Here is a 202,935-nt window from a genome sequence, read left to right as displayed (position 1 = left end):
GTTTCTTTATACGACGCGCTCGCGGGGGACCGCACATTCGCGCCAAACCTGACATGGCGTTCGAGGGTGGCAAGGCCCGGCCGGAGGGGGTCCGGGAGGGTCGCAGGTGACAACAGGCCCCGCTTTACTGTTGCTTGGGCTTACATTTACCTATGACCAAAATCGAACGTACATCCCGTAGTTCAACGGTGCACCGGGTATGTCTGGACCGAACCGAACCAGGGGGAACCTTGTCCGACGCCGCGCTCGCCCCGACCGCCTCTCTCGTCCCTTCCACCCCTCTGACCTCCCTCCCGCCCGCACCCCCGACGGCGCCGCTCGCCGCCTACGCGCACCTGCGTCGGGAGGAGCACCTCCTCGTGACCGGCTGGGAGAGACGGTCCCCCGGCGAGGTCGTCCTGGGCGTCAGATGGCCCCGCGGTGCAGGGGGAGTTACCGTACGACCCGCGCGTCCTGGCCCAGACCGTCCGGCAGTGCGGACTGGTCGTCGCGCACGCCGTGCACGAGGTCCCGCTGACCCACCAGACCATGCTCAGCACCCTCGACCTCGCCATAGCCGCCGGCCTGTGCGTCCCCCGCGGCCAGGCCACCGCCCTGGACGTCCACGTCGCCGTCCGGGACGCCGGGGCCGGCCGGCGGACGGCCGGATCTCTCCACATGACCTTTCGGATCCTTGCGGGCGGAACCATCGTGGCCCGCGCCGAGAGCGAGTTCACCTGGATCTCGGAACGGGTGTACGCGCGGGTCCGCGGTCCCCGCCGGGACGTGGCGTGGGGCGGCTGGGAGCTCCCGCCGCCCGTGGACGCCCGGCTGGTCGGCCGGGCGTCGCCGGGGGAGGTGATGCTGGCCGCCGGGGACCGGCCGGACCGCTGGCTGCTGCGCAACGACCCGGGGGACCGGCTGCTCTTCGACCACCCGGTCGACCACGTGCCCGGCCTCGCGCTGCTGGAGGCCGCCGACCAGGCGGCCCGCGCCCTGCGGGCCCCGGCCCCGTTCGAACCCGTCGCGATCGAGGCCTCCTACCGCAGGTACGTCGAGTTCGACCGGCCCTGCTGGATCGCGGCCGCGCCGCTGCCGGAGCCGGGCGCGGTGCGGGTCCTCGGGACGCAGGAGGGGGAGGAGGCCTTCCGCGTCGACTTCCGTACGGGCGGCTGACCGTACGAGCGGCGGCGTCCCGGCCCGTACGCCACGACTCGGCCCTGCGTTCCGCCCCCGTGGTGAAGGGGCCGGTCCGCAGGGCCGGGAGTGTCCGTGCGTTACGGCGCGGCCGTCAGGCTCTCGGCCTCCGCCGGCTCCTCCTTCGTCTCCTTCGGGACCCAGCGCAGCGCCAGGACGCCGAGGGCCAGGCAGAGCAGGCTCGCCACGCCGACCGCCACGTGCAGACCGGTGAGGAAGGCGTCCTCGGCCTCGGCGACGACGGCGGGGGGAGAGGCCCGGCTTGTCCAGCGTCTCGTTGAGCGTGCCCGCGATGTCGGGGCCGAACAGCCGGAAGCAGACCGCCGCCAGCGAGCCGAGCAGCGAGATGCCCAGCGCGTTGCCCAGCTCGTTGCTGGTCTCGGCGAGCGAGGCGGCCGAACCCGGCGCGCTCCGGCGGGACCGCCGCGACGGCGGTGTCGGCGACCAGGCTGAAGGAGAGGCCGTAGCCGACACCGGCGACGATCGTGGAGGCGATGAACGCCGCCACGCCGTGTTCGGTGGTGGTCGCCAGGAGGAGCAGCAGGCCGACGCCCATGAAGAAGTGGGAGGCGATGAGCGCCGACCGGGTGCCGATCCGCTCGGCGATGACGCTCGTCTTGATGCACACGACGGTCAGGACCGCCGCTCCGGGCAGGGCCAGCAGGGCCGCCGCGAGGACGCTGTAGCCGAGGACCGACTGGAGGTAGATGCCGCTCAGGTAGCCGGCGGCGGCCCAGGCGACGAGCGTCAGCAGACCGGTGAGGATGGCCACCGTGAACACCCGGTCCTTGAACAGCCGCAGGTCGAGCAGCGGGTGCTCCAGGTGGAACTGGCGGCGCACGAACCACACCAGGAGGGCGACGCCGACGACACCGGTGACGGCCTGCACGGGGGAGAAGCCCTCCGCCGCGGCCGTCTTGATCGAGTAGACGGCCAGCAGGATGCCGACGGCGGACAGGGCGACGCTGAGGGCGTCCACCCGGCCCGGGTTGGTGGTGCGGACCTCGCGCAGCAGCACCGGCGCGAAGGCGAGGAACAGCACGACGACCGGCAGGTTGATGAGGAAGACCGAGCCCCACTCGAAGCGGCTCAGCAGCAGTCCGCCGATGACCGGTCCGGCCGCGAATCCGGCGGCGAACGTGGCCGCGAAGATGCCGATGGCCTGCGAGCGCTGGCGGGCGTCGTGGAAGAGGTTGCTGATGATGGCGAGGCCGGCGGGCAGCAGGGTGGCGCCGCCGAGGCCCATCAGCGCGCGGCAGGCGATGAGGATCTCCGGGTTCGGCGCGAACGCCGCTCCCGCGGAGCCGATGCCGAAGACGACGGCGCCGGTCAGCAGGAACTTGAGCCGGCCGTAGCGGTCGCCGAGGTTGCCGAAGGCGATGAGCAGGGACGAGACCACGAAGCCGTAGATGTCCAGGATCCACAGTGCCTGATCGGTACTGGGCGTGATCGCGGACGTGATGCTCGGCATCGCGAGGTACAGAACGGAGCCGTCCATCGCGACGAGCGCGACCGGGCCGAGCACGATGACGAGGCCCAGCCAGGCCCGTCGGTCGGCACGCTCCGCGACTAATTCAGGGGAAGTCACGGGGGGCAACCTTTCAGGAGAAGGTGCGAAGAAGTTCCGAACCGCTGCATACGGCGTACGCGAAAGGCCGGCGCGCGTCGTGGGCGAGCGGTGTGCGTACATCGTACGCGAAATCTATGCGTACGTCGTACGCAAGCTGCTGGGTATAATAACGCATGGCCATCAAGACACAAGGCAGGCAAGTGAGTTCACCGAGCCTGTCGCGGGGTGCGATCGTGGCGGCCGCGGTCCGCATCGCCGACGCCGAGGGCATCGCCGCGATCTCGATGCGGCGGCTGGCGACCGAGCTGGACTCGGGCGTCATGTCGCTCTACCGCCACGTGGCGAACAAGGACGCGCTGCTCACCCTGATCACGCAGGCGGCGTGCGACGAGCACCCCTACCCCGAACCCGCGCCGCCGGACTGGCGCGACGCGATGCGGCTCGCCGCCCGGCTCGACTGGGAGGTCTACTGCCGCCACCCCTGGGCCCTGGTGACCTCCAGCTCCGCCCGGCACTTCTCCGACACCTCCTGCCTCGACTGGATGGTGGACGCCCTCGCGGACCTCACCGACGACCCGGACCTGGCCCGGACCTGCTCGATCGCCCTCTGGTCGTACGTGCAGGGGGTGTGCATCCAGCACGTGGCCCAGCAGTTGCTCCCCGGCGGCGACAAGCCCGAGCAGTCCCCGCTGCGGGCCACCGAGGAGGACTTCGAGACGGGCCTGGAGATCTTCCTCGACGGGATGGAGCTCCGCGCGGCCCGCGCCGGCGCCGACCGCGTGGAGCCCTCCGCCGGACGGACCTTCCCGGCCGTCGCGCGGGTCTGACGGACCCCTCGGGGTGTGAAGGCGGGTGTCCGCCCGGGAGTCGCGTCGTTTGTCCTGACATGACGACAACCCAGTCGAACCCCACGATGACCAGGCGCAACGACCGGACGGCCGAGGCTCCTGACCTCGCGCCGCTCGCCTTCGCCGGCTACGCCCACTTCACCGCGATGCAGGTGCGCGACGGCCGGATCCGCGGCCTCGACCTGCACCTCGCGCGCCTGCGGCACGGCTCGCTCGAACTCTTCGGGCGGGCCCTGCCCGACGAGCGGGTACGGGGCTGGCTGCGCGCCGCCCTCGCGGACGCGCCCGCCGACCTCTCGCTGACCGCGACGGTCTACCTGCCGTCCGGCGAGTTCACCGTGGCCGCGCCCGACGAGGAACCCGAGCTCCTGATCCGTACCGCACCCCCCGCCTCCGGCCCCCGGGGCCCGCTCTCGCTCGCGGTGGTCGAGCACGAACGGTTCCTGCCCTCGGTCAAGCACGTCGGCGAACCCGCCAAGACCTACTTCCTGCGCCGGGCCACCGACCAGGGCCACGACGACGTCGCCTTCGTCGACCGCGAGGGCCGGCTCAGCGAGGCGTCGATCTGGAACCTGGCCTTCTGGGACGGCAGCGCCGTCGTGTGGCCGGAGGCCGCGATGCTGGACGGCGTCACCATGGGCATCGTCCGCCGCCGGCTGGACCGCCTCGGCATCGCCCAGCGGATCCGCGAGGTCACCCCCGCCGACCTGCCGGAACTGGCGGGCGCGGCCGTGCTGAACTCGTGGACGCCGGGCGTCGCCGTCCGCCGGATCGGGGCGGTGCCGCTGCCCGGGGCGCCGGAATTCCTGGAGCTGCTGCACCGGGCCTACGAGGCCGAGCCGCTCATCTCCCTGTAGGGGACGCCGCACAGCTCACCGTCGGTCATCGCCCCGCAGGCGTGCGGCGCCGGCCGCCCGTCGGGCCGCCGGCGCGCCGACGGTGACTCGCCGCCGGGGCGGGCGAGGCCGCCGGCCGGGTCGGTCCGCGCACCCGCCGGGTCCCACCACCCGCCCACGGCGTCGACCCGCGCGCCCGCCGGGTCGGTCCGGCCGCGCACCGCGTCCGCCGCCAGCTGGGGCAGCACCAGCCGCCAGAACGGGGTCACCGACTGCGCGGGGCGGGCCCGGGCCGGGTCGCGCTCCAGCCCCTCCACCCCGGCCATCACCGCCGTGATGGCCGCGACCGCGTCGTCCAGGTCCACCCCCGGCGCCAGACTGCCCTGCCGCCGGGCCAGATGGAGCACCCCGCGGACCCAGTCCCGCCAGTGCTGCCACGGACTGGCCCCGCCCTCCCAGCCCGGATCGTGCGCCAGGCCGAAACCCGCCCGCAGCACCAGGTCGCCGGCCACCCGCCGGGCCAGCGCGTGCGAGGTGTCGACGAGCAGCTGCAGCGGTGCCGGATGCCAGGCGGGCACCTGCCCGGTGACGCAGAGCAGGATCTCGGCCGCGGCCGACTGGACCGCCTCGCCGAGGGCCTGCTTGTTCCGGAAATGGAAGTGCAGGGCGCCCTGGCTGACTTGGGCGTGGGAACAGATCTGGCCGATGGAGGATCCCGCGAATCCGCCCCGGTCGAAGACCTCGGCGGCGGAGCGGATCAATTGTCGGCGTGTTTTGGCGGCACGATCCTGCATGACGATGCGCACTCCGGGAGACGAAGGGGAGCGGTGAGCGGAAAAGGGACCCGCGCACGGTCCGCCGGGCACCCGTTCGGGCACCCGGTCGCGGCGGAATCCAGGGCGCACTTCCCGTGCGCCGCTCCACTCTTACCACGTCGGCAAAGGCCTCGCGGCAACGGTCGGCCATACCGGCCCGGGACCTGACAGATAGTCGGCCGATTCTCGGGAAGCCCGTACGGGTGTGCCTAGCATCGAGTGACGGACAGTACGGCTCGGCGCCCTTTCGCGAAGCGGCCCCGAGGCCGTCGGTATTCCCCGCGGAATACCGACGCGCGCCCGCCGGCCGTCCCCTTCCCCATTCCCTCATTTCCTGAAGTCGGCCCAATCACGTGACGCGGAGAACCAGAATGCGACTTGCGCAAGTGGTGGCATCTGTCATGCAGAGCCACGCGGACCGGCCCGCCATCGGCGAGCGCGTCAAGGAACTCGCGACGGACGCCGAGACGGGACGGGTCTCGATCCGGCTGCTGCCCCGCTACGAGACCACCACCTACCGCGAGCTGTGGGCGCGGGTCCGCGCCGTGGCGAGCGAGTGGCACCACCACCCCGACCGGCCGCTGGCCGCCGGCGAGCGGGTCGCCCTGCTCGGCTTCACCAGCCGCGACTACACGACCATCGACCTGGCCTGCATCCACCTCGGCGCCGTCTCGGTCCCGCTGCAGACCAGCTCCGCCCCGGCCCAGTTGCGGGCCATCGTCGCGGAGACCGAGCCGTTCACCGTGGCCGCCAGCCTGGAGCGGCTGCACGTCGCCGTCGACCTGGTGGCCGCGAGCGACGCCGTGCGGCGCCTCGTCGTCTTCGACGTCCACCCCGAGGCCGACGCCCACCGCGAGGCCCTCGCCGCCGCCCGCGAACGCCTGGCCGAGACCCGGCCCGACGTGACCCTGGACGTCCTCGGCGACCTCGTCGAGCGGGGCTCCGCCCTGCCCGAGGCCCCGCTGTTCACGGCGGCCGAGGGCGAGGACCCGCTCGCGATGCTCATCTACACCTCCGGCAGCACCGGCACGCCGAAGGGCGCCATGTACACCGAGCGCCTGGCCGCCGCCATGTGGGGCGGCGCCTGGGCCAAGCTGTTCGACGAGACCTACGCGGTCACCTTCCACTACGCCCCGATGAGCCACGTCGCCGGCCACTCCTCGCTCAAGGCCACCATGGCGCGCGGCGGCACCAGCTACTTCACCGCCAGCAGCGACCTGTCGACCTTCTTCGAGGACGTCGCCCTGGCCCGGCCCACCGAACTCTCCCTGGTGCCCCGCGTGTGCGAGATGCTCCACCAGCGCTTCCGCGGCGACGTCGACCGCCGCGTCGCCGCGGGCGCCGACCGCGCGACCGCCGAGGCCGAGGTGCGCACCCACCTCCGCGAGAACGTCCTGGGCGGCCGGGTCACCTGGGCGAGCAGCAGCTCCGCCCCGCTCTCCGCCGAACTGACCGCCTTCACCGAGTCCCTGCTCGGCCTGGAACTGCACAACGTCTACGGCTCCACCGAGGCCGCCGGCGTCTCCGTCGACGGCGTCCTGCTGCGCCCGCCGGTCCGCGACTACAAGCTGGCCGACGTCCCCGAACTCGGCTACTTCCGCACCGACACGCCCCACCCGCGCGGCGAACTCCTGCTGAAGACCGACGTCATCATCCCCGGCTACTACAAGCAGCCCGAGCTGTCCGCCGAACTCTTCGACGAGGACGGCTACTACCGCACCGGCGACATCGCCGCCGAGCTCGGCCCCGACCGGATCGCCATCGTGGACCGCCGCAAGAGCGTCCTGAAGCTGTCCCAGGGCGAGTTCGTGGCCACCTCCCGCCTGGAGGCCCTCTTCGCCGCCAGTCCGCTCGTGCGGCAGATCTTCGTCTACGGCAACAGCGAGCGCTCCTACCTGCTCGCCGTGGTCGTCCCCACCCCCGAGACGCTCGCCGAACTCGGCGCGGAAAGCCCGGTGCTGAAGCAGCGGATCGGCGAGACGCTCCAGGAGCTCGCCAAGGAGGCCGGGCTCAACTCGTACGAGATACCCCGCGACGTCCTCATCGAGACCGAGCCCTTCAGCCAGGCCAACGGCCTGCTGTCGGACCACCGCAAGCTGCTCTGGCCCCGGCTGGTGGAACGCTACGGCGAGCGCCTCGAAGAGCTCTACGCCGACACCGAGGCCCGCGAGGACGCCGAACTGGCCGACATCCGCGCCGCCGGCGCCGACCGCCCGGTCCTGGAGACCGTGCAGCGCGCCGTCCGGGCCCTCATCTCCGGCTCGCTGGCCGAGGTCGACCCCGCCGCGCACTTCCGCGACCTGGGCGGCGACTCGCTGACCGCGGTGCAGTTCTCCACCCTGCTCCAGGAGACCTTCGGGGTCCGCGTACCGGTCGACCTCCTGATCAGCCCCGCGTACGACCTGCGGCACCTCGCCGAGCACATCGAGGCCCGGCGCGGCGCCGCCGCGGACCGCCCCACCTTCGCCTCCGTGCACGGCGAGGGCAGCACCGAGGTCTTCGCCAAGGACCTCACCCTGGACGCGTTCCTCGACGCCCGCACCCTCGCCGACGCCCGAGCCCTGCCCCGCGCCGAGGGCGAGCCGCGCACCGTGTTCCTCACCGGAGCGAGCGGCTACCTCGGGCGCTTCCTCGTCCTCACCTGGCTGGAGAGGCTGGCCCCCGTCGGCGGACGCCTCATCGCCCTGGTGCGCGGCAAGGACGCCGCCGCGGCCCGGGGCCGCCTCGACGCGGCCTTCGACAGCGGCGACCCCGAGCTCCTGCGCACCTACGGCGAACTGGCCGAGGGGCACCTGGAGGTGGTGGCCGGCGACATGGCCGACCCGCGCCTCGGCCTGGACCAGGAGACCTGGGACCGGCTCGCCGACGAGGTCGACGTCATCGTCCACGCGGGCGCGCTCGTCAACCACGTCCTGCCCTACCCCGAGCTGTTCGAGGCGAACGTCGTCGGCACCGCCGAACTCGTCCAGCTGGCCCTCACCCGCCGGATGAAGCCCTTCACCTACATCTCCAGCGTCGCCGTCGCCACCGCCCGCCCCGGCGAGCCCGCCCTCGACGAGTACACCGACGTCCGCGCCGCCCTGCCGGTGATGGAGGTCGACGGCGGCTACGCGGGCGGCTACGCCACCAGCAAGTGGGCCGGCGAGGTCCTGCTGCGCGAGGCCCACGACCTGTGCGGGCTGCCCGTCACCACCTTCCGCTCCAACATGATCCTGGCGCACAGCAGGTACGGCGGACAGCTCAACGTCCCCGACATGTTCAGCCGCCTGCTGTTCAGCGTGCTCGCCACCGGGATAGCGCCGCGCAGCTTCTACCGCGCGGACGGCGAACGGGCCCACTACGACGGCCTGCCCGTCGACTTCACCGCCGCCGCCGTGGTCGCCCTCGGCGGGCGCGGGGGCGGCCCGACCGCACCCCAGTACCGGACCTTCAGCCTGGTGAACCCCAACGACGACGGCGTCTCCCTCGACCGGATCGTCGACTGGCTCGCGGAGGAGGGGCACCGCATCGAGCGGGTGGACGACCACGCGGACTGGTACGTCCGCTTCGAGGCCGCGATGCGCACCCTCCCCGAGACGCAGCGCGCGTACACGGCGCTGCAGATCCTGCACGGCTTCCGGGAGCCCGAGGAGTCGGTGCCGGGATCGGTCATCCCCTCCGAGCGGTTCCGCGCCGTCGTCCGGGCCGGCCGGGTCGACGGCCACCAGGACATACCCAGCCTCGGCCGGGAGCTCGTCGCGAAGTACGCGAGGGACCTGAAGGGGCTGATGGGAGCCCCGGCCGGGGTAGGCACACGGGCATGACACCTCTGAACCACACGCACAGCGACCTCCTCGCCGGGAAGGTCGTCCTCGTCACCGGAGCGAGCAGCGGCATCGGCGCCGCGGCGGCCCGGGTGTTCTCCCGCGAAGGCGCGACGGTGGTCCTCGCCGCGCGCCGGGAGGACCGCCTGGCCGAACTCACCGGGGACATACGGGCCAAGGGCGCCGAAGCCGGGTACGTCGTCTGCGACGTCACCCGGCCCGGCGACGCGGCCCGGGCCGTCGCCTACGCCGAGACGCGGTACGGGCGCCTCGACGCGGCCTTCAACAACGCGGGCATCGGCGGCGACCGCACCCCGCTGCACCTCATGGGCGACGACGTCTACGACACCGTCATGGACGTCAACGTACGCGGGATCTGGAACTGCCTGCGGCCCGAGATCGCCGCCATGCTCCGGCACGGCGGGGGCGCGATCGTCAACAACAGCAGCGTGGCCGGGCTGGTGGCCATCCCGGCCGCCGCGCCCTACATCGCGGCCAAGCACGCCGTGGTCGGCCTCACCCGGGCGGCGGCGGACGAGTACGCCCAGCAGGGCATCCGGGTCAACGCCGTCGCCCCCGGCACCACCCGCAGCGAGATCACCGAGGACTGGTTCCGGCGCAATCCCGGCCTGGAACGCACGGTCAACTCGATGACCCCGCAGGGCCGTACGGCGGCACCCGAGGAGATCGCCGCCGCGGCGGCCTGGCTCCTCAGCGACCGCTGCCCGTTCCTGACCGGGACGGTGCTGCCGGTGGACGGCGGTTTCGTCAACCAGTAGGGGCGAACCGCCCGGGAGGGACGCGGAGCCGGGGGAACCCCCGCCCCCGGCCCCGCGTCCTCCCCACGGGCCCGTACGAACAGTGTGCGAACGCTTGATAACATACCGAGCCTTTGTCAGCGGAGACTCCGAGGGGGGCGGCCGAGTGGCGCGGCAGGAGCGGGCTATCCGCACGCGTGAGTCCATCCTCGAGTCCATGGCGAGCCTCTTCATCGAGGTCGGCTACGAGGCCGCCACCATCGCGGCGCTCGTCGAGCGGACCGGGCTGACCCGTGGCGCCCTCTACTTCCACTTCCCCACCAAGGAATCGATGGCCCACGGCGTGCTCGCGCGCGCCGTGACCCGCGAAGGCATCCTTCCGCAGACGTACAAACTCCAGGAATGGGTCGACCTGGGACTCCTCCTGGCCCACCGGCTGCCCCGCGAGCCGATGCTCCGCGCCGCCGTCCAGCTCTCCGTGGACCCCAAGGCCCGGACCCTGTTCGGCACCCGCTGGCCGGACTGGATCGACCTGGGCCAGGACCTCCTCGTCGAGGCCAAGGAACGCGGCGAACTCCTCCCGCACGCCGTCCCCGCCGAGATCGCCCGACTGGCCGTCGGCGCCTGGACCGGCGTCCAGCTCGTCACCGAGGCCCTCCCCGAGGACCGCGCCCTCTCCGAGGAGATCGCCCGGCTCTACCAGCTGATCCTCCCCAACATCGCCAGCATCGGCGTCCTCGCCAAACTCGACACCTCCCCCTACCGGGCCGAACGGCTCCTGGACTCCGCCGCGGTGGAGGAGCCGGTGCACTGAGACGGGGCGGTCACCTTCGGGGCCGAGGGCCCCGTCAGGCCGGCGGCGCCCCGTCAGGCCGGCGGCGCCCCGCCCGGCCCGCGCAGCCCCAGGGCCAGCGCGGTGAGCCACGCGCCCGGGGTGTACGGGGCCGGGGGCTGGACCTCCGCGCCGAGGGCTACCAGGGCCAGGGCGAGGCCGTCCTCGCCGAGCGGCAGCGCGAGGAGCTCGTGCAGCTCCCCGGTCAGCTGGGCCACCAGGCCCGGGTCCGTGCCCTCCAGATAGTCGGCGAGCGCGGCCTCGTGGTCGCCGAACTCCTCGGGCATGTCCTGCGAGAACCAGCCGCCCAGCAGCTGCGCCAGCTCGGGGAAGCGGGCCCGCCACTCCCAGGGCGTCCCGGGCGCGGCCGGCGGCGGTGCCTGCCCGGCCTCCAGGGACGCGTCGAGCCGGTCGGCCAGCCCCGTCAGCCAGCCGTGGACCTCCTCGGGGGCCAGCCCCAGGTCGGGCAGCCGGTAGTACTCGCCGAGCCGCAGCCGCAGCCGGCCGGGCGGGTTGTCCGCGTAGGCGCGCAGCTGCCCGGCGGCGACGGCGATGGCCCAGGGACGCGTGCGCCAGGTCTGCCGCAGATAGGCGTCCACGGCCTCGGGCACGTGCGGACCGAGCCCCAGATGGGCCCGGACGACCTGGTCGAGCTCGCCGTACTTCCGGTCGTGTTCGGCGGGGTTCAGGGACACGTAGGCCTCTACAGGTGGACGGGGAAGCTGGCGTGGACGGTGAAGCCGTACGGACCGGCGTCCCCGGGCGGGTCCCGCAGCAGCACGACACGGGCCCCCCGCACGGGGACCGGCGGCTGACCCGTCAGCATCATGCCGAAGGTCAGCACCGTGCCCACCGGCTCGGGGCGCGAGGGCCACGTCGCCTCGACGACCAGGCGCCGCCGGGTGGACTGGGCCAGCCACCGGTGGATGACCTGCTCGTTGAGGGTGACGACCTGCCGCGTCGCCCACTGCTCGGTCTCGCGGTCCGGATAGGTCGCCGCCCGGTCGGCCCGGGCGCGCACGGAGGGCGCGGTCATCTCAGGCACCGCCCCAGCCGCGCAGGGTGGCCCGCTGGGCGGCCGCGTAGTTGGCGTGGCCCGTGGACGCGATGGCGTGCAGCCACGCCTGCGCCGCGCGCAGGTCCGTCATCTGCCGGTCCCAGCGGTCGAGTTCGTCCACGAAGGCCTCCCTCGCCTCGCCCTTCCAGGCGAGGACGACCGGCACCGTACGGTCGTACAGCGCGCTCAGGCGCTCGTCGAGCCTGCGGAGGATGTCCTCCAGATCGCCCGCGATCTCGCGCAGCGCGGCGATGTCGACGGAGATCGAGCCGTCGTCGGTCATGGGTCCCCCTGCCCTTCCTAGAGGTCGCTGATCCTGCTGCGCGGGCCCTCCGGCCCGCCCGCCCCGGCGCCGGGGCCCTCGCCGGACAGGGCGCGCACCTCCGCCGCCGCGTCCACCGAGGAGCTCTCCGCCCGCAGCCGCCGCAGGGTGTCCAGTTCCTGGCGGGTGAAGCCGTCCCGGCTCATCCGCACCGCCTGCTCCAGGACCCCCAGGATCTCCCTGATCCGTACGGCGTCCGCGCCGGCCTCCCGGTGCAGTGTCCGGTACGCCGTCGCCGCCGGGCTGCGCCAGCGGGCCTCGGCCCGGTCGACGAGGGCGTCCATGCGCCGCACCTGGCCGTCGAGGTGCTCCCGCATCGCGTCCAGGTCGTCCGCGAGCCGGGTGAGGTCCCCCTCCGTCACGTCCAGGTCGGGATCGATGGCCACGGCGGTCACTCCTCGGTCTCGGTCAGTGCTCTTGGGCGAAGTGGGTGTGCACCGCGTCGAGCAGGAGGCTCAGCCGCTCGTGCGTCACGGACGGCATCACGGGCGCGAAGGCGGCGTCGAGCGCCTCCGGGGTGCGGAACATGTAGAGGACGCGCTGCAGCTCCCCCGCGAGGGCGGCGATGCGGCCCTGGCAGTCCGGGTGGTCCATGCGGACCAGCTCCCGCGCCTCCGCCCGCGGATCCCGGTCGTACTCCCCGGTGGGGAGCTGCGCGGCGAAGCCGTTGACCAGATCGAACCGGGCCAGCGCCTCCCACTGGGAGAGCGGGAGTTCGTCGAGGCCCGGAGCGGCGCCGAACCAGGGGGCGCGGATCAGCGAGGCCAGGGAGCGCAGGAAGCCGGGGACGGGCTCGTCCCCGGCGGCCCTGGCCAGCCGGGTGCGGAACACGGCCGGCCGGCCCGCGAAGGTCTCGGTGCCGTACTCCTCTGCCAGGCCTTCCAGCAGCGCCGCGACGGCGTCGAGCGGCATGACCCAGGCCAGCGCGTGCGAGTCCTGGGTGAGCCGGGCGAAGCGCTGCAGCTCGTCCTCCAGCGGGTCGGCCCCCGGGTTCCGCGCGAACGCGGCGAGGTCGACGACACGGGCGAGGACACCGCTGGTGAACAGGGCGTCGGTGGGTTCGGTCACCTGAGGCATGCTAGGGGGCCTTCGGATAGGCGGTCATCACGTAGAAGGACTTCGACTCGGGCGAGTAGGCGAGGGCCACGTGAACGGTGTGCACGCCGGTCACCGGCGCGGCGTAGCCCCGAGCCGCGAAGTCCGCCTGGCTGACGGAGGTGCCGATGACGACGGGATTCCCGTAGGCGTCCTTGACCGGGAAGTCCCAGGCCTTGACGGAGTTGGGATCGAAGGTCCTGTCGGCGACCTTCTGCTCCTGCTTGCGCATCCAGGCTTCCAGCTCGGACTTCTTGGCGGGGTCGTTCACCGCCGCGTTGACGTACTCCCGGGCGGACGGCAGGTTGCTGAAGGTCGAGGCGTCGTCGCCGCCCTGGTCGCGCAGTCGGTGGATCAGCTGCTCCGGGCTGAGCCCGACGTGCCTGTCGACCGTGTGGGCCTCCTTGCCCTCGCGCGGCGCCCACGGCGGGTGCGGCTGGAACTCGTTGGTCTCCCACTCCATCGCCGCCAGGTCGACCTGGAAGTGGTTGTTCGGATTCCAGGCCTCCGGGTTGACCGGGTAGATCTTGCGGTCGAACTCGAACAGCGAACGCGCGCCGTACGCCTCCGCCCGTGCCTCCTCCGACTGGAAGGTGGGCGCCGCGCGCCCGGCCTCCTCCAGGGGCGCGATCAGACCCCGCAGCGTGCCGACCTGGGCGCGCAGCTGCGCCTCGTACGCGTCGACCGCCCGGTTGACCGCGGCCGTGTCGATGTTGAGGAGCACCGCGGCGAGCAGCCCCTTCGACAGCTTCTTGAGCCGGTCGAAGAAGTGCTTGAGGGAGCCTCTGAGGTCGGTGACGTCGAGGACGACGAAGGCCTGCTTGAACGCGCGGTGGAGAATGCCGCGCAGGTCGGCCCGGACCCGCTGGGCGGCCTCCGCGTAGAGCCGGGTCACCTCGGCCAGTTGCTCGGCGGTGGTCGACAGGACGCCGAAGACGGGGAGGCTGGTGCCGGGGCCGGTCGGCGGCTTGTGCCCCCACTCGTAGCCGGCCGTGCGCTGTCCCCAGTGCGTGGTGCCCCACAGGGAGGAGACGAACTGGCGCATGGCGGCGTGCCAGTCGGCGTTGTTGTGGTCGGTGATGCCGTCGACGGTGCTGCCGAGCTGCCCCTGGACGGTGCCGATGCTCATCTGGTAGCCGAGCCAGAGCTGGGAGACCTCGTTGACGCGGAGGTAGTTCGGCAGCGGAAGGATCTCCAGGGCGCGCCCGGTGCGCAGGGCCTCCTCGACGACCTTCCGCATGAGGTCGCCGGCGATGCCGCCGTCGAAGACGTCGAGGAAGTCGTCGACCGCGTTGCCGTCCATGACGCCGAAGGGCGGTGGGGGAGAGTACATCGGCTTGAGGAAGAGCACCGTCGGCGGCGGGTGGGGTGTGAAGGGCGGGCTGCCCGGGTGGGTCGCGGCGTCCGCCTGGCCGAAGTTGTTGGCGGTCGTGGTGAAGCCGATGGCGGCTCCGCCGATGGCGAGCACGGCCTTGGCGTGGGTGTCCATCAGGAGGGCGACCACCTTGGCGTACTCGGTGGCGAACTCCGACGCGGCGGAGCCTGAGCCGCCCACGCGGGTGTATCCGGTGTGGGCGGTCAGGAGCTGGACCAGCGCCTTGTGGAACGAGTCCTGCTCGAAGGCGAGGGCGGCGGAGACCTGGTAGAGCTGGAGCGGCTGCACGTCGATGACCCCGGCGGCCGTCCAGGGACTGGTGACCGGGGGCGGCTGCGGCGGCGGCAGCTGCGCGGGCGGGTGCGCCGGAGCCTGCTGCCCGGGCGCGGCCGGCGACGCGTTGGCCTGGGGCGACGGCGTGGCCTGCGGCGCGGGTGCGCCCTGGCCGCCCTGGCCGGGCACGGGGGTCGTCGTCGGCTGGGGCAGCCCGGGGGTGCTCATCGTGCCGCCCCGGCTCCCGCGTATCCGCCCGTGCCCGTTCGCAGCCCCATGAGTCCCCCCAGGTCCTGGAATCCTTCGCGGGAAGCTAGCAGCGGTGGACGTCAAATCCTATATGGGGAAAGGATGTTGGCCGGAACGGATGCGGGCAGGGGTGGCTCCGTACACACCCGCCGCTGGCGCCCGGAGCGGATCTGGGAAAGGCTGGCCCGCATGGTTTTGGCACTGCAGAACGTCGCGATCGACTGTACGGACGCCTACGAACTGGCCCGCTTCTGGAGCAGGGTGACCGGTGGGCCCCTGGATCCGGACGCCCGCCCCGGCGACCGGGAGACCCAGGTGACGCCGGAGAAGGGGCCGGTCCTGTACTTCAACCAGGTGCCCGAGGCCAAGACGGTCAAGAACCGGGTGCACCTCTGCCTGCGCCCGGAGACCTCCCGCGACCCGGAGGTGGAGTGGCTGCTCGGCATCGGCGCCACCCTCGTCGGCGACCACCGCAACCCCGACGGCACCGGCTGGGCGGTCCTGGCCGACCCCGAGGGCAACGAGTTCTGCGTCCTGCGGAGCGACTCCGACCGGGCCACCGCGCCGACCCCCTGAACACCCGCCCCGCTCCCCGCGCGTCGACCGGATGTCCACCGGCGCGCGGCACCCTCGGTGCCGTCGGCGGCCGGCGGTACGAACATCCCGGAGTGACCCCGCGGGAACCGGCGCCGCCGGGCCCTGTCGCCCGGATCACGCCGGGCCCTGCCTAGGCCCCGTCGTCCGCCGTCCCCTCCGCCAGCCGGGCCTCCGCGCGCTCCAGCAAGGTGTCCAGGAGGACCGGGTAGGCGCTGTCGTTCATCCGGTCGGCCAGGAGGTGGGCGGTGGCGGCGATGTGGGGGTGGGTGGTGGCGGGGAGGCGGGCGTAGGTGGTGGACCACATGTCCTCGTCCGCCGCCCGGGCCTCGTCCTTGATGGTCAGCGCGCCCGCGTCCAGGGCGGCGAACGCCAGGGCCAGGTCGATGAAGGCGTGGTAGACGCCCACCGCGTCGGCGTCGGAGAAGCCCGCGCCGCGCAGGATGCCGAGGACCGTCTCGTCCACGGCGATCTCGCGCGGGCGCCCGGTGACCCGGCTGGCGGTCAGCACGGCGGCCTGGGGGTGGGCCAGGTAGGAGGCGTGGACGGCCAGGCCGAGGGCGCGCAGGTCGGCGCGCCAGGCACCCGTGGGCGTCCAGCTGTCCAGGGCGCGCCCCATCAGGACCTCGCCGATCGCACGGGTCAGGTCGTCCAGGCCGGCGAAGTAGCGGTAGAGGGTGCTCGGGTCCGCCCCGAGGGCGCTGCCCAGACGGCGCGCGGTCAGGCCGGAGGCGCCGTGCTCGCGGAGCATCCGGAGCGCGGTCGCCACGATCAGCTCCTCGGAGAGGACCGTGCCCCGGCGCGTCGGGCGCCGGCGGCGGCGTTCCGCCTCCGGGACCACCTTCTTCGGCATCGCGGCCGCCCTTCGTGTCCCGTACCCGCGCGCTTATGCCAACGCCGTAGACCTTAACAGCGGGGCTCGTGTTCCATCCGGGGAGAGCCCCGGCGAGGTCCGCCGGGAGCGTCTACCGTTGACTTGAGGTGTGTGACATGCGCGTACTTCTCGTGGGTGCGGGCGGCGTCGGAACCGCCGTCACCCGGATCGCGGCCCGCCGGGACTTCCTTGCCCACATGGTCGTCGCCGACTACGACCCGGCCCGTGCCGAGGCGGCCGTCGCCGCGCTCCCGGAGCGGGCGGACCGGTTCAGCGCCCGCCGCCTGGACGCCTCCGACGCGGAGGCGGTGCGCCGCGTCCTCGTCGAGGAGCGCTGCGACGTGCTGCTCAACGCCACCGATCCGCGGTTCGTGATGCCGCTCTTCGAGGCGGCGCTCGCCGCCGGCGCGCACTACGTGGACATGGCGATGTCCCTGTCCGTGCCGCACCCCTCCGCGCCGCACGAGGAGTGCGGCGTGAAGCTCGGGGACGAGCAGTTCGCCCGGGCCGGGGAGTGGGAGCGGGCCGGCCGCCTCGCGCTCGTCGGCATGGGCGTCGAGCCGGGCCTCTCGGACGTCTTCGCCCGGTACGCCGCCGACGAGCTCTTCGACGGGATCGACGAGATCGGCGTCCGCGACGGCGCGAACCTCACCGTCGAGGGCCACGACTTCGCGCCCTCCTTCAGCATCTGGACCACCATCGAGGAGTGCCTCAACCCGCCCGTCGTGTACGAGAAGGGCCGCGGCTGGTTCACCACGGCGCCGTTCAGCGAGCCCGAGGTCTTCGACTTCCCCGAGGGCATCGGGCCGGTCGAGTGCGTCAACGTCGAGCACGAGGAGGTGCTGCTGATCCCGCGCTGGGTCGACGCCCGGCGCGTCACCTTCAAGTACGGCCTCGGCGACGACTTCATCACCAAGCTGAAGACCCTGCACGAGCTGGGCCTCGACGCCACGGCCAAGGTCACCGTCCCCGGCGCGGACGGGCCGGTCGAGGTCTCCCCGCGCGACGTCGTCGCCGCGTGCCTGCCCGACCCGGCCACGCTGGGCGACCGCATGAAGGGCAAGACCTGCGCGGGCACCTGGGTCAAGGGCACCAGGGACGGCGCCGCGCGGGAGGTGTACCTGTATCACGTGGTCGACAACGAGTGGTCGATGCGCGAGTACGGTTCCCAGGCCGTCGTCTGGCAGACGGCCGTCAACCCGGTGATCGCGCTCGAACTCCTCGCGAGCGGTGCGTGGAAGGGCAGCGGCGTGCTGGGCCCCGAGGCACTGCCGCCGCGGCCCTTCCTCGACCTGCTCACCGCGTACGGGACTCCGTGGGGGCTGCGTGAGGAGCCCGCTCGTTCCTGACGGTCTTCTGGACCTTCTGGATCCAGTGCGCGTAGGCGGGCGCGCTCGTGTAGAGGCCCGGCCCCTCCGAGCACGGCACCCCGGAGGCGCCGGGGCCCGAGGTCACGCCGATGAGCTCCCAGCGCCCGTCCCGGCCCCTCTGGACCTGCGGGCCGCCGGAGTCGCCGAAGCAGGCCATCGCCTTCGGCACGCGGCTGATCGTGCACAGCCGGGTCCGGTCCGCGTAGCCCGGAGCGCACTCGGAGGCGGCGCCCCTGCGGGTGTCCAGCTCCTGGAGCCGGTCCGGGAACGCGAACTCGGTGTCGACGGTGGTGCCGAAGCCCATGATCCGGGTCGGGGTGCCCGGCCCGCCCGGCCGGTGCGCGATCCGGACGGGCTGCTCGGTGACCGGGCGGTCGAGCCGGATCAGGGCGATGTCGTCCTTGTTGGCGGCCCTGCCGTCGCCGTTGACGTAACCGGGGTGGTTGAAGGTGCGGTCGATCTTCCGGACGGTGCCGCCGGACGTGCGGTGGTCGCCGCCGATCCGGACGATGCCCTCCAGTTCGAGGCCGTCGCCCTTCAGGCAGTGGGCCGCCGTCAGCACCCACTGCCGGTCGATCAGCGAACCGCCGCAGTTGCCGTCGTGGAGGCCGTGCTCGGGGGCCGACTCGGGGATCGACACCATGAACGGGTAACTCTGCGTGGAGTCCTTTCCGTTGACGATCGCCGAGGCGCTTCCGGCCATCAGGGTGGCGCAGGTGGCGGCGGCGAGGACACCGGCGGCGGCGATGCGTGCGGTGCGGCGGTGCGGGGGCTTCAGGCTGAACAAGGAGGGATCCTTCGCTCGGGAGTGCGTCGTACGCGTTCAGCCTGCCGGTACGCGATCTTCCGGCCCATCCGGGCAGCGGGCCGGTGGCCGGTGGGGCCGGCCCCCGGTCCGCGTGTCGGGTCTTCCCGTGCACGCCGCGCGGTTCACGCCATCCAGAAGAAGACCGCCGTCATGCGCTTGTCCTCCAGCGTGCTGCCCCAGTAGCCGGTGGCGCTGTGGATCGTGTGCGCGGTGTAGAGCAGCAGCCGGTTGTAGCGGTGCGGGACGGCGATGTCCTCGGTGAAGGAGTCCGGCGGTACGAACCGGGCGCCGAGGGCCTGGGCCAGGTTGTCGTGGGGCGCGGCCACCGTGTTGCCGCCGAGGACGCCGCCGGGCAGGTTCTGGCGGTAGAAGCTGGTTCCGCAGGACCGGGGCGCGTCCGGGTTGAGGTAGAGGACGGCGGCGTAACGGCACATGCTGCGGGAGTCGGTGTGCGGGCGCGGCTCGCACTCGCCCTCGCCGACGACCTGGACGCAGTTGTGGTTGAACGTTCCGCCGGCGGCACCGTCGAGCGCCCAGATCCGCTCGGCGCCGGTCGCCTTCACGACCAGCCGCTCGACATGGGCGAGTTCGCCCGCTTCGAGGGCCGGCATGGTCCGCAGTCCCGGCCAGCTCTCGGGCCGGTGCGGATAGCCCTCGGTCCAGTCGGTCCTGGCCAGACTGCGTGCCCGCACGGCGTCCGGATCGGGCAGGACGTCGTCCAGGATCCAGTAGTCGCGGCCGAGGGTGGGCTTGCGGTAGGGGAGGACCGGGAGCGCCGGAGTCCCCGGGGCGTGCGGGGCGCGGCGTCGGGGGTGCGGGGGGCGTGGGGGCATGCGGCCGAGACTAGGGACGGGCTCGCCATCGCCGGGCCGCGGATCGGTCAATCTTCGGTCAATCCCCGGCCCGCCCAGGGGCCCGCCCGGCGCCCCCGCGCCAACGGGCCTCGAAGGCCTCGGCCCGGTCGGACTCCGCCGAGGACATCCCGTCCCGGGTCCCCACGTGGCGGGGCTCCCGGGAGGGGCTCACGACGCGTCGGTCGCGGTGCCGGAGGAGGCGGCGGCGGGGGCCGTCCTCCTCCTGCGGTAGGCCACCAGCCCGCCCGCCGCGAGGAGCAGGGCGGCCACGGCGGACACCCCGAGGGCCGTGTGCTCGGCGAAGAGGCGGCCCAGTACCTCGAGGACGCCGAGTCCCGCGGTCGCGTAGATCAGCGCCCAGGCCGCTCCGCCCAGGAACAGGGCGGGGAGGTAGCGCGGCAGCGGCATGCGCATGCTGCCCGCGAGGAAGTTGGCGGCGGTCTGGAAGCCGACGGTCAGGAAGGAGACGGCCACCACCGGGGCGCCCCAGCGCTGGATCGCCCGCTCGGCGCGCTGGAACCTCGCCGAGGAGATGCGCCCGGCGAACCTGCTGCGGCGGGCGCCGGCCCCGGCCAGCCAGCCGACGGCGAAGGTCCCTCCGGCGCGCAGCAGGACGATGACGTAGAGGGCTCCGGCCGTGAGCGCGATCTTATCCACGGCACCTCGCCCCGGAAACGGCCTCGCCCGTCACGGGCACGGGCGTCCCGCCCCGCCGGCAGCACGACGCGCAAGCCCGGTCACCGTTTCTCACCTGCGCCCTGCCTTCGCCCGTTCCGTCCGCTGGGTCCCTGCCTGGGGCACCGGAACCCGCCCCGGCGCGCGGGTCCGCACGCCAGGGAAGGCTAGCCTAACCGAAGGGGCATACGCCGAGTACGGGGCGGGTGGGACGGGCGGGGGAGGCCTCGGCCGCGGCCCTAGACTGGGGGGCCTTCGGGCGTACGCGGAAGGGGAGAGCGACGGTGGCGGCAGACGCGGGCGGTTTCACGGACCCTCCTGCCGAGGTGCTGGCCGAGGCGGCCGCCGCCTTCGGACTGCTGTCCTCGCCCTCGCGGCTGCACATCGTCTGGGCGCTCGCCCAGGGCGAGAGCGACGTGACCGGGCTCGCGGAGCGGGTGGGCGGCGCGCTGCCCGCGGTCAGCCAGCACCTGACCAAACTGAAGCTGGCGGGCCTGGTGCGGGCCCGGCGCGAGGGACGGCGGCAGGTCTACTTCGTCGACGACCCGGAGGTCGTGACCGTGGTCCGCGTGATGGTCGGCCAGCTCACCGCCCGTACCGACCGGACCCCCACGCTCGTACGACGCAGCGGACACGGTGCCTGAGTCGGCTGCTCCCGGCCCCCTCGCCCCCGGCACCGGCGGCAGCCGCGCGCCCGGACGGGAGCGACCGGAGCCGCTCACCGCGCTCCAGGTGCTGCGGGAGCTCGACACCGGACCGCGCGGCCTGACGGACGCCGAGGCCGAGCGGCGGCTCGTCCGGTACGGGGAGAACGCGCTGCCCGCCCGGCGGCCGCCGTCCTGGTCGCGGCGGCTCCTGCGCAGCCTGCGCGACCCGTTCACCGCGGTCCTGCTCTGCCTGGGACTGGTCTCGGTGGCCGTCGCCGCCTGGGGGACCGGGAGCGTGATCCTCCTCCTCGTCGCGGTCAGCTGTCTGCTCCGCTCCTCGGGCGAGCACCGGGCCGACCGCGCCACGGCGGCGCTGCGCGCGTCGGTGGCCACCACCGCGACCGTCCTGCGCCGCCCGGGCCCCGGCGGACCCGAGGCCCGGCCCCGGGAGGTCCCGGCCACCGAGCTCGTGCCCGGCGACGTGGTCCGGCTGGGGCCCGGGGACCTGGTCCCCGCGGACGTACGGCTGCTGCGGTCCCGCGGCCTGCGGCTGCACGAGGCCGCGCTCACCGGCGAGTCGGCGCCCGTCGACAAGTACCCCGTGGACGAGCAGCCGGTGGACGAGCGCTCCGTGGACGAGGGCCTCGCAGACGAACATCCCCTCGGCGCGCCCGACGGCCCGGGGGCCGGACCCTTCGCCCAGCCCCACACCTGCTTCCTCGGCAGCAGCGTGGCGTACGGCAGCGCGACCGCGGTGGTCGTCGCCACCGGAGCCCGCACCCGCCTCGCCGCCGCCCACGCGGCGCCCGGAGGACGCCGGGACAGCGCCTTCGACCAGGCCGTCCACGGCATCTCCTGGACTCTGATCCGCTTCATGCTGCTGACCCCGCCGCTCGTCCTCATGGCCGGCGCCGCCCTGCACGGACGGGGACTGGAGACGCTCCCGTTCGCCGTCGCCGTGGCGGTCGGACTGACCCCCGAGATGCTTCCCGTCGTCGTCACCACCGTCCTCGCCCGCGGGGCCGCGCGCCTCGCCCACGAGCACCGGGTGATCGTCCGGCGCCTGCCCGCGCTCCACGACCTCGGCGCCGTCGACGTCCTCTGCCTGGACAAGACCGGCACCCTGACCCAGGACCGGCCCGCCGTCGTCCGCGCCGTCGACGCGCACGGCCGGGACGACCCCGAGGTGCTGCACTGGGCCGCCGTCAACGCCTGGTGGACGCTCCAGCTCGCGGAGCTCCCCACCCCCGACGCGCTCGACGAGGCGCTCCTGGAGGAGGCGGTCCCCGACGGGCCCGACGACCCCGACGGGGTCGCCGCGCTGCCCTTCGACCCGGTACGCCGCCTGGCCACCGCCGTCGTGCGCCGGCCCGGCCGGCTCGGCACCCACACCCTGGTGGTGAAGGGCGCGGCGGAGACCGTACTGGAGCGGTGTGCCCTGGACGCGGCCGAGCGGGACCGGCTGCTCGCCCTCGCCGCGCGGGAGGCCGGCACGGGCGCCCGCCTCCTCGCCGTCGCCCTCGCCGAACGGCCGGCCCGCCTCCGCGACCACACCCCGGCCGACGAGCGCGGCCTCTCCTTCCTCGGGTTCGTCGTGCTGCGCGACGCCCTCGCCCCCACCGCCGCGGCGGCCCTCGGCAGCCTCGCCGACCGCGGGGTCGCCGTCCGGATCCTGACCGGCGACCACCCGGGCACCGCCGCCCACACCTGCCGCGAACTCGGCCTCGACCCCGGCCGGGTGCTCACCGCCGAGGACCTGGACCGCCTGGACGACGCCGAACTGGCCGCCGCCGCCCGGCACACCACCGTCTTCGCGCGCTGCGCCCCCGAGCACAAGGCCCGCGTCGTCACCGCCCTCCGCGCGGCCGGGCACGTCACCGGGTTCCTCGGCGACGGCGTCAACGACGTGCCCGCCCTCCGCGCCGCCGACGTCGGCCTCTGCCCCAAGGGCGCCGTCGCCGTCGTCAGGGACACCGCGGACCTCGTCCTGGCCGAGAAGGACCTGGCGGCGGTCGACCATGCCGTCGCCGCCGGCCGGAACGCCGGCGGGAACATCGCCGCCCATCTGCACGTCACCCTGTCGTCGAACCTCGGCAACGTCATCGCCATGCTGGCCGCCGCGCTCCTGCTGCCCTTCCTGCCGATGCTCCCCGCACAGGTCCTCGTGCAGAACCTGTGCTCCGACGCCGCCCAGCTGGCCTTCGCCCACGACCGCCCGGCCCCGGCCGCCCTGCGCACCCCCACCCGGCTGCGGCACCGCGGGTTCCTGCGCTTCATCACCGGCTTCGGGCTGCTCAACGCCGTCGCCGACGTGGCCACGTTCGGCGTGCTCCTCGTCGCCACGCGGTCCTCGGCCGACACCCAGGGGGCCTTCCACGCCGGCTGGTTCACCGAGAACCTGCTCACCCAGGCACTGGTGATGCTCCTGCTGCGCGGCGCCCGCCGCTACGGGACCGCGCCCGGCCCCGTCCGGTACGCGGCGGCGGCCCTCGCCGTGACCGGCGTCCTGCTGCCCCTGTCCCCGCTCGGACCCCTGCTCGCCATGACCCCCCCGCCCCCGCCGTACTACCTCCTCCTCGCCGCCGTCCTCGCGCTCTACGCGGTGGCGCTGCGCGCCGCCCGGTCCCGCTACGACCGGCGGTGCGCCGCCTCCGCGGCGGCGGTCACGGGGACGCCGTAGCCGCTCGGTTCATCCGTACGACAGGTCGGAGCAGGGGGCGTCGTCGGCGGACCGGGTGTCCTCGGTGGCCGCCGGCGGGGGAGTCGCGGCGGGCGGGGCGGAGGTGCCGGCGGGGGTGGGCGCGCCGGCGGTCGCGGGTGTACCGGCGGCACGGCCGTCGAGCGGCCGGTCGGCCTTCAGGGCCGCCCAGAGGGCCTCGGCCCGGGGCTCGACGATCGCGACGCGCGCCCCCTGGTAACGCCAGGGCAGCGTGACGAACTTCGTGTCGTGGAGGTCGACGTCCTTGAGTGACATCGCGAACGAGATCAGTCTGTCGGCGGATCCGAGGCCGGGGTCCACGGTGAGGGAGCGGGTCGCCGCGTCGGCGAGCGGCAGCAGCCGGGCCGGGGTGAGGCCGTCGCTCCTGACCTTCCTGAGCAGGGCGGCCACGAACGCCTGCTGGCGCTTGATGCGCCCTATGTCGGAACCGTCGCCGATCCCGTGGCGCAGCCGCACGTAGTCCAGGGCCTTCTGCCCGGAGACGGTCTGCTCGCCCTTGGCGAAGACGCGGGCGCCGCGCGTGGCGCGGTTCGGGTCGAGGTCCTTCTCGTACACGTCCTGGGGGAGGCACACCGGTACGCCGTGCACGACCTCGGTCAGGGCGGCGAAGCCCTTGAAGTCGACGACGACGGTGTGGTCGACGCGCAGCCCGGTCAGCTTCTCGACCGTGTTCTGCGTGCACGCCGGGTTGCCCTCGGCGCTCTGCCCCACGGCGAACGCGGAGTTGAACATGGCGCCGGTGCGCGGCCTGGTCCACGTGCCGTCGGGGAGCCGGCAGGGCGGGATGTCGACGAGCGTGTCGCGGGGGAAGGAGACGGCGACCGCGTGCTCGTGGTCCGCGTACACGTGCAGCAGGAAGGAGGTGTCGGAGCGGCCGATGTCGTGCGCGTCCCCGCCGCCGAGCGCGCTGTTCCCGCCGGTGCGCGCGTCCGAGCCGATGACCAGGACGTTCTGTCCCGGGCCGGAGGCGGCGGGCCGGTCGTCGGAGAGGCCCTCGGCGCCGAAGGTCCGGATGCCGCCGCTCAGCTTGAGCCAGCCCCAGCCGAACCCGGCGGTCGTCAGCACGAGCAGCGCGAGCGCCGTCATGAGGAGCCGTCCGACCCGGCCGCGTCGGCGTGGCCCGCCCCGCGGTGCGGACCGGCGTGCCTGTGTGCCGCGGTTTCCGCCTGTCATCAGCGTGACCCCATTCCTCCGAGCCCGTAAGGCAGGACGGCGGCAGGCGCCGGAAGGTTGCACAGCTGCGCAACGTGCAGGATGGGGGTGGGGGATCGCGGGGCGTCGGTCCCGGCGGGGCGCCCGCCCGCGCCGCTAGGGGCTGGCCGGGTCGTACCCGTACCGCAGCACTCCGTCCCCGGTGCTCCCGTCGAGCCGGTAGACGTGGAGCGCCTCGACGCGGGTCCCGGCGGAGTCCCCCTCGACCGTGCAGGGATAGGTCACCTGCAGTACGGGCGGCCGGTCGGACACCGTCAGGCGCACGCCGTCCGCGGGACCGCCCAGGAGCACCGCGCTCTGGCGAGCCGTCATGTCACTCGTCCCCATGGAGGCAACCTTAAGTGTTGCGCAACTCCTGAAACGTCGTGAGCTCCGTCACGCGCGGAGCGTCCAGGGGGTCGGCGCGACCCCGCACCCGCCAGTTGTACAGTTGCGCAACAAGGCAAACGACCCCGTCTCCGAGGGAGAGTGACCCCGTGCTGCGCAACGCACTGGAACCCTGGCACCTGCTGCTCGTGGCGATCGCGTTCATCGTCCTGTTCGGATCCAAGCGGCTGCCGGACACCGCGCGTTCCCTGGGCAAGTCGCTGCGCATCCTCAAGAGCGAGACGCGGGCGATGCGCGCCGACGGCCAGGCGGGCGACAGCGCCCCGCCCGCGCCCGGGGCATGACCCGGGGGAGCGCCGCTCGTTGACGGGCGCGGCGGCCGCGAGCGCCGCGCCGGCCGGCCCGTCCGCCCGTCCGCGCCGGAATGCGAGGTAGGTCACGCACCCCGCCGTGCATCCATGGGAACGGCTCGTGCATCTTGTGTGCGCGAGGTCCGTGTGGGCCTCGTGCGACAACGACTCCTACCGAGGGCAGAACATTTTGATATCGACCACTTTGGGCGTGCGTCGTGCCGTGACCGTCGCGGTCACGACCTCCGCCGTGCTGGCCGGCGGCCTCTTCGCCGGCCAGGCGCACGCCGCGACGCCGCCCGTTCCGTCCATCACCGCCGCGGGCGGCTTCGTGATGAACAACGGGACGGGCGCCGCGCTGTACGGGAAGGCCGCGGACACCCGCCGGTCGACCGGCTCCACCACGAAGATCATGACCGCGAAGGTGGTGCTGGCCCAGCGCGGCCTCAACCTCGACGCGAAGGTCACGATCGACAAGGCGTACAGCGACTACATCGTCTCGAAGAACGCCTCCTCCGCCCGGCTCATCGTCGGCGACAAGGTGACGGTTCGTCAGCTCCTCTACGGTCTGATGCTGCCGTCGGGCTGTGACGCCGCCTACGCGCTGGCCGACAAGTTCGGCACCGGCACCACGCGGGCGGCCCGCGTGAAGTCGTTCATCGGCAAGATGAACGACGAGGCCCGCAAGCTGGGTCTGCGCAACACCCACTTCGACTCCTTCGACGGGATCAGCAACGGGTCGAACTACTCGACCCCGCGTGACCTGACGAAGATCGCGAGCAGTGCGATGACGAACTCCACGTTCCGCACCATCGTGAAGACGAAGGCCACGACCCAGAAGGTGACCACCAAGAGCGGTGGCTACCGGAACATGTCGTGGACCAACACGAACAAGCTCCTGAGCACGTACAGCGGCGCGATCGGCGTGAAGACCGGTTCGGGCCCGCAGGCCAAGTACTGCCTCGTCTTCGCGGCCACCCGCGGCAGCAAGACGGTCATCGGCGCGGTGCTCGGTTCGCCGAACGAGACGAACCGCGCGGCCGACGTGAAGAAGCTGCTGGACTACGGCTTCGCGAAGTAGCGGGTGGGGCGCCGTCCGGGAGGTCTCCGGGCGGCGCCCCGTGCGTGGGGCCGCAGGACGTGCGCCCCCGCCCGACGGGCCCCGGCCCCCCGCCCGCCGTAAGCTGAGAGGGGGAGTCCGGGGACAGCGGGTGTCCGCTGGTTCACGGCGCCGAGCGTGGGGGAGCGCGCGCCGCACGGCGGCACACCTGGAAGTTCCGTACCCCAAGGACGGAGTGAACCATGCGTGCGCTCAAGTGGCGTCGTGCGGCGGTGGCACTGTCGTCCGGCGTCGTGCTCGCGAGCGGCCTCCTGGTGGCGCCGGTCGCCGCCGCCGCGCCGGACACGGTCCCCGCGGCGAAGGGCTGCTACACCCGCGACGGCGAGCCGCCCCAGAAGAGCGGGACCGACATCGGCGGCACGCCGCCGCGGTACGAGTACAGCAACAGCCCGTACATCGGCGGGCGCTACGACTCGTGCAACAACCAGATCAAGCTCTACTACGGCGGATACACCACCAATCTGACGCACTACAACGTCCGCTGGCAGTACGACAACACCGACTGGAGGATCAGCAAGCAGAGCCCCGGTGAGCGGCGGGTGTGGACCCTGGACGCACCGGGCAACGACTACAACTTCATGGTCCAGGCGTGCAACGGCAACTCGTGCACCCGCTGGTCGCCGCAGCTGTACGTAAACGCACGCTGAAGCCTCGTGGGCCGTGCGTCGCCGTGGTGACGGACCGTGTGATGACGTCCCATGTGGTGACACTCCGTGTGGAGTGAGCCCCTCTGGTGACGGACCGTGTAGCGACAGCCCCTGTGGTGACAGACCGTGTGGTGACAGACCGTGTGATGCCGCCCCATGGGGTGACTCCGCGTACGACGTGCCGCGACGACCGGGGTGACGGCGCCGGTTCCGGCCGTTCAGGACAGGCCGGGCAGTGACACCTCCAGCGCCGGCACCTCGCGCGGTGTGCCGTCGGCGTCGATGGCGACGAACGTCAGGAAGGCGGTGGCCACCTCTGTGGTCGGGCCGGCGCTGTTCCACCGCTCGGCGGTCACGCGGACCCCGACGGTCATGGAGGTCCGCCCGGCGCGTTCGAGTGCTGCCTCGACGCTGAGCAGGTCCCCGGCGCGGACGGGGGCGAGGAAGGACATCCGGTCGACGGCGACGGTGACGGCCGGCCCGTCGGCGTGTCGCCCGGCGGCCGCCGCGGCGGCGTCGTCGATGAGCTTCATCATCACGCCGCCGTGGATGGTCCCGTACAGATTGGTGTCGTGCTCGCTCATGATGTGGGCGAGGACGACCCGGGAGTCGTCCGGGGTCTTGACCGGGCGTGCGGTGGCGGTGGGGGCGGGGCTGGGGGTGGAGGCGGTGGGATCGGCCACGTCAACTCTCCTTCGCGAGTCGCGGCAGGGCTGTTCCGCACGGCGGGGATGACCGCGTGCGGGCAGTGGCAGGTCTTCGGACTCGCGAGCACGTCCCGTCGGACGAGACACCTACTGGCCGTCGCTTCCCGGACCCGGGGGTCCAGTGCTGTGTGACGGCGGTCGTTCCCGCTCACCGCTGCGGGGCAGTCCCGGATTCCCACCGGGTTCCCTCTTGCGACGCATCCCGCCTGGCGGACGGGGCGAACCAGCTGCGACGCCCACCCTACGGCAGTGCACCCGCCCTCCTTATTGCACATATATTGCAGGTGCAGCCTGCAAGCAAGAAGGAGTGGGGCAGTGGCCGGACCAGTGGTGCTCGGGATCGAGTCGTCGTGCGACGAGACCGGCGCGGGGATCGTGAGGGACGGGAGACTCCTCGCGCACGTGGTGGCGTCGAGCATGGACGAGCACGCCCGCTTCGGCGGCGTCGTCCCCGAGATCGCCGCCCGCGCGCACCTCCAGTCCTTCCAGCCGGTGGTGCGCGAGGCCCTCGACCGGGCGGGGCTGCGCCTGAACGCGATCGACGCGGTCGCCGTCACCACCGGACCGGGCCTCTCCGGCGCCCTCCAGGTCGGTCTCGCGGGGGCGAAGTCCCTGGCGTACGCGGCCGGGATCCCGCTCTACGGCGTCCACCACCTGGCCGGTCACGTCGCCGCCGACACCCTGGAGCACGGCCCGCTGCCCACCCCTTGCGTGGTCCTGATCGTCTCCGGCGGCCACACCTCCCTCCTGCTGGTGCGGGACCTGGTGCGCGAGCCGATCCTGCACCTGGGCGACACCCTCGACGACGCGGCGGGGGAGTGCTTCGACAAGGTCGCCAGGATCCTCGGGCTGCCCTACCCCGGCGGGCCGGCCGTCGACCGGGCCGCCCGCGACGGCGATCCGGGCGCCGTGCGCTTCCCCCGGCCGCTGACCCGCCCCGGGGACGACCCGTACGCCTTCTCCTTCTCCGGCCTCAAGACGGCCGCCGCCCGCTGGGTCGAGAAGCACCGGCTCCAGGGCCTGGACGTCCCGGTCGCGGACGGGGCCGCCGCGCTGCAGGAGGCCGTCGCCGACGTGCTGACCCGCAAGGCGCTCGCCGCCTGCGCGGCCCACGACGTGCGGACCCTGATCGTGGTCGGCGGCGTCGCGGCGAACTCGCGCGTCCGCGGCCTGGCCGAACTGCGCTGCGCCGCGGCGGGCGTGGAGCTGCGGGTGCCGCCGATGACGCTGTGCACCGACAACGGCGCCATGATCGCTGCCGTCGGCGAGCTCCTCGTACGGTCCGGGGCCGAACCCGCCCCGCTGGACGTGTCGATCGACCCCTCCGCCCCGCTGGAGTACGCCGCCCTCACCCCGGGCTGACACGTCCCGGGCGGTCGGGACCCCCGCCCCATGCGTACGGGACGGGGGCGGGGCGAGGGTGGTGGGCGACGGCGCGGATCCGCCGCGCCCCCCAGACGGTGAGGCATCGACACATGTTCGGAATACGCAACTCGGTCCTGGCCGGGGCGGTCGCCGTGGCGGCCCTGACGACCCTGGCGGGTCCCACGGGGGCCGCCGTCGCCACGAGCGGTGACGGCGGTGGAGGGAAGCACTGCACGGTGCGGCCGAACCAGCGGGGGCCGGTCTGCTTCGACACCTTCGCGCAGGCCATCGCCGACGCGACGAACGGGGCCGTACGCCTCCCCGCCGGAGCGAGGACGGTCACCCAGCGGCAGCTCGACGCGGGTGCCCGCGCCGCCGGCCTCGGGGCGAACGCGGCGACGGTCGTCGCGGTCGTCTACAACGACGCGAACTTCGGCGGGCACTCGTTCACCTTCGTCAAGGACCACGGATGCGACGGCGACTGGGGGACCGTCGAGTTCGAGGAGGGCAACCTCCGCTACTTCTACGACAACACGGGCTTCAACTGGGGCGACGAGATCGGCTCCGCCCAGGAGTACGCGGGCTGCCACGGCATCTACTACGAGAACAGCTGGTTCAACACCCGGAAGTCCGGCCGCACCGTCGAAGGCGCGTGGAGCGGAGGATGGATGGACGACGAGGCGTCCTCCATCCGCTGGGTCTGACCCTCCGGGGCCCGCCGGTCGGGTCTGGGCCCCGGCCGGTCACGGTCCGCCGCCCAGGCCCGACCGGCGGGCCCGCACGATGGCCTCCGCGCGCGTCGCCGCCTGGAGCTTCGCGAGGATGTTGGACAGGTGGTTGCGGACCGTCTTCGGGCTGAGCGTCAGGCGGCGCGAGATCGCCAGGTTGTCCAGCCCGCGGGCCACCAGGTCCAGCACCTCCCGCTCCCGCGAGGTCAGTTCCGGCAGCGGCACCGGCCCGCCCCCGGCCGCGGCGTGGCCCAGCAGGTACGCCATCGCCCGGCTCGCCACGGCGGGGCCCAGGATCACCTCGCCGTTGGCGACGGCCCGCACCGCCCGCTCGATCTCCGCGGGCGCCGCCCCCTTGAGGAGGTATCCCCGCGCACCCGCCCGCATGGACGCGAAGACCGCGTCGTCGTCGTCCAGCATCGTCACCACCAGGACCCCCGCCCGCGGCAGGATCCGGAGGATCTCGCGCGTCGCGTCCACCCCCGACGGGGCCGTGTCGCCCAGGTGCAGGTCCATCACCACCACCTCCGGCGCCAGTTCGGCCGCCGCCGTCACGGCCGCCGCCACCGAGGCCGCGTCGCCCACGACCTCGATCCCCGGCAGCGAGTCCAGCAGCGCCGACATCCCGAGCCGGAACACGGGGTGGTCGTCCACCACCAGCACCCTCAGCACGGCAGCCTCAGCTCCAGCCGGGTGCCCCGGCCCGACGCGCCGGGGCTCCAGACGGCCGTGCCGCCGACGCCCTCCGCGCGTTCGCGGATCGACACCGTGCCGATCCCGTGCCGCGCATCCGCGGGCATGCCCCTCCCGTCGTCCTGCACCGAGACGTCCAACAACTCGTCCTCCGCGCCGAGTTCCACCGTGCACAGGCGCGCGTGCGCGTGCCGCGACACATTGCGGATGGCCTCCGCGACGATCGCGTACACCGCCCCCGCCACCTCCGGAGGCGTGCGGTCGAGCCCCTCGCCCCGCTCCCGCACCATCACCGTCAGCCCGTCCGCCTCGTAGCGCATCACCAACTCCCGCAGCGCCGCCGCAAGGCCCAGCTCGGCCAGCACCGGCGGAACCAGGCCGCGCGCGAGCACCCGCACCTCCTCCACCCGGGCGTCCACCTCCTCCCGCAGCCGCGCGAGCAGCTCGTCGGCCCGGTCCGCGCCCTCCGGCAGCAGGGTGCGGGCGGCCGACAGCGCCAGTCCCACGCCGGCCAGCGCGGGACCGATCTCGTCGTGCAACTCCCTTCGCAGCAGTCGGCGTTCGTCGTCCCGGGCCGCGGCAAGCCGCCCGCGCGACTCCCGCAGCGCCCGCGTGACGGCCGCCAGCTGCACGGCCGTGGCGACCAGCGGCGCCACCTCGTCGAGGGCCGCGCGTGCCCGCCGGTCCAGGCGCTCCCCGGGACGCGGGGTCACCAGCAGCACACCGGCCGGCTCGCCCCGGACCACCAGCGGGACCGCCACGTCGTCCGCCGCCTTCCGGAAGCCGGCCCGGGCCACGCGCGCGTCCGCGGCTCCGTCCCCGACCCCGTCCCCGTCCCCGTCGAGGATCCGTACGCCGCCCAGGTTGAAGGAGACCGCGATGGACTCCGCCATCCCCGCGAGCGCCTCCTCCGGGGTGCCCGCGCTCCCCAGGTGCCGCCCGACCCGGCTGAGCGCGGGCGCGGCAGCCTCCCCGTACACGAGCCGGTCCACCCGCCGTTGCAGCCAGCCGCGGACCGGCTGGAACCCCGCCGCGGTCGCCGCGGTGGCCAGCACCCGCGCCACGGTGCCGTCGCCCGGCAGCAGCAGCCCGAGGAGCGCGACCGCGGTCAGGTAGCCGGCCACCAGCAGGCCCGTGAGGAGCGTCCACACGAGGGTCCGGCTGACGGCCAGGTCGATGCCGAACATGCGCCGCCGCAGCACCGTGACCAGGATGGCGGCCGGGAAGAAGGCCTGCGAGGCCAGATGCGCGAGCGGGGTGAAGAGGGCGATGGCGGGGCCGGGTTCGCCCTCCGGCCACACGAGCAGCGGGACGAACGTGGCCGAGATCAGCGCGACACCGATGGCGAGCCAGCCCAGGCCCCGGGCGGCAGGGTCCCGGTACCGGCGCAGGGCCGCGTGTCCGGCGGCCGTGAACCCGAGCAGCACGACGGCGACCAGGATGCCCCGGTCGACCGGCGGAGCGAGGCGCGCCCAGGCCTCGCTGCGGATCGCCAGCGGCGAGAACGACCCGCCCGCCGCGGGCCACGGCCACGGGTCGGTCACCCGGACGGCGAGCCCGGCCACGACGGCGGTCGCTCCCACGCCGATCGCGACCCGGGCGGGCCGCGCCGGGCGCTCCTCGGTCAGCAGGTACGGCACGACGAGCATCAGGGCCAGGGTCCCCGGCACCCACGCCGTACCCTGCAGGATCACCCAGCCCGGCGGCAGCCCGCCCGGCGACGGCGCGGCCGTCACGCCGAGTTGGGCCACGAGGGCGGAGACGCCCGTGCCCACCGCCGTCAGCGCGACCAGCCAGCCCACGAGGTGCAGCCGCCGGCTCAGGACGACGGCCGCGACGAGCCCGTACACGAGCGCGTCGGCGGTGTCGACGAGGAAGAAGCCCTGGTCGCTGCTCCAGGACGCGCCCGCCGCGACGGCGAGGACGATCCCGGTGGACGCGAGCCCCCAGGCCGACACCAGTACGGCGGCGGCCACCCCCCGATGGCCGCCGCCGCGCCGTCGCCCGCCGCCCGCCGTCTCGAACTCCCCCAAGTCCCCCATGGCAGAAGGGTCTCAAGGCGGCGGGCCCTTGTCACAGGGTCACGCCGGGGCGCGTCGCCCCAGCGCGAAGGCGGCTCCGAGGACGAGCAGGTACGGTACGCCGACCATCAGGGCCAGGTACTGGAACGGGGTCAGCTGCGTCACGGCCAGCAGCAGCCCGAAGGCCACGCTCACCACCCCGATCCACCGCGCGACGGCCCCCTGCCGGAACGCGGCCACGGCCAGGGCGCCGGCGGTGAGCAGCAGCCCGGACCACAGCCAGCCGTAGGTGCCGAGCTGCCCCACCGAGGACATGACGGTGTCCGGATCGCTCGCGGCCCGGTTGCGGATCTGGTGGAAGGCCTCGGTCCCCATCCCGCACCCGGCCAGGCTCAACGCCCCGGTGAGCAGCATCCCGAGGAACGCGGTCATCGGCACCAGGCTCCCGGCCGGGCACTGGCGCTCCAGCCGCCGCTTGAGCCCCGCCCCGAAGAGCACGGACCCGAACGCGGCCAGCGTGAAGGCGACCTGGGTGGCGAACGCCCACCACATGGTGGTGTCGTCGAACCGGGCCACCATCGCCGCGTTGTCGGCGAGATCTGCCTCCTCGAAGGGCCACAGCGGCCCCGAGGCGACGATCACCCCGACCCCCGCGAGGGCGGTCACGATGCCGCCCCATCCCCAAGCGCGCCCGTCTTCCCCCGTACCGGTCATGCCGACCCCCTGCGATGCTGTGCGGGAGCGTGTCCCCCGCCCCGACACCGTCCCGCGCCCGCCGTCCCGTCCGCATGGGCCGGGCGTCCCGACGCGCCGGGAAACGCGGGGCCCGCGACAGGGCGACCGGACGACCGGAGGGACAAGGAATGGACGACGACGGTACGAAGGGGCTGCCGGTGACGGCGGCCGAGCTGTTCGACGGACTGGGCATCGACTACGAACGCGCCTTCGGCCGCCTGCCGGCCCAGCTGGCGGCGGTCGAGTGGCTCACCGCGCGGCTGGACGCGGGGGCCAGGGTCCTCGACGTCGGCAGCGGCACCGGACGCCCGGTGGCCGAGCTCCTGGTGCGGGCCGGCTGCGAGGTGACCGGCATCGACGTGTCCGGGGAGATGGTCGCCCTGGCGGCCTCGCAGGTGCCCGGGGCCCGCTTCGAACGGTCCGACGTCCGCTCCTTCGACGCGCCGGAGGGCGGCTTCGACGCGGTGTGCGCGTTCTTCCCGCTGCTGATGATGAGCCGCGCCGAGGCGGCCGCCGCCCTGAAGCGGATGGCCGGCTGGCTGGCACCGGGCGGCTTCCTGGTGACGGCGACCGTGCCCGCCGACGTGGAGGACGTCGAGATCGTCTGGATGGACCGCACGGTCAGGGTCTCCAGCTTCTCCGAGGAGGAGTACCTGCGCCTCCAGCGGGAGGACTGCGGCCTCGACGTCCTCCACCACGCGGTGTCGTCCTTCACCCCCGACGACACCCGCGCGGCCCCCGAGGACCACCTCTTCACCTACGCCCGGCGCCCGGCCCCCGGGACGGAAGGGGCTGAAGGAGCTGAAGCGGCGGAAGGAGTGGACGGGGGCGACGGGGGCGACGGGGCGTAGGGCGGTCAGCCGAGCAGGGTGCCCAGCGGCGAGAGCGAGTTGCCCGACAGCGGTACCTGGTCGAGGGCGGGCACGCTCTGGGCCTGCGACGCGGGCGCGCTCGGCAGGTCGTCCGCCGCCGCGGGCCGCGGGGCCGGTGCGTCGGCGTCGCCCGGGCCGGCGGCCGCGGCCGCTCCGGCGGAGCCGAGGGTGACGGCCCCGGCCAACAGAACGCAGTGGAGGATCCTGGACTTCATGCTCCGCCTTCCGATGGAGATGCGTGCGGACGGACGCGTGAGGACGCGTCGTACGGCGTGACCAACGACGCACGGATCGGCGGGATGCGCACCGGGTCCCGGGGAGGACCCGCCCCCACGACCCCGTCCGCGCCCCTCACCGACGACGCGCGGATCCCGCCCGCCGCGCCGGCGGAGGCGGTGGAGGCGGCCGGGACGGGGTGAGGGCCGGTCCCGGCCGCCGTGCCGGGGCGGGGGCGTCAGGTCGTGTACTGGGAGTTGAGGCGCACGTACCCCTCGGTCAGGTCGCAGCCGTACACGGTGAACCTGCCGTCCCCGATGCCGAGGTCGATGCCGATCACGACCTCCTCGTTGGCCTTCAGGTACGCGGCCACGGACTCGCGGCGCTCGTCCTCGTCCGCCCCGGGCGGGTAGACGCCGATGTCGCCGAAGCGCACGGTGACGTTCTCCGGGTCGATGTCCAGGTCGTCCTGGCACTTCCCTACGGCCATCACGACCCGCCCCCAGTTCGGGTCGGCGCCGTGGACGGCGGTCTTGACCAGCGGGGAGTTGACCACGGCCTTGCCGACCCGCTTGGCCTGGGCGGTGTCGCGGGCGCCCTCGACCTCGACCTGGATCAGGGTGGACGCCCCCTCGCCGTCGGACGCGATCATCTTCACCAGGCCCAGCGCCACGGTGTGCAGGGCCCGTTCGAAGGCCTCGGGGTCGACCGGGCCCGCCAGGCCGTTGGCGAAGAGGGCGGCGGAGTCGGAGGTGGAGGTGTCGGTGTCGATGGACACGGCGTTGAAGGTGACGTCCATGGTCCGCTTGAAGACCGCCGTCAGGGTCTCCGGGTCGAGTTCGGCGTCGGTGACGAAGAAGGTCAGCAGGGTCGCCATGTCCGGCTCCAGCATGCCGACGCCCTTGGCGATGCCGGTGAGGGTCGCGTCGCCGATCCGGACGCTCAGGCACTTGGGGCGGGTGTCGGTGGTCATGATCGCCCGTGCCGCCGTCCCCATGGTCTTGGGCTCGCCCGCCGGGGGCCAGGCCAGGCCGTCCAGGTGGCCGACGATCCGCTCCAGGGGGTACTGGCGCCCGATCACCCCGGTGGAGGCGATGAGGAGTTCCCCGGGGTCGATGCCGAGGGCCCGGGCGGCGGAGTCCCGCACGGTGACGGCGTTGCGCGCGCCCTGCTCGCCGGTGGCGACGTTGGCGTTGCGGGCGACGACGACCACGCCGCGCGCGCTGCCGTCGGCCGCCGCGGCCCGCGAGAGCGTCACGGACGGGCCGGCGAACCGGGAGCGGGTGAAGACGGCGGCGGTCCGCGCGGGGGCCTGCGAGGCGATGACGCACAGGTCGTCGCGGCCGTCCTCCTCGATGCCCACGGGCGCGGTGTGGACGATGAACCCCTGCGGGACCGCTGCGTCATTATGCATGAAGTTTCGCCTTTCGGAATAAGTATTCATTCGGGGTCGAGTAAGGGGCCGGGGAGTCGACGACCCACCGGCCCACGTCCTTCGTATCAGACAACGCGGCCCTCACGCCCGTGAACGCCGCATCGTGTCAGCCGTTCGTGCCCCCGGTCGTGCCCCCGTCCGGCCCGGAGGCCGCCCCGTCCCCGGCCACCGAGAGCACCGCGTAGTCGTACATCCCGTACGCCGGGGACATCAGGACGTTCGCGGTCCTCGCCCCCCTGAACAGCACGGACTTGACGTACATGTAGGGGCACATGACGGCCTCGTCCAGGGCGGCCCGGTCCACGTCCGCCCAGATCCGGGCGCGCTCCCGCTCGTCGCGCGTCGCCGCGCCCCGGTCGAGCAGTCCGTCGATCCGCGCGGAGGCCAGCTCGCCGAGGTTCTGGTTGCCCGTCTCCTTGATCGCGCGGGAGTCGGCGATCTGCTGGAGGAAGCCGTAGCCGTCCGGGAAGTCGGCCGCCCAGCCGAACATCACGATCCCGATGCCGTGCTCCCGCACGTACGCCGGCACCCCGACCGCCTTCGTGAAGTAGTCGCCCGAGGAGTACGGCACCACCTCGGCCCGGATGCCGACCCGGGCCAGCCCCGCCGACAGGGCGAGCGCGGCGTTCCACTCCTTGGTCCGGTCCTCGCGGGCACCGATCCGGGTGGTGAAGCCCTCCGGCAGGCCGGCCAGCGCCAGCTCCCGCCGGGCCGCCTCCAGGTCGCCCGTCCCCTCGGGGCCGACGGGGTAGCGGTCGAAGGGGGAGTGACCGAGCACGGAGGCGGGGAGCAGGGTGGTGGCGATCTCGCCGGCCGGGTCCCCGCCGTAGGCGAGGAGCATCGCCGCCTTGTCGGTCGCGTACTGCACGGCGCGACGGGCGTGCACGTCCGCGAGCGGGCCGATGTTCTGGTTGATGCAGTAGAGCCAGACGAAGCCCGTGGTCGGATTGTCCACCCGCTCCCGCAGCGCCGGCTCGGCCAGGATCCGCGCCTGCGTCGCCGGCTGCACGCCGACGCCGGCCAGGTCGATGTCCGCCTCCCCGTCGAGCAGGATGCGGTCCACCTCCGCCCCGCTCACCCCGAGCCGGACCGTGATCCGGTCCGGCAGGGCCGTCCGCACCGGGTCGGTCGCCGCCTCCCAGTGCGGGTTGCGGTCGAGCGTCAGCTCCGCCCCCGGCGCGTACGCGTCGATGCGGTACGGGCCCGAGGACACCGGCCGCAGCCGGTACCGGGGGAAGGTGTCCCGCCCGCGCGGCACCGGGATGGTCGTGGGCAGCGCGGCGAAGTAGTCGAAGGCGGCGAAGGGTTCGCGCAGCCGGAACACGAGGGTGCGCTCGTCCGGCGTCTCGATGCCCTCCGGGCCCGTGAGGTACTGGCGGAAGTACGCGGGGCCCCCGCGGGCGGCCGGGCCCTCGTAGACCCGCTCGGGGAAGGCGGCGCGCAGCACCGCGTACGCCACGTCCCGCGAGGTGACCGGGGAGCCGTCCTCGAACCGGATCCCCTCGCGCAGCCGGTAGGTCCAGGTGCGGTTGTCGTCGGAGGCCTCGCCGAGCGCCTCGGCCAGGTCCGGCACGAGCAGCGGGCCGCCGTCCCCGCCGGTGCGGTAGCCGACCAGCGGGCGCCCGATGAGCCGGATGAAGTTCCAGGTGTACGCGTAGTACGTGTCGGCCGGGTCGAGCGAGTCGAAGTCGTCCGTGCGGACGTACCTGAGCGTTCCGCCCCGGTGGTCCGACGGGTTCACGACGCCGCGTGCTGCCGCATTGAATGCCACGGGTTCTCCGGTGCCTCTCTGGTCAGGCGGGTGGTGGGGGAGCCGTCACCGGGCCAGGCCCATCGCCTGGATGTCGTACAGCCCGAAGGCGGGGTGCACGTACACGTCGGTGACGTCGGGGTGCCGGTAGTGCAGCGTGCGGTCGTGCGCCATGGGGAGGATGACGGCGCGCTCCATGACCGTCTCCTCGACGCGCTGCCAGAGCCGCCGCCGGACCGCCGGGTCGGCCGGGGCCTGCGCCTCGTCGACGAGCCGCCGTACGAGCGGGTCGTCGAGTTCGGCGAAGTTGAAGTTTCCGCCGCCGCGCTTGATCTGCCGGCCGTCCACCAGCGGGGCGAGGAAGCCGTACTCGGTCGGGTAGTCGGCACCCCAGTCGGTGACGCCCAGACCGAGGCCGAGCGCGCGCACCGTTGCGGGGTGTCCGAGGCCGGACCGGTAGTACGAGGCGGTGTCCAGGACCTCGACGCGGGCCCGGATGCCCACCCGGGCGAGCGCCATCGCGAGGGTCCGTGCCACCAGCTCGAACTTGCCCGGCTGGGTGCCGATCACGGTGTCGAAACCGTCCGGCAGCCCCGCCGCGGCCAGTTCGGCCCGGGCGGCGGCCAGGTCGCCCGTCCGATCGGCACCCGAGGGGTAGCGGTCGGCCCCGGTGTGCGAGGGGAGCGTGGGAGGGATGAGACTGGTGGCGAGCGAGCCGCCCACCCCGTCCCCGCCGCGCGCCTCGAGCAGCGCCGCCTTGTCGGCGGCGTAGAACACGGCCCGCCGGGCGTGCACGTCGTCGAACGGCGGCACGGCGGTCTGCACGGTGATGTACTGCAGGAAGCCGGTGGCCGGGTTGTCGGCCCGCGCCCGCAGCACCGGGTCGGCCAGGATCACGTCGCGCGCGGCGTGCTGGATGCCGCGGCCCTCGACGTCGACGTGGAACTCCCCGCCGACCAGCCGGGCGTCCAGCTCGTCGACGTCGACCCCGAAGGCGACGGTCAGCTCGTCCGGCAGCGCCGCGCGGACCGGGTCGCCGGCCCGGTCCCACTCCGGGTTGCGGACGAGGTGGAGGTCCCGGCCGGCCCGGTAGCGGTGGATGCGGTAGGGCCCGGAGCACACCGGCGCCGCCCCGTAGGACGCGCCCCTGTCGTGACGGGCCGGCACGGGCGCCGTGTTGGGCTGCGCCATCAGGAAGTCGAAGTCCGCGAAGGGCCGCCGGAGCCGGAAGCGCAGGGTGCGGTCGTCCGGGCACTCGACGGCCTTGCAGCGCTGCCCCTGGTACGGGCCGCGGTAGCCGCCGTGGTCGAGCAGGTCGAGGAGGTAGGTGGGTCCCCCCGGCAGGACGTCCTGCGCGAAGACCCGTTCCACGGCGTACGCGAGGTCCCGGGCGCGCACCTCCTCGCCGGACTCGAACCGGACGCCCCCGCGGATCCGGTAGGTCCAGGTCAGGCCGCCGTCCGACACCTCGCCCGGGGCGCTCGCGAGGTCCGGCACCACCGTCGGGGTGACCGGATCGGTGCCGAAGGCCATGAGGGTGCGGTGCATGGTCCGCTGCAGCAGCCACGACCACACGTAGTACGTGCGGGCGGGGTCGAGGGAGTCGACGTCGGCGGAGGCCACCATGGCGAGGCGCCCCCCGGGCCGGCCGAGGGGGTTCGCCACGGCGCCGACGGCGGCGTTCCATCCGGACATCAGCCGAGCTCCTTCACGTACAGGTACTGCGCCGAAAGGCCGCACCCCCGGGAGACCTTGGCCTCCGTGGAGCCGATGCCGTAGTGGACGGTCCCGACCCCGTGCCGCGGGGCGTGGTCGGCGAGCGTGTAGTACAGGAGCTCGTAGTAGAGCGGCAGCTTGCCCACGGCCGCGTAGTCGAAGCCGGCGCGGTGGGCGAACCAGGCGTCCTCGTGCGCGAGGACCAGGCCGAAGCCGACGACCCGGCCGTCCCGCACCGCCCGGGACACCAGGGCCCGTTCGCCCAGCCGCTCCGAGGCGGCCCACAGCACGGCCTCCGAGCGGCGCGGGTCCCAGCCCGTCATGCCGTACTTGGCGAACAGCTCGGTCTCCAGGGCGGCGAGCCGCGGGATGTCGGCGGGGTCCAGCGGGTCCAGGGTGATCCGCACGTCGGAGGCCTCCATGCGGCGCCGCTCGGCGCGCACCCGGCGCGAGCGCCGCGACGGGAGGCCCATGGCGTAGTCCATGAAGCCCTCGCCGGGCAGCGCGAGGGTGGCGAACTGGCCCGACTCGTGGGACGCGTACCCGCGTTGGTGGAGCACCTCTCGCTGGATCCGGTCGCCGGCGTCCACGTACGGGAAGCAGATCGAGCGGCAGCCGTCGAGGGCGGCCGCGCGCTCCGCCCGCTCGACGATCCGGTGCGCCGTCTCCGCGTCCGCCCCGGGGCGCAGCAGCAGCCGGGTCCGGCCGAGGTGCCGGCCGCCGGACATCATCGACGGCATCAGCCGGTCCACGTCACCGAGGCCGGCCAGGACCTCCGCCGCCCCCGCCATGCCCTCCCGGGCGCAGTGCCGGATCAGCAGGTCGGTGCGGCCCAGCGACCAGGGGGACTCGTGGGTCGCCCGCACCAGCGGCAGCGCGGCGAGCGCCCGGCCGCCGTCGCGCGCGGTGAGGTAGCCCATCCACGCCCCCGCGGAGTCCTGGAGGACCCGCATCCAGTCGGGGGTGAGGAAGAAGTCCTCCGCCCCGACGAGGGCGTCCCAGCCGGCCTCGCGCGCGTCCTCGGGCGACTGCCATTGGTCGATCACCACTCCACTGGTCACGGGGAGGATCCTCGGCCCGGACGGTCTCCGCCCGCTCTCCGCGCGCTCCCCGAAAAGGCGGTACGACCGCCTCCGGGCGGCCCCGGGGGCGCCGGATAGCGGCCTGAGAGAGCGGGGAGAGAACGGCGTCGCAGGGTGTGTCCTGCTTCCCGTCGTCCCGCCAGTCAGGAGACCGATCCATGTCGCGTGTATCCACCGGCCCCAGCGAGCAGCCGACCACCGCGCACGCGCTGCTCAAGCGCCTGCGAGAGCACGGAGTCGAGAAGGTCTTCGGCGTCGTCGGCCGCGAGGCGGCGTCGATCCTCTTCGACGAGCAGGACGGCATCGAGTTCGTCCTGACCCGGCACGAGTTCACCGCCGGCGTCGCCGCCGACGTGCTGGCCCGCATCACCGGCCGCCCGCAGGCCTGCTGGGCCACCCTGGGCCCCGGCATGACCAACCTGGCCACCGGCATGGCGACCAGCGCCCTCGACCGCTCCCCGGTCATCGCGATGGCGGCCCAGTCGGAGTCGCACGACATCTTCCCGAACGACACCCACCAGTGCCTCGACCTGGTCAGGATCGCCGAGCCGATCTCCAAGTACGCCGTCGAGCTGGAGCGCCCGCACGAGATCACCGACCTCGTCGACTCGGCCGTGACGGCCGCCATGACGGAGCCGGTCGGGCCGTCCTTCATCAGCCTCCCCGTCGACCTGCTGGGCTCCTCCGAGGGCATCGACCTCGACGCGGACCACGGCCCCGCCCGCACCCCGGCCAAGCCCATCAACGCCGTCCAGCCCGGCTGGGAGGAGGAGGCCGACCGGGCCGTCGCCCTCGTGCGCGAGGCCCGCAACCCGGTGTTCGTCGTCGGCGCCGCCGCCATCCGGGCCGGCGCGGTCCCCGGCATCCGCGCGCTCGCCGAGCGGCTGGACATCCCCGTCATCACCACGTACATCGCCAAGGGCGTGCTGCCGCAGGGGCACGAGCTGAACTACGGCGCCGTCACCGGCTACATGGACGGGATCCTGAGCTTCCCCGCGCTGGAGAACCTCTTCGGCCCCGCCGACGTCATCCTCACCCTCGGCTACGACTACGCCGAGGACCTGCGGCCGTCGATGTGGGAGCGGGGCGGGGCCAAGCGGACCGTCCGGGTCTCCCCGACCGCCAATCCCGTGCCGCGGATCTACCGCCCGACGGTGGACGTCGTCACGGACGTCCGCGCCTTCGTCGAGCACCTCGACGCCGGCACCGCCGACGTCCCGGCCAAGGACAGACACGACATCACCGCCCTGCGGGAGCGGATCGCCGAGCTGCTGGCCGACCCCGAGGGCTACGCCGACGGCATGCGCGTCCACCAGGTGATCGACTCCATGAACTCCGTCATGGAGGAGACCGCCCGCGAGGGCGAGGGCACGATCGTCTCGGACATCGGCTTCTTCCGGCACTACGGCGTCCTGTTCGCCCGCGCCGACCAGCCCTACGGCTTCCTCACCTCGGCCGGCTGCTCCAGCTTCGGCTACGGCATCCCCGCCGCCATCGGCGCCCAGTTGGCCCGCCCCGGGCAGCCCACCTTCCTGATCGCCGGCGACGGCGGCTTCCACTCCAACAGCGCCGACCTGGAGACCATCGCCCGGCTCGGCCTGCCGATCATCACCGTCGTGGTCAACAACGACACCAACGGCCTCATCGAGCTCTACCAGAACATCGGCCACCACCGCAGCCACGACCCCGCGATCAAGTTCACCGGGGTGGACTTCGTGCAGCTCGCCCAGGCCAACGGCGTCGACGGCACCAAGGCGACCACCCGCGAGGAGCTGCTCGCCGCACTGCGCAAGGGCGTGGAGCTGGGCCGCCCGTACCTCATCGAGGTCCCGGTGAACTACGAGTTCACCTCCGGCGGTTTCGGGGCGCTGAAGATCTGACATGACGCAGCCCGAGCTTCCCGCCGCCTTCGGTCTGCTGGCCTCCGCCCATCTGGGCGGGGGCCGGACCCCCACGGCCGTGTTCGCCACCCGGGGCCGGCACAGCCGGCTCTCCGAGCGGCTGGGCCCGCAGACCGTGGACGCCGTCCTGGTCCACCCCGGCGACGACTGCGCGAAGGCGCACGCGTCCGACGGGGACACCCTCGTCCTCCTCGCGGGGGAGATCTACAACCGCGACGAGATCCACGACACCCTGGGCACCCCCGTGGACGCCTCCGACGCCGAGCTGGTGTCCGGCCTGTTCGCCAAGTACGGCACCCACGCCTTCCGGGTGCTCAACGGGCGGTTCGCGGCCCTGCTCGCCACCGGCGGGCGCCTGCTGGCCGCCACCGACCACGCGGGCTCCGTCCCGCTCTACGTGCGCGCCGAACCGGGCCACGTCCTCGCCGCCACCGAGGTGAAGGCGCTGACGGCCGCCGGCAGCACCGTCCGCGGCGCTCCCCTCCCGGGGGCACGCCGCGTCCGGGGGCTCCCCGGCCTCCACCAGGTGCCCGCGGGAACCGTGTTCGACATCCGCGTGGAGACGGGCGCGGTCGCGGCGCACCGCACCTGGACGCCCCCCGTGCACCGGCGCCTCGTCGCCGAGGACGAGGCCGTCGACCGGGTGCGGGCGGCGCTGGAGGCGGCCGTGGTCCGGCGACTCCCCGGCACCCACCGCCCGCTCGTGGTGCTGTCCGGCGGGATCGACTCCTCCGCGGTGGCGGCGCTGTCCGACGGAGCGGCCACCGCCGGGATCGACACCCTCTCCATGGGCACGGACACCTCCGACGAGTTCCCGCAGGCCCGGGTCGTCGCCCGCCATCTGGGCTCCGCGCACCGGGAGATCACCGTCGCCTCCGCGGACCTGCTGACCCTGCTGCCGCACACCGTCCACGCCGCCGAGTCCCTGGACCCGGAGGTCATCGAGTACCTGCTGCCCCTCACCGCCCTGTACCGGCGGATGGGCGGACCGGCGCGCCGGGTGCTCACCGGGTACGGGGCCGACATCCCCCTCGGCGGCATGCACCGGGAGGACCGGCTGCCGAAGCTGGACACCGCCGTGGTGCGGGACATGGACACCTTCGACGGGCTGAACGAGATGAGCCCGGTCCTCTCGGCCGTGGCCGGCCACTGGTCCACCCACCCCTACTGGGACCGGGAGGTGCTGGAGACGCTGACCTCGCTGGAGGCCGGCCTGAAGCGGCGCTACGGGCGGGACAAGTGGGTGCTGCGCGCCGCCATGACCGACCTGCTGCCCGCCGAGACCGTGAACCGGCCCAAACTCGGCGTGCACGAGGGCTCGGGGACCACCGCGTCCTTCTCCGCGCTGGTCCTCCGGGCCGGCGCGGCCGAGGAGGAGGTCGCCGCGGTCAAGGGCCGGGTCGTCCGGGAGCTCTTCGACCGGACCGTGGCGGGCGGAGTCGCACCCGACGACATCGACATCGAGGAAGTCACCGGGAAGATCGTGGCAGAGGGCAGGGGATGAACGCGTACGAGCGATTCCGGGGCCGGCGGCTGGCCGTCGTCGAGTCGATGCTGCACGACGCCTTCTACAACGGCATCCACCGCGCACGGGACTTCGGCTGCGAGGTGTGGCTGCTGGTGCGGGGCGAGGAGTGGTACACCGGCGGCGGGCCGCTGGCCGAGCACCCGCTCGGCCGGGTCGACCGCGTCCTGCACGTGGACACCCACGACTGGCGCGCGGTCGTCGACGCCCTCACCGACGACGACGGCAAGCCCCTGGTGGACGGGGTGCTCTCCTTCTCCGACTACCACACGGAGGCGACCGCCCGGGCGGCCGAGGCCCTCGGGCTGCCCTCCCAGGGACTGGACGCCGTGCGCGCGGCGAACCACAAGCACCTGCTGCGCGCCGCCCTGGACGGGGACCCGGCCAACGTACGGTGGCGCCTGGTCACCCGCGCCGAGGAGCTGGACGAGGCGATCGCCCACGTCGGACTGCCCCTCGTCGCGAAGCCGCCGTCCGAGGCCATCTCCTACGGGGTCCGCAAGTGCGCCACCCGCGAGGAGGCCGTCGAGGCGTGGCGGGAGCTGTCGGGGATCCGGCGCTCCCTGCGCGGCCAGCCGCGGCCCGGGCACGTGCTCGTCGAGGAGTACGCGGAGGGCACCGAGGTCAGCGTCGAGTCCATGACCGTGGACGGCGTCACCCACTTCTTCGGCGCCACCTCCAAGTACCTCCACAAGCAGACCATGCTGGAGGAGGCCCACTCCTTCCCGGTCGCCCTCGCGCCCGGCGACTGGGACGCGCTCCGCTCCTGCGTGGACCGGGCCCTGCGCGCGATCGGCTACCGGCAGGGCCCGGCCCACACCGAGGTGATGCTCACCGAGGCGGGGCCGCGCGTGGTCGAGGTCAACCCCCGGCTGCCGGCCCACATGATCTCCACGATGGTCACCGACGTGTGCGGTACCGACCCGCACCTGGACGCCAAGCTGCTCGCCCTGGGCGTGGAGCACGTGCCCGACCGCGCACCGGGCCAGGGGGTGGCGGGAGGCGCCGCCGTCGTCGTGCTCTTCCCCGACGAGAGCGGCGAGTTCCTCCGCGTCGACGGGGTGGCCGAGGCCGAACGGCTCGGAGTGTCGGTCCGGTTCCACCACGAGCCGGGCGACCTGGTCGCCGAGCGCCTGGACAACTCGGCGTCCGTCGGCTTCGTCTACGCCCGGGCCGGCACCGCCGAGGCCGCCCTCGACACGGCGCGCGAGGCGGCCGCACTGATCCGCATCCACACCCGGAGGACGGCGACTTGAGCGGTCAGATCAACTCCAGCGTCTCGCCGCGGTACGCGCAGATCCCCACGTTCATGCGCCTGCCGCACGACCCCGCGCCCCGCGGGAAGGACGTCGTGGTCATCGGCGCCCCGTACGACGGGGGCACCAGCTACCGGCCGGGCGCCCGCTTCGGACCGCAGCAGATCCGCTGCGAGTCGGGGCTCATCCACGGCGTCGGCATCGACCGCGGACCCGGCGTCTTCGACCTGATCGAGGTGGTCGACGCCGGCGACATCAACCTGACCCCGTTCAACCAGCACATCGCGATCACCACGGCGCAGGAGCACCTGTCGGCGCTGCTCGCGGACAACTCCGCCTTCCTCATGCTCGGCGGGGACCACTCGCTCACCCTGTCCGCGCTCCGCGCCGTGCACGGCCGGCACGGTCCGGTGGCGGTGCTCCACCTCGACGCCCACTCGGACACCAATCCGGCCATGATCGGCGGCGAGTTCCACCACGGGACGCCGTTCCGGCACGCCATCGACGAGGGGCTGGTCCAGGCGGACGCCATGGTCCAGCTCGGGATCCGCGGGCACAACCCGAAACCGGACAGCCTCGACTACGCCCGGGGCCACGGGGTGCGGGTCGTCACCGCGGACGAGTTCGCGGAGCTGGGGGTCAGGGGCGCGGCCGACCTGATCCGCGAGCGGCTCGGCGACCGCCCGGTGTACGTCTCCGTCGACATCGACGTCTTCGACCCGGCCTTCGCCCCGGGCACCGGCACCCCGGCCCCCGGCGGCCCCACCAGCCGGGAGGTGCTCGCGCTGCTGCGCACCGTCGGCGAGCTCAACCCCGTCGGGTTCGACGTGATGGAGGTGTCCCCGCTGTACGACCACGCCGGGATCACCAGCGTTCTGGCCACCGAGGTCGGGGCCGAACTGCTCTACCAGTACGCCCGCGCGCACCACCCGAAGAACACGGAAGAGGAGGAGTAGGGATGGCGATTCTGGATGTCACCGAGCACCGGGAGCATCTGCTGTCGCTCGCGTCGCGGCTTCCCGCGGTGCCCCGCCAGGACCTGTACCACTTCCTGGACGTGGCTCACAAACTCGCGCAGGAGCTGCCCTACGAGATCAGCGACACGCTCGACGCCTTCAACCAGGTCGGCAACGGGGACGGCTACCTGCTGCTGCGGGGGCTCGCCGTCGAGGAGGACCACGAGCTGCCGCCCACGCCGACGAGCACGCCGGCCCCGGTCGAGCGCCGCCGGCTGAACATGGAGGCCTACCTGGCGATCCTCGGACGCCGGCTCGGCCTGCACACGGGCTACGCCGAACTGCGCGCGGGCACGGTCTACCACGACGTGTACCCGTCGCCGGGGGCGCACCACCTGTCGTCGGAGACCAGCGAGACGCTGCTGGAGTTCCACACCGAGATGGCGTACCACACCCTCCAGCCCAACTACGTGATGCTGGCCTGCTCCCGGGCGGACCACGAGCGCACGGCGGAGACCCTGGTGGGTTCGATACGCAAGGCGTTCGGGCTCCTGGACCCCGGGACGGTCGACCGCCTCTACGACCGGAAGCAGCCCTGCGAGGTCGACGTGGCGTTCCGCGGCGGGATCGAGGACCCCGGTGCGATTGCGCGGGTCAAGCCGTTGTACGGGTCCGAGGACGACCCGCTCCTCGGCTACGACCGCGAGCTGCTCAAGCCCCACGAGGGCCCGGACGCCGAGGCCGTGGCGAAGCTGTCGCAGGCGCTCGACGACGTCACCGAGGGAGTCTTCCTCACCCCCGGCGACGTGCTGATCATCGACAACTTCCGCACCACGCACGCGCGGACGCCGTTCACGCCGCGCTGGGACGGGAAGGACCGATGGCTGCACCGGGTCTACATCCGTACCAACTCGCACGGTCAGCTGCCGACCGGTGGGGAGCGCGCGGGTGACGTGATCACCTTCACGCCGCGCCGGTAGTCCCCTTCCGGGGGTGCCGGTCCCCGGGACCGCTCGCGGTCCCGGGGACCGGCACCGGCACCGCGCCGGCCGCCGGACTCCGGTGCAGCCCCAGCATCCCGAGGGAGAGCGCGAGGGTCGCGACGGTGAGCAACCACCACAGCCCGGCCGGCGCGTGGGTGAGGAAGAAGGCCACCAGCAGCGGCACGACGGCCAGCGAGAGGCCGACGAGCACCTGGTTGAAGGCCTGGTAGAAGCCGAGTTCCCGCTCGGGAGCGAGCCTCACGAGGAGCACCGACAGCGTCTGGGTGGCCAGGATCTCGCCCAGCGTGTAGATCGCCATCCCCAGGATCAGCAGCGGGAGCAGCGCCGCGAAGGGGAACGTCCCGGCGAGGCCCAGCACCGCCAGCAGGCCGGCGTGCAGCAGGCTCCCGACGGCCACGACCCGCAGCGGCGACCGGCCCTCGACCCGCCCGGTGACCGGCAGTTGGAGGAACACCATCAGCACGGTGTTCACGGCGAAGAGGAGTCCGACCGTCCAGGTGGGGGTGTGCAGCTCCTCGATCAGATAGACCGGGAGTCCCGCCTCGGTGGCGACGATGACGGTGATCAGCAGGAAGTTCGTCAGCGCGATCCACCGGAACATGCCCCGCCGCCACGGCCGGCCGGCCGTGACCGGTGCCGTGGCGCGGGAGGGGCGGACGGACGGCAGCGGGAGGTACAGCAGGGCCGTCAGCGCGAAGCTGAGGGCGTTCAGCAGGCCCATCGCCACGAAGCCCGAGCGCCCGTCGGCCGCCACGAACACGAGCCCCGCCAGCAGTCCGCCGAAGCCCATGCCCGCGTTGAGGGTCACCCGGGTGAGCGCGAGCCAGCGGCCCACCTCGCCCTCGGGGGCGATCCCGGAGGCGAGCACCGGAACGGAGACCTGCTCCGCGCGCTGGGCCACTGCCGCGACGACGGCGAGGGCGACGAAGGCGGCGACGTGGTGGATGAACAGGTAGCCGACGAACACCGCAGCCCGCAGCAGCGCCGCGCTGATCAGCACCGCCTTGGTGCCCCAGGTGTCCACCCAGCGGCCGACCAGCAGGACGGCGGGCAGGGCGATCAGCGTGGCCACCGTGAGGCCGGCGCCCACGGTGGTGAGGGAGAGGTCGGTGACGGCCACGAAGAAGAGCAGCTGGTACGGGTAGAAGAACCCCGTGCCGACGGCGTTGACCAGGGCGGCCGTGCCGAACCAGCCGACGCCTTCGCCCCGGGGGAGCGTCGGTCCCCGGCTCCCCGTGCGGTCGTTGCTCACGTGCGGTCCCCTCTGGTCGTCCGGTCCGGTCGTGCGGAGTGGCCGTCCGGTCCGGTCGTCCGGACTCAGGCGTGGATGAGGGCGCTGTCCTGCCGCAGGATCGCCTGGGCCAGGGTGCGCAGGGTGGGGCCCGGGTCGATGCCGAGCTCCTCGGCGAGCGTCCGCCGCACCCCGTGGAAGACCTCCAGGGCGTCGGCCTGGCGGCCCGAGCGGTAGAGCGCGAGCATGAGGTCGGCGTGCAGGCTCTCCCGGAGCGGGTAGCGGTCGACCAGCTCGAAGAGCTCCGAGATGACCTCCTCGTGGCGCCCGAGCTGGAGTTCGAGGGAGGCCCGGTAGTGCACCGCCGCGGTGTGCTCCTCCTCCAGCCGGGTGGCGCAGCCGCGCAGCCCCTGGTACGTGATGTCCGCGAGGGCCGGGCCGCGCCAGAGCTCGTGGGCCGAGCGCACCAGCCGGGCCGCCTCGTCGATCCGGCCCCGGCGCTGCGTGTCGCGGGCCGCGGCGATCTTGGCGCGGTGGTGCGCCACGTCGACCGAGCAGAAGTCGCCGTTCAGGCGGTAGCCGGTGGCGCAGGACTGCACCGCCTCGGCGGGCCCGCCGGCGTTGACGAGGGCGGTGCGGAGCATCCAGATGCTCGTCTGCACCTGTCCCATCGCCGTACGGGGCGGCATGTCGTACCAGATGGCCCTGATCAGGTGATCGGTGGGCACGACGCGTCCCGGCTGGAGCGCCAGCGCGGCCAGGATCCCGCGCTGACGGCGGCCAGGGACGGGCACGGGCGACTCGCCGACGCGCACTTCCAGCGGGCCCAGCACTGCGATGCGGACTAACGGGGAACCGCTCTCACCGTCAACAGCGTTCATTCCGATCCTCCCCCGAGGTTGCGCGCGTCGACTGGGAATGAGTGGTGCGTGAGAAGTAGACGGAGTGTGTAAGGGTCATGTCAATGGACCCCGGTCGGCGTCGAAGTATTGGCTGGATTGATCGGGGGTGGTACGCCGACCGCCCGGGTGCGCCGGGGTGCGCGCCGTGCGCGGGCGCGCACCTCTGGATCAGGCGTGTCCGCGGCGCGGGGGAGGGTGCGCCGCGGGTCGAGGCGGGGCCGGCGGGTCCGTCCGCGTGGTCGAAATGGCGGGGATGCCAGTGCGTTCTCGGACAATCGCAATCCCGCCCCGGTGTTCGAGTTGTGAAGGGTGGACCAGGGTGGTTCCGAGTGCCTATGCGTGCCGTTCGATGGATCGACACTCTGGCGCGAACTCGCGTTCGGGTGCCCGGGGACCGCGTGCGCCGGACCGGAGATCCGAAATGACCGAAAGAATGCGTATCCGTTTCCGCCCTGTGTAGCTTCCACCGCAGGAAGCGGACGGAGGAGGGGCGCATGCGACAGCGACGGCGGACGGTCCTCAAGGGAACCGTGGCGCTCGGCTCAACTGCACTGATGGGCCGGGCACAGCCGCACCGGACCGGCTCCGGCAGCCGGCGCACGCCGCCCGAGGGGCTGACCCTCCAGTGGCTGGGGGTCGCGGGATGGGAACTCCGCTTCGGGGACGCCCGGCTGCTCTTCGACCCGTACCTGAGCCGCATGCCCTTCCAGTCGCCCGACGGATCGGTCGACCCCTCGCTCCCCCTGCGGCTCGACCCGAAGGCCGTCACGGCCGTCGCCGAGCGGAACCTCGCGGGACCCCCCGACCTGATCCTGGTCAGCCACGGCCACTTCGACCACCTCGCGGACGTGCCACAGCTGCTGGGCCACCCCGACTGGGCCGGGCACCGGATCCGCACCCTCTGCGACGAGACCGCCGACCACCTGCTCGCCGCCATGGGCGCCCCGGACCGCCGGCTGGCCGACGTGATCCGGGTCCGCGGCGGCGAACACCTGCGGTTCCCCGGCTTCACGGTCGAGGTGCTGCGCAGCCTGCACAGCCAGTTCAGCGACCACGGCTACTTCGCCCCCGGCACGCACGTCGGCCGGCCGCGCACCCCCCGGACCCTCGGCGACCTGGTCGAAGGGGCCACCCTCGCCTACCAGGTGTCCTTCGACGACGGCCCGTCCGTCTACCTCTCCGGGACGAGCAACCTCGCCGAACGCGAACTCACCGGACTGCGGCCGGACATCGCCGTCGTCGGCATGACCTCGCACAGCGCCGTCCACCGCTACCCGCAGCGGCTGCTCGGCGTGCTCGGCGACCCGCCGCTGCTGCTGCCGAGCCACCACGACGACATGCTCTCCCCCCTGCTCCCCACCGCCGCGCCCACCGGACGCTCGGCCGCCGCGACCGCCCTGGAAGAGGCCGCCGCGGCCCGCGGCGCGGGCGGAACACGGGTCCTCGACCCCGTACCCCTGCGGCCCTTCGGCCTGACCGCGCCCGCGGGGCGCTGACGGTCCGGGCCGCGTCCGTCTGCGGCCCGCGTACCGCCTCCGGCGGGCCGCTCTCGCCGTTCTCTCCGCTTGCTCTCCCTCCCCGCCCCTGAGCGGAGTCCGCTCCTCACGCCCTCCACCACGCTGACGTGCGCCGACGCCGGGAGCGCCGCCGCGCCACCGCCCCGGAGCGCCGCCGGAACCAGTCGGCGCCCGACGCGCGGCGGCTACCTTCGGCACGGCCCGCGAGCGGGGGCGAACGCGCGGAGCGAGAGGCGGGGATCAGCCGTGGCGGACCAGAAGGTTCTCGAAGCGCAGCAGTGGGTGAACGCCACCTACGGGAGCGTGGCGGGCTACGCACGCTGCCCCGAGGACGGCCGCACCGGCTGGTCCACCATGAACTCCCTGATCATGGGCCTCCAGCACGAGCTGGGCATCAGCCCGGTGGTCGCCAGCTTCGGCCCCACCACCCTCGGCAAGGTGGCGGCCCTCGGCGAGATCGGCTTCGGCTGGGACCGCAACCGCAACATCGTCGCGATCCTCGAACACGGCCTGTTCTGCAAGGGCTACTGGGCCGTCGAACCCGACAGCTACGGCTGGTACACCGGCGTCACGCGCCAGGCCGTCAAGGACCTCCGCGCCAACATGGGCGTCCCCGAAGGCGACGGGACGGTCGACGCCAAGCTCTTCAAGTGCATCCTCAACATGGACGCCTACGTCGTCGTCGCCGGCGGCACCGACAAGATCCGCGGCATCCAGCGCTGGCTCAACGGCCGCTACTGGCAGCGCGACGCCTACAGCATCGGCCCCGCCGACGGCATCTACTCCCGGGACGTGCAGAAGGCGCTGATGATCGCCGTCCAGTACGAACTGGGCATCGCCTCCCCGAACGGCAACTTCGGCCCCGCCACCCAGTCCGGACTGCGCGGCAGGAACCTCGGCCCCGGCGACTCCGGCGTCTTCGTCGAACTGTTCTCCGCGGCCTGCGTGTTCAACGAGCCGATCGGCGACTACCGCACCAACCAGCGCAGCAGCTACGACAGCGCGCTCTCGGACTACGTGAAGGCCTTCCAGCGCTTCTCGCAGCTCGACGCCAACGGCCGCGCCGACTACCCGACCTGGGCCCAGCTCCTGGTCTCCATGGGCGACCCGGACCGCCCGGCCGGCGGCTCGGACACCCGGTTCGAGATCACCGCCGCACGGGCCCGGTGGCTGTTCGACAACGGATACCGCGTGGTGGGCCGCTACCTCTACGACCCGCCGGGCTCCACCCTGGACAAGGAGATCAAACCGGGCGAGCTCCGCACGCTCTTCGACAACGGGCTGCGGGTCTTCCCGATCTACCAGGACAACGCCCGCCAGCTCTCCGACTTCACCTACACCCAGGGCTACCAGCACGCCCTGAACGCCCACCGGCTCGCCTCTGGATACGGCTTCAACCGGGGCACCGTCCTCTACTTCGCGGTCGACTACGACGCCACCCAGGACGAGATCGACTCGGCCGTCGTGCCGTACTTCCAGGGCGTCTCCGCCGGACTCGCCGGCCAGGGCAAGAAGTACGTCCACGGCGTGTACGGCTCGCGCAACGTGTGCATCAACGTCACCGACAAGACCTTCGCACGGCACTCGTTCGTGTCCGGCATGTCCTGGGGCTTCTCCGGAAACCTCGGCTTCACCCTGCCGGCGAACTGGTCGTTCAACCAGATCAAGGAGTTCCAGGTCGTCAACGGGACGGACACCTTCGACCTCGACCGCGACGTGTGGCGCGCCGGAAGCGACCCCGGCACCGGCTCCGTCAACGACCCCTCCGGGCCCGCCGACGCCTTCATCGCCTACATCGAGCGGCTGTACGACCTGGCCGTCGCCTACGGCTCCCAGGACCGCAGCCCCTCTCAGCTCGTGATGGAGTACGTCCGGCACTCCGAGTACGGCAACAAGGACCCGCTGAACGAGCTCGGCTGGTGGTTCCTGATCGGCGGCTACGACGAGGGCTTCGTCTCCTACGCCGACGCCCGGGGCATGTCGGTCATGAAGGAGTTCAAGGACCCCTTCACCGGCTACGACCTGGGCGCCGAACACCTGATGGCCACCGCCAACGGCCACTTCCTCACCCCCCAGGACGCCAACCGGAAGACCGCCAACGGCGGGGACGTCGCCGGCTGGGGCGGCGACCTGATGACCTTCTTCGCGGACTGGCGCAACTCGGAGGAGCAGTACGCGTCCGGAAGGGCCTTCTGCGCGGCGAAGCTGGCCGTGCCGAACGTGGCGTCGTCCTTCGGGTTCAGCGACATGATCGAGGACGCCGACGGCTATCTGCTGGCGCGCGCGGTGCGCGGCGGGAAGACCATCGTCCAGGCCGTGCGGGACCACTACGACGGGGGCGGCGGCCTGCGCCGGTTCAACGACTTCTTCGCGGGCCGCTGGGGGACCTCGGAGGACTGCAAGGCCGCCGCCCACAACGTGCTGACCGCGGCCGACCTCACCCTCGGCCTCGCACGGAAGCAGCTCATCATGATGGCCGGCGCGATGCTGCCGTCGGTCCTGCAGAACCTGCCGGGCGGTTCCGACAAGCTGGACTCGTTCGAACTGGGCTTCGTGGACGCGATCCTGGCGCGGACCGGGATGGAGAGCCGGTCCCTGACCGCGTACCGGGCGAACCACGCGAGGTACCTGCGCGCCGCCCGGACCCGGAGGGCCGCCCGCACGACAGGGCGTCCGGAGAACTGACGGGCGGGAGCGCGCGAGGTGAGGGAACTCCTGGTACCGACCGTGGCGGTGCTGCTCGCCGCCTGGTGCGCGTGGAGCGTCCTGAGCGCCGTCGTCGCGCTCAAGGGACTGGCCACCGGCGCGTGGCGGCGCCCGCGGTGGTGGGTGCACATGACGTCGGCGCTGCTCTTCCTCGCCGCCCTGGCCTGGCTGAGGGGCGCGCTCGCCGGAGGACTGGACACGGAGAAGCTGTGCCGGTTCTCCCACCACACCGTGTACGACCCCGCCTACCGGGAGCGGCACCCGCAGGAACCGTGGCGGCTGTTCCCGCTGCACAACCGATGCAACGCGAGCCACGACCTCGTACCCGCCTGGGTGAATCCCACCGTGGGCATCCTCGCCGTCTGCACCCTCGCCGCGCTCTGCGGCACGGTGTGGTCGCTGACCGTTCGGAGGAAGAGACATGACGGAACGCGTTGACCGTCGTCGCGTCCTGGCCGCCGGCGCCGCCCTGGGCGCCGCCACGGCCCTCGCCCCGGTGCTCCCCGGGCCGGCGCGGGCCGCGGACGGGCGCCGGGACACGGCCTGGCACGGGACGCGGTCGGCGAACGGATGGCCGGTCCTGGAGCGGGCCGAGGACTTCGCCGTCGAGGGCTCCGGCCGCACGGTCCGGCTGGCCGCGGGGCCGCCGGCGGTGCTCCTGCTCCACGTGGCCCGCCGCTTCCACTACGAGATAGACCGGCTCCGCGAGGACGACCTGCGCGGGCACACCCGCTCCCGGAGCGTCCTGCATCGGTACGAGTCGGACCACCTGTCCGGCACCGCCCTCGCGATCCGGCCCCGGGCCTATCCGGTGGGCGTGCGGGGCGGCCTCTATCCGCGGGAGCTGATCGTCGTCCGCGACATCCTGGCGGAGCTGGAGGGCGCGGTGGTGTGGGGCGGCGACTTCAGCGTCCCGAAGGAGTCGCACTTCGCCCTCGCGTACGGGCCCGGGCACCGGAAGGCGGCGGCCGTCGCGGCGAGGATCCGGGAGTGGGACGGCGGCCCCGGCGGCAAGGGGGCCGGGGCCACGGACGCCTTCGACCCGGAGCGCCGGGCCGGGGCCCGGGCCTTCGCCCGGTCCGCCGCCCGGGGCTGAGCGGGCGGCGGACCGGGGCTGATCCGGGGCGGCCGCGACCCGGCCGAGGGCCGTGGCCGGGTCCGTCGCGGCTCAGCCCACCGGGTCCCCCGGCCGCACCCGGTGGGCCTCCAGGCCCGGGGTGGTCAGGATCTGGGCCACCAGCGCCTCGGAGCCGCCGACATAGGTGCTGACCAGGTCGACGTCCCCGCCCAGGCACCAGGCCCGGTCCGCGGGCCACCACAGGTCGGGCAGCTCCGCGAACTCGTCCAGGAGCAGCGGGGACACCGCGTCGGCGAGCGGGCCGGCGAGCAGCAGCTCGTCCCGGCCCGGCGTCTCGAAGGTGGGCACCCCGGTGAAGTCCCAGCGGCCGTAGCCCTCCCAGAGCCCGAACCAGCAGCGCTCGGAGGTGCGGGTGTGCCGGGCCAGGACGGGGATCAGGGCGTCGGCGACCTCCGGCGGGGTCGGTCCCTCCGCCGGATGCTCGTCCCACACGCCGGGCAGCCCGTACTCGGCGGCGTTCTGGTAGTCGACGTCCGCCCCGATCAGCTCGTACCACCGGGTGCCGGGCCCCACCGCGCGCCCGTGGGCGGCCCCCACCGCCGACCACTCCACCGGGCGCTCGCCCAGGGACGCCGGATGCAGCACCCGCGCGTACGCGGCGAACCCCGGCGCGGCGACTCCCGCCACCGTGCCGAAGTCGCCGTGCCCGGGGAAGCGTCCGGTCAGCCAGTCGGCGGGACCGAGATCGGCGCGCTGCACCCGCAGCCGGCCGTACAGCTCGGGGCCGGGGGCGCGCTGTACCAGGCGGAATCCATCCATCGGACCAGTGTCCTCGAACCCGGTGGTGCGGCGCGCCCCGGCCCGCCCGATCTCGTCGGGCAGGTGGCCGCTAGCGGTCCAGGACCGCCTTCAGGACCCGGCGCAGTTCCGCCGCGGGATCCTCCGACGGCCCCTCGGAGCGCCAGGCGACGAACCCGTCGGGGCGCACGAGCACCGCGCCGTCCGGGCCGACGCCGTGGACCTCCGCCCAGTCGATGTCGCTGGCCACGGGGGACAGCTCCGCGTCGGCCCCGCCGCCGATCCGGTACGAGGCCACCGGCACGGCCAGCTCCTCGGCGAGCTCCGTCGCCGCGCGGTGCCAGCCGCCGGTGCCGGCCGCCCCGCTCAGGAGCACCGGCGTCCGCTCGTACAGGTCCAGGGTGGAGAGCCGGGTGCCGGCCCGGTTCAGCCACAGGTGGGGAGCGCGGCTCCCGGGCTCGCCGGTCAGCCGCAGCCCGTCGGGCACGACCGGGAGCGTCGGGTCCGCGCCGTGGACCGCGCCCTGCGGATAGCGGTACCCCAGGGCCACGTTGAGGACGCCGCCCCGCCGCCCGCCGGGACCGCCGCCGGCACCGGGACCCCCGGGACCGCCAGGGCCCCCGGGGCCTCCAGCGCCTCCAGGCCCCCCGGCGCCCGCCTCCGGGCCCGGCGTGTACCCGGGGTGGCTGTGCTCGACCGAACGCGACGAGGCGCGGGCGCTCGTCGCCTCCGCGACCGGCCGCCGCTCCGCGTCGTACGACGCCAGCAGGCCCGGCCCGGCCCAGCCGCCCAGCACCGCGGACAGCTTCCAGGCCAGGTTGTGGGCGTCCTGGATGCCGGTGTTGGAGCCGAACGCCCCCGTGGGCGGCATCTCGTGCGCCGAGTCGCCGACGAGGAACACCCGCCCGTCCGCGTACCGTTCGGCGATCCGCTCGGCCGCGTGCCACGGCGCCCGGCCGGTGATCTCCACATGGAGGTCCGGCACGCCCACGGCCCGCCGGATGTGCTCCCGGCACCGCTCGTCGGTGAACTCCTCCAGGGTTTCCCCGTGTTCGGGATGCCAGGGCGCGTGGAACACCCAGCGCTCCTCGTTGTCCACCGGAAGCAGCGCCCCGTCGGCGTCCGGGTTCGTCAGGTAGCAGACGATGAAGCGCCGGTCGCCGACGACGGCCGCGAGATCGCGGGACAGGAACGTGACGCTCACGTTGTGGAACAGGTCGCCCGGACCCGTCTGCCCGATGCCGAGGCGCTCGCGGATCGGGCTGCGCGGGCCGTCCGCCGCGACGAGATAGTCCGCCCGGATGGTCGTGTGCTCGCCCGTCTCCCGGCTCTTGACCTGCGCGGTCACCCCTTCGGCGTCCTGCTCGAAGGACATCAGCTCGGTCGAGAACCGCAGGTCCCCGCCCAGCTCACGGGCCCGCTCCAGCAGCACCGGCTCCAGGTCGTTCTGGCTGCACAGGCACCAGCCGGCCGGGCTGAACCGGGCCACCCCGCCACCCGGGTCGATCTCCTTGAACAGCCACTCGCCGACGTCACCCACCAGGCTCGGGGTCTGCAGGATGCCGTTGTTGCCCGACAGGACCGACGCGGCCTCCTCGATGCGCCGCTCGACCCCGGCCGTCCGGAACACCTCCATGGTGCGCACGTTGTTGCCGCGCCCCCGGGGGTGGATCGAGGTGCCCGAGTGGCGCTCCACGAGCACGTGCGGCACGCCGAGGCGCCCCAGGAACAGCGAGGTGGACAGGCCCACCAGCGAGCCGCCGACGATGAGGACGGGCGTGCGCTCACCGGCCTCGCCGTCCGCTTCGAATCGGTTCATCGATCGCCTCCAGCGTCACCTGCGACGCGAGTCAGGGGATGGGATGCACATGCATGCCCTCCGGGGCGCCGGTTCCCGCGTTCGGGGCACCCGAATGACGCGCCGTTCACTCATCCGCCCCGTGGGACTCGCGTGGACCGGTTCACCTGCCAAGGATCGGCACATGACGACCCCGGCCCAGCGAGAAGAGGAACGCCGGATGACCATGACCCTTCCAGGACGCGTGTCGCAGTCGGCCTTCGACGGTTCGAGACTGCGGGTGATCCTCCTGCTCGACCTGTACGAAGGCGCCCAGCAGCAGTTCCTGGAGGCGTACGAGCTCATGCGCCGCCAGGTCGCCTCCGTCCCCGGTCACATCAGCGACCAGCTCTGCCAGTCCATCGAGAACCCCTCGCAGTGGCTCATCACCAGCGAGTGGGAGAGCGCCCCGCCCTTCCTCGCCTGGGTGAACAGCGAGGAGCACGTCGAGACCGTCAAGCCGATGCACAGCTGCGTCCGGGACACCCGGTCGATGCGCTACAGCATCCTCCGCGAGACCGGGCCCCGGCAGCAGGCCGTCCCCGAGTCCGCGCCCGCGGACACCGAGGTGGCCGCCCGGGTCGGCGACGGGGTGGCCCGCCACGCCCTCACCTTCACCGTCAAGCCCGGCTCCGAGTCCAAGGTCGCGGAGCTGCTGGCCGGGTACCAGTCGCCCAAGGCCCAGGTCGACGAGACCACCCGGCTGCGCCGCACCTCGCTCTTCATGCACGGCAACCGCGTCGTGCGCGCCGTCGAGGTCGAGGGCGACCTCCTCGCCGCCCTGCGCCACGTCGCCCGCCAGCCCGAGGTCCGGGCGGTCGAGGAGGCCATCAACCCGTACCTGGAGCAGGACCGCGACCTGACCGACCCCGAGTCGGCACGGGTCTTCTTCACCCGCGCGGCGCTCCCCGCCGTCCAGCACGTGGTGGCGTCCCGGCCGGCCCCCGCCGACCTGCGGCGGCACGCGCTGTACTACCCGGCCAAGGAGGGCCGCGGGATGGAGCTCGCCCGGCTGCTCGCCCACCAGGACCAGGCCGCGGCGGCCGACCCGGACAGCCCCGTCTACAGCAGCACCGTCTTCCAGCGCGACGACATCGTGGTCCGCCTCGTCGACAGCGCGGGCGACCTCGACCGCGACCCCGTCGCCGCGCTCGGCCTCACCGGGCCCGGCAAGGCCGCCGAGCTGGAACGCCTCCTCGACGGCGCCGCGATCGGCGTCGAGGGCTCCCTGGAGACGGAGCGCAACCTCAACCGGCTCCTCTCCCACGCCGACATGCTCCCCGTCACGGACCGCAGCTCGACGGACTCCTGAACGGAGGCGGCGGCCCGGCTCACGGCCGCCGTCCCCCGCACGTCACCGCAACACTCGGAGGTATCAACCATGCTCAAGAGGCATCACCGCATCGTGGACCTGAGCGAGACGGAGCCCAACCGCAGGCGCGGAGGCGACCTTCGGGCCATGCTCACGCCGGCCACGGTCGGCTCCACCAGCGGCTTCATGGGCCTGGCGATCATCCAGCCCGGCGAGCGCATCGGCGAGCACTACCACCCGTACTCCGAGGAGTTCGTGTACGTCGTCTCCGGCAGCCTGGAAGTGGACCTGGACGGGGAGGCGCACCCGCTCCGGCCCGACCAGGGGCTCCTGATCCCCATCGACGTACGGCACCGCTTCCGCAACGTCGGCGACGTGGAGGCCCGGATGGTCTTCCACCTGGGCCCGCTCGCGCCGCACCCGAGCCTCGGCCACGTCGACACGGAGGAGTCCGACTCCGACACCGCGCTCGCCGCCGCGGGACCCCACCTGGTGGTGGGCGATCCCCCGGTGCCCGAGCGGAGCGGGGCCGTCGAGTGAACCGGCGCGTGGCGGTCACCGGCATAGGGGTGGTCGCTCCGGGCGGCACCGGGGCGACGGCCTTCTGGGACCTCCTCTCCAGCGGTCGCACCGCGACCCGCGGCATCACCCTGTTCGACCCGGCCGGACTGCGCTCCCGGATAGCCGCGGAATGCGACTTCGACCCCCGCGCGCACGACCTGGACCCGGAACTGAGCGAACACGCCGACCGGTACATCCAGTTCGCCATGGTCGCCGCGGGGGAGGCCGTCCAGGACTCCGGGCTCGACACCGCCGCCGAGGACCCCTGGCGCATCGGCGTCTCCCTGGGCAGCGCGGTCGGCGGCACCACCCGACTCGAACGCGACTACGTCCTGGTCAGCGAGGGCGGCCGACGGTGGGACGTGGACCACCGCGCGGCCGGCCCCGGACTCCACCTGGCGTTCTCGCCCAGCACGCTCGCCTCGATCGTGGCCGAACAGTTCGGCGCCCGCGGCCCCGTCCAGACCGTCTCCACCGGCTGCACCTCCGGCCTCGACGCCGTCGGCTACGCCTTCCACACCATCGAGGAGGGCCGGGCGGACGTCTGCATCGCCGGAGCGTCCGACTCCCCGATATCCCCGATCACCATGGCCTGCTTCGACGCCATCAAGGCGACGTCGCCGGACAACGACGACCCCGAGCACGCCTCCCGGCCCTTCGACGACAACCGGAACGGTTTCGTGATGGGCGAGGGCGCGGCGGTCCTCGTCCTGGAGGAGTACGAGCACGCCAGGGCCCGCGGTGCGCACATCTACTGCGAGATCGGCGGCTACGCCACCTTCGGCAACGCGTACCACATGACCGGGCTGACCGGCGAGGGCCTGGAGATGGCCCGCGCCATCGACAGCACCCTCGACCAGGCCCGGCTCGACCCCACCGGCGTCGACTACGTCAACGCGCACGGCTCGGGCACCCGGCAGAACGACCGGCACGAGACCGCCGCGGTCAAGCGGTCCCTGGGCGCGCACGCCTACGACACCCCCATGAGCTCCATCAAGTCCATGGTGGGCCACTCGCTCGGCGCGATCGGCGCGATCGAGGTCGCCGCCTGCGTCCTCGCCCTGAAGCACCAGGTGGTCCCGCCGACCGCCAACTACGAGACCCCCGACCCCGAGTGCGACCTGGACTACGTACCGCGCACCGCCCGCCCCCGGAAGCTGAGGAACGTGCTCTCCGTCGGCAGCGGATTCGGTGGCTTCCAGTCGGCCGTGCTCCTGACCGGGACGCGCGGGAGGACACGATGAGCACGGAGCACCCGAGGCGCGCGGCCGTCACCGGGATCGGCGTGACCGCTCCCAACGGACTGAGCGCCGACGCCTACTGGAAGTCCGTCCGCGAAGGACTGAGCGTCCTGGACCGGATCACCCGCGAGGGCTGCGAGGACCTGCCGCTCAAGATCGCGGGCGAGGTCCGGTCCTTCGACGCCTCGACCCTCATCGAGGAACGCTTCCTCGTCCAGACCGACCGGTTCACCCACTTCGCCATGGCGGCGGCCTCGCTCGCCCTCGACGACGCCGGCCTCGGCCGCGACGACCCCGAGGAGCCCTTCTCCATCGGCGTCGTCACCGCCGCCGGCTCCGGCGGCGGTGAGTTCGGCCAGCGCGAGCTGCAGAAGCTGTGGGGACAGGGCTCCAAGTTCGTCGGCCCGTACCAGTCCATCGCCTGGTTCTACGCCGCCAGCACCGGCCAGATCTCCATCCGGGGCGGCTTCAAGGGACCCTGCGGCGTCGTCGCCAGCGACGAGGCGGGCGGCCTGGACTCCCTCGCCCACGCCGCCCGGGCCGTACGGCGCGGGACCGACGCGGTCGTGGTCGGCTCCGCCGAGGCCCCCCTCGCCCCGTACTCGATGGCCTGCCAGCTCGGCTACGCCGAGCTCAGCACCGCCGAGGAGGCGGACCGCGCCTACCGCCCCTTCACGGCGGCGGCCTGCGGCTTCGCCCCCGCGGAGGGCGGCGCGATGCTCGTCGTGGAGGACGAGCATCGCGCCCTCGACCGGGGAGCGCCCGTCCGGGCGATCGTGGCCGGCCACGGCGCCACCTTCACCGGCGCCTCGCGCTGGGCCGAGTCCCGGGAGGGCCTCGCCCGCGCGATCCAGGTCGCCCTGGAGGAGGCCGGCTGCGCCCCGGAGGAGATCGACGTCGTCTTCGCCGACGCCCTCGGCGTACCGGCGGCGGACCGCGCCGAGGCGCTGGCGATCGCCGACGCCCTCGGCGCCCACGCCGCCCGGGTGCCCGTCACGGCGCCGAAGACCGGCATCGGACGCGCCTACTGCGCGGCACCCGTCCTGGACACCGCGGCCGCGGTCCTCGCCATGGAACACGGCCAGGTGCCCCCCACCCCCCACGTGTTCGACATCTGCCACGACCTCGATCTGGTGGTGTCCCAGGCTCGCCCCGCCGAGCTGCGCACGGCCCTCGTCCTCAGCAGGGGACTCATGGGATCCAACGCGGCGCTGGTAGTGCGCCGCGGTGGCGACTCCGCCCGGTAGGACCGGGCGGAAAAGGAGAGAACGCACATGAGCATCACCGAACTGTCCTACGACGAACTGGCCACGCTGATGAAGCAGTCGGCCGGGGTCACCGTCGACCCTCGGGAGCTGGAGCAGTCCTCCGGCTCGCCGTTCGGCACCCTCGGCGTCGACTCGCTCGGCCTGCTGGGCATCGTCGGCGAGCTGGAGAACCGCTACGGCCTGGCCCTCCCCACCGACGCGGAACGCAGCAAGACGCCCGCCGAGTTCGTCGGCCTCGTCAACAGCACCATCAAGACCGGAGTCTGACGTGTCTGGACACACCGACAACAGCATCACCATCGAAGCCCCCCTCGACCTCGTCTGGGACATCACCAACGACATCGAGAACTGGCCCCGCCTCTTCAGCGAGTACGCCTCCGTGGACGTGCTCTCCCGCGAGGGCGACACCACCACCTTCCGCCTGACCATGCACCCGGACGACAACGGCAAGGTCTGGAGCTGGGTGTCGGAGCGCACGGTGGACCGCGAGGCCCGCTCCGTCCGCGCCCACCGGGTCGAGACCGGGCCCTTCGCCCACATGAACATCCGGTGGGAGTACGCGGAACTGCCGGACGGCGTCCGCATGCGCTGGGTGCAGGACTTCGCGATGAAGCCCGACGCCCCGGTCGACGACGCGTGGATGACCGACAACATCAACCGCAACTCCCGCACCCAGATGGCCCTCATCCGGGACCGCATCGAGCAGGTCGCCCGCGAGCGCCCGCACGCGCCGGTCCGCGGCTGACCGTCTCCAGGAACCAGGAAGGACACTCGATGCACCACGCCCTGATCGTCGCCCGCATGGCACCCGGCTCGGCGCCGGCCATCGCCGACGTGTTCGCCGCCTCCGACCGGGGCGAACTCCCGCACCTGGTCGGCGTCCACCGACGGAGCCTCTTCCAGTTCGGTGACGTCTACCTCCACCTCATCGAGTCGGAGCGGGACCCGTCGCCGGCCATCGCGCGGCTGACCGGGCACCCCGAGTTCCGCGACACCAGCGAGAAGCTGGCGGCGTACGTCAGCGCGTACGACCCGGAGACCTGGCGCAGCCCCAAGGACGCCATGGCGCACTGCTTCTACCGGTGGGATCGGGACGCCGGCTCCTGACCGGGCCACCGGCCGAACGTCCCTGGGCCGCCCCTCCGCGACAGACGCGGAGCGGGCGGCCCAGGGACGTCGGGGGGACGTCGGTCGTCAGGACGCCGGGGAGGACGTCAGGGGGACGTCAGGACGGGACCGTGCACTCGAAGGCGTGCAGGTAGGCGTTGACCGGACGGATGTCGTCGATGACGAGCCCCGCGTCGGTCAGCCGGTCGACCATGCTCTGCCGGGTGTGCTTCGCCCCGCCCACGTTGAGGAGCAGCAGCAGGTCCATGGCCGTCGTGAACCGCATCGACGGGGTGTCGTCCACCAGGTTCTCGATCACGACCACCCGGGCGCCGGACGGCGCCGCCCGCCGGACGTTGGCCAGCGCCCGGCGGGTGCTGTCGTCGTCCCACTCCAGGATGTTCTTGATGATGTACACGTCCGCGCGGACCGGGATGTCCTCGCGGCAGTCACCGGCCACGACCCGGACCCGGGAGGCCAGCGCACCGCCGTCCCGTAGCCGCGGATCCGCGTTGCGCACCACGCCCGGCAGGTCGAGCAGGGTGCCCTCGAGCCCGGGGTGCCGCTCCAGCAGGCTCGCCAGGACGTGCCCCTGACCGCCCCCGATGTCCGCGACCGAGGAAGCCCCGGACAGGTCGAGCAGCTCGGCGACGTCCTGGGCGGACTGCCGGCTCGACGTGGTCATGGCCCGGTTGAACACGTGCGCCGACTCCGGCGCCTCCTCGTTGAGGTACGGGAAGAACTCCTTCTCGTACACGTCCTCGAAGACGTTCCGCCCGGAGCGCACCGCCTCGTCGAGCTTCGGCCAGACGTCCCAGGTCCACGGCTCGGTGCACCACAGCGCGATGTACCGCAGGCTGTGCGGGTCGTCCTCCCGCAGCAGCCGGGACATCTCGGTGTGCGCGAAGGAGCCGTCCGGCAGCTCCGTGAAGACGCCCTGGCAGGACAGGGCCCGCAGCAGCCGACGGAGCGTCTGCGGCCGGGTCTCCACCGCCACCGCCAGCTCCTCGACGGTCATGGGCTCCTCGCCCAGGGCGTCCGCCACGCCCAGACGGGCGGCCGCGCGGACGGCGGCGGCGCAGGCCGCCCCGAACACGAGCTCCCGCAGCCGCATGGGGGCCGGCGGAGCCGGGTCAACGGGCCTCGGAGCCGGATCAACAGTCGTCATGGATGCCTCGCCTTTGCTGTCGTGCCGTGGGTGGGGGAGCGGGGGAGATCCGGGTCAGCACATCCCCGCGGGCTCGGAGACCCCGCAGGTGTTGCCGCGGAAGGTGTTGCCCTTGCCGGTGTCCCGGTCGGCCAGGTCCGCCGTGCCGTTGCGCAGCACGACGTTGTCGCGGATGTCGTTGTGCTCGTTGTGGGCGCCCACGAAGCTCTTGAACAGCACGATGCCGCCCGAGAGCGGGGAGGCGCCCACGTTGTCCACGACCCGGTTCTCCGCGACCAGGGTCTGCTCGGTGCCGGTCAGGACGATCCCCGAGCCCTGCAGGAAGGGCAGCCGGGGCGTCTTGGGGCAGAGCTTGTTGTTGGCGTGGATGTGGTTGCGGCGCAGGGTCATCGCCCCGGCGCGCGGGGTGGACTCGTCGCCGACCACGAACACCGCGGCGCAGTTGCCGGTGGCGTCGTTGTGCTCGACGGTCAGGTTCCGCAGCCGCCGCACGGTCACCCCGATCCGGTTGCCGGACAGCCGGTTGTGGCTGATCCGCGCGCCCTTGGTGTCGGTGGCGCCCTGCTCCGCGTCGACGGTGTTCGCCAGGAACAGCCCGGCGTCGCCGTTGTCGCGGGCGGTGTTGTGGGTGAACACCCCGCGCTCGGAGCGCTCCTGAGCGATGCCCCAGGTGCCGTTCTGCTCGGCGGTCACCCGCTGGACCTTCAGCCGGTCGGTCCAGGAGGCCCACAGACCGTTCTTCGCGAAGCCCCTCAGGGTCAGCGAGCGCACCGTGACGCGCTCGACGGGACGGTCCCGGGTGCCGGTCACGCAGAGGCCGTTGCCGGCCTTCGCGCACGCGTCGTCGGCGGCCGGCGCCGCGGCCGGCACGAGGACGGTGGGGGAGACGCCGTAGCCGCGCAGCGTCAGGCCGGAGGTGGTGATGCGGACGCTCTCGCGGTACGTGCCGGGGGCGAGGAGGATGGTGTCCCCCGGCCGTGCGGCGTCCACGGCCCGCTGGATGGACTGGCCGGGCTTCACCCGGTGCACCGTGACTCGGTCGTCCTGGGGTGCGGCCGCACCCAGCCCCGAGGCCACGACAGCCGCGGTGCATGCCAGGTGGGCGATCTGTCGCTTCGTCATACGGCGAAGCTATGAGCGCCCGTTCCGGCCCGCCACCACTGATCGCCCGGGCGGGCGCCCCGTCCCCCGGATGCGCCGCCGGACGGGTCACCGGATGATTCCCGGACGGGGCAGCGGATGATTTCCGTACGGGTCACCGGATGCTTCCCGTACGGGGCAGCGCCCGGGTTGCGGCGGCCCGCCCGCCCGATCCCGTACGGGGCACCGCCCCGGGTTCCGGCGGTCCGCCCGCCCGTGCACCCGTCCGACGGATTGGGGTGAAGGCCCCCTAGCCCGTTCGCCACTGACGGACCGTCGATTTCTCCCTGCCCCGCACACCCACACTGACCTGGGGAGACGGCGGCGTACGGAGCCCGCGGCAGCCCGACCGGGGGACACCTGCGCCGGCCGCTCGCGTTGCGAAGATCACGAGCCGGTTATTCCCTCGTGCACGGAGCACAGCACAGACGCCGCGCAGGCACGCCGGCCGAAGGCTCCGCATAGGGAGAGCCGAGAAGGCTCCGCACAAGGAGAAAAGCATGCGTCTCGCACGTCACGGTCTCCAGATCGCCCTGGTCGCCGGCGCCCTCGCCCTGTCCGCACCCGCCGCCCTGGCCGTCGCGGGGGAGCCCGCCGCCGGCGAGTCCACGGGATCCGTCCGCATCAACCCCGGCAAGGCGTACCCCGGCAGCACCGTCACCGTCAGCACCTCCGCCTGCGGCAAGGAGACCTACGGCAAGGGCGAGTCGGAGGTGGCCGGGCAGTTCCACCTGTTCGCCGGCAACCGGCCGGGCGTCCTCACCGGCGAGTTCCGGGTGCCCGAGGACGCCGCCTCCGGCACGGACACCGTGACCCTCAAGTGCCCGCCGCGGATCAAGCAGACCGTCACGTACCAGATCTCCGGCCGGCCGCACGGCGCCGTCGCGGCGGGCTTCGGCTGGGCCGCCGGAGCCGACCAGGCCGACGACAGCGCCACCTCGCTCGCCCTCGGCGGCCTGCTCCTGGGCGGCGCGGTCGCGGGCGGGGTGATCCGAGCCCGCCGGCGCGCCTCCCGCACCGGCGCCTCGGCATGACCATACGACCGCCCCCGGGCAGCGGCCTTCCGCCCCGGCGTCCGGCCCCGCAGCGGGGCCGGACGCCGGGGGCGGGCCCGGACCGGCGCGGAGCCGGCACCCCCGGGCCGGACTCCGGGCCCGGCCCGCAGCCCCGGCGCGCGCCCTCCCCGAAGGCCCTCGTCTGGACCGCCCTCATCGGGACCCTGCTGCTGAGCCAGGCGCTGCGCGACGACCCCGGCGCCCCGCCGGCCACGGCGTCGACGGCCTCCGACGCCCGTCCGCCGACGGCCCAGGGCGCGCCCGGTGCGGGAGTCCGGCCGCTGCCCGCATCGCCCCCGGTACGGATCCGGATCCCCGCCATCGGGGTCGACGCCCTCCTGACGCGCCTGGAACTCGACGCGGCCGGGGTGCTGCAGCCCCCGCCCGCGACGGCCCCCACCCTGGCCGGCTGGTACGCCGACGGGACCACCCCCGGCGCCCCCGGCACCGCAGTCGTCACCGGACACGTCGACACCCCGTTCGGACCGGCCGTCTTCCACCGCCTCGACACCCTGGCCCGGGGCGCCCAGATCGCCGTGGAGCGCCAGGACGGCCGCACGGCCCGCTTCACGGTCGAGGCCGTCGAACTCCACGCCAAGGACCACTTCCCCGACGACAAGGTCTACGGCGCCTCGCGCCGCCCCGAACTGAGGCTGATCACCTGCGGCGGCTCCTGGTCGAGCGACACCGGCTACCAGGCCAACACCGTGGTGTACGCGACGCTGACCGGGGCGGACTAGAGCGCCCGCCCCGCCGACGGCCCCGCCCCGGCGCGCGGCCCCGGCCGGCGGAAGCGCGTCCGTTGCACCACGGCGCTAGGTCCTGAACTCCCCCCGTCCCGTGGCCAGGGCGCGGGCGCCAGGGGCGCAGGCCCGCTCCAGTGCGGTGCGCTCGCCGGCGGGCAGCGTGCGGGCCGCGCCCCGACGGCCGGAGTCGAGGGAGGCCGTCGCGTCCCGGAGCCAGGCCGAGTCGGGGGTGACGCCGATGAACTCGGCCAGCCGGGTCAGTTCCCCGGCCGGGTCGTCGAGGAGGTCCTCGTAGGCGAGGTCGGCACCGCGCTCCGCGGGCAGGGAGCCCATGAAGGCGACGCCGTCGGCGACCAGGGTGGACCACAGTTCGCCGAACGCGGCCGCCGGGAGGGGCCGGTCGTCGACCAGCGCGGGGTCGAAGGTCTCGCCGAGGAGGGCCGCGAGGTGCGGGGGCAGGCCGCGGACCTGCTCGGCGGTCAGCTCTGCGACGGGGGTGCCGCCGCACCGGTCCTCGATCTCCCGCAGCTGGATGATCGTGCGGTAGCCCACGTGCCGGCTCATCGACAGGGCGCAGTCGGGGCCGTCGCGGAACAGGTGCACGAAGCGGGCCTCGGGGAAGGTGCGGCGCAGGAGGGCGGCCCACGGGGTGGAGTAGCCGGAGCGCTCCACCACATGGGTCCGCCCCAGCCGGCCGCACAGGTCGTCGAACAGGGCCCGGTGGTGCGCGGCCGGGCTGCGTTCGGGCCAAGCGGACACGGTGCCCGCGAGGGCGTCGAGGAGGCCGTCGGGGTCGTCGGTGAGGTGCGGCAGGACCATCAGCGACAGGGCGGGGATGCCGCCGACGGCGTCGTAACGCCCCCCGGGGAGACGGGTGTAGAGGAACTCGGGCAGGGCCAGCCCGCTGCGGAGCAGCCCCGCGAAGTGCGGGGTGGGCTCGGCCAGCGCCCGCCAGAACTCCGCCCCGCCCACGGGGTGCCCGGGGAAGGCGGTGCTTCCGACGGAGGCCATGTACTCGTTCAGGCTCAGCACCTCGGGGTGGGCGGACAGGATCCGGGACAGCGCGGTCGACCCGCTCCGGCCGGTCCCCACGACGAACGTCAGACTCCGCATGCGCGCTCCACCGTCTCCTCCGTCCTCCTGCGCCGGCCCGTCCCTCACCCGCCGCCCTCCACCGAACGGTCCGTCCAGCCGGGCAGCGACGCGCCCTCCGGAAGCCTTCCGGCGAGCCGCAGCGGTGCCGCCCCGTCGGCGCGTACGGCGAGCAGCCGTCCCGGTACGCCGGCGCTGACGCCACCGGTGGCGGTGACGCCCACGACCCGTCGGCTGCCCGCCGCGAGAACGTAGCGCGTTCCGCCGGGCGCCGACCAGTACGCCCCCGCGAGGACGTCCTGCCCGAACCGGCCGCAGGCGGCGGTCCGGTGCACCGTCGTGACGGGGAGGGTCCGTCCCGGCACCTCCAGGGTGATGTCCGCCGTGCCCCGCCCCTCCCAGGTGTCGGCCCGCGCGCAGACCCACACCGCGCGCCCCGCCTTCTCGGGCAGCTCCTGCGCGGCGTACTCCCAGCGGTTGACGGAGCGGACGCCGCCGTCCCGGAGCCGGGCGAGCGAGCACGCCGAGCGCGCCCACGCCGCGAGGCCGAGCGGGCCCGTGGCCTCGCGCGGCCGGCGCGCCGGTTCACCGGGCACGGGCAGCGGCGTCCAGGTCAGATGGGCCGGGACCAGGCCGCCCAGGTCGGCGAGGAGGAAGGCGTGGTCCTCCACGATCCGCGTCGACGAGCGGAGCTGGAGCGCCGTCACCCGCGCGCAGGAACCGGGCGCGGCGGCCGTCGGTTCGGCGTCCGCCAAGGGCTCGGTGGCGCCGTCCGCCGCCATGCGCAGGGGCCGCAGGGGGGAACCGGGAGCACCGAGGTCCCGCGTCCCCGCCTCCGCCACCCAGGGCGCGAGCAGATACCGGGTGCGGTTCCCCGTCCGCGCGAGGACGACGGCCGCCGCCGTCGTCACGTCGCCGTCGTCGGCCCGGGTCCGCACCAGCGCCGGCCGGCCGTTCCCGGGCCCCGGCCCGGGTTCGGTGTAGCGGACCAGCGTGCGGCCGGTGTGGAGCAGGACGACGGCCGCCCCGTCCACGGTGCCCGCGTAGAGCAGCGAGGGAGCCTCGGAGCCGGCCGCGAGGGGCCCGCCGCCCGTCCACTCCGTCAACGCCCGCCGGATCAGGGCCCGGTCGTCGGCGCGGTCGCCGCGCGCGGGCCAGGCGGTGAAGTCGACCCGGGAGGTGTCGGCCCACCGGTCGGCCGGGACGCGGACCGGGAGACCCGTCGCCACCTCGCCGGAGACCGCGGACGCCGCCGTACGCGGGGGAGTCGCGGGCGGTCCGTCGAGGACGCCGACGGCGGTTCCGGCGAGCAGGACCACGGCGCCCGCGAGGGCGGCCAGCCGGACGCGCCGCCCCCGGCGCAGCAGGTCGGTCGGGCGCAGATGGACCGTGCAGGGATCGAACTCGGGTCGCCGCAGCAGCTCGGCGACATCGGGGCCGCAGGCCGCGCGCAGCCGCTCGGCCTCCGCGGCGGCCCGCCCCGCCTCGGCCACGCCCGCCCCGCGGAGCAGGGCGACGACGGCGGGCGGAGCGAGGTCTTCGAGGGCGGTCAGGGCGAGCGCCGCGCGGGTCGCGGGAGCCGCCGCCGCGAGCGCCCGGTCGAGCGCGAGTTCGTCGGTACCGCCGGCCCGGGGGAAGAGGCGCAGGCCGAGCACCTTGGGCAGGGCCGCGCCGAACGACACCCGCAGCGGCGGCCGGAGGGCGTCGTGGACGACGCGCGCGCGGAGCCAGTCGTGGGCGGACCCTCCGGGCTCCCCGCCGGTACGGGACCGGGGGACCCGCCGGGCCTCGCCGGGGGCTCCGGCGCCTCGCCCTCCCGTACCGCCGCGCGGCAGGCCCCCGGCCCGCCCGAGGCTTCGCTGCACGAGGGCGTGGGCGGCGAGCACCCGGCGGTGGCGGCCGAGGTCGGGCGGCAGGATCAGGTGCGCCAGCCGTACCAGGGAGGGGTAGTGCTCGACCAGGGCGGCCTCGGCCGCGTCCCGGGAGGGCGGTCGCGGGGCGGGTATCGAGGTGGTGCGATCGGTCGTGTCGTTCGTCTGAGGGGACTGCATACAGGGGCCAACGACCCCGCGGGGACGACGTCACCTCGGACCTGTGACCGGGTCCCGCCCCGCACCGCGCGGAACCGTCGTCGGGCCGCACGGTGCGGTTCCGGCCTCGTTGGCCGAAGGAGCGTCGTCCTCTGGGGGGAGGGGATGCCGTCCTTCGGGGGGATTCGGACAAGTCGGTGGTGAGTAAGGGTTCTTGGGACCGAACGCCCACCTCACGCGAGGATCTCCATCACCGTGCGAAGCACACGAATAGCGTCCGTCGTGGCCCTCGGCGCCGCCGCGACGCTCCTTCCCGCCCTCACCCCCGCCGTCGCCTCGGCGGCCGGAACGGCGGCCACGGCAGGCGCGACCGCCGCCACGAGCGCCGCCACCACGTCGGCCGACCCGCTCGCGCGCTTCGCGCGGCAGAAGCCGCGCTGGAGCCGCTGCGACGCCCAGGGGCCGGCGGAGTACCAGTGCGCGACGATCAAGGTGCCGCTCGACTACGCCCGCCCGAACGGCCGCACGCTCGACCTCGCCGTGTCCCGGACGAAGGCGACCAGCGCCCGTGACCGGCGCGGTGTGCTGCTGCTGAACCCCGGCGGGCCCGGCGGGCCGGGCCTCGACATGCCGCTCTGGATGGCGCCGATGCTGTCGGACGACGTGAAGAAGCGGTACGACCTGATCGGCTTCGACCCCCGGGGCGTCGGCCGGAGCTCCGCGCTGGGCTGCGGGCTGAACGACGCCGACACGGCGTGGCAGCGCCCGTACAAGGCGGCGACCTTCGAGAAGGACGTCCGATGGGCGCGGACCGTCGCGGAGAAGTGCCGGGCGCGGAACGGCGCCGTCCTGCCCCACATCACCACCCGCAACACCGCCCGCGACATGGACGTCGTCCGTGCCGTGCTCGGCGAGAAGAAGATCTCGTACCTCGGCTACTCCTACGGCACCTATCTGGGAGCCGTCTACACGCAGATGTTCCCGAAGCGAGCCGACCGGTTCGTCCTCGACAGCGCGGTCGACCCGGAGCGGATCTGGCGCGGCATGATCCAGGTGTGGGCCGAGGGCGCGGAACCGGCCTTCGCGCGGTGGACCGTCTGGGCCGCCGAGCGGAACGCCACGTACGGGCTCGGCGGCACCCCCGCCGAGGTCGGTGCGACGTTCTGGGCGCTGGTCGCCCAGGCGGACCGCAAGCCGATCGAGCTCGACGGCGCCGCCCTGAGCGGCGACGACATCCGGCTCGCGGGGCGCGGCGCGTTCTTCGACGTGACGTACGCGAGCGAGGCGGTCGTCCGGCTCAAGGCCGCCGCCGAGGGCCGGACCCCGGCGCCGGCGCGGCGCGGCTCCTCGCTCGCCCCCGTACCGCCGACCTTCGCCCGCACCGCGGCCGCTCCGGCCGCGCCCGTCCCGCCCGCCGTCCCGGCGGACAACATGGACGTGGCCTTCTGGTCCGTGGTGTGCGCCGACACCCGCGCGTGGCCGCGTGACCCGGCCCAGTACCGGCGCGACGCGATCCGCGACAAGGCCAGGTACCCGCTGTACGGGGACTTCGCGTCGAACATCAAGCCGTGCGCGTTCTGGGGGCCCGGCGCCGAGCCGGCCACCAAGGTCGGCAACTCCGTCGGCGCCCTCGTCCTGCAGAACGAGTGGGACTCCCAGACGCCCCTGGTCAGCGGGCAGGGGCTGCGGCGGGCCCTGAAGGGGGCCCGGATGGTCACCGTCCTCGGCGGCCAGGGCCACGGCGTCTACGGCCTGGGGTCGTGCGCCGACGCCACCGCCACCGCCTACCTGGTCACCGGCCGCCTGCCGGCCGCCGACCTCAGCTGCCGGACCTCGCCCGCGCAGGCCCACCGCTCCACCGGGCACCCGCTGCCGGGCGTCCCGCAGCGCCTTCCGATCGGCCAGGACCGCTTCTGACGGCACTCCGGCCGGACCGCCGAGGGCGGGGCTCCGCGCGACGGGGCCCCGCCTTCGGCGTGGGATGATCCTGCTCCGACGGACGAGGAAGACGAAGGACCGATGGAACTGAGCGTGGGCCGGCGGGTGCGGCTGGCGGCCGACCTGGTGTGGAACGGGACGGTGGCACCGGCCGGGGAGCCCCCGGCGGAGGCGGGCTTCGGCGGCGCTTCGCTGGCCCTGGCGGCGGGTGTCGAGGGAACCGTCGAGCGGGTGGTCGAGCACGGCAGGGAACCGAGCCCCGAGGCCGAGGAGTTCCTGCGTCTGAAGGCGCTCCACGACTCCTACGGGCACCAGATGCCGCCGGCCAGCAGGATCCGCCTGGAGGAACAGGTCGGCGCCCTGGAGCCCGCGTGGATCGCCTACGAAGGGCAGAAGGTCCGCGTCACGGCCCGCGTCCGCCTCGACAACGGATTCGTCCTCGACGACGCGCCCGAGGAGTTCTTCGCCGTCTAGCGGCCGGTGCGGAGACGGTCCGGGTCCGGACCGGCAGGCCCGGACCGGCGGGTCCGGTGCGGCGGGTCCGGTGCGTCACCGGTGGTCGTGCCGGAACGAGTCCAGGACCCCCTCGGCGCGGTGCCGGATGCTCTGCGCCTTCTCGCGGATCCTGGCCTTCGTCCGGTCCGCCTTGCCTTCGGCTTCGAGGCGCTCCTGGCCGGTGATCCTTCCGGTGATCTCCTTGAGCCTGCCCTTGGCCTTGTCCATGGCGCCGCTCATGGCGGTGGTCCCTCCGAGCGTCGGTTCTCCCCTTCCACGGTAGGCGGGTGCGTTCCGGAGTGCCCGTCGGCCGGTCCGGAGGGGACGCTCCGGACCGGCCGGCCGGTCAGGCCCTGCGGGCGTGGAGGGTGTGGGCGCCGAGGGCGAGCGGGCTGTGGCCGACCAGGACGAGGCCGCATTCCTCGAACAGGCGGGCGTAGTGGTCGGCGGTCCGCTCGCGGCCGCCGGTGTTGCACATCATGTGGAGGTCCCAGGCGGTGGCGAGCGAGGAACCGCCGTCCGCCGGCAGGAGGCGCTCGACGACCAGGAGGTCCGCGTGCCGGGGCATGGCGGCGGAGCAGGAGGCCAGGATGCTCCGGCAGCGGTCGTCGTCCCAGTCGTGCAGGACACGGGAGAGCACATAGACGTCACCCCCGTCGGGGACGTCCGCGAAGTCGCCCGCGTGGTAGGCGCACCGCTCCCCGACCCCGGTGCCGGCCAGGTGGTCGCGGGCCGCGGCGAGGACCTGGGGGCGTTCGAGGAGGACCCCGCGCAGCGCGGGGTGGTCGGTGAGGATGCGGCCGAGGAGCTCCCCGGTGCCGCCCGCGATGTCGACGACCGTACGGGGGCGCCCGGGGGAGGCCGCGGCGGCGGCGAGCACCGGGTGGGCGGGGAGGGCGTCGAAGATCGGGGCGCTCGACACCATGGACTGGTCGAACAGCGCGGCGAGTTCGGGGTCGGCGGCGAAGTGGTCGAAGTGGTTCTCGCCGAAGAAGTGGTCGAAGGCGGGCAGACCGCTGCGCACGGTGTGGGTGAGGTGGGCGAAGGACTGGTAGAAGGGCCCGCCGTACATCAGGGCCAGGGGCCGCATCGAGCCCGGGGTCTCCGCGGCGAGGAGGGCGCCGACACCGGTGAGGCGGTAGCCGTCCGGGCCTTCGGTGACCACGTCCAGCATGGCGAGGTACCGCAGCAGGGTGGCCAGGCTCTCCGGATGGGCGTCGACGGCTCGGGCCAGCTCGTGGACCCCGGCTCCGGTGTGGCGGCTCATGGCCTCCGGCAGCCGCAGCCGCGCACACGCGGTGAGGGCCTGGGTGGTCCAGGCGCCGGTGAGCAGCCGCAGCAGTGATTCCGCCGCCTGCGGATCACCGGGGTGCCGGGGCGCGGACGCCGCGGTGAACGGCTCGGCGAGGTGCTCGGCCAGTACGTCACGGTGGTCGCCCCGCGCGTACAACTCCACCCTCCTGTAAGGGGTCTTGGTGCCGACGGGCGCCGTGAAGTAGAAGACGGTGCCGTCCTCGTGCGGGTTGTAGCCGCCGCCGTCGGCGGTCGCTCCGTGCCGCGCGAACCCCGCCAGCAGACCGCGCAGCACCAGCGGGTCGGGGTGCGCGACGTCGAAGGCCAGATGCGCCTCGCGGTCCAGTCGGCGTTCCTCCTCGGCGATGCCCCGCAGCGCCGATCCCGGGGGCACGGTCAGCGCGAACACCTCGACCGCCCGGTGCTCGCCCCCGGGGCCGCGGACCGTGGGGCGGAGAATCCTTACGTCAAGATCCGCGGGGTTGCGGTGATGGCGCGCGGCGAGGCGGTCGCGGACGACGACGCTGGGCTGCGCGGACACCTCCGGGGACAGCCCGCAGGCGGCCAACTGCGCCCGCAGGGAGTGCTCGTCGGTCGGGAAGACGAGCACGGCGGCGTGCGCGAAGGCGCAGCGGTCCGTGAGGGCCCGCAGGTCGGGGCCGTCGAGGCCGGGCAGCACCCGGGAGAGCAGGACGGAGGTGTCCTGGTCCCGTACGAAGGCGGCCGTCGCGCCGAGCCGGTCGGCGTCGGTGTTGGAGTCGACCGCCGTCGCCGTGGGCGCGGGGATGCCGGTCGCGGGCATGGGCAGGGGCATGGTGGAGGGACGTGGGGAGTGCATCGCCTGTCCGTGGTCGGGGGAGGGGGAGAGGGAGAAGTGAGAAGGGGGAAGGGGGAAGGGGGAAGGGGGAAGGGAGAGAGAGCTGGGAGAAGTGAAGTGCGCTCCAGCGCAACTGAGGTGATAGATCGTCAGATGCCGACGTAGTTCTCGGCGAACCAGTCCTGCTGGGTCGGCGAGTCGCGCAGCGCGGCGATCCGCGACCGGCGCATGCGCTCCTGGAAGGGCGAGGACCCCTCGGGGCCCGGGACCTCGTGCAGGAGGCCGATCATCCAGTGCGAGAACTCCTGCGCGCGCCAGATGCGGGCCAGGCACCGGTCCGAGTAGCGGTCGAGTGCCGCCCGGTCACCGCCGGTCAGCGCCGCGGTCAGGGCGTGGGCCAGGAGCTCCGCCTCGAGGACCGCGAGGTTGGCGCCCTTGGCGGCGGACGGGCTGATCAGCGCGGCCGCGTCGCCGGCCAGGAACAGCGCGCCGTGGCGCAGCGGTTCGAGGACGTCGGACCGGAGGTCGACGACGGTGCGCTGGAGGAGCCGGCCACGGGTGAGGGGGCCGTACTCGGGCGCGCGCATGCGCCTGTCGAGCTCGTCCCAGACGCGTTCGTCGCTCCACGCGTCGGCCCGGGTTCCGGGCGCGCACTGCAGGTAGTAGCGGGTGACCTCGGCGGAGCGGGCCATGTGGCCGGCGAAGCCGCGCGGGTGGACCGCGTAGCCCACGGCGTCCAGGCTCGGCGGGGCCTCGGCGAGCAGGCCCAGCCAGGACACCCCGTGGTCGCGGCGGTAGTGGCGGACGGAGCCGGGCGGCAGCGAGCGCCGGCCCGCCCCGTGGCGCCCGTCGCAGGCGGCGACGTACCGCGCCCGCCACCGCCCCGGACGCCCGTCGGGTTCCCGTACGGTCACCGAGGGGTCCGGGCCGTCGGCGTCGGACACGGCGAGCGCCTCGGTGTCGAAGCGGATCCGTCCGCCGGCGCCGAGGAACCGTGCCAGCAGGTCGGCGACCAGTTCGTGCTGGGGGTAGACGGTGTGCGGCTCCTTGTCGCCGAGCCGCCCGTAGTCGAGGCGGAAGCGCCCGTCCTCGGTGCGGAACTCGCAGACCCGGTGCTCCTGTCCGTGCCGGCGCAGGCCGTCGTCCAGCCCGTTGCGGGCCAGGATCCGCACGGTGTTCGGCGCGAGGAAGCCCGCCCGCTGCCGGTGGCGGAGGTCGTCGCGTCCGGAGCGTTCCAGGACGGCGCAGTCGATGCCGGCGCGGAGGAGGAGGTTGCCCAGCACCAGTCCGGCCGGACCGGCTCCGAGGATCACCACATCGGCCGATTCGGCGGCGGGCCGGGCGTACTGACTGTCTGTCACAACGAGGGATCCTAAGCACCCGGAAGAACCAAGATCGTCAGGATTCACCTGAATGCAGCAAAGCATGAGAAAAGGATTCTTCCGGGACTTCTTCGCGCGGGCGGCGTCCGAACGGCCGACGCGTGGCGGACGGTCGCCGACCGTAGAAGCGGAGCGCCTAGCTCCGATCAGGGAGCCGCGTGGTAGTAGCGCACGCAGGCGCGGACCATCCCGTCCGGGGCGATGGTGAACACGTCGACGAAGCGGTGGCCCGCGGGGGCGGGCCCGGACGGCGCCGGTGCCGGGACCCGGCGGCCCGTGGCGATCACCGTCCGGTCCCGCGCCAGCAGGTGCTCCAGCTCGTGGCGGGCCGCCGGCGGCACGTGCCCCGCGTGCGCCCGTACCGCCGCGCTGCGACCCCGGGCCGGCGGCAGCCCCGGAAGCTCGAAGACCACGGCGTCGTGCAGCAGCGACGCGCAGCCGTCCAGATCGCCCGCGTCGAGGTAGTCGTAGACCAGCCGCACGTGGTCGATCCCCGCGGCGGTCACCAGATCCACCGCCCCCGTCCCGTCGGCCCACACGGTCCCCGTGTCGGCCCCCGTCCCGTCGGCCCACACGGTCCCCGTGTCGTCATGGCTGTTCAACGGTGCAAACCCCCTTCACTCTCGCTCCAGGATTCTGCGGCGCCTCCCCAACTCCTCGTTATCGCCTGCCTATCCCCGGCCGAGATCTTCACGGCATGGACAGGTGGGGAAGAGATGTGGAGACTGTCCTCACTTGAGCCTGACATCCCGGCGTGGTCCGGTCTGGTCCTGGCGTGTCGATTCTTCTGGGTGGGTGGGGGATCAGTGGCTGCTGCCGCCGGTGGGTTAGCGGACGAGGGCGTGCAGGGCGGGCCGCGCCTGACCTTCCGGGTGCTGGGGCCGCTCCAGGTCCAGGGGGTCGCCGGGCCGCTGCGCGTCCCGCCGGGCCGGCAGGAGGTGATCCTCGCCGCGCTGCTCCTGGAGAGCAACCGGGTGGTGAGCACCAGCCAGCTCGTGGACCTCATCTGGGAGGACAACCCGCCGGAGACCGCCCGCACCCAGGTGCAGATCTGCGTGTCCCGGCTGCGCAAGCTGCTCGCCGGGGCCGAGGGCGAGGTCACCCTGGTCACCAGGCCCCCGGGATACGTGCTGCACACCGGTGCCGGGAACGTCGACGCCGCCCTCTTCACCGGCCTCGTCCAGCGTGCCCGCGCGCTGCGCGAGAGCGGCGAGGCAGAGGAGGCCGTCGGCCTGCTGAGATCCGCCGTCACCCTCTGGCAGGGCGAATGCCTCACCGGGCTCGACAGCGGCCCGCTCGCCAACAAGGCTCGCCAGCTCAACGAGGAACGGCTCGCCGCCGTCGAACTCCGCATCCGCATCGAGCTCGAACTCGGCCGCCACGACCGGCTCGTGGGCGAGCTCCAGCGCCTCACCCACGAGCACCCGCTCCGCGAGAAGCTGCACGGGCAGCTCATCCAGGCCCTCTACTGGTCCGGACGCCAGGCCGAGGCCCTCGAAGCCTTCCGCACCGCCCGCCGCTACCTCGCCGAGGAGCTCGGCCTCGAACCCGGCCGCGAACTCCGCGAGCTCGAAGCGGCCATCCTCGCGGGCGAACTCCCGCCGCCGAACGCCGCCGCACCGCACGCCGCCGCGAGACCCGCGGGGGCCTCCGGGCCCGCCGCCCCGGGCGCGAGACCCGACGGACCGGCACCCGAGGCACGCGCGGAGCGGTCCCCGAAGCCCGCCGAGACACCCGCGCCCGCCACCGCTGAAACGATTCGCCAGGACACCGTCCCCCACCAGCTGCCCGCCGACATCGCCGACTTCGTCGCCGACGGACAACGCCTCGCCGCCCTGGAGAACGCCCTCGCCGGCGGCGAAGGACGCCGCACCGTCCCGCTCGCCGCGATCACCGGCAAGCCCGGGACCGGCAAGTCCACCCTCGCCGTGCACGTCGCCCACGCCCTCGCCGAGACCGGCTTCCCCGACGGACAGCTCTACTGCGACCTGCGCGGCACCACCGGAGCCCCCGCCACCCCCGTGGAAGTCCTCGGACGCTTCCTGCGCGCCCTCGGCATCCCCGGCCAGCTCATCCCCGAATCCCTCGACGAGCGCGCCGAGATGTACCGCACCCGGCTCGCCTCCCGCCGCGTCCTCGTCGTCCTCGACGACGCCGCCGGAGAGGGCCAGGTCCTCCCGCTGCTCCCCGGCAGCCGGGGCTGCGCCGTCCTCGTCACCAGCCGCGCCCGCCTCACCGCGCTCCCCGGCGCCCACCGCGTCGAGCTCGACGTGCTCGACGAGGACCGCGCGCTGGAGCTGCTCTCCCGCATCATCGGGGAGGAACGCGTCACCGGCGAGGCGGTCGCCGCCGAAGCCCTCGTCCGCACCGTCGGGCGGCTCCCGCTCGCCCTGCGCATCGTCGCCGCCCGCCTCGCCGCCCGGCCCCACTGGACCCTCGCCTCCATGGTCCACCGGCTCGCCAACGAACGGCACCGACTTGACGAACTCGCCCACGGCGAGATGACCATGCGCGCCAGCCTCTCCCTCACCTACGAAGGACTCGCCCCGAGCGACCGCGGACTGCTGCGGCTGCTCAGCATGGCCCAGGCGCCCACCCTGCCGAGCTGGCTCGCCGGCGCCCTCCTCGACGACCGTCGGCCCTTCCCCTCGGACCTCCTCGAACCCCTCGTCGACGTCCAGATGCTCGACGTCGCGGGCATGGAGACCGGAGGCTTCCGCTACCGCTTCCACGAGATCATCCGCGTGTACGCCCGCGAACAGCTCGCCGTCCAGCACCCGCCCGAGGAGCGCAAGGCCGCCTTCGCCCGCATGGCCGGCGGCTGGATGCACCTCGCCCAGCAGGCCCACCGCAAGGTGTACGGGGGCGACTTCACCGTCCTGCACGGCGACGCGCCCCGCTGGGAGCCCCCGGCCGCCTACACCGACGAGGCGCTCGCCGACCCGCTCGCCTGGCTCGACGCCGAACAGGGCGCCCTCTGCGGGATGGTCGAGCACGCCGCCGAGGAGGGCCTGCACGACCTCAGCTGGGACCTCGCCACCTCGCTCGTCACCCTCTTCGAGGTGCGCGGCCACTACGACCTCTGGGAGCGGACCCACCAGATCGCCCTCGCCGCCGTCCGCAAGGCCGGAAACCTGCGCGGCACCGCAGCGATCCGGGCATCCCTCGGCTCGCTCTACATGAGCCGCAACCAGTACGACACCGCCCGCCAGGCCCTGAACTCGGCCCTCGACGTCTTCCAGGCCCTCGACGAGCCCATGGGCGAGGCGCTCTGCCGCCGCGACATGGCGCTGATCGCGCGCAGCGGCGGCGACGACACCACGGCACTGGAGCTCTACGGACGTTCCCTCGCCGACTTCGACCGGGCCGGCGACGTCGTCGGCCGCGCGATCGTCCTCACCCAGAGCGCCCACATCCGCATGCGCCAGGGCGAGACCGACACCGCACAGCGACAGCTCGACGAGGCACTCGACATCTACGAGGGCATCGGTTACGCGGGCGGCCGGGCACGCACCCTGCGGCGCGTCGGCCAGCTCCTCCTCGAACAGGGCCGGAGCGACCTGGCGGTCCTCACCTTCACCGACGTGCTCGAACTCTGCCGGGACTCCGGCGACGTCATCGGGGAAGGGCACCTGCTGCGGGACCTCGGCCACGCGTTCACCGTCATGGGACGGCCGGACCGGGCCCGGGACTTCTTCGACCGCGCCGTGTCGGCGCGGGAGCAGATCATGGATTTTAGCGGGGGCGCTCTCGCGCGCCTGGATCTCGCACGGCTCCTGACGACCGAACCGGGGCGCTCACGGGAGCTGCTCACTCCGGCGGTCGAGGTCTTCCGGGACCGTCGGATGGCCCGGGAGCTCACGGAGGCGGAGCGACTGCTCGGCGCCTGCTGAGGGGCGGCACCCCCCCCGTCGTACGGGGTCAGTCCCAGGGGTTGTTCTCGTTGCAGGTCGGGGTGCCGGTGCCCGTGCCACCGGTGCCCGTGCCCGTGGTGCCGGTGCCGGCCGGGTCGCAGACCGGCGGGGTGGTGACGCTCGCCGTGGCGGAGGTGCCCGGGGTGCCCGTCGCCGGGACCGGCTCGTCGGCCCAGCTGGTCTGGAGGCCGGCCCCCGTCACCAGGACGATCAGCGCGGAGGTGACGGCGGCGCGGAGGGCGGTACGGGTGGCGGCGGCGGTCTTCGACATCGGATTCTCCGTCTCGGTCGGGCTCGTTCGGGGCTGGCGTTTCCTTCTGGACACCAACTTAGGAACGGGCGGATTCACCGCACCGGCCCCGGCCTTATCACCCCGCTATCACCGCACCCCGACCCCTATCACGGCCCCCGGCACCCCTATCCCGGGTCCCCCCGCGCTATCACCGGCCACCGCCGGGACGCCCGGCTCGCCCCCGATGCCGGTTAGCGGCGGGATGCCCCACGGATAGGCCGGTTCGGAGGATGGTTCCCAGCAACCGGCGAGGCCCCCGGAAGCGGTCCTGACCAGGCCGCCTCCCGGCCCTCGCCGCCACTTGACCAGCGGGAGCTCTCCATGACGACCGGTCTCTCCCCCGAGGGCACGCCCACGGCCACCGCCGCTCTGGGCACCCTCATCCGCGGACACCGCCTCCGCATCGGCCTCACCCAGCGCGAACTGGCCGACCTCTCCACCATCAGCGTCCGCGCCATCCGCGACCTGGAGAAGGGCAAGGCCCTGCGGCCCCGCGCCGACACGATCCGGCTGATAGCCGACGCCCTCCGCCTCGGCCCCCGGGCCCGCACCGCCCTGGAGGAGTCCGTCTCCCGCGGCCACCAGGGCGGCGCCGGCCGGCACCTCCTGCCCGAACGCTGCGCCCCGCCCGTCCCCCTGCACCCGCTGATCGGCCGCGAGGCCGAGGCCCTGATCCTCGCCGAGGAGCTCCACTCCGGGGCGGAGCGGCTCGTCACCGTCGTGGGCCTGAGCGGCGTCGGCAAGAGCCGGCTCGCCCTGGAGGCAGCCGCCCGCCTGCACGAGAGCGGCCTCCCCGTCCTCTGGCACACCGCCCCCGGTGCCGTCACCGACTGCCTCCCCGCCGACGAGACCCCGCTCGCCGACCTCGTCACGGACTGCGTCGCCTATCTCCAGGGAGCGGGCGCCCCCGGCGCCCACGCCGCTGCCGCACGGCCCCACGGAGCCCTGCCGCACGCCCGGCCCGGCCAGTCCGCCGCGTACACCTCGTACGCCGCGACCGGCCCGCAGGACCCGCACGGCCCGCAGGACCCGCACGGCCCGCAGGACCCGCAGGACCCGCACGGCCCCGCCCACGGGCAGAGACCCGGCGGCGGCACCGCCTCCACAGGTGATCTGCCGCCCGCCGCCCTCGCCGCCGCACTCGGCGACCGCGACGTGCTCCTGGTCCTCGACGGCGTCGACCCCGCCCGGCTCGACTTCGCCCGCCTCACCCGGCTCCGCCGCGAACTCCCCGGCCTGCGCCTCCTCCTCACGTCCGACACCCCCTGGAACGTCCCCGGCGAGCGCCTCTTCCTCCTCGCCCCCCTGGACGCCCCCCTCCCGGCCGGCCCCGCGGTCCCCGGCGCCGGCGCGGACGCCCCCGCCGTACGCTTCCTCCTCGCCCGGCTCCGCCGGGTGCGGCCCGAACTCCTCCCCGACGAGCAGACCCTGGCCCACACCGCCTGGATCGCCCACCGCCTCGACGGACACCCCCGCGCGCTCGCCGCCGCGGCCTCCTGGCTCAGCGTCTGCGACCTGCCCACCCTGCGCGGCATCGTCGAGACCGACCCCGCCGCCGTCCTCGACCACCTCGCCGACGGGCACAGCGGCTCCCGCCTCCGCGACCGCGTCGCCCGCACCCTCGACGCCCTCCCGCCGGAGCAGCGGCAGCTCCTCACCGCCCTCTGCGCCGCCCAGGACGCCTCCGCCGCGCCGGACTTCGGGCTCGACGACGTCGTACGGCTCACCGGCAGGCCCCTCCCGGACGGCGGCCGCATGGTCCGCGCCCTGCTCATCGGCGGTGTCATCCGGCCCAGCACCGACCACGGCCGCTCCGGCTTCCGGGTGCTGTGCGTCGTCCGCGCCGCCCTGGCCCCGGCCGGCGGGCCCTGCGCCCCGGCGGCGGACGCCCCCGCCGCTGCCCCCGCCCCTGCCGCCTGACTGCCGCCGCGCCGCCGATCCGCTGCCGTACCGCCGGATCAACTGCCGCTCGCGGGGCCCGCGCACGGGTTGTATGGCCACTGCCCGGCCGCCGAACGCGGCGGCCGCCCGCGCCGTGTCCCCGCAGTCCCCGCAGCCCCCGCAGGCCACCGACCCCGGTCACCCACCAGGAGCCCCCATGCCGTTCGACAAGCCCGTCGCCTCCGCACCGGCCGCCGTCCGGTTGCCGCTCTCGGTAGCCCAGCGGGACATCTGGACGGCCCACCTCCTCGACCCCACCGGCGTCAAGTACAACGTCGGCGAATGCCGGGAGATCCAGGGCCCGGTCGACCCGGAGCTGATGGCGGCGGCGTGGCGGCGCCTGGTCGACGAGGCCGACTTCCTCCGGGTACGGGGCTTCGAGGACGACGGCGAGCAGGTCTGGCAGCTCCTCGACGCCGACGCCGGCGACCGCACCCTCGCCTTCACCGACCTCAGCGGCGCCGCCGACCCCGAGCGGGCGGCCTGGCAGCTGATCGACGCGCTGATCGGCACGCCCTTCGACCTCACCGGCGAAGCCCCGGTCAGGTGCGCGCTGATCAAGCTCGCGGAGGACCGCTTCTTCTACTTCTACGGCTTCCACCACCTGGTCGTCGACGGCGTCGGCGTCTCCATGGCCCTGGCCCGCCTCGTCGAGCTGTACGAGCGGGCCGTCGCGGGCGAGCCGTGGGGCGACACCCCGTTCGGCGGCCTGGCCGACCTGCTCGCCGAGGACGCCGCCTACCGGGCCTCCGAGGAGGCCGCCGCCGACCGGGCCGCCTGGCGCACCCACCTGGCCGACGCCCCCGAGGCGCCCGCAGGACTCGTCCGGGGCCGGGACCGGGCACCGTCCGCGCACGGCGGACTGCCCTTCGCCCGCCGCAGCGTCCCCGTCACGGCGGCCGACGCGGAACGCCTGCGGACCGTCGCCCGCGCCGCCCGCGTCTCCTGGTCCGTGCTCCTCGTGACGCTCTTCGCCGCCTACCTCCAGCGGGTCACCGGCCGCCAGGAGCTGATGATCGCCCTGCCCGTCACCGGCCGCACCACCCGGGCCGCCCGCAGCACCCCCGGCATGATGTCGAACATCGTGCCGCTGCGCCTCCGGGTCCGCCCGGAGGACCGCGTCGCCGACCTGGTGCGCACGGTGTCCGCCGAGGTGAAGCACGGCCTGCGCCACCAGCGGACCCGGTACGAGGACCTCGGCCGCGAGGCCGGCGTCATCGACGGCACCCGCCGCCTCGCCACGCCGGTCCTCAACATCATGGGCTTCCACGCCGAACTGACCGTCTGCGGCCACCCGACCGTCAACCACAACGTCAGCAACGGCCCCGTCGACGACCTCAGCGTCGCCGTCCTCGACCTCGGCCCCGCCCACGGCCTCCGCATCGACTTCGACACCCCCGTCCAGGACGTCGACCCGGCCCTCGTCACCGCCCACCAGGACCGCTTCACCGCCTTCGTGACCCGCTTCCTGGCGGAGAGCGAGGGCAGCGCGGCGGACGTGGAGGGCGCGGGCAGCGCCGCCGCGCCCCCGAGCCCCACCGTGGCCGGACTCCCGCTCCTCGGCGACGACGAGCGCGAGCTCCTCACCGGCGCCTGGGCCGGACCCGTCGGGCCGCCGGTGGAGACGACGCTCGTCGCACGCTTCGAGGAGCAGGTACGGCTCCACGCCGACCGCCCCGCGCTGACCGACGTCGCCGGCACCGTCACGTACGCCGAACTCAACGCCTCCGCCAACCACCTCGCCCGCGAGCTGCGCGACGGCGGTCTCGGGCGCGGCGCCATGGCCGGCATCCTGCTGGACCGCGGCATCCCCTTCGCCACCGCCCTCCTCGCCGTCCTCAAGACCGGCGCGGGACACGTCCTGCTCGACCCCGACTTCCCCGAGGAGCGGCTCCGCTCGGCCGCGACCGACGCGGGCATCACCCACCTCGTCAGCACCCCGGACCTCGCCGCCCGCGCCCAGGGCCCCTGGACCGTCGCCCACGCCGGGCGACGCCCCGGCCCGGACGCCGTCGCCGACGACCTGGGCGTGCCGATCAGTCCCGACGACCCCGCCTGCCTCATGTTCACCTCGGGCTCGACCGGCCGCCCCAAGGCCATCCTGTCCTCGCACCGGAACCTCGTCGCCACCCTCATCGGCCAGCCGTACCTCCCCACCGGACCCGACGAGGTCTACCTCCAGTGCTCGCCGGTCTCCTGGGACGCCTTCAGCCTGGAGTTCTGGGGCCCGCTCCTGCACGGCGGCTCCGCCGTCCTCCAGCCCGGCCAGAAGCCCGAACCGGCCCTCGTCACCGAGCTGTCCCGCCGCCACGGCGTCACCACGCTCCTGCTCTCCGCCACGCTCTTCAACTTCCTCGTCGACGAGCACCCCGAGGCCTTCGAGACCGTCACCACCGCCTTCACCGTCGGCGAGGCCGCCTCCCCGGTCCACGTCCACAAACTGCAGCGGCTCAGGCCGGAGACCGCGGTCCTCAACGGCTACGGCCCCGCCGAGGTGATGATCTTCGCCACGACCCACCTCGTCGCACCCGCCGAGCACCCGCATCCGTCGATCCCCGTCGGCACCCCCCTCGTCAACAAGCCCGCCTACGTCCTCGACGCCCGCCTCGACCTCTGCCCGCCCGGCGTCACGGGCGAGCTGTACGTCGCGGGCGACGGCCTCGCCCACGGCTACCTCGGCCGGCCCCGACCTCACGGCCAGCCCGCTTCGTCCCCGGACCCGATCGGCACCACCCCCGGCGGCCGGCTCTACCGCACGGGCGACGTGGCCCGCTTCGACGCCGACGGCAGGATCGTCTACGAGGGCCGGGCCGACGACCAGATCAAGATCCGCGGCTTCCGCATCGAGCCCGGCGAGACCGAGGCCGCCCTCCTCTCCCACCCGCAGGTCACCCAGGCCGTCGTCACCGTCCACGAACACCGGCTGGCCGCCTACCTCGTGACCGACGGCACGGACGCCCCCGATCCGGCCGAGCTCCGGCGAGCACGTCGCCGAGCGGCTCCCCGAGCACCTGGTCCCCACCCACGTCACCGTCCTCGACCGGCTTCCCGTCACGCCCCAACGGCAAGATCGACAAGCGCGCCCTGCCCGCCCCCGCCGCCCTCCTGACCACGCGCGCGCGCCCCGCGCGACCCGGACCGAGGAGATCCTGACCCGACCTGTACGCCCGCACCCTCGACAAGGACCCGGGCACGATCGGCATCGACGACGACTTCTTCGCCCTGGGCGGTCACTCCCTGCTGGCGGCCCGGCTGACGAACCGCATCGCGGAGGCGCTGGGCGTGCGGCTCACGATCCGGGACGTCTTCGGGCGGCCGACGGTGGCGGGGCTCGCGGAGCTGATCACGGAGCGCGGTGGGGAGACGGCGGGCACGACGGCCCTCCCGGCACCGGTGCCGGGAGAGGGCGACGGCGAGCTGGTCCCCGCGTCGTACGCGCAGAAGCGGCTGTGGCTGCTGTCGCAGCTGGACGGCGGGAGCGCCGCGTACAACGTGCCGACGGTCGTGCGCTCTCGACGGCCCCGGCTGGACGCCGCCGTGCTGGAGGCCGCGCTGAACGACGTGGTGGAGCGGCACGCTCCGCTGCGGACGGTGTTCGAGGCGGTGGACGGGGAGCCGTTCCAGCGGGTCCTGCCCGCGGGGCGGGCGCGGCTGACGATCGAGCGGCGGGCCGTGGAGGCCGAGGCCGGCGGACTGGACGCCGGGCTCGCCGAGGCGGCCGGGCGGGTCTTCGACCTCGGGTCCGAGATCCCGGTGCGGGCCACGCTCTTCCGGCTCGACGACGACTCGGCGGTCCTGGCGCTGGTCCTGCACCACATCGCGACCGACGGCCTGTCGAACGGGGTGTTCTTCGCGGATCTGGAGCGGGCGTACGCCGCTCGTGCGGCGGGTGAGGGTGCTCCGGTCCTGGACCCGCTGACCGTGCGGTACGCGGACTACGCGGCCTGGCAGCGGCGGGTCCTCGGTGCGGCCGACGAGCCCGAGAGCCCGCTCGGCACCGAACTGGCCTTCTGGCGCGAGAACCTGGCCGGGCCTCCCCGAGGGGCACGGACTCGCGCTCGACCACCCGCGGCCGGTCGCGCGCCTCGCACCGGGGCGGGACAGGTCGCGCTCGACCTGGGCTCCCGACCTCTTCGAGCGGGCGAAGGAGCTCGCGGTGGCGGAGGGGTGCACGCCGTTCATGGTGGTGCACGCGGCTCTGGTGGCGGCGTTGTCGCGGCTGGGGGCGGGGGCGGATCTGGCGATCGGTTCGCCGGTGGCGGGCCGGAGTCACGAGGCGTTGAACGATCTGGTCGGGTTCTTCGTGAACACGCTGGTGCTGCGCACGGACAGTTCGGGCGATCCGACGTTCCGCGAACTCCTCGGCCGGGTCCGGGCTGCCGATCTGGATGCCTTCGCCCACCAGGAGGCTCCCTTCGACCTGGTCCTGGAGGCCCTCAACCCGACCCGGACCCTGTCCCGGCACCCCCTCTTCCAGATCTGCCTGACCCTGGAGAGCGGTGCCGACGCCGCCAAGCCCCTCGTGCTCCCCGGACTCGTGCCGGCGCCCATGGAGAAGATCACCAGCGGCTCCGCCAAGTTCGACCTGGAGTTCTTCCTCCGCTCCGATGACGAGCGCGGCCTGCGCGCCACCGTCCTCTTCGCCGCCGACCTCTTCGACGAGGAGTCGGTCCGGCGCATCACCTCCGTCCTCGGCCGGGTCCTCCACCACGCCCTCACCGAGCCCGGCGCCCCTCTCTCCGGCCTGGAGGTTCTGGCGCCGGAGGAGCGGGAGTCGCTGACCGGTCCGTGGGCCGGGGTGAGGGCTGTGGGGGTCGGTGAGGGTTCGCTGGTGGGGCGGTTCGAGGGGCAGGTGGCGCGGGTTCCGGAGCGGACGGCGCTGGTGGACGGTGAGCGGAAGGTCTCGTACGCCGAGCTGAACGTCTCCGCGAACCGTCTGGCCCGGCACCTGGCCGAACAGGGCCTCGGGCGGGGCGACATGGCGGGTGTGCTGCTCGACCGCGGCGCCGACTTCGCCATCGCCGTCCTCGCGGTCACGAAGACCGGCGCCGGGTACACGCTCCTCGACCCCGGAGTTCCCCGACGAGCGCCTGCGTGCCGCCGCCGTCGACGCGGGCATCGGCCTGCTCGTCACGGACGCGGACCGTGCCGCCGCCGGGCGGGTGGACGGACCGTGGGAGACCGTCGTCTGCGCACCCGACGAACTGGCCGAACTCCCGGGGGAGAACCTGGGCACGGCGCCGACCGGTGACGACGTGGCCTGCGTGATGTTCACGTCGGGATCGACCGGCCGGCCGAAGGGGATCCTGTCGTCGCACCGGAACCTGGTGTCGACGGTGAGTGGTCAGTCGTACGGTCGGTTCGGTGCGGGGGAGGTGTTCCTGCAGTGCTCGCCGGTGTCGTGGGACGCGTTCAGCCTCGAGTTCTGGGGTGCGTTGCTGCACGGCGGGACGACGGTGTTGCAGCCGGGGCAGCGGCCGGAGCCGGTGCTGATCGACGCGTTGTCGCGCCGGCACGGGGTGACGATGCTCCAGTTGTCGGCGAGCCTGTTCAACTTCCTCGTCGACGAGCACCCCGGTGCCTTCGACACGGTCACGGTCGCGTTCACCGGCGGCGAAGCCGCCTCCCCGGCGCACGTGCGCAAGCTCCAGCGGCTGAAGCCGGGTATCGAGGTCGTCAACGGCTACGGCCCGGCCGAGTCGATGGGCTTCACGACCACGCACGCCCTGGACGACGGGGACGCGGAGGAGACGGTCGTCCCCGATCGGAACGCCCGCTGGTCAACAAGGGCGCCTACGTCCTGGACCGGTACCTGAACCTGTGCCCGCCCGGTGTGACCGGTGAGCTGTACCTGAGCGGCGACGGCCTCGCCCACGGCTACCTCGGCCGGCCCGGAACTCACGGCCACCCGCTTCGTCCCCGACCCCTACGGCCCGCCGGGGACCCGGCTCTACCGCACCGGCGACCTCGTCCGCTTCGACCGGGACGGCAGGCTGGTGTACGAGGGCCGGGCCGACGACCAGATCAAGATCCGGGGATTCCGCGTGGAGCCCGGCGAGACCGAGGCCGCCCTCCTCACCCATCCGCAGGTCACCCAGGCCGTGGTGACGGTGCATCAGGAACGGCTGGCCGCCTACCTCGTGGTGGAGGGGGAGGGTCTGGCTCCGGAGGACGTCCGGCGGCACGTCGCCGACCGGCTGCCCGAGCACCTGGTCCCCAGCCACGTCACCGTGCTGGACCGACTGCCCCTGACGCCCAACGGCAAGATCGACAAGCGGGCCCTGCCCGCCCCCGCCGCCCTCTCCAGCGGCGGACGCGCCCCCCGTACCCCGCTCGAAGAGACCGTCCTCGGCCTCTTCGCCCGCACCCTCGACACCACCGCCCCCCTCACCATCGACGACGACTTCTTCCACCACGGCGGCCACTCCCTCCTCGGCGCCCGCCTCACCAACCACATCGCCGGAGCCCTCGACGTACGGCTCACCGTCCGCGACGTCTTCCAGCACCCCACCGCGGCCCGGCTCGCCGCCCACATCGACTCCCTCAGGACCGCTCCGGCCCGGAAGGCGCGCCCCGCCCTCCGCCGCCGCAACGACACGGAACGGATCAGCTCATGAGCACCCATGCCACCCCCGCCTTCACCCCCGCGCCCGAGGACGTCGTCTGGGACCTGCCCGGCGACGCCCCGCACCGGCTGTCCCTGCTGGTCCTGCCGCACGCCGGCGGCAACGCCCACGCCTACAGCGCCTGGCGCGAGCACCTGCCGGCCGACGTCCGGCTGCTCATCGGCCAGTACCCGGGCCGCGGCGCCCGCTACTGCGAGGACCTGCCCGGCTCCGTCGACGACCTCGCCCTCCCGGTCGTGGCCGCCCTCCCCGGCGACACCGGACCGCTGGTCGTCCTCGGGCACAGCATGGGCTCGCTCGTCGCCTTCGAGGTGGTCCGGGCGCTCCAGGCCGCCGGCCGCACCCCGCTCGGCCTCGTCGCCTCCGCCTGCCGGGCGCCGGTCCTGCCCAACCAGGCCCCGGTCCACCCCGAGCGGCTCGACGACGACGAGCTGGTCGCCTCCATCAAGGAGCGCGGCGGCACCGACGACGGCATCCTCGACGACCCGGAGCTCCGCGAGATCGTCCTCCCGTCCATCCGCGCCGACTTCGCCATCGACGACGCCTACCAGTGCACCGCCCCCGACGTGCGGCTCGCCTGCCCGGTCGCCGTCTTCGGCGGCGACGTCGACCCGATCGTGCCGGTCGGCCTGCTCGACGGCTGGGCGCTCGTCGCCGGGAACGAGGTCGTGCCCGAGGTCCTGCCCGGCGACCACTTCTACTTCCAGCAGGACCTGGCCGGCTTCTTCGCCCGACTCAACCCGGCCCTGGACTCCTTCCGGAGCGCGCCCGCCACCGCCGTCTGATCCCGCCCGTCGGCCTCGTCTGCCTCGTCTGCCTCGTCGACCTCGTCGGCCCCGGCCGACGCGAGCTGCCCGAGCCTCCCGAGCTCCCCGAGCCTCCCGAGCTCCCCGATCCCCCTGAGCTCACCGATCCCCCGATCTTCCCCGAACCCGGTGCGGCGGCCCGGTACGCCCGCCCCCGCCCGTACCCGTGAAGCAGAGGAACCCCGCCATGACCACCTTCGCCCCGAACCCGGCCACCACCGAGCCCGGCCTCGGCGACTCCGGCATCACCGTCGTCCGCGAGCCCGGCAAGCCCGCACTCGTCCAGGTCCCGCGCCACGGCACGATGGCCGAGGCCGCCGCCTGGCTCACCGCCCGGCGCGCCGACATCCAGGCCGAGCTGCACCGCTCCGGCGCCGTCATGCTCCGCGGCCTGCCCGTCACCGACGCGGGGAGCTTCGCGGAGGCCCGGGACGCGCTGATCGCCACCCGCGCCGGATACAAGGAGAAGGCCACCCCGCGCACCGACTTCGGCGAGGGCGTCTTCTCCTCCACCGACCTGCCGGCCATCCAGCCGATCCGCCTCCACAACGAGAACAGCTACACCCTGGACTTCCCGGGCGTCCTCCTCTTCGGCTGCGTCACCGCCCCCGAGACCGGCGGCGCCACCACCGTCGGCGACATGCGGCGCGCCCTCGCGCTCCTCCCGGAGGAGCTCGTCGCCCGCTTCACCGAGGCCGGCTGGCTCCTCGTCCGCAACTACTCCGACCTCGCGGGCATGCCCTGGCGCAAGGCCTTCTCCTCGGAGGAGCCGGCCGGCGCCGAGGAGTACTGCGACGAGCACGCCATCGGTTACGAATGGCTCGACGAGGACACCCTGCGCACCCGCCAGCTCCGCTCCGCCGTCATCACCCACCCGGTCACCGGCGAGCGCGTCTGGTTCAACCACTTCGCCTTCTGGAACGCCCGCAGCCTCGACGAGGACGTCCGCGAGGTCCTCACCGAGACCTTCGGCGCCGACGGCCTGCCCTTCGACACCCGCCTCGGCGACGGCACCGCCCTCACCGACGCCGAGGTCGACGCCATCAACGACGCCTACCAGGCCGTCACCGTCCGCGAGACCTGGCAGGACGGCGACCTGATGCTCGTCGACAACATCCTCTGCGCGCACGGCCGCGAGGCGTACACCGGCGCCCGCAAGATCCTCGTCGCCATGGGCGAGCCGGTACCGCTCGCCGACTGCGGTCCGACCGTCGCCCCCTCCGCCACCCCGTACGGAATGTGAGCCCCGCCATGACCGCCGTCCTCCCCGAGCCCGCCACCCTCGCCGCGCCCTCCGACGGGCCCTCCGTCACCCTGCCGTCCGTCCCGGCCCTCGGGCCCGCCGACTGCTCCTGCGCCGCCTGCGCCGCGGGCACCGGCCACGCCGACCTCCTCGCCCGGCTCGCCACCGCCCCCGGCGACCGTACGGCGGTGGTCGCCGCCGACCGCAGCCTCAGCTTCGACGAACTGCGCGCCGAGGCCGCCGCCGTCGCCGCCCGCCTCACCGCCCTCGGCGCCGGACCCGAGAGCGTCGTCGCCCTCTGCCTGCCGCGCGGCGCCGGACTCGTCACCGCGATCATCGGCACGCTCACCGCAGGCGCCGCCTACCTGCCGGTCGACCCGGCGCTCCCGGCCGACCGCCGCCGCTACCTCCTGGAGGACTCCGGCGCCGACCTGGTGGTCCTCGACGCCGCGGGCCGGTCCCCGGCGCCCGGCGCCCGCTCCGTCACCCTCGCCGAGCTGACGGCGGCCACCGCCACCGACGCCCCGTACCGTCCGGCGCCCGTGACCGCGAGCACCCTCGCCTACGTCATCTACACCTCCGGCTCCACCGGCCGCCCCAAGGGCGTCGAGATCGGCCGCGGCGCCGCCTCGCTGCTCCTCGCCGAGCTCGAGGGCGTCGGCGCCGCCACCGGCGAGGCCCGCCGCGTCGGCTGGAACGCCTCCCCGTCCTTCGACGCCTCCGTACAGCAGTGGGTACGGCTCTGCCGGGGCGACACCCTCGTCATGATCGACGAGGAGACCCGTCGCGACCCCTCCCTGCTGGCCGCCTTCATCGACGCGCAGGGCCTCACCGACCTCGACATCACCCCCTCCCACGCCGACCCGCTGCTCGACCTGCTCACCCCCGACGGCGGCCCCCGCCCGCTGACCCTGCTCGTCGGCGGCGAGGCCATCAGCCCCGCCCTGTGGGACCGCCTGGCCGCCGCCCACGGCTCCGGCCTGCTGCGCGCCCTCAACGTGTACGGGCCGACCGAGACCACCGTCGACGCCACCGCCGGCTGGATCGACCGGCCCGGCGAGCCGCACATCGGCAGCGTCCTGCCCGGCCTGCGGATGCGCCTCCTCGACGAGCGGCTGAACCCGGTCGCCGAGGGCGAGGCGGGCGAGCTGTACCTCGCCGGCCCGCGGGTGGCCCGCGGCTACCGCAACCGGCCCGTCCTCACGGCCGAGCGCTTCCTCGCCGACCCCGCCGCCGACGCGGCGCCCGGCGACCGCGTGTACCGCACCGGCGACCGCTGCCGCCTCCTCCCGGACGGCCGGCTCGCCTACCTCGGCCGCGCCGACGGCCAGATCAAGCTGCGCGGCCACCGCATCGAACTCCCCGAGATCGAGGCGGCCCTCACCCGCCAGGACGGCGTCGCCGAAGCCGCCGTCGTCCTCGGCGAGGACGCCTCGGGCAGCCCGGCGCTCATCGCCTACCACCGTGGCGGCGACCCCGAGGTCCTCCGCACCGGCCTCGCTGCCGCGCTCCCCGCGTACATGCTCCCCGCGGCCCTCGTCCCGGTGGAGCGCTTCGCCACCACCCCCAGCGGCAAGCTGGACCGCTCCGCCCTGCCGACCCGCGTCGAGGCGGCCGCCGCCCCGGAGGACACCGGCTCCGCCGCGGGCCTGGAAGGCCGTGCCGAGGAGCTCATCGGCCGGGTGTGGAAGGAGGTCCTCGGCGCCGCCTCCATCGGCCCCGACGACAACTTCTTCAAGCTCGGCGGACACTCCCTGCTCGCCATCAAGCTGGTCTCCCGGGTCCGCGCCGAACTCTCCGTCGCCCTGCCGGTCAAGGCCGTCTACGCCCACCCCCGGCTGCGGGACCTCGCCGCCCACATCGAGGAACTGACGGCCGCGCGGGGACGCCTGACCGTCGGCCCGCCCGGCGACGCCCGGCCCCCGCGCCACCGGCCCACCCCACCCGTACCGCCATCCACGAGGAGCAGCACCGTGATCCCCCTGTCCTACGCCCAGCGTCGTCTGTGGTTCCTGAACCGTCTGGAGGGTTCGTCGGCGGCCTACAACGCGCCGGTGGTCCTGCGGCTCGCCGGTCGCCCGGTCGTCGCCGTGGTCGAGGCGGCGCTGCGGGACGTGGTGGAGCGGCACGAGGTGCTGCGGACGGTGTATCCGGCCGTGGACGGCGAGCCGTACCAGGAGATCACGGCCGATCCGGCGGTACCCGTACAGGTCGTGCCGTGCGCGGCCGACGAGGTGGAGGAGCGGGCGACCGCGTTCGCCCGCCTCCCCCTCGACATCACGGGTGAACCGCCCCTGCGCGCCGCCCTCTTCGAGGTCGACGACGACAGCGCCGTCCTGGTGCTGTCCGTGCACCACATCGCCACCGACGGCTGGTCCGTGGGCTGCCTCCTCCGCGACCTCGACACCGCGTACACGGCCCGGGCCGAGGGCCGGGCCCCGGAGTGGGAGCCGCTGCCCGTCCAGTACGCCGACTACGCCCTCTGGCAGCACGACATGCTCGGCGACCCCGCCGACCCCGACAGCACCGCCCACGAGCAGCTCGCCCACTGGCGCGCGGCGCTGGCCGGCATCCCCGACGAGACGCGGCTGCCCGCCGACCGTCCCCGCACCGCCGAACCCGCCCACACCGGCGCCGCGGTGACGGCGGAGCTCGACGCCCGCGTCCACCGTGCGCTCGCCGGCGTGGCGAAGGAGCAGCGGGCCAGCTTCTTCATGGTCGTCCGGGCGGCGCTGGCCCTGGCGCTGCGGGCCGCGGGCGCCGGATCCGACCTCGTCGTCGGCACGCCCGTCGCCGGCCGGCCCGAGGAGGACCTGCACGAGCTGGTCGGCTTCTTCGTCAACACGCTCGCGCTGCGCACCGACCTGTCCGGCGACCCCACCCTCGGGGAGCTGCTCGGCCGGGTCCGGGACGCCGACCTGGCCGCCTTCGCCCACGAGGACCTGCCCTTCGACCTCCTCGTCGAGGACCTCAACCCCGAGCGCGCGCTGGGCCGCCACCCCTTCTTCCAGGTCATGGTCAGCGCCGCCCGGAGCCGGCAGGAGAAGGACCTCGCACTCGGCGGCATCCCCGCCACCCTCGTGGAAGCCGACCTGGCCACCGCCAAGTTCGACCTCAGCTTCCACTGCCTGGAGCGGAGCGACGCCACCGGAGACCCCGGCGGCCTCACGCTCCTGCTCCAGTACGCCACCGAGCGGTACGACGAGACCACCGCCCGCCTCCTCCTCGACCTCTTCGGGCGCGCGCTCACCGCGTTCGCCGAGCGGCCGGAGCACACCCGGCTGAGCGACATCGCCCTGCCGACGGAGGACGAGCACACCGGACTCGACCGCCGCCACCGGGCCCTGGCCGACGCCGCCACCGCGGCGCGGGCCGGGGCGGAGGCCGAAGCGCGGGCCGGGACCCGCGGGACGCGGGGCGGCGCGGGCGGCCGGGCCAAGACCCCGGGCACCCGGACGGCCGATCCGCGGGAGGAGATCCTGCGGGGTCTGTTCGCGGAGGTGCTGGGGCGGGAGGAGGTGTCGGAGGGGGACAACTTCTTCAAGCTGGGCGGGCATTCGCTGCTCGCGGGGAAGCTGACCAACCGGGTACGGGGTGCGCTCGGTCTCCAGGCGTCGATCAAGGACGTGTTCCTGGCGCCGACGCCGGGGCAGTTGCTGCGGCGGCTCGACGAGAAGGGCGGCGGCCCTGCCCGGCCCGCGCTCGTCGCCGTACCGGAGGCCCTGCGCCCGGCCCGCATCCCGCTCTCCTACGCCCAGCGTCGTCTGTGGTTCCTGAACCGTCTGGAGGGTTCGTCGGCGGCCTACAACGCGCCGGTGGTCCTGCGGCTCGCCGGTCGCCCGGTCGTCGCGGTGGTCGAGGCGGCGCTGCGGGACGTGGTGGAGCGGCACGAGGTGCTGCGGACGGTGTATCCGGCCGTGGACGGCGAGCCGTACCAGGAGATCACGGCCGATCCGGCGGTGCCGGTGGAGGTCGTCGCCCTCGCCGCGGACGAGATCGACACCCGGGTGACCGAGTTCGCGCGGACCCCGATCGACATCAGCCGCGAACTCCCCCTGCGGGTGGCCCTCTTCGAGAGCTCGGATCAGGAGCCGGGTGAGGGCCCGGGCTCCGGCGAGGGCGCGGCCCGGGGTTCCCAGGGTTCCCAGGGTTCCCAGGGTTCCCAGGGTGGTGGAAGCGTCCTGGTGCTGTCCGTCCACCACATCGCCACCGACGGCTGGTCCCTCGCCGGGCTCCTGGACGACCTGGACACCGCGTACACGGCCCGGGCCGAGGGCCGGGCCCCGGAGTGGGAGCCGCTGCCCGTCCAGTACACCGACTACACCCTCTGGCAGCGTGAGCTCCTCGACGGCGAACACGGCCTCAAGGAAACGCAGTTGGCGTACTGGCGGCAGGCGCTGGACGGCATCCCCGGCGAGACCCGGCTGCCCGCCGACCGGCCCAGGCCCACCGAGCCCAGCGACCGGGGCGCCCTCGTCACGGACGCGCTCGACGCCACCGTCCACCGGGCGCTGGCCGGGGTGGCGAAGGAGCAGCGGGCGACCTTCTTCATGGTCGTCCGGGCGGCGCTGGCCCTGGCGCTGCGGGCCGCGGGCGCCGGATCCGACCTCGTCGTCGGCACGCCCGTCGCCGGCCGGTCGGAGGAGGTCCTGGACGAGCTGGTCGGCTTCTTCGTCAACACGCTCGCGCTGCGCACCGACCTGTCCGGCGACCCCACCCTCGGCGAACTGGTCCGGCGGGTCCGGGACGCCGACCTGGCCGCCTTCGCCCACGACGACCTGCCCTTCGACCTCCTCGTCGAGGACCTCAACCCCGAGCGCGCGCTGGGCCGCCACCCCTTCTTCCAGGTCATGGTCAGCGCGCAGGACGCCCAGGGCGCCGACGGGGCCGGCGCGGTCACCCTCGGCGGGATCACAGGCAGGCTCGACGGCGCGGACCTCGGCAGCGCCAAGTTCGACCTCGCCTTCCACTGCGCCGGCACCCAGGACGCCGACGGCGACGCCGGACCGCTGCACATCGGGCTCCAGTACGCCACCGACCTCTACGACGAGACCACCGCCCGGCTCCTGCTCGGGCTCTTCCACCGCGCCCTCGCCGCCCTGGCCCGGGAGGACGCGGCCACGCCGCTGAGCGCGGTGCCGTGGGCGAACGACGAGGAGCGGCGGGCCCTCGACTCGCGGCACGAGGCCCTCGCCCGGGCCGCCGCCACGGCCCGGCGCTCGGGCGACGGGCGGCGGGGGAGCGGAGCCGGGAAGACGGCGGCGTCGGCGACCGTCACCGCCGATCCGCGGGAGGAGATCCTGCGGGGTCTGTTCGCGGAGGTGCTGGGGCGGGAGGAGGTGTCGGAGGGGGACAACTTCTTCAAGCTGGGCGGGCATTCGCTGCTCGCGGGGAAGCTGACGAACCGGGTGCGGGGCGCCCTGGGACTGGACGCGTCGATCAAGGACGTGTTCCTGGCGCCGACGCCGGGGCAGTTGCTGCGGCGGCTCGACGAGAAGGGCGGCGGCCCTGTCCGGCCCGCGCTCGTCGCCGTACCGGAGGCCCTGCGCCCGGCCCGCATCCCCCTGTCGTACGCCCAGCGCCGCCTGTGGTTCGTCAACCGGCTCGAAGGGCCCTCCGCCACCTACAACATCCCCGTCGTCACCCGGCTGCACCGCCCCGTCGAGCCCGACCCGTTCGCCGCCGCCCTCGCCGACGTCGCCGCGCGCCACGAGGTGCTCCGCACGGTCTACCGGGTGGCGGACGGCGAGCCGTACCAGCTGGTGCTGGACGACGCCCGTCCCGTACTCGACCGGATCCTGGCCGCCGGGGACGCCGAGGTGCGGTCGGCCGTCGACGCCGCCGTCGGGCACGTCTTCGACCTCGCCGCCGAACTCCCCTTCCGCGCCACCCTCGTCACCGGCGACGACGGGCGGCAGACCCTGGTGCTGCTGACCCACCACATCGCCGGGGACGGCTGGTCCACGCCCTGCCTGCTCGCCGACCTGGACACCGCGTACACCGCCCGGGCCGAGGGCCGGGCCCCGGAGTGGGAGCCGCTGCCCGTCCAGTACACCGACTACACCCTCTGGCAGCACCAGCTCCTCGACGGCGCACACGGTCTGGCCGAGGCCCAGCTCGCCCACTGGCGCACCGCCCTCGCCGGGCTGCCGCCGCTGCTCGCCCTCCCCGCCGACCGGCCCCGCCCCCTGGAGAGCGACGGCTCCGGCGCCCTCACCGGCTTCGAGGTCTCCGCCGCCACCCACCGGGCCCTGCTCCGCTGCGCCCGCGCCCAGGGCGCCACCCTGTTCATGGTCGTCCAGGCCGCCCTCGCCGCCCTCCTCGGCCGGCACGGCGCCGGGACCGACGTGGCGCTCGGCACCACCGTCGCCGGACGCGCCGACGACGCCCTCCACCCGCTCGTCGGCTTCTTCGTCAACACGCTGGTCCTGCGCACCGACACCTCCGGCGACCCCGCCTTCACCGAGCTGGTCCGGCGGGTCCGCGAGGCCGGACTGGCCGCCTACAGCAACCAGGACCTGCCCTTCGACCGGCTCGTCGAGGACCTGAGCCCGCAGCGGTCCGCCGCGCACGCACCGCTGGTGCAGGTCATGCTCCAGGTCCACGCCGCCGCCACGCCGGCCGGACCCGCGGACGCGTCGGGCGTCGCCCGCCCGTCGGCGCTGGACGGCGAACCGGTCGGCTTCCGGGGGGACCGGTGCCAAGAGCGACCTCACCTTCGCGCTGACCGAGCGCGCCGACGCCGACGGCACGCCCGCCGGACTCGCCGGCGCCCTCGAATACGCCACCGCCCTCTACGACGCGGACACCGCCCGGCTGCTTGCCCGGCGCCTCGTCGAGACGCTCGACGCCTTCGCCGCCGACCCCGGACTCGCCCTGTCCGCACCGGAGTACGGCCCGCCCACGCCGCTCGGCGCCGGGACCGTCCTCGACGAGCGCGGACGCCGGGCGCCGGTGCGGGTGCCGGGCGAGGTGTACGAGCCGAACCCCGGCGGCGGGCTGCGTGCCACCGGCCGCAGGGCCTACGCCACCGCCGACGGCTCCCTCCGCGCGGTGGCGACCCTCACCGTCGGCGGATACCCGGTCGAGCCCGGTCGCGTGGAGGACGTCCTGCACGCCCACCCGGCCGTGACCGGAGCCGTCGTGGAGGTCCGCGACGACCGCCTGTACGCCGTCGTCACCCGGGCCGCCGGTGCGGGCGCCACCGAGGAGGAGCTGCGTGCCTGGGCCGCCGAGCGGCTGCCCGAGTACCTGGCGCCGGCCGGGGTGGAGATCGCCGGCCGTCCGGCCGCCGCGGCCGGGGAGTCCGGCCCCGCGGCGGGGGAGGAGCAGCTGCTCGGGCTCTTCCGGGAGGTGCTCGGCGGGCGGTCGCTCGGCAGCCACGACAACTTCTTCAAGAACGGCGGGCATTCGCTCCTCGCGGTCCGCCTCCTCAACCGCATCCGCCGTGAGTTCGGGCAGGACCTGACCCTCAGGGACGTCTTCCGCAACCCGACGGCCGCGTCCCTCGCCCGCCGCCTCGCCGCCACCGCGGCCGAGCCGGCCGACCCGGCCCCCGCCGACCCGACGGGCCGGGCCCCGAAGGCCCCCGAGCCCCCGAGGATCACGGTGCCCGCCCCGTCCCGCCCCGTCCCGCCCACCCCGGCCCTCAAGCGCCGCACCCGAGCGGGCAGCCGCCAGGGCCGCTGACCCGGGGCGTCCCCCCAGGGCCACCGACACGGCCGCCCATCCGCCCATCCGCCCATCCGCCCACCCACCCCTCCCGGACCCACGAGGTCCGGGGACACCGGGCGCCACCCACCCCGTGGCATCCCCGCGCACCGGCAGCTCCGGGCGGCACTTCTGCCGCCCGGAGCTGCCGCGTCTACTGCCCCGGGAGCGCCCCGCGCGCACCTAGCGTGGACGGCACGGAGGCGAGAGGAACCGTTCGCCCCGGTCTCTCGGCCCCAGCCCCCGGAGGAAGTCAGCATGGCCCCCAGCAGAACGGAAGACCTGCTCGACGGCGGACCCTCTCCCGCCCCCGCCCCGCCCGTGCTCGACCTGATCGCCCGGCAGGAGCGCACCCGTCCCGACGCGGTCGCCCTCGTCCACGCCGAGGCGCGACTGACGTACGCCGAGCTCGGCGCCGCCGTCCGCGAGCGGGCCGCCCTGCTCGCCGCCGACGGGGCCGGTCCCGGCCGGCTCGTCGCCCTGCACCGGCCGCGCGGCATCGACGCGATCGTCGGTCTGCTCGCGGTCCTCGCCACCGGCGCCGCCTACCTGCCGCTGGACGTCCAGGCGCCCGACGCCCGCAACGAGGCCATCCTCGGCGACGCCTGCGGCACCGCCGCCCCCGCCCCGTCCGAGGTGGCCCGCCACGGCGAACTCGTCCTCGGCGGGCCCGGCGCCGACGCGGGCGCCGCCTACGTCATCTACACGTCCGGTTCCACCGGCGTCCCCAACGGCGTCGTCGTCCCCCACGACGCCCTCGCCCACTTCATCGCCGGCGCCGTCCCCGCGTACGGCATCGACGCCGACTCCGTCGTCCTCCAGTTCAGCCCGCTGCACTTCGACGCCAGCGTCCAGGAGGTCTTCGCGACCCTCGGCGCCGGCGGCACCCTCGTGCTGCGCACCGACGACATGCTCGACGTCGCCGAGCTCCTCGCCGGCTGCGCCCGGCACGGCGTCACCCTCCTCGACCTGCCCGCCGCCTACTGGCACGAGCTGGTCTACGTCCTCACCACCGGTTCCGTCCGGCTCCCCGACTGCCTGCGGACCGTCATCATCTACGGCGAGGCGGCCCTGCCCGAGCGGATCGGCCAGTGGCGCGGGCTCGTCGGCGACTCCGTACGGCTGCTCAACGCGTACGGGCCGACCGAGACGACCGTCGTCGCCACCGTCGCCGACCTCACCCGGCACGAGGCCGGGCGGCCGGTGCCGATCGGGCGTCCGCTGCCGGGCGTGCGGGCGGCGATCGTCGGCGGCGAGCTGTGGCTCCTCGGCGGCGGCCTCACCCGGGGCTATCTGCACCGGCCCGAGCTGAACGCCCGCCGCTTCACCGAGCTCGACGGCGAACGCGCCTACCGGACCGGCGACCTCGTCACCCTCGGCGAGGACCGGCAGATCCTCTACCACGGGCGCCTCGACGACGAGGTGAAGATCGGCGGCCAGCGCATCGACCCCGCCGCAGTCGACTCCGTCCTCGCCGGCCACCCCGCCGTCCGGGAGGCCGCCGTCGTCGCCCAGCAGGACGCCGAGGGCGTCAAGCGGCTGGTCGCCTTCGTCGTCACCGACGGCGGCACCGGCGCCGAGGAACTGCGCAGCCACGTACGGGACCGGATGCCCGCCGCGGCCGTCCCCGCCGTCTCCGTCGTCGTCGCGCTGCCCCGCACCAGCTCCGGCAAGATCAACCGCAAGGTGCTGCGGACCACCGACCCCCGGCTGCCCGTCGTCCACGAGGAGCCGCTGCCGGCCGAGGACCGGGTCCCGCTCTCGCACGCCCAGCGGCGCCTGTGGCTGCTCGACCAGCTCGACGGGCCGTCCGGCGCCTACAACATGCCGATCGTCCTGCACCTGGACGCGGCTCCCGACCGGGCCGCGCTCGCCGCCGCCGTCGCCGACCTCGCCGAGCGGCACGAGGTGCTCCGCACCGTCTTCCTCGCCCCCGAGGACGAGCCCTACCAGCACATCCTCGCCCCCGCCGCGGTCCGGCTCCGCACCGTCGACGCCCCCTCGGCGGAACTCCCCGCCCTGGTCGCGCGGTTCACCGCCGAGACCTTCGACCTCTCCCGCGAACTGCCGCTGCGCGTCGCCCTGTTCGTCCCCGACGACGGTGCCCCCGGGGCCACCCTCGCGATCCTGCTCCACCACGTCGCCGGGGACGGCTGGTCGCTCACCCCGCTGATGACCGACCTCGCCCGCGCCTACACGGCCCGCGCCGGGGGCCGCGCGCCCACGTGGGAGCCGCTGCCCGTCCAGTACGCCGACTACACCCTCTGGCAGCACGACGTCCTCGGCGACGCCGACGACCCCGACTCCGTCCTCGCCCAGGGCCTGGCCCACTGGCGCACCGCCCTCGCCGGACAGCCCGCCGTCACCGCCCTGCCGCTCGACCGCCCCCGGCCCGCCGTCCGCGACCACGCCGGCGCCCTGCTGGCGACCGCCCTCGACGCGGACGTCCACGCCCGCCTCGTCCGCCTCGCCGAACGGCACGACGCCAGCCTGCTCATGGTCGTGCAGGCCGCCCTCGCACTGGCCCTGCGCGCGACCGGCGCGGGGGACTCCGTCGCCCTCGGCACCCCCGTCGCCGGCCGCGACGACGAGGCCCTCGACGAACTCGTCGGCTTCTTCGTCAACACCCTGGTGCTGCCCACCGACACCTCGGGCGACCCCGCCTTCACCGAGCTCCTCGACCGCGTCCGCGACACCGACCTGGGCGCCTTCGCCCACCAGCGGATCCCCTTCGACCTGCTCGTCGAACACCTCAACCCGCCCCGGCACCCCGGCGTCCACCCCCTCTTCCAGGTGATGCTCACCCTGAACGCCACCGGACCCGGCCAGGGCGCCTTCCCGTTCGGCCCGGTCACCGGCAGCTTCGCCGAGGAGGACGCCCCCGCCACCACCAAGTTCGACCTCACCGCCGCCTGCGTCGACACCCGCGACGCCGACGGCGCCCCCGCCGGACTCCGCCTCGGCCTGGAGTACGCCCAGGACGTCTTCGCCGACGAGCAGGTGCCCCGGCTCCTCCTCACCGCCTTCGAACGCGCCCTGCGCACCGCCGCCGACGACCCCGGCCGGCCGGTACGGGACGAGGCCCTCGTCCCCGCCGACGCCCGCCCCGCCCTGGACGAGCGCCGGGCCCGCGCCCACGAGAGCGGTCCGGCCGCCGCGGACGGCGGGAGCGCCGAGGACGCCAGGACGGCCGAGGGCGTCGTCGACGCCGAGCTCGTCGCCACCCTGTGCGCGATGTTCGCCGAGGTCCTCGGGCTCGACCAGGTCGGCCCGCACGAAGGCTTCTTCACCGTCGGCGGGCACTCCATGAGCGGCGTCCGCCTCGCCAACCGGATCCGCGCCCGCCTCGGCGCCGACATCCAGGTCCGCGACCTGCTGCTCGCGCCGACCCCCGAGGCCCTCGCCCGCCGCATCGCCGCCGCCGCGTCCGCCACCGCCTCCGACGGCACGTCCGACGGCGCCCCGGCCGCCGCGCCCGCCCGCCCCCGGCCCGCCCCGCGCGCCGACCGGCCCGACCGGATCCCCCTCTCGTACGCCCAGCGCAGGCTCTGGTTCATCGACACCCTCGAAGGCCCCAGCGCCGCCTACAACATCCCGCTCGTCCTGCACCCCGCCGAGCCCCTCGACCCCGCCGTGCTCGCCGACGCCCTCGCCGACCTGTCCGACCGGCACGAGGTGCTCCGCACCCGCTACCGCGCCGTCGACGGCGAACCCCACCAGGAGATCCTGACCGGCGTCCGGCCCGCCCTCGACCACCGCACCGTCCCCGCCGACCGGCTCGCCGCCGCCGTCGCCGAGGCCGCGGGACACGTCTTCGACCTCGCCGAGGAGACCCCGCTGCGGGCCACGCTGCTCGGCCCCGAGGGCGACGGCGCCGGTGCCGGAGAGGGATCCGGGCACGGCGCCGGGGCCGGACCCGGGCACGGTGCCGGAGACGGCGCCGACGCAGGACACGGACAGGTGCTCGTCCTGCTCGTCCACCACATCGCCGCCGACGGCTGGTCCACCGGACCGCTCCTCGCCGACCTCGCCGGCGCCTACCGGGCCCGCGCCGAGGGCCGGGCCCCCGCGTGGGAGCCGCTGCCCGTCCAGTACGCCGACTACACCCTCTGGCAGCACGAGCTCCTGGCGGGCCCCGCCGCCGACGCCCACCGCGACCACTGGCGCACCGCCCTCGCCGGCGCCCCCGCCGCCGTCGAACTGCCCGCCGCCCGCCCCCGGCCCGCCGAGGCGAGCCACCGCGGCGACCGCGCCCCCGTCACCGTCGACGCCGCCACCCACGAGGCCCTGGAGAAGCTGGCCCGGGACAACGGCGCCACCCTCTTCATGGTCCTCCAGGCCGCCCTCGCCGCCGTCCTCACCCGGCACGGCGCGGGCACCGACCTGCCGCTCGCGACCATGACCGCAGGCCGCGACGACGAACTCCTCGGCGGACTCGTCGGCTTCTTCGTCAACACCCTCGTGCTGCGCACCGACACCTCCGGCGACCCCGCCTTCACCGAGCTCCTCGACCGGGTCCGGCACACCGACCTGGCCGCCTACGCCCACCAGGAACTCCCCTTCGACCGGGTCGTCGAGGACCTCAACCCGGTCCGCACCACCGCCCACCACCCGCTCGCCCAGATCGTCGTCCAGCTCCACCACGACTACACGCGGGGCGTCCCCGGCGCGGACACCGCCGCGCGCCTCTTCCGCGAGGACGGGCCGGGCCTCCTCACCACCGTCACCACCAAGTTCGACCTCACCTTCGCCCTCGACGAACGGCGCGACGCGGCCGGCCGGCCCGCCGGCCTCGCCGGCGGACTGGAGTACGCCACCGACCTGTTCGACGCCTCCACCGCCGCCCTGCTCGCCGCCCACCTGGAGCGCACCCTGCGCGCCGCGGCCGCCGACCCCGGGGTACGGATCGGGGAACTGCCCCTGCTCACCGAAGCCGACCGCTTCCGGCTCGTCGCCGACTACAACGACACCGCCACCGTCCTGCCCGAACGCGGCACCGTCCACGGCCTGATCGCCCGACGCGCCGCCCGCACCCCCGACGCGCCCGCCCTCCTCACCGACGACGAGACCCTCACGTACGCCGGTCTCGACGCCCGCGCCGACGCGCTCGCCGCCCGGCTGCGCGCCGCCGGGGTCCGCCGCGGCGACACCGTCGGCGTCCTGCTGGGCCGGGGCGTCCCGCTGATCGTGACCGCCCTCGCCGCCCTCAAGACCGGCGCCGCCTACCTGCCGCTCGACCCCCGGCTGCCGCAGGCGCGGATCCGGCTGATGCTGGAGGACTCCGGGGCCCGGCTCGTCGCCACCGACCGCGCCCACACCCCGCCGGAGGGCACGCCCGTGCTGCGCGTCGACGCGGCGGACGGAGGCGAGGCCGCCGCCACCCCGGACGCCCCGCTCACCGAGGCCTCCGACGACGACCTGATGTACGTCATGTTCACCTCGGGCTCCACCGGTCGGCCCAAGGGCGTCGGCGTCACCCACCGCAACGTCGTCGAGCTCGCCGCCGACCGCGACCTCTCCCTCGGCCCCGACCGGCGCATGCTCGTGCACTCCGCGACCGGCTTCGACGCCTCCGTCTTCGAGATCTGGGCCCCGCTCCTCGGCGGCGGCAGCCTCGTCCTGCTGGCCGGCGACGGCACCGACCTCGACGAGACCGCCCGTGCCGTCCGCCGCCACGGCGTCACCACCGCGTACTTCACCGTCGGCCTCTTCCACGTCATGGCCGACGAGGGGCTCGACACCCTGGGCCTGCTGCGCGAGGTGTGGACCGGCGGCGACGTGGCCTCCCCGGCCGCAGTCCAGCGGGTGCTCACGCACTGCCCGGACACCGTCCTCGTGCACTCCTACGGCCCCACCGAGACCACCTTCGCCTCGCACAACCAGTGGTTCACCACGAAGCCCGGCGAGGGCCGCGTCCTGCGCGGCGCCGGACTCCACCTCGGGCGGCCCATGGACAACACCCGCAGCCACGTCCTGGACGCGCACCTGCGCCCCGTCCCGCCCGGCGTCCCCGGCGAGCTGTACGTCGCGGGCGGACACGTCGCGCGGGGCTACGTCGGGCGCCCGGGCCTCACCGCCGAGCGGTTCGTCCCCGACCCCTTCGAGGGCGACGGCAGCCGCATGTACCGCACCGGCGACCGCGTGCTGTGGACCCCCGGCGGCGAACTCCGCTTCCTCGGCCGGGCGGACGGTCAGATCAAGCTCCGGGGCGTGCGCATCGAACCCGGCGAGGTCGAGCGGGTGCTCGCCGCCCACCCGGCGGTCGGCCAGGCCCTCGCCGTCGTCCGCGAGGACCGGCCCGGCGACAAGAGCCTCGTCGGATACGTGGTCCCCCGCGCGGGCGACGCCGTCACCGAGGCCGAACTCCTCGCCGAGGCCCGCGCCCTGCTCCCGGAGCACCTGGTGCCGTCGGCGGTCGTCGTCCTCGACGCCCTGCCGCTCACCGTCAACGGCAAGCCCGACCGTGCCGCCCTGCCGGCCCCGCACCGGCCCGCCGCCGATCCCGGCGGCCGGGCCCCGCGCAACGCCCGCGAGGAGGTCCTCTGCGCCCTCTTCGCCGAGATCCTCGACGTCCCCGAAGCCGGCATCGACGACAACTTCTTCACCCTCGGCGGGCACTCCCTGCTCGGCGTCCGGCTCGTCAACCGGATGCGCACCGTCCTCGGCGTCGAACGCACCGTCCGCGACCTCTTCCGCACGCCCACCCCGGCCGGACTCCTCGGCTCGCACGAGGACTCCGGCGCCGACGGCGACGCCTCCGCCCTCGGGGTGCTGCTCCCGCTCAGCACCCGCGGCACCCGCCGCCCGCTGTTCTGCGTCCACCCCGGCACCGGCGTCGGCTGGGCCTACGCCGGCCTCGCCCGGCACCTCGGCGACGACCAGCCGCTCTACGCCCTCCAGGCCCGCTCGCTCAGCGACCCCGGCCACCGGCCCGGCAGCGTCGAGGAGATGGCCGACGCCTACCTGGAGCGGATCCGCTCCGTCCAGCCCTGGGGCCCGTACCGGCTGCTCGGCTGGTCCTTCGGCGGCCTGGTCGCCCACACCGTCGCCGTACGGCTCCGCGAGGCGGGGGAGCGGGTCGAACTCCTCGCGCTCATGGACGTCCACCAGACCGGACCCGGCAGCGTCTCCGTCCTGCCGCCCGAGGAGCGCGCCGCGGCCGAGCCGCCCGCCGACCTCGCCGAGGCGATGGAGCGGATCCGCCGCGAGGACCCCGTCCTCGCCGGCTTCACCGGCTCCGAACTCCGTGCCGTGCTCCGCGCCTCCGAGACCCACGCCGGTCTCATGGCCCGGCACGTCCCCGGCGTCGCCGACACCGACCTCCTGTTCTTCACCGCCCGCAGGCCGGCCGAACCGGAAGGCGTTCTCGCCGCGACCTGGATTCCCTTCACCGAAGGAATCATCGAGAACCACACCATCGAATGCGGTCATCTCCAGATGACCGAACCGGAACCACTCGCACACATCGGCAGCATTCTCGCGGAGAAGCTCTCCGCCCTCCAGAAGAAGGAAATGAGGACCCAGTCATGAGCGATTCCATCAACCCGTTCGACAACGCCGAGGGCACCTTCCACGTCGTCGTCAACGAGGAGGGCCAGCACGCCCTGTGGCCGTCCTTCGCCGCCGTGCCGGCCGGCTGGACCAGCCTCTGGGGCCCCGGTGAGCGGGGTGAAGCCCTGGAGTTCATCACGGTGAACTGGACCGACATCCGCCCGCGGAGCCTCGTCGCCCAGTACGCCTGACCCCGCACGAGCACGATCCCGGCACCTCCCAGCAGGCGCCGCGCCCCGCATCCGAAGCGGGGCGCGGCGCCTTTTCCGTTCCCTTTTCCAGGCCATTTCCGCACGCGAAAGTGCCGGTCGTTGCTGCCGCTCCGACTTCCCCTTCCGGAGCCTGCGGAAAATTACTCTTCAGACATGAAGATTCTCTTGAGCGGAACCGCCTCGGATTCCCATACGTGGAATCTCGTGTACCTCCGGCTCTTCCTGGAGGAGCACGGCCACGAGGTCGTCGGCCTCGGCCCCTGCGTCGATGCCGGACTGCTCGCCGACGCCTGCCTGCGGCACGCCCCCGACACGGTGGTGCTCAGCAGCGTCAACGGGCACGGCTACCGCGACGGCCTCGACGCCGTCCGCGCGCTCCGCGCCGAACCCGCCCTCGCCGCACTGCCCGTGGTGCTCGGCGGCAAGCTCGGCGTCGTCGGACGCCGCCAGGACGAGGAGGTCCGGAGCCTCCTGGACGCCGGCTGCGACGCGGTCCTCGGCGACGACCTCGACGCCCTGCGCGCCTTTCTCGCCGTCCGAGCCCGCACGGAGGTCCCGGCGTGACCGCCGCCGCCACCGTCCCCGCCGGCTCCGGCTTCGGGGCCTTCGTCGCCGCGGCCTCCGCCGCCGGCCGGCTCGTCGTCCAGCCCCGCATGGGCTTCGGCGACCCGGACCTCATGAGGACCGGCCTCGCCCGCACCCGCGCGGCCACCGCCCACACGGTCGGCACCCTCACCGTCGACAGCTACACCCGCGTCGGCGCCCTCGACGCCGCCCGCGCCGCCGTCGCCGACGGCACCCGCCTCAACGGCTACCCGATCGCCGCCCACTCCCCGGACACCACCCGCGCCGTCCTGGACGGGCTGCGCGGACCCGGCTTCCCGGTCCAGGTCAGGCACGGCTCCGCCCGCCCCGAGGCCATCGTGCGCGCCCTCACCGCCGCGGGCCTCGACGCGACCGAGGGCGGTCCCGTCTCGTACTGCCTGCCCTACGGCCGCACCCCGCTGCGGGAGTCCGTCGCGGCCTGGGTCCGCGCCTGTGAACTCCTCACCGAACTCAGCCCGGGCACCCCGCACCTGGAGAGCTTCGGCGGCTGCCTCCTCGGCCAGCTGTGCCCGCCCGGCCTGCTCGTCGCCATGAGCGTCCTGGAGTGCCTCTTCTTCGCCCGGCACGGGCTGCGCAGCGTCTCCCTCAGCTACGCCCAGCAGACCGACGCCGCCCAGGACGAGGAGGCGCTGCGGGCCCTGCACCGGCTCGCCGCCGAGTTCCTGCCGGCCGGCGTCGAGCACCACGTCGTCCTCTACACGTACATGGGCGTCTACCCCCGCACCGAGAGCGGCGCCCTCCGGCTCCTGGAGGCGTCCGCCCGCCTCGCCGTCCGCTCCGGAGCCGGGCGCCTCATCGTCAAGACCGCCGCCGAGGCCCACCGGATCCCGACCGTCGACGAGAACGTCCGCGCCCTGGAGACCGCGGCCGCGGCCGCCGCGCTCGCGGGCGCCCCCGCCCCGGACACGGCCCCCGAGGACGGCGAGATCTACCAGGAGGCCCGCACCCTCGTCGAGACCGTGCTCGGCCTCCACCCCGAGCTCTCCCGCGCCCTGCCGGCCGCCTTCGCCCGCGGCCTGCTGGACGTGCCCCTCTGCCTCCACCCCGACAACGCCGGCCGTTCGCTCGGCTTCATCGACCCTGCCGGACGCCTCCGCTGGGCCCGCACCGGCGCCATGCCCCTGCGCCCCGACACGGGCGCGGACGCGGCCCCGTTCACCTCGTCGGGACTGCTCACCGCCCTCCAGCACGTCGCGGACCGCTACGACCGGGACCGGGACGGGGACGGGGAGCAGGACCGGCGCCGGGACGGGGCGCGGCACCACGACGACGCCGCCCGGTCCGGCCGAGCCGGACGCCGCGACACGGGACCCGGCCGCGTCGCCGCGCCCGAGCTGACCGTCTGACCCGCCCCGACCCCGCCCGCCCGAACGGGCCCGCCGCCCACACCCCGCGTACGCGCTCCGTACGCCGCCCCGCACAGCCCGCACACCCGCCCCTCCCGTACGAGATCAGGAGCCCCGCCATGGACCAGCCCGCGCCCTTCGCCGCCGCCCCGCCCACCCCGCCCCCGCTCGGCGAGCACCTGCGCTCGCCCGAGCTGCGGGCCGCCATGCTCGTCCAGCAGGAGGCCCTCCAGGGCGCCCGCGACTACCTGCGCGGACAGGGGTTCACCGAGCTGCTCCCGCCGCTCGTCGGACCCGTCACCGACCCGGGCGGCCGTGGGGCCAAGGCCCTCGACGTCGACTACTACGGGCACCCGTACAAGCTCATGACCAGCGCCATCCTCTACAAGCAGGCGTCCCTGCGCGGCTTCCCCCGCCTCTTCTACGTCGCCCCCAACGTCCGCGTGGAGCCCGAGGAGACCGCCACCACCGGCCGGCACCTGGTCGAGTTCCACCAGATCGACGTCGAGATCGCCGACGCGGGCCGCGAGGAGGCCCAGGAGATCGCCGCCGGGCTGCTCTCCCACGTCACCGAGCACGTCTGGACCACGATTCCCGAGGTCCTCACCGGACTCGGCCGCATGGAGGCCGACTTCGCGGACATCCGCGCCGGGAAGTACGACGTGCGCACGCACGACGAGGCCGTCTCCCGGCTGCTGTCCCTCGGCCACCCGCAGAACCCGGACGGCGAGATCGACTGGACCGGCGAGCGCATCCTCTCCCTGGAGAGCGACCGCCCCTTCTTCGTCGACGACTACCCCAAGGGCTCGCGCGGCTTCTACGACCGCGAGGACCCCGAACGCCCCGGCGTGCTCCGCAACTTCGACCTGATCGCCCCGCACGGCTACGGCGAGCTGGTCTCCGGCAGCGAGCGCGAGGCCGACTACGCCACCCTCGTCACCCGGATGCGGGAGAGCGGCGAGAACCCCGCCAAGTACGCCTGGTACCTGAAGGAGGCCCGCGAGGGCATCCCGGCCAGCGCCGGCTTCGGCATGGGGCTCCAGCGCCTGGTCCGCTTCCTCACCGGCTTCGACGCCCTCTGGCAGGTCAGCGCCTACCCGAAGCTCCCCGGAGTGGTGACCCCGTGACGATGACGATCCCGGCCGCCCCGGCCATGCCGGCCGTTCCCGCCGCACAGCCCGTGGACGGCTTCGCCGCGCCCCTCCCGCCGACGGAGCCCGCCCCGCTCACGGCCCCGGCCCCGTCCGCACCGTCCGCCCCGTCCGCCCCCTCCTCGACGTCGGCTCCGTCCCCGCGGTCAGGGCCGTCCGGCCTCTCCGCCCCCGGCTTTCCCGAGGCACAGGTGCGGGCGCGGGCCAGGACCGGAGCCGCCGCCGTCTTCCCGGACCCCGGCACCTACGGCGCCCACCTCCACGGCCCGGCCGCCGGGCACACCGGGGACGCCCTGGACCGGCTGCGGATCGTCCCGCCGGTCTTCATGCCGGAGCGCCTGGAGAAGCTCATCGACCTCGCCCGCGAGCCCGAGTTCGGCGACGTCGACCTCACCGCGCGGGTCGGCGGCTTCACCGCCCGGCTGCCGCTCTACCTCTCCGCCTTCGGCTCCACCCGGGCCGGCAGCGGCGACCTCGCCGTCCACGCGAGCCGGCAGGCCGCCCGCCTCGGCATCCCCATGGTCATCGGCGAGAACATGGTCCCCGTCCACGGCTACCGCAAGGCCGGCGACGCGACCCGCTCCGCCCTGCGCGCCCGCGTCGAGGCCTATCTGGAGGCGGCGCCCGACGGCGTCGGAGGCATCGTCGTCCAGCAGTCCACCGAGGACGCCGACTCCGAGGTCTGGAACCTCCTCTACAGCGACCCCGCCTTCCGCCCGCTCCTGGAGACCGGCCGGCTCGCCTTCGAGCTGAAGACCGGCCAGGGCGCCAAGCCCGGCCTCGGCGGCATGACCGTCGTCGGCCGCGCCGAGGCCGAACAGCTCGCCCGCCGCTTCACGGTCCGCGAGGTCTTCGGCGAGGACGCCCCCCGGCTGCTCCGCTGCGCGACCCCCGGCACCTTCACCGAGGAGATCCTCCGCCAGCAGCTCCGCTTCATGCGCAACAACTTCCCCAAGGCGCGGACCTGGGTGAAGTTCCACCCCGGCCGCGACATCGAGCGGGCCGCCCGCACCGCCTGGGCCGCCGGGGCGGACGCCGTCACCGTCGACGGAGCCGAGGGCGGCACCGGCTGGGCACCCGGGGTGTTCCTGGACCAGGTCGGCCTGCCCCTCGCCGAGTGCCTGCGCCGGATCGGCCGGCCCGGGGGCTGCCTCCTCGCCAGCGGCGGCGTGTGGGAGGGCGGCCGGGCCGTCCGCGCCCTCGCCCTCGGGGCCACCGCGGTCGGCCTCGGCCGGGCCGCCCTCGTCGCCGTCGACGAGGACCCCGAGCACGGCCTGGAACGCCTCGTCGAGGCCCTCGCCCTCGAACTCCGGCTGCTCGTCAGCGCCCTCGGCAAGTACGCGCCCGCCGCCCTGGCCCCGGACGACCTCTGGGACCCGGCTCAGGGAGCGGTCCCGTGTTGAGGCCGCCCCGGCGCGGCGCCTCCCGCACCGTGCACGCCCGGTTCTCGGTGCGGGAGACCCCCGGCGTCACCGTCGGCGCCCCCGGCCGCCTGCCGTACGGGGTCGAGGGCACCGCCCGCCGCACCGCGCAGCGCGCCCTCGGCGAGGCCGGCCGCGGCTACCTCGGCGGGCACGTCGAACTCCGCGCGCCCCGGGGCCTCGCCCCCCGGGTCCTGCGCCGGGCAACCGACCGCGCAGTGGCCCTCGCGGTGGCGGCCACCCTCCACGGCGCACCCCCGGCCACCCGCATCCGGCTCCGCCCCCGCACCTGACCGAACGCCGACCCACTCCGCCGGCGGCCCGCTCCCCTCCAGCAGGCAGCAGCCCTCCGTACGCAGCAGCCCCCCGTACGCAGCAGCCCCCCCGTACGCAGCAGCCCCACCCGCACGCAGCAGCCCTCCCGCCCACAGAAAGCCGATCCCATGGCCACGCCCCTCGCCGATCCGCCCGCCCCCGCCGTCGACTGGCGCCGCATCAGCAGCCTCGTCGTCGGTCAGGCCGCCGTACAGGCGGGCAGTTTCGCGCTCCTCATCGCCATGAGCTGGACCGCCGTCCAGCTCGGCGGCCGAGGCGCCGTCACCGCCGTGACCCTCGCGGCCACCCTGCCCCGCGCCCTGCTGCTCCTCTTCGGCGGCGCCCTGACCGACCTCCTCGGCCCGCGCGCCCTCCTGCTGCGCGCCACCAGCGTCCGCGTCCTGGTCCTGGCCGCGGGCACCGTCGTCACCGCCACCACCCACACCCTGTGGCCGCTGATCGTCATCGCCCTCGTCGACGGCGTCCTGCTCGGCCTCACCGGCCCGGCCTCCGGCGTCCTGCTGCCCCATCTGGCACCCCAGGAGCACCTCGGGCGCGCCAACTCCCTCTTCTCCATGGTGCTGCGCCTCGCCCCCATCGCGGGCTCCCCGCTCGGTGCCTGGCTCGTGGTGGTCGGCGGACTGCCCGTCGCGATGACGGCCGCCGCCGTCGGCTGCGCCCTCTGGCTCGGCTGCGCCGCGCACGTCACGCACGGCATGAAGCGGCCCGAGGCCGCCGCGCCGGGCGGCCCGTCGCTGCTGCGCCGCTCCGGCGACGGCTTCCGCCTGCTCGCCGCCCACCCGCGGCTGCGCTGGATGTTCGTGGCCTGCTTCGCGATGGACCTGGCGTTCCTGTGGCCGGCCGAGGTCGCGCTGCCGCTGCGCGCCGCCGACCAGGGCTGGGGCGTGGGCGCGGTGGCGTTCGTCCTCGCCGCCTTCAGCGCGGGGGCGCTCGCCTCGGCCGCGCTCGGCGCCGCGCTGGCCCACCGCATCCCGACCCACCTCAAGCTGGTCGTGACGGGCACCGGTCTGGCCCTCGGCATGGGCGCGATGGCCCTCGTGCCCTCGCCCGGACTGCTCGCCGGGGCGGCGGCCGTCGTCGGCCTGCTCTCGGGCCTCAACGGTCCGGCGCTGGTCACGGCCTATCAGCAGGCGGTGCCCGAGGGCCGGATGGGCGCCGCGATGTCGACCTTCGCGCTGTCCGGGATCGGCGCGGCACCGCTCTCGCTCGCCGTCTTCACCCCGGTCTCGCTGCACCTCGGGGTGACCGGCACCTGGCTGATGTGCGCCGGCCTCGCCCTGGTCTCCCCGATCGCCGCGGGCGTCGCGCTGCGCGCCGCCGCCCGGGGGAAGGCCGCCGAGCCGCGCACCGAGGACCGCATCCGCACCGCGCCGGAGACCACCGCCACGTCCGTGTGAGGCAGACATGACCCCGCAGACCCCCGCACCCCCGCCGACCCCGCACGCACCCGGCCCCGGGCTCCACGCCCCGGCGCCCGCACGGTCCGCTTCCCCTGCCGCCCCGTCCGCACCCGCCGCGGTCCTGTCCGTGGCCCCGGCCGCCCTGTCCGTACCCTCGGCCGCCTCGTCCGTACCGGCGACCACCCTGTACGTCCCGGCTCCCGACCGATCCGCACCCTCCGTCGAACGCACCGCCTCCTCCTCCCTCCTCCGCCCGTCCCCGCTCCCGCCGCTGCCCTCGGCGCCGGTGCTGCCGCCCGGCCCCCGGGCGGCCCGTCCGCAGCTCTGGCTGGTCGCCACCGAGGTGCACGAGGACAGCGCGGCCCGGTACGCCTCGCTCGTGCTCGACGCGGAGGAGCTGGCGCGGGCCGGGGAGTTCCGGCGGCCGGGCGACCGCGCCACGTACCTGTGCGCGCACGTGGGCCTGCGCCGGCTGCTCGGCGCCCACCTCGGCGTCGCACCGCGCGGCGTCACGGTGGAGCGGGCGCCCTGCCCCTGCTGCGGCGAGCCGCACGGGCGGCCGGTGCTCCCGGACGGGCGGCTGCACTTCTCGCTCTCCCACTGCGAGGGGTTGAGCCTGATCGCCGTCGCGACCACCCCGGTCGGCGTGGACATCGAACGGATCCCGGCCCCGCACCTCGTGGCCGAGCTCGCCGAGGTGCTCCACCCCGCCGAGTCAGCCGAACTGGCGGCCCTCGCCCAGGACCTGCGCCCGGCGGCCTTCGCCCGGGTGTGGACGCGGAAGGAGGCCTACCTGAAGGGGACCGGGGTCGGGCTCGGCGCGGACCCCTCGGCCGAGTACGTCGGCTCGGGCCCGGTCCCGACCGCCCCGCCCGGCTGGCTCCTGGCCGACGTGGCCGTGCCGTCCGGCCACCAGGCGGCGGTGGCGGTCCGCCGGTGACGCCCACCGGGCCGCCCCGTCCGCCGGCGGGGCGGCCCGGGCGCACGGGGGAGCGTGGCGGCGCGCGCGAGTCGAACGCCTGACCCCCGGCCGCCTGCCCGAAAGGATGAACGGCGCTCGTCGACGGCGTTTCGCACCGGTGCCGCCGTCACCCTGCTGACGTGCGTAAGGAGCGCGAGTACACGGTCCCGACCCAGCGGACGAGCCGTCCCGCGGCCGCGGTTCCGCCCCCGACTGCCCCCGGCCCGTACCGGGCCCGCCCGGCGCCACCGCTGCGCGACCGGACGCGGTACTGGATCGACCGGACCGTGGTGAAGGGCATGACCACGGTCGCGGGCTGGCTGACCCTGGTCTGCCTGGCCCTGGTCGCGCCGGTGAGCGCCCTGCTCGTCTGGACCGACTCCCGCTCGCCCGCCACCGTCCAGGGCAAGGTGGAGAGCGTCTGGCGGACCGTCGGCCAGACCCTCCGGCTCGGCGGCGAGGTCGGTCCGCCGCTGCGGGTCGTCCTCACCGTCCTCCTCGCCCTGGTGTCCCTGCTGTACGTCTCCACCCTCGTCGGCCTCGTCACCACCGCCATCACCGACCGGCTGACGGAGCTCCAGCGCGGCCAGTCGACGGTCGTGGAGCGCGGTCACTCGCTGGTCCTCGGCTGGTCCGAGCAGACCCCGACGCTCGTCGCCGAACTGCTCGCCGCGCACGCCCAGCGGCGGCACGGCGCCGTGGTCGTCCTCGCCGACCGCGACAAGCTCGACATGGAGCGGGAGTTACGGGCGGTGGCCGCCGCCGTCGGCGGCCGACGGGTGCGGCTGATCTGCCGCCGGGGCCGCCCCGCCGATCCGGCGGCCCTCGCGCGCGTCGGCCCGGCCGCCGCCGGGACGGTCGTGGTGCTGCCGCCGGACACCCCCGAGGCCGACACCCAGGTGGTCAAGACGCTGCTCGCGCTGCGGGCCGTGGTCGGCGAGGTGCGTCCGGTACGGGTCGTGGCGGCGGTCCGGCAGAGCCGGCACGTCTCCACCGCCCGGCAGGCCGCCGGGCCCGGCGCGGTGGTCCTGGACGTCGACGGCGTCGCGGCCCGGATCCTGGTCCAGTGCGTCCTCGAACCCGGACTGCCGCTCGTGCTGGAGGACCTGCTCGACTTCGCCGGTGCCGAGCTGCACGTCCACCGCGTCCCCGGGCTCGTCGGCCGGACCTTCGGCGAGCTGCGGACGGCCTGCGCGGACGGCTGCGTGGTGGGCCTCGTGCGCCCGGACGGCCCGCCGCTCCTCAACCCGCCGCCGCGCACGGCCCTCGGCCCCGGCGACGCCGTCGTCGTCCTGGCCGAGGACGGGACCCCGCCGACCTGGACCACGACCCCGCCCCCACCGCCCCCGCCCCGCCCACCGGCGGAGTCCGCACCGCCCGCCGCCCCCGCCCGCGTCGTCGTGCTGGGCTGGAACCGGCGGGGCCCGGAGATCGTCGCCGGCCTGTCCCACAACGGCTGGGAGGCGATCCGCGAACAGACCCTCCCACCCACGGACCCGGCCCGGCCCGCCCACCCCGTCCTCGTCCTCGGCGGGCCCGACGGGCACCCCGACCCCGACGAGCAGGCCCTCGTCACCCTCCTCCGGCTGCGCGCCGCCGAGCGCGAGTCGGGGTGTCCGGTCCGTACCGTCGCCGAGCTGAGCGACGTCCGGCACCGCCGCCTCGCCCCGTCCGGTGCGCACACGGACCTCGTGGTCGGCGGACGGCTGGTCGGGCTGCTCATGGCGCAGGTGTCGCAGACCGCCGAACTCGCGGCGGCCTTCGACGAGCTGTTCTCGCCCACGGGCAACGCGATCCGGCTGCGCCCCGCCACCGACTACGTCCCCGCCGGGACCGAGGCCCCCTTCGCCACGCTCGTCGAGGCCGCCGGCCGCCAGGGCGCCACCGCACTCGGCTACCGCCCCGGCGACTCGCGGGTCCCGCTCCTCAACCCGCCGAAGACCGGGACCCGCCGCTGGTCCCACGAGGACGTCCTGATCGTCGTCGCCCGGGCCGGGACAGCGGTGCCGCCGTGAGGGAGCCCCGGCCGCTCAGGCCCCCGGCAGGCCCAGGGCGGCCGCCAGGCGGGCGCGGTGCCAGGACGGGGGGCCGAAGAGCTGGGCGGAGGCGTGGGCGCGCTTGAAGTAGCGGTGGGCCTCGTGTTCCCAGGTGATGCCGATGCCCCCGTGCAGCTGGATCATCTCGCCGGCCACCGCCGAGAACGCCTCCGAGCAGGCCGACTTGGCGGCCGCCGCCAGGCGGGGCAGCTCCGGGTCGCCCCCGGCGGCGGCGAAGGAGGCGCCGAGCGCGGCCGAGCGGGCCGACTCCACCAGGACGTAGGCGTCCGCCAGGCGGTGCTTGACCGCCTGGAAGGAGCCGATGGGGCGGCCGAACTGGACCCGCTCCCGGGCGTAGCCGAGCGTGACGTCGAGGGCGCGCGCGGCGGCGCCGACCTGTTCGGCGGCGAGGGCCGTGCAGGCCAGGTCCAGCACGTGCCGCAGCACCCGCTCGCCGTCGCCCTCCGGGCCGAGGAGCCGGCCCTCCGCCCCGGAGAGCACCACGCGTGCCTGGGCCCGGGTGGCGTCCATCGTGACCACCGCCTCGCGGCGCACGCCCGGGGCGTCCGCGGGGACTTCGAAGAGCGAGACCCCGGCCGCCGAGCGGGCCGCGACGAGCAGCAGCCCGGCTCCCGCGCCGTCCAGCACGTGCTCCTTGGTGCCGGTGATCCGCCAGCGCCCTCCGGGGGCGGGGCCGGCCTCGGCCCGTACGGCCGACACGTCCCAGGAACCGTGCTCGGCCCAGGCCAGGGCCCCGACCACGGCCCCCGAGGCCAGTTCCGGCAGCAGCCGCGCGCGGGCCGCCCGGTCGCCCGAGGCGAGCAGCGCGCCCACGACGAGGACCGCGGAGCCGAGGTACGGAACCGGGCTCAGCTCCCGGCCGAGCTCCTCCATCACCACGCCGACCTCCACGGCCCCGCACCCGGCGCCGCCGTACTCCTCGGGGACGGCGAGTCCGGCGACGCCGATCCGTTCGGCCAGCGGGCGCCAGGACGCGTCACCGGGGTGGCGTTCGAGCACGGCGCGGACCGCGGACCGCAGTTCCCGCTGTTCCTCCGTCAGCCTCATGCCTCCGCTCCCGTCGACGCCGGCGGGGGTGCCAGGACGCGGGCGCGGCAGGCCGCGGGGGTGCCCCAGGCGTCGCGGAGGGGGCGGGCCTTGCGGATCCACAGGGCGAGGTCCAGCTCCTCCGTGTAGCCGACGGCGCCGTGGAGCTGCAGGGCCGTGCGGGCGGCGGCGTAGGCGGCCTCGCCCGCCGTGACCTTCGCCGCCGCGACCTCGGCGGCGGCGTGACCGGCTCCGTCCGCCAGGGCCAGGGCGGCGGAGTCGAGCAGGGGCCGCGCGAACTCCAGGGCGATCAGCGTGTCGGCGAGCCGGTGCTTGACGGCCTGGAAGGAGCCGATGGCGACCCCGAACTGGGTGCGCTGCTTCACGTACGCGACGGTCCGGTCGAGCAGGGCGCGGCCGAGGCCCAGGCACTGGGCGGCGGTGGCCAGGGCGGCGAGTTCCGCGGCGTGCGCGGCCGCGGCGGCGACCGCCGGGCCCCGCGCCAGCACGGTGCCGCCGAGCGGGCGGGCGAGCCGGCGGGCGGGGTCGGCCGAGGGCTGGACGCGGCCGTGGCCCTCCGCCAGGCGGACGGTGTCGCCCTCGACGAGGAGGACGGCGTCGGCGGCGTCCGGGTCCAGGGCGTACGGGCCGCCGAACTCCGGCGCGCAGAGCGAGACGAGGGCCTTCCCGGAGGCGATCTGCGGCAGCCAGGTCGAGGCCGCGGCACCGTCGAGCCGGTCGAGGAGGGCCGCCGCGGCGACGGTCTCCACGAGCGGGCCGGGGACGGCGTGGCGGCCCAGTTCGGTGAAGGCGACGGTCAGGTCGAGGGGGAGCGGGCCCAGGCCCTCGTGCCGCTCCGGCACGGCGAGGGCGAGGACGCCCGCCTCCGCGAGCCTCGCCCAGAGCGCGCGGCCGGGCGCGGAGTCCCCGGCGCCCCAGGCCCGTACGGTCCGGGGGGTGTCCGCCGCGGTGAGCAGGGCGTCGAGGGAACGGGCGAACTCCCGCTGCTCGTCGTCGAGGAGGAAGCGCATCACCGGCGTCCCTTCGGCAGGCCGAGCACGCGCTCGGCGATGATGTCGCGCTGGATCTCGTTGGTGCCGGCGTAGATGGGGCCGGCGAGGGAGAAGGTGTGGCCCTCGGCCCAGCCGCCGTGCGCGGGAGCCTCTCCGGCCGCGTCGGACAGTTCGCCGTACGGTCCCAGGAGGTCGAGCGCGGTCTCGTGGAGGGCGATGTCGAGCTCGGACCAGAACACCTTGTTGAGGCTGGACTCGGCGCCGATGGAGCCGCCGGCGGCGATCCGTGAGGCGTTGGCGTAGGTGAAGAGGCGGTAGGCCCGGGCCCCGATGACGGCGTTGGCGACCCGGTCGCGCAGGGCGGTGTCGGCCGGGTCGGCGTTCTCCCGCCACAGCCCGGTGAGGCGCTCGGCGGCGGCGGTGAACCGGCCGGGGCTGCGCAGGGTCAGCCCGCGCTCGTTGCCCGCGGTGCTCATGGCGACCCGCCAGCCCTCGCCCGGCGCGCCGATCACGTCCGCGTCGGGCACGAAGACCTCGTCGAGGAAGAGTTCGGCGAAGGCGGGCTTGCCGTCGAGCCGCCCGATGGGCCGTACGGTGACCCCGTCGGCGTCCAGTGGGAACATCAGGTAGGTCAGGCCCTGGTGCGGCTTCGCGGCGCCGGGGTCGCTGCGGAACAGGCCGAAGGCGCGGTCGGCGAAGGCGGCCCGGGACGACCAGGTCTTCTGGCCGCTCAGGAGCCAGCCGCCGTCGGTGCGGCGGGCCGTGGAGCGCAGCGAGGCCAGGTCGGAGCCCGATTCCGGCTCGGACCAGGCCTGGGCCCAGATGACCTCGCCGCTCGCCATGGTGGGCAGCACGCGGGCGCGCTGTTCGTCGGTGCCGTGCTCGAAGAGGGTGGGGGCGAGGAGGTTGATGCCGTTCTGGCTGACCCGGCCGGGGGCGCCGGCCGCGTAGTACTCCTCCTCGAAGACCAGCCAGCGGAGGATCGAGGCACCCCGGCCGCCGTACTCCTCGGGCCAGGAGACCACCGACCAGCGGTCCGCGTGCAGGGTCCGCTCCCACTCCCGGTGGGCGGCGAAGCCCTCCTCCGTCTCCAGGGAGGGCAGGGGGGTGCCGGGCACGTGGGCGGTGAGCCAGGCGCGGGCCTCGGCCCGGAAGGCGTCCTCCGCCGGTGAGAAGTGCAGGTCCATCAGGCTCCCGCCGCCTTCATCGAGCGTATGTCCATGCCGCCGAGGGAGTCCGGGGCCGTCTCGGCGTTGTGCGCGTGCGCGAGGTGGTGCAGTCCGAAGACCGAGTCCATGCCGGTGTGCAGGCCCTGGAGGTCCTCGGCCTGGTTGACGGCGCGCTTGGTCAGGGCCAGGCCCATCCGGGGCATCTCGGCGATGCGGTTCGCCAACGCCAGCGTGCGTTCGGCGAGTTCGGCGGTGGGGACGACCCGGTTGACCATGCCGACCTCGTAGGCGCGGCGGGCGTCCATCCGGTCGCCCGTGTACAGGAACTCCTTGGCGATGCGCGGGGGCATCACCCAGGGGTGGGCGAAGTACTCCACGCCGGGGATGCCCATGCGGACCACGGGGTCGGCGAAGAAGGCGTCCTCGGCGGCGACGATCAGGTCGCAGACCCAGGCGAGCATCAGGCCGCCGGCGACGCAGGCGCCCTGCACCGAGGCGATCACGGGCTTGGGCAGTTCGCGCCAGCGCCGGCACATGCCCAGGTAGACCTCGGACTCGCGGGCGAAGCGGCTCTCCGCCCCCGCCTTGTCGGAGTGGTCCCACCAGAGTCCGGCCGTGCGGTCGAACGGCAGGTGGGCGTCCCGCTCGGGGGTGCCGATGTCGTGGCCGGCGGAGAAGTGCCTCCCCGCTCCGGCGAGCACGACCACCTTGACCTCGTCTTCCCCGGCGGCGCGGTAGAAGGCGCGGTCGAGGGCGTAGGTCATCGCGGAGTTCTGGGCGTTGCGGTATTCGGGCCGGTCCATGGTGACCACGGCCACCGGCCCCCGGCGTTCATAGCGGACAGGTGCCGTCCGTGCGGGTGACCCGGACGCGGTGCGGGCAGCGGACATCCGCCCTCCTTCCCTAACAAGTGTTTGGTAGGTTAACGTGCGAGCATGAGCGACGTCGAGCAGTTCCGCCGAGAGATCCGCAGCTGGCTGCGCTCCCACCTCACGGGAGAGTTCGCGGCCCTGCGCGGCCGCGGCGGCCCCGGACGGGAACACGAGGCCCACGCCGAACGCCTCGCCTGGGAACGGCACATGGCCGCCGCCGGCTGGACCTGCGTCGGCTGGCCCAAGGAGTACGGCGGGCGGGGCGCGACCCTCGAACAGCAGGTCGCCTTCCACGAGGAGTACGCCCTCGCCGACGCCCCCGCGCACGTCAACCACATCGGCGAGCAGCTCCTGGGACCCACGCTCATCGCCTTCGGCACCCCCGAGCAGCGGGCACGCTTCCTCCCCCGGATCGTCGCCGCCGAGGAACTGTGGTGCCAGGGCTACTCCGAGCCGGACGCCGGCTCGGACCTGGCCAACGTGCGGACCCGCGCCGAGCGGGACGGCGACGCGTGGGTCGTCACCGGGCAGAAGGTGTGGACCTCGCTCGCGCACGAGGCCGACTGGTGCTTCGTCGTGGCCCGCACGGAGCCGGGATCGGTCCGCCACCGGGGCCTCTCCTACCTCCTCGTCCCGCTGGACCAGCCGGGCGTGGAGATCAGGCCGATCGTCCAGCTGACCGCCACCTCGGAGTTCAACGAGGTCTTCTTCGACGGCGCCCGCACCCACGCCTCCCACCTCGTCGGCGCCCCCGGCGACGGCTGGCGGGTGGCCATGGCCACCCTCGGCTTCGAGCGGGGCGTGTCCACCCTCGGCCAGCAGGTCGGCTTCCGCCGCGAACTGGAGGCCGTCATCGACCTCGCCCGGCGCAACGGCGCCGCCGACGACCCGCTGATCCGCGACCGGATCGCCCGCGCCTGGATCGGCCTGGAGACCATCCGGTTCAACGCCCTGCGCATGCTCGGCGGCGTCGCGGCCGGCGCCCCGGGCCCCGAGGCGTCGATCGGGAAGATCTTCTGGGCCACCTGGCACCGGGAACTGGGCGAACTGGCCATGGAGGTCTGCGGCGCCGACGGCATGCTGGCCGCCGGCGAGCCGTACGACCTCACCGACTGGCAGCGGCTGTACCTCTTCTCCCGCTCCGACACCATCTACGCCGGCTCCAACGAGATCCAGCGGAACATCATCGCCGAGCGCGTCCTCGGCCTGCCCAAGGAGGTCCGCCCGTGACCGCTCCGCAGACACCGCCGCCCTACCTGCCGGGCCACGGCCTGCTCGCCGGACGCACCGCCGTCGTCACCGCCGCCGCCGGCGCCGGGATCGGCGGGGCGACCGCCCGGCGGCTCCTGGAGGAGGGCGCGCGGGTGGTCCTCTCCGACGCCCACGCCCGCCGGCTGGGGGAGTCCGAGGCGGAGCTGGCCGCCGAGTTCGGCGCCGGCCGCGTCGCCGCCCTGCCCTGCGACGTCACCGACGAGAGCCAGGTGGCCGCCCTGCTCGACCTCGTCGAGGAGCGCCACGGACGCCTCGACATCGTCGTCAACAACGCGGGCCTCGGCGGCACCGCCGACCTGGTCGACATGACCGACGCCCAGTGGGACAAGGTCCTCGACGTCACCCTGAACGGCACCTTCCGCTGCACCCGCGCCGCCCTGCGCCGCATGAAGGCCGCCGGCGGAGGCGGCGTCGTCGTCAACAACGCCTCGGTGGTCGGCTGGCGGGCCCAGCGGGGCCAGGCCCACTACGCCGCGGCCAAGGCCGGCGTGATGGCCCTCACCCGCTGCGCCGCCGTGGAGGCCGCCGCGTACGGAGTGCGGGTCAACGCCGTCTCCCCGAGCCTCGCCATGCACCCGCACCTGGTGAAGGTCACCACCCCCGAGCTCCTGGCCGAGCTCACCTCCCGCGAGGCGTTCGGGCGCTACGCGGAGCCGTGGGAGGTGGCCAACGTGATCGTCTTCCTCGCCAGCGGGTACTCCTCGTACCTGACCGGCGAGGTCCTCTCCGTCAGCAGCCAGCACCCGTGAGACCGGCCCCGGAGCGGCGCCGCGAGATCCTGGACACGGCGGCCGAGGTGTTCGCCTCCGAGGGGTACGACGCCACCACGGTGCGCCGCATCGCGGACGCGGCCGGCCTGCTCGCGGGCAGCCTCTACCACCACTTCGACTCCAAGGAGTCGATGCTCGACGAGATCCTCCGCGCGTTCCTGGACGAGCTGTGGGCCCGCTACGACGCCGTGCTCGCCGCGGCGCTCGGGCCCCGGGAGACCCTGGAGAACCTCGTCACCGAGTCCTTCCGGGAGATCGACCGGCACCGCGCCGCCGTCGCCATCTACCAGAAGGAGTCCGGGCACCTGCGCCGGCAGCCGCGCTTCGGCTATCTCGCCGACTCGCAGCGGAGGTTCGAGGACTCCTGGCTCAGGACCCTGGAGCGCGGCGTGGCCGCCGGGGTCTTCCGCGCCGACCTCGACGTCCGGCTCACCTACCGCTTCGTCCGCGACACCGTCTGGGTCGCCGCGTCCTGGTACCGGCCGGGCGGACAGCACAGCCCCGAGGAGATCGCCCGCCAGTACCTGTCGATGGTGCTGGAGGGCGTCGCCCTCGGGAACGGACACCGACGTACGAACAAGGAGTGATCATGGCCGAGGCCTACATCGTCGAAGCGGTACGCACCCCGGTGGGCCGGCGCAACGGCGGACTGTCCGCCGTCCACCCGGCCGACCTCGGAGCCCACGTCCTGAAGGCTCTGATGGAGCGCGCGGGCGCCGACCCGGCAGCCGTCGAGGACGTCGTCTTCGGCTGCCTCGACACCGTCGGCCCGCAGGCCGGCGACATAGCCCGCACCGCCTGGCTGGCCGCCGGGCTCCCCGAGGAGGTGCCCGGCACCACCGTGGACCGGCAGTGCGGCTCCTCCCAGCAGGCGCTGCACTTCGCCGCGCAGGGCGTCCTGTCCGGCACCCAGGACCTCGTCGTCGCCGGCGGCGTGCAGAACATGTCGATGATCCCCATCGCCTTCGCCAGCCGGCAGGCCGCCGACCCGCTCGGCCTGACCGAAGGCCCGTACCTGGGCTCCGTGGGCTGGCGCGCCCGGTACGGCGACCGGCCGGTCAACCAGTTCCACGGCGCCGAACTCATCGCCACGAAGTGGGGCATCTCCCGCGCGGACATGGAGGAGTTCGCCCTGCGCTCGCACCAGCGGGCCGCCCGGGCCGTCGACGAGGGCCGCTTCGACCGGGAGATCGTCCCGTACGGCGAGGTCACCACTGACGAGGGCCCGCGCCGCGACACCACCCTGGAGAAGATGGCCGGCCTGAAGCCGGTGGTCGAGGGCGGCCGGCTGACCGCCGCGGTCTCCTCGCAGGTCTCCGACGGGGCCTCGGCGGTGCTCATCGCCTCGGAACGCGCCGTACGGGAACACGGACTGACGCCGCGCGCCCGGGTCCACCACCTGTCCGTACGGGGCGAGGACCCGATCCGCATGCTGTCCGCCCCCATCCCGGCGACCGCGTACGCGCTGAAGAAGGCGGGGATGACGCTCGACGAGATCGACCTGGTGGAGATCAACGAGGCCTTCGCCTCGGTCGTCCTCGCCTGGCTCAAGGAGACCGGCGCCGACCCGGAGAAGGTCAACGTCAACGGCGGCGCCATCGCCCTCGGCCACCCGCTCGGCGCGACCGGCACCAAGCTGACCACCACCCTGCTCCACGAACTGGAGCGCACCGGCGGCCGCTACGGCCTGCAGACGATGTGCGAGGGCGGCGGCCAGGCGAACGTGACGATCATCGAGCGTCTCTGACGCTCCCCGTTCCGCCGCCGAACAGCTGCGCCCACACGGTGTGATCGGTGCGGGGACCGCCCGGGGTCTCCGCACCGTACACCGCGATCTCGGCGTCGATGTCGAGCGGCCGGGTGGGCGAGGTCATCGCGGCGAGCTCCCCGGCGACGGCGGCGTCGGGCACCAGCCAGCACACCTCGAACTCGATGCCGTCCGGGTCCCGGGCGTAGAGGGCCTTGACGGAGGCGTGGTCGCTCGCCCCCGTCAGGGCCCCGGCCCCGGTCAGCCGCGCCCGCAGGCGCCGCAGCTCGGCGAGGGTGTCGACCTCCCAGGCCAGGTGGTAGAGCCCGACCCGCCCCGTACGGTGGCCGGTTCCCGGTTCGGCCGCCGGGAACAGCCCGAGGTCGTGATCGTTGGCGGAACCCGCCGCCTGGAGGAAGACCGCCCCGGGGAGCGCCTGCGGCAGCGGCCGGAAGCCGAGGACGTCGCGGTAGAAGGCGGTGCTCCGCGCCAGGTCGGAGACGAAGAGGACGGCGTGGTTCAGCCGCTGCACGGGCATGGCGGGGTCCGTTCGGGGTCGGTGCGGGGGAGGGCGGGCCGGGGGACGGAGGCACCCCGGAGAGGGGCCGGCCGCCATCCCGCCAAACGCTTGTTAGGGGGACGGTAGCAGGGGCGAACGCCCCGCACCGGGGCGGCCCGACGGCCTTTCCCGCTCACCGGGAACGGGCGCTCCCCCTGGTCACGGGCCCCGGCCTAGCCTCGCCGGACAGCCCCGACCCCGCAGGAGGACCCGCCATGCTCACGGACCGCCAGAGACGCGAGGCGGCCGAGCGGCTCCGCTCCGCCGAACACGGTGTCACGCCCGTGGCCCCGCTGACCGAGACCTTCCCGGGCATCGACACCGAGGACGCGTACGAGATCCAGCTCGTCAACATCCGGCACCGCCTGGCCGCCGGCGCGCAGGTGCGCGGCCACAAGGTCGGCCTCTCGTCCCCGGTCATGCAGCGGATGATGGGCGTCGACGAACCGGACTACGGGCACCTGCTCCACGACATGGAGCTGCGCTCCGACGTCCCCGTCCCGGTCGCCCGCTACTGCCGGCCGCGGGTCGAGGTCGAGATCGGGTTCGTCCTCGGCGACGACCTGCCGGACGAGGGCTGCACCCCGGCGGACGTGCTCGCCGCCACCGAACGCGTGGTGCCCGCCCTGGAACTGATCGACAGCCGGATCCGCGACTGGCGGATCACCATCGCCGACACCATCGCGGACAACGCCTCCTCGGCCGGGTACGTCCTCGGCGAGGGCCGCGACCCCCGCGCGCTCGACCTCGGGGCCGTCGAGGCCCGGCTGGACCGCGGCGGCGAGCTCCTCGCCGAGGGCCGCGGCGACGCCGTGCTCGGCGACCCGGCCCGCGCCGTCGCCTGGCTCGCCCGGACCGTCGCCCGCTTCGGCGTCTCCCTGAAGAAGGGGCACGTGGTGCTGCCCGGCTCGTGCACCCGGGCCGTCGACGTGACCGCCGGGGCGACCTTCACCGCCGACCTCACCGGGCTCGGCCCGGTCTCCCTCTCCTTCATCTGAGGTGATGATGACCATCAGGACCAAGGCGACCGCCGCCATCGTCGGATCCGGCAACATCGGTACCGACCTGCTCTACAAGCTCCAGCGCTCCGCCTACGTCGAACCCCGCTGGATGATCGGCGTCGACCCCGGCAGCGAGGGCCTCGCCCGTGCGGCCCGCGCCGGCCTGGAGGCCAGCCACGAGGGCGTCGACTGGCTCCTCGCCCAGGACGAGAGGCCCGACCTCGTCTTCGAGGCCACCAGCGCCCACGTCCACCGGGCCAACGCCCCGCGCTACGCCGAGCTCGGCATCAAGGCGGTCGACCTGACCCCCGCGGCCGTCGGCCCGGCCGTCGTACCGCCGGCCAACCTCCGCGAACACCTCGACCGGCCCAACGTCAACATGATCACCTGCGGCGGGCAGGCCACCATCCCGATGGTGTACGCGGTCTCGCGCGTCGTGCCCGTCGCGTACGCGGAGATCGTCGCCTCGGTGGCCTCCGTCTCGGCCGGCCCCGGCACCCGGGCGAACATCGACGAGTTCACCCGCACCACCTCCCGCGGCATCGAGACCATCGGGGGTGCCGAGCGCGGCAAGGCGATCATCATCCTCAACCCGGCCGACCCGCCCGTCATCATGCGCGACACCGTCTTCTGCGCCGTCCCCGAGGACGCCGACCGGGCCGCCATCGCCGTCTCGGTGAAGGAGGTCGCGGACCAGGTCGCCGCCTACGTGCCCGGCTACCGGCTCCGCGCCGAACCGCAGTTCGACGACCCGAGCGCGGAGAACGGCGGCATGGCCCGCGTCGCGATCTTCCTGGAGGTGGAGGGCGCCGGCGACTACCTGCCGCCCTACGCCGGAAACCTCGACATCATGACCGCCGCCGCCACCAAGGTCGGCGAGGAGTTCGCCAAGGCGATCCTCGCCCCGGGCGCCTAAGGAGCACCCCATGCCCTACTCGGACACCCTCGACATCCGGATCACCGACTCCTCGCTGCGCGACGGCTCGCACGCGAAGCGGCACCAGTTCACCGCCGACGACGTACGGTCGGTCGTCGCCGCCCTCGACGAGGCCGGCGTCCCGGTGATCGAGGTGACCCACGGCGACGGACTCGGCGGCTCCTCGTTCACCTACGGCTTCTCCAGGACGCCCGAACAGGAACTCGTCAAGGCCGCGGTCGACACCGCGCGGCGGGCCCGGATCGCCTTCCTCATGCTCCCCGGACTCGGCGTCAAGGACGACATCCGGGCCGCCCACGCCAACGGCGCGAGCATCTGCCGCATCGCGACCCACTGCACCGAGGCCGACATCGCCGACCAGCACTTCGGCCTCGCCCGGGAACGGGGCCTGGAGACCGTCGGCTTCCTGATGATGGCCCACTCCACGACCCCCGAGAACCTGGCCCGCCAGGGCCGCGTCATGGCCGACGCCGGCTGCCAGTGCGTGTACGTGGTCGACTCCGCGGGCGCCATGGTCATGGACGACGTCACCGCCCGGGTCGAGGCCCTGGTCGCGGAACTCGGCGACGACGCCCAGGTCGGCTTCCACGGCCACGAGAACCTGGCCCTCGGCACCGGCAACTCCCTCGCCGCCATCAAGGCCGGAGCCCTCCAGATCGACGGCTCCACCCGCCGGCTCGGTGCCGGCGCGGGCAACACCGCCGTGGAGGCGCTGGTCGCCGTCTGCGCCAAGATGGGCATCCGCACCGGCGTCGACGTACTGAAGATCATCGACGCGGCCGAGGACGTGGTCCGACCGGTCATGGACGAGGAGTGCCGGCTCGACCGGCTCGCCCTGCTGATGGGCCACGCCGGCGTCTACTCCAGCTTCCTCAAGCACGCCTACCGGCAGGCGGAGCGCTACGGCGTCTCCGGTGCCGAGATCCTCCTGCGCGCGGGCGAACGCCGCCTGGTCGGCGGCCAGGAGGACCAGCTGATCGACATCGCCCTGGAACTCGCCGCACAGCGGCACTGAACGACCGACGACGGCGACGACAGCTACGACGGCCATGACGGCCATGACGGCCATGACGGCCATGACGGCAACGACAGCGACGAGAGCAACGAGAGGGACGAGATGACTGCGCTCGACGACGAGATCAGGGTCATCGAGACGGGCCGGCCGCCGGCCCGCTTCGCCCGGGGCTGGCACTGCCTCGGCCTCGCCGACACCTTCAAGGACGGACAACCGCACGAGATCGAGGCGTTCGGCACCAAGCTGGTCGTCTTCCAGGGCCGGGACGACGGAGAACTCCACGTCCTGAACGCCTACTGCCCGCACATGGGCGGCAACCTCGCCCAGGGCACCGTCAAGGGCGACGCCGTCGCCTGCCCCTTCCACGACTGGCGCTGGTCGGGCGACGGACGCTGCGCCGGCATCCCGTACGCCCGCAGGGTCCCGCCCCGTGCCAGGACCCGCGCCTGGACCTCGCTGGAGCGGAACAGGCAGCTCTTCGTCTGGAACGACCCCGAGGGCAACCCGCCGCCCCCCGAGGTCACCGTCCCCGAGATCGAGGGCGTCCACGGCCCGGACGCCGACCAGTGGAGCGACTGGACCTGGAAGACCCTCCGGGTCGAGGGCGCCAACTGCCGCGAGATCGTCGACAACGTCGTGGACATGGCGCACTTCTACTACGTCCACTACGGGTTCCCCGAGTACTTCAAGAACGTCTTCGACGGCCATGTCGCCACGCAGTACATGGAGAGCAGCCCCCGCGCCGACATGGAACTGGGCACCCTCAGCTCCGGCCGGCTGCGCTCCGACGCCTCCTACTTCGGCCCCTCGTACATGATCGACCTCCTCTACAGCGACGTCGGCGGCGGCGCGGAGATGGAGATCGTCCTGATCAACTGCCACTACCCGATCGACGAGAACAGCTTCCTCCTCCAGTACGGCGCGATCGTCAAGCGGCTGCCCGGCATGACCGACGAGCAGGCCGCGGAGGCCGCCCGGCTCGCCGCGGAGGGCGCCGCCGTCGGCTTCGAGCAGGACGTGGAGATCTGGCGGAACAAGACCCGGATCGACAACCCCCTGCTCACCGAGGAGGACGGCCCGGTCTACCAACTGCGCCGCTGGTACGAGCAGTTCTACGTCGACGCCGCCGACGTCAAGGACGAGATGACCCGCCGCTTCGAGTTCGAGATCGACACCCGGCGGGCGAACGCGGCCTGGCGCGCCGAGGTCGAGGAGAACCTCGCCCGCCGCGCGGCGGAGCCGGGGAACGGAGCCTGACGTGCGAGCGGTGGAGTGCGCGGCCTGCGGAAACCAGGTCCTGTGCGAGAAGTTCAGCGTCGCCCACACCTCCGTGCAGTGGACCGCCGACGCGGCCGCCGTCTGCGCGGAGTTCGGCGACGCGGGGGGCCGGGCCGGCACCACGGCCCGGATCAGGAGCTGCCGGGCCCTCGGGGCGAGCATCGACCGCGCGGTCGCGGACGGCGCCCTGACCGTCGGCACCCCGGACTCCGGCGACCAGGGCGCCGCCGCGGAGGCCGTCGATGGCTGAGCCCACCACCGGGTCCCGCACCCACCGGCTGCGGGTCGTCGAGGTCGTCGCCGAGACGGCCGACACGCACTCCCTCGTGCTCCAGGCACCGCCGGAGAGCGCGGACCGCTTCGCGTACCGGCCCGGGCAGTTCCTCACCCTGAAGCTGCCCGGCGCGGACGGCCTCCCGGCCGCCCGCTGCTACTCCCTCGCGAGCTCGCCGCACACCGGCGAGCCCCTGAGGATCACCGTCAAACGGGTCGCCGGCGGACACGGCTCCAACTGGGTCTGCGACCACGTGGCGGCGGGGGACGAGGTGGAGGCGCTGCCCCCGGCCGGCACCTTCACCCCCGCCTCCCTCGACCGCGACCTGCTGCTCGTCGCCGGAGGCAGCGGCATCACCCCCGTCCTGTCCATCGCCAAGTCGGCCCTGGCCGAGGGCCGGGGCCGGGTGGTGCTCCTGTACGCCAACCGCGACGAGTCCTCGGTCGTCTTCCGCGAGGAACTGCGGGCGCTGACCCAGGACCACCCGCACCGGCTGCTCGTGCTCCACTGGCTCGCCTCGCTCCAGGGCCTGCCCGCCGTCGACCGGCTGGCGGCCACGCTCGCCCCGTACGCCGACCGCGAGGCCTTCGTCTGCGGCCCGGGGCCCCTCATGGACGCCGTCGAGCAGGCCCTGCGCACGCTCGGCGCACCCGCCGACCGCATCCACCGCGAATGCTTCTTCTCCCTCGGCCCGGACGTCTTCGACGCGCCGACGGTGCCGGCGGACACCCCGGCCGGACCGGTCCGCACGGCCGAGGTCGAACTCGACGGGGAGCGCCACACGGTCGGCTGGCCGGCGACGGCCCCCCTGCTCGACGCGCTCCTGGCCGCGGGCGTGGACGCCCCGTACTCCTGCCGGGAGGGGGCGTGCAGCGCCTGCACCTGCCGGGTCCTCGCGGGCGAGGTCACGATGGTCCGCAACGAGGTCCTGGACGACCGGGACCTCGCCGAGGGGTACGTCCTCGCCTGCCAGGCCCTCCCGCTCACCGAGCGGGTCGAGATCACCTACTCCTGAGGAAGGACCCGCCATGCCCCGAACCTGCCTGGTCACCGGAGCGGCCTCCGGCATCGGCCACGCCACCGCGGCCCTGCTGCGGCAGCGCGGCCACACCGTCATCGGCGCCGACCTCCACGCCGGGGACATCCGCGCCGACCTGGCCACCGACGAGGGGCGGGCCGCACTCGTGGCCCGCGCGCGCGAGCTGACGGGCGGGCGCCTCGACGCCGTCGTCTGCTGTGCGGGCGTCGCCCGCTTCGACCCCGTCACGATCAGGCTCAACCACTTCGGCGCCGTCGCCACCCTCGACGGGCTGCTGCCCCTGCTGGCGGCCGGCACCGCGCCACGGGCGGTCGTCGTCGGCTCCATCGACTCCGTCCACCCCACGGACCCCGAGACCGTGGCCGCCGCGCTCGCCGGGGACGAGGCGGCGGCGGTGGCTGCCGCGCGGGCCGCCGTCGACCGGGGCGAGGGACACCTCGTCTACTCCTCCTCCAAGGCGGCGCTCTCCCGCTGGGTCCGCCGCACGGCCGTCACCGACGCCTGGGCCGGCGCCGGCGTCACCCTCAACGCCGTCGCCCCCGGCGTCGTCGTCACGCCGCTGACCCGGCCGCTGCTCGACGACCCCGCGACCCGCGCGCTGGTCGAGCGCGCCGTGCCGATGCCGCTGCACGGCCACGCCCGCCCCGAGCAGATCGCCCCGCTGATCGCCTGGCTGGCCTCGCCCGAGAACGCCCTCGTCACCGGTCAGGTCGTCTTCGCCGACGGGGGCGCCGACGCGGTCCTGCGCGGCGACGGCACCTGGTGACACCGCACCCGTACCCCCACACCCCGCACCCTCCGTGACCTCCGAGGAGACCCCGTGACCCTCCGCACGCTCGAACGCTCCACCGTGGTCCCCGCCGCGCCCGACGCCGTGTGGGCGGTCGTCGGGGACTTCGGCGCGCTCGCCGACTGGCACCCGCACCTGCCGCCGGCCACGCTGGAGGGCGGCGCCGACCCCGAAGTCCCCGGCGCCGTCCGGGCCTTCGCGGTCGACGGGGCGGTCGTCGCCCGGGAGCGCCTGCTCGGCCGTGACGCGGCCGCCCGCTCGTACCGCTACACCCTGCTCGACCCCCTCGCCCTCCCGGTCCGCGAGTACGTGGCGACCCTCGTCGTGCGGCCGCACCCCGAGGGGGCGGAGGTGGTCTGGTCGGCCGCCTACCGCGGCGCGGACGACACGGTGCCGCGGGTGGAGGCCCTCTTCGGGGACGCCACCTACGGCACCGGGCTCGCCGCCCTCGCGGCCCGGTTCACATCCAGTCGCTGAAGCGCAGCCAGGTCATCATGTCGTCCATCGAGGGCTGCGGGGTCCCCGGCACGAGGCCCGCGCCGGCCGCCTGAACCCGCTGCTCGGGCCGTCGGCCCGGGCCGAACAGAGACTGCCACACCGACCGCGCGCAGCCGCGCACGGCCGGGGCGAGCCGTGCCATCTCCCGGTGGACGCCGTGGCCGCAGACCGAGATCGCGGCGACCGCCCGGCCGGAGCCGCGCAGCGGGGCGGCCACGCAGAAGACGCCCCGGTACCCCTCCTCGTGGTCGAAGGCCACCCCGCGCTCCCGGGTGACCGCCAGCTCGTGCCGGAAGGTCTCGGGGCGGGTGATGGTGCGCGGGGTACGCGGCCGCAGCCCGTCCCGCAGCACCCGCTCCACCAGCGGGGCGTCGCTGAAGGCCAGGATCGCCTTGCCCGAGGCGGTGCAGTAGGCCGGCTGCCGCCCGCCCGCCCGCGACGGCACCGCGGAGTCGTCCGAGCCGCCGATCCGCTCCAGATAGACCACCTCGGAGCCGTCGAGCACGGTGAGGTGCACCAGATGGCCGGTGGACTCGTGCAGCGCGTGCAGATGGGGCAGCGCCGTCCGGCGCAGCCGGTTGTGGTGCGAGGCCATGGCGCCGAGCTCCAGCATGCCCATGCCCAGCCGGTAGTCGCGGCCCTCGCGTTCCAGCCAGCGCAGCTGCACCAGCTGGTCCAGGATGCGGTGCGCGGAGGACCGGCGGATGCCCGAGCGCTGCACGACCTCGGTCAGCGTGAGCCGGGGCCCCGCGCTCTCGAAGGCGCTCAGCACCTTCGCCGCCTTCTCCAGCAGGGACAGGGGCGGCATCCCGGCCTCGGCGGCCTCCACAGTGCTCGTCGTCATCGGCACCTCCCACACGGACGGCCCGGCCGACTCACGCCGGTCGGGTCCGTAATCTCCGGTATTGCGGGGAGATTGCCAGAAGATGACGGGCGCTGGGAAGAGGGAGTTCCGTCTCGGAACAGTAACGCGTAGTTTCCCTTCCGTCATGGCACGAAAAGTCGGCAGCCTGCGAGGAACGCCCATGCAGCACGAGGTCCTCACGGCGGTCCGCGCCCTCGCCCCCGCCCTGCGCGAGCGCGCCGCCGAGGCCGAGGCGTCGCGGCGCGTCCCCGACGCCACCATGACGGAGCTGGCCGGAACCGGCTTCCTCCGGCTGCTCCAGCCCGGGGCCTTCGGCGGCCGCGCCGCCGATCCGGCCGTCTTCTACGCCGCCGTGCACGAGATCGCCAAGGCCTGCGGCTCGACCGGCTGGGCCGCCGCCCTCCTCGGCGTCCACCCCTGGTACGTCGCCCAGCTCGACCCCCGGGCCCAGGCGGAGGTCTGGGGGACCGACGGGACCGCCCGGATCTGCTCCTCGCACGCCCCCACCGGACAGGTCACCCCCGTCGCCGGCGGCTTCCGGCTCTCCGGCCGGTGGCGCCACGCGGCCGGCTGCGACCACGCCCACTGGGCCCTGCTCGGCGGCCTGGTCGCCGACGGCGAGGGACGCCCGGTCGACATGCGGACCTTCCTGGTGCCCCGCGCCGACTACCGGGTCGACGACGTGTGGGACACGGTCGGCCTGCGCGGCAGCGGCAGCAACGACCTCGTCGTCGGCGACGCCTTCGTCCCCGCCCACCGGACCCTCGGCTACGCCCCGGTGACCGCGCTGCGGTGCCCGGGGCACGCGCTCAACCCCGAGCCGCTCTACCGGCTGCCCTACGCCGCCGTCTTCACCACCGCAGTGTCGACCGCGCTGGTCGGCATCGCCGAAGGCGCCTACGAGGACCACCTCGCCGCGACCCGGGCCGGCCTGCGCGCCCCGCACGGCCGAGGGGCCGAGGACGACCCCTTCGCCCAGGCGCGGCTGGCCCGCGCCGCCGGCGAGATCGACGCCGCCCGGCTGCAACTCGCCCGCAACACGGCCGACCTGTACGCCGTCGCGCGCGACGGAAGGGAGATCCCCGCGGCACTGCGGGCCCGCGCCCGCCGCGACCAGGCGCTCGCCGCCGAACGCGCCCGCACCGCCGTGGACCTGCTCATGGAGAACGCCGGCCGAGGGCCGCTGGGCCTCGGCGACGACGTCCTGCACCGCGCCTGGCGCGACCTCCAGACCGGCCGCGGCCAGGCGGCCGTCGACGTGGAACGGGCGCTCGTGCTGTTCGCCCGGGACGCCCTCGGCCTGGACGTCCACGACCCCATGCTCTGAGCCGACGGCCACCCCGGACCTTCCCGGTCCATCCCGGGCCTTCCCGGTGCCTCCCGGACCCTCCCCGTCCATCCCCCCTCCCGGGCCTTCCCGGTCCATCCCGGTCCATCCAGGGCCCTCCCCGTCCATCCCCTTCCCCCCCTCCCCGGCCTCCCGGAACCCTGGCCGCGGCCCTGCCCGTGGTCCTCCCCGGCCTTGTCCGCGGCCCTGCCCGGCCCTCCCGGACCGTCCCCGGCCAGGGGTTCCCGCTGAGTGGGAGCAGCGCATTTCGCCGTCCTGCGGCACCCCGTACGGTCCTGGCATTCCCCCACCACGACCCGAAAGGGGATGCCCCATGGCCGATGACGTCCTGGCAGCGATCCGAGACCTGGCCCCCGCCCTGCGCGAGCGCGCCGCCGAGGCCGAGTCGCTGCGCCGCGTGCCCGACACCTCCGTCAAGGAGCTGGAGGACACCGGGTTCTTCCAGCTGCTCCAGCCCCGGGCCTTCGGGGGCCGGGCCGCCGATCCGGTGCTCTTCCACACGGCGGTCAAGGAGATCGCCAAGGCCTGCGGCTCGACCGGCTGGGTCGCCTCCGTGGTCGGCGTCCACCCCTGGCACGTCGCCCTGTTCGACCCGCGCGCCCAGCACGAGGTGTGGGGCCAGGACCCCAAGACCCGCATCGCCTCCTCCTACGCCCCCACCGGCAAGGCCACCGCGGAGGGCGGCGGCTTCCGGCTCTCCGGCCGGTGGCACTTCTCCTCCGGCTGCGACCACGCCCAGTGGGCCCTGCTCGGCTGCCTCGTCACCGACGGCGAGGGCAAGCCGGTCGACATGCGCACCTTCCTGATCCCCCGCGCCGCCTATCGCGTCGACGACGTCTGGGACACCGTCGGCCTGCGCGCCACCGGCAGCAACGACATCGTCGTGGAGGACGTCTTCGTCCCCGACCACCGGGCCCTCAGCTTCGGCCCGGTCACCGCCCTCGACGTCCCCGGCCACGAACTGAACCCCGAGCCGCTGTACCGGCTGCCCTACGCCGGCGTCTTCACCACCACCATCTCCACCCCGATCGTCGGCATCGCCGAGGGCGCCTTCGACGCCTACACCGAGGCCACCCGGCAGCGGATCCGCGTCTCGTACGGGCAGAAGGTCGCCGAGGACCCCTTCGCACAGGTCCGGATCGCCCGCGCCGCGAGCGACATCGACGCGAGCTGGCTGCAGCTCACCCGCAACATGGGCGCGATGTACGCCCTCGCCGAGCGCGGCGAGACGATCCCGATGGAGCTGCGCACCCGCACCCGCCGCGACCAGGTGCTCGCCACCGAACGCTGCGTGGCCGCGATCGACCTGCTGATGGAGAACTCCGGCGGCAACGCCATGCGCACCGGCCCCGGCCCCGTCCAGCGCGCCTGGCGCGACGCCCACACGGGCCGCGGCCACGCCGCCAACGACCCCGAGCGGGCCCTGGTCATGTACGGGCAGTGCGCGCTCGGCATAGACATCCACGACACCATGGCCTGAGAGGCGCAGACGATGGCAGAGCTCACCCACGAGTCGACCTCCCGCACGGTCAAGGCCGCCGGGCTCACCCTCCACTACCACGAGGCCGCGCCCGACGGCCGCGCCGACGACGCAGCCGTCGTGATCATGCTCCACGGCGGCGGCCCCGGCGCCTCCGGGTGGAGCAACTTCGGCGCCAACCTCCCCGTCTTCGCCGCGCACTTCCGCACCCTGCTCGTCGACCAGCCCTGCTTCGGCCGCTCGGACAAGCCCGAGCTCGACAAGGACTACTTCAGCTTCAGCGCGGACGCCGTGGCGGCCCTGATGGACGAACTCGGCATCCGCCAGGCGCACTTCGTCGGCAACTCCCTCGGCGGCGGAACCGCCGTCCGGATGGCCCTGAACCACCCGGACAAGGTGGGCAAGCTCCTCCTGATGGGCCCCGGCGGGGTCTCGGTCAACCTCTTCGCCCCCGACCCCACCGAAGGCATCAAGCGCCTCTTCGAGTTCAGTGCCGCCCCCGAGCCGACCAAGGACGGGCTGCGCGCCTTCCTCGGCGTCATGGCGTACGACCCGTCGACCGTCACCGACGCGCTCGTCGAGGAGCGCTGGGCCTCCGCCACCGACCCCGCGACCCGGCTCGGCAACGCCCGGATGGGCGCCTCCTTCGCCAACCCCGCCTGGGCCGAGGACGCGATGCTCTGGCGCGAGGCCCACCGGATCACCCAGCCGGTGCTGCTCACCTGGGGCCGCGAGGACCGCGTCAACCCCCTCGACGGCGCGCTGGTCGCGCTCAAGACCATCCCCGACGCCCGGCTGCACGTCTTCCCCCACTGCGGCCACTGGGCGCAGACCGAGCGGGCCGACGAGTTCAACCGCCTCGCCCTCGACTTCTTCGCCCACTGAAGCCCCCCTTCCGCACGTCCCCCCGCCTGCCACCCTCCTGACCGATCGCCACGAACCAAGAGGTGCACCCCATGGACATCCGTGCTCTCGGCTACCTCCGCCTGGAGACCGCCACGCTCGACGAGTGGCGCCGCTACGCCCTCGACGTCCTCGGCATGGTGGAGGCCCCCGGCTCCACCGAGGACACCCTCTGCCTCCGGCTCGACGACCGCGCGTACCGCATCGTCATCCAGGCGGGCGAGAGCGACCGGCTCCTCGCGGCCGGCTGGGAGGTGGCGAACGCCGCCGCACTGGCCCGCGCCGCCGAGGAACTGGAGGCGGCCGGCGTCCCCGTCAAGACCGCGGACCCCGCCGAACTCGCCGAGCGGCGCGTCCAGGGCCTGATCCACGTCACGGACCCGGGCGGCAACCCGCTGGAGATCTACTGGGGCCAGGCACAGGACCACAGCGCCCTCGGCACCCCGTACGGCAACCGCTTCGTCACCGGCGACCTGGGCCTCGGTCACGTCGTGCTCCCGGTGCCGGACATCGAGTCCGCCCTCGACTTCTACGAAAACCTCCTCGGCTTCCAGCTGCGCGACTCCATGAAACTCCCGCCGCAGGCCGTCCCGACTGCCACCGAGCAGCGGGACTTCCACTGGATGCACTTCCTGAGCCCCAACCGCCGCCACCACAGCCTCGGCCTCTACCCCGGCGCGCTGCCCCCCGGCATCGTGCACTTCATGGTCGAACTGGAGACCCTCGACGACGTGGGCCGCGGCCTCGACCGGATGCGGGCCGCGGGCATCCCCATCGCGTCCAGCCTCGGCCGGCACACCAACGACCGCATGGTGTCGTTCTACGCCCAGGCCCCCGGCGGCTTCCAGGTCGAGTACGGCTGGGACGGACTGGTCGTCGACCCCGCCACCTGGGTCGCGAAGGAGATCACCGCCGACAGCTTCTGGGGACACACGTGGAACGGCTGATCGCCCCCTCCGAGTTCAGGGACGTCCTCGGACGCTTCGCCAGCGGCATCACGGTGGTGGCGACCCTCGACGCCGACGGCGCGGGCCCCGTCGGCTTCGCCTGCCAGTCCTTCGCCTCGCTGTCCCTGGACCCCCCGCTGGTCATGCTCGCCGTCGGCAAGCACTCCACCAGCTGGCCCCGGATCGAGCGCGCGGGCCGCTTCTGCGTCAACATCCTCGCCGAGGACCAGCAGGCCACCTGCGCCGCGCTCGGCCGCAGCGGACCCGACAAGTTCGCCGGGGTGCCCTGGCGCGTCGGCGAGCACGGGACCGTCCGCGTCGACGGCGCCCTGGCCTACGTGGAGTGCGCACTGCACGCCGTGTACGAGGCCGGGGACCACCACCTGGTGACCGCGCAGGTGGTGGCGCTCGACGCCGGCGAGGACGGCCGGCCGCTGCTGTTCTTCCGCAGCCGCTACGCCGTGGGCGCGTTCTGATGCCCATCGACGTGGCGAGGGCGACCACCGCGCCGCCGGTGCGCAGCGAGGCCCGGTGGGACGAGCGGGACGTGCGGCTCTACCACCTGGCACTCGGCGCGGGCGTCCCCGAGACCGACCCCCGCGAACTGCGGTACGTCCACGAGGGACACGAGCGGGGCCTCCAGGTCCTCCCCACCTTCGGAGTCGTCGCGGGCGGCACCGGCGGCGTCGGCTTCCAGGTCTTCGACCTGCCGGGCGTCGACATCGACCTGGCGGACGTGCTGCACGGCGGCCAGGAGATCACCGTGCACCGCCCGCTCCCCGCCGAGGCCCGCGCGACCGCGGTCACCCGGGTCACGGACGTCCACGACAAGGGCGCCGCCGCCGTCATCGTCCAGGAGTCCACCCTCCTCGGCGAGGACGGCACCCCGCTGATCACCCAGCGCAACCAGATCTTCGTCCGCGGGGCGGGAGGCTTCGGCGGGGACCGCGGACCCTCCGAGCGCCTCCCCGCACCCGAGCGGGCACCCGACCTGGTGCTCGACCTGCCGACGCTCCGACAGCAGGCCCTGCTCTACCGCCTCACCGGCGACTGGAACCCCCTCCACGCGGACCCCGCCGCCGCCCGCCGCGCGGGCCACGACCGGCCCATCCTGCACGGACTCTGCACCTTCGGCATGGCGGTCAAGGCGGTCACCGACCGACTGCTCGGCGCCGACGCGAGCGCGGTCACCGGCTGCCGCACCCGCTTCGCCGGGGTGTTCCACCCCGGCGAGACCCTGCGGCTGCGCGTCTGGGACACCTCGGACGGCTACCGGCTCACCGCCACGGCCGCGGACCGCGACGACGCGCCGGTCCTCACCGACGCCCTGATCACCGCCCGCCGACCCGGCGGCCGGGACGGACGAGGGGTCGTCCCGGCCGCCGGCCCACCCGTTACGACCAGGAGAACGCGATGAACGACACGTGGGACCGCACGTACGACGTGGTGGTCGTCGGCTCCGGCGCCGCCGGCCTGGCCGCGGCCATCACCGCCCGGCTGCGCGGACTGACCGCCCTGGTGGTGGAGAAGACCGAGGTCTACGGCGGCTCGACCGCCCTGTCCGGCGGCGCGATCTGGGTCCCCGGGAACTTCCACCTGGACGCCGCCGGACTCGGCGACACCCCCGAGAAGGCCGCCGCCTACCTGGACGCCACGGTCGGCGACCGGGTCCCCGCCGCGCGCAAGGAGGCCTACCTCACCCACGGACCGCGGATGGTGCGGGAGTTCCACGACCGGACCGACGTGCGGTTCGTCCACACCCCGGGCTACTCCGACTACTACCCCGAGCGGCTCGGCGGCTGTCCGGAGGGCCGCTCCATCGAACCGCAGGTCTTCGACTTCAGGAGGCTCGACGCCGGGACGCGGGCCACCATGCGCCGCGCCGGACTGCCCACCTACGGACTCACCATCACCTCCAAGGACTTCCGGCAGCTCAACATGGTCGGACGCACCTGGTCCGGCCGCCGGACCGCCGTCAAGGTCGCCGCCCGGGCCGTCGGGGCCCGCCTCCGGGGCCGGGAGCTCCTCTCCCTCGGCGAGGCGCTGATCGCCCGCATGCGGCACTCGCTCGACACGCTCGGCGGCGACCTGTGGCTCTCCGCCCCGCTGACCGGCCTCGTCGAGGCGGACGGGCGGGTCACCGGCGTCCGCGTCGCGCGGGGCGGCCGCGAGCTCACCGTCCGGGCGACCGGCGGCGTCGTCCTCGCCTCCGGCGGCTTCTCCCACGACCAGCGGCTCCGCGAGAAGCACCTGCCCGCGCCCACCTCCACCGCCTGGAGCTCCGCCGCCGAGGGCCAGACCGGCGACGCCCTGGAACCCGCCACGGCCCTCGGCGCCGCGACCGACCTGATGGACCGGGTCTGGGGCGCGCCCTCCGTCGTCCCCCCGGACGGGCGGCCGTTCTTCCTCGTCGCCGACCGCGGCATCCCCGGCATGGTCATCGTCGACGCCGCGGGCGACCGCTACGCCAACGAGGCCGCTCCCTACCACGAGTTCGTCGACGCCATGTACGCCGACGACCGGCCCGGGAAGGCCGCCACGGTGCCGTCCTGGCTGCTCCTCGACACCACCTCGAAGTCCCGCTACCTCTTCATGGGCCTGTTCCCGGGCCAGCCGTTCCCCAAGCCCTGGCTGGAGAGCGGCTTCGTCAAGAAGGCCGCGACCGTCGAGGAGCTGGCCGGCCGCATCGGCATCGCCCCGGCACGGCTCCGCGCCACCGTCGACCGCTTCAACGGCTTCGCCCGCGCCGGCCGCGACGAGGACTTCCACCGCGGCGACAGCGTCTACGACCGCTACTACGGCGACCCGACCCTGCCCAACCCGAACCTGGCACCACTGGAGAAGGGCCCGTACTACGCGATCCCCGTCCACCCCGGCGACATCGGCACCAAGGGCGGCCTGGTCACCGACGCCACCGCCCGGGTGCTCCGCGAGGACGGCACCGCCATCGACGGCCTGTACGCCTCCGGCAACGTCTCGGCCGCCGTGATGGGGGAGACCTACCCGGGCCCCGGCGCCACCATCGGCCCGGCCATGACCTTCAGCTGGCTCGCCGCCGGCCACATCGCCCGCACCCGCTCGCGGCCGGCCGGATCCGCGTCGACTCCTTCCACCCCGGCATGATCCGGGGAGAACCGCTGATGCCCGTGGACCTGACCGGAAAGGTCGCGCTGGTCACCGGCGCGGCCCGTGGCATGGGCGAGGCCGAGGCCCGCCTGTTCACCGCCCTCGGGGCGAAGGTCGTCCTCACCGACGTCCTGGAGACGGAGGGGGCGGCGACGGCCGCCTCCCTCGGCCCCGCCGCCCGCTTCGTGCGCCACGACGTCACCGACGAGGGGTCCTGGGCGGCCGCCGTGACCGCCGCCCTGGACGCCTTCGGCCGGCTCGACGTCCTCGTCAACAACGCCGCGATCTACTCCACCGCGCCCATCACCGAGGAGGACCCGGCCCGCCTGGAGGCCATCCTCCGGGTCAACCTGATGGGCCCGTTCCTCGGCATCCGCGCCGTCGCCGCCGCGATGCGGGCGGGCGGCGGCGGGTCCGTCGTCAACATCTCCTCGCAGGCCGGCCTCCAGGGCATCTGGGGGCACGGCGCCTACGGAGCCGCCAAGTGGGGGCTGCGCGGCCTCACCAAAACGGCCGCACTGGAGCTCGGCCCGGACGGCATCCGGGTCAACTCCGTCCACCCGGGCGCCATCGCCACGGCGATGACCGCCCACCTGGGCACCAAGGAGCACCCCGGCGCCCCGCTCGGACGCGTGGGGGAACCCGAGGAGGTCGCCCGCCTCGTCGCCTTCCTCGCCTCGGACGAGTCCTCCTACCTCTCCGGAGCCGAACTCGCCGTGGACGGCGGCGCCTCGGCCGGCCGGATGCCCCTCCTCACCCCGAACGGAGCGGACACGTGAACCGACCCGACCCCGACGTCCAGGCGGTCATCGACCTGGCGACCGCGGGCTTCCCCCCACTGGCCACCGAGATGACGCACATCGCCGACGTGCGCGCCTTCTTCGCCGCCCGCCCCCGCCCGGCGGCCCCGCCCCCGCCCGTCGCCCGCGTCGCCGACGAGGACGCCGACGGCGTGCCGGTCCGCGTCTACGACCCGGGCACCGACGAGGCCGCCCCCGTGATCGTGTTCTGCCACGGGGGCGGCTTCGTCCTCTGCGACCTCGACAGCCACGACGGGCTCTGCCGCGCGCTCGCCCTCGCCACGGAGGCGGTCGTCGTCTCCGTCGACTACCGGCGCGCCCCCGAGCACCCGTTCCCCGCCGCCCCCGAGGACGCCTACACGGCCCTCCGCTGGGCGGCGGCGGCCTTCCCGGGCCGCCGGATCGCGGTCGCCGGCGACAGCGCGGGCGCCAACCTCGCCACCGTGCTCACCCTGCTCTCCCGCGACCGCGGCGGCCCCGAGATCGCCTGCCAGGCGCTCTACTACCCGATGCTCGACCCCACCCGCTCCCGCGCCTCGCACCGCGAGAACGCCCAGGGCTACTTCCTCACCGCGGACCACCTGCGCTGGTACTGGGACGCCTACCTGCCGGACCCGGCGGACCGCGGCAGCCCCTACGCGGCCCCGCTGGCGGGCGCCGACCTGTCCGGGCTCCCGCCGGCCCAGCTCGTCACGGCCGGCTTCGACCCGCTGCGCGACGACGGCCTGGCGTACGCGGTGGCCCTCACCGCGGCCGGCGTTCCGGTACGGACCCACCACCACGCCGGCATGTTCCACGGCTTCCTCTCCATGGCGGGCGCCCTGCCCGCGGCGGCCGAGGCCCGGGCGGCCGCCTTCGCCGCCCTGCGCGAGGCCCTCGCCGCCCCCTGACCGCCGGGCTCACACGTGTGCCCCGCCCCCACCTGCCGAGGGGGGAGCGGGGCACACCTCCGCCCGTGACGTCAGTCCCGTATCAGCGTGAACCCCTCGTATCCCGAGGCCGCGACCTCCGCGATGATCTCCCCGTACACCCCGAAGCCGCCGATGAACGGCATGAACACCCGCGGCTTCCCCGGGATGTTGGCCCCCAGGTACCAGGAGTCGGCCTCCATGAACAGGGTCGCCGCCGCGCGGTCGCGGCACTCCGCCACCCACCCGTCCACGGCCTCCGCGCTCGCCTCGATCGCGCGGTAGCCGTGCGCGTCCAGATGGCCCAGGCAGTCGCCCAGCCAGTCGACGTGCTGCTCGGCGCAGAGCACGACGTTGGCCATCACGGACGGGCTGCCGGCTCCGGTCAGGCTGAACAGGTTCGGGAAGCCGTCGACGCCCAGGCCCAGATAGGTGCGGGGACCGGCGCTCCAGACGTCCTTCAGCCGCCGGCCGCCCCGCCCCCGGACGTCCACCCGGTCGATCGCACCGGTCATCGCGTCGAACCCGGTCGCGAACACGAGCGCGTCCAGCTCGACCAGGGTCCCGTCCGCCAGCCTGATCCCGTCGCGCTCGATCCGCTCGACGGCGTTCTCCCGCAGGTTCACCAGACGCACGTCCGCGCGGTTGAACGTCGCGTAGTAGTCCGAGTCGGTGACGATCCGCTTGGTGCCTATCGGGTGATCGGTGGGGACCAGCAGGTCGGCGACGGCCGGGTCCTCGACGAGGGCGCGGACCTTCTCCTCCCAGAACGCGCGCGCCGCGTCGTTCGCCTTCCGGTCGGTCAGCTGGTCCGGGAAGGTCTTGGAGTACAGGACGCCGCCGAGCTCCCAGCGCTCCTCGAACGCCGCCCGCCGCTCCTCGTCGGACACGTCGAAGGTGGCCGACGGGTGCGCCTGGTGCGGCGAGCCTCCGCCACTGAGCCGGGACAGCCGCCGCCGCTCGGCGTACCCCTCCTTCTGCCGGCGGCGCGTCCCCTCGTCCAGGGGCCGGTTGCCCGCCGGGATGCTGAAGTTGGCGCTGCGCTGGAAGACGGTGAGGTGCGCCGCCTGCTCGGCGATCGGCGGGATCGCCTGGATGCCCGAGGAGCCGGTGCCGATCACCCCGACGCGCAGCCCGCCGAAGTCCACGCCCTCGTGCGGCCAGGCGCCGGTGTGGTACGTGGCCCCCGCGAAGTCCCCGGCCCCCGGGAGCTCCGGCACGTGCGTGCTGGACAGGCAGCCGGTGGCGAACACGCAGAACCGGGCCGACACCACCTCGCCGCCGTCCGTGCGGACCGTCCAGCGCAGCGTCTCCTCGTCCAGTTCGGCCGAGAGCACCGAGGTCGAGAAGGTGTAGCTGCGGCGCAGGTCGAAGCGGTCGGCGACGTGCCGCAGATAGCGGACGATCTCCGGCTGGGTGGCGTACTTCTCGCTCCAGTCCCACTCCTGCTGGAGCTCCTCGTCGAAGGAGTACGAGTAGTCCACGGACTCCACGTCGCAGCGGGCGCCCGGATAGCGGTTCCAGTACCAGACTCCGCCCACGTCGGAGCCCCGTTCGAAGCCGCGCACGCGGTGGCCGAGCCCGCGCAGCCTGTGCACGGCGTACAGCCCGGTGACGCCCGCCCCGACGACCACGACGTCGACCGCGTCGACTCCCTCGACGGCGCCGGACTCGGTGATGCTGTCGTTCACGTTCCTACTCTCCTCACAGGGTGGTGGTGTTCCCCGCCGTCCGCCGCAGCGCGTTCTTGTCGACCTTGCCCGCCGCGTTGTGCGGCAGCCCCGGCACCGGGTGGAAGGCCCGCGGGACCTTGAAGTTGGCGAGCCGCTCACGGGTGTAGGCGGTCAGCTCCGCCGCGTCGATCCGGGCCCCGGCGGCCGGTACGCAGTAGGCGACGCCGACCTCTCCGAGCCGCGCGTCGGGGGCGCCCACGACGGCCACGTCCAGGACGGCCGGGTGGCCGCGGAGCACCTGCTCCACCTCGGCCGGGTACACGTTGAAGCCCCCCACCACGAGCATGTCCTTGAGCCGGTCGGTGATCCGGAGGAAACCGCGCCCGTCGAGGACGCCCACGTCCCCCGTGTGCAGCCAGCCGTCCGCGTCGACGGCCCGGGCGGTGGCCTCGGGGTCGTCGAGATAGCCGTGCATCACGTGATGCCCGCGGGTCAGGATCTCCCCGGGCTCCCCGGGCGGCGCGTCGACCCGCAGCTCCGTTCCCTCCAGCGCGGTCCCGGAGGTCCGCGCCAGCGTCCGGGACGACTCGTGCGGCGGGCAGATCGCGACCACGCCCGTCGACTCGGTCAGTCCGTACGCGGTGCTGACGCTCCGCGCCCCCAGCTCCGTCCTGATCTCCTCGATCAGCGCGGTCGGGATGTTCGCCGCGCCCGTGACCGCCATCCGCATCGAGGCGAGGTCGAACGCCTCGCGCCCGGGGTGACGGATCAGCGAGGTGAACACGGTCGGCGCACCGGTCAGGACGGAGATCCGCTCGTCCTGCATCCGCCCGAGGACGGCCGCCGCGTCGAACACCCGCTCCGGCACGATCGTCGCCCCGCGCAGCAGACAGGCGAGGACGCCGGCCTTGTAGCCGAAGGTGTGGAAGAAGGGGTTGACGAGGAGGTACCGGTCGCCGCGCCGGAGGGTGACCGTACGGGCCCAGGCGTCGTAGACCCGCAGGTTCTGCCCGTGGGTCGCGGCCACGCCCTTGGGACGGCCGGAGGTGCCGGAGGTGAAGAGCACGTCGGCGGTGTCCCCGGGGCGGACGGCCGCCGTCCGGGCCAGCCGCTCCTCCCCGCTCACCCGCTCCCCGCCCGCGAGGAACCGCGGCCACTCCCCGGAGTGCAGGGTCACCGTCCGTTCCAGGAGCGGGAGTTCCTCGCCCGAGGCCGCGAGCAGCGCCCGGTAGTCCGTGCCCAGGAAGTCGTGCTCGGTGAACAGCAGCCGGGCCCGGGACCGGCGCAGGGTGTCCGCGGCCTCGGCGGCCTTGTAGCGGGTGTTCACCGGCACCAGCACAGCGCCCGCCGCCACCGCCCCGAGCGCCGCGACCACCCAGCGGGCGCTGTTGGGCGCCCACACGGCGACCGCGTCACCCGGCCGCACCCCCTGGGCGATCACCGCGCGGGCCACGCGGTCGACCCGCTCCCGCAGCCCGGCGAACGTCCACCGCTCGCCGCCGAAGACGAGTGCCTCCTCGTCCCCGTACCTCCCGGCGGCCCAGTCCGCGAGCCCGGCGATGGTCTGCGCGCCCCTCATGATCTGTCACGTCCTCCCTGCGGCCCCGCCCCGCGGGCGGGGCGCGGGCGGTGGAACCACGGCGTATCGGAGCCTGGCAGAGCGGACCCCTCCGCCGCAGGCGGCGGTTCCCGCTCACCGGGATAGTGCGCGCACGGCGGCGGGTTCCCGGCTCGGGGCGGGTGCCGGGTGGCGGTCAGTACGTGTCCGTCGCGTACCGCCCCGCCCCGCGCAGGCCGTCCAGCCAGGCCGCGCCGTCCTGCCCGGAGGCCGCCGCGCCGATCTGCCGGAGGGTGTCCTCGACGGCGGGGCCCATGGTCCCGGCGTTGCCGCACACGTAGAGGTGGGCGCCGTCGTCGACGAGCTCGCGGACCCGGCCCCCTCGTTCCGCGAGACGGTGCTGGACGTAGCGGATGCCGTCCTCCGGCGACCGGGAGTACGCCCGGTGGACCTCCAGCCGGCCGGCCTCCTCGTGCCCGGCGAGCTCGGCGGCGTAGAGGTCGTCCTCGTCGGGGTGGCGGCAGCCGAAGAACAGCACGGTGGGTCCCACGGGCCGGCCGGCCGCCGCTGCGGCCATGCGCGCCCGGACGAACCCGCGGAACGGGGCGATGCCCGTGCCGGCCGCGATCATGACGACGGGCGTGGCGGTGTCGGCCGGCGGCCGGAAGGTCTCCGGCGGCGCGGTGACGGTGGCGACGAGCCGGTCGCCGGGCCGTGCGCGCCGGAGGTACCCGGATGCCGCACCGCGGAAGACGCCGTGCCCCGACCGGGCCGGCTCCTCCAGCACCGACACGGTCAGCGCCACCTGGTCCTGTTCCTCGGGAGCCGAGCTGATCGAGTACGGGCGGGGGCGGGGAGCCGGCAGCAGTTCGAGCACGAGGGCGAGGTCCACCCGGCAGGAGGCGAACCCGTCGAGGAGGTCGACGAGGGTCAGCCCGCGCCGCAGCACGTGCTCGGTGTGGTCCTCGCCGGCCAGGCGCCGCAGTTCGTCGCGTTCCGGCGGGCAGTCCGTCGTCGCGGCCAGCCGGGCCACGGCCCTCGGGGACGCGGGTGCGGCGAGGTCCACGTACCGGCCGAGGAGCTCGGCCACGCGCAGCGGGCGGCCGACGGGGACCGGCCCGTGCGGTGCGGGTGACTCGACCGTGCGGACCGCGTCCCCGCGCATCCCCAGGCGGGTGAGCAGCCTGGCGACGAGCGCGGGGTCGTTCTCCGGCAGGACGGAGAGCCGGTCGCCGGTGCGGTAGCGGACGCCGTCGGGCAGCCTGATCTCCAGGTGGCGCGTGGACCTGCCGCCCGCCCCGCGGAGGAGCTCACGGTTCTCCAGCACGACCGCGGTCGCGGTCTCCTCCGGAGGCGCGGGCTCGTCTGCGGTCTCGACGACCCGGTACCGGGGTCGCCGTCCGGCCGTCTCCTGGACGCCGTACCGTTCGGACAGCAGGGGCCACAGCGGCGCGTACCAGCGTTCCCAGTCGCCGAAGAAGTCCGTCCGGGCGTCCGTGGCGCCGCGCTCGCGGATCCGGCGCGCCCCCGCGGCCGCCATCGCCTCGTCGACGAGTGCCGGGACCCGCTGGTAGGTGGCCGCCCAGTCCAGGCTGCCGCAGCCGAGCACGAGGTAGTCGACGCCGCTCAGGTCCGGCCGGGCGGTGGTGAGCCAGCCGACGAAGCCCCGCGCGTTGTCGGGCGGCGCGCCGTTGTACGAGGAGGTGACGAGGACGACGGGCCCCTCGGTGGGGAGGCGGCCGGCGAACTCGTCCAGGGGGGCCACCGTGGCCCGCCAGCCCCGCAGCGTCCCGTCGGCGGCGACCGTACGGGCCAGGCTCTCGCCCGTGCCGGAGTTCGAGCCGTACAGCACGAGCAGCGGGGTGCCGTGTGCGGGCGGTGCGGCCGCGTCGGTGGTGTCGGGGTCCCCCTGCCGGACGGCCGCCGGCGCCGCCGTCCGCGCGTCGGGGCCGCCCCGGCCGCTCCGGCGTGCCGCGGCGCGGATGGCGAGGCCCTTGGGCTTGATGGTGAGGCTCTCCTGGATGGTCAGTTCGTAGTCGGGGTCGGCGCGTTCGATGTCGAAGCGCTGCAGCATCATCGCCAGCACCAAGGTGGCCTCCTGCAGGGCGAAGGGCCTGCCGATGCAGGCGCGGGCGCCGTGGCCGAAGGGCATCCACGCGTACTCCGGGATCGCGTCCATGCGTCCGGGGGCGAAGCGGTCCGGGTCGAAGGCCTCGGGCCGGTCCCAGACGGCGGGGTCGCGGTGCAGCGTGGACAGCATGACGAGGACGTCCTCGCCCTTCCGTACGGCGTGTCCGCCGAGCGTGGTGTCCCGGGCGGGGGAGAGCGCGAACGCGGGCGCGGTCGGGTGGAGCCGCAGCGTCTCGCGCAGGACCTGGCCCAGAAAACCCAGGTGCGCCAGGTCCTCGAAGGCGGGGGTGCGGTCGCCGAGGACCTCGTCGACGTTCCGGCGGGCCTCGCGCAGCACCTCGGGGTGGGCGAGGAGCTCGTGCGTGGCGAACGAGAGGAGGCCGGAGGTCGTCTCGTGGCCGGCGATGAGGAAGGTGGCCAGCTGGTGCCGGACGTTCTCCTCCGACAGCCGCGCGCCGGTGACGGGGTCGACCGCCGTGAGCATGCGTTCCAGCAGGTCGTCCGGGCGGGTGCCGGGCGGCTGCGCGGTGCGCGCCGCGACGATCTCCTCGGTGACGCGGCGCATGGTCGCGATGTCCTCGCGGTAGCGGCGGTTGGTCCGCACGAGCAGCGGTTGCAGGCCGGGGAGCCGTTCGCTGCGGGCGCCGGCCTCGGCGAGGCTGCGCACCATCGCGTCGACGAAGGGGTGGAGCCCGCCGGTGTAGAAGGAGTTGAGCCGGACGCCGAAGGCGCACAGGGCGATCGTGTCCAGGGTCAGCCGGGTCATGTCGTCGGGCACGTCGATGCGGGAGCCGGCCCCGAAGCGTTCCCAGCGGGTGAACATCTGGTCGGCGATGTCGAGCATCCCGGGGAAGTAGTCCTTCATGGCGACCGCCCCGAACGCGGGCATGAGGAGGCGGTGGGCGACCGCCCAGCTCGGCTCGTCGCCGTAGGCCGTGAAGAGGCCGTCGCCGGCGAAGGCGCGCACCTCCTCCAGCGCCGGGTGCACCGACTTCGTCCACAGGGGGTCCGCGCACATCTCCGACACCAGGGCGTGGCTGGAGGCGAAGACCGTCCGCCTGCCGGCGAGGGTCAGGGCGAAGATGCCGCCGTACGCGCGGTGGTACGCGTCCGCGAAGTCGACGCTCGTCCCGGCGGACGCGGTCAGTACGTCGGTCAGATTGCCCAGCAGCGGCAGGGGCGCGGGTCCGGGCATCGAGGGCACGCCGGGCGCGTGCGAGCCGGCCGGGGGAGGGGCGGTGGGCATGAGGGCTCCTTCTCGCGGGACTACGGGACTACGGGACTGAGGGACTGGGGGGCTGAGGTGCTGCGGGGCTGAGGTGCTGCGGAGGTGGCACGGGCGTCCGGTGTCAGCGGTGGGGGACCTCCTGGTGGCGGTGGCGGTGGCGGTGGCGGTGGCTGTGGCTGTGGCGGCGGAGCGCGAGGGCGGCGGCAGCCGCGACGACGCCTCGACCATAAAGTTGGCCACTTGGCCAAGTCAACCGCCCAAGTCATCCAGCCGAGTCATTCGGCCAAGTCAGTTGGCCAAGTCGGTTGGCCAAGTCGGTTGGCCAAGGTGCTGCTAGGGTGGCGGCATGACGACGGCACCCGCGGGCAAGGGCACGAAGAAGCAGATCAGCGCAGACGTCCGGCGCGAGCGGCTCGTGGCCGCGGCGCTGCGCGTGATGAAGCGCGACGGCATCGCCGCGGCGACGACGCGCGCGATCTGCGCGGAGGCGGACATGCCGCATGGCGCCTTCCACTACTGCTTCCGCTCGAAGCAGGAGCTGTACGCCGCGCTGCTGTCGACCGGCATCCACGTCACCCTGGACGGAGCCTGGCCCGCCGTCGTCCCCGCGGCCGACCCCGCCGAGAGCATCCGCGCGCTCCTGCGCGCCTTCTGGGCGGACGTCGAGAAGGACCCCGCGGCCCAGCTCGTCCTGATCGAACTCGTCACCCTGGCCCTGCGCGACCCGGAACTGAGCGAACTGCCGGCCTGGGACCACCGGGGCTACGTCGACGAGGTCGTCGCGTACCTGGAGCGCTTCACGGACGAGGCCGAACTGGAGCTGACGGTCGAGGTGCGGACCCTGGCCGAGATGGTCGTCCCGGTGCTCAACGGCGTCGTCTCCTCCTGGCTCGCCCACCGGGACGGCGCGGTGGCCCTGCGCTCCCTCGACAACTTCGCCGCCCTCTTCGCGACGCTCACCCGCCCCCGCGGGCAGCGGTGACGGGAACGGGGAGGCGACCCGCCGGGGTGCCTCAGTCCTCCGCCGCCGCCGTGCCGAGGAAGCGGATGTGGGGGCGCCGGTCCGGGGAGGGTCGGGTCACGGAGGCGCGGACGCCGTAGACGTCCCGGACGAGCCGTTCCGTGAGGACCTCCTCCACCGGCCCCGCGGCCACCACCCGGCCCTCGCTCAGGACCACGACGTGATCGCAGTACATCGCTGCCAGGTTGAGGTCGTGCAAGGCCATCACGCAGGTGAGGCGCAGGCCCGAGATCAGGGCCAGGAGGTCCAACTGGTGCTGGATGTCGAGGTGGTTGGTCGGCTCGTCCAGCAGGAGCTCGCGCGGCTCCTGGGCGAGGGCGCGGGCGATCTGGACGCGCTGGCGTTCGCCGCCGGAGAGGGTGCGCCAGGTGCGGTGGGCGCGGTCGGTCAGCCCGGTGCGGGCGAGGGCGGCGCGTACCGCCTCCTCGTCGGCGCCCGTCGACGGAGACCAGGCCCGGCGGTGCGGGACGCGGCCGAGCCGTACGGCGTCCGCCACCGTCAGGTCGACCTGCGTGTCGGCGTGCTGCTCGACGACGGCCAGGCGCCGGGCGAGCGCGCGGCGCGGGACGCCGCTCAGCGGGTCGCCGTCCAGGGTCACGACCCCGGCGTCCGGCGCGAGGACCCCCGACAGGACGCGCAGCAGGGTGGACTTCCCCGAACCGTTCGGCCCCAGCAGCCCGGTGAGGGTGCCCGGCCCCGGGGCGACGGTCACCCCGTCCAGGACGAGGGCGCCGCCCGCGGTGCGGGAGACGCGCTCGGCCCGGAGCCCGGTCCCGCGTGTCGGCGAGGTGCTCATCGCGTGCTCCTGGTGCGGTAGAGGACGAGGACGAACACCGGGACGCCGATGAGCGAGGTGACCACGCCGACCGGCACCTCCTGGGGGTCGAGGGCCGTGCGGGCGAGCGTGTCGGCCCAGACCAGGAAGACCGCCCCGGCCGGCGCGGTCAGCGACAGCAGCCGGGCGTGGCCCGGGCCGGCGAGGGCGCGGACCGCGTGCGGCAGGACCAGGCCGACGAAGCCGATCGCGCCCGCGGCGGAGACGAGGACGGCGGTGAGCAGGGCGGTGACCGAGAGCAGGACCAGCCGGGTCCGGGCCACGGACACCCCGAGCGTCGCCGCCGCGTCCTCGCCGAACGCGAAGGCGTCCAGGGTGCGGGCGTACCCGCCGCAGACCGTGAGCGCGACGGCCAGGACGGCGGCGCACACCCCGACGTCCGTCCAGCCCGTGCCGGTGAGCGAGCCGAGCAGCCAGAAGAGGACGCCCCGGGTGGTCTCGGCGTCGGCGGCGGTCATCACGACGAACGAGGTCAGCGCGGAGAACAGCTGCATCGCGGCGACCCCCGCCAGGACGACCCGGTCCGTCGACCCGCCCAGCGTGTGGCTGAGGAGCAGGACCAGCGCGAAGGAGCAGAGCGCCCCCAGGAACGCGCCCCCGGCGACGGACACCAGGCCCCCGCCCACGCCGAGGACGACCACGGCGACGGCGCCGGTCGAGGCGCCGGAGGAGACGCCGAGGACGAACGGGTCGGCGAGCGGATTGCGCAGCAGGGACTGCATCACCGCGCCGCAGACCGCCAGTCCCGCACCGCACACGGCCGCGAGGAGCGTACGGGGCAGCCGGAGGTCCCAGACGATGCCGTCCCGGATGGGGCTCAGACCGGACGGCCCGCCGCCGAGGCGGGAGGCGACCACGGACCAGGTGTCCGCGACGCGGATGTCGGCCGGGCCGATGGTGAGCGCGAGGGCGACGGAGGCACACAGCAGGACGATCCCGGCCGCCGCGCCAAGTGGGGTGAACACCGGGGACGTGCGGGACCCGGGCCGCTCGGACCGGGTCACTTCGCGAGCCCGTACGCCCGCAGCGCGGCGGCCACCTTCTCGATGCCCTCGACCGTGCGGATCGTGGGGTTCATGGCCTGCCCGCTGAGGACCACGTACCGCTTCTTCCGCACGGCGGTCATGTTCCGGGTGACCGGGTGCGACTCCAGGAACTCGATCTTCTTGGCCGCGCTCTCGGCCGACTGGGCCCTGCGGGTCAGATCGGCGATCACCAGCACGTCGGGATCGCGGTCGGCGACCGTCTCCCAGTTGATCTGCGGCCACTCCTCCTTCGTGTCGTCGAAGACGTTCTTCACGCCGAGCGTCCCGCTGACGATCCCCGGCGCGCCGCAGCACCCGGCCATGTACGGCCCCTGGGAGTCGGAGAACCAGTAGAGGACGGACGCGTCGCCGAAGTCGGCGCCCGCCGTGGCCGCGGCCACCCGGGCCCGGAGCTCGCCGACCAGCTTCTCGCCCCGCTCGGGGACTCCGAACACCCGCGCCAGGTCGCGGATCTCGCCGTACACGGTGTCCATGGTCAGCGGCCGGGTCCGCACGCCGTCGCCGTCACCGCTGTTGTCCTTGCCGACGCAGTCGGAGGGGGAGAGATAGGCGGGCACGCCCAGCTTCGCGAACCGCTCCCGGGGCGCCACGCCGCCCTTGCCCAGGGTGTACAGGAACGACGCGCTGACGAAGTCGGGTTCGGTGTCGAGCACCTTCTCGAACGACGGGTAGCGGTCCGCGAGCCGGGGGACCGTGGCGTTCGCCTTCTCCAGTCCCTTGAGGACCGGGTCCGTCCAGGTGGCGGTGCCCACCATGCGGTCGGCCAGCCCGAGCGAGAGCAGGATCTCGGCCGACCCCTGGTCGAGCGCGACCGCACGGCGGGGCGCGCGCCCGACCTCGACCCGCTGTCCACAGTTGTCGAGGACGACCGGACGACCGGCGCCCGCCGCCTCCGCGTCGGGCGGTGCCGCCGTGCCTCCACCGGCACCGCAGCCGGCCACGAGAACGGCACCGGCCACCAGCGGCACGGCGAAACGGACGGGGCGGGGGAGGGGCACGGAAGGAGTCCTCTGCGTCACGGCCCATGCGCGGAGCCTGAAGTACGGTGCTCCCCGGGCGACGGCGTACGACGCCGGGGCCGCCAGCAGGTCTTCGGACTCGGGGTCGCCCGGCCGGAACGCCTTCCCGGGCCCCTCGGGACCCAGTGGCCGATGCTCCGCCCGTCACCCTCACCGCTGCGCGTCAGCTCCGGATTCCCACCGGATTCCCTGACCCGTGGACGGATCGTGTCGATGCGTACACGGGTGCGACTGGCTCCGGCACACTACCACTGGACGATCTTGGTCCCTCAGTGCGCGTGGAGGGACCCCCAGTCGAAGTTCTGGCCGAGGCCGGTTCCCGATCCTCCCGTGTACACCCGGTCGGCGGCGTAGTACGTGGCCTTGACGTCGGCGTTGCCGTTGATGTCCGTCCTGGTCGTGCCGGAGCCCCAGATGTTCCAGATCACCCACGGGCTGCGGGCCAGCGCGTCGCTGCCCGCGGCCGTGATCGGCATGTTCCACGTCTCCGCGAGCATCCGCGGCTTCCCGTAGCCGGCGAGCCCCGTGTAGTACGTGTGCGTGAGGTCCGAGGCGGCGGAGTAGGGGTCGTAGTCGTCGACGCCGACCACGTCGACCAGGTCCGCTCCCGGGTAGTAGTCCCACGGAGCGTCGTCGCCCTGCGGGTGCCAGGCGTTCGGCGACCAGACGAAGATCAGGTTGTGCAGGCCCTTCGTCCTCACGAGGAAGTCGTACATGATCCGCCACAGCTTCTTGTAGCCGGCCGGGGTCTTCCCGCCCCACCAGAACCAGTCGCCGTTCATCTCGTGGTAGGGCCGCAGCAGGACGGGGACGTCGTACGCGGCGAAGTACGACAACGAGGCGGCGAGGAAGCCGAGGTCGGCCAGGAGGGCCCGGTACTCGGGCGTGTCCGACTCCCAGTCGACGACCCGGTCGAACCACGCCTGGTCGGTGGTGAGGCTCGCGAGGGGATTGCCCGCGCTGCCGCCCGGGTGCTCGCCCCGGACCTGGGTCAGCACCCGGCTCCAGTCCTTCAACGGCGAACCGGGGTAGGGCTGGTGGAAGCTCATCCCGACGATCCCGGCCGCCGCCCCGCCGTTCGCGAGGGTCGCGCTCCCGCCGTCGGAACGGCGCATGACGCCCGACGGGTTGTACGTGCCGTCCGCGGCGCGCGGCAGCCCCTTCCACACGCCCGTCGCGACGTCGACGACGTCGTCCGCGTACTGCCACGGGCGCCGGCCCGTCGGCAGTCCGAGGGGCCGGTTGTACGAGCGGTCCTCGTAGCTGCCCCAGCCGTCCGCCGCGCCGTACCCGGGCCCGAGGTCGATCTCCAGGAAGCCGGGGAGCTTGCCGGTGATGTCCCGGACCTTCTTGTAGTAGTACCCGACGTGGGTGGTGCCGCCCGTGTCGCCGTAGGAGGCGTTGTACAGCTCCTGCTGGCCCTCGATGTGCTGGCCGATGACGGTCATCGGCCGGTTCCCGGAGCGGGCGTCGTTCTCCAGCTTCACCAGATGCGCGTACACAGCCCGGGCGTTGGGGGAGGCGGCCGGATCACGGCCGGTCAGCGTGGGCGCGATGCCCGGCGCGGCGGTCGGCGCGGCGGCGGCGTCCCGCGCGGTGCCGATCGGCAGGCCGCCCGCCGCGACTGCGGCGCCGAGAGCGGTGACGAACGTGCGCCTGCGCATGACGCGGACCTCCGGGACAGGGGGACGGGAGTGCGAACCCCCCGATGCTATCCAGCCCGCGGGCCCGCCCCGGCGCGGCGTCGACCGCGCGGGGGCGGGCCCGGGGAGTGTGGAGCGGAGCGGTGGTCAGGCCACGCCGTCCTGCCACCACCAGGACTGCGATCCGTACGGGTACTCGACCCGGGAGTCGACGTGCTGCCACGACACCGTGTAGGTCTCCAGGCCCGAGTAGCCGCAGGTCTCGGCCTTCTGGTAGATGCTCTTCGTGGACAGGCCGGAGATGGCCACGTCCGCGGCGATCCCGTACAGGTGCTGGGAGTTGCTCGCCCCGCCCACCGAGGAGTTGTGGGAGATGCTGCGGAAGCCGGAGTTCACCGTGACGGCCCGGTCGCCGCACTTCTTGCGCAGCGCCTCCAGCTTGTACATGTTGCGGCGTACGTTCTCCTTGACGGTCGCGGCGCCCACCTTGCCGCCGGAGAAGCCCGAGCCGTCCTTGCTCTCGAACTCGGAGAAGTCGAAGTGCGCGGTCGAACCGTCGGCGCTCTCCAGGGCGTTGAGCTGACTGAAGGTCTGCGAGCCCGCCACGCCGTCCACGGTGAGTCCGTACGCGGCCTGGAACCGGCGCAGCGCCGCCTCGGTGCCGGGGCCGAAGGCGCCGTCGCAGGAGACGTAGGTCTGCTGGGCGGAGGCCGCGGCCCAGCCGGCGATGCGGATCTGGAGCTCCTTGACGGCCGCGCCGCTGGAACCCTGGGCGAGCTGCGAGGGCCAGCCGTAGGCGGCGGCGGGGCCGGCGAGGGCCAGGCCGCCGCCGACGGCCAGTCCGGTGGCGGCCACCGCACCGGCGCCGTAGCGCAGCAGCGAGCGCCGGGAGAGGTCGGATGTCATCGTGAACACCGCTTTCTCTAGTACCAGTTGTGGGACTGCCAGAAGGACCACGCCGAGCACGGGGTGCCGTAGCGCGACGTGATGTAGTCGAGGCCCCACTCGATCTGGGTGGCCGGGTTGGTCTGCCAGTCCGCACCCGCCGCGGCCATCTTGTCGCCGGGCAGGGACTGCGGGATGCCGTAGGCGCCGGACGAGGGGTTCGTCGCGTACACCTTCCAGTTGCTCTCACGGATCCAGAGGTTGTCCAGGCAGCCGAACTGGCCGCTCACGGACCAGCCGTGTTCGGCGGTCTTCCACTGCCCGGTGATCTTCACGGTGCGGGCGACGCGCATCGCGTTCATGGTCGCGGGGCCCGATATGCCGTCGGCGGACAAGCCGTTCGACTGCTGCCAGGACTTCACCTTGGAGGTGGTCCCGTCGCCGTAGGCGCCGTCGGCGGTGGTGCCGACCTTGCGCTGCACCTCCTTCACCTTGTTGTGCAGGGCGAGTTCGGTGCGGCTGCCGTAGTCGCCGTCCTCGGCCAGCCCGTTGTCGCGCTGGAAGGAGCGGACCGCGGCGGTGGTCTGCGCGCCGTAGACGCCGTCGACGCCACTGGCCGCCAGGTAGCCGATGCCCGCGAGGTTGCGCTGGATCCAGGTGGTGGAGTCCAGGGCGTGCGCGGGGACGGAGGGCGCCAGTACGGCGAGCAGGGCGGCGCACAGCACGAGTGCCGCCTGGGCGAGGGGCAGCCGGCGGGCCGGCGGCCGGGAGGCCGGAAGGGTTGTACCGGTGGGTGTCACTCCGAGTCCTTGTCTTCGCGGGGTGAGGGGCGGCCGAAGCCATGGTGCTGTGGGGGCCCGTGGTGCGGAGCCCCTCGGGAGCGATACGGGACGGGTCCGGGACGCCCGGGACGCCCGGGGGGTCCGGGACGGGAAGGCCGGTGGAGTCGCGGGAGCTTGCGGGACGGATTTCTGCGTCCGCTGTGTCACCGGTGTGCTGGTGTGACAGTGTCCTGCCCGGCAGGTAGCGGGAAGTTGTCGATGAACTCCCGTTCTTGTACGGGGAGTTCATAACGGGGAGGTGCTTCGAATGGCTGCTGTCGTGAAGCAGGCCCGGGACGAGCAGCGGCGGGACGCCGAGCTCAGGGCCGTCCGCGAGCGGGTCCTGGCCGGGATGCGCCGCATCAAGGAGGAGTACGGCCTCAGCTTCGGCCGGCTGGCCGAGAAGACGCACTACAGCCGCTCGTCCTGGGAGCGCTTCCTCAACGGGAAGCAATGGCCGAGCCGCGCGGCGATCCAACAGCTCGCGGAGGTGGTGGGTGAGGACCCCGAAGGGCTCATCGGACTCTGGGAACGCGCCGAGGAGCTGGCGCGCAGGAGCCGGGCCTCGGGCGGTCGGGCGAACGGGGGCGGGCCCGCGGCGGGAGCGCCCGCGGCGGGCGGACAGGAGGAGGCGGAAGGGCCGGAGGAGACGCCCGCCCGAGGCCACGCGCCCACCGGGCCCGGGCGGGACGGGGAGTCCGGGCGGCACGGGGAGGCCGGGCCGGACGGGGAAGCGGCAGGGCGGCGCGGGGACTCCGCGAGCCGCGGGGAGACGGAAGGGCGCCGGCGGTCCGAAGCGCGCGGGCAGGCGCGGCCGCACGGGGCCTCCGAGGGCCACGCGGAGTCCGAGCGCCGTGGCGACCCCGCGCGCTACGGGGAGTCCGAGCGCTACGGGGACCCCGAGCGCCATGACGACCCCGAGCGCCGCGGCGACCCCGAGCGCTACCGGGACCCCGAGGGCTACGGGGAATCCGTGACCCGCGGGGGAGTCGAAGGCCGCCGCGGCGAATCCGTGGCCCGTGAGGGAGTCGACGTCCGTGGGGAAGCCGACGTCCGCGAGGGGGCCGACGTCCGGCAGGGGGCCGACGTCCGGCAGGGTGTCGGCCCGCACGACATGACGGGCTCACGCGGCGCGCGCGAGCCCCGCCCCGGAGACACCGCGCCGGAGGCGCCGCGGCCGGGCTCCCGGTCCGCACGGGCGAGGCCCCTCGTCCACATGGCGATCGGTGCGGTGCTGGGAGCCCTCATCGCGATCGCCGTGATCGGACCGAACCCCATGGCGGACGACCCGAGGGGAGAGGCCGGGAAGTCGACGTCGAGCGAGCAGAGGTCGGGAGTGGCGGCGCTGGGCGAGACCGAGAGCGCGTCCCCGCCCGCGTCCGACCATCCCGAACCCGGCTGCTCCGGAGAGTCCTGCCTCGGCCGCGAGCCCCAGACCATGAACTGCCAGTGGGACGCGAAGACCGTCCGGCTGCTGTACCTGCGCGGTCTGCGGATCCAGCTCCGGCACAGCCCGGCCTGCCAGGCCGTCTGGGGCCGCCTGGAGAACGGCGCGATCGGCGACGGCGTGGTCATCACCGACCAGGGCAGCCGCACGGAGGAGGCCACCATCCGGGTCGACCGCGACACGTACACCCGGATGCTCTCCGTGGCCGAGTACCCGATCTCGACGATCTCCATCTGCGGGACGATCCCGAAGGTCAAGGAGCAGGAGTGCGACCCCGTACAGGACGCCCCGCAGCCCTGACCCCCGGTGGCCGCGGGTGGCCGCGCGCGTCCCGGCCCGGGTCCGCACCGTCCCGGGACGCGCGCTCACCCGATCTTGAGGTGTTGGACTCCCTTATGGGACGGGGAGGTTGCTCGTAGCGTTCGATGGCCGCCCCGCACCGGGCGGGCGGCTGCCGAACACATGGGGAGAGAGATGAACGACCTGCCGACGCCGCGTCCACGACGGCGTACGGTGCTGTCCGGGGCCTTCGCCCTGGGCGCGGGCGCCGTGCTGGGGACCGCACTGCCCGGGAGCGCGTGGGCCGCCGCCACGCCCGTGATCTCCGGGTGCGCTGCCTGGGGCTCCCGGCCGCCGAGCGCCCCGGTCAAGCTGCTGGCCACCGCCCCCCACAAGATCATCGTCCACCACACCGCGACGCCCAACAGCACCGACTACTCGCAGGCGCACGCGTTCGCACTGTCCCGGTCGATCCAGGACAGCCACATGGACGAGAAGGGCTGGATCGACTCGGGTCAGCACTTCACCATCAGCCGCGGCGGCTGGATCACGGAGGGCCGGCACTCCAGCGCGGCGGCGCTGGCCGGCGGCACCCAGCAGGTCGAGTCCGCGCACTGCACCGGCCAGAACACCGTCGCCGTCGGCATCGAGAACGAGGGCACGTACAGCACGGTCGACCCGCTGTCGGCCCAGTACGCGAAGCTGGTCGACCTGTGCGCGTACATCTGTGCGCAGTACGGACTGCGCGCCTACCAGATCTTCGGGCACCGGGACTTCAACAACACCGAGTGCCCCGGCGACCGGCTGTACGCGATGCTGCCGCAGCTCAGGGCCGACGTCGCCGCCAGGATCGGCGGCAGCCCATCCTGGAGCGGCTGGCCGGTGGCGCGTCTCGGCGACACGGGGGAGCGGGTGAGGTCGCTGCAGCACCTGCTGAACTCCCGTGGCTCCACGCTCACGGCCGACGGGTCCTTCGGTCCGGCGACGGAGAGCGCGGTACGGGCCTTCCAGACCACCAACAGGGCCGGGGTCGACGGCGTGGCCGGCAACCAGACCTGGCACCAGCTCTCCGCCCCGCTCGGCCGCGGTGCGGCGGGCGACGCCGTGAAGGCCCTGCAGGTCCAGCTCAACGCGCGCGGTCAGGCACTGGTCGTCGACGGGAGCTTCGGCTCCGGCACCGAGGCCGGCGTCCGGGCGTTCCAGACCTCCGCGGCCCTGCCGGTCGACGGGGTCGCGGACGCCCGCACCTGGAGCCGTCTCCTCGCCTGAGCCGTCCCGGCCGGTCCCGGCCCGTCCCGGCCCGTCTCTTCGCGCGCGTCCCGGGGCGTTTCGGCCCGGCGTCCGTCCCGTGAGTGTCCCGACTGCGCGATGGGACGGGCCAATCCCCCGGTGTCGCGGTCAGGATTCCGCTGGACCGGCGGTGGCCCCGGCCGCCACCGGTCGACGACCGAGCACCATCCATCGGACCCAAGGAGTCACGGCATGCGCAGCATTCGCAGGACCACGATGACCGCCGGCGCCCTCGCACTGGCCGGTGTCGCCGCCACGTGCGTGGCGCTCGCGCCGACCGCCGCCGCCTCCGCCCAGGCGTGCGTGGTCTCCAGCATCACCACCGGCGAGTACGAGGCGCAGGGCACGATCCGCACCAAGGCCGCGAGCAGCTGCGGCGACCTCAACCTGACCTACTCGTACAACACCACCAGCCGCAACTACGACTACTACGCGGGCCGCTACAAGAAGTCGACCGGATGGGTGACCGGCTCGAAGCGGTACGTCCAGGCGTACGACGGCAACCACAGCGTCAGCGACTCCACCTACTGGCTCGTCACCGACATCTCCGCCGGCACGCAGTTCAGCGTCTCCAGCCTCATGGAGGGCGGCGACAACGTGCAGATCACCCACTGATCGGCACGACCGTCGAACACCAGACGCCGTGGGGCCGTCCGCAGGGCGGCCCCACGGCGCCGGAGCAACCGAGGAGAGGTGAGGCGCCGTGACGAGGAAGCCGGTCATCGCCGGGATCCTGGGCGCCGTCGTCGCGGCGACGGTACTGACGGCCTGCGGGGGTGCCGCGCCCGGCCTCTCCGCGCGGTCCCTCCCCGCGCCGTCGGGCACCGTGCGGCCGCCCACGGTGCAGAAGGGGCTGCCGCGTGACGTCTCCGCCATGCTGCTGCCCGCGACGGGCGAGGACTCCAGACTGACCCAGGGGCTCGACGGCTTCGCCCAGATGGTGGGTCACGCCCGGCTCCAGGAGTGCGCGGAACGGGCGGGGGTGAGCCCCCCGGAGGTCCCGCCACCGGCGTACATCGGCTGGTCCGACCTCCCCGACCTGGGATTCATCGGACGGCACGGTCTCACCCGGAGCGTGCCGGCGGTGCCGGACGCCGAACCGGCGGCCGGGACGACGAGGCCGGGTCCGACGGGCCGGCCGGACCGGGCGGACCGGGCGGCGCAACAGCGCTGCGCGGCGGAGGCCCAGACGGCCACCAAGGAGTTCAAGAACCTCTACATCCCGCTCCAGTCCCTGTGGTGGCCCGAGGTCTCCGCGGTCCGGGACGACCCACGGGCCCAGGAGGCACTGCGGACCCTGCCCGGCTGCCTCGCGCGGTACGGGGTCGAGGTCGACGACGAGGACGGGTTCTTCGCCCTCGTCGACCGCACCGTCCAGGGCATCGAGGACGGCGAGGAGGCGGCGCGGGCCGACCGGGGACTGGGGGCGGCGTACGCCACCTGCATGGCTCCGGTGGAGGCCGTACGGGAGCCCCTGCGCGCCGGCCGCCGAACGGCGTTCCAGGCCGCGCACCGGGAGGAACTCCGCGCGTTGGAGCGGACGCTGCTCCCGCGCATCCGTGAACTGGAGCGGCGCGACGGGCTGGCCTTCGCCCGGCCGCTCCCCTGAGAACGCACCCGCATCACGCCCTTCCGCCAGCACTTCCCCCACGCACTTCCCTGACGCACCGCCGTCACGACTTCCGTCACGACTTCCGTCACGACTTCCGTCACGAGAGGGATCGCACCATGCTCCGATCATCCGGTCTGCGCAGGCAGGGCTCCCGGATCGCCCTGTTCCTGGCCATGATCATGGCCCTGTTCGTCCAGGCCGGGGCACCGGCCCAGGCGTACGCCGGCGCCTTCTTCCACACGCAGAGCTCGGGCAACCGAGGCAGCGACGTCGTCGCGATCCAGCACCTGCTGGGCGCGCGCGGCCACACCGTGGCCACCGACGGGGTCTTCGGCTCGGGCACGGCGTCCGCCGTCCGGTCCTTCCAGAGCTCCCAGGGCCTCACCGCGGACGGCATCGTCGGCCCCAACACCTGGGGACGGCTCGTCCTCACGGTGCGCCAGGGCGACAACGGGTCCGCCGTGAAGGCCGTGCAGTACCTGCTCAACGCCAAGCGCGCGGCGGGCCTCACCGTCGACGGCGACTTCGGGCCCGCCACGGTCACGGCGGTGAAGAACTTCCAGAGCCACGCCGGTCTCTCCGCGGACGGCGTGGTCGGTCCCGACACCTGGCGCAACCTGGTCTGGCACTACGAGCTCGTCAACTTCTCGAACATCTGCGACCAGAACCCGGACGGCAACGCCTCCGCCAACTGGGCCACCGCCGCGGCCGTGGCCCAACTGGAGTCCGCCGCGGCCTCCTTCGCCTCGACCGGCCAGGGCAAGGTGCCGATGGGTGACGCCGGCTTCGAGCACGGCGGCGACATCCCGGGCCACGCCAGTCACGAGGTCGGGCTCGACATCGACATCTGGCCGATCCGTACCGACTCGGCCCAGTGCACCGCGGGCCGGATCACGTGGCAGTCCGGGACCTACGACCGGGCGGCGACCCGCCAGCTCGTGCAGGCGATCCGCGCCGCGGCCCCCGGGCACATCGAGCTGATCTACTTCAACGACCCGACGCTCATCTCCGAGGGCCTGACCACCCAGTACCCGAACCACGACAACCACCTGCACGTCCGCTACCGCTGACGCCGGCCGGCGCGGCACGCGAAGGAGAGAAATGCGCACACGCTTCCCGGCGGTGATCGCCGCGGTCCTCGCCGCGATGGTGGCCGTCCTGCTCGGGCCGGGCACGGCGTCGGCCGCCACCTGGCCGGTCATCGCCAACGGCGACAGCGGGCCGCAGGTGACCACGGTCCAGCACCTGCTCAGCCACCGCGGGTACGCCACCACCGCCGACGGCCGGTTCGGGCCGGCCACCGAGGCCAAGGTGTCGTCGTTCCAGAGCGCCAACGGCCTCACGGCCGACGGCTCGGTGGGCCCGCTGACCTGGCCCAAGCTGGTCGTCACGGTGCAGAGCGGCAGCAGCGGCAGCGCCGCCAGGGCGGCCCAGACCCAGCTGAACCGGTACGGGTACGGGCTCGCCGTCGACGGCGCCTTCGGCGCCGCGTCGACGAACGCCGCCAAGGACTTCCAGTCCAAGCACGGCCTCACCGCGGACGGCATCGTCGGCCCGAACACCTGGAACGCCCTGGTCGGCGGCTCGGGCAGCGGCGGGGGCGGCACCAGCCGCGCCCAGCTGGCCGCCTCCATCGACGCCAACTCCCGTATCTCGCTGCTGACGTACCACGTCAGCGGGGTCGTGGACAACGACTCCACGGCCCAGGCGAACATCACCGACACCAAGAACGGCACCACGGCCGAGACGAGCAACTACAGCGACGTCGGCGAGCGCGAGGTCTGGCTCTCCACGGCGATGCTGAACGGCATGCTCAAGCTGGCCACGGAGCGGGGCTACACCTTCCTGGTCACCGAGATCGCCGGCGGTGACCACTCGAGCACCTCCAACCACTACAAGGGCATCGCGTTCGACGCGGACAACATGTCCGTCAGCAACGCGACCTTCGTCAGCGCCTGCCGCGCGTACGGCGCCACCGAGGCCCTCGACGAGGGCAACCACGTCCACTGCGCCTGGGAGTAGTCACCGGGTCCACCACGGCCGGCGCCCGACACCAGGGGCGTCGGCCGTTCGTGCGTCACGGCGCGCGCCGACGCTCAGGCCGCGGGCAGGTGGGAGTGGGAGGCGCGGCGGGCCGCCGCCAGCAGGGCGTGGGTCTGGAGGCCGACCTGGTCGGCGTCGGTGACCGGCGTGGGGAACGCGAGGCGCACGTCACGCCATCCGGACCCCAGTTCCAGGCGCAGCGTGATGCCGTAGCGGTCGATCGCGAGCGGCAGGGCCCGCACCAGGCCGTGGAGGGCGCCGGGTTCGACGAGCCGGAGGAGCAGGGTGACGAGTTCCGGGTGGGCGTCGACGAGGTGGTGGAGCAGCGAGGCCTCGCAGACCGCCAGCGGATCCGTCTCCGCCGCCTGGAGTTCCCGGAGGGTGACGTAGCCGCGTCCCGTCGCGTCCTCGAACACGGCCTGGCCGAGCCGCATGCAGGCGCTCTCGGCGGAATCGGCCCGGTACGGGGCCGCGACGAGTCCGGTGAGCGTCACGCGGGCGCGCACGCGGTCCCGGACCGGCGCCGGCGCGATGTCGGTGAGCTCCAGGCGCACCGGCACGAGCGGCCCCCGCTGGTCGGGGCCGAACTCCTCGTCGGGCTCGTGGAGATGGATCCGCCCCAGCGCCCCCGCCCCGTCGAGGTCCCGTACCTCCTGCCGGAGGCCGTCGGAGATCACGGTCATGGAGTGGGCGGCCGTCACGATCGACCGCATCCGCTCGGCGGGGGTCGGGTGGGGGACGGGGGTGGTGTGGGGGCGCATGGGTTCTCCGTGAGGCAGTCGCAGACGCTCTACTTAGGTAAGCCTAACCTAATGAACGGGTGTCGGGGGGGGTGCCGCGCGGTCCCGGTCACTCCGAGGGCTCGGGCGCCAGCATCCGCTTGCTGATCCACTCGAGCGGGCCGTCGGTGAGCGACTCGGCGTACTGCCGGCCGCTGTGCCGGCCGTTCTGGATCACGTGCAGCCGCATCGCGACGGGACCCTTGTCGTACTTCTTGACGAAGGCCTTCGTGGCCGCCTGCCCGCTCTCCTTGGTGCCCAGCATGATCGAGATGTTCACCTTGGGCCCGCCCTTCGCGATCAGCCGGGAGGCCAGGTACCCGGGATCGTTGGCCTTCCTCTCCTTGTCGTGCCCCGCCCAGAAGGGGGAGGTGGGCTCGGTGTCCGGGCCGCCCGCGATCGCGGAGCCGAACCTGCCGGGGTACTGGAGGACCATCTTCATGCCCACGTAACCGCCCGACGAGGAGCCGAAGAACCCCCAGCCGCGGGGGTCCTTGTAGGTGCGGAAGTTCTCGCGCGCCAGGTCCGGCACGTCGTCCGACATCCAGGTGCCCATCTTGGGCTGCCCCGGGATGTCCGAGCCGTCCCAGTAGTCCTTGTCGGACGCGTTCAGGACCGGCATCACGACGATGAACGGCAGGCCCTTGCCCTCGTCGGCGGCCTGCTGGATCGTCTCCTGGAGCTTGAGGTCGGCGCCGAACCAGTAGTTCGTCGGGTATCCGTTGCTGCCCGGAAGCGCGATCAGCACGGGGAACGCGCTGTTCCGGTACTTCTCCTCGTCGTACTGCTTCGGCACCCACGCCCACACCTTGCCGGTGAATCCGGACTTGGGGCCCTTCAGCTCCGTCCACACGACCTTGGTGCCGTTGTCCAGGGTGCGCTGGGTCGTCCAGTCCCGCGGGTTCGACGGCATCCGGACCGTGCTCTCGCGCGCCGCCGGCGCCGAACTCCGCTGCGTCGCGCTCGGTTTGTCGCCGAAGCGGACGTGCTCGTCGCCCTGGGAGCAGGCCGTGGCGAGAAGGACGACGCCGATGGCGGCGAACGCGAGCGGGGTCGTCGACCGGCGAATCACGAGTACTCCAAGGGGGCGCGAGGGCGAACGGGCCGCGAGGGGGACGAGGTCGGAGGCGCCGCCCCTGGCGGGCCGGGTTCGCGACGCGTCGAGCTCACGGCATTACTGGACATAGAGAAGGGAAACGCCCATATCCAGGTTCCCTCTCGCGCCGCATGAGCGAGTGATCCACGTCACCCGCCGCCGGACCCGGCCCGCGGCTCCCACCGCGAGGCGCGCGGCGCGGTCCGAGCCGTTCACGGGATCAGCCCGTGGTCGTGTACTGGAGGGTGCCGCCGTACGAGCCGGGGGCCGTCTCCGCCGGGACGTTCGGTCGTGGCCACGGTCACCGACCGGGAGCCGGTGGTGGAGAGGGTGCTGGTGTACGCGAACGTGGCGAGCCCGGCAGGATCGACGACGGTGCCGGGTTCCGGGGCGCCGAAGTCGACGGCCGGCAGGCTCACCGCCATCGACAGGACACCCGGCGCCGCGGCGGAGGATGCCCGCCGAGCGGGCGCGGGAAGCCGGCGACCCCGCGTCACGACGCGGGCGCACGGCCCACGTCGACGGTCGGCGGAGCGCTGATGCCCCGACTGCCCCGAGGGGGGAAAGCGCAGTTCAACGCGCGTATCCAGGGGGCCCATTCGTACGCTGCCAGTGAGCAAACCGGACAAGGGCGCCCACACCGCCAAGATGGCTTGACCCCACCTGTCCGAGGCTGCATCGTTCCCGACCGTATGCCCGCCGTCAGACCGGCGGGCCCGTGCGAGGGGACACTCGAACCGCATGTCTGACATACCCGCGAGACGCCTGACCGGACGGCCGTCCCGTGATCGTACGAGGGCTGTCGCCGGCCGTGGGGCGGTGGCGCTCGCCACCGCGCTCGCGCTCGGCATGACCGCCGCGCCGCTCGCGGCGGCGGCACCGCCCGGCACCGCCGCCACCGGCGGAACCGGCCCGGCCGCACACCCGGCCGCCGGGCAGCAGAAGCGCGCCACCGGCGTCGACAAGGCCGTGCAGGACGCCCTGCGCAAGGCCAAGGAGTCCGGCAAGCCCGTGACGGTCGACGCCCTGACGACCGCGACCTCCGAGACGGTCGCGCAGCCGAACGGCCGCCGGCTCATCACCAAGACCCACGCCCAGAACGTACGGACCAGGCAGAACGGCGGCTGGCGCACGCTGGACCCGACGCTGGTCACCGGCGCCCGGAACACCGTCGTCCCGCGCCTCACCGACGCCCGGCTCACGCTCTCCGGCGGCGGCACCGGCCCGCTCGCCACCGTCACCACCGCCGACGGCAAGCGGTTCGCCGTCACCGCGCCGTTCGCCCTGCCCAAGCCCGCGCTGCACGGAGCCACCGCCACGTACGCCTCCGTGCTGCCCGGCGTCGACCTGAAGGTGACCGCGCTCGCGGACGGCGGCTGGCGCGAGGTCGTCGTCGTGAAGACGGCGAAGGCGGCGGCCGATCCGCGGCTGAAGAGGCTCCGCTTCCCGGTGCGCACCACCGGCCTCACCCTGTCCGCCGACCGCGCCGGCAACATCGCCCTCAAGGACGCCCACGGCAAGGCCCGGCTGCACGCGCCCACCCCGTTCCAGTGGGACTCCAGCTACGCCGCCCCGAGCTCCCGCTGGACCACCGCGAAGAGCGCCGCCGGGCCCGCGCAGGCGGCCGCGGCCGCTCCGGTGGCCGGTGTCCGCTCCTCGGCCGAGCAGCCGGGCGACGGCGCGAACGTCTCCACCATGAAGGTCGAGGCGAGCGCCGACGCGCTCGTCCTGACGCCCGATCCGAAGACCTTCGGCAAGGGCACCGGACCCTGGTACCTGGACCCGACGGTGAGCGCCCAGGCCAACCGCCAGGTGAACGCCCAGGTCCAGGAGAACCACCCGACCACGTCGAACGTCAACACCCTCTCCAGCCTGGGCGTGGGCTACTGCGGCTACTCCGACTGCACCGGATACGGCCGCTACCGCTCGTACTTCCAGCTCGGCATCCCGTCCCAGCTGTACGCCGACGGTTCGCGCGGCACCGCCCAGATCTGGAGCGCCACGCTGAGCGCCTCCGTGGTCAGCTCCGCGGCCCCGGGCACCAACAAGGGCATCGCGCTGTGGAACACGCCGATGATCCCCGGCGGCGCCACCTGGAACAACCAGCCCTGCGGCACCGGCTACATGAACGGCTGCGACAAGGTCGGGACGCAGTGGATCACCGGCAACGGGAACATCTACTACGACGTCAAGTGGTGGGTGCAGCGGGCCGCCGACCAGAAGTGGTCGAACTGGACGGTCGGCTTCTCGGGTGAGGACGAGAGCAACAAGTACTACCGTCACCACCTGGGCCCCGACCCGGTCATCGCCATCGAGTACGACATCGCGCCCACCATCTGGTACCCGCGCACCACGCCGACGCCCGGCTTCGCCGACAGCGGCAGCTACAACGACTGCCAGACGCCCGGCGGCAACGCCTGGTACAACCCGGGCTGGGTCGGCGCCAACCAGTACATCAAGCTGAAGGTCAACACCTGGTCGCCGATCGGCTTCAACCAGCTGTACACCAACTTCCACATCTGGGACGACAACGACTCCAACTGGAGCGTCCGGCAGGACGTCGGCCCGACCGGCAGCTACGGCGAGGTCGAGTACTGGGCCGGCACCTTCGCGGACGGCCACCAGTACGGCTGGACCGCCAACGTCAGGGACGGCTGGCTCTCCTCCGGTGACACCCCCTGGTGCTACTTCCGCGTCGACAAGACACCGCCGGCGCTCACCGTCAGCTCCACCGACTTCCCGGCGAGCGGCACCGTCAACGTCGTACCGAAGCTGAAGATCAACGACACCGGTACGTTCCGGGTGAACATCACCGACCCGGCGCCGAGCAGCGGCCTGAACGCCTCCGGCCCCGCCTGCTTCCGCTGGAGCACCGACCCGACCCCGGTCACCGGCTGGAAGTGCTCCGACCCGGGCGTGGTCCGGGGCGCGAGCGGCACCTTCCCGTACACGCCGCGGATCTGGGGCACCAACATCCTCTTCGTCCAGGCGATGGACGTGGCCGGCAACTACAGCCAGCCCTTCCCGTACACCTTCTACGTGCCGTGGGACCCGGCCAAGGGTGCCGCCGTCCCCGGTGACCTCGACAAGGACGGCCGCGGCGACATCCTGAAGCCGGACACCGCGGGCAACCTGATGCACATGACGGCGGACAGCGATCCGACCATCGCCCAGGCCGCCCTGCTCGGTCTCGCCCCGCAGGGCACCACGTGGAACGACGTGCAGACCACGCACCGCGGCGCGCTGCGCTCCATGGGCGTCGACGACGTCTTCGCGCACACCACGGCGAACCCGGCGCTGAAGGGGAACCTCTACCTCTACCCCAACAAGGGCGACGGCACGTTCAACACGTACACCACCGTCGACAAGCCGACGACCTGGGCGGCGCCGGACGGCACACCGCTCGACGCGGCCCCCGCCGGATGGGTGCCGGACTGGTCCGAGGCGACGCAGATCCTCGCGCTCGGCGCGCCCAAGGCGACGCTGAACGACTTCGACGGCGACCTGGCGGCCGACCAGACGGCCGTGCTCGCGGTCGAGCGCGGCAACCTCTGGCTGTACCGCTCCAACAGCATCAACAGTCTCGACGCGGACGCCGTCCTGGTGTCCGGCACCGGCAACTGGGGCGGCTTCGAGCTCCTCAACCCCGGTTCGGCGAGCGGCAAGGCCCAGCCGACGCTGTGGACCCGCAGCCTGGCCGACGGCACGCTCCGCTCGTACCCGATCGGCACCCGCGACGGCCGGCTCGACCTGTCCGCGCTCGCCAGCCCGACGGGTCCCGCCTCGTCCGTCATCGGCAGCGGCCTGACGACCGGGGCCTTCACGAAGGTCGGCACCGTCGGCGACGCCACCAAGGACGGCCTCGCCGACCTGTGGGCGGTCGCCGCCGGCAGCGAGAAGCTGATCTTCTGGCGCGGCAAGACCGCCTCGGGCGCGGCGGCGGGCACCGTCACCGGCTTCGAGGCCCCGGCCGAGCTCGGTGACACCACCGCGCCCGTGGACCGCATGCGGCTCTCCTCGGGCACGGCCGGCAAGACCCCCGACGCGTACGGGAAGTTCCCCGGCACGGTCAAGGGCGGCGTCACCTTCACCGCCGACACCGTGAACGGCGCCCCGGCCACTGTGGCGACGTTCAACGGCACCGACGGCGTGATCGAGTCGGACGGGCTGAAGGTCGACACGACCAAGTCCTTCTCGATCTCGCTGTGGACGAAGGCGAACGCGCTGACCGACGGCGTGGTCATCAGCCAGGACAACACCCAGGCCAGCGGCTTCATGGTGTGGCCCGCCACCATGGGCAACGGCTACGTCAACTGGCACCTCGGCATGGCGACCGCGGACAACGGCGGCTGGCCGTACGACACCACGGACGTCCGCAGCAGCGCGGCGCGGGTCCAGGTCGGCGCCTGGACGAAGCTGACCGTCAGCTACAACGCCACGACGGGTCAGACGGCGCTGTACGTCAACGACGCGCTGGCCTCGACCGGCGTCCACACCTCGAAGCTGGCGGCGGCCGGTTCGCTGGTCCTGGGCCGCTACAAGTACCAGGGCCGGGCGAACAACTTCTACAACGGCTCGATCGCCGACGTCGTCGTCCACGACTACGCCGTCGACCCGGCGAGCGTCCCCGGCCCCGTCGTCTCCGACATGGCCCAGGGCGTCTGCCTGGACCTCGACGGAGGCGTCTCGGCCGACGGCCGCGCGGTCCAGGCGTGGACCTGCAACGGCTCGGCGGCGCAGGCGTGGAAGGCCGCCGGCGACGGCAGCCTCCAGATCCTGGGCCGCTGCCTGGAGGTCGGCGGCAACGGACCCTGGGGCAACAGCACCCCGGTCCAGCTCTGGTCCTGCAACGGCGGCGCCAACCAGAAGTGGTCCTTCCGCCCGGACGGCTCGATCTACCACCCGGCCTCGGGCCGCTGCCTCGACCTGCCGGGCGGAGCGACGGCGAACGGGACACGGCCGCAGCTGTACGACTGCAACCAGACACGGGCGCAGCGGTGGCACACGGTGCCGGTGACGTGACGGGCGTTCAGGCCAATGGGCTGAACACGTGAATGTCAGAGGCCGGCGTCATCATCACGATGACGCCGGCCTCTGTTCACTTCGGACCGCTCAGAAGTCAGTCCTCTTCGTCGCCGTACGTACGACACGAGACGAAGCCGTCCCGAAACGCCGCGAAGCTGTCGGCGACCCGCTTCGGCACTCTGTCCTCGTCGACGTACGCCACGGAGGGCTCACCCAGCGGCCCGCACTCGGAATAGTCGAGCATCACGGTGTCGTGCCCAGCCGAGGGCGTGAGGCCGAGGACGACACCGATCGCGGGATATCCCCATTCGGTCACCAATCCTGGCGACAGGACATCGATCCCGTTCTCGCCCCCAACCCCCCAGATCACGTCTACGCAGAAGTGATCCGGTGCCCACGAGGTGGGGAATGCGGTGGGGAAACAGCGATTGTGCAGCACACCGCCGTTCTGGACTGACAGCAGATCGACGTAGCTTTTCGGCAGACGCACCTGGAGCACACTCTCGGCCCGCCGAATCATCTCGGAGTCCACCGGTGGACCAACCCACTCAGACTCTTCCGACTGATCGAAGATCACGATCGAGTCCTACCTTTCTAGCAAATCGAGAAGCCACCGGTATGGCCGGTCTTCGAGTGAATGGACATGCTGACGAGCTGCATCACTCCGCAGTTCTGGTGGTGGTTCCACGTCCATCTACTCTTACGGTAGGCCGGATTGATACCGGCTGCCTTGTCCGCTGCCGCGAAGTCCTTCTTTCGGTCACCGGTCAGAGTGATGACGACATCGGGCGTGGCCGGGTCCCGGTGGGCGCTGAAGTCCGGGAAGCCCTGGGAATCGAACGGAACGCCCGTGACCGGGTGCGTACCACCGGCGAGATGGGCGTTGATCGGGCCGACGGGAGTCCCGCCGGTCGCACACGTGCATGCCGTGGTGTGACCGCCGACCGCACCACCGCAATTGTGCACGAGCACGGATATCTCGCCGGCCAATACGTAGTACGTGTGCAGGCTGTCGACCGTGAGGTCGTACGTGACCACGGTGTGGTGGTAGTTGCGGACATGCGTGATGGTGATCGGCGTGCCGTCAGGGGCCCGCAGTTCGTGACCTGAGGTCAGCGTGCTGGCCTCGGTCCAGCGGCGCGCCGTCGCGTCCCAGAACGGGTGGTGCCACGTCGTCGTCAAACTGCTCGACTTGCCGTCGGCGGAGGTCAGCGTGAGGTCGGTGAACTCCTTGTCGTCCGGGGTCGTGATGAGCCGTTCGACCGTCTGCGTCCGGGTCTTGCCCGTCTGTGGGTCGGTCGCTAGGACCTGGTCCCCCTCCTTAACCTCTTCAATCGACTTCGTCGTGCCGTCGGCGAGCTGTACCCGGGTACCGGCGGGGAAACTGTGGGGCGCTCCGCCGATGGGGCAGCTGGCGCCGGCCTCGGCGTTCTCGATCGCGGCCGGGGCGGCGTCGGGTTCGGCCTTGGCCGCTTCCTCAGCCGCCTGCTTCTCCGCCGCCTGTTTCTCCGCCGCGACCGCAGCGTCCTCCGCTGCGGCGGCCTCGTCGGCGGTCTTCCGGGCCGTGACCAGGGCGCCTTCTGCCTCCCTGGCTATCTTCTGCGCGCCCCGGAAGGCGTCGTAGGCCTTCTCGCCTTCCTTCCAGAGCTTGAAAGCCCGGATGCCGACCTTCACCGCCTTGAAGACCTTCGACCAGGGGACGAAGTTCAGTGCGGTATTGATGCAGCCCATGACGTCGCCCTTGGTGAAGCAGTCGCGCGCGTCGTTGAAGCCGATCAGGTCGCCGACGACGTCGACGATCTTGCTCATCAGCTCTTCGCGTTCCTGCTTCGCCTTGGCGAGAGCCTCGTCGGCGGCCTGCTTCTGGCGCAGCGCTTCGGCCGCGGCGGCCTGCTTGGCGGTGTTGTCGTTCTTGGCCTGCTGTGTTGACGGGGTCGTGCCGGTATCGGTGGGGCTCCCCCCGCCGGTACCGCCACTACCGCTGTCCTCCTTCTCGTAGTAGCGCTGCCAAGCGGCGGCGCTCATGCAACGGCCGCTGCCGTCGTCGGCGGGAATACACGTGCCGCTCGAGTCGGACTGATCGACCGGGTTGTTGTCGGCGTACGCGTAGGAGTTCCAGGACTGGGGGTCGCCGTCGCTGAAGATCGGATCGACCGACAGGAATCGACCCGTGGCCGGGTCGTACTGCCGTGCGCCCAGTGTGGTGAAGCCGGTGTCCTCAAGAGTGCCGCCGACGAAGCCGCGGCTTCCCGCCCAGGCGCCGGCGCCCGGCTGGGTGCCGCGCGCGTTGCCGAAGGGGTCGCTGGGGCGACGGGCGACGGCGAGGGTTCCCGCCTCGAACTGGACGCCGTTGGTGCCGTGCGGGTCCGCGGCCTGGTAGTACAGCTTGCTCGTGCCGGTCTTGGTGACGCGAGTGACGGACAGGCCGCCCGGTGCGGGGTAGGTGCGGGTGTCGGACAGCGCGCCGGTAGCCGAGTCGAGGGTAACCTCGTCAGCGCCGACGTACAGCGTGACCTTGCCCGGCGAGCGGCGGATCAGCTGGCTGCCGGACGCGTCGTAGACGTAGCTGGTCGAGCCCGCCGTGGCGGTGTCCGAGACGGAATCGATCCTGCCCTCGGTGTTCCATGTGAGCCGCTTCGTCCCGGAGGTGCTGGTGACGGCCGTGGTGTTGCCGGACGCGTCGTACTGATACGTCGCCGTTCTCACATCGGTGCCGACCGTTGTCTTCGACGTGGCCAGGGCGTGTGGACCGCCCGTGCCGCCGCCCGTGTCCGGTGCGGTGGTCGGGGTGTTCGGACCGGTGGCGAACGTCTGGTCGACCGTCTGGTCCTTGGCGGTGACTCCCGTCGGGTCATGCCGGACCAGCTTGGTGCGGTTGCCGGTCAGGTCGTACCCGTACGACTGCCAGTACGGCGCCGGGCCGCCGATCCGCGCGGAGGCCTCGGCCGCCGTCGGCTCGGTCGGGTTGACACAGCCACCGATGCCGGAGACCGACGGGGCGGGCGCCGTGGTGGTGCCGCCGTTGTCGGTCCAGGCGGCGGACAGCCGGCCCAGGTAGTCGTACGTGAAGCACTGCGTGTCGACGCTGGTGCCGTCCTGCACGTTGCGGGAAGAGGTGAGCGTGCCCGCCTTGTTGTAGGTGTACGTGGTGAAGTCGACGTGGTTGCCGGCCAGCTGGCTGTCCAGGGTGGACTGTGTGACCCGGCCGGTGCCGGCGTCGTACAGCTGGGTGGAAACCACCTGGGAGCCGTACGGACCCACGGTGGTACGTGTGGGTCGACCGAAGGAGTCGTACTGAACGTCGGTTACCAGCGCGGATTTGCCGCTGGAGCCGATGAAGTTGCCGTCGACGTCGTAGGAGTTGGTCACCCGTTCGGCGGTCATACCGCCGGCCGCGGGCATGGTCGTGGTCTTCGGCAGGCCGAGGACCGGGGTGTACGTCACCGACGTGGTGTAGGTGCCAGCGATCGCACCTTCACTGGCCGGGATGTTCACCGACGCACCGGTGGGGCGGTATCCGATGTCGTAGCCGTTGACCGTCGACTTGTACGCCGCACCGTTCACGAAGCGGGTGGACGAGTCAGGCTTGCCCTTCGCTTTCGCGTCGTACGTCCACTCGATGGTCTTCTTCGCCGGGTCGGAGGTGTCCGTCCCTTCGTACGTCGCGGTCTGTCGGCCGAGAAGGTCGTAGGTGAAGCTCGTCGACCGGCCGCGCGCGTCCGTGGTCGTGGTGACCCGGCCGCCCGCGTCGTACGTGTTCCTCGATTCGCCCGAGTCTGGGTCGGAGATGCCGGTCGACTGACCCAGCAGGTCGTAGGTGTAGCGCCACTCGTGCCCTGAGGAGTCCTTACGGAGCACCGGTCGCCCGGCGATGTCGTACGACGTCGTGGTCGCGTCGTACGCCCCGGTCGGTGTGTTCGCCTTGTACTGCCGAACCTCCGTCGTCCGCCCCAGCGCGTCCGTGATCGACGAACTCCCGTACCCGCCGGGCGGTGGCGTGACGTCGATCCGGTCGGCACCCGCGTACGTCGTCGTCGACCGCCACTGCTCCTGCCCGTACGAAACGAACTTGCTGACCGTCACCCGCCCCAGCGCGTCGTACTCGTTCCACGTCTGCGCCGGGATCTGCGCGTCCTGCGGAACGAAGACGACAGCCGTCGGACCCGAGTCGTTGTTGAAGTACGACGGGGTCGTCTGGACCTCGCGGCCCTGGGTGTCGAAGATCGCGTCCGCGACCAGGCGGCCGACCGAACCGAACGGCGGCTGTGCCTGGGTCTGCCGGACGCGGCCGAAGCCGTCGTGGATCTGGATGCTCGTGCCGTAGCTGCCGTCCTCGCGCAGGTTCTGCGTGGTGATGGCGGCCGGACCGTCGCGCTCGAGCTTCAGGGCGTAGGCGAACTTCTGGTTCGGGCTCTGCGTGGCCTTGTCGCGGCCGGGCTTCCACACCGCGACCAGGCGGCCGAGGGAGTCGTACTCCTCGTCCGTGAAGCGCCCGTTCTCGTCCACCGCACGGGTCGGCAGACCGCGGCCCGGGTCCATCGTGGTGGTGGACGTCCAGCCGAGCGGGTTGGTGACCGCCACGGAGGTCGGCAGCGCGCCCTCGGCCGGCGTGTAGGCCGTCGTGGTCGTGGCGCCGTCCGGGTGCGTGGCGTCCTTGGTGTTCGGGTCGGTCGTGGAGACCTGGCGGCCGTACTTGTCGAAGGTGGCCTTCGCCGTGACCCGGTAGTTCGGCGAGCCGTTCGCGCCGTACGAGCTCAGCACCTCGTTGGAGGTCTGCAGCGCGCGGTCGCCGACCGTGCCCAGCGGCTGGTTGTCGAACAGGTTGCGGGTGTCCGCGATCGTGTTGGCCGCGTTCGGCGTGGCTCCGCACGGTCCCGCCAGGGTCAGGACCCGGGACGGGAGCTCGACCAGCAGCGGGTTGGCGCCGGAGGCGTAGGTCGTCTCCGTGCACTGGCGCTGCTCGGGCTTGGTGACGTCACCGAAGACGTCGACCTTCAGCACGCGCGCGGCGTGCGTGAGGTCGAGGTCGTAGCTGACCTCTCGCTTCGTCTCGCGCCAGGTGCCGTCGGCGAGGCGCGCCCGCTCCCGGACCTGGGAGGTGTTGACGAACCGGGCGGTGACCTTCGGCAGGCCGGCCACGGACGGCGTGTGGGTGGACGTGGGCTCCGAGCGCCACGGGGTGCTCAGCTCGCCGCTGAGGACCCTGGCGCCCGGCGCGACCGACTCGAAGGTCTGGGTCTCGCGGACGAAGCCGGCGTACTCCTCCTCGTCGGTGAGGGTGCCGCCCCAGGTGTCGGTCACCTGCCCGCCCATGCCGCGCAGGAAGGTGGCGACGGACTTGCTCTTGGGGCCGTCGGTGCCGTTGCCGGTGGTCGTGGTGACCGTCGCGTAGCCGCGGAAGTTGTCGTACGTCCGGGCCTCGTCGTCGGCGAACTCGGAGTCGTTCCGGTGCCAGGCGGCGCCGCCGCCGTACTCGTACTCCGTGACCCGCGCGACACCCGAGGTGACGCGGGACTCCTGGGTGATCGAGTTGACCAGGTACTTGGTGAACCAGTCGAGCTCCGGCTTGGCGTTGCTCGGCGAACCCGGCTTGACCCACTTGACCGGCATGCAGGCCATGTAGTTGTTCTCGGGCGATGCGGGCATGGTGCCGTTCTTGCGCGAGCACTCCTCCGTCCTGTAGCCGATGTTGATGCGGCCGCCGGTCTCGGTGGTGATCTCCGTCATGCGCGGGCGGTAGAACCGCGAGGCGGTGGCGGTGACCTCGTCGACCCGGTTGGGCTTCTGCGTGCCCGTGAAGCTGACCGGGGGCAGGTCGAGCGCGGCCATGCCGTTGGAGCCGGTGCGCTTGATCGACTGGAGCCACATGGTCGGGCTGTTGGTGCCGTCCTCGGGGTACGACCAGCCGTGGGTGAGCGTCCAGGTGTCGACGGTGCGGTAGCCGGAGCCGACGAGGACGTCGGCCTTCACCTCGGCGAGCCGCTTGGAGGTCCAGAAGGTGGGACCGTAGACGGTGCAGGTGCCGCCGCTCGCGCAGTTCTGGTCGAGCGGCGTGTCCTTCCAGCGGCTCTGGTTGGCGAGGGTGCGGTCCGCCGCCTCGCAGCCGGTGGTCTCGAAGCAGCGCTCCAGGGCCTTGAAGGTCATCACCACGGCGGGCTTGAGCCCGCCCTTCGCGGCGACCTGCTCGGGCAGGCGCTGGCCGTAGGAGACCGTGCGGGGCTGGGACGCGCGCTGGTACTTGGTGCGTGCGCCGGTGCCGTTGTTCTGGCCGCCGCCGCGGGCGTACCAGTTGTCCTCCTGGTCGTACGCGTAGCTGATCAGGTTGCCGTGGAGGTCGACGATGTAGTCGAGGTTCCACTGCCACCCCATCTGGCACCACGAGGCCGGTCCGGTGGAGGCGCCGTAGCAGGGGTCGCCGGCCTTCGGGTGGTACACCGGGACCGTGTTGACCGAGTTCGAGGCGGGGTCGGTGCCGTCACCGCCGGGCAGGTGGTTGGCGCCGAAGTAGTACTCGGTGCCCTCGGTCGTGGTGACCTTGAAGCCCTCGCCGTTCCAGGCGCCGTTGTTCAGCCCGGTCAGCGGGGTGATCTTCGTGCCGTCGTCGCCCTGGAGGCGCAGCACCCCGGTGGTGTCGTCCTTCACGACCTGGCCGGAGTGGCCGGCCAGGTTGAGGCTGAGGGTCTGGCCCGCCCAGCACTCGTCGCCCGACATGTCGATCCCGGCCTTCAGACACGGCTTGTACTGCCGGGAGATGAAGCCGGGGGTGTACGCCCAGCCCTCACCGGTCCAGGACGCCTGCGAGTTGGAGGCGGCGGTCATGCCGTCGACGGTGGAGGAGTCGTAGCCGAGCATGACGCTGGGCGCGGCTCCGCCGATCGCGGTCGGCATGGAGAAGGTGTAGCTGTACGTGAAGTTGCCCGCGTTCGATCCCGCGCTCCACGACATGGACGGCGAGAGCGGGGTGGCCGCGAACGAGCCGCCCGAACCGGACGAGGCCGGCTCGGTGGAGAGCACCATGGCACCGGACGCCGCCGACACGGCGTAGGAACGGCGGGCGCCGCTCGTGGTGCCCGTCCCCGTGGCGCCCGTCGCGGGCAGGGTGACGTCGGCGGTCAGCTTCCCGGTGAGCGGGTCGAGGGTGGACGGGACCGGCGTACGGGTACGGCAGCCGGCCCTCTCCGGGGTGGTCAGCGCACAGGCGGGCATCCGCACGAGACGGGCGCGGTCGCGCCAGGCGCCGGTGCCCTGCAGCGTGGTGACGTCGAGTTCGACGCGGACGGCGCGCCCGCTCTCGGCCGCGGGCGAGGCGCCGCGCACGGTGATGAGGTTGCCGAACGCGCCGGCGGCCCTGGCCTTGGCCGGATCGCTGACGGTGACGCTGACGGAGGTGGTGCCGGCGTCGGTGGGGGCGTCCGCGGTGGCGCCGGAGGCAGCGCGCCCGGCGATCTTCTCGGCGCCCTGGGCGGGCTTGGCGGACGCGGCGGACCTGGTCGGCTTGACCGGCTTCGCGGCGCCGAGGTCGGCTATGGAGACGGGCAGGCGCCCGGCACGTATCGCGGCGGCCTTGCGGCCGGCGCCGGGCGCGTGCGGCAGGGTGATGGTGGCCGTACCGGTCGGTACCGGCTTGCGGATCCGGCTCCAGCGGCGGACGACACGGTTGCGGGGGTCGGCGGAGGCGCCGAGCTCGCCGGGGTCCGTCCCGCCCTCGACGGACTTCGTCGCGGCCAGCTTCGTGTTCGGCGGCGTCCACACCTTGGAGGGGGGCTCGCTTCCGGCCCGCGCCTCGGGGACCGTCACGGCGGACAGCAGGACCGCGAGGACCGCGGTCAGGACCACCGACACCGATCTGTGTCTGTGTCTGGACCACATCGGTGGGTGGGCGTACCACGCCTTCATATCAACTCCAGCTTTCAGGGCAGCACAAAACGACGCCCGGCCGGATTCGGCGGGGCGTCACCGCGCAGGGGAATGCGACGCGGTCATCGCACCCTAGGGATCAACGAGCCTTCAACACCACGCTCCACCAGCGGATTTGATGGCTCCTTTACTTTGCTGAAAACGGCTGATCAAGGGATATCGCGGGAATGATCCGCATCGTCGCCGCCCAGCCGCCCAGCCGCCCAGCCGCCCAGCCGCCCAGCCGCCCAGCCGCCCAGCGGCCCACCGGCCCGCGGGCATACGGCGACGGCGCACCAGCGGAAGGGCTGGTGCGCCGTCGGTGTCGGGTCCGGTCCTCGCCGGACCGCGGGGATGTCAGCCCAGCAGGACCGGCAGGTCGTACAGGTCGTTCTGGGTGACGACCGGCTTGTTCCGCAGCTCCTCGCGCGGGACGGCGAGCCGCAGCCCGGGGAACCGGGCGTACAGGGCGGGCAGGGCCACCGACGCCTCCAGGCGGGACAGCGCGGCGCCCGGGCAGACGTGCGGGCCGTGGCCGAAGGAGATGTGACGGTTCGGCGTGCGGGTCACGTCGAAGGAGCCGGCCGTCGGACCGTGCTGCTCCTCGTCCCGGCCGATCGCCCCGAAGGACACGATCAGGGCCTCGCCCTTGGGCAGGATCCGGTCGCCCACCTCGATGTCCTCGGTGGCGAAACGGATCAGTACGTGCGAGGTGGGCGTCGACCAGCGCAGGGTCTCCTCGATGACGTTCGCCCACGGCACCTCGCCGGCGAGGACCAGGGCCCGCTGCTCGGGGTGGGTCTCCAGGGCGACGACCGCGTTCACGATCAGGCTGATCGTCGTCTCGTGCCCGGCCGCCACCATCAGCTGGAGGGTGTTGGTGATCTCCTCCGTGGTGAGCCGGTCACCGCCCTCCGAGGCCTCGATCAGCGCGCTGGTCAGGTCGTCCCCGGGCTTCTCCGTCTTGCCCGCCACGATCCCGGCGAAGAGCGTGCCCAGGTCCGCCATCATCTGCGGCACCTCCTCGGGCGGGGTCTGCGTCGAGAAGAACTTCTCGAACAGGGCCTTCATCCGCGGGTGGTCGACCGGGTCGACGCCCATGAGGTCGCTGACCACGTTCATCGGCAGCGGGTACGCGAACTCCGCCTTCAGGTCGACGACCTCGCCGGCCGGACGCTCCGCCAGCCGGTCCAGCATGTCCGCGGTCAGGGCCTCGATGTTCTCGCGAAGACGCTCCACCCGACGCGCCGTCAGCGCCTGGGCGACGAGCGTGCGCAGCCGGCGGTGCTCGTCGCCGTCGACCGTCAGCATCGAACGGCCGGGGTTGGCGAGACCGATCAGCGGCCAGTCCATGGGTATCTCGCCGCGCTGCCAGGCGCCCCAGACGCCGATGTCCTTGACCAGCCGGGCGTCGGTGAGCAGCCGCCGGGCCTCGGCGTGGTGGGTGACGGCCCAGCAGGGCACACCGCCGGGCAGGACGACGCGGGCCAGCGGGCCCGCGGCGCGCAGCCGGGCGCTCTCGCCGTCGAGGTCGGCGACGAACGGGTCCAGGACGAGGGCGTCGGCGGCGGACGCGGCGGCGTGCGGGCAGGTCATCCGAGGGCTCCAATGGCGGGGGTCGGGGTGTAGGTCACGGGCAGCGCGGTGAGGCCGCGCAGCCAGGGCGAGGGGCGGCGGGCGAGCGCGGACCCGGCGACCGCGAGGTCGACGTCCGGCAGCCGGTCGAGCAGGACCTCGATCCCCGTCCGGGCGATGGTCTCGGCGACCTCCTGGGCGGGGAAGGGGCAGCGGTGCTCGCCGTGGCCGAAGGACAGGTAGGCGTTGTTGCCGCCGGTGAGCCGTCCGGCGTCGGCCCGTACGTGGGGGTCGGAGTTGGCGGCGGCCAGGCCCAGGAGCAGCAGATCGCCGCTGCCGATCCGGCGCCCGCCGAGGTGGGTGTCGCGCGAGGCCCAGCGGCCGGCGACGTTCTGGGTGGGGGTGTCCTCCCACAGCACCTCGTTCATCGCCTCGCCGACGCTGTGCCGGCCGCCGGACAGCGAGGCGGCGAACCGGTCGTCGGTGAGCATCAGCCGCAGCGAGTTGCCGATCCAGTCGGCGGTGGGCTGGTGGCCGGCGGCCATCATCACCATGAGGTCCTGGGCGATCTCCTCGACGGTGAAGCCGGCGGTGTTGGCGAGCATCCGGGAGGCCACGTCGTCGCCCGGCGTCTCCGCCTTCGCGGCGAGCAGGGCGAACATGGACTCCGCCAGGTGGCGCTGGCCCTCCAGGGCCCCCTCCTGGCCGTTGATCATGTCGTTCATGGCGGTGACGAGCGCCGGGCCCTGCTCGTCGGCGAAGCCGTAGACGCTGGCGAGGACGCGGACCGGCAGCAGCATCGCGTATTCGGCGATGATGTCGCAGGAGCCCTTGCCGCACAGGGCGTCGATGAGTTCGTCGGCGAACCGCTCGGCCCGCTCCTTCAGGAGGAAGGGGTCGATCCCCTCCAGGGCCGCGGAGATGACGCCCGCGCGCTCGCGGTGGCGCTCGCCGACCGTGTAGAGGATGGACGGCTGCTTGCGGCCGATCATGGGCAGCAGCGGCCAGTCGGCCGGGATGGCGTCCCACTGGTTCCACAGGTCGGAGTCGCGGGAGAACAGCGCCGGGTCGCTGGTGACCTGGTGGAGCTCGCGGTAGCCGAGGACGAGCCAGGCGGGTATGCCGCCGTCCAGGACGACGGGGGCGACCGCACCGTGCTCGCGCCGGATCTGCCGGTAGAGCTCGTTGGGGTCGGTCTGGAAGCGCGGCCCGCTCAGGGGTACGGGCGGGTGCTCGGAGAGGGTCACGGGGCGGGCTCCGGGATCGGCTGCGGGACCGGCCGCACGGCCGGGGCGACGACGGTCCGCAGGTGTTCGACGAGCGAGATGAGGACCTGCTTGCTGGACTCGCGCGACCTGGCGTCGCAGAAGACCAGCGGCACCTCGTCGGCGAGGTCGAGGGCCTCGCGGATCTGGGCGGGGGTGTGGGCGGGGCCGCCGAAGTCGTTGCAGGCGACGACGAACGGCGTCCCGTGGTGTTCCAGGCGGTCGATGGCGTACCAGGAGTCGGCGAGCCGGCGGGTGTCGACGAGCACCACCGCGCCGAGCGTCCCGGAGAACAGCCGGTCCCACAGGAACCAGAAGCGCTCCTGGCCGGGCGCCCCGAACAGGTACAGGACGTTGTGGGTGTCGAGCGAGATCCGGCCGAAGTCGAAGGCCACCGTGGTGGCCGACTTGGCGGCGACGCCGGCGGTGTCGTCGACGCCCTCGCCCGCCTGGGTCATCGTCTCCTCGGTGTTCAGCGGACGGATCTCGCTGACCGAGCGGACCAGGGTGGTCTTGCCGACTCCGAAACCGCCGACGACGACGATCTTCAGTCCGTTGTCGGCGGTGCTGTGCAGGGTCTGGCGCTGTTCAGAGGTTACGGAGTCCAACGAGCACCTGCTCCAGGATGTCGTGATCGGGAAGGCGGTACGACGCGCGGGGATGCCGGGCGCTGATCCGGCCGGTGTCGTGCAGGTCGGCCAGGAGGATCCGCGTGATCGACACCGGCAGACCGAGCCCGGCCGCGACCTCCACGACGGCCGTGGGGAACCGGCACATGCGCAGGATCGCGGCGTGCTCCGACTGCATGCCGGGGACCGGGTCGCTCTCGGAGACCACGAGGGTCACCAGGTCGAAGGCGTCGGACCCGGCGCGGCTGCGCCCGCCCGTGAGGGTGTAGAGCCGGTCGGGGGATTCGTCCCGGCCCGGCCTGCCGCGGCTCATCCCCGGGGCCTCGCGACCAGGTGCTCGCCCAACTGTTCCACCAGCTCGGACATGTTGTGGCCGACGAGGCCGGCGTCGGCGTCCTCGTCGGCGACGACCGCGAGGTGGGCGCCCTCGCCGGCCTCCACGATGAACAGGATGCCGCCGTAGAACTCGGCGATCGCGGAGCGGACCCCGCCCGTGCCGTCGCCGAACTCCACGGAGGCACCGTGCGACAGGCTCTGGATTCCGGCGGCGATCGCGGCGAGCTGGTCGGCCTGGTCGACGGAGAGCTCCGGGGTGCGGCAGAGCTTGAGGCCGTCACGGGAGAGCACCAGGGCGTGCCGGGTGCCCGGGGTGCGTTCCAGCAGGCCCTCGAGGAGCCAGCTGAGCTTCTCGTCGGTGGTGGAGCCGGTCATTACGAGGTGCCTTCCGGGTACGGGGGGTTCGAGGACGGCGAGGGCGTCCGCGGGGCGGACGTCGGGCCGGCCGGATCGGACGGTAGGGAGGGGGACGCGCCGGCAAGGCCGTCGGGGGCGGCGGCCGTCGGGGAGCCGGCGCGGGCGGGGTCGACCGGGGCGGTGGCGGCCGCCGCGGGCGAGGTCCCGGGCGACGCAGGGCCCTGCTCGGGCTGGGCGTCCGGGTCGGCGTCGGGCTGGGCGTCGGGCTGGGCGGTGGTGGCGCGGACGGCGCGGCGGAAGGTGCCGAACCGGTTCGCCGCACCGGCCGCGGCGCCGCTGCGCGGGCCTTCGGCGGGCGCCTTCCCGGCGGCCTCCGGCCCCTGGGGGTGGGCGGCGGCCATGGCCCGGCCGCGCCGCCGCTGCGGCAGACCGCTCTCGCCGAACCGGGGGTGCTCACCGGTGCTTTCGGACGCCGATTCGGCCGCGCTGTCGTGTACGGTCTCGGGCTCGGCCACCGCGGCGGGCGACGCGGCGACGGAGACCGGGGCCCCGGCGGGGGACGGCGAGGCGGGGGAGGAGAGGCCGCGGCCCGACACGGGCGGCAGGGGGTCGACGGGCGGGGCCGCAGGTTCCGCGGGGGCGTGGCTGATGAGTTCCTGGGGGAGCATCAGCAGGGCGCCGGTGCCGCCTCGCGCGGAGGGGCGGAAGGACACGGTGAGGCCGTGCTTGCGGGCCAGCCGGCCGACGACCGCGAGGCCGAGCCGGGTGCCGGAGAGGCCGGCCAGGTCCTGCGGGGCGGAGCCGACGGCGGCCTCCGCGCGGCGCTGCTGCACGTCGCTCATCACGAGGCCGCTGTCCTCGACGGCGATGATGACGCCGGCGGGGACCTCCTCGACGTAGACGTGCACTTCGGCGGTGGGCGGCGAGAAGTTCGCCGCGTTGTCCATGAGTTCGGCCAGGGCGTGCATGACGCCCTCGGCGGCGTGTCCGGCGACGGCGGCCTCGCAGCTGGAGTGCAGCCGTACCCGCTGGTAGCCGCTGATCCGTCCCATGGCGCCGCGGAGGATCGACTCCATGACGATGGGGCGGGCCCAGCGCCGGCCCGACCGCGCGCCGCTCAGCACGGCGATGGAGTCGGCGAGCCGTCCCGCCTGCGCGGTGCGGTGGTCGAGGTGGAGGAGGTCGGTCAGGACGTCCTCGTCGGCGTGCCGGTTCTCCATCTCGCGGAGGTCGGCGAGCATGCTGGTGGCGAGCGCCTGCATGCGGCCGGCGGCGTTGGCCGCCGCGGCCATGGCGGCGGACCTGCCGGACTCGGCGCGGCGGATCCGGGCCTCGAACCGCTCGGTCTCGGCGGCCCGTTCCCCGCTCAGCCGGGCGACGCCGGACGCGTGGGACCGGGTGAGTTCCTCGAGCCGCGCCGCGTGGGCGGCCCGTTCGGCGGCGAGCTCCGCCTGCTGACGTTCCTTGAGCACGGCGGTCTCGCGCTCGGCGGATGCCGTGAACCGGGCGAGGTACGCGTCCTTGGAGGCGAGCTCGGCGGCGAGGCCCTCGGCCCGCCGGCTCAGCGCGCGCGAGCTCCGCCCGTACCAGGTCACGGCGAAGGCCGCGGCCGACAGGAGCAGGACACCGCAGGCGGCGAACCAGCCGAGCGGGACACGGACCTCGCCCGGTGCCGCGGCGACGGCCGCCGCGGAGAGCGCACCGCCCGCGGCGGCGGTCAGCAGCGAGGCGGTCAGGGCAGGGCGGAAGGGGGTGGGTGACGCCGACATCAACCAGACTCTCGGGAGCGGGCACACGGGGAAGGGAGTCGTAATGTCGGCACTATAGATGCGTTGTTGATCAGTTCGGAACTCTCGTGATCGGATTGGCATTCATTGAGGGGAATATTCTTCCGCCGGCGCGTCCCGTCGGGTCCGAACGTGCTCGCCCCGGCAAGTCCGTTCCGGTGAGGGCTTCCTGAATTCCCGTCGCCCCGAGCCGCCCGGCTACTGGCCCTTCTCCGCGCCCGGTTGCTCCGGCGGCAGGCCGCCCGGGGCCGGGTGCGTCGAGGCGATGCCCCGCATTACCGCTGGTCAGAGCAGGTCGTGTATGATTCTGAACGTTCCGCGCGATTAGCTCAGCGGGAGAGCGCTTCCCTGACACGGAAGAGGTCACTGGTTCAATCCCAGTATCGCGCACCGCACGGGAAAGCCCCCGCCCGCAGCTCGCGGACGGGGGCTTCGCCGTGGGTCCAGGCGGGCCCACGGCCCCGGAACGCCCGTGCCCGGGGCGGTGCGCGGAGCTTCCGCGGGACGACCCTCAGTACCAGCCGGAGCAGTAGGTCTCGCCGCCGGCGTACAGGTAGATGCAGGCCCGCACCTGCTTGTACGTCGGGTTGTAGTACATGCCCGACCAGCCGGACATCGTGTTGGTGCCCGACATCGTGTACCAGCCGGACTCGCCCACTTCGTGTCGCCCGAGCCCGCCCTCGTAGCCACCGCCCCCGCGGTTCTGACGGTCGACGTAGACGTAGGCACCGCCGGCGCCGGTGGGATACGTGCCGCGCGCCCACGCGTACTGGTCGCCGTCGGTCTTCCCCACCCGCAGCTCGATCGCGCCACGCGGGTGCGGCGCTCCGCCCGGGGCCGTGGTCGGACCCCACTGCCAGGTCTGGATGTTCGGATTGTGGCCGTCACAGCCGAAGGTCGCGCACGCCGTGACCGTGGCGGACGCCTGCCCCGTGAAGGCCACGGAGACGCCCAGCATGAAGAGAAGGGCCGCCACCACCGAGGTGAGGCGTCGGGCACGGCCGTGCTTCCGCGGTATCCGCGTGCGCGTGGGGGAGTGGGTCGTCATGCCGTTCAATGAGTGCTCCCTGTCGTGTGCTGTCCGAGCCGGCCGTCCCTCGCCGGCCAGGAAGGCCCTGGCCCGGTCCGGCTCCTCCTGACCCGTCGAGAGTGGAAGAGGCGGGCCTTGTCCTGAGCGGTGTTCCGCCGAGGGGGCAGGTCAGCGAGGTGCGCCGGGTGGACAACGGAGGTTGTCCACGGACATCCGCCGGCCCGAACCGGAGCGGCCCGCGGACGGCGTGGCCGACAGGCCGCCCGCGGCCGCGACCGCGCGGCCCCGTCTTCCGGATCAGGCCGGGTCCCGGTCCCCGCCGGAGCGGACCAGGAAGACCTCGTCGGCGAAGCACCAGGCCCAGTCCTCGTCCGCGGCGAGAGAGAGCGCGACGGGATGGCCGCTGCGCAGATGATGGGCGTACGCGTGCGCGCCCGCGGAGCTGTCGCAGCACCCGACGTGTCCGCAGGTCACGCACGAGCGCAGCCGCACCCAGCTCCACCCGCGCGCGGAACAGTCCGCGCAGTCCGCCGGCCCGGCCGGCCGGGGCGTCCCGGGCTCCGGGAGGAGCCCGAGGTGGGCGCAGGAGCGCCCGTGTGGCCGGCCGCCGTCGGGTGCCACCTCCCACACCGTGCCACTCACCGGTTCCCTCCTCACCCGCGTCGCGCCCGGCCTCCGCGCCGGGCGGAGAACCCCGTACGCCCGTGCTTCGGTGCGCGGGGGGCCGGTGGATGCGTTGACCGCGACTCCCGCAAGGCCCCGCGACTCCCGCAAGGCCCCGCGACTCCCGCGGGGCGCCGGGCGGAACCGCGTCAGCCGACGATGGCGACCGGCGCGTCCCAGGCGTTGCGGTCGACGGTGATGGTGTGACCGCCGCGCGTCTCCTTGCTGTTGGCCTTGTACTGATGGCCACGGCTGTGGTCGGTGTACAGCTTCGGGTCCCAGGGCCAGTCCTTGGTGGTGGTCTCCTGGCCGTTCCAGAGGGCGTACCAGAGATTGCCCGGCAGGTCCGTGCGGTCCTTGGCGGTGGCGATCGCCTTGGCGCTGGAGCTGCTGAAGCCGTAGAGGCCGGCTCGGTAGGTCTTGGCCCGCAGGGTCTTGGTGAAGGACCGCACGTAGGTCAGGGTCGCGTCGTTGCACGCCTTGTCGGCGATGTCGTACGCCTCCATGTTGAGGTAGACCGGGCTGCCGGCCTTCAGGCCCAGCGCCGATGCCTTCGCGACGGCGTCATTGGCGTTGGCCGCCCCGACCGAGGCCGCGGTGGCGGCCGTGAACCTCTCCTTGTTCCCGCTCTTCTGGCAGGGCGGCTGGGCTCCCACGTACAGCGGGATCACCCGCCAGCCCAGCGTGTCGACGGACTTCACCCACGCCTTCGTCAGATTGGGCTGGGCGCAGCCACGGTTCTTGCCGCCCACGTAGACCGCGACGCCGCCGTAGTAGGCGTCCTTCTTCCACGCCTTCATCGCCGCGAGCGAGGGCGCCGTGCACGCGTCGAACGCGCGGCCCGTATAGGTCTTCTGCGCCGGCCACGCAGGCGCCGCCATCGACGTCTGCGCCGCGACCCCGGCGGCGGCCACCACGGCCACGCCCGTCGTCGCCAGCGCTATGTAGCGGCCTCTCTTGGACAGCCGGTGCTTCGCCATTCCCCACCCCATACGGATTGTCGCCCCGTCTCTCCGGGGCCGGACCACCCTATCCGGAGCCCATGGACTGTCCCGGCCGGCTAGGCCGTCGTCGCCGTCAGCTGCGCCTGGAGGCCGTCGAGGATCGTGCCGAGGCCGAACTCGAAGGCACGGTCGGGGCCGCGCTGCACTCCGCCGCGGCACTCCCGGCGAGGCGTTCGCGCAGGCGGGGGAAGTCCATGGCGACCTCGGTGGCCGCCGCCATGGTGTCCGCCAGCACCTTCTCCGGGTCGCGGCTCCTGCTCAGGCGCCGCACCAGCTCGTCCTCGGTCGTGATGTGCCGGTAGACCGCGGTCGCGGCGGTGCCCAGGCGCGCGCCGAGGCGGCGCATCGAAGGCCGTGTCAGCAGGCGCCCGGTCTCGCCATGGCGTGGATCTCCAGGGGCCCCACTCTCGTGCGGTCCGGATCGGTGAAGCCGAAGCGGCGGTAGAAGGGCACGTTCGCGGGATCCGCCGTGGTCAGGAAGAAGCCGGACGGGGCGGGTGTGGTCGCGAGGAGGTGGTGCAGGAGGAAGGAGCCGGCGCCGCGGCCCGCGAAGTCGGGTCGTACACCGATGAACTCCAGGGTCCAGGCGCCGGGCGGGGTCGCGGACTCGGCGTGGTCGAGGTACCGCAGGGTGCGCCGGAGAGCGCGGGGGCCGCAGCGGAGGAGCGTGCGGGCCGCCCAGGACGCGCGGGCCGGCGCGCTGGGGCCGGTGTGCGGCGGGGTGAGGACCGCCGCGGCGACGGAGCGGCCGTCCGGGGTCGTGAGGGTGTGGCGGAGGGCGCCGGGGAGGGTGGCGTGGGTGCGCAGCGTGGTCTCGAACCAGGCGGTGCGGGAGCGCTGCGAGTCGCCGCAGATCCAGGAGGCGGCGGGCTCGTGGGAGAAGGCGGCGGCGAGGGTGCAGGCGCAGGTGGTCGGGTCCGGCGGCGAGACGACGCGCCAGGGCGGTGGTGTGCTTTCAGGCACGGTGCCTCCTCTGCAGGGGGGCCTCGGGGACGAGGTGGCAGACGAGGAGCTTGAGGAAGAAGAGCGGGGCGAACCAGGCGAGGGGGGAGGGGACTTCGAGCCAGAACAGGTTCACCAGGGTGGCGGCCGTGAAGACGGCCATCGAGACGGGGCGCTTGAGAGGGAGGGGGGTGAACTCCACGACGGCGGCGCCGGCGAGGAGGAGCGCGCCGTTGGCGAGCGTCCAGCGCCAGTCGCCCGAGAGGACGACCAGGCCCATGGCGAGGAGGTGGAGCAGGTGCGCGGAGACGAAGAGGAGGCGGGCGCGCCTGGCGCCCGGGGCCGGGCGGTGGTACCAGCGCTTGGCGGCGTTGGTCGCGTTGGTGAGGACTCCGCCGATGAGGTCCAGTCCGATCAGGGCCACCACCGCGTACCGCGCCGTCGACCAGCCGTGCCAGATCCCCGAGGTCCACACTCCGGCGGCCAGGAGGGAGCCGCACACGATGAGCCCCGCGGTCTCCACCGCCGACTCGGACCGCGATTTCCCGGGGCCCATGAACCGCTCCAGGCGGCCGGCGAGTCCGGGCGGGGTGTCGGGGACGTCCCAGACGATCTCGACGTCAGCGCGCATCGGATTTCCTCTCTTCCGAGAAGGACCCGGCCGCACTCCACAAGCCCCGCAGCAGGCTCCACAGCTGCGCGCCCTCGTTGCCGACCGCCGGTTCCGAGGGCTTCGTCGAGGCCTGCATGCGCGTGAGGGCCCAGGTGTCGGCGGCCCTGACGACCGCCGCGGTCACCGCCACCAGGAGTCCGTGGTCCACGTCGGTGCGGATCACCCCCAGCTGCCGGCCGTTCGAGACCAGCGCGTCGAACCACGCCGGCCACGGGGCGTCGCCGTCGCGGGTGTGCCCGATCGCCGCGTCGGCCAGGGCCAGGTCGTCCGGATGGCCGTACAGATGGGCGGCGAGCGCGCCGGCGCCCGCTTCGAGGCGGGCCCAGAACTCCGCCTCGTCCGCGACGGGGACCCACGGGCCGAGAGCGCCGAGCAGCCGGTCGAGCACGCCGTCGAGAACGGCGGAGAGCAGGTCCTCCCGGCCGTCGAAGTAGTGGTAGGCCGCGGTCTTCGAGAAGCCCGCGGCCTCGATGATCTTGTTGTAGGAGGCGCCTTCCGTGCCGTGGTCGGCGAAGTGGCGGCGCGCGGTGGCCAGGATCAGCTCCTGACGTTCGGCGGGGAGGCGGTCGAACCGGGGAAGGGGCATGTATCGATAGTACGTACTGGTGGGGTGTACCGCTAGTACACCCTGGGGGTGAATCAGCGGGGCGGCACCCGGCACGGTGGTCGCGCGCACCCCGCGCCCCGGAACGGTCGTGTCCCGCCCCGTACACGCCTGGCCCCGTCCCGCACCCGGGTGCGCAGCAGGCGTCCCAGCTCTCGGCCGGGGGCTGGGACGCCTGCCGGGAATCGGAGCGCCGTCAACGGGGTTGGTGGGGGGACGAGCCGATCATCGGAGGGGTCATGCGAGCGATTCAGGTGTACGAAGTGGGGGGTCCCGAGGTGCTGCGGGAGGTCGAGGTCGACCTGCCGCGGCCGGGTCCGGGCGAGGCGGTCGTGGAGGTCGCCGCATCCGGGGTCAACTTCCTCGACGTCTACCACCGCGAGGGCCGGTACAGCGTCCCGCTGCCCTTCACCCCGGGCTCCGAGGGCGCCGGCACGGTCGTCGAAGTGGGGCCCGGCGTCGCCGACGTCGCGGTCGGGGACCGGGTCGGCTGGGTGGAGATTCCCGGCACGTATGCCGAGCGGGCCGTCGTGGACTCCTCCCGGCTGGTGCCGCTGCCCGACGACATCGACTTCGAGACGGCCGCCGCCGTGCTCCTCCAAGGGATGACCGCGCACTATCTCGTCAAGGACGCCTACCCGGTTCAGGCGGGCGACACGGTGCTCGTGCACGCGGCCGCCGGCGGCATGGGGCTGCTCTTGACCCAGCTCATCACCCATCTCGGCGGCAGGGTGATCGGCACGACGTCCACCACGGCCAAGGCCGAGCCGGCGAAGCGTGCCGGGGCCGCCGAGGTGATCCTCTCCTCCGCGGTCGACGACCTCGCGGCCGAGGTGAGGCGGCTCAACGGCGGTCAGGGACTGCCGGTCGTCTTCGACGGCGTCGGCGCGCACACCTTCGACGCGAGCCTCGCCAGCCTGCGAAGCCGCGGCCATCTCGTGCTCTTCGGCGCGGCGAGTGGTGCCGTGCCGCCGTTCGACCCGATTCGGCTCGCCCACGGCGGATCGCTGACCCTGATCCGGCCCAGCCTCGGGGACTTCATCGCCGATCGCTCCGAACTGCTCCGACGGGCCGCCGATGTGTTCGAGTGGGTGCGCTCCAAGGCGCTTGAGGTCACCGTGACGGGCCGCTACGCCTTGTCCGAGGCCGCCCGGGCCCACAGCGACCTGGAGGCCCGGCGCACCACCGGCAAGCTGCTCGTCGTACCCGACGCGGCCGCTGTGGGACGCCGCGAGGAGGCGCAGAGCTGATCGCGGGTGACGAGGTCGGGGATCGTGGAGACGGAGACGTCGAGGGCATGCGTGGCCGACCGTCATCGCCGGGATCCCCGACCGTGTCCGGCACGCGGCCGCGGTGAGTCGGCCGAGCCGGTGCTGTCGGATCCAAGGACTCGGAGCGGCGCCCTCCGTATGCCCGCCGTCCACGCGGGCGCCCGCCGTCCGTCGGCCTCCGGGGAGAACACCGCGCGGTGGGGGGAAGGCGCGGGAGGAGGTGTGGTGTGGGGGGAGGGGGGAGGCCGGTGGCCTCAGTGCCGGTGCTTCCCCGCGCGCAGGTGGAGCGAGCGCAGGGCGGCTTCGAGGGCGAAGCGGTGCTCCGGGTCGTGGAGCCGTCGGCCGAAGTGGTGGTCCAGGTTCCGCAGCCGGTAGCGGACCGTCTGGGCGTGTACGCCGAGCATTTCGCCGACTTGCTCCGCCGGGGCCCGGGTGGAGACGTGGACCCGCAGTGTCTCGACCAGCCGGTCGCGCCGGGTGCCGGAGAGGGAGTCCAGCGGGGCGAGTTCACGGGCGGCGAGGTGGTCCACCAGAGCGGTGTCGGAGAGCAGCCATAACGTTGTCAGGTGATCGTCGCAGTGGACCACGGGGGCGTCCGGCACGACGCCCTCGTCGATGAGCTGGAGCAGCCGGCGCGCCCAGCGCAGTGAGTGGGCTGCCTGCGCGGAGGGCAGGGTCGGCCCGATGACGGCGTGCACGCCGCCCAGCGCGGACTCCAGCATCGCCAGCCGCTCGCCCGAGAGGGGCCCGGGGACGAGCAGGTGCGGCTGGGGCAGGGTGGGCTCGACCAGCACGTCCCGGTCGAGCGCGGGCGGCAGCAGTTCGGCGGCCGGCGGGCGCAGGGCGACCAGGGTGCACTCGGCGGGCATCTCCCATCCGGCCTCCAGACACAGCGCGGCGATGGCGCCCTGGGGCAACGGCGACCCGGTGGCCACCAGGTGGAGGAGCTGTCTGCGCAGCGCCGCCGTGTCGGAGACTCCCCGGGCCTGGACCGCCAGATAGCCCTCGCGGGAGAGCGCCTCCAGATCGTCGACGTAGGCGAAGAGCGCGTCGGCGAAGGCCAGGATCAGGGTGGGGGAGAGGTTGTAGGTGCGGCCGATGTACTTGGCCCGGCGCAGCGCGATGCGGGCACCGAGGCGGTAGGCGCCCTGGAGGGAGTCGAGGTCTCGGCCCTCGTACGCCTCGACCCGGCCGAACTTGCGCAGCAGGTCGTCGCGGAGCGCCGACGTCACGGTGGGGTTGGCGACCCGTTCGACGAAGGCGGTCAGCGCCTGTTCGATGCCCTGGCGGATCGCGTCGACGTGGGGTCCGGCGAAGAGGTGGGCGTACACGGGGTAGGTCCGCTGGACCTCGACCCCGATCTCCTTGATGAGGCTCGGGATCTCCGGGCGCATCAGTTCGGCGAATTCGCGGGGGAGGGGGGTCGAGCGGTTCGCCGGCGTTCGTGGGTGGTGCGATGGCGGTCATGAACCGATCCCTTGCTCTCTGGGTGACCGGTGCGGAATGAGCACGGCGCCCAACCTGGCGTGGTGGGCGCCGCCGTAACCGTCAGGTGTGTACCAACGGGGACTGCTGAAGTTAGATCAACTGCTGGGTGCTGTACACAACTTGAGTAAGAGTTGTTGATTGGAGGGGGCACCGTTCCCGGGAGTAGGCCGGTTATCGCCCCCGGGTGGCCGTTACTTGACGGCGGAGTGCCAGTTCCGGGACAGGTTCTTGCCCGCGTCGGGGGCGGCGAGACCGGGCGCGAAGAGGCCGGCGAGGTGTGTCTGGGTGTTGTTGAGGATGAGCTTGTTCTTGCCGGCGGCGGAGGGCAGCCCCGTCTTGAGGTTGACGGCCGCGTCGATCACGCCGAACCAGCCCAGGCCGCAGCCGCTCGCTCCGGGGACGGCGAAGCTGTCGTCGTACTGGGTGGAGCCGAGCAGGTTGAGGCGGCTCATCTCGCCTTCCGCGTTGGGGGAGCCGTCGCCGTTGAACTGCTCGAAGCCGAACTCGGGCGCGTTGGCGTTCTTCGGCCGCAGCAGGATCGGGTTGGCCTTCGACCCGATGTAGCAGTTGTCGCCAAGGAAGGGGTTCTGGAGGCGGATGCGGACCGGGACGGTCACGATCGGCTGGTCGGTCACGACGCCCGCGATCTGGTCGAAGTTCGAGGGGGCGCCGGCCGACTCCATGGTGGCGGTGATCTTGTTGAGCTTGGCGTCCGACAGCTGCCGGCAGATGTCGGTGATGAAGGGGATGTCGCTCGGACACATCAGCCCCAGCAGCCCGCCGGGCACCGTGGCCGAGTCCGCGATCAGCGAGCTGCCCGAGGTCCCGAGGACGGTGGTGGTGCCGTCGATGTTCTGGACGGCGCCGAACTGGAGGTTGGTCTTCCCGGTGGTCACCGTCGTGTTCCCCAGCTTGATGGAGCCGCTGAGGGAGTACGAGACGACGCACTGCGGGGTGGCGTCGATGCCGTCCGCGGCGAGCATCGCCGGGGCGTCCACCGGGCACCGGTCGAGCGGCGCCCAACTGCCGTTCAGCTGCGGACCGGCGGCGGTCGCCGTGCCCATGGCGGCGAAGGATCCGAGGGCCGTGAGCGCGGAGACGGCGGCCAGCTTCGTGCGGGTGGAGACGAGGGGCATGGGGGAGCCTTCCTGGGAGACGGGTGAAGGTCGGTGAAGGTCGGTGAGGGGCGAGGGGGCCGGGGCCACGGGTCAGCGCGCGGGCTTGGGGACCTGGTACGGCTGGCCGTCGTCGGTGCACTCGGGGTCGATCGGCGGGAACGGGTTGAGGATGTTGCAGGTCTGGCCCTGGATCTGCCGGACGTAGTTGCCGGATCCGGAGATGGAGGCGGTGAGCAGCCGGTCGAGGTTCTCGCCGCCCGTGCCGCACCCCTTGAAGGCCGGGATGGTGACCTCGCCGACGAGCGGTCCGCCGCCGGTCAGGAGGTAGCCCGTGGCGGGCTCGCCCCAGACGTACTGGCCCTTGCCCACCAGCACCATGTGGTCCCCGGGGTACGTCGCGGGGTCGGGCTCGGGGGAGGAGAGCGGCTTCTCCGTGCGGCAGGAGGAACCGACTTTCAGCCGCGTGCCGTTGACCCGGACGTCGAGGACGCGCAGCACCAGGGGGGCCCGGACGTACGTCTTGCTGATGTTGTACGGCAGGGCGAGGAGGGTGTCCGAGTAGAGCGTCAGGGGGCCCGTCTGCTCCAGCACCAGGGTGGCGGTGGTCGGGGCGAACCCGAAGGTCAGGAAGGTCGCCTTGAAGGGCGGGGTCTGCTTGCGCCCCTGGGTGGAGAAGTGCCCCACCGCCTTGTTGATCAGATGGGTCTCCGGCTCGTCCTCGGTTCCCCCGGTGATGATCTCCGGCTCGGCCTGTTCCATCAGGACGCAGGTCAGCGGTATGAGGGAGGCGCCCGCCAGCTTCCGCACGTTGGAGTATCCGGTGATGTAGGCCGACAGCGACATCGGGGTCGGCTCCTTGGTGAGGCAGGGCGGCGCGGCCGGCCGGGGCCCCGGGGTGCCCGGCGTGTCGTCGTCGGCAGCCGCCGGGCCCTGCCCCGCGCGCGGGACCTTCGCGGCCGGGCGTCCCGCGTCCTTCCCGGCGTCCCGCTCCGGGACCCCCGGGGCCGGACGCGAGGGCGACGGGGTGCCCGGGGACGGCGGCGTCGTGCCCGGTTCCGCGGTGGGGGTCCCGGTGCCGACCGGGACCTCGGCCAGCAGCGTGCGGCCGTCCGGGTCGGCGGGGGCGCAGGTCACGGAGAGCGAGGCGGGGGCGGTGGCCGTGCCCTCGGCCGTGCTCAGGGCGAGGTCCACGCCGAACGCGCCGGCCGTGAGGGAGAGTCCGCCCGCGGTGCCGGGCGTCAGGGACGGCACGTCCCCGGTCGTGGTGAGCGCGAGCGGCCCCTCGGCCGGGACGGCGGCGGGCTGCCCGGTGCCGCTCCACGTCGCTTCGGTCCGCTGCTCGCCCTGGGCCACGCCGACCGTGAGCCGGGTCTCCGCCCGTACGGTGGCGGCCTTGAGCGCGGTCAGTTCGGCCACGGCGGGCTCGGGGAACTCCACCGTCGTGGTGACGTCGGTGGGCAGGATCTCCTCGCCGACCGCGACCCGCTCGGGGAAGGCGGCGGTGATCCGCACGGTCGCGGCCCGCTGCCCCGAGGGCAGGGCGCAGACGTAGGGCAGCGCGGCGTCGGCCTTCAGCGTCCCGGCGGCGACGGCCGAGGCCGGAAGCAGGGGGGCGAGCGCCACGAACGCGGCGATCGCCGCACCGCGCACGCGGGTGCGGGTCCGGGTGGGGCGAGGGGTGGGCCGGAGGCCGTTCATCTGGTGCTCCGCTCGGGGTCGTTCGCTGACGCGGGGGTGGTGCCGGGCCGGTGGGCCGGGGGTCAGGGGGCGGTGCCGACGATCGTCGCGGTGGCTCCGCCCCCTGCGAGCTCGAGCCGGTGCGCGGCCTTGACGCCCACGCTGCCGCCGACCGGGAGGACGGTGCCGTCGGTGGACTGGGTGATCAGCAGCAGGCCGGCGGTGCCGTCGATGACCGGCCGGCCCGTCGCGTCGGTGGACGGGGCGGACGCCTTGCCCCGGGCCCGGAAGGAGGGGGAGCCGCCGGAGACCGTCGGGTCCACGGTGTCGACGCGGCCCTCGGTGACGCCGGGCGCGGCGGGAGCGGACCTTCTTCCGGTCGGCTTCTTCATGGCGCGGGGCCTCCAGGGGGCGGGGCGGTCGGGAACGCGGACAGACCCGCGCCCGCCCGGCCGGGGTCACCGGCCGGGCGGACGCGGGGTCCTGAGCCCTTACGGGTTCGAGCCGACGATGGTCGGGATGCCGGTGCTCGTCTTGAAGAGGTACGTGCCCTTGAAGGTGGGCTTGGCGCCGACCGGGACGGCCGAGCCGCAGCCGGACGAGGAGACGACGGTGAGGTCGCCCGCGAGGCTGTTCACGGCGAGCGCGCCCGTGGAGTTGGTGTAGGTGCCGGTCGCCTTGCCCGTCACGCGGAAGTTGCAGGCGCCGACGGAGACGTTGGCGTCGACGTTGCCGACGTAGCCCTTGGTGACGCCGGTCGCGGCGGTGTAGTCCTGCGCCACGATCGTCCAGGGGGTGACCGGGACGGCGGTGACGGGGCCGAGGACGCTGGTGCAGGGCGCGCCGGCGGCACCGAAGGCCATGGAGGTGATGGTGCCGACGGTCGCCGGGTTGCCGGTGGTGCTCGCACCGCTGCCCGCGCCGTTCGACTTCGTACACGTCATGGCGATGCCGTTGACCGTGAGGACGACGTTGCCGCTGTTGACGGCGGTGATGCTGGCCGGGTTGGGGCTGACGGTCCAGACCGTCGAGGGCACCGCCGAGGCCGGCGAGATCGCGAGGGCGAAGGCGGCGGAGGCGCCGCCGGCGACCACGGCGAGGTTTCTGATCGACTTCTTCATGACTCTGGGACTCTCCTTGGAGACGGACCGGCAGAGGGTTGGCCGCGACGGGGACGAGCGGCCGGCGGCTCGACGTTTCCCTGGCCGCGCCACCGACGTTACTTGCGGGAAACTTGGCTGAACAATGGCGCCGACCATGATTCTTTGAAGTGGCCCATTGCCTGTCAGGCAGGTGAGTGGCAGGCGAAACCGTCTTGGTTCCCGGGTGCGTAATGTCGACGATTATGATCGATCGTGAAGCGGTTGTGAGGCGAATTCACAGTTCCGCCCCTCCGGCGGTCGCCGGGGAAGTCGCCACGCTCTTCCGGATGACAAAGGCAAGAGCAGGATTGTGCCACCGGTGACAAGAATCCGGCCTTCCGCCCCCCATTGCAGAAAACTCTCCACTCGCGTATTGCTCCGGGAGGTTACTGGGTCGTAGCGTTCGCCGGGCGGTGCCCCGCCGCAGGTCGGCGCAGCTCCGCGAGCCACCCTGCGGCGGATGTGCCGACCCCGGTCTCCCGGCCGGGTCGGGCACGTCCGCAGCGGACACCCACCGCACCCGCCCTCCGGGACGGGACGCCCGACTGTCTCCCCGGAGACAAGAACCGACCGCACTTTTGTCTCCCCGATGACAAATAAAGAAGCGGATCAAGGATTTTGCGCCATGCCTATTGTCCGGGTGATCGTCACCGACTTACCGTGCGCCCGCGGTGCACACCCGACGCGGGCTTGCTGGAGGTGGAATGGGAATCGAAGTAGTCGTTGAGGGTCTGACCATGTCCTTCGGCAAGCAGAACATCTGGCAGGACGTCTCGCTGACCCTGCCGGCCGGAGAGGTCAGCGTCATGCTCGGGCCTTCCGGCACCGGAAAGACGGTCTTCCTGAAATCGCTCATCGGTCTGCTCAAGCCCCAGCACGGCCGTGTCCTCATCAATGGCGTCGACATGGTCAGCAGCCCCGAGAGGGACATCTACGAGACCCGGAAGCTCTTCGGCCTCATGTTCCAGGACGGGGCGCTCTTCGGCTCCATGACCCTGTTCGACAACATCGCCTTCCCGCTGCGCGAGCACACCCGCAAGCGGGAGTCCGAGATCCGGCGCATCGTCATGGAGCGCATCGACCTCGTCGGCCTCCTCGGCGCCGAGGGCAAGCTCCCGGGCGAGATCAGCGGTGGAATGCGCAAGCGCGCCGGTCTGGCCCGCGCCCTCGTCCTCGACCCGCAGATCGTCCTCTGCGACGAGCCGGACTCCGGCCTCGACCCGGTCCGCACCGCCTACCTCTCGCAGCTCCTCATCGACCTCAACGCGCGGATCGACGCGACGATGCTGATCGTCACCCACAACCTGGACATCGCCGCCACCGTCCCCGACAACATGGGGATGTTCTTCCGGCGCAACCTGGTCACCTTCGGCCCCCGCGAAGTCCTCCTGACCAGCGAGGAACCGGTCGTCACCCAGTTCCTCGCGGGCCGCCGCGAAGGGCCCATCGGCATGTCCGAGGAGAAGGACGCCGCCACCCTCGCCGCCGAGGCCGACGCCGCCGCCCCGCACCTGACGGCCGGCCCCCGCATCATCGTGCCGCAGCTGGAACCCTCGCCCGGCCTCCCGCCGCGCGCCGCGGTGGCGCGCCGCCGGGAACGGGTCCTCGGCATGCTCGACCAGCTCCCGCCCGCCGCCCGCACCGCCATCCAGGACACCTACGCGCGCGGCGGCGCCCCCGCCCTGACCGAGCCGGCCGCCGGGAGCGGCTCGTGATCGGCGGGGCGCTGCGGCAGACCGGACGCCTCTTCGCCCTCGCCGCCGAGGTGAGCCGGGCCGTCTTCCGACGCCCCTTCCAGTTCCGCGAGTTCGTCGAGCAGTTCTGGTTCGTCGCCAGCGTCACCATCCTGCCGGCCGCCCTCGTCTCCATCCCCTTCGGCGCCGTCATCGCCCTCCAGGTCGGCTCGCTCACCCAGCAGCTCGGCGCCCAGTCCTTCACCGGCGGCGCCAGCGTCCTCGCCGTCATCCAGCAGGCCAGCCCGCTCATCGTCGCCCTGCTGATCGCCGGCGCGGGCGGCTCCGCGATCTGCGCCGACCTCGGCTCCCGCAAGATCCGCGAGGAGCTGGACGCGATGGAGGTCATGGGCGTCTCGCCGGTCCAGCGGCTGGTCGTCCCCAGGGTTCTCGCCACCATGGGCGTCGCCGTGCTCCTCAACGGCATGGTCTCCGTCGTCGGCACCCTCGGCGGCTACTTCTTCAACATCGTCCTCCAGGGCGGCACCCCCGGCGCGTACCTCTCCAGCTTCTCCGCCCTCGCCCAGCTCCCCGACCTCTACATCAGCGAACTCAAGGCGTTGATCTTCGGGTTCATCGCGGGCATCGTCGCCGCCTACCGCGGCCTCAACCCGCGCGGCGGCCCCAAGGGCGTCGGCGACGCCGTCAACCAGTCCGTCGTCATCACCTTCCTCCTGCTGTTCTTCGTCAACATGGTGCTGACGGGCATCTACCTGCAGATCGTCCCGCCGAAGGGAGGCTGAGGCCGATGGCCTCCCCGTTCGCCTGGCTCGACCGGTCCGGTGACCAGTTCCTGTTCTACGTGCGCGCCCTGCTCTGGGTCCCCCGGACCCTGCGCCGCTACCTCAAGGAGGTGCAGCGGCTCCTCGCCGAGGTCGCCTTCGGCTCCGGAGGGCTCGGCGTCATCGGCGGCACCATCGGCGTCATGATCGCCATGACGCTGTTCACCGGCACCGTCGTGGGCCTCCAGGGCTACGCCGCCCTCGATCAGATCGGCACCGCCGCCTTCACCGGCTTCGTCTCCGCCTACTTCAACACCCGGGAGATCGCGCCGCTCGTCGCCGGACTCGCCCTCTCCGCCACCGTCGGCGCGGGCTTCACCGCCCAGCTCGGCGCCATGCGCATCAACGAGGAGGTCGACGCCCTCGAAGGCATGGGCATCCGCTCCATGCCGTACCTGGTCACCACCCGGATCATCGCCGGCGTCGTCGCCATCGTCCCGCTCTACGCGATCGGACTGCTCTCCTCCTACCTGGCCTCCCGCTACGTGACCGTCCTCTTCAACGGCCAGTCCCAGGGCACCTATGACCACTACTTCAACCTCTTCCTGTCCCCGACGGACGTCCTCCTCTCGGTGCTCAAAGTGCTGATCTTCAGCGTGATGGTGATCGTCGCCCACTGCTACTACGGCTTCCGCGCCTCCGGCGGCCCCGCCGGCGTCGGCATCGCCGTCGGCCGCTCCGTGCGCAACGCCATCGTGCTGATCAGCGTCACCGACTTCTTTCTGTCGCTGGCCCTCTGGGGCGCGACCACGACTGTGAAGGTGGCGGGGTGAGATGAGCGACCCACGCGGCGGGACCACCCGCCTCCGGCTCGCCGGAATCGTCTTCCTGCTGGTGCCCGCCCTGCTGGCCTGGCTCGCGGTCGCCGTCTACCAGAAGCGCTTCACGGACTCCGACCCGGTCGTCGTCGAGGCCGGCAGCGTCGGCAACGAGATGCACCTCGGTGCCGAGGTCAAGCTCCGGGGCGTCGTGATCGGCGAGGTCCGCGCCATCGACGCCAGCGGCGAAGGCGCCCGCCTCACCCTCGCCATGAAGCCCGGCGCCCTGGACCACGTCCCCGCCGACGTCCGCGCCCAGATGCTGCCGACCACCCTCTTCGGCGAACGGTTCGTCGCCCTCGTCCCGCCCGAGACCTCCTCGGGCGGGAGGCTGGCCCCCGGCTCCGTCATCCCGCAGGACCGTTCCAGCAACGCCGTCGAACTCCAGCAGGTCCTCGACAACGTCCTGCCCATGCTCACCGCCGTCCAGCCGCAGAAGCTCTCCGCGACCCTCTCGGCCGTCTCCCAGGCCCTCGAAGGACGCGGCGAGAAGCTCGGCGAGACCCTCGCCACGCTCGACGCCCACCTGCGGAAGTTCAACCCCCAACTGCCCGCGCTCAACCGCGACCTGAAAGAACTCGTGAAGGTCAGCCACCTCTACGCGGACGCCGCCCCGGACATCGTCACCGCGCTCACCGACTTCACCACCACCAGCGGCACCCTCGCCGAGCAGGAGAGCCGGCTCGCCGAGTCCATCGGCGCCACCACCCGGACCTCCCAGGACCTCACCACCTTCCTGCGGCAGAACAAGGACAACATCATCCGGCTCAGCGCCACCAGCCGGCCGACCCTGGAGCTCCTCGCCGCGTACTCCTCGTCCTTCCCCTGCACCCTGCGCACCCTGGCCCAGTTCGTCCCCGCCATGGACAAGGCACTCGGCAAGGGCACCGACCGGCCAGGACTCCACGTCGAGGTCACCACCGTGCCCTCGCGCGGCGCGTACGTCCCCGGCCGCGACACCCCCTCCTACGGTTCCGGCGGCGGCCCCCGCTGCTACCCCGTGCCCTACCTCGGCACCTCCGTCGCCCCCGCCGCGCGCTCCTCCGAGGCCGCCGCGCAGGACCTCGGCCCGGCCAACTCCCCGCAGGAGAACGACCTCGTCACCGAACTCCTCGCCCCCGCCGCGCACACGGCCCCGGGCGACCTGCCCGACTGGAGCAGCCTGCTGGCCGGCCCCGCCTTCCGCGGAGCGGAGGTGACCCTGCGATGACCTCCCCGACCGATCACACCCGCCGCCGCGGACTCACCGGCACGCTCGTCAAGTCCCTCGTCTTCGTCCTGGTCACGGCGCTCGCTACCGCCGTCCTCGGCCTCAGCATCGCCAACACCGGAGTCGGCTCCCGGACCCACTCCTACAAGGCGCTCTTCACCGACGTCACCGGACTCGTCAAGGGCGACTCCGTCCGCATCGCCGGCGTCAAGGTCGGCGAGGTCACCGACGTGCGCGTGGTCCAACGCCGCACCGCCCAGGTCACCTTCACCGTCCGCGAGGACCGCGCCCTGCCCCGCTCGGCCACCGCCGCCGTCAAGTACCTCAACATGGTCGGACAGCGGTACGTCTCCCTGGGCCGGGGCAGCGGCGAGATCGCCGGCACCCTCCGGGACGGCGACACCATCCCGCTCGACCGCACCACCCCCGCCCTCGACCTGACCCTCCTCTTCAACGGCTTCAAGCCGCTCTTCGAGGGACTCTCGCCCGCCGACGTCAACGACCTCGCCGACTCCCTCGTCCAGGTGCTCCAGGGCGAGAGCGGCACCGTCGACAGCCTGATGCGGCACATCGGCTCCCTCACCCGGACCGTCGCCGCCAAGGACCAGGTCATCGGCCGGGTCGTCACCAACCTCAACACCGTCCTCACCACCATCAACCACCGCGAGGCCGCCTTCGACGACCTCGTCGTCACCCTCCAGAAGCTCGTCACCGGCTTCAACACCGACCGCAAGCCGCTCGGCCAGGCCGTCCAGGCCGTCGGCGACCTCGCCACCACCACCGCCGGTCTCTTCCAGGAAGGCCGCGCCCCGCTCAAGAAGGACATCCGCGAGCTCGGCCGCCTCTCCGGCACCCTCGGCGCGCACACCCCCGACATCGAGGCCTTCCTCGCCCACACCCCCGGCAAGATGACCGCCCTCGCCCGCCTCTCCTCCTACGGGTCCTGGTTCAACCTCTACCTGTGCGAGGCACGCGTCACCGGCGTGGGCACCTCCGACGGCTCCAGGCCGCCGACCGGCATCGCCGTGACCGAATCGAGGTGCCGCGGATGAGCCCCCGCACCGGACTCAAGCCCGTGAAGGAGCGCAACCCGATCGCCGTCGCCGTCGTCGGCCTGGTCGTCCTCGCCCTCCTCGCCGCCGTCGCCTACAACGCCGACCGGCTCCCCTTCGCCCGCGGCGGCACCGCCTACAGCGCCGACTTCTCCGAGGCCGCCGGACTCGACACCGGCGACGAGGTCCGCATCGCCGGCGTCAAGGTCGGCGAGGTCACCGGCGTCGCCCTCGACGGACCCAAGGTCAAGGTCACCTTCGAGGTCGGCGACGCCTGGGTCGGCGACCGCTCCACCGCCGCCATCGCCGTCAAGACCCTCCTCGGCGAGAAGTACCTGGCCCTCGACCCGCTCGGCTCCGCGCCCCAGAACCCCGGCACCCGCATCCCGCAGACCCGCACCACCTCCCCGTACGACGTCACCGAGGCCTTCCAGGACCTCAGCCGCACCAGCGACGCCATCGACACCAAGAAGCTCGCCGAGAGCTTCGAGACGATCTCCGACACCTTCAAGGACTCCCCGCCGCACGTGCGCAGCGCCGCCGAGGGCCTCTCCGCCCTGTCGAAGACCGTCTCCACACGCGACGCCGAACTCGCCCGCCTCCTGGAGAACAGCAACCGGTTCACCAAGACCCTCGCGGACAAGAAGTCCAGCTTCGAGATCCTCCTGGAGGACGGCGGCTCCCTCCTGGGCGAACTCCGCAAGCGCCGCGAGGCCATCCGCTCCCTCCTCAAGGGCAGCCGCGCCCTCGGTACCGAGCTCAGCGGCCTCGTCGGCGACAACGAGCGCCAGCTCGGTCCCACCCTGAAGGCCCTCGGCCGGGTCACCGCGGTGCTGGAGAAGAACAGCGGCCAGCTCGACAAGACGCTCGCGCTGGTCGGCCCGTACTACCGGCTCGTCGGCAACACCCTCGGCAACGGCCGCTGGTTCGACAGCTACCTGTGCGGTGTGGTGCCCCGCACCTACCTGCCCGAGGGCTCCCAGCCCACGACCGGATGCATGCCGCCGAAGCAGAAGGCGGCCGCCCAAGGGAGCGGTGAGTGATGGCCAGAGCCAGAAAACCCCTCGTGGCGGGCGTCGCCCTCGTGGTGCTCGCGGCCGGCGGCCTCACCGCCGGGGGCGTCCTCGAAGCCGAAGGCACCAGCGTCACCGCCTGGTTCGACCAGGCGGTCGGCGTCTACGCCGGCTCCGACCTGCGCATCCTCGGCGTCCGCGTCGGCGAGGTCGAATCGGTCCGCCCGGAGGGCACCCGGGTCCGCGTCCGGCTCCGCCTCGACGAGGGGGTCCGCGTCCCCGCCGACGCCCGCGCCGTCGTCGTCGCCCCCAGCATCGTCGCCGACCGCTACGTCCAGCTCACCCCCGCCTACAGCAGTGGCCCCGCCCTCGCCGACGGAGCCGAACTCCCCGCCTCCCGCAACCGGGTCCCCGTCGAGATCGACCAGCTCTACCGGTCCATCACCGAGCTCGGCGACGCCCTCGGACCCAAGGGGGCCAACGCAGAGGGAGCCCTCTCGGATCTCCTGAACACCGGAGCGAAGAACCTCAAGGGCAACGGCGCCGCCATCGGCACCTCCATCGAACAGTTCGGCAAGGCCACCAAGACCCTCGACGGCAGCAGCGACGACCTGTTCGCCGCCCTCGGCCAGCTCCAGACCTTCACCACCATGCTCAAGGAGAAGGACGGCGACGTCCGGACCGCCCAGGAACGCCTCGACGAGGTCGTCGGCTAATTTCGCCGAGAACAAGGACGACCTCTCCGGCGCGCTCAAGGAACTCGCCAAGGCCCTCGCCCGGGTCAAGACCTTCATCAAGGAGAACCGGGGCGAGCTCAAGAAGAACGTGGCCCGGCTCGTGCCCCTCACCCAGACCCGTCGTCGACCAGCGCGCCTCCCTCGCCGAGGCCCTGGACACCGCCCCCGCTCGCCGCCGGCAACCTCGTCAACGCCTACGACCGGGACACCCGCACCCTCACCGGCCGCGCCAACCTCAACGAGATCGGCCTGGGCGGCCCCCTGCTCCCGCTGCCGGTCACCGGCGGCGGCGCGACGAGCGGCGGGAGGGAGCGGCGATGACGAAGCGCGCACTGCCCTCCCGCAGGGCCGCCGGAGCCGCAGCCGCCGGTGCGGTCGCCCTCGGCCTCGGCCTCGCGGCCGTCCTGGGGCCTGCTGCCCGGCACCCCGTTCCGCTTCGACGGCATCGAGGACCTGCCCCTCCCCGGCGGCGCCGACCTCGGCTCCCACCCCTACACCGTCACCGCCGAACTCACCGACGTCCTCAGCCTCGTGCCGCAGGCCGCGGTGAAGGTCAACGACGTCGCCGTCGGCCGCGTCACCCGCATCGAGCCGGGCCCCGACGGCTGGACCGCCCGCGTCACCCTCAGGATCAACGGCGACGTCCGGCTGCCCGCCGACGCCAACGCCCGCCTGGAGCAGTCCAGCCTCCTCGGCGAGAAGTACATCGAGCTCGTCGCCCCCCTCCGCACCGGTACGAGCACGGGCACCGGCACCGGCGCGGACGGCGTCCGGCAGACCTCGGCCGGCCGGGACGACGGCCCCCGCCTGGCCGACGGCGCCGTCATCCCGCTCGCCCGCACCAGCCGCAACACCGAGGTCGAAGAGGTCTTCGGCGCCCTCTCCCTGCTCCTCAACGGAGGCGGCGTCAACCAGCTCAAGACCATCACCCGCGAACTCAACAAGGCGCTCGGCGGCCGCGAACCCGAGGTCCGCTCCATGCTCAACCGGGTCGACACCCTGGTGAAGAACCTCGACGAGCACCGCGAGGACATCACCGGCGCCCTCGACGCCCTCAACCGGCTCTCCACCACCCTCGCGGGCCGCAAGGGCGACATCGACACCGTCCTCACCGGCCTCTCGCCCGGCCTGAAGACGCTGGAGAACCAGCGCGGCTCCCTCATCACCATGCTGCGCTCCCTGGACACCCTCTCCGGGGTCGCCGTCTCCACCGTCAACTCCAGCAAGAAGGACATGGTCGCCGACCTCAAGGCCCTCGCGCCGACCCTGAAGGCACTCGCCGACGCCGGTGCCGACCTGCCCGACTCGCTCCAGGTCCTCCTCACGTACCCCTTCACCGACGAGGTGATGCGGGGCATCAAGGGCGACTACCTCAACACCTACCTGCACCTCGCCGCCGCCCCCGGCACCGAGGTCATCCCGCCCCTGATCCCCCGGGACGAGACACCGACCTCGCCCCCCACGCCCCCCGAGGAGACGCCGGGCCCCGAGGAGCCGCCGGCCCCTGAGGAGGGCACCCTCCGGCAGGGCGGACGCGCCGCCACCGGCCTTCCGCTGCCCCCGGTCACCACCCCCGCGGACGGAGGCAACCGCCGATGATCACGCGTACCG

At 73.7% G+C, this 202,935-nt stretch carries 162 protein-coding genes, 1 tRNA gene, 9 pseudogenes and 2 riboswitches; of the genes and pseudogenes, 98 read left to right on the top strand and 74 right to left on the bottom strand.

Annotated elements, in window-relative coordinates:
* Window positions 1-420: 420 nt before the first annotated feature.
* The gene (locus ABD981_RS09905) at window positions 421-1,155 is read left to right on the top strand and encodes a ScbA/BarX family gamma-butyrolactone biosynthesis protein (RefSeq protein ID WP_345528774.1); all 735 of its coding nucleotides are present in this window, start codon (window positions 421-423) and stop codon (window positions 1,153-1,155) included.
* Between the two features lie 101 nt (window positions 1,156-1,256).
* On the opposite strand, the pseudogene ABD981_RS09900 reads toward ABD981_RS09905, so the two are convergent.
* Window positions 1,257-2,674: pseudogene (locus ABD981_RS09900) on the bottom strand (MFS transporter).
* Window positions 2,675-2,946: 272 nt separating this feature from the next.
* On the opposite strand from ABD981_RS09900, the gene ABD981_RS09895 reads away from it, so the two are divergent.
* Together ABD981_RS09895 and ABD981_RS09890 are read left to right on the top strand one after the other, a co-directional pair.
* Window positions 2,947-3,573, top strand: coding sequence for a TetR/AcrR family transcriptional regulator (locus tag ABD981_RS09895; protein WP_165590914.1), 627 nt, complete (start codon window positions 2,947-2,949; stop codon window positions 3,571-3,573).
* 86 nt (window positions 3,574-3,659) lie between these two features.
* Window positions 3,660-4,451: an aminotransferase class IV family protein gene (locus tag ABD981_RS09890; RefSeq protein WP_240495147.1), complete on the top strand. Its 792-nt coding sequence runs from the start codon at window positions 3,660-3,662 to the stop codon at window positions 4,449-4,451.
* Here ABD981_RS09890 and ABD981_RS09885 read toward each other — a convergent pair.
* Window positions 4,421-5,224: a ScbR family autoregulator-binding transcription factor gene (locus ABD981_RS09885; protein WP_046906715.1), complete on the bottom strand. Its 804-nt coding sequence runs from the start codon at window positions 5,222-5,224 to the stop codon at window positions 4,421-4,423. The two genes, ABD981_RS09890 and ABD981_RS09885, sit on opposite strands and share 31 nt — an antisense overlap.
* A gap of 422 nt (window positions 5,225-5,646) precedes the next feature.
* Between ABD981_RS09885 and car the strand changes: the two genes are divergently transcribed.
* The 3 genes from car (at window position 5,647) to ABD981_RS09870 (ending at window position 10,620) form a co-directional block, all read left to right on the top strand.
* Window positions 5,647-9,048: a carboxylic acid reductase gene (gene car / locus ABD981_RS09880; RefSeq protein ID WP_046906714.1), complete on the top strand. Its 3,402-nt coding sequence runs from the start codon at window positions 5,647-5,649 to the stop codon at window positions 9,046-9,048.
* Window positions 9,045-9,827, top strand: a complete 783-nt coding sequence (locus ABD981_RS09875; protein ID WP_046906713.1) for a glucose 1-dehydrogenase — start codon at window positions 9,045-9,047, stop codon at window positions 9,825-9,827. Before car ends, ABD981_RS09875 begins: the two co-directional genes overlap by 4 nt.
* 145 nt (window positions 9,828-9,972) lie before the next feature.
* The gene (locus tag ABD981_RS09870) at window positions 9,973-10,620 is read left to right on the top strand and encodes a ScbR family autoregulator-binding transcription factor (RefSeq protein WP_046906712.1); all 648 of its coding nucleotides are present in this window, start codon (window positions 9,973-9,975) and stop codon (window positions 10,618-10,620) included.
* A 53-nt stretch (window positions 10,621-10,673) separates the two neighbouring features.
* On the opposite strand, the gene ABD981_RS09865 is transcribed toward ABD981_RS09870, so the two are convergent.
* The 6 genes from ABD981_RS09865 to ABD981_RS09840 are packed head-to-tail and all read right to left on the bottom strand — an operon-like array spanning window position 10,674 to window position 14,988.
* Window positions 10,674-11,333 carry a contact-dependent growth inhibition system immunity protein gene (locus ABD981_RS09865; RefSeq protein ID WP_046906711.1) on the bottom strand — a complete coding sequence of 220 codons (660 nt, stop codon included), beginning with the start codon at window positions 11,331-11,333 and terminating at the stop codon, window positions 10,674-10,676.
* Window positions 11,334-11,341: 8 nt separating this feature from the next.
* Window positions 11,342-11,674, bottom strand: a complete 333-nt coding sequence (locus tag ABD981_RS09860) for an RNase A-like domain-containing protein (protein WP_046906710.1) — start codon at window positions 11,672-11,674, stop codon at window positions 11,342-11,344.
* A 1-nt stretch (window position 11,675) separates the two neighbouring features.
* Window positions 11,676-11,978, bottom strand: coding sequence for a WXG100 family type VII secretion target (locus ABD981_RS09855; RefSeq protein ID WP_046906709.1), 303 nt, complete (start codon window positions 11,976-11,978; stop codon window positions 11,676-11,678).
* A gap of 17 nt (window positions 11,979-11,995) precedes the next feature.
* Window positions 11,996-12,403, bottom strand: a complete 408-nt coding sequence (locus tag ABD981_RS09850; RefSeq protein WP_276205562.1) for a WXG100 family type VII secretion target — start codon at window positions 12,401-12,403, stop codon at window positions 11,996-11,998.
* A gap of 22 nt (window positions 12,404-12,425) precedes the next feature.
* The gene (locus tag ABD981_RS09845; RefSeq protein ID WP_131723844.1) at window positions 12,426-13,085 is read right to left on the bottom strand and encodes a hypothetical protein; all 660 of its coding nucleotides are present in this window, start codon (window positions 13,083-13,085) and stop codon (window positions 12,426-12,428) included.
* A gap of 10 nt (window positions 13,086-13,095) precedes the next feature.
* On the bottom strand, window positions 13,096-14,988 hold the full coding sequence (locus ABD981_RS09840; RefSeq protein WP_046906707.1) for an RNase A-like domain-containing protein: 1,893 nt from the start codon (window positions 14,986-14,988) through the stop codon (window positions 13,096-13,098).
* A 210-nt stretch (window positions 14,989-15,198) separates the two neighbouring features.
* Here ABD981_RS09840 and ABD981_RS09835 point away from each other — a divergent pair, with 210 nt between their 5' ends.
* Window positions 15,199-15,585 (top strand): VOC family protein, encoded by a 387-nt coding sequence (locus tag ABD981_RS09835; RefSeq protein ID WP_046906706.1) that lies wholly within the window; start codon window positions 15,199-15,201, stop codon window positions 15,583-15,585.
* A gap of 151 nt (window positions 15,586-15,736) precedes the next feature.
* Here the strand turns inward: ABD981_RS09835 and ABD981_RS09830 are convergent, their stop codons facing one another.
* The gene (locus ABD981_RS09830) at window positions 15,737-16,456 is read right to left on the bottom strand and encodes a TetR/AcrR family transcriptional regulator (protein WP_046906705.1); all 720 of its coding nucleotides are present in this window, start codon (window positions 16,454-16,456) and stop codon (window positions 15,737-15,739) included.
* 137 nt (window positions 16,457-16,593) lie between these two features.
* Here ABD981_RS09830 and ABD981_RS09825 point away from each other — a divergent pair, with 137 nt between their 5' ends.
* Window positions 16,594-17,826 (top strand): saccharopine dehydrogenase family protein, encoded by a 1,233-nt coding sequence (locus tag ABD981_RS09825; protein WP_046906704.1) that lies wholly within the window; start codon window positions 16,594-16,596, stop codon window positions 17,824-17,826.
* On the opposite strand, the gene ABD981_RS09820 is transcribed toward ABD981_RS09825, so the two are convergent.
* The 3 genes from ABD981_RS09820 to ABD981_RS09810 form a co-directional block, all read right to left on the bottom strand.
* Window positions 17,774-18,634: a S1 family peptidase gene (locus ABD981_RS09820; protein ID WP_046906703.1), complete on the bottom strand. Its 861-nt coding sequence runs from the start codon at window positions 18,632-18,634 to the stop codon at window positions 17,774-17,776. The two genes, ABD981_RS09825 and ABD981_RS09820, sit on opposite strands and share 53 nt — an antisense overlap.
* A gap of 143 nt (window positions 18,635-18,777) precedes the next feature.
* The gene (locus ABD981_RS09815) at window positions 18,778-19,488 is read right to left on the bottom strand and encodes a DUF6445 family protein (protein ID WP_046906702.1); all 711 of its coding nucleotides are present in this window, start codon (window positions 19,486-19,488) and stop codon (window positions 18,778-18,780) included.
* A gap of 189 nt (window positions 19,489-19,677) precedes the next feature.
* A complete protein-coding gene (locus ABD981_RS09810) occupies window positions 19,678-20,166 on the bottom strand; it encodes a DedA family protein (protein WP_046906701.1) in 489 nt (162 codons plus the stop codon).
* A gap of 302 nt (window positions 20,167-20,468) precedes the next feature.
* Between ABD981_RS09810 and ABD981_RS09805 the strand changes: the two genes are divergently transcribed.
* Complete coding sequence (locus tag ABD981_RS09805) at window positions 20,469-20,828, top strand: ArsR/SmtB family transcription factor (RefSeq protein WP_046906700.1); 360 nt, start codon at window positions 20,469-20,471, stop codon at window positions 20,826-20,828.
* A complete protein-coding gene (mgtA, locus tag ABD981_RS09800) occupies window positions 20,821-23,511 on the top strand; it encodes a magnesium-translocating P-type ATPase (protein WP_046906699.1) in 2,691 nt (896 codons plus the stop codon). Before ABD981_RS09805 ends, mgtA begins: the two co-directional genes overlap by 8 nt.
* Window positions 23,512-23,577: 66 nt before the next feature.
* On the opposite strand, the pseudogene ABD981_RS09795 reads toward mgtA, so the two are convergent.
* Together ABD981_RS09795 and ABD981_RS09790 are read right to left on the bottom strand one after the other, a co-directional pair.
* A pseudogene (locus ABD981_RS09795) lies at window positions 23,578-24,723 on the bottom strand (LCP family protein); the annotation flags it as partial.
* Window positions 24,724-24,858: 135 nt separating this feature from the next.
* Window positions 24,859-25,074: a hypothetical protein gene (locus tag ABD981_RS09790; protein WP_046906697.1), complete on the bottom strand. Its 216-nt coding sequence runs from the start codon at window positions 25,072-25,074 to the stop codon at window positions 24,859-24,861.
* Between the two features lie 164 nt (window positions 25,075-25,238).
* On the opposite strand from ABD981_RS09790, the gene tatA reads away from it, so the two are divergent.
* The 3 genes from tatA (at window position 25,239) to ABD981_RS09775 (ending at window position 27,206) form a co-directional block, all read left to right on the top strand.
* Window positions 25,239-25,433: a Sec-independent protein translocase subunit TatA gene (tatA, locus tag ABD981_RS09785; RefSeq protein WP_046906696.1), complete on the top strand. Its 195-nt coding sequence runs from the start codon at window positions 25,239-25,241 to the stop codon at window positions 25,431-25,433.
* Between the two features lie 217 nt (window positions 25,434-25,650).
* Window positions 25,651-26,520: a D-alanyl-D-alanine carboxypeptidase family protein gene (locus tag ABD981_RS09780; RefSeq protein WP_046906695.1), complete on the top strand. Its 870-nt coding sequence runs from the start codon at window positions 25,651-25,653 to the stop codon at window positions 26,518-26,520.
* 221 nt (window positions 26,521-26,741) lie between these two features.
* On the top strand, window positions 26,742-27,206 hold the full coding sequence (locus ABD981_RS09775) for a hypothetical protein (RefSeq protein ID WP_046906694.1): 465 nt from the start codon (window positions 26,742-26,744) through the stop codon (window positions 27,204-27,206).
* Between the two features lie 218 nt (window positions 27,207-27,424).
* Here the strand turns inward: ABD981_RS09775 and ABD981_RS09770 are convergent, their stop codons facing one another.
* Window positions 27,425-27,889, bottom strand: coding sequence for an acyl-CoA thioesterase (locus tag ABD981_RS09770; RefSeq protein WP_046906693.1), 465 nt, complete (start codon window positions 27,887-27,889; stop codon window positions 27,425-27,427).
* A 66-nt stretch (window positions 27,890-27,955) separates the two neighbouring features.
* A riboswitch (cobalamin riboswitch) is annotated at window positions 27,956-28,139 on the bottom strand.
* Between the two features lie 101 nt (window positions 28,140-28,240).
* Here ABD981_RS09770 and tsaD point away from each other — a divergent pair.
* Both tsaD and ABD981_RS09760 read left to right on the top strand, forming a co-directional pair.
* Window positions 28,241-29,275, top strand: coding sequence for a tRNA (adenosine(37)-N6)-threonylcarbamoyltransferase complex transferase subunit TsaD (gene tsaD / locus ABD981_RS09765; protein WP_046906692.1), 1,035 nt, complete (start codon window positions 28,241-28,243; stop codon window positions 29,273-29,275).
* Between the two features lie 113 nt (window positions 29,276-29,388).
* Complete coding sequence (locus tag ABD981_RS09760) at window positions 29,389-29,982, top strand: hypothetical protein (protein ID WP_046906691.1); 594 nt, start codon at window positions 29,389-29,391, stop codon at window positions 29,980-29,982.
* Window positions 29,983-30,021: 39 nt separating this feature from the next.
* Here ABD981_RS09760 and ABD981_RS09755 read toward each other — a convergent pair whose 3' ends face one another.
* Genes ABD981_RS09755 through ABD981_RS09745 form a run of 3 tightly spaced genes read right to left on the bottom strand, consistent with a single transcriptional unit; the run spans window position 30,022 to window position 33,386 of the window.
* On the bottom strand, window positions 30,022-30,678 hold the full coding sequence (locus tag ABD981_RS09755; RefSeq protein WP_338058629.1) for a response regulator transcription factor: 657 nt from the start codon (window positions 30,676-30,678) through the stop codon (window positions 30,022-30,024).
* Complete coding sequence (locus ABD981_RS09750; protein WP_123954315.1) at window positions 30,672-32,741, bottom strand: sensor histidine kinase; 2,070 nt, start codon at window positions 32,739-32,741, stop codon at window positions 30,672-30,674. Before ABD981_RS09750 ends, ABD981_RS09755 begins: the two co-directional genes overlap by 7 nt.
* 39 nt (window positions 32,742-32,780) lie before the next feature.
* Window positions 32,781-33,386: a hypothetical protein gene (locus tag ABD981_RS09745; protein WP_123954314.1), complete on the bottom strand. Its 606-nt coding sequence runs from the start codon at window positions 33,384-33,386 to the stop codon at window positions 32,781-32,783.
* A gap of 197 nt (window positions 33,387-33,583) precedes the next feature.
* On the opposite strand from ABD981_RS09745, the gene ABD981_RS09740 reads away from it, so the two are divergent.
* Window positions 33,584-34,306, top strand: a complete 723-nt coding sequence (locus tag ABD981_RS09740) for a class I SAM-dependent methyltransferase (protein ID WP_123954313.1) — start codon at window positions 33,584-33,586, stop codon at window positions 34,304-34,306.
* Between the two features lie 5 nt (window positions 34,307-34,311).
* Here the strand turns inward: ABD981_RS09740 and ABD981_RS09735 are convergent, their stop codons facing one another.
* Window positions 34,312-34,542, bottom strand: a complete 231-nt coding sequence (locus ABD981_RS09735) for a hypothetical protein (protein WP_131723843.1) — start codon at window positions 34,540-34,542, stop codon at window positions 34,312-34,314.
* Between the two features lie 57 nt (window positions 34,543-34,599).
* On the opposite strand from ABD981_RS09735, the gene ABD981_RS09730 reads away from it, so the two are divergent.
* Window positions 34,600-34,746: a hypothetical protein gene (locus ABD981_RS09730; protein ID WP_165590913.1), complete on the top strand. Its 147-nt coding sequence runs from the start codon at window positions 34,600-34,602 to the stop codon at window positions 34,744-34,746.
* A gap of 35 nt (window positions 34,747-34,781) precedes the next feature.
* On the opposite strand, the gene argJ is transcribed toward ABD981_RS09730, so the two are convergent.
* The 4 genes from argJ to ABD981_RS09710 form a co-directional block, all read right to left on the bottom strand.
* Window positions 34,782-35,957 (bottom strand): bifunctional glutamate N-acetyltransferase/amino-acid acetyltransferase ArgJ, encoded by a 1,176-nt coding sequence (gene argJ / locus ABD981_RS09725; RefSeq protein ID WP_046906688.1) that lies wholly within the window; start codon window positions 35,955-35,957, stop codon window positions 34,782-34,784.
* A gap of 127 nt (window positions 35,958-36,084) precedes the next feature.
* On the bottom strand, window positions 36,085-37,749 hold the full coding sequence (locus ABD981_RS09720) for an ABC transporter substrate-binding protein (RefSeq protein WP_046906687.1): 1,665 nt from the start codon (window positions 37,747-37,749) through the stop codon (window positions 36,085-36,087).
* 45 nt (window positions 37,750-37,794) lie between these two features.
* Entirely contained in the window at window positions 37,795-39,423 is a 1,629-nt protein-coding gene (locus tag ABD981_RS09715) for an ABC transporter substrate-binding protein (protein WP_046906686.1), read from the bottom strand.
* Window positions 39,423-40,505: a GNAT family N-acetyltransferase gene (locus ABD981_RS09710; RefSeq protein WP_046906685.1), complete on the bottom strand. Its 1,083-nt coding sequence runs from the start codon at window positions 40,503-40,505 to the stop codon at window positions 39,423-39,425. The genes ABD981_RS09715 and ABD981_RS09710 overlap by 1 nt, the downstream gene beginning before the upstream one ends.
* A gap of 179 nt (window positions 40,506-40,684) precedes the next feature.
* Between ABD981_RS09710 and ABD981_RS09705 the strand changes: the two genes are divergently transcribed.
* Genes ABD981_RS09705 through cs1 form a run of 5 tightly spaced genes read left to right on the top strand, consistent with a single transcriptional unit; the run spans window position 40,685 to window position 47,144 of the window.
* Window positions 40,685-42,406: a thiamine pyrophosphate-binding protein gene (locus ABD981_RS09705; RefSeq protein ID WP_046906684.1), complete on the top strand. Its 1,722-nt coding sequence runs from the start codon at window positions 40,685-40,687 to the stop codon at window positions 42,404-42,406.
* A gap of 1 nt (window position 42,407) precedes the next feature.
* Window positions 42,408-43,931: an asparagine synthase-related protein gene (locus ABD981_RS09700; protein WP_046906683.1), complete on the top strand. Its 1,524-nt coding sequence runs from the start codon at window positions 42,408-42,410 to the stop codon at window positions 43,929-43,931.
* Window positions 43,928-45,208 carry an ATP-grasp domain-containing protein gene (locus tag ABD981_RS09695; protein ID WP_046906682.1) on the top strand — a complete coding sequence of 427 codons (1,281 nt, stop codon included), beginning with the start codon at window positions 43,928-43,930 and terminating at the stop codon, window positions 45,206-45,208. The genes ABD981_RS09700 and ABD981_RS09695 overlap by 4 nt, the downstream gene beginning before the upstream one ends.
* A gap of 53 nt (window positions 45,209-45,261) precedes the next feature.
* Entirely contained in the window at window positions 45,262-46,164 is a 903-nt protein-coding gene (gene speB / locus ABD981_RS09690) for an agmatinase (protein WP_046906806.1), read from the top strand.
* Window positions 46,165-46,166: 2 nt separating this feature from the next.
* Window positions 46,167-47,144 (top strand): clavaminate synthase Cs1, encoded by a 978-nt coding sequence (gene cs1, locus ABD981_RS09685; protein WP_046906681.1) that lies wholly within the window; start codon window positions 46,167-46,169, stop codon window positions 47,142-47,144.
* On the opposite strand, the gene ABD981_RS09680 is transcribed toward cs1, so the two are convergent.
* Both ABD981_RS09680 and ABD981_RS09675 read right to left on the bottom strand, forming a co-directional pair.
* Window positions 47,128-48,420, bottom strand: coding sequence for an MFS transporter (locus ABD981_RS09680; protein WP_165590912.1), 1,293 nt, complete (start codon window positions 48,418-48,420; stop codon window positions 47,128-47,130). The two genes, cs1 and ABD981_RS09680, sit on opposite strands and share 17 nt — an antisense overlap.
* Window positions 48,421-48,485: 65 nt before the next feature.
* Complete coding sequence (locus ABD981_RS09675) at window positions 48,486-49,280, bottom strand: AfsR/SARP family transcriptional regulator (RefSeq protein ID WP_046906680.1); 795 nt, start codon at window positions 49,278-49,280, stop codon at window positions 48,486-48,488.
* A 515-nt stretch (window positions 49,281-49,795) separates the two neighbouring features.
* On the opposite strand from ABD981_RS09675, the gene ABD981_RS09670 reads away from it, so the two are divergent.
* From ABD981_RS09670 to ABD981_RS09655, 4 genes are all read left to right on the top strand, one after another.
* On the top strand, window positions 49,796-50,797 hold the full coding sequence (locus ABD981_RS09670) for an MBL fold metallo-hydrolase (RefSeq protein ID WP_046906679.1): 1,002 nt from the start codon (window positions 49,796-49,798) through the stop codon (window positions 50,795-50,797).
* A 267-nt stretch (window positions 50,798-51,064) separates the two neighbouring features.
* Window positions 51,065-53,503, top strand: coding sequence for a glycoside hydrolase domain-containing protein (locus ABD981_RS09665; protein ID WP_046906678.1), 2,439 nt, complete (start codon window positions 51,065-51,067; stop codon window positions 53,501-53,503).
* An 18-nt stretch (window positions 53,504-53,521) separates the two neighbouring features.
* Window positions 53,522-53,962, top strand: a complete 441-nt coding sequence (locus tag ABD981_RS09660) for a hypothetical protein (protein WP_123954310.1) — start codon at window positions 53,522-53,524, stop codon at window positions 53,960-53,962.
* Window positions 53,946-54,620 (top strand): hypothetical protein, encoded by a 675-nt coding sequence (locus tag ABD981_RS09655; protein ID WP_046906677.1) that lies wholly within the window; start codon window positions 53,946-53,948, stop codon window positions 54,618-54,620. The genes ABD981_RS09660 and ABD981_RS09655 overlap by 17 nt, the downstream gene beginning before the upstream one ends.
* Window positions 54,621-54,692: 72 nt before the next feature.
* Here the strand turns inward: ABD981_RS09655 and ABD981_RS09650 are convergent, their stop codons facing one another.
* Together ABD981_RS09650 and ABD981_RS09645 are read right to left on the bottom strand one after the other, a co-directional pair.
* Entirely contained in the window at window positions 54,693-55,421 is a 729-nt protein-coding gene (locus tag ABD981_RS09650) for a hypothetical protein (protein ID WP_046906676.1), read from the bottom strand.
* 70 nt (window positions 55,422-55,491) lie between these two features.
* On the bottom strand, window positions 55,492-57,219 hold the full coding sequence (locus tag ABD981_RS09645; RefSeq protein ID WP_046906675.1) for an FAD-dependent oxidoreductase: 1,728 nt from the start codon (window positions 57,217-57,219) through the stop codon (window positions 55,492-55,494).
* Between the two features lie 163 nt (window positions 57,220-57,382).
* On the opposite strand from ABD981_RS09645, the gene ABD981_RS09640 reads away from it, so the two are divergent.
* The 7 genes from ABD981_RS09640 to ABD981_RS09610 all read left to right on the top strand — a co-directional run bounded on the left by ABD981_RS09640 (window position 57,383) and on the right by ABD981_RS09610 (window position 62,726).
* Window positions 57,383-58,549, top strand: coding sequence for a SchA/CurD-like domain-containing protein (locus ABD981_RS09640; protein WP_382748548.1), 1,167 nt, complete (start codon window positions 57,383-57,385; stop codon window positions 58,547-58,549).
* Window positions 58,550-58,618: 69 nt separating this feature from the next.
* Entirely contained in the window at window positions 58,619-59,089 is a 471-nt protein-coding gene (locus ABD981_RS09635) for a cupin domain-containing protein (RefSeq protein ID WP_046906674.1), read from the top strand.
* Window positions 59,086-60,354, top strand: a complete 1,269-nt coding sequence (locus tag ABD981_RS09630) for a beta-ketoacyl-[acyl-carrier-protein] synthase family protein (RefSeq protein ID WP_046906673.1) — start codon at window positions 59,086-59,088, stop codon at window positions 60,352-60,354. Before ABD981_RS09635 ends, ABD981_RS09630 begins: the two co-directional genes overlap by 4 nt.
* Complete coding sequence (locus ABD981_RS09625; RefSeq protein WP_046906672.1) at window positions 60,351-61,598, top strand: ketosynthase chain-length factor; 1,248 nt, start codon at window positions 60,351-60,353, stop codon at window positions 61,596-61,598. Before ABD981_RS09630 ends, ABD981_RS09625 begins: the two co-directional genes overlap by 4 nt.
* Window positions 61,599-61,625: 27 nt before the next feature.
* The gene (locus ABD981_RS09620; RefSeq protein WP_046906671.1) at window positions 61,626-61,886 is read left to right on the top strand and encodes an acyl carrier protein; all 261 of its coding nucleotides are present in this window, start codon (window positions 61,626-61,628) and stop codon (window positions 61,884-61,886) included.
* Between the two features lies 1 nt (window position 61,887).
* Window positions 61,888-62,364, top strand: coding sequence for an SRPBCC family protein (locus tag ABD981_RS09615; RefSeq protein WP_046906670.1), 477 nt, complete (start codon window positions 61,888-61,890; stop codon window positions 62,362-62,364).
* A gap of 29 nt (window positions 62,365-62,393) precedes the next feature.
* Window positions 62,394-62,726 (top strand): TcmI family type II polyketide cyclase, encoded by a 333-nt coding sequence (locus ABD981_RS09610; RefSeq protein WP_046906669.1) that lies wholly within the window; start codon window positions 62,394-62,396, stop codon window positions 62,724-62,726.
* A gap of 118 nt (window positions 62,727-62,844) precedes the next feature.
* Here the strand turns inward: ABD981_RS09610 and ABD981_RS09605 are convergent, their stop codons facing one another.
* Together ABD981_RS09605 and ABD981_RS09600 are read right to left on the bottom strand one after the other, a co-directional pair.
* Window positions 62,845-63,894: a methyltransferase gene (locus ABD981_RS09605; RefSeq protein WP_046906668.1), complete on the bottom strand. Its 1,050-nt coding sequence runs from the start codon at window positions 63,892-63,894 to the stop codon at window positions 62,845-62,847.
* 54 nt (window positions 63,895-63,948) lie between these two features.
* Complete coding sequence (locus ABD981_RS09600; RefSeq protein WP_046906667.1) at window positions 63,949-65,016, bottom strand: right-handed parallel beta-helix repeat-containing protein; 1,068 nt, start codon at window positions 65,014-65,016, stop codon at window positions 63,949-63,951.
* A 518-nt stretch (window positions 65,017-65,534) separates the two neighbouring features.
* Between ABD981_RS09600 and ABD981_RS09595 the strand changes: the two genes are divergently transcribed.
* Together ABD981_RS09595 and ABD981_RS09590 are read left to right on the top strand one after the other, a co-directional pair.
* Window positions 65,535-66,068 carry a hypothetical protein gene (locus ABD981_RS09595; RefSeq protein WP_046906666.1) on the top strand — a complete coding sequence of 178 codons (534 nt, stop codon included), beginning with the start codon at window positions 65,535-65,537 and terminating at the stop codon, window positions 66,066-66,068.
* Window positions 66,065-66,829 carry a class F sortase gene (locus tag ABD981_RS09590; RefSeq protein WP_123954430.1) on the top strand — a complete coding sequence of 255 codons (765 nt, stop codon included), beginning with the start codon at window positions 66,065-66,067 and terminating at the stop codon, window positions 66,827-66,829. The genes ABD981_RS09595 and ABD981_RS09590 overlap by 4 nt, the downstream gene beginning before the upstream one ends.
* 75 nt (window positions 66,830-66,904) lie before the next feature.
* Here ABD981_RS09590 and ABD981_RS09585 read toward each other — a convergent pair whose 3' ends face one another.
* Both ABD981_RS09585 and ABD981_RS09580 read right to left on the bottom strand, forming a co-directional pair.
* Window positions 66,905-67,948 carry a sulfotransferase family protein gene (locus tag ABD981_RS09585; RefSeq protein ID WP_046907613.1) on the bottom strand — a complete coding sequence of 348 codons (1,044 nt, stop codon included), beginning with the start codon at window positions 67,946-67,948 and terminating at the stop codon, window positions 66,905-66,907.
* A 44-nt stretch (window positions 67,949-67,992) separates the two neighbouring features.
* Window positions 67,993-69,978 carry a hypothetical protein gene (locus ABD981_RS09580; protein ID WP_046907612.1) on the bottom strand — a complete coding sequence of 662 codons (1,986 nt, stop codon included), beginning with the start codon at window positions 69,976-69,978 and terminating at the stop codon, window positions 67,993-67,995.
* A 234-nt stretch (window positions 69,979-70,212) separates the two neighbouring features.
* Between ABD981_RS09580 and ABD981_RS09575 the strand changes: the two genes are divergently transcribed.
* Both ABD981_RS09575 and ABD981_RS09570 read left to right on the top strand, forming a co-directional pair.
* On the top strand, window positions 70,213-71,874 hold the full coding sequence (locus ABD981_RS09575; protein ID WP_046907611.1) for an alpha/beta hydrolase: 1,662 nt from the start codon (window positions 70,213-70,215) through the stop codon (window positions 71,872-71,874).
* 102 nt (window positions 71,875-71,976) lie between these two features.
* Complete coding sequence (locus ABD981_RS09570) at window positions 71,977-72,369, top strand: hypothetical protein (protein ID WP_046907610.1); 393 nt, start codon at window positions 71,977-71,979, stop codon at window positions 72,367-72,369.
* Window positions 72,370-72,444: 75 nt separating this feature from the next.
* Here ABD981_RS09570 and ABD981_RS09565 read toward each other — a convergent pair whose 3' ends face one another.
* The 4 genes from ABD981_RS09565 to ABD981_RS09550 all read right to left on the bottom strand — a co-directional run bounded on the left by ABD981_RS09565 (window position 72,445) and on the right by ABD981_RS09550 (window position 76,484).
* Window positions 72,445-72,630: a CsbD family protein gene (locus tag ABD981_RS09565; protein ID WP_046907609.1), complete on the bottom strand. Its 186-nt coding sequence runs from the start codon at window positions 72,628-72,630 to the stop codon at window positions 72,445-72,447.
* Between the two features lie 106 nt (window positions 72,631-72,736).
* On the bottom strand, window positions 72,737-74,521 hold the full coding sequence (locus tag ABD981_RS09560; protein ID WP_240495196.1) for a methyltransferase: 1,785 nt from the start codon (window positions 74,519-74,521) through the stop codon (window positions 72,737-72,739).
* A gap of 128 nt (window positions 74,522-74,649) precedes the next feature.
* Complete coding sequence (locus ABD981_RS09555; protein WP_382748554.1) at window positions 74,650-75,861, bottom strand: 4-hydroxybenzoate 3-monooxygenase; 1,212 nt, start codon at window positions 75,859-75,861, stop codon at window positions 74,650-74,652.
* Between the two features lie 167 nt (window positions 75,862-76,028).
* A complete protein-coding gene (locus ABD981_RS09550; protein WP_240495195.1) occupies window positions 76,029-76,484 on the bottom strand; it encodes a nuclear transport factor 2 family protein in 456 nt (151 codons plus the stop codon).
* A gap of 270 nt (window positions 76,485-76,754) precedes the next feature.
* Here ABD981_RS09550 and ABD981_RS09545 point away from each other — a divergent pair, with 270 nt between their 5' ends.
* Entirely contained in the window at window positions 76,755-79,775 is a 3,021-nt protein-coding gene (locus tag ABD981_RS09545) for an AfsR/SARP family transcriptional regulator (protein ID WP_046907635.1), read from the top strand.
* A 28-nt stretch (window positions 79,776-79,803) separates the two neighbouring features.
* Here ABD981_RS09545 and ABD981_RS09540 read toward each other — a convergent pair whose 3' ends face one another.
* Entirely contained in the window at window positions 79,804-80,067 is a 264-nt protein-coding gene (locus ABD981_RS09540; RefSeq protein WP_046907607.1) for a hypothetical protein, read from the bottom strand.
* 342 nt (window positions 80,068-80,409) lie between these two features.
* On the opposite strand from ABD981_RS09540, the gene ABD981_RS09535 reads away from it, so the two are divergent.
* From ABD981_RS09535 to ABD981_RS09440, 21 genes and pseudogenes are all read left to right on the top strand, one after another.
* Window positions 80,410-82,008 carry a helix-turn-helix domain-containing protein gene (locus ABD981_RS09535; RefSeq protein ID WP_046907606.1) on the top strand — a complete coding sequence of 533 codons (1,599 nt, stop codon included), beginning with the start codon at window positions 80,410-80,412 and terminating at the stop codon, window positions 82,006-82,008.
* A gap of 178 nt (window positions 82,009-82,186) precedes the next feature.
* Window positions 82,187-85,138, top strand: a complete 2,952-nt coding sequence (locus ABD981_RS09530; protein WP_345528722.1) for an amino acid adenylation domain-containing protein — start codon at window positions 82,187-82,189, stop codon at window positions 85,136-85,138.
* A gap of 50 nt (window positions 85,139-85,188) precedes the next feature.
* A pseudogene (locus ABD981_RS09525) lies at window positions 85,189-86,001 on the top strand (condensation domain-containing protein); the annotation flags it as partial.
* Window positions 85,994-87,055, top strand: a pseudogene (locus ABD981_RS09520) (condensation domain-containing protein); the annotation flags it as partial. The pseudogenes ABD981_RS09525 and ABD981_RS09520, both read left to right, overlap by 8 nt.
* Window positions 87,015-87,845: an AMP-binding protein gene (locus ABD981_RS09515; protein ID WP_345528720.1), complete on the top strand. Its 831-nt coding sequence runs from the start codon at window positions 87,015-87,017 to the stop codon at window positions 87,843-87,845. The pseudogene ABD981_RS09520 and the gene ABD981_RS09515, both read left to right, overlap by 41 nt.
* Window positions 87,846-88,025: 180 nt before the next feature.
* Window positions 88,026-88,646, top strand: coding sequence for a phosphopantetheine-binding protein (locus ABD981_RS09510; protein WP_345528718.1), 621 nt, complete (start codon window positions 88,026-88,028; stop codon window positions 88,644-88,646).
* The gene (locus ABD981_RS09505) at window positions 88,643-89,440 is read left to right on the top strand and encodes a thioesterase II family protein (protein ID WP_046907604.1); all 798 of its coding nucleotides are present in this window, start codon (window positions 88,643-88,645) and stop codon (window positions 89,438-89,440) included. Before ABD981_RS09510 ends, ABD981_RS09505 begins: the two co-directional genes overlap by 4 nt.
* A gap of 208 nt (window positions 89,441-89,648) precedes the next feature.
* Window positions 89,649-90,704, top strand: a complete 1,056-nt coding sequence (locus ABD981_RS09500) for a TauD/TfdA family dioxygenase (RefSeq protein ID WP_046907603.1) — start codon at window positions 89,649-89,651, stop codon at window positions 90,702-90,704.
* A gap of 8 nt (window positions 90,705-90,712) precedes the next feature.
* Window positions 90,713-97,294 (top strand): annotated as a pseudogene (locus ABD981_RS38795) (amino acid adenylation domain-containing protein); the annotation flags it as partial.
* Between the two features lie 364 nt (window positions 97,295-97,658).
* Window positions 97,659-97,922: pseudogene (locus tag ABD981_RS38790) on the top strand (long-chain fatty acid--CoA ligase); the annotation flags it as partial.
* 135 nt (window positions 97,923-98,057) lie between these two features.
* Window positions 98,058-98,393, top strand: a complete 336-nt coding sequence (locus ABD981_RS38785; protein ID WP_425586396.1) for a phosphopantetheine-binding protein — start codon at window positions 98,058-98,060, stop codon at window positions 98,391-98,393.
* Between the two features lie 279 nt (window positions 98,394-98,672).
* Entirely contained in the window at window positions 98,673-105,944 is a 7,272-nt protein-coding gene (locus ABD981_RS09485) for a non-ribosomal peptide synthetase (protein ID WP_046907601.1), read from the top strand.
* The gene (locus ABD981_RS09480) at window positions 105,941-106,156 is read left to right on the top strand and encodes an MbtH family protein (RefSeq protein ID WP_046907600.1); all 216 of its coding nucleotides are present in this window, start codon (window positions 105,941-105,943) and stop codon (window positions 106,154-106,156) included. The genes ABD981_RS09485 and ABD981_RS09480 overlap by 4 nt, the downstream gene beginning before the upstream one ends.
* Window positions 106,157-106,330: 174 nt before the next feature.
* A complete protein-coding gene (locus ABD981_RS09475) occupies window positions 106,331-106,741 on the top strand; it encodes a cobalamin B12-binding domain-containing protein (protein ID WP_046907599.1) in 411 nt (136 codons plus the stop codon).
* Complete coding sequence (locus ABD981_RS09470; protein WP_240495194.1) at window positions 106,738-108,129, top strand: methylaspartate mutase; 1,392 nt, start codon at window positions 106,738-106,740, stop codon at window positions 108,127-108,129. Before ABD981_RS09475 ends, ABD981_RS09470 begins: the two co-directional genes overlap by 4 nt.
* A 119-nt stretch (window positions 108,130-108,248) precedes the next feature.
* On the top strand, window positions 108,249-109,256 hold the full coding sequence (locus tag ABD981_RS09465) for an asparagine synthetase A (protein WP_046907598.1): 1,008 nt from the start codon (window positions 108,249-108,251) through the stop codon (window positions 109,254-109,256).
* Entirely contained in the window at window positions 109,253-110,683 is a 1,431-nt protein-coding gene (locus tag ABD981_RS09460) for a glutamate synthase-related protein (protein ID WP_240495193.1), read from the top strand. Before ABD981_RS09465 ends, ABD981_RS09460 begins: the two co-directional genes overlap by 4 nt.
* Window positions 110,677-110,994, top strand: a complete 318-nt coding sequence (locus tag ABD981_RS09455) for a hypothetical protein (RefSeq protein WP_131723857.1) — start codon at window positions 110,677-110,679, stop codon at window positions 110,992-110,994. Before ABD981_RS09460 ends, ABD981_RS09455 begins: the two co-directional genes overlap by 7 nt.
* A 150-nt stretch (window positions 110,995-111,144) precedes the next feature.
* The gene (locus ABD981_RS09450) at window positions 111,145-112,434 is read left to right on the top strand and encodes an MFS transporter (protein WP_046907597.1); all 1,290 of its coding nucleotides are present in this window, start codon (window positions 111,145-111,147) and stop codon (window positions 112,432-112,434) included.
* A 274-nt stretch (window positions 112,435-112,708) separates the two neighbouring features.
* Window positions 112,709-113,377: a 4'-phosphopantetheinyl transferase family protein gene (locus tag ABD981_RS09445; protein WP_240495198.1), complete on the top strand. Its 669-nt coding sequence runs from the start codon at window positions 112,709-112,711 to the stop codon at window positions 113,375-113,377.
* Between the two features lie 161 nt (window positions 113,378-113,538).
* A complete protein-coding gene (locus tag ABD981_RS09440; RefSeq protein ID WP_240495192.1) occupies window positions 113,539-115,413 on the top strand; it encodes a CASTOR/POLLUX-related putative ion channel in 1,875 nt (624 codons plus the stop codon).
* A gap of 15 nt (window positions 115,414-115,428) precedes the next feature.
* On the opposite strand, the gene ABD981_RS09435 is transcribed toward ABD981_RS09440, so the two are convergent.
* Genes ABD981_RS09435 through ABD981_RS09420 form a run of 4 tightly spaced genes read right to left on the bottom strand, consistent with a single transcriptional unit; the run spans window position 115,429 to window position 119,553 of the window.
* On the bottom strand, window positions 115,429-116,502 hold the full coding sequence (locus tag ABD981_RS09435; protein ID WP_046907595.1) for an acyl-CoA dehydrogenase family protein: 1,074 nt from the start codon (window positions 116,500-116,502) through the stop codon (window positions 115,429-115,431).
* Window positions 116,499-117,512, bottom strand: a complete 1,014-nt coding sequence (locus ABD981_RS09430) for an acyl-CoA dehydrogenase family protein (protein ID WP_046907594.1) — start codon at window positions 117,510-117,512, stop codon at window positions 116,499-116,501. The genes ABD981_RS09435 and ABD981_RS09430 overlap by 4 nt, the downstream gene beginning before the upstream one ends.
* Complete coding sequence (locus ABD981_RS09425; RefSeq protein WP_046907593.1) at window positions 117,512-118,681, bottom strand: acyl-CoA dehydrogenase family protein; 1,170 nt, start codon at window positions 118,679-118,681, stop codon at window positions 117,512-117,514. Before ABD981_RS09425 ends, ABD981_RS09430 begins: the two co-directional genes overlap by 1 nt.
* Window positions 118,681-119,553 (bottom strand): enoyl-CoA hydratase, encoded by an 873-nt coding sequence (locus ABD981_RS09420; RefSeq protein WP_046907592.1) that lies wholly within the window; start codon window positions 119,551-119,553, stop codon window positions 118,681-118,683. Before ABD981_RS09420 ends, ABD981_RS09425 begins: the two co-directional genes overlap by 1 nt.
* Before the next feature lie 45 nt (window positions 119,554-119,598).
* Here ABD981_RS09420 and ABD981_RS09415 point away from each other — a divergent pair, with 45 nt between their 5' ends.
* Genes ABD981_RS09415 through ABD981_RS09400 form a run of 4 tightly spaced genes read left to right on the top strand, consistent with a single transcriptional unit; the run spans window position 119,599 to window position 123,324 of the window.
* Window positions 119,599-120,765 carry an acyl-CoA dehydrogenase family protein gene (locus ABD981_RS09415; RefSeq protein ID WP_046907591.1) on the top strand — a complete coding sequence of 389 codons (1,167 nt, stop codon included), beginning with the start codon at window positions 119,599-119,601 and terminating at the stop codon, window positions 120,763-120,765.
* Window positions 120,762-121,556: an SDR family oxidoreductase gene (locus tag ABD981_RS09410; RefSeq protein ID WP_046907590.1), complete on the top strand. Its 795-nt coding sequence runs from the start codon at window positions 120,762-120,764 to the stop codon at window positions 121,554-121,556. Before ABD981_RS09415 ends, ABD981_RS09410 begins: the two co-directional genes overlap by 4 nt.
* Complete coding sequence (locus ABD981_RS09405) at window positions 121,553-122,164, top strand: TetR/AcrR family transcriptional regulator (protein WP_046907589.1); 612 nt, start codon at window positions 121,553-121,555, stop codon at window positions 122,162-122,164. The genes ABD981_RS09410 and ABD981_RS09405 overlap by 4 nt, the downstream gene beginning before the upstream one ends.
* A gap of 2 nt (window positions 122,165-122,166) precedes the next feature.
* On the top strand, window positions 122,167-123,324 hold the full coding sequence (locus ABD981_RS09400; RefSeq protein WP_046907588.1) for an acetyl-CoA C-acetyltransferase: 1,158 nt from the start codon (window positions 122,167-122,169) through the stop codon (window positions 123,322-123,324).
* Here ABD981_RS09400 and ABD981_RS09395 read toward each other — a convergent pair.
* Window positions 123,308-123,862, bottom strand: a complete 555-nt coding sequence (locus tag ABD981_RS09395; RefSeq protein ID WP_046907587.1) for a VOC family protein — start codon at window positions 123,860-123,862, stop codon at window positions 123,308-123,310. The genes ABD981_RS09400 and ABD981_RS09395 overlap by 17 nt on opposite strands.
* 236 nt (window positions 123,863-124,098) lie before the next feature.
* Here ABD981_RS09395 and ABD981_RS09390 point away from each other — a divergent pair, with 236 nt between their 5' ends.
* The 8 genes from ABD981_RS09390 to ABD981_RS09355 all read left to right on the top strand — a co-directional run bounded on the left by ABD981_RS09390 (window position 124,099) and on the right by ABD981_RS09355 (window position 130,694).
* Window positions 124,099-124,881 (top strand): 2-keto-4-pentenoate hydratase, encoded by a 783-nt coding sequence (locus ABD981_RS09390; RefSeq protein WP_046907586.1) that lies wholly within the window; start codon window positions 124,099-124,101, stop codon window positions 124,879-124,881.
* Window positions 124,882-124,888: 7 nt separating this feature from the next.
* Entirely contained in the window at window positions 124,889-125,800 is a 912-nt protein-coding gene (locus ABD981_RS09385; protein ID WP_205628155.1) for an acetaldehyde dehydrogenase (acetylating), read from the top strand.
* Between the two features lie 10 nt (window positions 125,801-125,810).
* Window positions 125,811-126,836: a 4-hydroxy-2-oxovalerate aldolase gene (gene dmpG / locus ABD981_RS09380; protein WP_046907585.1), complete on the top strand. Its 1,026-nt coding sequence runs from the start codon at window positions 125,811-125,813 to the stop codon at window positions 126,834-126,836.
* Between the two features lie 102 nt (window positions 126,837-126,938).
* Window positions 126,939-128,093, top strand: coding sequence for a 3-ketosteroid-9-alpha-monooxygenase, oxygenase component (locus tag ABD981_RS09375; protein WP_046907584.1), 1,155 nt, complete (start codon window positions 126,939-126,941; stop codon window positions 128,091-128,093).
* Between the two features lies 1 nt (window position 128,094).
* The gene (locus ABD981_RS09370) at window positions 128,095-128,364 is read left to right on the top strand and encodes a hypothetical protein (RefSeq protein WP_046907583.1); all 270 of its coding nucleotides are present in this window, start codon (window positions 128,095-128,097) and stop codon (window positions 128,362-128,364) included.
* Window positions 128,357-129,403 carry a ferredoxin--NADP reductase gene (locus tag ABD981_RS09365; RefSeq protein ID WP_046907582.1) on the top strand — a complete coding sequence of 349 codons (1,047 nt, stop codon included), beginning with the start codon at window positions 128,357-128,359 and terminating at the stop codon, window positions 129,401-129,403. Before ABD981_RS09370 ends, ABD981_RS09365 begins: the two co-directional genes overlap by 8 nt.
* A gap of 13 nt (window positions 129,404-129,416) precedes the next feature.
* A complete protein-coding gene (locus ABD981_RS09360) occupies window positions 129,417-130,193 on the top strand; it encodes an SDR family oxidoreductase (RefSeq protein WP_046907581.1) in 777 nt (258 codons plus the stop codon).
* Window positions 130,194-130,247: 54 nt separating this feature from the next.
* The gene (locus ABD981_RS09355) at window positions 130,248-130,694 is read left to right on the top strand and encodes an SRPBCC family protein (RefSeq protein ID WP_046907580.1); all 447 of its coding nucleotides are present in this window, start codon (window positions 130,248-130,250) and stop codon (window positions 130,692-130,694) included.
* Here the strand turns inward: ABD981_RS09355 and ABD981_RS09350 are convergent.
* Window positions 130,678-131,559 (bottom strand): IclR family transcriptional regulator, encoded by an 882-nt coding sequence (locus ABD981_RS09350; RefSeq protein WP_046907579.1) that lies wholly within the window; start codon window positions 131,557-131,559, stop codon window positions 130,678-130,680. The genes ABD981_RS09355 and ABD981_RS09350 overlap by 17 nt on opposite strands.
* A 181-nt stretch (window positions 131,560-131,740) precedes the next feature.
* On the opposite strand from ABD981_RS09350, the gene hsaA (ABD981_RS09345) reads away from it, so the two are divergent.
* From hsaA (ABD981_RS09345) to ABD981_RS09305, 9 genes are all read left to right on the top strand, one after another.
* On the top strand, window positions 131,741-132,907 hold the full coding sequence (gene hsaA / locus ABD981_RS09345; protein ID WP_046907578.1) for a 3-hydroxy-9,10-secoandrosta-1,3,5(10)-triene-9,17-dione monooxygenase oxygenase subunit: 1,167 nt from the start codon (window positions 131,741-131,743) through the stop codon (window positions 132,905-132,907).
* A 334-nt stretch (window positions 132,908-133,241) separates the two neighbouring features.
* Complete coding sequence (gene hsaA, locus ABD981_RS09340; protein ID WP_046907577.1) at window positions 133,242-134,408, top strand: 3-hydroxy-9,10-secoandrosta-1,3,5(10)-triene-9,17-dione monooxygenase oxygenase subunit; 1,167 nt, start codon at window positions 133,242-133,244, stop codon at window positions 134,406-134,408.
* Window positions 134,409-134,420: 12 nt separating this feature from the next.
* Entirely contained in the window at window positions 134,421-135,293 is an 873-nt protein-coding gene (gene hsaD / locus ABD981_RS09335; protein WP_046907576.1) for a 4,5:9,10-diseco-3-hydroxy-5,9,17-trioxoandrosta-1(10),2-diene-4-oate hydrolase, read from the top strand.
* Window positions 135,294-135,364: 71 nt separating this feature from the next.
* Entirely contained in the window at window positions 135,365-136,258 is an 894-nt protein-coding gene (locus ABD981_RS09330) for a VOC family protein (protein WP_046907575.1), read from the top strand.
* Window positions 136,246-136,734: a flavin reductase family protein gene (locus tag ABD981_RS09325; RefSeq protein WP_046907574.1), complete on the top strand. Its 489-nt coding sequence runs from the start codon at window positions 136,246-136,248 to the stop codon at window positions 136,732-136,734. Before ABD981_RS09330 ends, ABD981_RS09325 begins: the two co-directional genes overlap by 13 nt.
* The gene (locus tag ABD981_RS09320; RefSeq protein ID WP_123954426.1) at window positions 136,734-137,675 is read left to right on the top strand and encodes a MaoC/PaaZ C-terminal domain-containing protein; all 942 of its coding nucleotides are present in this window, start codon (window positions 136,734-136,736) and stop codon (window positions 137,673-137,675) included. Before ABD981_RS09325 ends, ABD981_RS09320 begins: the two co-directional genes overlap by 1 nt.
* Complete coding sequence (locus ABD981_RS09315; RefSeq protein WP_046907573.1) at window positions 137,672-139,381, top strand: FAD-dependent oxidoreductase; 1,710 nt, start codon at window positions 137,672-137,674, stop codon at window positions 139,379-139,381. The genes ABD981_RS09320 and ABD981_RS09315 overlap by 4 nt, the downstream gene beginning before the upstream one ends.
* A 17-nt stretch (window positions 139,382-139,398) precedes the next feature.
* Window positions 139,399-140,163, top strand: a complete 765-nt coding sequence (locus tag ABD981_RS09310; protein ID WP_046907626.1) for a glucose 1-dehydrogenase — start codon at window positions 139,399-139,401, stop codon at window positions 140,161-140,163.
* Window positions 140,160-141,074: an alpha/beta hydrolase gene (locus ABD981_RS09305; RefSeq protein ID WP_046907572.1), complete on the top strand. Its 915-nt coding sequence runs from the start codon at window positions 140,160-140,162 to the stop codon at window positions 141,072-141,074. The genes ABD981_RS09310 and ABD981_RS09305 overlap by 4 nt, the downstream gene beginning before the upstream one ends.
* Before the next feature lie 71 nt (window positions 141,075-141,145).
* Here ABD981_RS09305 and ABD981_RS09300 read toward each other — a convergent pair whose 3' ends face one another.
* The 3 genes from ABD981_RS09300 to ABD981_RS09290 all read right to left on the bottom strand — a co-directional run bounded on the left by ABD981_RS09300 (window position 141,146) and on the right by ABD981_RS09290 (window position 147,699).
* Complete coding sequence (locus ABD981_RS09300; RefSeq protein WP_123954425.1) at window positions 141,146-142,783, bottom strand: flavin-containing monooxygenase; 1,638 nt, start codon at window positions 142,781-142,783, stop codon at window positions 141,146-141,148.
* 13 nt (window positions 142,784-142,796) lie between these two features.
* Window positions 142,797-144,344, bottom strand: coding sequence for a FadD3 family acyl-CoA ligase (locus ABD981_RS09295; RefSeq protein ID WP_046907571.1), 1,548 nt, complete (start codon window positions 144,342-144,344; stop codon window positions 142,797-142,799).
* 175 nt (window positions 144,345-144,519) lie between these two features.
* Complete coding sequence (locus tag ABD981_RS09290; RefSeq protein ID WP_046907570.1) at window positions 144,520-147,699, bottom strand: bifunctional cytochrome P450/NADPH--P450 reductase; 3,180 nt, start codon at window positions 147,697-147,699, stop codon at window positions 144,520-144,522.
* A gap of 328 nt (window positions 147,700-148,027) precedes the next feature.
* Here ABD981_RS09290 and ABD981_RS09285 point away from each other — a divergent pair, with 328 nt between their 5' ends.
* Complete coding sequence (locus ABD981_RS09285; RefSeq protein WP_046907569.1) at window positions 148,028-148,663, top strand: TetR/AcrR family transcriptional regulator; 636 nt, start codon at window positions 148,028-148,030, stop codon at window positions 148,661-148,663.
* 31 nt (window positions 148,664-148,694) lie between these two features.
* On the opposite strand, the gene ABD981_RS09280 is transcribed toward ABD981_RS09285, so the two are convergent.
* The 6 genes from ABD981_RS09280 to ABD981_RS09255 all read right to left on the bottom strand — a co-directional run bounded on the left by ABD981_RS09280 (window position 148,695) and on the right by ABD981_RS09255 (window position 154,930).
* The gene (locus ABD981_RS09280) at window positions 148,695-149,498 is read right to left on the bottom strand and encodes an ABC transporter ATP-binding protein (protein ID WP_046907568.1); all 804 of its coding nucleotides are present in this window, start codon (window positions 149,496-149,498) and stop codon (window positions 148,695-148,697) included.
* Window positions 149,495-150,541 carry a FecCD family ABC transporter permease gene (locus ABD981_RS09275; RefSeq protein ID WP_046907567.1) on the bottom strand — a complete coding sequence of 349 codons (1,047 nt, stop codon included), beginning with the start codon at window positions 150,539-150,541 and terminating at the stop codon, window positions 149,495-149,497. Before ABD981_RS09275 ends, ABD981_RS09280 begins: the two co-directional genes overlap by 4 nt.
* The gene (locus ABD981_RS09270) at window positions 150,538-151,581 is read right to left on the bottom strand and encodes an ABC transporter substrate-binding protein (protein ID WP_046907566.1); all 1,044 of its coding nucleotides are present in this window, start codon (window positions 151,579-151,581) and stop codon (window positions 150,538-150,540) included. The genes ABD981_RS09275 and ABD981_RS09270 overlap by 4 nt, the downstream gene beginning before the upstream one ends.
* Before the next feature lie 68 nt (window positions 151,582-151,649).
* A riboswitch (cobalamin riboswitch) is annotated at window positions 151,650-151,853 on the bottom strand.
* Between the two features lie 18 nt (window positions 151,854-151,871).
* Window positions 151,872-153,266 (bottom strand): glycoside hydrolase family 26 protein, encoded by a 1,395-nt coding sequence (locus ABD981_RS09265; RefSeq protein WP_123954424.1) that lies wholly within the window; start codon window positions 153,264-153,266, stop codon window positions 151,872-151,874.
* A 126-nt stretch (window positions 153,267-153,392) separates the two neighbouring features.
* Window positions 153,393-154,151 (bottom strand): D-Ala-D-Ala carboxypeptidase family metallohydrolase, encoded by a 759-nt coding sequence (locus ABD981_RS09260; protein ID WP_046907623.1) that lies wholly within the window; start codon window positions 154,149-154,151, stop codon window positions 153,393-153,395.
* A gap of 17 nt (window positions 154,152-154,168) precedes the next feature.
* Complete coding sequence (locus ABD981_RS09255; protein ID WP_165590928.1) at window positions 154,169-154,930, bottom strand: peptidoglycan-binding domain-containing protein; 762 nt, start codon at window positions 154,928-154,930, stop codon at window positions 154,169-154,171.
* Between the two features lie 289 nt (window positions 154,931-155,219).
* Here ABD981_RS09255 and ABD981_RS09250 point away from each other — a divergent pair, with 289 nt between their 5' ends.
* The 6 genes from ABD981_RS09250 to ABD981_RS09225 all read left to right on the top strand — a co-directional run bounded on the left by ABD981_RS09250 (window position 155,220) and on the right by ABD981_RS09225 (window position 161,601).
* Window positions 155,220-156,698 carry a helix-turn-helix domain-containing protein gene (locus ABD981_RS09250; protein WP_123954422.1) on the top strand — a complete coding sequence of 493 codons (1,479 nt, stop codon included), beginning with the start codon at window positions 155,220-155,222 and terminating at the stop codon, window positions 156,696-156,698.
* 174 nt (window positions 156,699-156,872) lie between these two features.
* Entirely contained in the window at window positions 156,873-157,946 is a 1,074-nt protein-coding gene (locus tag ABD981_RS09245; protein WP_046907564.1) for a peptidoglycan recognition protein family protein, read from the top strand.
* A gap of 213 nt (window positions 157,947-158,159) precedes the next feature.
* The gene (locus ABD981_RS09240; protein ID WP_046907563.1) at window positions 158,160-158,582 is read left to right on the top strand and encodes a hypothetical protein; all 423 of its coding nucleotides are present in this window, start codon (window positions 158,160-158,162) and stop codon (window positions 158,580-158,582) included.
* Between the two features lie 88 nt (window positions 158,583-158,670).
* The gene (locus ABD981_RS09235; protein WP_165590927.1) at window positions 158,671-159,576 is read left to right on the top strand and encodes a hypothetical protein; all 906 of its coding nucleotides are present in this window, start codon (window positions 158,671-158,673) and stop codon (window positions 159,574-159,576) included.
* Between the two features lie 119 nt (window positions 159,577-159,695).
* The gene (locus tag ABD981_RS09230; RefSeq protein WP_046907562.1) at window positions 159,696-160,649 is read left to right on the top strand and encodes a penicillin-insensitive murein endopeptidase; all 954 of its coding nucleotides are present in this window, start codon (window positions 159,696-159,698) and stop codon (window positions 160,647-160,649) included.
* 31 nt (window positions 160,650-160,680) lie between these two features.
* Complete coding sequence (locus ABD981_RS09225; RefSeq protein WP_046907561.1) at window positions 160,681-161,601, top strand: peptidoglycan-binding domain-containing protein; 921 nt, start codon at window positions 160,681-160,683, stop codon at window positions 161,599-161,601.
* A 74-nt stretch (window positions 161,602-161,675) separates the two neighbouring features.
* Here the strand turns inward: ABD981_RS09225 and ABD981_RS09220 are convergent, their stop codons facing one another.
* From ABD981_RS09220 to ABD981_RS09210, 3 genes are all read right to left on the bottom strand, one after another.
* Entirely contained in the window at window positions 161,676-162,383 is a 708-nt protein-coding gene (locus tag ABD981_RS09220; protein WP_046907560.1) for a DUF2470 domain-containing protein, read from the bottom strand.
* Between the two features lie 88 nt (window positions 162,384-162,471).
* A complete protein-coding gene (locus ABD981_RS09215; RefSeq protein ID WP_240495190.1) occupies window positions 162,472-163,473 on the bottom strand; it encodes an alpha/beta hydrolase in 1,002 nt (333 codons plus the stop codon).
* A 236-nt stretch (window positions 163,474-163,709) separates the two neighbouring features.
* Entirely contained in the window at window positions 163,710-163,922 is a 213-nt protein-coding gene (locus ABD981_RS09210) for a hypothetical protein (protein ID WP_046907559.1), read from the bottom strand.
* Between the two features lie 316 nt (window positions 163,923-164,238).
* Here ABD981_RS09210 and ABD981_RS09205 point away from each other — a divergent pair, with 316 nt between their 5' ends.
* Entirely contained in the window at window positions 164,239-168,519 is a 4,281-nt protein-coding gene (locus ABD981_RS09205) for a ricin-type beta-trefoil lectin domain protein (protein ID WP_276205577.1), read from the top strand.
* Between the two features lie 97 nt (window positions 168,520-168,616).
* Here the strand turns inward: ABD981_RS09205 and ABD981_RS09200 are convergent, their stop codons facing one another.
* The 8 genes from ABD981_RS09200 to ABD981_RS09165 form a co-directional block, all read right to left on the bottom strand.
* Complete coding sequence (locus ABD981_RS09200; protein WP_240495189.1) at window positions 168,617-169,099, bottom strand: SMI1/KNR4 family protein; 483 nt, start codon at window positions 169,097-169,099, stop codon at window positions 168,617-168,619.
* 17 nt (window positions 169,100-169,116) lie between these two features.
* A complete protein-coding gene (locus tag ABD981_RS09195; protein WP_240495188.1) occupies window positions 169,117-176,364 on the bottom strand; it encodes a polymorphic toxin-type HINT domain-containing protein in 7,248 nt (2,415 codons plus the stop codon).
* A 411-nt stretch (window positions 176,365-176,775) separates the two neighbouring features.
* On the bottom strand, window positions 176,776-178,014 hold the full coding sequence (locus ABD981_RS09190; RefSeq protein ID WP_046907557.1) for a cytochrome P450 family protein: 1,239 nt from the start codon (window positions 178,012-178,014) through the stop codon (window positions 176,776-176,778).
* On the bottom strand, window positions 178,011-179,240 hold the full coding sequence (locus ABD981_RS09185; RefSeq protein WP_046907556.1) for a cytochrome P450: 1,230 nt from the start codon (window positions 179,238-179,240) through the stop codon (window positions 178,011-178,013). Before ABD981_RS09185 ends, ABD981_RS09190 begins: the two co-directional genes overlap by 4 nt.
* Entirely contained in the window at window positions 179,237-179,866 is a 630-nt protein-coding gene (locus ABD981_RS09180) for a GTP-binding protein (protein ID WP_046907555.1), read from the bottom strand. The genes ABD981_RS09185 and ABD981_RS09180 overlap by 4 nt, the downstream gene beginning before the upstream one ends.
* The gene (locus tag ABD981_RS09175; protein ID WP_046907617.1) at window positions 179,847-180,200 is read right to left on the bottom strand and encodes a DUF742 domain-containing protein; all 354 of its coding nucleotides are present in this window, start codon (window positions 180,198-180,200) and stop codon (window positions 179,847-179,849) included. Before ABD981_RS09175 ends, ABD981_RS09180 begins: the two co-directional genes overlap by 20 nt.
* A complete protein-coding gene (locus ABD981_RS09170) occupies window positions 180,197-180,598 on the bottom strand; it encodes a roadblock/LC7 domain-containing protein (RefSeq protein WP_017236514.1) in 402 nt (133 codons plus the stop codon). Before ABD981_RS09170 ends, ABD981_RS09175 begins: the two co-directional genes overlap by 4 nt.
* Window positions 180,598-182,349, bottom strand: a complete 1,752-nt coding sequence (locus ABD981_RS09165) for an ATP-binding protein (RefSeq protein ID WP_123954421.1) — start codon at window positions 182,347-182,349, stop codon at window positions 180,598-180,600. Before ABD981_RS09165 ends, ABD981_RS09170 begins: the two co-directional genes overlap by 1 nt.
* A 336-nt stretch (window positions 182,350-182,685) precedes the next feature.
* On the opposite strand from ABD981_RS09165, the gene ABD981_RS09160 reads away from it, so the two are divergent.
* A tRNA-Val gene (locus ABD981_RS09160) sits at window positions 182,686-182,757 on the top strand.
* A gap of 121 nt (window positions 182,758-182,878) precedes the next feature.
* Here the strand turns inward: ABD981_RS09160 and ABD981_RS09155 are convergent.
* The 7 genes from ABD981_RS09155 to ABD981_RS09125 form a co-directional block, all read right to left on the bottom strand.
* Window positions 182,879-183,415, bottom strand: a complete 537-nt coding sequence (locus tag ABD981_RS09155; RefSeq protein ID WP_046907554.1) for a hypothetical protein — start codon at window positions 183,413-183,415, stop codon at window positions 182,879-182,881.
* Between the two features lie 279 nt (window positions 183,416-183,694).
* Window positions 183,695-184,039 carry a UBP-type zinc finger domain-containing protein gene (locus tag ABD981_RS09150; protein ID WP_240495187.1) on the bottom strand — a complete coding sequence of 115 codons (345 nt, stop codon included), beginning with the start codon at window positions 184,037-184,039 and terminating at the stop codon, window positions 183,695-183,697.
* A 170-nt stretch (window positions 184,040-184,209) separates the two neighbouring features.
* On the bottom strand, window positions 184,210-185,040 hold the full coding sequence (locus tag ABD981_RS09145; RefSeq protein WP_046907553.1) for a glycoside hydrolase domain-containing protein: 831 nt from the start codon (window positions 185,038-185,040) through the stop codon (window positions 184,210-184,212).
* Between the two features lie 97 nt (window positions 185,041-185,137).
* Window positions 185,138-185,410, bottom strand: a complete 273-nt coding sequence (locus ABD981_RS09140; RefSeq protein ID WP_046907552.1) for a hypothetical protein — start codon at window positions 185,408-185,410, stop codon at window positions 185,138-185,140.
* Between the two features lie 11 nt (window positions 185,411-185,421).
* Entirely contained in the window at window positions 185,422-186,027 is a 606-nt protein-coding gene (locus ABD981_RS09135; RefSeq protein WP_046907551.1) for a GNAT family N-acetyltransferase, read from the bottom strand.
* Window positions 186,020-186,637: a hypothetical protein gene (locus ABD981_RS09130; protein WP_046907550.1), complete on the bottom strand. Its 618-nt coding sequence runs from the start codon at window positions 186,635-186,637 to the stop codon at window positions 186,020-186,022. Before ABD981_RS09130 ends, ABD981_RS09135 begins: the two co-directional genes overlap by 8 nt.
* A complete protein-coding gene (locus tag ABD981_RS09125) occupies window positions 186,627-187,265 on the bottom strand; it encodes a TetR/AcrR family transcriptional regulator (protein ID WP_046907549.1) in 639 nt (212 codons plus the stop codon). The genes ABD981_RS09130 and ABD981_RS09125 overlap by 11 nt, the downstream gene beginning before the upstream one ends.
* A gap of 257 nt (window positions 187,266-187,522) precedes the next feature.
* Here ABD981_RS09125 and ABD981_RS09120 point away from each other — a divergent pair, with 257 nt between their 5' ends.
* A complete protein-coding gene (locus ABD981_RS09120) occupies window positions 187,523-188,533 on the top strand; it encodes a quinone oxidoreductase family protein (protein WP_046907548.1) in 1,011 nt (336 codons plus the stop codon).
* 275 nt (window positions 188,534-188,808) lie between these two features.
* Here ABD981_RS09120 and ABD981_RS09115 read toward each other — a convergent pair.
* The 5 genes and pseudogenes from ABD981_RS09115 to ABD981_RS09095 form a co-directional block, all read right to left on the bottom strand.
* Window positions 188,809-190,021, bottom strand: a pseudogene (locus ABD981_RS09115) (PucR-like N-terminal domain-containing protein).
* Between the two features lie 212 nt (window positions 190,022-190,233).
* A complete protein-coding gene (locus ABD981_RS09110; RefSeq protein ID WP_046907546.1) occupies window positions 190,234-191,178 on the bottom strand; it encodes a hypothetical protein in 945 nt (314 codons plus the stop codon).
* A 72-nt stretch (window positions 191,179-191,250) separates the two neighbouring features.
* Window positions 191,251-192,858 (bottom strand): DUF6801 domain-containing protein, encoded by a 1,608-nt coding sequence (locus ABD981_RS09105; protein WP_046907545.1) that lies wholly within the window; start codon window positions 192,856-192,858, stop codon window positions 191,251-191,253.
* Window positions 192,859-192,920: 62 nt separating this feature from the next.
* Window positions 192,921-193,229 (bottom strand): hypothetical protein, encoded by a 309-nt coding sequence (locus tag ABD981_RS09100; protein WP_046907544.1) that lies wholly within the window; start codon window positions 193,227-193,229, stop codon window positions 192,921-192,923.
* 99 nt (window positions 193,230-193,328) lie between these two features.
* The gene (locus ABD981_RS09095; protein ID WP_046907543.1) at window positions 193,329-193,958 is read right to left on the bottom strand and encodes a hypothetical protein; all 630 of its coding nucleotides are present in this window, start codon (window positions 193,956-193,958) and stop codon (window positions 193,329-193,331) included.
* A 725-nt stretch (window positions 193,959-194,683) separates the two neighbouring features.
* On the opposite strand from ABD981_RS09095, the gene ABD981_RS09090 reads away from it, so the two are divergent.
* From ABD981_RS09090 to ABD981_RS09055, 8 genes and pseudogenes are all read left to right on the top strand, one after another.
* Window positions 194,684-195,694, top strand: a complete 1,011-nt coding sequence (locus tag ABD981_RS09090) for an ABC transporter ATP-binding protein (RefSeq protein ID WP_046907542.1) — start codon at window positions 194,684-194,686, stop codon at window positions 195,692-195,694.
* The gene (locus ABD981_RS09085) at window positions 195,691-196,455 is read left to right on the top strand and encodes an MlaE family ABC transporter permease (RefSeq protein ID WP_046907541.1); all 765 of its coding nucleotides are present in this window, start codon (window positions 195,691-195,693) and stop codon (window positions 196,453-196,455) included. The genes ABD981_RS09090 and ABD981_RS09085 overlap by 4 nt, the downstream gene beginning before the upstream one ends.
* 5 nt (window positions 196,456-196,460) lie before the next feature.
* Window positions 196,461-197,267, top strand: coding sequence for an MlaE family ABC transporter permease (locus ABD981_RS09080; RefSeq protein ID WP_046907540.1), 807 nt, complete (start codon window positions 196,461-196,463; stop codon window positions 197,265-197,267).
* Between the two features lies 1 nt (window position 197,268).
* Window positions 197,269-198,522, top strand: a complete 1,254-nt coding sequence (locus ABD981_RS09075) for an MCE family protein (protein ID WP_046907539.1) — start codon at window positions 197,269-197,271, stop codon at window positions 198,520-198,522.
* Window positions 198,519-199,574 carry an MCE family protein gene (locus ABD981_RS09070; protein ID WP_046907538.1) on the top strand — a complete coding sequence of 352 codons (1,056 nt, stop codon included), beginning with the start codon at window positions 198,519-198,521 and terminating at the stop codon, window positions 199,572-199,574. Before ABD981_RS09075 ends, ABD981_RS09070 begins: the two co-directional genes overlap by 4 nt.
* Complete coding sequence (locus tag ABD981_RS09065; RefSeq protein WP_046907614.1) at window positions 199,571-200,617, top strand: MCE family protein; 1,047 nt, start codon at window positions 199,571-199,573, stop codon at window positions 200,615-200,617. The genes ABD981_RS09070 and ABD981_RS09065 overlap by 4 nt, the downstream gene beginning before the upstream one ends.
* Window positions 200,617-201,645, top strand: a pseudogene (locus tag ABD981_RS09060) (MCE family protein). The gene ABD981_RS09065 and the pseudogene ABD981_RS09060 overlap by 1 nt, the downstream one beginning before the upstream one ends.
* A pseudogene (locus ABD981_RS09055) lies at window positions 201,642-202,923 on the top strand (MlaD family protein). The pseudogenes ABD981_RS09060 and ABD981_RS09055 overlap by 4 nt, the downstream one beginning before the upstream one ends.
* Window positions 202,924-202,935 lie beyond the last annotated feature (12 nt).

Source organism: Streptomyces showdoensis (genome assembly GCF_039535475.1).
Lineage (GTDB): Bacteria > Actinomycetota > Actinomycetes > Streptomycetales > Streptomycetaceae > Streptomyces > Streptomyces showdoensis.
This window is presented reverse-complemented; position numbering and strand designations above follow the sequence as displayed.

What these genes read in the sequence shown, in the direction of transcription:
- ABD981_RS09890 (WP_240495147.1), top strand. Translation starts at nt 3,660, where the DNA reads ATGACCAGGCGCAACGACCGGACGGCCGAGGCTCCTGACCTCGCGCCG.
- ABD981_RS09885 (WP_046906715.1), bottom strand. Translation starts at nt 5,224, where the DNA reads ATGCAGGATCGTGCCGCCAAAACACGCCGACAATTGATCCGCTCCGCC.
- car (WP_046906714.1), top strand. Translation starts at nt 5,647, where the DNA reads ATGCAGAGCCACGCGGACCGGCCCGCCATCGGCGAGCGCGTCAAGGAA.
- ABD981_RS09875 (WP_046906713.1), top strand. Translation starts at nt 9,045, where the DNA reads ATGACACCTCTGAACCACACGCACAGCGACCTCCTCGCCGGGAAGGTC.
- ABD981_RS09860 (WP_046906710.1), bottom strand. Translation starts at nt 11,674, where the DNA reads ATGACCGCGCCCTCCGTGCGCGCCCGGGCCGACCGGGCGGCGACCTAT.
- ABD981_RS09855 (WP_046906709.1), bottom strand. Translation starts at nt 11,978, where the DNA reads ATGACCGACGACGGCTCGATCTCCGTCGACATCGCCGCGCTGCGCGAG.
- ABD981_RS09840 (WP_046906707.1), bottom strand. Translation starts at nt 14,988, where the DNA reads ATGAGCACCCCCGGGCTGCCCCAGCCGACGACGACCCCCGTGCCCGGC.
- ABD981_RS09835 (WP_046906706.1), top strand. Translation starts at nt 15,199, where the DNA reads ATGGTTTTGGCACTGCAGAACGTCGCGATCGACTGTACGGACGCCTAC.
- ABD981_RS09830 (WP_046906705.1), bottom strand. Translation starts at nt 16,456, where the DNA reads ATGCCGAAGAAGGTGGTCCCGGAGGCGGAACGCCGCCGCCGGCGCCCG.
- ABD981_RS09825 (WP_046906704.1), top strand. Translation starts at nt 16,594, where the DNA reads ATGCGCGTACTTCTCGTGGGTGCGGGCGGCGTCGGAACCGCCGTCACC.
- ABD981_RS09815 (WP_046906702.1), bottom strand. Translation starts at nt 19,488, where the DNA reads ATGCCCCCACGCCCCCCGCACCCCCGACGCCGCGCCCCGCACGCCCCG.
- ABD981_RS09790 (WP_046906697.1), bottom strand. Translation starts at nt 25,074, where the DNA reads ATGACGGCTCGCCAGAGCGCGGTGCTCCTGGGCGGTCCCGCGGACGGC.
- ABD981_RS09775 (WP_046906694.1), top strand. Translation starts at nt 26,742, where the DNA reads ATGCGTGCGCTCAAGTGGCGTCGTGCGGCGGTGGCACTGTCGTCCGGC.
- ABD981_RS09760 (WP_046906691.1), top strand. Translation starts at nt 29,389, where the DNA reads ATGTTCGGAATACGCAACTCGGTCCTGGCCGGGGCGGTCGCCGTGGCG.
- ABD981_RS09750 (WP_123954315.1), bottom strand. Translation starts at nt 32,741, where the DNA reads ATGGGGGACTTGGGGGAGTTCGAGACGGCGGGCGGCGGGCGACGGCGC.
- ABD981_RS09740 (WP_123954313.1), top strand. Translation starts at nt 33,584, where the DNA reads ATGGACGACGACGGTACGAAGGGGCTGCCGGTGACGGCGGCCGAGCTG.
- ABD981_RS09735 (WP_131723843.1), bottom strand. Translation starts at nt 34,542, where the DNA reads ATGAAGTCCAGGATCCTCCACTGCGTTCTGTTGGCCGGGGCCGTCACC.
- argJ (WP_046906688.1), bottom strand. Translation starts at nt 35,957, where the DNA reads ATGCATAATGACGCAGCGGTCCCGCAGGGGTTCATCGTCCACACCGCG.
- ABD981_RS09715 (WP_046906686.1), bottom strand. Translation starts at nt 39,423, where the DNA reads ATGTCCGGATGGAACGCCGCCGTCGGCGCCGTGGCGAACCCCCTCGGC.
- ABD981_RS09705 (WP_046906684.1), top strand. Translation starts at nt 40,685, where the DNA reads ATGTCGCGTGTATCCACCGGCCCCAGCGAGCAGCCGACCACCGCGCAC.
- ABD981_RS09700 (WP_046906683.1), top strand. Translation starts at nt 42,408, where the DNA reads ATGACGCAGCCCGAGCTTCCCGCCGCCTTCGGTCTGCTGGCCTCCGCC.
- ABD981_RS09695 (WP_046906682.1), top strand. Translation starts at nt 43,928, where the DNA reads ATGAACGCGTACGAGCGATTCCGGGGCCGGCGGCTGGCCGTCGTCGAG.
- speB (WP_046906806.1), top strand. Translation starts at nt 45,262, where the DNA reads ATGCGCCTGCCGCACGACCCCGCGCCCCGCGGGAAGGACGTCGTGGTC.
- cs1 (WP_046906681.1), top strand. Translation starts at nt 46,167, where the DNA reads ATGGCGATTCTGGATGTCACCGAGCACCGGGAGCATCTGCTGTCGCTC.
- ABD981_RS09675 (WP_046906680.1), bottom strand. Translation starts at nt 49,280, where the DNA reads ATGAACGCTGTTGACGGTGAGAGCGGTTCCCCGTTAGTCCGCATCGCA.
- ABD981_RS09670 (WP_046906679.1), top strand. Translation starts at nt 49,796, where the DNA reads ATGCGACAGCGACGGCGGACGGTCCTCAAGGGAACCGTGGCGCTCGGC.
- ABD981_RS09655 (WP_046906677.1), top strand. Translation starts at nt 53,946, where the DNA reads ATGACGGAACGCGTTGACCGTCGTCGCGTCCTGGCCGCCGGCGCCGCC.
- ABD981_RS09650 (WP_046906676.1), bottom strand. Translation starts at nt 55,421, where the DNA reads ATGGATGGATTCCGCCTGGTACAGCGCGCCCCCGGCCCCGAGCTGTAC.
- ABD981_RS09645 (WP_046906675.1), bottom strand. Translation starts at nt 57,219, where the DNA reads ATGAACCGATTCGAAGCGGACGGCGAGGCCGGTGAGCGCACGCCCGTC.
- ABD981_RS09640 (WP_382748548.1), top strand. Translation starts at nt 57,383, where the DNA reads ATGACGACCCCGGCCCAGCGAGAAGAGGAACGCCGGATGACCATGACC.
- ABD981_RS09635 (WP_046906674.1), top strand. Translation starts at nt 58,619, where the DNA reads ATGCTCAAGAGGCATCACCGCATCGTGGACCTGAGCGAGACGGAGCCC.
- ABD981_RS09625 (WP_046906672.1), top strand. Translation starts at nt 60,351, where the DNA reads ATGAGCACGGAGCACCCGAGGCGCGCGGCCGTCACCGGGATCGGCGTG.
- ABD981_RS09620 (WP_046906671.1), top strand. Translation starts at nt 61,626, where the DNA reads ATGAGCATCACCGAACTGTCCTACGACGAACTGGCCACGCTGATGAAG.
- ABD981_RS09610 (WP_046906669.1), top strand. Translation starts at nt 62,394, where the DNA reads ATGCACCACGCCCTGATCGTCGCCCGCATGGCACCCGGCTCGGCGCCG.
- ABD981_RS09605 (WP_046906668.1), bottom strand. Translation starts at nt 63,894, where the DNA reads ATGACGACTGTTGATCCGGCTCCGAGGCCCGTTGACCCGGCTCCGCCG.
- ABD981_RS09600 (WP_046906667.1), bottom strand. Translation starts at nt 65,016, where the DNA reads ATGACGAAGCGACAGATCGCCCACCTGGCATGCACCGCGGCTGTCGTG.
- ABD981_RS09595 (WP_046906666.1), top strand. Translation starts at nt 65,535, where the DNA reads ATGCGTCTCGCACGTCACGGTCTCCAGATCGCCCTGGTCGCCGGCGCC.
- ABD981_RS09590 (WP_123954430.1), top strand. Translation starts at nt 66,065, where the DNA reads ATGACCATACGACCGCCCCCGGGCAGCGGCCTTCCGCCCCGGCGTCCG.
- ABD981_RS09585 (WP_046907613.1), bottom strand. Translation starts at nt 67,948, where the DNA reads ATGCGGAGTCTGACGTTCGTCGTGGGGACCGGCCGGAGCGGGTCGACC.
- ABD981_RS09580 (WP_046907612.1), bottom strand. Translation starts at nt 69,978, where the DNA reads ATGCAGTCCCCTCAGACGAACGACACGACCGATCGCACCACCTCGATA.
- ABD981_RS09570 (WP_046907610.1), top strand. Translation starts at nt 71,977, where the DNA reads ATGGAACTGAGCGTGGGCCGGCGGGTGCGGCTGGCGGCCGACCTGGTG.
- ABD981_RS09565 (WP_046907609.1), bottom strand. Translation starts at nt 72,630, where the DNA reads ATGAGCGGCGCCATGGACAAGGCCAAGGGCAGGCTCAAGGAGATCACC.
- ABD981_RS09560 (WP_240495196.1), bottom strand. Translation starts at nt 74,521, where the DNA reads ATGCACTCCCCACGTCCCTCCACCATGCCCCTGCCCATGCCCGCGACC.
- ABD981_RS09540 (WP_046907607.1), bottom strand. Translation starts at nt 80,067, where the DNA reads ATGTCGAAGACCGCCGCCGCCACCCGTACCGCCCTCCGCGCCGCCGTC.
- ABD981_RS09535 (WP_046907606.1), top strand. Translation starts at nt 80,410, where the DNA reads ATGACGACCGGTCTCTCCCCCGAGGGCACGCCCACGGCCACCGCCGCT.
- ABD981_RS09530 (WP_345528722.1), top strand. Translation starts at nt 82,187, where the DNA reads ATGCCGTTCGACAAGCCCGTCGCCTCCGCACCGGCCGCCGTCCGGTTG.
- ABD981_RS09505 (WP_046907604.1), top strand. Translation starts at nt 88,643, where the DNA reads ATGAGCACCCATGCCACCCCCGCCTTCACCCCCGCGCCCGAGGACGTC.
- ABD981_RS09500 (WP_046907603.1), top strand. Translation starts at nt 89,649, where the DNA reads ATGACCACCTTCGCCCCGAACCCGGCCACCACCGAGCCCGGCCTCGGC.
- ABD981_RS09485 (WP_046907601.1), top strand. Translation starts at nt 98,673, where the DNA reads ATGGCCCCCAGCAGAACGGAAGACCTGCTCGACGGCGGACCCTCTCCC.
- ABD981_RS09480 (WP_046907600.1), top strand. Translation starts at nt 105,941, where the DNA reads ATGAGCGATTCCATCAACCCGTTCGACAACGCCGAGGGCACCTTCCAC.
- ABD981_RS09475 (WP_046907599.1), top strand. Translation starts at nt 106,331, where the DNA reads ATGAAGATTCTCTTGAGCGGAACCGCCTCGGATTCCCATACGTGGAAT.
- ABD981_RS09465 (WP_046907598.1), top strand. Translation starts at nt 108,249, where the DNA reads ATGGACCAGCCCGCGCCCTTCGCCGCCGCCCCGCCCACCCCGCCCCCG.
- ABD981_RS09450 (WP_046907597.1), top strand. Translation starts at nt 111,145, where the DNA reads ATGGCCACGCCCCTCGCCGATCCGCCCGCCCCCGCCGTCGACTGGCGC.
- ABD981_RS09435 (WP_046907595.1), bottom strand. Translation starts at nt 116,502, where the DNA reads ATGAGGCTGACGGAGGAACAGCGGGAACTGCGGTCCGCGGTCCGCGCC.
- ABD981_RS09430 (WP_046907594.1), bottom strand. Translation starts at nt 117,512, where the DNA reads ATGCGCTTCCTCCTCGACGACGAGCAGCGGGAGTTCGCCCGTTCCCTC.
- ABD981_RS09425 (WP_046907593.1), bottom strand. Translation starts at nt 118,681, where the DNA reads ATGGACCTGCACTTCTCACCGGCGGAGGACGCCTTCCGGGCCGAGGCC.
- ABD981_RS09420 (WP_046907592.1), bottom strand. Translation starts at nt 119,553, where the DNA reads ATGTCCGCTGCCCGCACCGCGTCCGGGTCACCCGCACGGACGGCACCT.
- ABD981_RS09415 (WP_046907591.1), top strand. Translation starts at nt 119,599, where the DNA reads ATGAGCGACGTCGAGCAGTTCCGCCGAGAGATCCGCAGCTGGCTGCGC.
- ABD981_RS09400 (WP_046907588.1), top strand. Translation starts at nt 122,167, where the DNA reads ATGGCCGAGGCCTACATCGTCGAAGCGGTACGCACCCCGGTGGGCCGG.
- ABD981_RS09395 (WP_046907587.1), bottom strand. Translation starts at nt 123,862, where the DNA reads ATGCCCGTGCAGCGGCTGAACCACGCCGTCCTCTTCGTCTCCGACCTG.
- ABD981_RS09390 (WP_046907586.1), top strand. Translation starts at nt 124,099, where the DNA reads ATGCTCACGGACCGCCAGAGACGCGAGGCGGCCGAGCGGCTCCGCTCC.
- ABD981_RS09385 (WP_205628155.1), top strand. Translation starts at nt 124,889, where the DNA reads ATGACCATCAGGACCAAGGCGACCGCCGCCATCGTCGGATCCGGCAAC.
- dmpG (WP_046907585.1), top strand. Translation starts at nt 125,811, where the DNA reads ATGCCCTACTCGGACACCCTCGACATCCGGATCACCGACTCCTCGCTG.
- ABD981_RS09375 (WP_046907584.1), top strand. Translation starts at nt 126,939, where the DNA reads ATGACTGCGCTCGACGACGAGATCAGGGTCATCGAGACGGGCCGGCCG.
- ABD981_RS09365 (WP_046907582.1), top strand. Translation starts at nt 128,357, where the DNA reads ATGGCTGAGCCCACCACCGGGTCCCGCACCCACCGGCTGCGGGTCGTC.
- ABD981_RS09360 (WP_046907581.1), top strand. Translation starts at nt 129,417, where the DNA reads ATGCCCCGAACCTGCCTGGTCACCGGAGCGGCCTCCGGCATCGGCCAC.
- ABD981_RS09350 (WP_046907579.1), bottom strand. Translation starts at nt 131,559, where the DNA reads ATGACGACGAGCACTGTGGAGGCCGCCGAGGCCGGGATGCCGCCCCTG.
- hsaA (WP_046907578.1), top strand. Translation starts at nt 131,741, where the DNA reads ATGCAGCACGAGGTCCTCACGGCGGTCCGCGCCCTCGCCCCCGCCCTG.
- hsaA (WP_046907577.1), top strand. Translation starts at nt 133,242, where the DNA reads ATGGCCGATGACGTCCTGGCAGCGATCCGAGACCTGGCCCCCGCCCTG.
- hsaD (WP_046907576.1), top strand. Translation starts at nt 134,421, where the DNA reads ATGGCAGAGCTCACCCACGAGTCGACCTCCCGCACGGTCAAGGCCGCC.
- ABD981_RS09330 (WP_046907575.1), top strand. Translation starts at nt 135,365, where the DNA reads ATGGACATCCGTGCTCTCGGCTACCTCCGCCTGGAGACCGCCACGCTC.
- ABD981_RS09320 (WP_123954426.1), top strand. Translation starts at nt 136,734, where the DNA reads ATGCCCATCGACGTGGCGAGGGCGACCACCGCGCCGCCGGTGCGCAGC.
- ABD981_RS09315 (WP_046907573.1), top strand. Translation starts at nt 137,672, where the DNA reads ATGAACGACACGTGGGACCGCACGTACGACGTGGTGGTCGTCGGCTCC.
- ABD981_RS09310 (WP_046907626.1), top strand. Translation starts at nt 139,399, where the DNA reads ATGCCCGTGGACCTGACCGGAAAGGTCGCGCTGGTCACCGGCGCGGCC.
- ABD981_RS09295 (WP_046907571.1), bottom strand. Translation starts at nt 144,344, where the DNA reads ATGAGGGGCGCGCAGACCATCGCCGGGCTCGCGGACTGGGCCGCCGGG.
- ABD981_RS09290 (WP_046907570.1), bottom strand. Translation starts at nt 147,699, where the DNA reads ATGCCCACCGCCCCTCCCCCGGCCGGCTCGCACGCGCCCGGCGTGCCC.
- ABD981_RS09285 (WP_046907569.1), top strand. Translation starts at nt 148,028, where the DNA reads ATGACGACGGCACCCGCGGGCAAGGGCACGAAGAAGCAGATCAGCGCA.
- ABD981_RS09280 (WP_046907568.1), bottom strand. Translation starts at nt 149,498, where the DNA reads ATGAGCACCTCGCCGACACGCGGGACCGGGCTCCGGGCCGAGCGCGTC.
- ABD981_RS09265 (WP_123954424.1), bottom strand. Translation starts at nt 153,266, where the DNA reads ATGCGCAGGCGCACGTTCGTCACCGCTCTCGGCGCCGCAGTCGCGGCG.
- ABD981_RS09260 (WP_046907623.1), bottom strand. Translation starts at nt 154,151, where the DNA reads ATGACATCCGACCTCTCCCGGCGCTCGCTGCTGCGCTACGGCGCCGGT.
- ABD981_RS09250 (WP_123954422.1), top strand. Translation starts at nt 155,220, where the DNA reads ATGGCTGCTGTCGTGAAGCAGGCCCGGGACGAGCAGCGGCGGGACGCC.
- ABD981_RS09245 (WP_046907564.1), top strand. Translation starts at nt 156,873, where the DNA reads ATGAACGACCTGCCGACGCCGCGTCCACGACGGCGTACGGTGCTGTCC.
- ABD981_RS09240 (WP_046907563.1), top strand. Translation starts at nt 158,160, where the DNA reads ATGCGCAGCATTCGCAGGACCACGATGACCGCCGGCGCCCTCGCACTG.
- ABD981_RS09230 (WP_046907562.1), top strand. Translation starts at nt 159,696, where the DNA reads ATGCTCCGATCATCCGGTCTGCGCAGGCAGGGCTCCCGGATCGCCCTG.
- ABD981_RS09225 (WP_046907561.1), top strand. Translation starts at nt 160,681, where the DNA reads ATGCGCACACGCTTCCCGGCGGTGATCGCCGCGGTCCTCGCCGCGATG.
- ABD981_RS09220 (WP_046907560.1), bottom strand. Translation starts at nt 162,383, where the DNA reads ATGCGCCCCCACACCACCCCCGTCCCCCACCCGACCCCCGCCGAGCGG.
- ABD981_RS09210 (WP_046907559.1), bottom strand. Translation starts at nt 163,922, where the DNA reads ATGGCGGTGAGCCTGCCGGCCGTCGACTTCGGCGCCCCGGAACCCGGC.
- ABD981_RS09205 (WP_276205577.1), top strand. Translation starts at nt 164,239, where the DNA reads ATGTCTGACATACCCGCGAGACGCCTGACCGGACGGCCGTCCCGTGAT.
- ABD981_RS09190 (WP_046907557.1), bottom strand. Translation starts at nt 178,014, where the DNA reads ATGACCTGCCCGCACGCCGCCGCGTCCGCCGCCGACGCCCTCGTCCTG.
- ABD981_RS09175 (WP_046907617.1), bottom strand. Translation starts at nt 180,200, where the DNA reads ATGAGCCGCGGCAGGCCGGGCCGGGACGAATCCCCCGACCGGCTCTAC.
- ABD981_RS09170 (WP_017236514.1), bottom strand. Translation starts at nt 180,598, where the DNA reads ATGACCGGCTCCACCACCGACGAGAAGCTCAGCTGGCTCCTCGAGGGC.
- ABD981_RS09165 (WP_123954421.1), bottom strand. Translation starts at nt 182,349, where the DNA reads ATGTCGGCGTCACCCACCCCCTTCCGCCCTGCCCTGACCGCCTCGCTG.
- ABD981_RS09155 (WP_046907554.1), bottom strand. Translation starts at nt 183,415, where the DNA reads ATGACGACCCACTCCCCCACGCGCACGCGGATACCGCGGAAGCACGGC.
- ABD981_RS09145 (WP_046907553.1), bottom strand. Translation starts at nt 185,040, where the DNA reads ATGGCGAAGCACCGGCTGTCCAAGAGAGGCCGCTACATAGCGCTGGCG.
- ABD981_RS09140 (WP_046907552.1), bottom strand. Translation starts at nt 185,410, where the DNA reads ATGCGCCGCCTCGGCGCGCGCCTGGGCACCGCCGCGACCGCGGTCTAC.
- ABD981_RS09130 (WP_046907550.1), bottom strand. Translation starts at nt 186,637, where the DNA reads ATGCGCGCTGACGTCGAGATCGTCTGGGACGTCCCCGACACCCCGCCC.
- ABD981_RS09125 (WP_046907549.1), bottom strand. Translation starts at nt 187,265, where the DNA reads ATGCCCCTTCCCCGGTTCGACCGCCTCCCCGCCGAACGTCAGGAGCTG.
- ABD981_RS09120 (WP_046907548.1), top strand. Translation starts at nt 187,523, where the DNA reads ATGCGAGCGATTCAGGTGTACGAAGTGGGGGGTCCCGAGGTGCTGCGG.
- ABD981_RS09110 (WP_046907546.1), bottom strand. Translation starts at nt 191,178, where the DNA reads ATGCCCCTCGTCTCCACCCGCACGAAGCTGGCCGCCGTCTCCGCGCTC.
- ABD981_RS09105 (WP_046907545.1), bottom strand. Translation starts at nt 192,858, where the DNA reads ATGAACGGCCTCCGGCCCACCCCTCGCCCCACCCGGACCCGCACCCGC.
- ABD981_RS09100 (WP_046907544.1), bottom strand. Translation starts at nt 193,229, where the DNA reads ATGAAGAAGCCGACCGGAAGAAGGTCCGCTCCCGCCGCGCCCGGCGTC.
- ABD981_RS09095 (WP_046907543.1), bottom strand. Translation starts at nt 193,958, where the DNA reads ATGAAGAAGTCGATCAGAAACCTCGCCGTGGTCGCCGGCGGCGCCTCC.
- ABD981_RS09090 (WP_046907542.1), top strand. Translation starts at nt 194,684, where the DNA reads ATGGGAATCGAAGTAGTCGTTGAGGGTCTGACCATGTCCTTCGGCAAG.
- ABD981_RS09080 (WP_046907540.1), top strand. Translation starts at nt 196,461, where the DNA reads ATGGCCTCCCCGTTCGCCTGGCTCGACCGGTCCGGTGACCAGTTCCTG.
- ABD981_RS09075 (WP_046907539.1), top strand. Translation starts at nt 197,269, where the DNA reads ATGAGCGACCCACGCGGCGGGACCACCCGCCTCCGGCTCGCCGGAATC.
- ABD981_RS09070 (WP_046907538.1), top strand. Translation starts at nt 198,519, where the DNA reads ATGACCTCCCCGACCGATCACACCCGCCGCCGCGGACTCACCGGCACG.
- ABD981_RS09065 (WP_046907614.1), top strand. Translation starts at nt 199,571, where the DNA reads ATGAGCCCCCGCACCGGACTCAAGCCCGTGAAGGAGCGCAACCCGATC.